Origin of the sequence: Methanothrix harundinacea 6Ac, from assembly GCF_000235565.1 — an archaeon.
GTDB lineage: Archaea > Halobacteriota > Methanosarcinia > Methanotrichales > Methanotrichaceae > Methanocrinis > Methanocrinis harundinaceus.
Window position 1 is genome coordinate 1,074,986 of record NC_017527.1, and the last position, 224,439, is coordinate 1,299,424.

Here is a 224,439-nt window from a genome sequence, read left to right on the forward strand (position 1 = left end):
GGGACGTCCTGATGGGGACGGAGGAGACGAAGTCCGGGGTCCTTTTGACGACCTTCTCATCCCACATAGCGAGGATCCGGGCGATCATCGAGGCGGCCCACGAGATGGGGCGAAAGCCGGTGTTGCTGGGCAGATCGATGGAGAAGTACTGGGGGACGGCGAAGAGGGTGGGGTACGCCCCCAAGTCCAACGACCTCCCCGTCTACGGTAGGAGAAAGAGCGTCGACAAGTTCTTCAAGAGGATGATGCAGGAGGGGAAGGATAAGTACCTCCCGATCATGACCGGCCACCAGGGGGAGCCGGGGGCGGTCCTCAGCAGGGTCGCCAGCGGCGAGACCGATTACATGATCGAGTCCGGGGACAAGGTGATATTCAGCGCCGGGATCATACCCCAGCCCCTGAACAAGTCCAACCGGCACATCGTGGAGACGAAGCTGAAGATGAGGGGGGCGAGGGTCTACGACAACGTCCACGTCTCGGGCCACGCCTGCGTCGAGGACCACTGGGAGCTCTTGAGGATGATAAATCCCGAGCACGTCATCCCCAGCCACGGGACCTTCGAGACCCACGGCAAGTACCTCTCCATGGCGGAGGACACCGGCTACGAGCTGGGATACACCTTCCACATCATGAGGAATGGCCAGGAGCTGCTCCTCCCCTGAAGGGGATGAGGAGGAAGGGACGGTGACGGCGGAACTGGGAAGCTGGAACGGAAGGGGGGAGATTTTGGATCGGAGGGGCTGGAAGGGCATCGGGGGACCGGAGAGCGAGGAGGTGCAGAAGGCGTGCTGATCCTTGAGGAGGAGCTTTTGAGGCGGGCCGGGATGATCTCCGGGGCGATCGAAGAGCTTCTGCCGGTCGTCCCCCCGAGGGAGCTCTACGCCGCCGGCAGGCACCTGGTCGACGCGGGGGGAAAGAGGCTCCGGCCGAGCATGCTCCTTATGGCCGCGGAGGCTGTAGGCGGCGATCTCCGGGCCGTCGTCCCCGCCGCCGTCTCCATCGAGCTCGTCCACAACTTCACCCTCATCCACGACGACATCATGGACAACGCCGAGACCCGGCGGGGTAGGCCCGCGGTCCACGTCAAGTGGGACGAGGCGGGGGCGATCCTGGCCGGCGATACCCTCTACTCCAAGGCCTTCGAGATTCTGACGGTCGCCGAGGCGAGGCCCGAGGAGATGGTGGCTTCGGTGAAGATGCTCGCCAAGACCTGCGCCGCCATCTGCGAGGGGCAGTGGCTGGACATGGAGTTTGAGAGGCGAGACGAGGTGACCGAGGCCGAGTATCTGGAGATGATCGAGAAGAAGACCGGGGTCCTCTACGGCGCTGCCGCTTGGATGGGGGCCCGCCTCTCCGGGGCGGCTGAGAAGGAGGCCGATGGTCTGGAGAGGTTCGGCCGTCTGGTGGGGATGGCCTTCCAGATCCAAGACGACGTCCTGGATCTGACGGCCCCTGCCAAGGTCCTAGGAAAGCCCCGGGGCGGGGACCTCGCCGAGGGGAAGAAGACCCTGATCATGATCCACGCCATGGCCAGGGGCGCGAGGATCGAGATCTTCGGGAAGAAGAACGCCTCCCAGGAAGAGATCGAGGCGGCTCTCGACGCCCTCCGGGGCAGCGGCTCGATAGATTATGCGAGGAGGAAGGCGGTGGGGCTGGTGGAGGAGGGCAAAGCGGCCCTGGCACCCCTCCCGGAGTCGGAGGCGAAGGCGCTGCTGCTGGAGCTCGCCGACTACATGATAAGCAGAAGTTATTAATCCATATAACGACCAAAAGGATTCGTAGCCGGGCGCTGTCGGGGTCGGGTCAGGCCAGCGGCTGGAGCGCCGTCGCGGCTTTATTAGAGAGGAGGCGTTCAAATTGCACGAGCATAAGCACGGGTCGGATACGCACGGGTCGCATGAGCACGAGCTGAATGCGCACGAGATCGAGCACCTTCTGGATCACTGGATCGAGCACAACAAGAGCCACAGCGAGAGCTTCCGGGCGAGGGCGAGGGAGATGGAGGCGGCAAGCCCGAAGGCGGCGGCGAGGGTGAGGGAGGCGGCGGAGCTGATGGACGCGTGCACCGCGAAGCTTGAGGAGGCGGCGGGAGAGCTTTGAGCGCCAGAGGGAGGAGGAGAGGGCCTCTGGTGATCGATGCTCGGGGCATCCCTAATAGATCAGGCCAGATGCTCCAAAACCCCCCTCTGAAGGGCCGAGACGACCGGCAGCTTCACCACCACCGCCAGCCTCTCGTCTCCTATCCTGGTGATCACGATCGACTCCTTCCCGTCGGCGATCATCATGCAATCGAGGCTGTAGTTTACGCCGTCCACCCTAATATCTTTGTATATCTCCGCAGCTCCCCCCCATATCTCCCGGAGATCTAACCCCAGATCCTCGAATTTATCCTTTCTATCGACTATCATCACGAGCTTGCACCCCTCTTTCAGCTCGGATGAGAGATCGGATCTGTGCTCCCTCAAGAAATCCGGGCTTCTGCAGAATATCAAGAGCTCTCCATCCGCCCTTTTCATCAGGTCTCGGACCCTGTTTTTGATCCCCCACTCGTTCCGAACGCACCAGACGGGGGTGGCTCCGGGAGAGTCCAGGGTGAGGTTCTTCAGCTCATAGGCCGATCGGTCTGCTGCCTCCAGGAGCTCGACCTTCAGCCTCTCAATCACCCTCTCCGGCTCGATGGCCCTGTAGTACGTCGGCGATCCCTGAACGAACTCGGCAAAGCCCTTCTCCGTCAGGTCTTTTAGTATATCATATACCCTGGTCCTCGGGACCCCGCTCATCTCGTGGACCTCCCTCGCCGTCGCCTCACCGAGCCCCACCAGGGCGGTGTAGCTCCTCGCCTCGTACTCCGTCAGGCCGAGCTTTCTCAGGCCATCCACTATTTCAAAGTTCATTGTAACTCAGTTAGTTACAACAAACTTAAATATGCCGCTGGTCCCTCTACGACCCAACGGTATTGAGAGGATTACAAAATGAGCTCCGATAGATCGCTTTGCCTCAAATATGTCTCACCTTTGCGCCCCGTTCTGCTTCTCCTGTCCCTGCTCCTCATTCATCCTACGGCATCGGCGGCGGCTTTTATGGGGTCTCCGAACGCCCTCGAGATCTTTCCTGGAGACTTCTACAAGGTGGAGGGGTCTCCCGAGGTCGCCGTCTCATTAGACCGGGAGATGGTCTATCAAGGCGAGGAGACGAGCCTCTACCTGACTCTCACGAACCGGGGGCGGGTCACATCGATCAGAGTGAACGATCCCCCCTCGACCTCCCCCGAAGAGAGGTATGCCGCCAGGGTCGAGCTGGAGCTGGAGAACGCCAGGACCGCGGCCCAAGACGTCTCGGTCAGCCTCTTGGTACCCCAAACCGGGGAGGAGGTTCCCCTGGAGGTGAAGAGGCAGGTCGCCTATGCCGGAACTCTGCGCGAGGGTCAGGTCTCTTCTAGGCTGGAATTTCCGATAGAGGTCTATGAGAGGACGCCCCCCGGAGATTACGACCTTCTGGCCGTCGTCAACTACACCTACCAGTGGGACGTGGCGGCGAAGCCGAAATCGAGCCGGCCAGAGAACCCCGATATATTCTACCTATACGAGAGCAAGAGCGAGACCGTCCCCCTGACCCTCCGGGTGGTGCGGGAGAGCGGCGCGGAGTTCAGGGTTAAGGAGGTCGCCCCATCGGACCTGATCGTCGGATCGAGGGATAACGTAGTCAAGATGACGATCGAGAACGTAGGCGACGACTATGCTCGCGACCTCGTGGCGAGGCTGCGGCCCGAGAGCGGGATCTACGTCAGCGTCGACGAGTCTCCCATCCCCCTCCTCCGGCCCGGCGAGACCGCCGAGCTGGTCTACAAGCTCGACGTCTCCAAGGACGCCGTGCCGGAGAAGACCTACTCGCTCAAGGTCCTCTTCGAGTTCTCCGACTCTCGCAAAGACGACATCTCAGAGACGGAGAACGCCTACCTGCGGATCGAGGAGGACGGACCCTGGGGCCTCATCTCCGGAGCCGTTCTGGCGGCCCTGGCGGCGGCAGGCCTTCTGATCCACCGCCGGCGAAGGGGCTCGGTCTGATCATGCCGGAGGATGGGCTAATGGTGGGCGAAGAATCTCCGGCCGCCGATCCGTCCCAGGATTACAGCATCGTCGCCCGGGGCCTTTTGAAGAGCTTCGGCAGGCTTAGGGTATTGAACGACCTTTCGGTGAGGATACCCCGGGGGACTACCTACTGCCTTTTGGGACCGAACGGGTCGGGGAAGACGACCTTCATCCGGGCCGTCGCAGGCCTTCTCCGGCTCGACGGGGGGTACCTCTCGGTTCTGGGGGAGCCGGTCCATACCGTCGATAGGGTCTATCCCAGGATCGGGTACATGACCCAGCACAAGGCGCTATACCCGGACCTCACCTTGAGAGAGAATATGGAGTTTTATGCCGGCCTCTACGGGATCGAGGGGGGGGAGAGGGACGAGAGGATATCGGAGCTCCTGGAGATGGTCGACCTCGCGGATCATATCGATAGGATCACGGGAGATCTCAGCGGCGGGATGTATCAGAGGCTATCTCTCGCCTGCACCCTGATCCACGACCCCGATCTCCTCCTCCTCGACGAGCCGACGGTGGGGGTCGACCCGATCCTCCGGGAGGCCTTCTGGCGGTTCTTCGACGGCCTCGCCGAGGGGGGCGCGACGATCCTCATCACCACCCATCTTATGGACGAGGCCGAGAGGTGCAAGACCGTCGGCTACATGAGGGGCGGGCGGATGCTGGCGGAGGGGAGCCCCGAGGAGCTGAAGAGGCTGGCGGGGCTCCGGCCTATCTTGAGGCTCTGGGTGAAGGACCCCCGGGCCTCTGCTTCCAGCCTGGCAGCCGAGGGCCTTCCGGTCGAAGTCGTCGGTGGCGTCCTTCAGGTGAGGATCGAGGATACCCGGAGGCTGAAAGAGATCCTGGAGCGGGTCGAGCCCTCGGACCTCAGGCTCGTCGAGCCCTCCCTCGCCGCCGCCTTTCTGAGGCTTTCTGAGGGGGGGTCGAGATGATAGGTCCAAAGATCAATTCGAAGCGGGTGCTGGTGGTGGCGCGGCGGGTCGTCCGCCAGCTGAAGCGGGATCGGAGGACGATCGGCCTCATCACCTTCGCCCCCGTATTCCTGATGATCCTCTTCGGCTACGCCCTCTCGGGGGAGATGGCCGGCATAAACCTGGGGGTGGTGGACCTCGGAGGCCAGGACGCCCTGAGGGAGCACCTCGCCTCCGTCGACGACTTCGACCTCCTCCACCTCGGGTCAGAGTCGGACGCCGAGAGGCTGATCGTCGAGGGGAGGCTCCACGGGGCGGTGGTGATCGGGGAGGAGGTCCGGGTCCTGCTGGACGGGTCGAGCCCCCAGATCACAGCTTCGATCATGACCGAGGTGAAGAACGGCCTTCTCCCCCGGGAGGGGCTCCAGAACGGCGGAAGGATGGGGGTTGGAGGAGAGCTGGGAGCTTTAAACGGGGGGTGGCCTGGGGGCGACGGCATCCTCGGAGGGGTCGGAGGCCCAGAGGTCGTCCAGCGCTACATTCGCGGCTACGATCTGGAGATGATGGACTCCGTCGGCCCCGCGGTCCTCGGCCTCGTCGTCTTCTTCTTCACCTTCATCACCGCCGCGATCTCGTTTCTCCGGGAGAGGACTCAGGGGTCCCTGGAGAAGTTCATGGTATCGCCCCTCAGCAGGCCCGAGATGGTGGCCGGCTACCTTTTGGGGTTCAGCCTCTTCGCCCTCCTCCAGTCGGCGACGACCCTCCTCGTCGTCGTCCTCGCCTTCGGCGTTCCCATGAACGGAAACCCCCTGACGGCCTTCGGCGTCATCCTCCTCCTGGGGGCGGGAGGGCTCGTCCTAGGCGGCTTCTTATCGAACTTCGCCAAGACGGAGTTTCAGGTCGTCCAGTTCATACCGATAGTCATCCTCCCCCAGGTCGTCCTTTCAGGGGTCTGGTGGCCCCTCGAATCGATCCCCGACTTCATAAGGCCGATCTCCTACATCCTCCCCCTCACCTACTCCAGCGACGCCCTCCGGGCGGTGATGCTGAAGGGGGCGGGGGTATCAGAGATCCTGGTGCCGGACCTGCTGTTCCTGGTCGGGTTCTTCGTCATCGCCTTCGGGGCGGCGACGCTGATGCTGAAGCGGGAGGTGGGTTAGTCAAAACTGTCTCGACTCGGATGGGGTCCGGAGCCGAGATCGGAGAGATCAAGTTCGGATCCCCCCCTCCAGCCTCTCCCTCGCCGCCTTCTTCACGCTCTGATCCCCATCCCCCACCAGAGCTCTCACGACCTCTTCGGGGGTGGACGGATTTTGGGCCACCTTCTCCCTCACCTTCCAGGCCCAGTCCCCGGAGAGGGCCACCAGGGTAGCGGGATCGGCGATCGGATTCGACGCCACCGCCGCCCGGATCTCGACATCCCGGTCAGCGGCGAGGCTCGCGAGGGTGGAGGCCGACGTCTTTTTGTTCATCGCGACGGCGGCCCGGACGTCCTGGATCCGGTCGGCGGCGAGGTAGGCCAGGAGCTCGACGGTCGCCTGCGGGCTCCTCGCCGCCGCCGTCCTGACGGACCAGGAGGGGTCGATCCTCCTATCGAAGAGGACGTCCTCGGGGACCGTCGGGTTTGAGACGACGGCGGCCCGGACCCCCTCGTCTCCGTCGTCGGCGAGGGCCCTGATAACCTCTTCAGGGGTCTTCGGGTTCTTGGCCGCAGCCTCCATGACGATGTAGCGGTTCTTCGAGAGGGAATAGTCAAAGTCCATCGTCTCGTCCTCGGCGAGGTCCGAGAGGACCTCGGGGGATGTCCTGGGATTGAGGGCGACGGCGGCCCGGACGAAGCCGTCTCCGTCCTCGGCGAGGAGATCGAGGATCTCGCCGTCTGCCTGAGGGCTTGCGGCCACCGCCTCCCGGACCCACTGGACCCTATCTCTCGCCAGCTCCCCCAGGATCTCCATGGGCGCGGCGGGGTTGTTGGCCACGGCCCGGCGGACGTGCCAGTCCCAGTCCCTCGCGAGCCTCTCCAGCTCCTCCCCATCTATCTCTGGGTCTGATGCCTCCCTCTCCTTCTTCCAGTCCCTCATGGCCAGATCCTCCCTCCTTCGTAACCGGTCGGCTCTTCATCCTCCTTTATAGGTATCCACCTTCTCCTCCCCCCCCGCGAGCCGCTCCATCTCCCCCGTCTTCGATCCGACGGGAGGGCGTCGGCTCATCCCCGGAGGCAAGAGAAGGCGTAGACCTCCTCCAGGACCTCGGCCGGGTCCTTCCGGTCGATCCGGCCGAACTTCGCCTCCAGGATCGGCATCTCGATGGCAGGGCGGATCATCCGCACGAGGGCGCTCTCGCCGCCGACGACGGCGTAGACGGGGATCGACCTCCGCCCCTCCAGGAGGCTCTCCAGCCTCTCCGCGACGAGGGCTGCATGCTGGCGGATATCTTCCTCCCTCAGCCGCTCGAACCTCCTCTGGGACCAGCCGCCCTTGGTGTGCTTCTCCTTGACGGTGCTCTTCACCACCGCCTCCTCGATGAAGCCCTCCCTCCCCAGGGCCAGCCCCAGGAGGGTCTCTCCGGCGTGGGCCGCCACCACCAGGACCGGTGTATCCAGCATCTCCCGGAGGGGCCCCGTCCTGAAGGTGGAGGCGAAGGCCGTCACCTCCTTTTTTATGGGGAAGGGGGGTACAAGGCCGATGGTGAAGAGGAGGGGGTCGGAGAAGACGGCCACCCCCCGGTCTGAACCCGCCCGCCGGATCATCTCCTCCGCTCCGGGATGAAGGTCGGAGCCCATCGATCCGGCGGGGACTAAGGCGGAAAGGAGGTCGTCATCTTTGGAGCGGATCTCGTCCAGCCGGTCCAGGAGCCTCGCCACCTCCCTCGGCTTCAGGGTCCAGCTCTTCTCTTCCGGCTTCGGTCTCCCTTTCTCTTCGCCTCCATCCTCAGACCCCCCCTCCTGGAGAGCGGCGATCCTCTGCTCGGCGGCCTTGAGGGCGAGGCTCGCCTCCTGCTGGGCTGCCGTCATCTTTCGGATCTTCTCATCTCGCCTCTCGATCTGGAGGGCTAGGGAGTCCCTCTCCTCCTCCAGGAGAGCCACCTTCGAGCGGAGCTCCCCTATCTCCTCCTCTCGCCTCTTTCTTCCCAGAAGGTCGACCAAACCCTCACCTGCGCCCCTCTTATGGGCCCATGGGCAAAAAGGGTTTTCTACCTGCTTCGAATCGGGGGTCTCCGCCGAAATATCGGTATAAAAGGAGGACGGACCCGCTGGGATTCGAACCCAGGTCAGCGGGTTTCTTCGAGGAGCCTCTCCGAAGCCCGCTAGGATATCCTCTACCCTACGAGTCCTCGCGCGAGCCTTAACCCTCAAACGCTATTAACCTTTTCCAGGGCTTCGCGGCTCCATCGCCCCGGGACCCCTCCGATTCTGGGGGCGGATCCTCGAAGCTCCCTATTTAAATTTAACAGAAAGCCATCTAGAAAGGGTCTAATTGCAGTTCAAGGTCGCAGGATATCTCCGGATTCGAATAGAGGGTTAAGGTGGCGGGGAAAGTATTTCAACCCACAGGCGGATCTCGTAGCTATCGGATAAAGTCCCTGCTAGCTCCGGGGTGAGTTGATGAGCCTTCCGAAGGCTCGGAAGGGTCCCGGGAGCTCTTAGGCGGGTGAATCCTCATGGAAGAGACGATATGCGAAAGGTCCGTCGGCTCCATCGCCAACGAGATCGTCCGGAAGGAGACGGTCGCCCCAGGCTTCACCCTGATGGAGATCAGGGCGCCTGATATAGCCGAGAAGATCCAGGCGGGGCAGTTCATGATCCTCCGGGTCGACGAGGCGGGGGAGAGGATACCTATGAGCGTAGCCGACTGGGACCGGGAGAGGGGGACGGTCACCCTCGTCTTCCAGGAGCTGGGGCTCTCTACAAAGAAGCTCGGCCTGATGGAGCCGGGGCAGAGGCTCGCAAACCTGGCCGGCCCCCTGGGGAAGGCCGCAGAGGTGGGGCACTTCGGGACGGTCGCAATCGTCAGCGGCTGCTTTGGGACGGGGCCGGGGTATGCCCTCGCAAAGGCCTTGAAGGGGGCGGGGAACCGGGTGATCTACATCGCCGAGGCCTTCAGGGGAGAATTTCACTTCTGGCTCGATAGGCTCGCGGAGGTAGCCGATCGGCTGATCGTCGCCTCTGGAGATATGACGGTGGGCTCTGCCCGATGGGCGAAGGACCCCCTGAGGGACCTCCTCGAATCCGAGGAGATCGGGAGGGTTTACCTCATCGGCTGCACCTTCATGATGGCGACCTGCTCGAGGGCGTCGGAGCCCTTCGGCGTCGAGACGAGGGCGAGCTTGATGCCGATCATGATCGATGGTACGGGGATGTGCGGCGCCTGCCGCGTCAACGTCGCCGGGGAGACGAAGCTCGCCTGCGTCGAGGGGCCGGAGTTCGCCGGCCGCGACGTCGACTGGTCCGAGCTGATGGAGAGGGCGCGGGGGTACCTCAAGGAGGAGGAGCGGGCCCTCGACCTCTGGGAGATCGACAACTGGCACCTGGTCAGGTTCAGAGACCGCGGTCCCGAGGAGAGACGAAAGAGGGGCGGGCCCCGGCGGTGCTGATGAGGGCGGCCAGGCTTCCTCCAGGATGCCGATCCCGAACTCTAAGAGATCATCAGCGTCCGCGGATTTGGGGCGGAGGACTCGACCTGAGGCGCCGTGAGGTGCGGGCGGCGCTCGGGGGCGGGGGCCTGGTCGGGATGGTTAGGGCGCCAATTCTGCCGGCTGAAGGGTCCTGCGGCGAGGGTCCGGGAGGCGGCGGGGGAGCAGTAAGCTGAAGGATTTCATCCCTTAATTCCAACCTCAAGGTCGAAAAGGCACCAGAGTAGGAAGTAGAGGATTGCAGTCGCCACCGGAATCTCCCCTCTCCTACAATCACTTGATCTACTTGCGGGGTTCGCAACTCCTCCAGGTGACGTTGACGTTATCGACGTTATCGTTTTGCCGCCTTCTTCTTTAAGCTCTCCTGAATTGTTCCGTCTTCTGCCTTCCAAGATGCGTATACCATGTTATCCAATAATCTAGTCTTCGTGTCCGCGCTATTTTCTATGGAGAACGCTACATTAATATAAAGGGTTTCATCATGTTCAAGCCTCGTAATAGTCCAAGTCAAGCTGCTAGAGGTTTTGTTTGTTGGCTCGAATATCTCACCATCCATCTTCGTCGAATTACCTCTGGTGTAGCCGAATCCCTTCGGAAGAAGGTCCGTGACGTTAACGTTGGTCAGGTTTCCCTTCCTATCTGCCGGTGCATAAGTGACCCCGATTTGGTACACTGCCCTTTCAGAGGTGCTATTACGATCTATATAGAACTTTTCGACTGTGACGTTGTAATTTACGGACATTTCCGGGGGCTGAGTCTCCTCTCTATAAGGCTGGCCACCTCCAGCTCCGTCAGATTTTGTAGCGTTGTTTGTATCTTCGCCTAAATTTCCAAACTGGTATATACACTCGAAGCTGGGGCAGTAGGAATAATTGCACTGCAATTTTTCATACTTTGGAGGTGCTGTACATCTGAGGGCGCCTGTTATTGGATCAATGATGCACTCCTGATTGCGTATCAAGTTGGCGGTTACCTGATTCGGCTTCAACGTATTGTAAACACCAGTATCGGGCCATTTATTATCATCGCGACCGATGTAGCATTTATCATCATCGTCACAATAAAAGCCTGCCAGTGGTACAAGACTCTTTTCATAGTCTTGCTTGTAAGCTTCTCCACCGCCGATGCAGCAGGAGAGCCAGCCTTCGTCGATGCCTGCACCAGGATACGACATATTTTCTGCAATCAGATCGTTCGTTATATGGATGTTGTCTCCTCTGATCAGAGCGTCCTGTTCCCAGTCTATATTACGGGAGACGGTTCTGTTCGTCCAGGCGGTGGCATCCTTGATCTCTATGATTCCATCGGTGACATTGGCGGTGTATCTAAATTCGTAATCATTATCCGTTTTCGCAGGGGGTTTTGCACCCATATCCGCTTCTGCTGTTACGTTAATACGGCTTGATCTTCGGCTCTCCCCAAGATCGTATGTCCCGGCATAGCTGGGGGATCTGCCATTGCCCTGAATGCGGGACGCTCCGCTCAGATGCATAACTCCAGAATATTTTACATAATTTAGATCATCGTATCGTATCTTCTTCCACGCAGATACCGCCCGATTGTTGGGATAAAAACCCTTTGCGTAGAACTCTGATATCCCTTTCTCGCCTGTGAAGTTTACATACTGATGATGATATACGCTAGAGTTATGATCTGCGTAAGGTGGATGGGCTGCGTCTATCTGGCCATCGTAATATCCAAATTCATCAGTGAAATCGATTTCACCATTTACCAGGTAGTTCGTCGAGCCCGTCTTGTAGCCCTTGGAATAACTGCTCTCTTCGAGTCTAGGCTCTTTAAAATAGCTGTAGTGCGTCATTGTGCCGTTGTCGCTGGTACAACTAAAAGTGCTGGTAACTACTCCAGCTGATGCAGCGGTAATCAGCACCCCCATCAGCACAGATACAAGGACTACATTTCTAATGAGCCATCCCTCCACCTAAGACGAATATTTCAGATTGATCATCCCTGGATATGATAAAAAAATCTAAATAAAGACCGTATTCAAACTGATCGGGCCGGATATAAACTTGCCGGAATATTCGCCCGATTTGTCGTCGTGTTCAAAGGCGGGATTCCAATATTTATGAATGATGTGCCCCGACCCGTCTGCGCCCCATATAATGTTCTCGTAGACATCATTCCCATCTCTTGTTCCGATAGCCACGCCGATAGGACATCCTGGATAAGCTCGTCGAACATGGACAAAAGTCCAAAGGGCCTCATCATATCTTTTCCACCTATTCAGAAAATTGGGATGCTTTTTGTCTTCTGTAGAGATATGGGGATCTTTGCATTCTCCAGGGTTCTCGTAGATTTTGTTCTCTAGATACTCCGATACCCCACCGTTCCCATCAAGTGGATAGATGAGCCTTTTTTCATCGAACGCTATGAGGGTATTGTCAAGGGGATCGATATTATTTGGTATGGGATGGTACCTTCCCGCACCTAATGGAAACCCTATGACGGCCTTTTTTTGATTAATGCCCTTGACGAATCTATCAAGTATGGGATCCCAGTATGAACAAACAAAATTATTTACTGACGTGTCATACCACCATAATACGTTCAATGCGTGCCTTTCTCCTGTCAAGCCCGGTCCGCCCTCTGCCGCAACGCCACTGATCATGCCTATGGGGAAGCCAGGGAATCTGTGGCGCACATGTGCCATCGTCCAAAAGGCTCTATCTTCACAGTCATAATACACGTTTACGTGGTTTTTATGGTTGAGACCATACATGTAGGAAAATACACTATCTTGGCCCTTGTCTCTTTCGTACGGATTTGTAATACCTTTTTTTATTGCTGCTTGAATCTTAATATCATCTACGTCCATACCTATGAATCCCGAGTCTCTTTTAAATCTTAAGCCCAGTCTCTCTGGGACATCCCCAGGGAAAATCTTGATCGGCTCGATGCGCGGCTTCAATCCAGAATTTTCCAGCAATTTATAAGCATCCTTAGTTTCCTGATCCATGGGTCTTTATCTTCTTTTCTTCATATTTTAACTTTTCTCTTTTGTAATCTTAAATAACTATGTCCATCACATATATAAAAATAACATTTAACCTATTCGTCAAAGACACGATATTAAAAATTCATATAATATTATTTAAATTTTAAAATATATAAATAAATAATTATGATAAATCTTATGATCTTCTACTTAAATTTAAATAATGTATATATGTTGAATTTCCATAGAATAAATAATTGGTATAAATTATAAAAATAAAAAACGATTACAATTGGCATTATAATCTTCCAATATGTGCGATCAGAGTTAATTCTATTAAACCATAAAAGCTAATTTTCATCAAAAAAATAATTTTAATTATTATGGCCGAAAATGCATAAGACGTGATGCTCTGATCTTTGGCCTTTTATTGTTCCAACGGATCAGCTAGCAGATCAGGCTGGTTAATTCTACGGTTCATCTCTAATCTTTATCCGATAAGTACAAACCAATAGATTTAAATTAGTTTAACGAGAATGAGTTTAATAATTAGTCGCCTCTTCAGACTGAGAGAGACGCGAAGAGGTTTCATTTATCAGGGTGGTGAGCGAGATGAAGCTAAGATATCTGGCGGTGTTGGCAGCGATCATCTTACTGGTGACGATATCTGCAAGTTGCTCAAATTACGAGATGATAGGTAAGGGAGGGCCAGACAGGATACCCATAACTATGAAAACCAACGAAACTAATCAGAGCCTTTATCAGATCCGCCTTGGTCATCCAGACCCCGACGATTTCAGCCTTGAACAGCTCGCCCTTAAGGATCAAAATACGTCCCGGAGCTATCTGATCAATGAGACGTTGAAGGGTCATATATTCGAGTTCCAGGGTCAGATCAAGGTCGGAGATTGTGATTATTGCACCCTCTGGCTCGATAAGCCGGCGAAGCTCTTCGTGGAGTGCCCAGATGATGTGACATGCGAACAGAAATACAGGGAACCGCTTACATGTATTGTCTCCCGGGGATACATCGTTGATCATGACGGCAACTTGCACCGCGTTGAGGGCGTGGCATTGAAGCCGGATGCAAATAAATCCGGTTGGCGTTATTTTGGGTTTGGATACCTGGTTAGAGTACAGAGGATGACTGAACGATTAAACACGTCGTACATTCCTGATCAGGGCCAATATGACATAAAGTGGTCTTTCGTACAACAATCTTTCGTACAACAGTGTCCTGTAACCGATAAGGCGCCTGCTGTAACGGTGGGGACGTCACCCTTCGCCAATATCTCGTCTATGAAGGTCGTTCAATTTTATCAGAGACCAGTTACTGCAGATGGTGCAACTATAGTGGTATACAAAATTACCGCCAGTAACACTGGTGAAACTAGGCTGAAGAACGTAACCCTGGATGATACTTTGCCCCTGGGCATGGATTTCGACAACGTTTATTACTCCGAAGGAGGCAGCCCTGACTTTCTGCTCGGAGAGGAGGCGGGCAAGCCTTGTGATGTCACTATGAGCCTCGGATATCTGGATACGGGAGAGAGCAGGTCGATTATCCTGAAAGCCAAACATGATGGTGACGAAAGAGCCGGAGATAGCTACGGCAAAAACAGCGTCATAGTCTACGGGGAGGCCCCAGATAAATTTAAAGTATCGGCAAATAACGACACGTCTATGCCCTCTTACGACATCGAGTAAGAAGGTGCCGTCGAAGAGGGCAACGACGGATCGTCGGGTAGTGACCCAACGGCCGGCGATCCCAAACCCTAATATGAGGTGCCTTAAACGACAGCTATGCATGACCGAATCCATCGCCTTCAATAGCTCAAATTTGGGTCCTAGAATCGGGGAATTCTCAGATGCCCCTCTTCCTATTAGAGGGTGCAGAAAATTTTTTTTACCTATTACCACACCAATCCCCCCCTTCCAAAAGACAAATAAGCCTTCCCACCACTCCCGGAGACCTGATGACGCGATTCATCGTGGTCCTGGGGACCTGCTCCCACTCCGGAAAGAGCACCATCGTCGCCGCCCTCTGTAGAATCCTCCGAAATCGGGGCCTCAAAGTAGCCCCCTTCAAGTCCCAGAACATGTCCCTCAACTCCTGGGTCACCTCTGAGGGAAAGGAGATGGGGATAGCCCAGGCGGTCCAGGCCTGGGCGGCGGGGGTGGAGCCCTCCGAGCTGATGAACCCCATCCTCCTCAAGCCCAAGGGGGACAGAACGAGCCAGGTGATCGTCTTCGGGGTGCCGGTCGCCGATAGGTCGGCGGAGGAGTACTACCGGGAGATCGATGGGCTGAAAGGGGTCGTGGACCGGGCCATCGATGAGCTGTCGCAGGAGTACGACTACATCGTCGTGGAGGGGGCGGGAGGGGCGGCGGAGATCAACCTCTTCGACCGGGACATCGCCAACATCTACGTCGCAAGAAAGCTCGGCGCCCCCATCATCCTGGTGGGGGACATCGAGAGGGGCGGGGTCTTCGCCAGCCTCTACGGGACGGCGGCGCTTCTGCCCCCCGAGATCCGGCCCCTGGTCAAAGGGCTCGTCATCAACAAGTTCCGGGGCGACCCCGCCATCCTGGAGCCGGGGCTTGGGATGCTGGAGGAACTGACGGGCGTGCCCGTCCTGGGGGTGATGCCCTACCTCGACCTGGACCTCCCCTCCGAGGACTCCGTCTCCCTGGGGGACAAGAGGAGGGGCGGCGGGGGCGAAAAGGTGGAGATCGCCGTCGTCAGGCTCCCGAGGATCTCGAACTTCACCGACTTTGAGCCCCTGGAGCGGGAGGCTAGGGTCCGGTACGTCGCCCCCGGCGAGCCCCTGGGAAGCCCCGACGCCGTCATCATCCCCGGTACGAAGAACACCGTCGCAGACCTGGAGGAGATGAGGGTGAGGGGTACCGACCGGGAGATCCTGGCCCTCCGCAGGGCCGGGGTCCCGATCCTCGGGATCTGTGGCGGCTACCAGATCCTGGGGAAGAGGATCGTCGACCTCGGGATCGAGAACGCCACCGTCGAGATGCCCGGCCTCGGCCTCCTGGACCTCGTGACCCGGTTCGACCGGTACGAGAAGAGGACCGTCCAGGTGGAGAAGCCGGTCACCGGAGGCGGCCCGATCCTGGGGCGGATTATGGGGGAGAGGGTGTGGGGCTACGAGATCCACATGGGAGTGACCGCCTCCAGGGACCCCCCGGCCTTCGGGGACGACGGCGCCGTGGCCGACGACGGCCTTGTCATAGGAACCTACCTCCACGGGATCTTCAACAACCAGAACTTCAGGGACGCCTTCTTGGACTACCTCTATTCGAGGAAGAACCTGGTCCGGGGATCCGCCCTCCGGGGCGACGGCTACGACGAGCTCGCCTCCGCCGCGGAGAAGTTCCTGGATCTGGAGCGGATATGGGGTATGATCGGCCTCGAGCCGGAGGCGGGGAGCATCCCCAGGGAATAATGGGGATCCTTGCAGCCTCGACTTTGGAGCTCCCGGACTAAGGAGGGCTGGAGATGGATAGAGGCCCCTTCCGCCCATGGCCTTCAGCCGTCGGCGAAGAAGACCTATCCCGCCCCTCGGGGGAGCTACCGGCCGGGAGGCGCGGCGGCTCTGGATCCCTTCAACCGGGCCGCCAAATCATATCGGAAGAGATGAAGCAGGAAGAGGAGGGGGCAGGGAGCGGCGTCTCCCTGCCTCAGGCCCCGGCCTCGAGGGAGTGCTGAATCAAGGCCCAGAGGAGGTCGGAGTCCTTAAGCATCCCCGCCAGCTTCTGATGGGCCGTCACCACCGGCAGCTGGTCGATCCCCTTTCTCATCATCACCCTTGCGCACTCCGAGACCTCGCTCGTCTTGATGGCGGTGACGGCGGGGACCATCGCCTGCTTGACGGGGATCTTCCGGAGGGATATCCTCGATACCCCGTAGTAGAAGTTGAGGGTGTCCCGGGTGCTCTCCCAGGTCCACTCGTCCTCGTCGTTCGCCGAGGACATATCCGACATCTCGACGGAGTCCTCGATGACGGAGGCGTTTATCAGATCCCGGTCGGAGACGATCCCCACCAGCTTCAGCTCCGAGTCGATCACCGGCGAGGCCTGGACGTTCGCGTACTCCATCACGGCTCCGGCCACGGGGAGGGGCATCTCGTCCCAGAGGGCGACGGTCATCTTCTCAAAGTACCGCTCTATAGGCCTCTTTATCTCCAGGTCTGCCACCACCCGGATGACGTCGGCGACGCTGACGATCCCCACCAGGGCTCCATCCTCCACCACGGGAAGCCGTCTTATGTCGTTCTCCGCCAGATGCCTCGCCGCCTCGACGACGTCGTCGTCGGGGTGGACGACCAGGGGATCCCGGGTCATCAGGAGGGCGGTCTGGTCCTCTTCGGGGTTTCGGAGAAGGTCGGTCCTGGTCACCATCCCCACCAGCTCCCCGCCCTTCACCACCGGCACCCCCGAGACGTGCCTCTCCTGGAGGGCCTTCAATACCATGTCCCTGGAGCCGGGGACCGTCACGTAGGCTACGTCTCTGACCATCACCTCTTTTACCAGAACATCAATCACAAACCTTCTCCCCCGGAACCGTGATGACGGGAACTGTGGAGGTGCGGACCACCTTCTCGGCTACGCTTCCGAGGAGGAACTTCTCGAGGCCGGATCGCCCGCAGCTCCCGATGACTATGGCGTTCACCCCGACCTCCTCCGCCACCCGGACCAGCTCCTCGCCGGGGTTCCCCTCCACCACCATCTTGGTGGAGGCGACCCCAGACCTCTCGGCCATCTCACCGATGAAGGCGGTGGCGTTCTCCCCCTCCTTTATCAAGAGATCCCTTATGCTCGCAAGAGCCATGTCCTCGGGGAGGTGGCTCAGCCTTCCCGTATCGGCGACGTAGACTATGGTGACGGAGCCCCCAGAGAGCCTGGCTAGCTCTATCCCCACCGCTGCCGCCCGTTCGCTATGCTTTGACCCGTCGGTTGCTATCATTATCCTCTCAAACATGGAAAAACCCCTAGATGACGGCCAGAACGTCGGAGGGTTCCGCCCTCCTCACCAGGCTTGCCAGAGGGTCCCTCGACCCCGCCATATTCTCCGACCGTCTGTCGATGACCATTATCCTGCACTCCTTTCCGACTCGGATGGCGCCGGCCTCATCATCTGCGCCCAGGATCCGTGCACCGTTTAGCGTGCACATCATAAATACCTGTCTATCGTTATGCAGCAGGGCCTTGGATGCCAGCTCCATCTCGGAGAAGAGGTTTGGCGAGTTGAGCATGACGTTGTCGGTCCCCAGGCCGACGGTGATCCCCATCTCCAGCATCCGGGCGACGTCTGGAAGGCCGACGCCGGTGACGAGGTTCGACCGGGGGCAGACGACGACCGGCACCCCCGCCTCCGCCACCATCCTCAGGTCCCGGGGCTCGGCCCTGGTGAGGTGGACGAGGAGGTCGGGCTCGAGGCTCAGCGCATCTTCGATGTCGTCTCGGTCCGCCTCCCCGGCGTGGAGGGCGACCTTCTTTCCCTCCCGCCTCGCCGCCTCGGCCACCTCCTCGACCCAGGACCGGGGATGATCTTTGGTGCTGCTGATCCCGACCCCCCAGCACTTCTCGTGAATCCTCACCGATCCGGGATCGGGCCGCCCGAAGATCCTCCCGGCCAGCCCCGTCCCCTCCATCGCCTCCAGAAGCATCTCGACCCCGTCGGACCCTCCCTCCCGAAAGTCGGCGAAGGCCGCGGTTCCAGACCGGGCCATGTAGAGGAGGGAACGCCTCATCCCCTCCACCACCTCCCGGCGGGGGGCGGAGGCGAGGGCCCGATGCTTCAGGCCCCCCGGGCCCACCAGGTCCCTGAGGGGGAGGTAGGGGGGGTCTTTAAAGAAGGAGTCGCCGAGGTGGACGTGGCCGTTGACGAGGGCCGGGGCGATGATCCCCAGCAGGTCCGACTCCACCTCCTCGGGCCCGATCTCAGCGACGACCCCTCCCCGGAGGCAGAGGTGCCCCTCGAAGGGCTCGAGCTCCTCGCCGAGGAGGATCGTCCCCGAAAGGACTACCTCGTCATCCTGCCTCATCATGAAAGAGAGATCGGGGAGGGAAAATATTTAGCTTTCCTCTCCGTCGTCAAGACCCTCATGGAGAGGCCCTTCGTATTCATCAACAGCGCCATGAGCGCCGACGGGAAGATCAGCTCCTTCCTTCGCCAGCAGGTGAGGATATCGGGGCCGGAGGATATGGGGCGGGTCGGCCTCCTCCGGGCCGAGAGCGACGCGGTGATGGTGGGGGTGGGGACGGTCCTCGCCGACGATCCGGGGCTGAGGGTGAAGTCTCCGGACCATAGAGGCATGAGGTCGAAGCTGGGGAAACCCGAGGACCCCCTTCGGGTCGTCGTCGACAGCCAGGGCAAAACCCCGCCTTCGGCGAAGGTGCTGGGGGACGGGTGCATCCTAGCCGTATCGAGGGCCGCCCCCGAGGAGCGGCTCCGCCTTCTGGGGGATAGGTGCGAGGTCGTAGCCTTCGGGGAGGAGAGGGTCGATCTTCCGGAGCTCCTCTCTTTCCTCTATAAAAGAGGGGTAAGAAGGCTGATGGTGGAGGGGGGGGCCACCCTCAACTGGTCCCTCGTCGAGGGGGGGCTCGTCGACGAGATCTCGACTTACATCGGCCCCATCATCATCGGAGGGGCGAGGGCCCCCACCCTCGTCGACGGCCCCGGCTTCTCCGGCGGCTATCCGGAGCTCGAGCTATCGGCCGCCGAGGCTCTGGACGGAGGCGTCCTCCTCCGGTGGCGCCTTCTCCGGTGAGCCTTCAGGACCTCATCCAGTCGTCCCAGACCTTCCCCCGGGCGGCCAGGATGGGGACGACCTTCTCGGCCATATCGAAGGGGATCCCCACCACCACGAAGTCGTCCTCCAATCCGGCGTTCTTGGCGGCGCCGTCGCAGCCGAGGGAGACGTTCACGTCCCCCTTCAGGATCGGCGAGGAGGTGGCGTCGACGCAGAAGGACTGGATCCCGGAGGTGTCGAAGTCCACCCTGCCCCCCTCAGCGAAGAGGGCTGCCTGGACGACCCTCCTCGCCTGGAAGGGCTTTCCGACGAAGATGACGACGTCCGGCTTCAACTTCATCTTCTCCAGGGGCGCCACCAGGGTCGCGACGGTGCTCCCCGCCTTCTGGGCCGGGAAGGAGGAGACGATCTTCGAGCCCGCCTCCTTCGTTTCGACCTTGTTCAGCTTCGAGAAGTAGAGGTTTCCTGAGGAGATGTTCTCGGGAAACTCCATCAGGCCGAGCCCCGCCGCCCCGCCCTTGCAGGAGTGGAGATCGGAGTTGGCGAGGGTCGTCTCGCCCCGGAGCCTCGCCGCCTGGACCATCTCGCAGTAGCGGAGGGGCCCTGGGATCATCTTCATCTCCGGGGGGATCTCCTCCTCGCCTCTGATCAATTTCACGCCCACAGGGTTTGTTTCCAGGTGGAGTGTCGCAACCAGCGTCTTTGCCATCTCATCAAGTTCCATAGAGAATACCTCTCAGTTTATGCCTGGAGACGGGTTTTGCGCCGGGGCTACATCTCTCTTGCGCTTCGATGGCATGATCGATTTGGGTATTTCAGATCCGCACCCTCTCGGAGGGTACAGTCCCAAAAAAGAATACGTTTTGCCGGGCCAGCCCCGACGGGGCGGGAGCTTTCATATTCTATATCACACGATAGCTCAGTATACGGCTGAGACGACGACGATGACCGATCGGCTGGTCAGCATGGAAACGGACGATGAGCCCCTCAGCGAGGAGACCTTCAAGAGGATAGAAGAGGCGCTGGAGGACTTGAAACGGGGCCGATACTACACCGAGGAAGAGATCGAAGCTGAGCTGGAGCTTGGTTAATGTACTCTGTCATCTAGCCAGAGCCCTTATTCGCATGTCTAGAGCACTTCCAGGTAGCACCCCCTCGCCTCCTCGCTGAAGCAGACTAGCACCACCCTCTCGATCGAGCTTCCGCCCTCCAGAAACCTACTGATCTCGGCTACGGCGATCTTTGATGCCCGCTCCATGGGAAACCCGTAGGCTCCAGCGCTTATGGCCGGAAAGGCGATCGTCTTGATCCCGTTCTCCCCGGCGAGCTCCAAAGAACTGCGATAGGCCTTAGCCAGAAGATCCTCCTCGCCCCGGCCTCCCCCATGCCAGATCGGCCCCACGGTGTGGATCACGAACTTCGCGGGAAGGTCGTACCCCTTTGTTATCCTCGCCTCGCCGGTCGGGCAGCCGCCGAGGGTTCGGCACTCTTCGAGAAGGCGGGGGCCCGCCGCCCGGTGGATCGCGCCGTCGACCCCCCCGCCGCCGAGGAGGGTGGGGTTTGCGGCGTTGACGATCGCCTCCGCCTCCACCCGCGTTATGTCCCCGAGGATGACCTCGATCCGACCTTTCATCTCCGACCACCTCTCTCAGATCGGATGGAAGGTCATCTTATATCCGGATTTTGCGGGGAAGAAAGAAGCTTTCTTCTCCCGGTCAAGCTCCCGATCCCGCCCCTCCGGAGAGGTACTCCTCCCTCGTGACGTCGAAGAGGAGGTCGTCGAGGCAGCGGTCCCCCAGGAGGGAGGAGGCCCGTCGGGTCCCGATCCTCCGAAAGCCCGCCGCCTCCAGGGCCCTGATCGAGGAGATGTTCTCGACGGTGGCGGAGGCGTATATCGAATTCAAGCCCAGCCTGGAGAAGCCGTGCTCTACGATAGCCTCGACGATGGCGTTGCCGAGGCCGACGCCCCTATGATCGGGGTCGCCGATCAGGTACGAGATCTCGCCGGTGCAGGGGGTCCTCTCGTAGAGGGAGGCGAAGCCTATAGGCAGATCGCCTTCAAAAATGACGAAGTCCTCGTCCTTTGAGCACAGGATGCTCGCCACGAGCTGGTCTATGGTGAGGGACATAGACGGCTCCATGTACTTCGTCAGCTCCTGGTCCTCAAACCAGCGGAAGAGGAGGGGGGCGTCCTCCGCCCTCACCCGCCGGAAGTCGAGCCCGCCCGCCGAGAAGACGACTTCTCCCTCCAGTGCCGCCATTCCGCCATTGGACCTAGCATCGGTCCAGAGGCGGCCCCGCCCGAACCGGTCCAGGGCAATCCTCGCTATCCTCAAAATCAGCTCCGGGTACTCCATTCCGGCGGCGGCCGCCGCCCGGGCGAAGCCGCTCCCCGTCGGGTTTATGCAGGGGTTGGGGTTCACCTCGATGACGAAGGGCTCGCCATCCTCCTCCCTGATCCGGAAGTCGACCCGAGCGTACCCCTCGACCCCCAGGGCGGAGCAGGCCCTCTTTGCGAGATCTTCGATCCTTTCCCTCAGCTCCGGCTCCAGGGGGGCGGGGCAGAGGGGAATGGTGTTCTGGTAGAGGGGGCTCTCCTCGATCCACTTCGCCTCAAAGCCGAGGATCTTCGGCGTTCCATCGGGGAGGTCGAAGACGATCTCCGAGATGGGGAGGACCTCGAAGCCTCCGGGGCCGATGAAGAGGGCGGCGTTCACCTCTCGCCCCCCGATGTACTCCTCCGCCAGGGCGGCCTGGCAGTAAGTCTCTATGACTTGCGAGACCTTGGCCCTCAGCTCCACCTCGTCTTTTGCGATGGAGTCGAAGGTTATGCCGATGGACGCATCCTCCAGGGCGGGCTTGATTATCACCGGAAAGTCGAGGCTGAACGGCTCCTCGCCGTTCCGAAATATCGAGAACCGCGGGGTGGGTATCCCCTCCCTCTCCAGGACCAGCTTGGAGAGGCCCTTGTCCCTCGCCACCTCCAGGGCTGTGGAGGGGGAGCCGGTGAAGGGGATGCCGAGGAGCTCGATGAACCCGGCGACGTTCGCCTCGGCCCGGAGGTCGTCGCCGAAACCCTCGGCCAGGTTGAATACGAGATCGAAGTTCTTCAGGGAGAAGAGAGCCTCCAGGCTGCACCGGAGGGGGACGGCCTCGTGGCCCGCGGCTTCCAGGCTCCGTTTCGCCACCTCCACCGTCTCCAGCACCTCGAGCTCCGCCGCCATCTCGGTCTCGCTCCGGCAGGAGCCGTCTCCTGGGACGTTATAGAGGATCGCGACCTTCATATCGAGATCCCCTGGCGGCTCAGGGCGGAGGAGAAGATCTTCCCTATCAGCCCCTCGTAAGAGTAGCCGGCAGCATAGGCGGCCTTGGGGAAGCGGGAGTTCTCGGCGGGGTCGGGGATGAGGCCGGGGAGGGCGTTGACGTCGAAGACGGAAGGCTCGCCGTCGGCGTCGAGGCGGAGGTCGAGCCTGCAGAGGTCCCTCACCTCCAGGGCCTCGAAGCTCTCCGTCGCCGCCCTCTCGATCCTGGATCGGAGGTCCTCGTCCAAGTCGGCGGGGCAGACGGTGGTGTCGAACCCGGCCTCCAGGGAGTCGTAGATCCACTTCACCTCGTAGCAGTCGAACCTCGGCGCTCCCGCGGGGAGGCCCTCAAAGCCGACCTCGACGACGGGAAGGACCTCGGGCGGGTTTCCGAGGAGCCCCACCGTGAACTCCCTTCCGGTCAGGTACTCCTCGACGAGGACGGGCTGGCGGTACTTCGCCATCATCTCGCCAGCCACCGCCTCCAGCTCCTCCACCTCCCTCACCAGGGACCTGGCGGTGATCCCCCGGCTCGACCCCTCACCGTTCGGCTTCAAGAAGAGGGGAAAATCGAGGTCTGGCCTCAGCTCATCGGCTCTCCTCAAAAGCTGGAACCGCGGGGTCCGGATCCCGTTGGCCAGGAGGACCTCCTTCGTCCTCCTCTTGTCCAGGGTGATGGCGAGGGTGGTGACCCCGGAGCCGGAGTAGGGGATCCCCAGCATCTCCAGCATCGCCGGGATCTGGGCCTCCCTCGCCTCCCCCCGGATCCCCTCGGCGATGTTGAAGGCGAAGTCGAAATCGCCGCGGCGGAGCCTCTCGTACGCCTCCTCGTCCGCCTCGACGACCTCGACGGAGTCGCAGTAGTTCAGCAGGGCCGACCTGATCGCCTCCACCGTCGAGGGGGCGTCGAACTCGGCGAAGGTGTCGTCCCCCGACTCCCGGCTGTAGTCAGATGGGAGGATGTTGCAGGTGAGGGCGACCTTCATCTCAGATCCTCGGGTTGGGGTACTCGTAGACCTCGCCCTTGTAGTTGGATATGACCGCCTTCTCCTCATCGGTGGCCAGGAGGTAGTCCGGCGGCAGTATCGGGATCTTGCCGCCGCCCGGCGAGTCGATGATCAGGTGGGGGACGCAGAGGCCGGAGGTGTGGCCCTGGAGGTGACAGATGACGTCGAAGCCCGCCTGGAGGGTGGTCCTGAAGTGCTCGACCCCCTTCACCAGATCGCAGAGGTAGATGTAGTAGGGCCTCACCCGGTTCTTGACGAGCTTCTGCATCAGCTCCTTCATCACCTCGGGGTCGTCGTTGATCCCCCGGAGGAGGACGGTCTGGGACCCCAGGGGGATTCCGGCGTCCGCCAGGAGCTTTAGGGCCCGCTCGCTATCGGGGTTGATCTCCCTGGGGTGCTCGAAGTGGAGGTTCATGTAGAGGGGGTGGTACTTCTTGAGGACCTTGACGAGCCTCGGAGTCACCCGCTCCGGCATCACCGAGGGGACCCGGCTCCCAATTCTGATGATCTCGACGTGGGGTATCGACCTCAGCTCCCGGAGGATGATATCCAGCTCCCGGTTGGACCGGAGGAGAGGATCGCCGCCGCTGAGGAGGACGTCCCTAACTTCGGGGTGGCCCCGGATGTAATCGATCCCCTGGAAGATCTGCTGCATCGGGGTCTGTTCGACCCTTCCGACGGACCGCTTTCGCGTACAGAACCTGCAGTACATGGCGCACTTGGAGCTGACCATCAGGAGGACCCGGTCGGGGTACCGGTGGATGAGGCCGGGGACCTTGGTGTCCCTCCCCTCGGAGAGGGGGTCTGCCACGTTCCGGAAGTCGGAGAGCTCCTCCGCGGACGGGACCGCCTGCTTCCAGATGGGGTCGCCCTTCTCCTGGATGAGGGCGAGGAAGTGGCTGCTGATCTTCATCGGGTAGACCTTTTTCACCCGGTCGATCTCCTCCATGTCGCCTCCGAGGCGGGCCAGGAGCTCGTGGACGGTCTCGGCCCGTTGTGGAGGCTTATCGTCGGAGGATTCGGCTATAAAATCGGTTTTGCCGCTGGAAATGGAGGCTGAATCAAACATTTGCCTCACCTCTCCTGAAGAGAGGTGTGATCATGGATATGACCGGCTTCATCGGATCTAATGCTCCGAATTCGTCTATTTTCTGGCTCAAGCTGGATAATACCTGCTTTGATGGTCTGAATCCAGATAATACCCTTGAAACATAACTATCAAGGTGGTTTGCGAAGTCATTCGCGGTCATGTGTTTACCAACCCGCTGATATCTATATCAGGTAGATAAACCTGTTGATCCGAGGGTTTGAGCCTCGAAAAAAGCCATATTATCCCTGGTTATCTTATCAAAATCCGAATTACTCTTTTTATTTGGCTTTTAGGCAGAAAATCCCGGAAATGCTCTTTCCCCGTCCTATGACGCTGTAATCGGGCGTTTAATGGACTGAAGCCATGATCCAGGGGAATAAAATCTCAGATCGTCCTTAAATAGAAAGATCTGCCCTCCCCTTCCCCGGTCCGGGAGGGGGATTACATTCGCGAAATAAGAGCTATGATTCCCTCCCCTGGCGGGCTCCGCCGGCCCCCTCCATCTCCTCCCCTTCGATCGCCCCCCTGCCCCTGGATAATGTCAGAACTCGCCTTCTTCGCCGGCCTCGGAGATCTGCTGGTGGTAGAGGCGATGGCCGCACCGCCTGCAGTAGGAGGCGTCGACCTCGTGCTCCTCAAGGCCGCAGAGGGGGCAGAGGGTGCTCGTCTTCCTGGTGATCAGGACCCACTCCTTGACGATCTTGCTCGCCTCCCAGGGGATGAGGATGATCCCGGAGAGGATCATCAGGATCGTCACCAGTCTTCCTGCATCGGTGGAGGGAGTGACGTCCCCGAAGCCGACGGTCGTCAGGGCCACCACTGTGAAGTAGAAGGCGTCCCCGAAGTTTGTGACCCCGGGGTTCGCGGGGCTTTCGACGTGGAAGAAGATCCCCGAGCCGATGAAGAAGAGGATCAAAATCGTCGTCACCAGCCGGACCAGCTTCACCAGCTCCAGGGAGATGCTCCCGAAGAAGAGGTGGGGGGCGGCGATGAAACGGAGGAACCTGAAGATCCTCAAGACCTTGAAGACCCGGATCGTCTTGACGAATGCGATGTTGAGGGTGAGGCCGAAGAGGGGGAGGACCGCCTGGAAGAGGGTCGGTAGGATCGCCACTAGGTCTATGACGCTGTATATCCCCGAAATCTGCCTTCGCCGATCGGGGGCGGCGTAGAGGCGGGCGAGGTACTCGAGGACGAAGAGGCCGACGACTGCGACCTCCAGCCTCCAGAGGAAGGACCTCGTCGCTTCGGATATCTCGTAGGTGTCGAGGACGAAGATGGCGCAGACGAGGAGGTTCAGGAAGATGATGGAGACGTCGATCCCCTTGCCCAGGGGGGTCTGGTAGTCGATGAGGTAGAACTCCACCAGCTCTCGGAAGGTGTCTGGGCGTCTTTGGCCATCAATTTTGGTCATCGTGTACTTTAATTCACTCCATCCGGAGATAAACAACTTCTGGTGGGCTTCTTTCCTCAGAAGGCGGGTCTGTGATGATCTTCAATCTTTCAACCGCCACCAAACCGCAGACGAGGCCTAAGACGCCAAATGTGCAGGCGGAGGCTGGAACTGCTAATGTGACATCGAAGCTCAGGTCTATCTTCTCGATTGTGGCGAAGGAGGAAGAAGAAAATCCAGACGACTATTTCCTCCAGAAATTAGGCATGAATAGCACCATCACCGGAAGTATCTCCATCCTTCCTACGAACATGCAGATCACGCCGATCATCTTGCCGGCGGCGGTTACGCCGCTGAAGTCATAAGCGACAGCACCAAGACCAGGACCCACCGCCCCCATGCAGGTTGCGATCGCTGAAACCGTCGAGATCAGGTCGAATACCGGATTTCCCGCCTCCGTCAGGGCCATCGCCAGGGAAGCGACGAAAAATACCAGCAGATAGAGAAGGGCAAAGAAGAGTATCGATCGAAGGACCTCTTCCTGGACCGTGGCTCCGGTAATCTTTATCGGCTTTACGGCTCGGGGGTGGATCAGCTCGATCAGCTCACGTCTGCCGTACTTTAATATCAGCAGTATGCGCGCGACCTTTATCCCCCCACCCGTTGAGCCGACGCAACCGCCGATCAGCATCAGAGCCACAATAATCATGCTGGAGGCGACCGGCCAGGTATTATATTCGAAGTTATTCGTAAATCCGGTGGTCGTCATGGTGGTGACTACCTGAAAGCCGACGATTCTGAGCCTGTGGAGAAGGTTTCCCTCCCCTCCACCGGCCAAGAGGATCATAACGATCGCTGACGCCATTATCAACAGGTAGAACCTGAACTCTGAGTCTCTCACATAAACCGAGATCGAGCCTTTGTAGAGGAGGATGTAGTGGAGGTTGTAGCTCGTCGCTCCAAGGATCATGAAGAAGACCACGATCGCCTCAATCGGAAGGCTAGAGTAGGCGACGATGCCGGAGGCTTGGGGAGAATAGCCCGCCGTCGAGAGGGTTGCAAAGGCGGTCAAGATCGAATCGTATATCGGCATTCCCGCCAAATACAGCATGAAGGTCTCCAACCCCACCATGAGGAGGTATATGCCCCAGAATATCTTTGCCGTATCCTTCACCCGAGGGGTCAGGGTCTCTTTTTTAAGCCTGGCGGAGTCGACGTAATATAGCTGCCTTCCAGCAACACCGAGATGGGGAAAGATCGCTATGAAGAGCAAGATTATGCCGAGGCCGCCGAGGAGCTGGGTGAAAGACCTCCAGAAAAGGAGGCCGTAATAAGTTGGATCAGCGATATCGCCTCCGATGAGGGCGGCGTTTGTCGTCGGCCCTCCAGCAAGCTGATGGCTCAAGCCTGTGACTATACCCGATGCGAGGCAACCGCTTGAGGCGGTGGAGTTTATGATCCAGTAACCGTTAGCGTCGTATTCGGTGAGGATCGTCGCCCCCGTGGTTGTAAACCCGGACATCGACTCGAAGAGGGAGTCAATGAAGCCCACGCCCATAAGAACGAAGGGAAGGGCCCCAAAGACTGCCGCCAGGAGCCAGCCGAAGGTGACGATCAGGAAGGCGTCTTTATGTCCCACATCTCCTCCGGATCCGAGGCGTCTCATGGAATAACCGACGGCCAGGGTCGCCAAAGAGGATAAAACGAATGCCACGACCCCCGAGGGCTCTGAATAAATTATCGAGACTGCTAATGGCACAAGCATCAAAGCCCCGAGAACGATCATTAGAAAACCCAGGGTATGAAGAGCTATCCTCGCGCTCATAGGCCTCGGGGCGGCATATGACGTTCAAGGATATAAATATAATGTAACTGAATCCCTTCAGTCTATGCGATATCTGACGTAACACATTTATCGGATACGTTCAATACGACGAGGAATACGATGAGCGGAAGAACGGAGCTTAAACGGGAGCTGGGGCTCTTCGAGGTGACCCTCTCCGGGGTCGGGATCATCCTCGGGGCCGGGATATACGCCTTGATCGGGAAGGCGGCGGAGCTTGCCGGAAACTCCGTATGGATCGCCTTCGCCCTGGCGGCGCTGATCGCCATCTTCACAGGCCTCAGCTACGCCGAGCTCTCCTCGATCTTTCCGAGGGCCAGCGCCGAGTACGAGTACACAGACCGCGCCTTCGGCAAAAGGCTCGCCTTCGTCGTCGGATGGCTGATCATCTTCAGCGGGGTCATCGGAGCCTCCACCGTCGCCCTCGGCTTCGGAGGCTACTTCGAGGCCCTGACGGGAGCGCCGATCCTACCATCGGCGGTCCTGCTGATCCTCCTCCTCTCCGTCGTCCTCCTCTGGGGGGTGAAGCTCTCGGCCTGGTTTGCCATCGTATTCACCCTCATCGAGACGGCGGGGCTTTTGATCGTCATCTACGTCGGGATCCCGCATCTCGGGAGCGTCGACTACCTCCAGATGCCCGGCGGCCTCACCGGGGTCTTCGAGGCGGCGGCCCTCATCTTCTTCGCCTACATGGGATTTGAGGAGATGGTGAAGCTCTCGGAGGAGACGAGGGACCCCGAGAGGAATATGCCCCTAGCCCTGATCGCTGCCCTCGCCATCACCATCATCCTCTACATCCTGGTGGCCCTCAGCGTCGTCTCCGTCGTCCCCTGGGAGGTTTTGGCCGCCTCATCCGCCCCCTTCGCCGAGGTGGCGGCCGAGGCCCTCGGGCCGGAGGCCTTCGTCGTCATCTCGGCCATCGCCTTATTCGCCACCGCCAACACCGTCCTCCTGATGCTCCTCGCCGCATCCAGGATAGCCTACGGGATGGCCGAGGCCGCGTCGTTACCGACCGTCCTCGGCCGGGTCCATCCGGGGAGGAGGACGCCGATGGCGGCGATCGTCGCCGTGACGCTCCTCTCGATCGCCTTCGCCTTCTCCGGGGAGATCGCCTTCGTCGCCAGCGCCAACGACTTCATCCTCTTTCTGACCTTCATCGTCATCAACGGAAGCCTGATAGCCCTGAGGCGGAGAGATCCCGACCGGCCCCGCCCCTTCCGGGTCCCTCTGGCCGTCGGCTGGGTCCCCGTCCTCCCGGTCCTGGGGATCCTGACCTGCCTCTTCCTCATCCTCCACCTGGACGGGGCGGCGATCCTCCTGGGGTCTGGCCTTGCCGCCGCCGGTGGGGTCATAGCCCTGGCCCGCCGCCGAAGAGCCGGCTGACCCTTCGTCCAGGCGGCCCGACCTCGGGGGAGCCCCAGGCCCCCGCCCGCGGAAGATCTCGCCGAGGCCTAGCCTCTCGGCGGTCGGCTCGATGGCGCAGCGGATCCACTTGGGGCCGACGGGCTTTCCGCACCTCCCCTCGAAGATGTAGTTTTTTCCCGGATTCTTCTCGCCATATTCGGACGCTGCCGCCAGAAGCTCTGGGGATAGGGGGACCTCCTCGAACTCCGAATCGATAACCTCCCCCACCGATCCCGCCATCCCTCCTCCGGCCCCCTCGCCAGACCTCCCCCGAAGATCCCTGCTCCCGCGCCTGCCGAGCCGGAGGGCCCCTCGGCGGGGGTCGAGGTCGGAGAACCTCGCCCCCAGGAGATCTTCGAGGGGGCGGCCCGTCTCCAGGAGGATCCGGAGCATGATCCTGTCCCCCTCGGAGCTGAGGGAGGAGAGGAGCCGATCCCGCTCCTCGGGGGTCAGACGACGGCGGTCAGTGGTTTCGGCGGAGGTCACGATCTCTCCGTAGGGGCTGCCAGGCGGTTAAAGATATGGGGGATCATCAGGGGGCCGGCGTCTTGACGGCCCCCGGATCGATGGCGAGCCCCTCTCCCGGGTGGAGGCAGGAGTACTGGAGGCTCGTCTCGTAGCCGACCCCATGGAACCACTCTGCCCCTGACACGATCTCCCCCAGCCCCCGATCCCCGGCGGCCCCCGGGTCCACCGCCACGTGCCCCGACCCCGGATGGCGGACGATCACCCACATCCGGGGGTGGAGGGGATGGCCCTCACAACCCCTCATCAGGAGGGCGTCGTGCCCCTCCCTTTCGAGGAGCGCCCAGCAGACCTGGGCCTTCGCGAAGGAACCTGGGTCTGCCCCATCGGAGGAGTAGCTGTACCGGTCGAGGAGCCCCTCCAGCCCCAGGATCCAGGTGAGGTTCACCTCGGCCCTGGGATCGAGGCGGAGGAGCCGGGGCGGGTCGCAGTCCTGGACGACGAGGGCCTCGCTTCTTTCGACGGCCTCCGGCAGGGCGACCACCAGCCCCCTGTACCATCCGAGATCCTCGGGGCCGACGAGGCTTCCCACCCCGCGACCCCCCGCCCCGGAGGAGGAGATCGCCTGCCATCCCCCGTCGGGCCCCAGGACCACCACCCAGAAGGAGCCGCCCCCCCGGAGGACGGCGGCCTGGTACCCCCGATCGAGGAGGAGGCTTTCGAGGGCCGCCTCCCTTGCCGGGAGGGCTGCCCGGGTCGATGAGACGATCTCCTCGGAGGCGAGGTGGTCGACCCTGTCGGCCACCCGATGGGCGGTCAACGTCACCTTCACCTCCACCTCCGGGGTGGGGGCGGCCTCCACCCCCTCGAAGTGATGGGATCGGAGGGTCTCCGAGAGGACCGACCCCCAGCCGTCGAAGGTGGCGTTTCTAGGCTCCAGCTCAACATACCCCTCGGACCCCTCGTCCCGGAAGCTCTCGAGGAACGCCTCGAACGCCCCCAGGTTCTCCTCCCACCCCTCGGTGCAGGACCAGAAGGAGGCGAAGAAGAACCGCCCCGACCTTGGCGAAGGCCAGGCTACGATCCGCTTCTGGGAATCCCGGCCGCCGTACATGTAGAAGACGTTCAGGGCCGAGGCCCTCTGGCCGTCGACGACGATCGGCCTTCCCGGCTCCACCTCGAGGACGGAGAACCGAAGGGCGTCGCTCCTATAGGCCCTCCCCACCTGCCGGAGAAGGACCTCGGGGTCGATCCCCGGATCCTCGAACCAGCCGACCGTCGCGAAGGAGCAGCCCCCCTCCAGGGTGAGGTTTCCGCCATCCTGGTCCCCCCGGGGGGTCGCCGTCCATCCGGGGGGGAGGACGAAGGAGAAGCCTGGAGCTTCGGTCCGGCCGTCGGCTCCGCCCTCCGGGCGCCCTGAGGCGGTAAAGAGGGCTTCGATGGCCGCAGAAAGCTCTGAGGTGGGCACCCTCCCCCCGTCGGCTCCGTCGGAGAGGTTTGCGGCCGGGGCGGGCTCCGGCCCAACCGCGACCCCGCTCGTCTGGATGGGGGGGATCTCCAGGAGCCCCCCAAAGTCACGATCCCAGACGAACCCCTCCCCCCCCGATGGGACCGAGAGGAGGAGGAGGGCGCCAAATACGGCCGATAGGCTTCCAGAAGCGGAGATACCCCCCATGATAGCATCGCGGGGATCCAAAAGATAAACAACTTTCGATTCAGAGCTCTATCGCCATCATGTCGTAGCCGAGGGGCCACCTCTTGGCGGCGATCTCGTGGGGGGGGAAGAGGTGGCTGATGTGGGTCAGAACCACCTCTTTCGCCGCGAGCTCCCGGCCCAGGCCCACCGCCTCCTCCGAGTTCATGTGCTTGGTGAGGGCGTATCCCGGGGGGGTTATGGCGTCGGCGACCAGGAGGTCGGCGTTCCTCATCAGGTCGAGGCTCGCCTCGGGGATCTGGAGGGTCGTATCTCCCGTCACCACCAGCTTCTTATTCCCCTCCCGGACGACGACCCCCGCCGCCTCGCAGATGGGGGGGTGGTTCACCTCGAAGAGGGTGAACTCCATCCCGGCGACCTCGAAGGGGACCCCCATCTCGACGACGTTCCGCCTCGGCCTCATGAAGTACAGGTAGTTCAGAATGTAGTCCATCGTCTCCTTCAGGCCGTAGGCGGGAACCCTGTTCTGGACCCGGTGGAAGTCGCCGAATCCGGCGTAGTGGTCGTAGTGGGCGTGGGTCCAGATCACCCCGTCCACCCGGCTGATCCCGGTCCGGATCAGCTGCCACCGGAGGTCGGGGCTCGTGTCGATCAGGACCTTGCCGCTGCCGTTCTCCACCAGGATCGAGAACCTGAGCCTTCTGCTTTTACCGCCGCAGAGGGCGTCGGTGCAGGCCGGGCACCGGCACCCTATCTTCGGGGTGCCTATGGCGTCTCCGGTCCCCAGGAGGGTTACTCTCATGGGGCGGCGCTCCCCCGGTGTTCGGTGATCCGACGATCGAACTCGGTGATCGCCCGGAGCATATCCTCCTGGTCGATGGACCTCCTGTCCGCGAGGAGGGCGTTGAGGACCGCCTCCCTCACCACCAGCCGGATGTCGGAGCCGGAGTACCCCTCCGTCCTCTCGGCCAGGACCTCGGGGTCGACCCGGGCGTCCATCCTCCCCAGGACCTTCCCGAAGATCCTCCGCCTCATCTCCTCGTCGGGGAGGGGGAAGCTCACCACCTTGTCAAACCTCCTCCATGCGGCGTAGTCGAGGAGCTGGGGGTGGTTTGTGGCGGCGATGAGGAGGACCCCGTCCTCCACCAGGCTGACGTCGTCGATCGCCTTGAGGAGGGTGTTGACAGCCCTCTTGATGGCGCCGTGCTCATCGGAGGTCCTGGTCTTGGCTACGAAGTCGAACTCGTCGATGAAGAGGATACAGGGGCTGAGGGTCTTCGCGAGGTCGAAGACCTTGTCGATGTTCTTGCTGGTCTCCCCGAGGTACTGGCTCGTCACCATCGAGAGGCGGACCTCCACCAGGGGGAGGCCGAACTTCCCTGAGAGGGCCATGGCGGTGGAGGTCTTCCCCGTCCCCGGAGGCCCGACGAAGAGGAGCTTTCCGATGTCGTAGAGCCCCACCTCTCTCAGGTAATCGCGGTGCTCCAGGGCCTTGGCCGCCTTCTCGATCTCCGTCACCTGGTCCTTCGTTAATACCAGGTCCTCGATCCGGTCCCGGACGTCTTCGGGGGCCTTGATCCTGACGAGCTTCAGGATCTCGTCCGCCTCTTCGACCTTCGCCTCCATCTCCCGGATCTTCGACTGGATCCACTCCCGATCAGTCAGTAGAGGCTGGTTTCTCTTCCTCGCCTCGGCGTAGCTGACGTCGAGGGAGTCGTAGTTCTCGTAGAAGTAGGCGAGGGTGGGGTTGGACCTGATCCTCTCCAGGGAGTCGCGCTTGACGAACCACCTCGCCCCCAGGTCGAAGACGGTGAGCCTCAGCTGGTCGCGGATCCCCTCCCGGTCGACGAAGGGCAGGCTCCTCGCCGCTTCCCGGACGCTGCCGAGGCCGAAGATCTCCTGGACGTCCCCCTCGGTGACGTAGATCGGCCGCTTCACCTTTCTCGTCACGGGATCGAAGTAGTGTTTCCTGATCTTCGGCGGGAGGTCGTCCTCGGTCAGGTTCTCGGATCGGTTGTATATCTCCGCCGTGAGGAGGAGCTCCGCGACCTCCAGCTCCCCCGACGTCTCCGCACCCCTCAGCTCCGCCTCTGATCCTGTCTTTGCGCTTGACCCCATTTTTGCACCCGACCCCGACCTTTGAACCCCTATCTATCGAGCTGTCCTATGGCTGAAGGCGATTAATGGCCCCCCGGGAGTGATAAATCTTTCCTTCCATCGGCGTCCGGTTACAGGAAGATCCCGGCCGACGTCGGCGGTCTTCCGTCGTCAGCTTTATCAACTATAAAAAACCCCTTGGTGGGAGATCGACCATATTTTTGTGGTCTCAGTTTGGTGATGGAATATGAATGCGTGGGATCGCTTTATTTGGTAGAGTTCGTCTCCTGGACACGACGCTTCGGGACGGTGAACAGACCCCCGGGGTCTCCCTGACCCTGGAGGAGAAGGTGAGCATCGCCCGGCAACTGGACGCCCTCGGCCTCGACGTCATCGAGGCGGGCTCCGCCGTCACCTCCGAAGGCGAGAGGAGGGCCATGAAGGCGGTGGCCGAGGAGGGGCTCCGGGCCGAGGTCTGCAGCTACGTCCGGGCGCGGACCGGCGACGTGGACCTCGCCCTCAATTGTGATGTCGACTCCATCCACCTGGTGGTGCCGGTCTCGGACCTTCACATCCGGTGCAAGCTCCGGTCCGACCGGGAGGGGGTTATGAGGGCGGCGGTGGAGGTGACCGAGTACGCCAAGGGCCACGGCCTAATCGTCGAACTATCCGGCGAGGACGCAAGCCGCGCCGACGAGGGGTATCTAACTGCCCTCTATCGGGCGGGGATCGACGCCGGAGCCGATCGGCTCTGCTACTGCGACACCGTGGGGGTTTTAGTCGCGGAGAAGGCCTTCGAGGTCTTCTCGCGGCTATCAAAGCTTCCAGTGCCGGTGAGCGTCCACTGTCACGACGACTTCGGCCTCGCTACGGCGAATACCGTCGCCGCCTTGCGGGGCGGGGCCTCCATGGCCCACGTCACCGTCAACGGCATCGGAGAGCGGGGCGGGAACACCAGCCTCGAAGAGGTGGTGATGACCCTGGAGTCCCTCTACGGCATAAAGACGGAGATCCAGTGTCAGGAGCTCTACTCCCTCTCCCGCCTCGTCAGCAGGCTGACGGGGATTCCGGTCGCCCCCAACAAGGCCATCGTCGGGGAGAACGCCTTCACCCACGAGGCGGGGATCCACGTCCACGGCCTCCTCGCCGACACCTCGACCTACGAGCCGATCCACCCCGAGGCGGTGGGGAGGAAGAGGAGGATCGTCCTCGGAAAGCACGCCGGCCGAAGCTCCGTCGAGCTCGCCCTGAGGGAGCTGGGGATCGAGTCCACCGAGGGCGAGCTCGCCGAGATCCTCTCCCGGGTCAAGGAGCTGGGGGACAAGGGGAAACGGGTCACAGACGCCGACCTTCAGACGATCGCGGAGATCGTCCTATCGATCCAGAAGGAGCCGAAGGTGAAGCTGAACGAGTTCACCATCGTCAGCGGAAACCATGCCATTCCGACCGCCAGCGTCAGGATCATAGTCAACGGGTCGGAGATCCTGGAGGCGGGGACGGGGGTCGGGCCGGTGGACGCGGCGATCAACGCCATCCGCCGGGCCATCTCCGGGGTGAGGGACGTGAGGCTCGAGGAGTACCACGTCGACGCCGTCACCGGCGGTACGAACGCCCTCGTCGAGGTCTGGGTTACGATGGCGATGGGCGACCGGACCATAACGGCCCGGGGGGCGGGAGCGGACATCATCATGGCCTCCGTGGAGGCCGTCTTGGAAGGGATCAACAGGCTGATGCAACTTGAGGAGGACGGATAGATGGGTAAGATGAGCGGGGCCGAAGCCATCCTGGAGTGCCTGAAGCTCGAGGGGGTCGAGATCATCTTCGGGCTTCCGGGCGGGGTGCTTCTGCCCCTCTATGACGCCATTTACGATTCGGATATCAGGCACATTCTCGTCAGGCATGAGCAGGCGGCGGCCCACGCCGCCGACGGATACGCGAGGGCGACGGGCCGCGTCGGGGTATGCCTTGCGACCTCGGGGCCCGGCGCCACGAACCTGGTGACGGGGATAGCCACCGCCTACATGGACTCGGTGCCGATGGTGGCGATGACCGGCCAGGTCCCGACGAACCTCATCGGGAAGGACGCCTTCCAGGAGGCGGACATCACCGGGATCACTATGCCGGTGACCAAGCACAGCTACCTCGTCAAGGATGCGAAGGAGATCCCCCGGGTCTTCAGGGAGGCGTTCTACATCGCCCGGACCGGGAGGCCCGGCCCCGTCCTCATCGACCTTCCCCGGGACGTCACCGCCGACGAGGTGGAGTTCAAGTATCCGGAGATCAACCTTCCGGGCTACAGCCCGAACCTGAAGGTCCACCACCTCCAGATCAGGAAGGCGGCGAAAGCCCTGATGGAGGCGGAGAGGCCCGTCATCTACGTCGGAGGCGGCGTCAAGTACTCCGACGGCCACCGGGAGCTCCTCCGGCTCGCAGAGAGGATCAAGGCCCCGGTGACGACGACCCTGATGGGGATCGGCTGCTTCCCCGAGGACCATCCCCTCTCCCTGGGGATGCTGGGGATGCACGGGACGAAGTACGCCAACTACGCCGTCCAGGAGGCGGACCTGATCCTGGCCGTGGGGGCGCGCTTCGACGACCGGGTCACAGGAAAGGTGGCGAGCTTCGCCCCCCAGGCGAGGGTGATCCACGTCGACGTCGACCCCGCCGAGATCGGCAAGAACGTCCGGGTGGACATACCGGTCGTCGGGGACGCCAAGTCCGCCCTAACGGAGCTGGCCAAGGCCGTCGAGGATAAGCCCTGGAGCCCCTGGAACGACAAGATCTCCGGCTGGAAGGGCGAACATCCCCTCGGCTATGCCAAGGACTCCGAGACGATCAAGCCCCAGGCGGTCCTGGAGACCCTCTACGAGCTCTGCCCCGAGGCGGTCATCGTGACGGAGGTCGGCCAGAACCAGATGTGGGCAGCTCAGTTCTTCACCCACAAGGATCCCCGGAGGTTCATATCCTCCGGGGGGCTGGGGACGATGGGGTACGGATTTCCGGCGGCGATCGGGGCGAAGCTCGGCTGCCCCGATGCAGATGTATTCGACATAGCCGGGGACGGGAGCTTCCAGATGAACATCCAGGAGCTGGCGACGGCCGTCGTCAACGAGGTCGCCGTCAAGGTGATCATCCTCAACAACGGCGTCCTGGGGATGGTCCGGCAGTGGCAGGACCTCTTCTACGAGAAGAGGTTCTCCAGCACCACCCTCCACCGGGTCCCCGACTTCGTCAAGGTCGCCGAGGCGTACGGGGCCTTGGGCCTGCGGGCGACGAAGCCCTCGGAGCTGGAGGGTGTGCTGAAGGAGGCGATCGATTCAGAGGTGGTTACCGTCGTCGACGTCATCATATCCCCCGACGAGAAGGTCTCGCCGATGGTCCCGGCGGGGGCCTCCCTATCCGAGATCCTGGAGCTGGAGAGGGCGGACGAGCCTGGCACGACCAGGAAGGCGTATGCAGGATCGGCTGCCGCGGAGATTCTGGAGCTGGAGGGGTGAAGGTGCTCCATACCATAGCCCTCATCGTCGAGAACAGGCCCGGCGTCCTGGTGAGGATAGCGGGGCTCTTCAGCAGGCGCGGCTTCAACATCGACAGCCTCACCGTCGGGGCGACGGACAACCCCGACTACTCCAGGATGACGATCACCGTCGACGGAGACGAGGTCGTCCTCGAGCAGGTGACAAAGCAGCTGAACAAGCTGATAAACGTCATCCGGGTCAGCGAGCTCGACCCTGCGGAGTCGGTGGAGCGAGAGCTGGCGATGATAAAGGTCGCGGCGAAGAAGGAGGACAGAAGCGAGATCATGCAGATCGTCAGCGTCTTCCGGGCGAAGATCATCGACGTATCTCCCCGATCGATGATAATCGAGGTGACGGGGAGCCAGGACAAGGTCGAGGCGATGGTCCGGCTCCTCCGCCAGTTCGGGATCAAGGAGATGGCCCGGACCGGGAAGGTCTCGATGATCAGGGGTGCGAAGGTGGTGAACCCCTGATCGGTTCGGCCCGGCCCTCATCGGACCCGGGCCGAACGAAGGGTCTCCCCCAGGGGACCGGACGGATCATCGAACATCAATCACGAACCAGATCAAGTTTATATTTAATGCGTAATGGATTCTCAGAAGAGGACTTCTCAAGATAGGGAGGACTACAGAAAATGGCAAAGATATACCACGACGGGGACGCCGACCTGGGCGTCCTGAAGGGGAAGACGATCGCCATCATCGGGTACGGAAGCCAAGGGCACGCCCAGGCCCAGAACCTCCGGGACTCGGGGCTCGAGGTCGTCGCGGCGGACGTCCCCGGCTCGAAGGCCTGGAAGAGGGCGGAGGCGGACGGGATCAGGGTGACGACGACCCCCGAGGCGGCGAAGGAGGCGGACCTGATCCACATCCTCCTCCCCGACGAGCTCCACCCGAAGATCTACAAGAAGGACATCGAGCCTCACCTCGAAGAGGGGAACGCCCTCGGCTTCTCCCACGGCTTCAACATCCACTTCTCTCAGATCATACCCCCCGAGAACGTCGACGTCTACATGGTGGCGCCGAAGGGGCCCGGCGACCTGGTCCGGAGGACCTACGTCGAGGGGATAGGAACGCCGTGCCTCGTCGCCATCCAGCAGGACTTCACCGGCACCGCCTTCGATAAGGCGATGGCCTACGCCAAGGGGATCGGCGGGACCCGGGCCGGGGTCCTGGAGACGACCTTCCAGGAGGAGACGGAGACCGACCTCTTCGGGGAGCAGGTCGACCTCTGCGGCGGCGTTACAGAGCTTATAAAGGCCTCCTTTGAGACCCTCATCCGGGCCGGCTACCAGCCCGAGATCGCCTACTTCGAGACCTGCCACGAGCTGAAGCTGATCGTCGACCTGATCTACGAGGGCGGCCTGATGCGGATGTGGGATAACGTCTCCAACACCGCCGAGTACGGCGGCCTCACCCGGGGCGACCGGATCATCAACGAGCAGTCGAGGGAGGCGATGTGGGAGATCCTGACGGAGATCCAGACCGGCGAGTTCGCCCGGGAGTGGATCCTGGAGTCCCAGGCCGGCCTTCCCGTCAAGAGGGCCCTGGAGAGGATGGAGTCCGAGCACCTCATCGAAGAGGTGGGCGCGGAGCTCCGGGCCATGATGCCGTGGCTGAAGAAAGAGTGAAGATCATCTCTTAAAGGAGGGATGCTAAGCCATCGGGAGGGCGGGCGCCAAGGCGCGTCCGCCCGTCCGGAGGGCTCATATTTATCCCTTGATTTTCCTTGGGCTTAGAAATCGCCTTCTGGAAGTATCTCACTGACATTGACTGCGTGCTGGACAAGCAGCCAATACCCCAGCTCCAAAAGCACAAAACTTCGGCGATTCCATAATTTAGCCATGGAGCTATATGGCATGCAAACTGTACCATCGGCGATTGAAGCGATCTTTGATCAAGGTGGGTGCCCAATTCTCTGCCCTAAGGCGCATCCGTGACCAGCTAAGAAGTTAGGGTTCGCTGTGCAGGTGACTCCCACCCAAATCTGGTCGACGGTTTCTGGCCGGGCCGCGCACGCATTCCATGCCATCGTATAGAGATCATCTGCGACCTCCTGCTGCCTGCCAGAAGCCACTATATCATCATCTAGATATTGGATGACAAGCTCGACTCCAGGCTCGGGTACCCAAGGTCGATCGTATATCTTAACTTCCTGAGGGTAATATCCCGCCAAGGCCGCGTTGGTAAGAATCTCATCAACGATATCTTCTCTCACGCCAAGTGTCAGGGGGATGGAGCTATCGTCGCTGGCCGCCACTATCGTTGCCATCATCAATCCTATGGTAACCCAACCGAGTAGTTTAGTTTTCATTTCTACCAAAATCCCTCCCTCTGAGCTCTCTCGGGAATAATATCAAGCCTTTTGCTGATCATCCTTCATCCTTTTGACATTTCTTTCAATTCCCTTTTCATCGAGGCGCTCGTTGCAGATACTTATTATAAAACCATAATATAAATAAGTTTCCCACTTAAATTATCATTTTTTATCAGGATGACCCTTGTCTCCGCAAGGAAGTTTTCCTTCCCAACCTCCACAAGTAATTCCCCGCCGCCCCTTCGAGAGACCGGCTTCTTGATGGCCGCCCTCCTTCGGTCCGATCCTCCGGGGCGAGGTGACCTGCGAGGGCGAAGGAGAGACGCCGGCGGAGCTTTCGGGTCGGATGAGCCCGACGGACCTTCCGGGCAGGCGAATCAAATGCGAGGCAGTGAGGGCCGCCATCATCGTCACCGGGATCAGGCCTTGCCTTTCGTCCCGAACCGCTTGGCGACGTTGAGGAAGGTCATCCCCACCACCTCGCCCTTCTCGCGCCTGATGATGACGTCGTCGTCGGTCAGCTCGGAGTCGTCGGCACGGCTAGGCCTCTTGAAGTTCACATAGAGGACGTCCGCCTCCTCGTCGTAATCGACCCAGATCTTCTTATGGGGGATGGTGAGCAGGTGGGGGACCAGCGCCGATACCTTCTCTACCTCTGCCGCGCCCATATCTTCGACCTCCTTTCGAGCAGCTTCAACCTTCTCGTGAGAAACGCCGTGATTGCGAAGCCGTCCTCTATGCTCAATTATATAAGCCTCAATCCTCACATCTCGCCCAACTCACCGCGCCAGGCAGCGGCCTCCTCATCCGGCGCCGCCCCGGGCGCCTGCACTCCTGCGACGTCTTCCGGGCGGCGGTCGATCTCTGCTCAGAGCCCTGGTAATATTGGCGATCTTCCCTTGGATATCGCCTCCTAGACGCTGATCGGCGTCTCGGAGATCTGCCATATCCCGTCGATGGTGGCCAGGTCCTGATCGGCCCCCCGGAAGGATCGCTCGAAGTGGACCGCTATTGTGACCACATCCTCGGCTTCTCCCATATCCCTGGTGTAGGTGTAGGTCTTCTCCTCGGCGGCAGCTCCCAGCACTCCGGCATTGATAATTTCTGCATCAACAACCCTGCCATCCTTCAGAAGCTCGACGTAAACTTTGTTGCCGTCCAGGTCGATCGATTCGATTGCCAGTTCGTACCCCTCCTCCAGCTCCAGCGACGTGCCGCTGGTGAAGGTCCTCTCCTGGCCGTCGTCGTAGATGATCCGAGATAGCAGGTTGTGATTCACAAGGTCCGGCTCCTTGGAGACGTCGTACAGGCAGCCGTCGTCGGCGTAGGCGGCAAAGTAATCCTCTCCGTCCGATTCGAGGGTATAGAAGTGCCCCCAATCATCCCGCTCGAAATTTCTCCACTGAGGAACCCGGACCTCTCCCTCCCCAATCTCGATAGGGGTATCAGAGATCTGCCAGATCCCGTCGACGGTGGCCAGGTCCCTGTCGGCTCCTCGGAAGGAGTTCTTGAAGTGGACGGCTATGATGACGACGTCCTCCTCAGCTCCGCCCAGATCCACCGAGTAGGTGTAGGTCCTGTCGTCTAAGTCTGCTCCTTCCCGAGAGGGCTCCACCACGGCAGAATCGACGACTGCACCGCCCCTCATCAGCTGGACGAAGACCTTGTTGCCGTCGAGGTCGATGGACTGGATCGCAAGCTCGTACCCCTCCTCCAGCTCCAGGGGCATGCCCGAAGTGAAGACGCGATCTTCGACTTCGTCGATCAGCACCCGCGATAGTCGGCCGGATTTCGTCAGGTCGGTATCTATCGAGCTTTCCCAGAGATGGCCTACTTCAGCATAGGCGGCAAAGAGCCTCTCCCCTTGGAGGTCGACGGTCCAGAAGGAGCCCCACTCCTCCAGCTGAAAGGGCTCCATTGAGGCGATTTGTGTAACGTTGCTGGTCGATGAGTCCGCGCCGAAAGCTGTGCAGACAAACAGCACCCCAATGGCAAGAAAGGCCGGAATTACTTCTTTGGTGGCGATATCAATTCCTCCTTTATCAACTGTTATATCTCTCGATTTAAAAGGCTTTTCATCTCCTGATTAAAAGATTGACTGTTTATGATCGATTATGCGATATGGTTCGGCATCCAGTTCGAAGAGAACCTTTGAGATGGCCTTCAGGCTGCTACCATATTATTTTAAGCCGTCCTGATAGCTGGACTGCGAACCGATTTTTGCTCCAACTCAAAAACGAATCATCCAGCAGCATCCCTTCCATCCGGCGCCGCCCGGGTGCCCGGCACCCGCGCCCCCAGGCCGCGACAGCGCCCTCCGCCGAGATCGCGCCATCGGTACCGCGGATGGGGAGAGGTCCCCGCCACCCCTTCGAGAGACCGGCTTCTTGATGGCCGCCCTCCTTCGGTCCGATCAACCGGGGCGTGGTGACCTGCGAGGGCGACGGAGAGATCCTGGCGAATTTTGCGGGGCGAATGAGCCCGACGGACCTTCTGGTCTGGCGAAACGCGGGCTTTCGGGGGGCGATCGAGCGGGAGAGCGGCCGCCCCTCATCCCGCGCCCCCCCCGCGCCCTTCGCCTCCAGGCTGCGACAGTGCCTCCGCCAAGACTGCCTCCATCCCCAAAAGGAGCGCGGCGGAAAAGGTGATATCATATCACCGCCCTCTTCTCAAAATTAGCCGGAGACCGGAGACAAATTTGAGGCGGAAGATATGACCGACCAGATCGAAGAGCTGCGCGAGAAGGTCCTCGCCGTCCTGCGGAGAAACGACGTTAAGAGGGCCGCCTTCTTCGGGTCGATCGTCCGAGGCGAGATGACCGAAGAAAGCGACGTGGACATCCTGGTGGAGTTTGAGGGGCGAAAGAGCCTGATGGACCTCTCGGGCCTCAAGATCGAGCTGGAGGAGGCGATCGACCGGGAGGTGGATGTCCTCACCTACGCTTCTCTTCACCCTCTCCTCAAAGAGAGAATCCTGAACGAGCAGGTCCCGATACTATGAGGAAAGATCCCGAAGTATTTCTCGCCCACATTCTGGAGTCGATAGACCTGATCGAGGGTTATTCAGCGGGCAAAACTCGAGAGGAGTTCGTAGAATCGCGCCAGCTCCAGGACGCCATAATTCGCAGAATCGAGATCATCGGCGAGGCCGTCAAAAACCTCCCCGAAGATTTCAAAAGAAATCATCCTGAGATCGCATGGCAGAAGGTCGCCGGCATGAGGGACGTGCTGATTCATCAGTACTTCGGAGTCGATCTCGCCCTCACCTGGGACGTCATCCAGAGCGACATACCAGATCTGAAGAGGTACATCTCCAGGATAAGAGAGGGGAGGAAATAGAAGATCTCTATTTTCATCGGAAGAACCTTTCAGCTCCGCCCCTGGCCAGTGATAGAGGGTTTTTCGAAGAGCTTCATCCTCGGTGCTATTGATATTTTTATTATTAGGCCAGACTTCATGCTCGATTCTTCGTCCCGAACCGCTTGGCAACGTTGAGGAAGGTCATCCCCACCACCTCGCCCTTCTCGCGCCGGATGATGATGTCGTCGTCGGTCAGCTCGGAGTCGTCGGCACGGCTAGGCCTCTTGAAGTTCACATAGAGGACGTCCGCCTCCTCGTCGTATTCGACCCAGATCTTCTTATGGGGGATGGTGAGCAGGTGGGGGACCAGCGCCGATACCTTCTCTACCTCTGCCGCGCCCATATCTTTGACCTCCTTTCAAGCTGCTTTGACCTTCTCGTGAGAAACGCCGTGATTACGAAGCCACCCTCTCGGCTTACCTCTTTATAAACCACGACCAGATATTTATCGCTTTGCACCTCTTTTGTCGCCAGAAGCTCCCCGGACTCGGCTTCATAGATCGCATCAGGGTCCTCTACGGTCTCCAGGACGTCGGAATAGAGGCCCGCCATCTCGGTGTGAGATTCTATTATGTGCAGCCATCTTTCATCCGGCAGCCGGATCTGCACGTCGTTCTTCGATCTGACCGTCTCCATTCAAGCGCCCCCGGTAACCACAGTTCTGTTGAGGATACTTACGGCGTATAGGCACTACATCAGATGATGGTGGTCCAATCCTTATAAAAGAATCTGCATACGATCACAGATTCGGCGAACGCAAAAGCTCTTCGAATCGATCCCTCCCCGCATCTTGCAACTTTAGCACCAACCCAACGCTTCTGGCCGCCCCCTCCATCCGGCGCCGCCCGGGTGCCCGGCGCCCGCGCCCAGGCTGCGACAGCGCCCTCCGCCGAGATCGCGCCATCGGTACCGCGGATGGGGGAGAGGTCCCCGCCGCCCTCCTTCGGTCCGATCCACCGGGGCGAATTGACCCGCGAGGGCGACGTCGAAATCGTGGCGGAGTCATCGGGTCGGATGAGCCCGACGGACCTTCCGGAGCAGGAGGATCGCGGGCTTTCGGGTGCCGATCGGCAGAGGAGGCGGCCGCCCCTCGCCCGGCGCCGCCCGCCGTCCCCTGGTGAAAGAGAGGATTGTCGGCGAGCAGGTACTGATATAATGAGGGGTGACCCAGGCTAACTGCTTTCGGCTCCAAAGATCCTGAAAAATTTTCTTTTGACGCAACCCGTGAGCGTTCACCCTCTAATCATTCTCCTCCTCATCCATTATCTGATCGAGCTTGTCGAGGAGGGGGCGGACCTCATTTTGAAGGATATCCCAAATTATCTCCTCGTCCAGGCTGAAGTAACGATGAACAGAGATATCCCTCAGACCTGCGATCTTACGCCACTGAACCTCAGGATAGCGCTTCCTTATATGAGGCGGGACCTGCTTGGCCGCCTCACCCAGGACTACGAGGTTGTAAACGACGGCATCATGGAAGACTTCATCTGAAGCGAACAGGTCAAAGTCCAGGTTCTCTGCATACCGCAAAAGCTTCCTGCAGGAGATCTGTATATCCTCAAGATAGAGCCTGTAGTCCCTGGACATATCGGGCCTCGCTCTCGATCCGCGCCTTCAACCCCGGCCGGATAGACCTCCTGGTGACGAGATCGACAGGACGGCCCAGAAGATCCTCCAGGAAGAACTTCAAGTCCATGTAGCCGTTGAAGGTGGCAGGGCCAGAAAACTCCACCAGGACGTCCACGTCGCTCTCCGGCCCTGCCTCGTCCCTGGCGGTGGACCCGAAGATGGCGAGGCTCTTCACCCCCATCTTGAGCAGATCATCCCTGCGGGCTTCCAGGATCTGGAGGATCTCGGACCTTCTCATGGTTACTCAGAGATTATTAAGCAGTTCTCAATATAAAGGGCTTTTGAGGCCTCTATCCTTGATCTTCATGAACAGGATCAAGAACAAGGATTTCCAAAATGCGTCTTGAATCACCGCTCTCGCTGCGAGAGATCCGAGAACGGAGACCTATCAAGCGGGAAGTCGATCTTCTGCCCGCCCATCGGCGGGATCGGAAGGCCTCTCTGGAGCCTTGCCACGATCCACTCCTCGATGACCTCGATCAGCTCCTTTCTGCACTCCTCGACCGTCCTGCCCGATGCCCAGACGCCGGGCAGCTCGGGGACCGAGGCGAAGTACGGATCATCGTCCTCGATAACCTTGTATTCGGCTCTGGCTAGCGCCGTCTCCACATACTCCGAGAACATGCTATCAGTAGTTTTGACTCTAAAGGGATTTAACGCTTGGGGAGGAGAGTTCCTCCTCCGGCCTCAAGATGCTCCTCCCTACTGCTGCCTCCGGCAGCATCCCCCACTCCAGCGCCGCCCGGTCGCCCGCGCCTCTCGCCTCCTGACCGCAAATCTTCCACCCTCCGAAATTGCGCCATCCTCGAAAGGAGCGCGGCGGAAAAGGTGATATCATATCACCGCCCTCTATTCAAAAATAGCCGAAAGAGGGATTTGAGGCGGTATATATGACCGACCAGATCGAAGAGCTGCGCGAAAAGGTCCTCGCCGTCCTGCGGAGAAACGACGTTAAGAGGGCCGCCTTCTTCCGGTCGATCGTCCGGGGCGAGGTGATCCGCGAGGGAGAGGGAGAGATCCTGGTGGAGCTTTCGGGCCGTCCCTCCGGGGTCGCCAGGACCGGAGCGATGGACGAAATCTCTTTTGACATGTCATGCTAGATTCGGGTCTGGTGAGAGGCGAATGGAAAGATCACGGTGGGCAGCCTACGGCGATCTCGCCTGGACGGATACGGTGGTCTCATCTCCCGAGGATGCGAGGCAAGAGACCGAGTATTTCTGTGAGCTGATCCGGTCAAACTCCCGGATCGAGGTCAAAACGCTCCTTCATCTCGGCTGTGGGGCCGGGATGAATGATTTCACATTCAAGAGAGAGTTCTATGTTACTGGGGTCGACATCAGCGAGGGGATGCTGGAGATAGCCCGGAAGCTCAACCCCGAGGTTCGATATATCCGCGGCGAGATGCGAGATCTCTCCCTTGAGGAGACCTTCGACGCCGTCGTCATCCCCGACAGCATCGGATATATGACGACGGAACGAGACCTCGAAAGGGCGATCTCGACGGCGAACGGACACCTCAAGCCGGGCGGGGTCCTCCTGATCGTCGCCCTCGTCAGCGAAGATTTCATGGAGAACAATTTCGCATATGCTGGATCAGCAGGAGACCTCGAAGTCACCATATTCGAGAACAATCAAAGGTGCTGGTCTAATCCGGCGATGTATGAAGCCGTCCTCGTCTATCTGATCCGCCGCCAGGGCGAGCTGGAAGTGATCACTGACCGCCATGAGCAAGGCCTCTTTCCATCGACCGCCTGGTTCTCTCTATTGGCAGATCTCGGACTTGAAGTCCGGGAGTCGGTGATGAAAGACTCCTACGACGACTTCATCCTCGGCGATGGAAGATACCATCTCAGGGTGTTTATATGCAGAAAACCGCTCTGATATCCAGGACGCCCACTTCGCTCACCGCCCGGTCCTCTTCCCTGGCGGCGGACCCGAAGATGGCGAGGCTCTTCACCCCATCTTGAGCAGATCATCCCTGCGGGCCTGGAGCCTCTGGAAGATCTCGGATCGTCTCATGGTATCTCGGAGATTATTACGCTGGGGCGAATGGAAAGATCCCGGTGGGCAGCCTGCGGCGATCTCGCCTGGACGGATACGGTGTTCTCATCTCCCGAGGAGGCGAGGCAAGAGACCGGGTATTTCTGTGAGCTGATCCATCGCCCATCGGGGGCCGGTCGGATTTTATGGCAGTAAATATAATAAATTAGGATTAAAAAGACGGGGGAGGCCCCCCGGCGGATCGTACCCTAGCCGGTCAGCAGGTCCGCGAGCCCCTCCACCTCCGCAACTGCAAAGTCGAACTCGTCACCTGCGAGCCCCGCCCTGAAGATCTCCTTCTTCTCGGGGATCGCCGCCGCCACCCTCTCTTTCTCCAGAAACTCGAGCATGGCGGCTTTCCGCTCCTCATCGACTCGGTTGAGGACGAAGTAGAGGGGCTTATTTATCTTCTTGGAGATCTCGGCGATCTTCTTCGATAAGAGGAGGGATTCGTAGGAGGGGTCCAGGACCGCCAGAATGGCGTCGCACCCCGCCTCGATCCCGCGGCCGAAGTGCTCTATCCCCGCCTCGGTGTCGACGATCACCATCTCCTTATTCCCCACTGCGAGGTTGTCGAGGAACTTTCTGGAGAGGGCCCCCATGGGACAGGCGCACCCCTCCCCGAAGTCGTGGATCTTCCCGATGGCGAGAAGCCTGATCCCGTCCTTCTCCGTCGTCGCCTCGGCGGGGATGGAGGCGAAGGTCCACTTTTCGTCGAAGAGGGAGGCCTCCTCGCCCCCGGCGAAGGACCTTCTCATCTTCCCCATCATCTCCTTCTTTCCCCCGAAGTGGTCCATGAGGGTGGACGGAAGCTCCATCCCCAGCTGCCGGTGGAGGCCGTAGTTCGACTCGTCGCTGTCCACCACCAGAACGTTGAATCCTCTCTTTGCCATGCTCTTCGCCAGGAGCGCCGCAACGGTGCTCTTGCCGCTCCCGCCTTTTCCGCATACCAGAACTTTCATCCTTTTTCACATCCCTTATGATATAACGATCATCAGTCCCCTTCCTCCCCCGGATCTAAAGGGGGAGGATGATCCTGCGGCCGTCGATCTCGAGGATCTCCACCTTCATCCCGTAGGCATCCTCTATATTCTCTGGGGTCATCACCTCTTCGGGGCGGCCGTAAGCCACCACGTTCCCCCCGGAGGGGGCGTCTCTCCTCAAAGCCGGATGATGTACTGCCCCATCTCCTCCCTTCGGGAGGCGTCGCATCAGGACCACCCGGTCGGAGTAGGCGAGGGCGTGGTTTGGGTCATGGAGGGTCATTATCACCGTCACCCCCTCGGTTGCGGCTATAGAGGTGACGGTCTTGAGGACCCTCACCTGATTTTTGAAGTCCAGGTAAGACGTCGGCTCGTCCAGGAGGAGGAACCTCGGCTCCTGGGCGAGGGACCTGGCGATCATCACCATCTGCCTCTCTCCGCCGCTGATCTGGGTGTAGGGCCGGTCCGAGAGATGGCCCGCCCCCACCAGCTCCAGGGCTCGGCGGGCCACCTCGAAGTCCCTGGCCCCGGGGGACGAGAAGTTGGAGATGTGGGGGAGCCTCCCGGTGAGGACTATCTCGAAGGAGGTGAAGGGAAAGGAAGATCGGTGCCCCTGGGGGACGTATCCGATAACCTGCGCCAGCTCCCTCGCCCCCATCTGGGAGGCGATCTTTCCGTCGATGACCACCGACCCCGAGGCTGGCTTCAGGAGGCGGTTTATCGTCTTGAGAAGGGTGGTCTTGCCGCAGCCGTTCGGCCCCAGGAGGGTCACCTTCGACCCCCGATCTATGGAGAGGTCTATCCCGGCGAGGATCGGCATCCCGTTGTAGCCGAAGCTCAGATCCCGCACCTCTATGCCGCTCATTCCCATCCCCCCGCCCTGGTCCGTCTCAGGAGATATGCGAAGAAGGGAGCCCCGATGAGGGTGGTGATGATCCCTACGGGGACCTCAAATCCGAGGGCAGCCCGGGCCAGGTCGTCGACCAGGACCATGAAGGTCGCCCCGAAGGTTATGGAGAGGGGTATGAGGGTCCTGTGATCCGGCCCGAAGATCATCCGGAGGATATGGGGGACTATAAGACCCAATAGGCCGATGATCCCTGCCACCGCCACGGCCGAGGAGGAGGCGAGGGCGGCAGAGATTACAAAAATGCCCTTGTACCTTTCAGGGTCCATCCCCACCGACCGGGCCTCCTCATCCCCCAGGGCGAGGACGTTCAGCCTCCAACGGAGGGAGAGGATGCCTAGACACCCCAGGAGGGCGAGGGGAAAAGAGCTTTCAAGCTTCGACCAGCTCGCGGTGTTCATGCTCCCCATCATCCAGTAGACTATGCTCTGGAGAGCCCTCTCGTCGACGGCTATCTGGACGATGGCCAGGAGGGACGAGAAGACCGCCGAGACGATCACTCCTGATAAGACCAGAGAGACGACCGGAGTCCTCCCTTCGGTCCTAGCCATGGAGCAGGCGACGGCCACGGCGAGGAGGCTGAAGATGAAAGCGGAAAGCTGCACCGGAATCCAGGAGACCACCCCCAGGGAGAGGGCAGCCCCGAAGGCAGCCCCGGAGGAGAGGCCGAGGATGTATGGGTCGACGAGGGGATTTCGGAAGATCCCCTGAAAGGCAGCCCCGGAGGCCGATAAGGCGGAGCCGACCATCATCGACAGGAGGACCCTGGGGAGCCTCACCTGGAATATCACCGTCTCGTATACGGAGGGGTGTCCCATATCCATCCCGATCCGTGAGACGATCACCCCCGCAATCTCCCCCGTTGTTATAGGAAAGGTCCCGATGGTCATCGATATCAGGAAGGCCGGGATCGGCATCAGGAGGAAGAGGAGGACGAGGACCCTCTTTCCGATAAAAGAATAATTATGGACTGCGTCCAATTTGCGCCGTCCATAATCGATATTCATCAGCGCCACCTATAGAGCGGCGTATCCGGGATAGTGGACCGAGTACATCTCCCCAAAGAAGCCGTCGAGCCTCTCGTCTATGCTCATATCGGCGAAGAGCTCGGGCTGGATGTTCCTGGCGAGGTGCATCAGGGCCATGGGCATCCGGGGAGAGAAGGCGTCGAAGAGGAAGGGGTTCTCGATCTCGTAGACCCTCCCGTTCTTGACGGCGTTTATATCCTTCCAGCCCGCGAACTCCGTCCCGCTGATGACGTCCTCGGGGTCCAGCTTCTCGTTGTACCACATGTATATGACGTCGGGGTTGAGGCTGATCAGGGTCTCCAGGGGGACGGTGGGGTGCTCCATCCGGCTCGCATCGTTCTCCCAGAAGTTCATCACGTTGATCCCGCCAGCCTGGTATATCAGGTCGTCAAAGCCGCTCTCCCTCCCGGCGGTCCCCAGGACGTCGCTCCACATCCAGTAGACCTTCGGCCTATCCTCGTCGGATATCCCCTCCGTTGCCGAGGTGACCTCTTCCACGTAGCTCTTCATGATGGCCTCCACCTCGGCGGCCCTGTCAGCCCTCCCGGAGATGGTCCCCATCTCCCTCACCTGTTTGTACATGTCCTCGATGGAGGTTATGAAGACGGCGTAGACGGGTATCCCCAGGGTCTCCGTGATCGCCTTCAGGTTCTCGTCCTCCGGGGACGTCGCCCAGAGGACGACGAGGTCCGGCCCCTCGGCCGCCAGGGTCTCGAGGCTGACGAGGCCGGAATCGAAGCCGATCCTCACCTTATCGTCGAACTTCGGGTCCACCGCCCGGAAGAAATCCTCTTTCAGCTCCCTCTTCCAGATGTTGTCGCCTATGGCGAGGACCGTCTCGGGATCAGCTATCGAATAGTAGGTGTTGAGGGCGTTCTCCACCAGAAAGACGACCTTCTGGCAGGGCTGGTCTATGATGACAGTCCGCCCCAGGTCGTCTTCCAGCTCCACCGGCGCCCCCAGGGCGGGGATCGCCAGAAGAAGGCAGAGGGCGATCCTGGCCATATATCGAGATATCTTCAAAGGAACTCCTCCTCCTCTATGAGCCGCTCCCCTTGGGGGAAGGCCCAGAGGCCATTCTCACTGGATCTTCCGGATTGGCGAATTAGGATATATAAGTTTTGGATTTGGTATAACAATACGAGACTTAAATCAATTTGTTATAAGATAATTGACCATATATCTGACGAATCCGTGAGCTTTCAACTCGTCCACGGATTTATCAAATATAAAAGATATATATCCGCTGTATTTGCAGGAGGATCATGCCGTGACTTATTTCATTCATCTGAATGAATTATATTCAATAATCTCTTTATAGCAAAAAAGATAACTTAATATGAAACTAGTGTCACTAATTGCGAATAATGTCTCCAATAAGATCGAACCCCTGGAGACGCGGAGGATCGGTTATGAAAGGGAAGATGCTGGCATCAATCTTGGCGCTATGCCTGATGGTGGGGATATCGGCAGCCGATTTCACCCTCCACATCTACGGCAACGCCAACATGGACGACGTCATCGACGAGAGAGATATCGAATACGCCCGCGGCATCATCGACGGGACGGAAAGGATGACGGATCTCGCCGACGTCAACGGCGATGGCAATGTCGACGAAGAGGACATAAGGCTGACAGAGGAGATCATCGACGGCACGGCAGCGGAGATCAAGGTGATCGACTCCGACGGTAACAGCGTCTCAGTAAAGGTGCCGGTGGAGAGGATCGTCATCTACAACCACCAGTGCGCAGAGATCCTCCAGATCCTGAACGCCGACGATAGGGTGGCCGGGGTTAGAGACACCTTCGAGACGCAGGAGAACAGGTTCCCGCAGATCAGCAAGAAGAAGAACATCGGAAGCGGTGTCGACTTGGACATCGAGGCGATCATCTCCGTGGATCCTGATCTGATAATAGCCTACACCTTCTACCCGACCAAGGAGGACCTGGAAGCGGAGCTCCCCTCGAAGATCCCCATCCTCCGGATCGACTGCGCCGGAGGGGGTCCCTGCGGGATCGACTCCATCAGGGACGGCGTATCGATCCTCGGATACCTCCTGGACGCGAGGGACGAGGCCGCAAGATACCAGGAGTGGCACGACAGGTACGTCGGTCCCGTGGAGGCCAGGACCTCCGCAATCCCTGAAGGGGAGAGGGTGAGGGTCTACCTGGAGTCCACCCCGGAGGGGTCCGAGACGATCTCCTCCAGGACCGCCATCGGAAAGAACCACCCGGCAGGAAACCTCATTGAGCTGGCGGGCGGGGTGAACATCGCCGCTGGCCACCTACCCCTCTACATGGATACCGACAATGAGTACGGCGAGATCGAGACGGAGTGGGTCCTGGAAGAGAACCCGGAGGTGATCGTCGGCAGGGCCATGGGAGCTGGGGTTAGGCCCTACGAGAACGAGGACGACTCCCTCCTGAGGGCCTACTCCGATCAGATCAAAGGCCTTCCTGGGTTCGACGGCGTCGACGCCGTTAAGAACGACCGGGTCTACATCATCACCAACGATCACGCCGTCACTCCCAACTATCCTTCGGCGCTCCTCCTCCTGGCGAAGTGGTTCTACCCGGAGATCTTCCAGGACCTCAACCCGAGAGAGGCCCACCTGGAGTACCTGGAGATGATGGGGATCTCAAAGGAGGTCGCGAGTAAGAACACCTACTACTATCCGGCGGTGGCCTGAATGACCCTGAAGCTTCCGATCGATGGGTTTGGTATCGTCTTTGTCGCCCTGGCGCTGGCAGCGATGCCGGCGTCCGCGGCCCTGGGGATCTTCGGCAACACCAACATGGATGATACCATAGACCAGCTTGACATAGAGCACGTCCGGGGGATCATAGACGGCAGATACGAGAAGACCGATCTCGCCGACGCCAATCGAGACGGCGCCATCGACGAGGAGGACATAGCCCAGATCGAGGCGATCATCGCCGGAGAGGAGACGGTCCTCAACATCTTGGACGGAAACGGCGAGCCCGTCGCCGTCCACAAGCCCGTGGAGAGGATCGTCGTCGAGTACCTGGACAACGCGGAGCTCGTCTCCATCCTCAACTCAAAGGATAAGGTGGTGGGGGTCGACTACGCCGTCGCCAAGAGCGAGGCACAGTTCCCGGACCTCGCCAGGAGGAAGAACGTCGGCCAGATGAACGAGCCGGACTACGAGGCGGTCCTCAGCACAGACCCGGACCTCCTCCTCACCTTCTCGCCCATGAACATCAAGACCAAGGCCGATAACCTTCCCGGGGTGGACGTCGTCTTCCTCGGCCTCTACTTCCCGGATATAAGCGACCCCGCAGGCTCGAAGTACGTCGACGGGGTGAGGAAGCTCGGCTACATCCTCGACGAGGAGGAGAGGGCGGAGGAGTTCATCCGCTGGAACCTCGGATGGGTGGAGGAGATAAGATCCAGGGCAGCCGGAGTCCCCGAAGAAGAACGGCCGAAGGTCCTCATCTCTGCCTACCCTTACGCCCACCTGGACACCGGGACCTTCCGGACCTACTCCATGATCGACACCCTCACCCAGATGGCGGTCCTCACCGGCGTCAGGGTGATGGCGGAGGACCTCCCCGAGTTCTTCGGATCTTCCTACAACATCCAGGTCGATCCGGAGTGGGTGATAGAGTCGGACCCCGACTTCATATACCTCCATCTGGTAGCCCACACCTACAGCGGCCTCTCCCTGGAACCGGCGAACGGCTACGATGCCACCGACCCTGCGGGGATCAGAGCAGCAAGGGACGCCTTCACCAGCCGGCCGGAGCTCGCCGAGATGAGGGCGGTGAAGGATGGAAGGGTCTACCTCGGGAGCGGCTCCTTCAGAAATGACGCCACCGGCGGCCTCATCGGCGCCGCCTACATGGCAAAGGCCTTCCTCCCCGAGGTCTTCGCCGACCTCGACCCCGAGGCGATCCACCAGGAGTACATCGAAAGGTTCCTGGGTGAAGACTTCGACCTCGATCAGGGCGGAGTCTTCCTCTATCCGGCGGTAGAGAAGGGCGACGGCCGGCTGGCGGGTATTCCCGAAGAGGATAGCGAGAGCTTCTATACCGCCTCCTGAAGGTAGCGGGCCCTTCTGCCATCGGAGGGGGTGAGGTCACCTCCCGGCCTTCCCCTCCTCTCCGCCCTCGATGCGGAGAAGTCGCCCTCCCCGGAGGAGCGCCACCTCCTGGGCCAAGAAGCCCACCACCTCGGGATGGTGGGAGATGAGGAGGTAGCCGATCCCCCTCTCCCTCTGGAGATCCCGGAGGAGGTGGAGGATCTGGGCCTGGACGGAGACGTCGAGGGCCGACGTCGGCTCGTCGAGGACGAGGACCTCCGGCTCCAATATGAGGGCCCTTGCCAGGGCTATCCTCTGGTTCTGCCCCCCGGAGAGCTGCGAGGGGAGGCGGTCCAGGACCTCCGCCTCCATGCCCACCACCTCCAGGACCTCCCGAACCTCTTGCCTCCCGCCCCCCTGGACACCCCTCAGGTCCAGCACCTCCTCTAGGCTTCTCCTGATGGTCTTTCTCGGGTTGAGGGAGCCCTCAGGATCCTGAAATATCATCTGGACCCTCCGGCGGAAAGCCTTCCGCTCCCCGCCCCTCAGATCCCGGAGGTCCCGGCCTCTATAGAGGACCCGGCCGGCGGTGGGGGTCTCGAGCCCGGCTACGATCCGGGCGAGGGTGGTCTTCCCGGAGCCCGACGGCCCCACCAGCCCCAGGGTCCTCCCCTCCCCGATCTCCAGGGTCACATCCTCCAGGACGACCCTCGTCCTCCTCCGGACGATCCCCCTGGAGAAGGCCTTGCCTATCCCCACCCCCCTCAACAGCGTTCCCAGCACCTCCACCATCTCCTGCCGTCGGACCTCAGGGGCGGCGGCCCCGATCTGCAGCCCGGCTCAGCCCAGGAGCACCGGGGATGGAAGAGACAGCCCGGGGGTCGGCGGACCGCCGAGGGGGAGGAGCCGGGGATGGGATGAAACCCCTGCCCAGGGAGGGACTTGAGGAGGGCCAGAGAGTAAGGGTGGCGGGGCCGCTCCAGGACGTCGGCCACCGGCCCCGTCTCCACCACCTCCCCGGCGTACATCACCGCCAATCGATCGGCTGTCCTGCGGGCCACCTCCAGGTCGTGAGTTATCAGGAGCATCGACGAGCGGTTCAGATCCTTTATGATATCGATCTCCCGGCAGACCTCCCAGACCAGCTCCTGATCCAGCCCCTTCGTCGGCTCATCGGCGATGATCAGCCTGGGCCCCGCCACCCCGGCGGCGGCTATCATCGCCCGCTGGTTCATCCCCCCGGAGAGCTGGAAGGGGTACATCCCCCCCCGGCCTGCGAGCCCCAGCCTCGATAGGATCGAATCCGCCATAGACCGCGCCCCGGCCGGTGAGGCCCGGCCGCCTATGAGGGCCGATTCTGCTACCTGATGGCCTATGGTGTAGACGGGGTTAAGGGAGAGGGACGGATTCTGGAATATCATCGAGATCTCCCTCCCCCGGACTCTCGCCATCTCCCTCTCCCCCAGCCCCAGGAGGTCGCGCCCCCCAAAGAAGATCTCCCCCTTTACCTCCGCATAGCTGGGGAGGAGCTGAAGTACCGAGGCTGCAACCACCGATTTTCCGCATCCTGTCTCCCCCACCAGGGCCAGGGTCTCCTCCCTTCTGATATCCAGGCTCACATCCACAGCGGCATGGACCGTCCCAGCCTCCGTGGGAAACTTCACAGAGAGCCCGCGGATGGAGAGGAGCGCCTCCCCTTGGAGCTTCTCACCGGGACGCGACACCCCTCTCCTCTCACCATCACCGTTTACAGCCGAACTGCTCGATGCCATCTCTTCCACCCTAGATCTGTTAATGCCTCCAGCCAAGATCAGCTCGTACCCGTGAATCCGTCAAAGATGCCGGCCACCCCTCCAAACAGCATCCTCCAAACAGCATCTCACCCCTTCATTCCGGCATGCACCTCTTCCTTTTCCAGGTCCATGCTCATCAGGACCAGAGAGAGGACGAAGAGGGTTATGCAGATCCCCGGCGGGAGGTACCACCACCAGTAGCCGTTGATGAATCCACCTCTGGCGAAGGCGAAGCTGATGGTCGTCCCCCAGCTCCGGGCTGTGGGGTCCACAAGCCCCAGAAAGCTTATGGACGCCTCCGCGATCATCGCCGAGGCGACGGTGAGCATGAACTTGGGGAGGATGACGTGGACGGTGTTGGGGAGGACGTCCGTCAGGATTATGTGGCGGTGGGGAAAGCCGAGGCACCGGGCCGCCTCCACAAAGCTCATCTCCCTCACCTGGATCGCCCGGGACCTGACCACCCGGGCCATGGAGGGCCACCATAAAAGCCCCATCAAGAGGGCGATCATCCAGAAGCTGGGGCGGAGGAAGGCGGCCAGGGTTATTATCAGGGGGATCTGGGGTATCATCAGGACGACATCCGTCAGCCCCATCAGCACCTCGTCGGCCCAACCCCGATAGTACCCGGCGACGAGCCCCACCATCGTCCCCAGGAGGGTGGCCAGAAGGGCTGCGCCAAACCCGACGGATATGGAGATCCTGGACCCGTGGAGGAGCTCCGAGAGGAGGTCGTTGCCCATATCGTTGGTTCCCAGAGGGCGGCTCCAGGAGGGGGGCTGGTAAGGGTCGAACCGCGCCCTGGGGTCGGCCGGAGAGATCACCGGAGCGAGGATCGCCGCCGCCAGAAATCCCGTAAGCAACAACACGCCGATCCATCTCATGGGGCTGGCGACCGCCCCGGCCCTGCCGAAGGGTCCGGGAATTACCATCCTCCGCCTCCCCCGGATCTGACCCTGGGGTCTACGACTCCGTATATCAGGTCCGCCAGGATGTTAGCGATGATCACCATCACCGTTATGATCAGCATGGCTCCCTGGAGGACGGGGTAGTCCCGGCAGAGGACCGCATCGTAGATCAATAGCCCCATCCCGTTCATGGAGAAGACTATCTCTATGAAGAGGGCGCCGCTGAATATGAAGCCGAAGTCGAGGGCTATGAGGGTTATGATCGGGAGGATGGCGTTCTTGAAGACGGAGGCGAAGAGGATCTCGTCCCGATAGAGACCCTTGGCCCTGGCGTAAGAGACGTAGAGGGACCTCTTCTCCTGGATGACGCTCCCCCTCATGATCATGAAGTTTCTGGAGGCGGCAAAGAGGGTCATGATGAAGACGGGAAGAAATAGGTGATGGAGGACGTTCAGGGGGTCTCCGGTGAGGTAGACCCCCTTCAGGGGAAACCAACCCAGCTTAAAGCCCAGGATATAAACCGCCACCAGGGATATGAAGTAGGGAGGGGAGCTGTAGATGGCGATGGCGGCCAGGGTCTGAAGCCTCCGGGACCCCCTCCCCTCGTCCCAGCCGGCGAGGGCCCCGAGGTACGTCCCCAAAAGGGCCCCCATGACGATGGAGGGCAAGACCAACAACAGGGTCCACCGCATCCTGCTCCAAAGAAGGTCTGTCACCGGAGAGCGGAAGTGATAGGAATAGCCGAGGTCCAGCCGTCCGAGGGCCTTCATGTAGCCTATGTACTGGGTGGAGAGGGGCTGGTCGAGGCCCATCTTCTCCCGCATGGCTTCGGCGGCGGCCCCCGAGAAGTATACGACGTCCTCTCCCAGGAGGTTCGTCATGGTGTCCCCAGGCATCATCCGCGGGATGGCGAAGTTGAGGGAGAGGATCAGGAAGAGGGCGAGAAAGTACCTGGCCAGCTTGACCTTATAGACCATGCCCGTAATCCCTCCCTCAGCATTTCAGGATCCATTTCGCAGAATCTATTTAACCGTTAGAGGTCCCGGATTGTTCCGGACCTGATGACCCTCCCCCCCCCTGAATCCTCCATAGGGGATGAGATGGCCTTCCGCCTGTGAGAAGTCTTGGGTTCGCAGAAACGTCAGAGTCACCCCAGCCTGTAGAGGAGGGCGTCATCGCTCTTGACCCTGACCCAGGGCTCTTCTCCTTCGGCGATCCCGTCCATCGATGACCCCTTCTGAGGGGCGGCGATCCTCCCCCCATCCTCAAGATAGCGCATGATCTCTTCCGGGCTCCTGGCAGATGAACAGAGCCCGTGAAGGATGCAATGGAGGGGCAATACGTAATCCCGGGAGAAGATCTCCACCTGGAAATCGTAACCCATCTCCTCCAGGATCTGAATCAGACAGGAGTAATCCACCTGTAGCCTCGGACCATAAACGAACTCCTGGAGGGGGTCCATCCTTCCTGCCCTGAAGACCAGGAGCACCCCTCTGGAGGATACATCTATCATCTTTTTTAGAAAAGAGTAAACGTCCTCCTCGAAGATGCTGTAGGCGGCAAGGGAAAAATCCAGATCAACCAGCTGACGGGGATCGACCTCCCCCCAGCGGGAGCTGATGATCTCGATGTTATATATCCCTCTGGAGCGGGCCTTCTCTTCCAGAACCCTCAGCTGATGGGTGGAAGGGTCCAGGGCCAGAACCCTTCGCATCCTCGGTGCCAAGGGTATGGCGAAGGCCCCGGTCCCCGCCCCGACATCCAGGAGAGAGCTTCCGGGGGGGATGAGGGAAGAGACCCTCTCCAGGATCTCCCCCGGATATCCGGACCGCGCCAGAACCTCCTCATAGACGGGGGCGTACTCCCTCCAGAACTGGTCGTTTGTGATCCCCCGCTCCTGCAGTATCCGCTGGTAGCTGGTGGATTTTACATATTCCCTCCAGAGGTCCCTCCACCGGCTCATCTCCTCAAGCCCTCTCCACGTTCAGGAAGTTGTCCAGGTTGTATATCCCATAGAGGGGGTCTGAAACCCATTCCTGCCAGCGGGAGTTGTAAGGCGTCTCCACCTTGTTCCAGTAGAGGGCGATCCCGGGAAGGTTCTCTGCGTAGTAGTCCTGAACCTGGTGGGCGTACATCTCCAGCTCCTCCCCGCTGGTGGCGGCCAGGATGTCATCACAGATCTGGTGGAAAGACGGATCGTCCAGGACGTGGAGGACCCCCTCACCGGTCCGCCGGGAGTCGAAGTATCCCGTCCCCCAGTTGGCGTGCATCATCATCCCCCAGGGGGTGGTGCGGGTGACGGTCAGATCGTACTGGTAATCGTCCTTCATCGTTATCCAGGTACTCTGGTCTGCCGTCTTTATCCCCGTCTTGATCCCAATATCGGCGAGGTACTCCTGGAGCAGCTCCGTTATCCGCTGGTAGTCTGCCCGGGTCAGGAAGGTGAGGTCGATCATCTCTCCGTCTGGGGTCTCCAGGAACCCGTCCCCATTGACGTCCGTGTAGCCGGCCTCCTCCAGCAATCTTCGAGCCTCCTCGGCGTCGTAGATGAGCTTTTCCGTCTCCTTGAAGTATCCCATGCTGGGGGGCACAAATCCCCGGTTGGGGACGGAGCCGTAGTCGAGAGCGTCCAGCTTAAGAATCTCCTGGTAGTCTATAGCGCTGGCGAGAGCCTCCCGGAAGGCGGGGTCGGACATGGGGGCCTCTCTCAGGTTGAGGCCGAGGAAGATGAGGCCGGTGTTGTCCGTCTCCACCACGTCGAAGCCTCCGGCGCTATCGAGGGCGGCGAGGTTGGCGTAGGGATAGGTGCCCGCATACTTGTAGTATGCATCCACATCCCCCTTCATCAGGGCCATGGAGAGGACGTCCATATTTGCATACATGTGGATCTCCACCCCCCCAATCTTTGCGGCCTCGCCTTCCCAGTAGGGATTTTTCTCGAAGTATAGGACGCCTGCAGCAAGGTCGGTCCTGGAGATGACGAAGGGACCGAAGCCCACCACGGGACCCTCATCCACATGGACCATGGGATCTTCGACATCCTTCCAGACGTGCTCCGGGAGGATGTTGTAGGTGGCAAACTCCAGGTTGAGGCGGGAGTAGGGCTTGTTTAAGGCAAAGACGACCGCATCCCCCTCCACGGCGATCTCCTCCACGGTGTCCTTGATCCATCCTGCGGGAGGATATTTCTCCCCTAGGTACTCGAAGGTGAACCTCACGTCCTCAGGGGTCAACTTCTCCCCATCGCTCCAATAGAGGTCATCTCGGATCTGGAAACGCCAGGTTTTCCCATCCTCCGAGACCTCATAGCTCTCCGCCGTCTGACCCACCACCAGACCGCTGGGGTCCATCTTCATCAAGGGCGGGTTGGATAGATGGGCAAATAGGCTCATGAAAGTGTCACCGACAACGCTTGGGGACTTGATGACGTTGGGCGTTCCGATCTTCAATACCGTTTCCCCTGATCCTGCCGAGACGCCTGTAAAGGCGACCAGGAGGAGGGCCAGGAGAAGGATAGATGAAATCCTTCTGATGTCGTCTCTCATATATATCCTCTTAGTGTTACTAAATAGATATTTAAGCTTAAATATGTATTGCTATCAAGGCGGCGGTGAAGCCTGGGCTTCTGATATGTCCATCAGGGGAGGCAAATAATAGAAAAGGCCGCCCGGGGTTTGAGGCGGCATAGATCATGAAGCCTTTTTTCGCTTTCGATCTTCAGAGGACCAGGTTCTTATTGTAGTCGAGGACCTCTGCTATCGTATTGACCCCTGATACCGATCGAGGGAAGTTGGTGAATATGACCCTCTCCGCGTTTATTCCCCTGTCCCGGAGCGCCTCTTCGATCCCCTTTGCCAGCTCCCCGGACTGCATATTCTCGATGACATAGGCGACGTCCTGATACTTCTCAGGGGTGGCGATGATCTCGTCGACGATCTTGTCGGCGGTCTTGGTCCCGTTCATGGCGAACTCAGGGGCGAAGAAGTTGACGACCTCCATCCCCAGCCAGTTCTCGACCGGCTCCCTCTGCCAGAGCATGACGATGACTTTCGTCTCCTGCAGGCGAGACCTCTCTGTCTCCGTGGGCTCCACGGCGTCGAAGGTCATCAGATATTCATCGTAACGCCCTTGATAATATGCCTCCCCCGCCGGATCTTCCTCGATCAGCCAACCCAATACCTCCGCCGCCAGGAGCTTGGCGGTCGTCGGGGTGTTCCAGCCCCGGGAGGGATCGGAGACCTTCTTCCATTTGACGGCTCCGAAGTTGTTCGCCGCCATGAAGTTCTCGACGGCGGGGATGTTGAAGTTCTTGTCGTTGTTGTCGTTGTAGGCCATGAAGACGTCGGCGTCCCTGATGAAGGCCATATTCAGCTGTATCCGGTTGGGGATGATATCCGCCTGGAGGTGGGGGCAGAGGGTCGGGTCGGCGATGGATATCGCCTCGACCCTCTCGCCGCCGATGAAGGTGGCCGGGTCCATGAGAACGCTGGTGGTAGCTACGATCTTCATCTTCTCCGGGGCCTGATCTGCGATGGATGGAGCGATCAGAAAGATCGCCAGGATCAGCATGATCAGGCACCAGGATCTCTTTGAATACATGATGGCTTTTTAGTATTACGATATATTTAACAATTTTGTATCTTTCACAACGATTGAATATATTTTTATATGATGTTCCCTCCCTCCCACGGTGTCAGTAACATTTTTTAATCTTTTTTGTAGTTGATCCGCCTCTTGAAGGAGACGAGGACAGATACTCCGAAGGCGGAGGTGAGGAGGAGGGCCACCAGGGGGGCGATGGGGAGGGTGTACTCAAACCCGGCCCAGACGCCGAAGGCGCTGATCGATAGGGCGACGAGGGGTGCTGCAACGAACATGCTCCTGACGTTGAAGCAGAACTGACCCGCCGTGGAGGCGGGGGTAACCAACAGAACGAATATCAGAAGCCCCCCGACGATGTTGAGGGTCAATGATACGGATATGGCGACGATGAAGAGGAGGATGTAATATACCAGCTTCACCCGGACGCCGGCCGCCTCGGCGATCTTCATATTGAACATTATGGCGGTTATCTCTTTGTAGAACGCCAGAACGAATATGATGGTGAGGGCCGATACGGCGGCAAGGGCGTATATATCTTCCCGGTAAAGGGAGATGACGTTTCCGAAGAGGAGGTTCCCCGCCGAGAGGCCCCTCCCCGAATACTGCATGAAGGAGACGAGGAATATGGCCACCGCCATCGACATGGCGAAGAGGACCCCCAGGGTGGCGTCGGCAGCCATCTTCGCCTTGTCGGAGACAGGGCCAATCAGGGCGGCGACTCCGACGCTGAAGATTATCGCCGCCATCTGGGGGTTGATCTCCAGGAACATCCCGATGGCGGCCCCGGCGAAGGCGGCGTGGGACATGGTGAACCCTATGGAGGAGAGGTTCATCCTGGAGATGATGACTCCGAGGATGCTGCAGGCTACGGAGGCGAAGACCATCGCCTCGACTGCCCTGCAGACGACGTTGTTCTCGATCAGAAACTCGAGCATCTGAGCCCCCCGCCGCTCTCCTTCCTGATGATCGACTCCACCTCTCCCGCCTCGCATATGCCGTCGTAGGTGATCCGGCCTTTATTCATCACCACCAGGTGGACCCGGATGTCGGGGAGGCCATCGAAGGCGTGGGATACCAGGAGGATGGGGGTCCCTTTTTTGGCAACGGATTTGAAGACCCCCTGGAGGTACTCCCTCGCGCTGAAGTCGAGGTTGCTGAAGGGCTCGTCGAGCATCAGAACCTCGGGCTCCTTGGCGATGTTGTGGGCGATCATCGTCTTCTGCTGCTGGCCCCCGCTTAGGGTACCTATCGTCTTGGAGGCGAGATCCTCTATCCCCAGGAGGCGGATCGCCTCGGAGGCCGCCTCCCGGTCTGACCTCGAAGGCCTCTTCAAAAGGCCCATCTTCCCATACCTGCCCATCATCACCACCTCCTCAACGGTGAAGGGGGTGAAGGGGTCGAAGTAAAAGTTCTGGATGACGTAGCCAACCTTCCTTCTGACTTCGTTTCCGTAGCGTCGGAGATCGAGGCCGCAGACGGTCGCGCTCCCGTGGGTGATCCTGACAAGGGCGTTGATAGACTCCAGCAGAGTCGTCTTGCCGGCGCTGTTGGGCCCTCCGATCACCAAGTACTCCCCCGACTTAACCGATAGGGATAACCCCCTTATCACCGGCTTATCCCCGCCCTCGTACGCTGTATAGATCCCTTCAAGGTCAATTATGCTCAATCGCTCCCTCCATCGGGAATCGGATGGAAGATATGGAGGCAATATCCAGGGAATGCCCTCCGATCTAGGGAGGCGGAAGAGGGTGGCAAGACCCGGTAAACCGCCCCCATGATATCAGCATCACATCCGGCGTCCCATTTCAGAGGCTGAAGAGAATATCGCAGATCGTAATAAGGATTTCGATAGATTATGACTATAACCAATTTAGCTATGATTATTTTCACAGCTATTCATATTTCCATCTATTGATATAAGTTATAAAGCCGCCTCTTCGCTATTCGTTCCTCCCATATCAAGGGCAATATCTACTGATTCAAGATGCAAGAGATCCCATCCCCTGAGGGAAGGGATAGTTTGATGGCAACCGGAACAACAGTTAAATATCTAGCCATATAAAAGCGATATTTGTAAGAGAATCTGTAATAATGGTGATCATTTTGGAGATGAAGACCATCGATCCGGAGAACGTCCCCCTGAAGGAGCTGATAGAGCGCGGGACCGAGTTCCACGGACATCTGGGCCCCTTCCTGGTCTTGGGGATCAGGATGGGGCTTTTGGCCCTGAAAGACCTCGGATCATCCGGCCATAAAGAGATCGGGGCCACGGTCAGGACCGGGACGACCCCCCCCCATCTCCTGCCTCGTCGACGGGATCCAGATATCCACCGGCTGCACCATGGGGAAGGGGAACATCGAAACCGTCGACCTGGGGAGGGCGGAGGCGACCTTCTCCGCCGGAGGAGAGAGGGTGACCCTGAAGGTGAAGGACGGGGTGATGGCGGAGATAAAGGCAGGAGGATACGCCTCGTTGGAGGAGTTCGCCTGGGAGGTATCGAAGAGGCGGGATGAGGAGCTCTTCGACCGGCTCTGAAGGTTCATGACCCGGGCCATCTCCACGGTGGTCTTTAGACGGGATACCAGGGTGGGGGCTGGAGGCCTGCCCGCCGATCCGGCCAGGGCCCGGGAGGGCTGTGCTGAGGGAGATATCCGCCTTGAGCCATCCTCCAGATTTACTTTCACCGGCAGCTCGATTCATTTAAGAAATTTTTTATAATGCTTCAAACGGCGCGGGATTCGGAATTACTATAAATAGTATCTAAAATTTCTCATACAACCTGTGGGTCGAAATCCTTATCCATTAATAAGTTTACATAGGACCTACAGGAGGAATCTTCATGAAGGACTTTTCTCCTTTTAATGAAGAGGAATCTTGGACCGAGGGGCCTTCGATCAACCGATCCGATGGAAAGGAGATCCACATCGAAAGGATCGTTTCTCTTCTGCCAGTCCGCCATTACTGGGGGTGGACGATATTCGCGGTAGCATATCTGTTAGTTTCTAATGTATTTATAGCATATTTCGAAAAATCTTCAACATATTTCATATCTTCTTTAATCCTCTCCATTCTACTGGCCCAACAGACGATAATTATTATTTGGGCAAAAAATAAGCTGAATACAATAGAAAAAGTTTTATTAGAAATTGTCGACCTGCCGCAGGAGGAGATCCGGATCCTTTGGAGGGGGCTGAAGGCCAGAATATTTGATGATAAAAAAATGATATTAATGGGCCTCCTTATGAACGTCTTGGCTCATGTTTTCCATCTGGACGACCTTGGATACTCGTACGAATCCGCCTACTCGAGGATTTCGAAAAACCTAACCATAGCAATATTTAAATAGTATTACTAATAATTAAGTATCATGAATACATTTGCAGCCTGGGCTTTCCGAGAAGTTTACAGTAACCAGAAATCTGGGAACCGGCTCTTGCAGATAGTTGATATCATAGACTGGAAGCCCATTCGCGAGCTACTTGAGGAGATGTACAAAAACAAAAGCGAGAAAGGTGGCCGGCCTAATTGCGACGTCCTGATGATGTTTAGAATTCTGATACTTGAGGAGTGGTACGGTCTAAACGATCTTGAAGTTGTGAGACAGATCAAGGATCGAGTATCGTTTATGGGATTTCTTGGTTTTCCGGAGCAGGTTCCTGATTCTAGCACGATATGGCTTTTCAAGGAGCGGATGATAGAGACAGGAACGCACGATCGAGTCTGGGATGAGTTCAGACGTCAATTGTATTCTAAGGGACTAACTGTGAAACGTGGAACGATCCAGGATGCCACGTTCATCGAAGCTGATCCTGGTTCATCGAAAAAACCACGGGAGGATCAGGCTAAAACTCGCCGAAGCAGAGATGGCACATGGACCAAGAAGGGTGATGAGTTTCATTTTGGATATAAACTTCATTCTAAAGTAGATATAGACTATGCACTGATCCGTGAGATAGATACGACAACGGCAAAAGTTCACGATAGCAGGGTCGATCTTTCTGTCCCGGGAGAGGTGGTGCTGAGAGATAAGGGATATTTTGGCGTGCCTGCGAGGGGTGAAGATTTCACCATGAAGAGAAGGACGACAGAAAGGCCGTTGGATGATCTCGAAAATGAACGGAATCGGCTGATAAGCAAGCTGAGATCACCTGGAGAAAGGCCCTTCGCGGTTATAAAACGGGTCTTTGGAGCTGGCAGGGTTCTTGTTACTACTCTGAAACGAGTTTATGGTAAAATGATAGTTGCAGCCATCTCATACAATCTGTATCAGTTATATACACTAAAAAAGGAGAATGTAATTTGAGAATAGCGGATGCTATCTAAAATCGTTGAGAAAAGAACGCAAACTGAGAAAATTTGGAGCCTGGCAGGGAAAAATGATCCTGATAATTGGATTTAGGGATAAAAAGTGCTCTGGAAATGAGTTAATCGAAATCCTCACTCATATATTTTTATACAATACGTATATTACGGCGTCCATTATTTCATGGGAGCCGGACTGTATCTATTGGCAGCAACTCTTTCAGCTATATATTCATTAAGTAAAATTCCGCTTAATATAAATTCGTTGATATCAAGGCACGTCCATTTCAAGGGTCTGCTCTACTCCGAGCTGACGATCTGTGCCATCAGCGTCTATCTGTCCTGGGGGATTTTCTATATGACTACCCCCAGTAGATTGACGGATAAGCTGAGCATAATCTGGTTCTCCAGTTTCGCCGTCATCTTACTTTTATACTTCATCCTATCTCAATATATAATTCATAGAATGATGACTAAGGCCAAAAGGGACAATTTGGGCACCTTCTCGGCGATATTGAGATCAACAGCCCAGGAAGCCCTTAAGAACCCAACGAGGCAGAACATCATCTGTCTGAGAGCCATAATCGATATTCAGAGGCAAATAGATGATATGTGTCAATGGCCCTTTGGCATCTACGAGATCCTGCATATCGTATTGATCGTCATAATACCCCTGGTGGTGGTACTCTTAGAGATAATATTCGAAGTAGTGAGGTGATCTCTATCCTGTGGCAGAAACGACGGAATCAGAGGGGCCCTTTCCCTCGGTCTGGGGGCTATGTCCATCAATATCCCAGTCAACAAAAATAACAGGAGAAAAAAAGAACGATGAGGCCCTGGAAGAGGTCACTTCTGGGGTTTCAGCTCCTCTATCCTGGCCTTTATGCTCTTCAGCTGGGCCTCGAGGCTCTCCGCCATCACTTCCAGATCTGCCATCTCCACCTCAGGGGATGGGGCCCCCGGCGGATAAGGCCCTAGGGAAGCAAGGGGCGTCGGCATCCTGTACCAGAAGCATAGGCCCCGGCCGCGGCCGCGGATGCCACCTCTGCCGGACCCAAAGGGCCTTCCATAGCCTCCTCTCGCGTATCCTGGGGCTTCGAACCCCGAGCAGTATCCCATGCCCCTCCCGGTCCGCGGTCCGAATCCGGCAGGGCCCGTTCCATCTCCACCTGGCATTTATTATTCACCTCCTTCCTCTGGGAGGGCGGCCGAGACGCCGTCCAGCCAGAGGCTGCAAATAATTCTCTTATGAGATCTAATATTTAATCATTTCCCTAAAGGGGAGAAATTTTCATATATATCATCCCATATACGACCTTCCATGAGCCCGAGGAGAGGGAGGCGTCGCGGCCCGCGATGGATCACGGAGATCCCCGAAACGAGGCGCTTTGAGCCGGTGGGGGGGGCGGAGGGGGTGGAGGTGAAGGTCACCCTGGAGGAGCTGGAGGCGATCCGCCTCGTCGACTTTCTGGATCTTCAGCAGCAAGAGGCTTCCCTCTACGTCGGGGTCTCCCGGAAGGCCCTCTGGAACGACCTTCGGAGCGGGAGAAAGAAGGTGGCTTCGGCCCTCATCTGCGGCCTGGGGATCGTCATCGAGGGCGGAAGCTACCTCCTCCGAGAGGAAGGGTCGGAGAGCCCCCCCTCCCCCGAGGAGAGGCCCCCGGTGGAGGATCAGATCCGGCTCCTGGAGCTGGAGATGATCGCCCTGGAGGAGAGGCTCCGCCTGATGAGGGCGAGGATGGAGGCGCTGGAGGGAAAGGTTGGCTGAGGACTGGATCGCTGGGCTGCTGGGCCCAAAAATCTTCGGGCTGGGGAGGATTATGGGGGTGGGCCCCTGGGATCCCCCTCTCGGCTCAGATCCGCCTCCGTCCTCAGCTCCGGCGGGTCTATTCTATCGGCTCAAAATCCGGCTGAGCCCCTCCCGGATAAATCGAGAGGTTCTGCCCTCATCCAGGGGCGGGGTTCATGAACTCCTCTAAGGCCGGAGAGTACTGGCTGAGGTTCGTTCTCAAAGGGCTCTCGCTCTCATTAAGAAACCTTCTTAGCCCCTCCGGATAAGCCGAGAGGCTCTGTCTCCATCCGGCGGTGATATTCATGAACTCCTCGAAGGCCGGAGAATAGTGGCTGAGGTTCGCCCTGGCGAGCCCCGAATCCCTCTCCAGAAAGTCCGCGAGGTATTCAGGATAAGCCGACAGGTTCCGCTCTCCTGGACCTTTGGCGACAAACTCCTGGAGGCCACGGCCGTATTCGGAGTAGTTGGCGCCAGATATCGTCCCAGATGGCCCGATCACCCCCAGGTAGTCGTCAACGCCTCCGGCGGGGGGGGAGATGAGGAGGGCTGGGACGAGAAGAATATACCACGACCTCATAATATCGCATACATTTAAAGTTTAAGATATATAAGTTCTCCCCGGATAAGACGGGCTGCTCCGGCCGGAGGGGTTTGGGAACGGCTCGGGGATCTGGACGCCGAGATTCGAAAAGGTAGATAAGGGATTACGGAAATCGAGTCCTTTCATCCGGGGAGAGAGACAAGAGATGATCGATTACCTGAAGATGCTGCGCATAGGAGACTGGATCAAGTTCTACCCGTTATTTCCCCTGGCAGGGGCTCTCCTGGCTGGAGGGGGGGCGGACAGGGTTCTATTAGTTCTGATCGCGTACCTCTTTCTCATAAGCTACGCCTTCGTCGTCAACAACTTTTTTGATGCAGATATCGATAGGCAGCACCGCCTGAAGGTGGCTTCGGGAAAGAACCCCCTGGCGGCTGGAAGGGTGGAGGAGAGGCGGGTCATCCTGATGATGCTCCTCCTCATCTCCATCCCCCTCCTCCTCTCCCTCCGCCTGAGCACCGCCGGCGCCGTCTTCGTCCTCATCAACCTGGTGGTCATGACCGCCTACTCCACCAGCCGGATCCGGCTGAAGGAGAGGTACCTCTGGGATGCCGCAAGCCACGGCCTGATGTTCGGCGCCCTCCCCTTCCTCGCGGGTTTCCTCCTCTGTGGAGGCGAGGTATCCCGGGGGATAATCTTGATATCCATCCTTCTCTTTATAGTCGGATGCGAGGCCCTTATAGCTCATCAGATAGTGGATTACGCAGAAGATCTGGGGTCGACCACCACCACGGTGACCAGGGTGGGACAGAAGAACGGCCTATTGATGCTCGGGGGACTCGCCGCCCTCTCCGTGGTATTCGCCCTCGCAGCATCACGGCTGTATCAGCCATCTCTGGCGGTGGCGGCGGCTTCGGCCCTTTATCTCGTGGCCTATCCGACCTATTCGGTCCGAGGTATGTTCAATGATATCAGTCATCGTTCCCGCGTTGAACGAGGCGGAGGAGATAGAGGCGACCCTGAGGTCCCTTGCAAGTCAATCTCTGGGAAGAGAGAACTTCGAGATAGTGGTAGTCGATGGGGGTTCCGATGACGCGACCGTCGAGATCGCTGAAAAGTACGCAGACCGGGTGATCTCCCAGACCCACCCCGGGATCGGGGGAGCGAGGAGGGACGGCGCCCAGGCCGCCACCGGCGGCGCCCTCGCCTTCACCGATGCCGACACCGCCTTTCCCAAGGTCTGGCTTGAGGTGGTCAGCCGGAACCTGGAGGTCCGCGAGGCGAGCACAGGTCCCGTGATATTCCAGGATAGAGACCTCAGGACCGAGATCCTGAGGGCCTGGAGGAGCTCCTACAAGCTCCTCAAAGCCTTCAACTTCTGCTACATGATCGGCTCCAACATGGCCATGAGGAGGGAGACGTACCAGCGGGCGGGGGGCCACCGGGACATCTCCTTACTCGACGACTACGACCTCTCGGTGAGGCTCTTCAGGATCGGGGCGGACGCGGTCTACGACCCCCGGCAGGCGGTCTACACCTCGTCCCGGCGGGCCCACAAGCTCCTCACCTACGGCGTAACGGTCGCCTACGGCCATTACAACTACGCCGTCACCAAGGACTACGAGAAGCTCCTCAACTACCCGAAGGTTGAGGAGATGACGGTCAAGGACCTCCTGAACGGCATCCGCTGGGGGAGGCCCGTAGTATCGGCGATGGAGACGTTCCAGTCCACCCTGAGGAGGTAGCTTTTTGCGGCCGGCCTCGCGGCCCCGCTTACCGACATCTTTATTTGATAGGTCTGCGTATGCCCCGCCCAGCGGGCCGGTAGATCAGGGGTAGATCGCTACCTTGGCATGGTAGAGGCCTCGGGTTCAAATCCCGACCGGTCCATAGGGGCTTATCGTTTATCCACCTGGGATATCAATCTCCCTTCCTCGACTTTTCGCTCTCTGGTCCGGCTCAACCCTTTCCCTTCGGCAGGCTTACTCCTCCTAGGCCGGGCCTGTCGGCCGCCTCCAGGTCGAAAGGTTCAGATACCTTGGAAGGGGTGGTTTAGGGGTATGGAAGGGGCTCTTCAGACCTTGATCCTGGCCTTCACCATAGGGCTGACCGGAGCCCTCGCTCCGGGGCCGACCCTCGTCGCCACCATAAACACCTCCCTCCAGCGAGGGTGGACGATGGGTCCGAAGGTGGCGACGGGCCACGCCCTCGCCGAGGTGGTGGTCTTCCTCCTGATAGTGGTGGGGCTGGCATCGGTGGCGGAGAGGCATACCGCCGTCGTCGCCGCCGTCGGGGGGACGGCCCTCATCCTCTTCGGCCTTATGACCTTGAGGGGGAGCAGAACCGCCACCATGGAGTTCTCTCCCGAGGGCGCCTCGTCGAACCCTTACCTGGCAGGAGCTCTCACCAGCGTCGCAAACCCCTACTTCTGGGTCTGGTGGCTATCCGTCGGGTCTGCCCTGGTCCTGGCGGAGCTTCGGGAGGGTATCCTCCTGGCGATGATCTTCATGATCGGTCACTGGGGGGCGGATTATGGGTGGTACACCTTCGTATCGACGAGCCTCCACCGGGGGAGGAACTTCCTATCCGAGGTGAACTACCGGCGGACCCTCGCCCTCTGCGGAGCCTTCCTCGTCCTCTTCGGGGCAAGCTATCTGGCGGGGGCGTGGGCCGGCTAGGCGGATCCAGGACCATCCCCCATCGATAAAATCGCCAGAATCTTATACGATGTCGGAGGGTGATGGAGGTGGAGGTCTCGATTGAACTGGAAAGAAGATGCCTCATACCTCAGGTCCATCCGACCCTACATCCTCCTCTCGGTCTCTCTCTTCTTCGGGGCGGCCGTCCTGGGATTCGCCGTCTCGGCCAGGGATCCGACCCTAGGGGCCGCCTACGTAGGAGAGGTGGCAGATAAGCTGGAGTGGATCCTGGATCTGAGCCCGGCGAAGATGATGCTGGCGATATTCCTGAACAACCTCTTCGCTTCGGCGCTCGCCCTCCTCCTGGGGGTGGGGTTTGGGATCGTCCCCGCCGTCGTCGTCGTCCTGAACGGGGCCGTAGTAGGCCTCGTCGTCCATCAGGCTGTAATGGCCGGAGGAGCCACCTTCGTCCTCGTCGCCATAATCCCCCACGGAATCATCGAGCTTCCCACCGTCCTCGTCGCCATAGGGGTGGGGTTTCGGCTCGGCCATCTCATGATCCTCACCCTCCTGGGGAGGAGGGTCGACCTGGAAGGAGAGCTTCTGGCTGGGATCCGCCTCCTCCGATGGGTCGCCCTCCTCCTCTTCATCGCCGCGGCGATCGAGGCCTTCATAACTCCAGCCATCGTCCAGCCCTTCATCCAACCCATTGTAGATTCGCAATCGTTATCGGTGATCGAATGACCGAGGCCAAACTACCGGGAAAAGAGAACTTCAGCGAATGGTATCACGAGCTGTTGAAGGCGGGGGAGATCATCGACGTCCGTTATCCCGTCAAGGGGATGTGCGTCTGGTATCCCTTCGGCTTCGCCCTCCGGAGGAACGTCTACGACCTGATGAGAGAGCTCCTGGACCCCGACCATCAGGAGACCCAGTTTCCCCTCCTGATCCCGGAGACGGAGTTCATGAAGGAGGCTGAGCACATCAAGGGCTTCGAGGACGAGGTCTACTGGGTCACCCACGGTGGGACCTCCCCCCTCGAGATCAAGCTCGCCCTCAGGCCGACGAGCGAGACGGCGATATACCCCATCTTCAAGCTCTGGGTGAGGAGCCACGCCGACCTCCCCCTCAAGATATACCAGATCGTCAACACCTTCCGGTACGAGACGAAGCACACCCGGCCCCTCATCAGGCTCCGGGAGATCACCTCCTTCAAGGAGGCCCACACTGTCCACGCGACCTGGGATGAGGCGGCGGAGCAGGTGGAGGCGGCCCTCAACATCTACGCCGAGTTTTACCGGCGCCTGGCCATCCCCTTCCTCTTCGCGAGGAGGCCCTCCTGGGACAAGTTCCCCGGCTCCGACTACTCCATCGCCCTGGACACGGTGATGCCGGACGGGAGGACGCTCCAGATCGGGACCGCCCACCTGCTGGGGACGAACTTCGCCACCACCTACGGGATCACCTTCGAGAACGAGGGCGGCGAGCAGGAGTTTGCAAACCAGACCTGCTACGGCGTCTCCGAGAGGTGCATCGCCGCCCTCATCTCCGTCCACGGCGACGACAAAGGCCTCGTCCTCCCCTGGTCGGTCGCCCCCGTCCAGGTGGTCATCGTCCCGATCCTCTTCAAGGATAAGGAGAGGACCCTGGAGGTCTCTCGGGAGATCAAAGCGAGGCTAGCCGCCGCCGGGATCCGGGCGGCCATCGACGAGAGCGACGAGCGGCCCGGCGCCAAGTTCTACAAGTGGGAGATGAAGGGGGTCCCCATCCGGATCGAGATCGGGCCCCGGGACATCGAAAACGGGGTCGCGGTCCTGGCAAGAAGGGACGGCAAAAAATTGACCGTCCCCCTGGACGGTCTCCTCGCCTCCATCGAGGAAGAGGCCGCCGACCTCCAAGAGGCGATGCTCGCCCGGGCCCAGGCCTTCCTCGCGAGCAAGGTGAAGGACTGCGAGACGGCAGAGGAGGCGAGGGTCCAGACCGCGGCCGGGGTCGCCCGGGTTGCTTGGTGCGGCTCGGAGGAGTGCGGCCACAGAATCGAGGAGGAGGTCGGGGCGGCCGTCCTCGGCGAGCCATGGCGGTCCTCTGAGAAGGGTGAGAGAAGCTGCATCGTCTGCGGCGCCAGGACCGAGAAGTGCGCCCTCCTCGCGAGGCAGTACTGAATAACCGACTAGAAATTCCGGCAGAAGAGAAGATCATGAAGGTTCTGATCGCCGAGTACGCCGTAGCCACGGATCTGCCGGGGACCTACGCCGTCGAGGGGAGGGCGATGCTCTCGATCCTCGCCCGGAGCTTCGAGCGGCTCGGCCACGAGGTCATCTACCCGACGGCGGGGCCTGAAGTTGGTGCTGGTAGGCCAATCGTCCTCGAAGGCAAAAGCGATGAGCACTTCGAGGATTTTCTCGCCGGTTCCGGCGCGGATGCGGGGCTGGTGATAGCTCCCGACGAGCTTCTCCCCGGATTTCTTGAGATCCTGGAAAAAGGGACCGCAAACCTCGGCTGCTCCCCCGCCGCCGCGAGGCTCTCCGCCGACAAGCTCGCCTGCACCCGCCGCCTCCAGGAAGAGGCCGTTCCCGTCGTCGAGATCGCCGATCCCGACGACCCCGGAACCGGCCCCTTCGTCCTGAAGCCCCGGTTCGGCTGCGGCTCTGAGAGGATGGAGCTCGTCGACGAGCTCCCGGAAGATCTGGGCGATCGGATCGCGACCAGGTTCTGCCAGGGCGAGGCCCTCAGCGTCAGCCTCATCGCCTCCGGCGACCGGGTCCTACCCCTGACGGTCAATAAGCAGCTCGTCTCCGTCGAGGCGGGCTTCGAGTACCGGGGCGGGATCGTCCCCTACCGCTCGGACCGGGAGGAGGAGATCCTGAAGGCGGCGAAGATGGCGGCCCGCGCCCTCGACCTATCGGGCTACGCCGGGATCGACCTCGTCGTCGGAGACCTTCCCCGGGTCGTGGACGTCAACCCCCGGCCCACCACCTCCATCGTGGGGATCGCGAAGGTGATGCGCGAGGAGCTGGCGGACCTGATCCTGAGGGCGAGGTTTGCGACGCTGCCGGGGAGGGTGACGGTGGAGGGGAGCTGTGAGTTTCGGAAGGGAGAGCTGGAACTGTAGGGGAATGGGCTATCGTCGGGCCGAGGATGATGCGGGCTGGCCCGGCCAGTTCTCGAAGTCTCTATGGTAATCGCGGAGTTTCTGGCTCGATTTTGTCGCCCTGTTAGAACGGCTAAAGACAGATCTTTCATCTCCTGCCGCCGTCGCCCCGCACGAGCTTCCAGAAGTCCTCTTCAGAGATGCCCAGCTGCTTGAGGATCTCATAAAATGGCCATCCGCCAATCTCGCTGTTGGCGTGGATGGGGATGGTCGTCGCCCGTCCATCCGGATGCTTCCAACGGGCGTGGCCGCCTTTCTGTCGGATCTTTTGAAATCCAAGCTTTGCGGCTGCCTTTTCTCGGTCCTTAGCTCTGGCAGACATGGACCGACTCCAGGTCGACGTCCTGGGGCAATTGCCTTCCTTCTTCTCTGTATTCCTCTTTGATCATCTCGAAGACGTTGACGATCTCGGCCTGCGCCTCTTCGGGAGTTTCCCCCCAGGCGTGGCACCCTGGGATGGCGGGGACGTAGGCTACAAAGGTGCCGTTATCGTCCGGACGAAGGACGATGGTATAGTCGTGAAGGCGCTTCATCGAGGTTATTTTTGCTTTTCAGAATATAAATCTTCTCTGCAAAAGGATGGGTGGTGCCAGTTGCCGGGGGCGGCGAGGGTGGCGCCGCCCCCGGTGGTGGTCCGTTGGGCTCGCCTCGGCCGAACGCCACGGCGCCATCTCGCGGTACGCTCCGGGCGAATTGCGCCCCCTGGGCCTTTTGGGCCCCCGCCGGGATCGACCTCGTCGTCGGCGACCTCCTCAGGGTGGTGGACGCAAACCCCCGGCCCACCACCTCCATTGTCGGGATATCGAAGGTGATGCGCGAGGAGCTGGCGGACCTGATCTTGCGGGCGAGGTTCGCGACTCTGCCGGAGGGGGTGACGGTGGAGGGGGAATGCGAGTTTTGGAAGGGGGAGCTGGAACTTTACAGCGGTATTCCGCCAACCGTGACTGGTTAAAAGAGGCATAATTAGCTGCCAGGTCTGTACAGGTGACACCCTTCACAAGTCAAGAGGGAACGGCGCTCTCAAGTCTGATGATGGCCTCCATCTCGTTGAGCACGTACCCAATGAGAACTTCCTGGCACTCCGAGACGTTCTTATTGCTCTCGACATGAAGATGATGCGGGAATGTCTTCATATCCGGCCAGTGGGGAGCGTTGTCCCACCTTCGGACCATCTTCGCCTCTTTTTGTACGTGGTAGGAATAACGCCTGAAGTCCCTGCCCAGTGCTTCGTTGATGAAGAGGACGTATCCACCCTTGAGCTTTGCAGCGGCCCGAAGCGCCTGTCTCCCTGGCTCTTGGACCAATACCATTACTTCCATCTCCTCGACGATCTCGCTGGAAGAGAGGGCGTCGAGGATATCCTGGACCTTCATTTCCCGACGCCTTTGAGATTTGCCTGGACGCCCGCCCAGTATTTGCGGGCCGACTCGTAGCTCTCCCAGATGATGAAGTCGTCCCACTCGTCGAAGGACTCGTCTCCCTTCCTCGATCTGATCCGCTCTTCGAACTCCTCAAAGCTCATATCGTACTTGGCGCGCATCTCTTCGATCAGGGAGTCGAAGTGACGGATCTTCGATCCGGCCTGATCCAGAACGAGGCTTCTCAGGGCGTCTTTCTCGTCCTTGAAGAGGCCATCTCGAACGAGCATGGAGATAGGCTCGAAGACCTCCCTGGATACCTCAACCGTCTCGCTCATCATCTTCACCGACCTGGAAAATAAGGCCTTCAAGAGATATAAATGCGGCGAAGATCCGCCGGGATCGACCTCTTCGTCGGCGACCTCCTCAGGGTGGTGGACGCGAATCCCCCCGCCCATCACCTCCATCGTTGGGATCGCCAAGGTGATGCGCAAGGAGCTGGCGGACCTCATCCTGGGGCGTGGGTTACGACGCTGCCGGAGAGGGTGACGGTGGAGGGGAGTTGCAGGTTCATGAAGGCGAGGCTTAGAGAATGTAGGTCATAGCGAAAAAATATAGCAGGGAAAACATCACCATCTAACCCACATCACCAATTAAAAGTCGATTCTAGACGAGTATATAGTCCTCAGAAGTCCCATTGATTGAGTATCGTGGATGAGAACTGCCACAGCATATTGTAACAAAATCACTAGTAAAGACTTTTATTTATCATATTATGGCCAAACATAATCACGAATACATAGCAAAAACGATAAATTCATATACTATTAGAGATACTAGAATATTATAACATGCAGATGAAAACTTGAAAACCGAAGCGGAGATGATTGAAATGAGCCAGACGGATGGATGGGTTGAAAATGAAGGCGTTTGGACCAAACAGATTGATATTTCCGATAATTTATCGGCAAAGATGATAGTGAATCCAAGTACCGGCGTTGCTGACGGATTCATAGTCGAGAAGAAATTGACGCCTGCAGGCGAAGAATCCACTGAAATTCGGAACTTTGCAAGATACGATTTCAGATCATATGGAAAAAGTTCGCTGCAGTTCCATATGAAGCAGATAGAAGATGTAACCCTTAGTTGCATTTAGCTATGGCGTCACGACGGATAAAACACACAAAGTCACCGCCGCCCATCCTCTTCCGCCTTGCGGTTCGGGCGCATCATCTCCACCCTCCCGAAACCCACGCCGCCGATCTCCCAGGCGATCGATCCTCGGCCGCCCTCGACCGCGGGCGGCGGGAGTAAGTCCGAAAGGTCCGCGATCGCCGCCGCCCACCATTATCGCGGTTTTCGAAATCCTATTAAGGTATTAGACCAGAATCTGATGAGCACGAATGGTGAAGGCATGAAGAATTATCGCTTCTCCGTGGTGATCGAGAAGGACAGGGACGGGTACTTCGCCTTCTGTCCCGAGCTTCAGGGCTGCTACACTCAGGGAGATACTTATGAGGAGGCCCTCGAGAACGTGGAGGACGCGATATCACTCCACGTGAAGGATATCCTGGAGGCGGGTGAAGAGCTTCCAGAGGTCGAATTCATCAGCCTGACCTCGCTTGAAGTGGCCGTATGACGGATAAGCTTCCACGAGTCACCGCCGATGACGCCATCAGAGCCTTAGAAAGGGCTGGCTTCTACCTGGCGAGACAGAGTGGAAGCCATAAGATCTTCAAGAATGAAGCGGGGACGAGGATAACCATCCCGTACCGCTCAGGAAAGATCCTCCATCCAAAAATCCTGAAAAGCATCCTCAAAGACGCGGACTTGACTGCGGACGAATTTATCGACCTTATGAGATAAAGGTCAGGTTCATCTTTTTCAACGACACCGCCGCCCCGAACCCAGCCGCGCGCCTCCCTGCCGATCGAGCCCGGGCCGCCCCTCTACCCCGCGGGCGCGGTCCCCGGCCACGAAATGACCTGAAAACGGACGAAAGTGCAGAAGAGGACTCTGAGAGGATGCCAAAAAATGGGGCACTTTTCTCAAGTCAAGAGGAATCTGGTCCCTCAACTCTGATAATGGCCTCCATCTCGTTGAGCACGTCCTCAACGAAGACTTCCCGACACTCCGAGACTTTCTTCTCGCTCTCGATATGAAGATGATGCGGGAAGGTCTTCACATCTGGCCAGTGGGGAGCGTTGTCCCACCTTCGCACCATCTTCGCCTCTTTTTGTGCGTGGTAGGAATAACGCCTGAAGTCCCTGCCCAGTGCTTCGTTGATGGAGTGGACGTATCACCCTTGAGCTTTGCAACGGCCCGAAGCGCCTGTCTTCCGGGCTCCTGGACCAACACCATTACTTCAATCTCCTCGACGATCTGGCTGGAATAGAGGGCGTCGAGGATATCCTGGACCTTTTTCATTTCCCGACGCCTTCGAGATTGGCCTGGACGCCCGCCCAGTATTCGCGGGCCGCCTCGCGGCTCTCCCAGATTATGACGTCATCCCCCTCGTCGAAGGACTCAGCGCCCTTACGCGATCTGATCCGCTCTTGAAAGTCCTCAAAGCCCATATCTAACTTGGCGCCCATCTCTTCGATCAGGGGGTCGAAGTCCCCAAGAAGGGGGACATTCCCTATCCATCACCGAAAGTTTGTATGTCTCATCTCAGGAGATCATCGACCTCTAGGCCCGACTGGCTCAAGATCGCCTTCAATGTGACTTTCTTAAGTTCATCATGGAGAGGGACTGAAGAAACGATCTCTCCTTTTTGAAGGACAACGTGGCTTCCCGCCCGCCTTTTTACAGAAAAGCCCTTTCTGGCGAGGATCCTTATCAGCCGTTCTCCCGAGATCACCGGGGGCTCAGCGGAGATCTGCCAGCTCCACCTTCAGGACCTCGGCGTTCTCAACCAGAAGCTCTTGCCTGAGAACCTCAAAAACGAGCCCGATCGCCTCCTTGATCTTCATCAGGGCCTCCTCTTTCGTCTCGCCCTGACTTATGGCTCCCGGCAGTTCGAGGCACCGAACAGTATAACCTCCCTCTTCCTGAGGCTCGAGGACGACTGTGTACTTCATCGTGATTATGGTTGATGACGGGTATATTTATAACAGGATTACAGCGGAACTTTTCATCATACAGAGCAGCATAAAGCGGTTCCGTACATATCGTCGCAGTGGGCGCAGGCATAAACTGCTGATAAGTCAGCGATCAAGAATCCCCATGAATCTTTTGATCCAGGAGGTCGAGGGCGGCGCCAACGGGTGCCATGGCATTATGAAGGAGCAGAATGATCTTTATACTTCAGATACTACATTTAATTGGTTGGACCGATCATGGAGAAGCTGCATCTGCCCATAATTGTGGAGATCGACGAGGACGGATACTACATCGTGAGCTGCCCGCTCCTCAAGGCCTGTCACACCTTCGGGGAGACGATCGAAGAGGCGATGGAGAAGATAAAGGAGGTCATCGAGATGTGCCTGGAAGATACGCCCATCGAAGACCTCAAAACCTTCGTCGGATATAGAGAGCTGGAAGTCGTTTGCGATGCAGAAGCTTCCTACGATTGACGGCCAAGAACTCCTTAAATTTCTCTCTAGCCTGGGATTCGTGGTGGTCAGAACCAGGGGATCTCATCTCCAGCTGAGGGCGGAGGACGGCAGGAGCACCACTATTCCCCTCCACGCCAAAAGAGAGGTTCCCAAAGGCCTCCTTCGAAAGATAATCCGCGATGATCTGGAGATGAGCCTGGAAGAGTTCCTGGATCTATTTTCAGAATACAGAGGGCGATGAAGATCCATCCTTCAACGTTCCGGCGGCCCAGAGCGCCTCTCTCCTCGAAGCTGGGATAAGTTTTTAGGGTTATCCTCCAAAAGGTAAGCCATCACAGTCGATCTCCCGAGGCGCATGGAATGACGAAGGACGCGATCATCACCCTCTCCATCGACGAGGCGGGAACACCTCCCGAGGCCACCTTCCTCTTTAGCGTCATGGTGGATGGCACGGTCGTCGCCAGCAACCAGAGCCTATCGCCCGAGGATTCCAAAGCGGTCCGTGAGATCTCCCGCCGCTACAACGGACTCTTCGAAGCCGGATGCATGCCAAAATTGGCCGCGGAGAAGCTAGCCGCCCTCAGCGCGGAGCTCTTCGCCCTCTGGCTCGCTGGGTCCTGGGAGAAGATCAAAGATATGGTGAAGCCCGGCTCTCAACGCCTCCTGGTGATCGCCTCGGATCTGCCGGACGTTTTGAACCTGCCCTGGGAGCTTCTCCGCCCGCCAGGGGGGCATTTTCTGGGCGTGGATTCCAAGTTCAGCATACGCCGATTTCTCCGAGCTGGAGGGCAGATCCCGGCCTTCGATGGAGAGCTTCGCCCCCGACCCCGACCCTGACAAAGTTTAAGGACGATCCCTCCCTATCCCCCAGCGACTATGAAGAAGATCCAATACTACAGCACCAACGGCCACCCCGAGCGCCTCGACTTCAAGGAGGCGCTCCTCCGGGGCCAGGCCCCCGACAAGGGGCTCTACGTCCCCGACTCGATCCCCCGGATCCCAAAAGAGGAGCTCGCCCGCTTCTCGGGGATGGAGTACCCCGAGATCGCCCTCTCCGTGATGCGCCGCTACATCGGCGACCTCATCCCCGAGGATGACCTCGTCGCAATCCTGAAAGATGCCTACGACTTTCCCGTCCCCATCGAGAAGGTCTACGACGAAAAGTACGTGATGCGCCTCGACCGCGGCCCCACCTTCTCCTTCAAGGACTTCGCCGCCCGGCTGATGGGCCGGCTGATGCAGCACTTCCTAAAAGAGGAGGGCCGCTCGATGGTGATCCTGACGGCGACCTCCGGGGACACGGGAAGCGCCGTCGCCCACGCCTTCTACGGCCTGGATAACATCCGGGTCGTGGTCTTGTTTCCGGAGGGAGAGGTGACCGGAAGGCAGAGAAAGCAGATGACCACCCTCGGCAAAAACGTCCACGTGATGGCCGTCGACGGCAAGTTCGATGACTGCCAGGCGATGGTGAAAGAGGCCTTCGTCGACCCCGACTTCGCTGACCTCAATTTGTCGTCCGCCAACTCCATCAACATCGGCCGGTTGATTCCGCAATCGATCTACTACTTCTACGCCTGGTCCCGGACAGCGGCCCCCGACCGGGAGGTCGTCTTCTCCGTTCCTTGCGGCAACTTCGGAAATGTCATGGCGGGGCTCCTCGCCATGAGGATGGATCTACCCGTCCATCGTTTCGTCATCGCCACCAACGAGAACGACGAGTTCCCCCGTTTCCTCTCCACCGGGGACTACCGGCCGATCCGGCCCTCGGTCAAGTGCATCTCCAACGCCATGAACGTCGGCCACCCCTCCAACCTCGCCCGGATCTTCTGGCTCTATGGCGGAGAGATGGACGAGACCGGCCGGGTCGTCCGGGCGCCCCAGATCGAGGCGATGAGGCGGGATATATTCGCCGTCTCCGTCACCGACGCCGAGACGCGGGAGACGATCTCCGAGGCGTACAACAGGTACGACGTCCTCCTGGAGCCCCACGGCGCCGTCGGCTGGGCGGGCCTCGCCCGCTACCTGAAGGAGGTCGAGGACTGGAGGCCTTCCGTCTCCCTGGAGACCGCCGACCCCGCCAAGTTCCCCGAGGAGGTGGTCCGGGCCGTCGGCCTCGAGCCGCCGGTGCCAGAGAGCATGGCCCGCCTCGACGGCATGGAGGAGAGGTTCGACCTCATCGCCGGGGAGTACGGCTCCTTCAAGGAGAGGCTCTCTGAGCTCTTCCGGGGATAGGGGGGTGAGAGGATGGATTACGGGCCAGAGATCATCTTTGACGACATAGGAAGCTACCCCCTCCCGGCGGGGATGAGCCGGGAGAGCCTCCCTCAGGGGGGATCTTACCTCGCCGTCGTCGAGGAGGCCATGGTCCAGAAGGTCGAGGCCGGGGTCCAGCGCCCCACCTACCCCCAGTTCCGGGACATGATCCGGATGTTCATGGACCCGATCGAGGACCCCAAAAGGTCGGAGAGCCCCTACCTCGTCCGGGCGGAGGAGGCCCGGATCCTGGAGCTATCGGCCCTGGAGGCCCTGGGGAGGAGGATGGAAGGGGCTGGAGGGAGGCTTGAAGCCCGGGTCTGCGTCACCGGCCCCGTGGAGCTCTACATATCCCGGTTCGGTGCCACCGACTACCGGGACATCCTCGATAACCTCGCCAGAAGCGTCGGAAGGTTCGTCGAGATGGCGAAACTGAGCCGCCACTTCCAGGTCGCCGTCATCTCCATAGACGAGCCGAGCCTCGGGATCAGTCCCAACGTCATCTTCGACGATGACGAGATAAAAAAAGCCCTGGAGATCGCAGCCCGTCCCTGCGGGGGGATCGACTGCGAGGTCCACCTCCACTCCCCCCTGATGGCGGAGGCGTGCTCCAGCGTCCCCGGGATCAACGTCATCGGGGTCGAGTCGGCAGCAAATCCCGACTACCTCAGCCTCGTCGACCGGCGGGTCCTGGAGGATCACGGAGCCTTCCTCCGGGTCGGGATCGCGAGGACCGACATCGACGGAATGGTGGCAAGGCTGAACGACCGGCTCGAGACGAACCTCTGGCTCGACCCCCAGAGGCTGGCAAGGGAGGTCTCCGCCTCCGAGGCCGCGGAGCTGATGGAGAAGAGGCTCGCCGATGCGTGCCGCCTCTTCGGAGACCGGGTGAGGTACGCGGGGCCCGACTGCGGCCTCGGCTCCTGGCCGAGCCAGAGGATGGCGAAAGATTGCCTCGCCCGCTGCGCGAGGGCCATCGCCTCCTTCGCCTCCAGGGGGTAGCTGGAGGGGATCGGCAGAAGATGGCCGGCCGAGGGGTCTTGGCCGGCCGGGCTGTCGAGGCCGGATCCCCCTCCTCGGGGGAGGACTGCCGGGATAATTTCTCCCGATACCCGGTATACGGGGTTATTATCTAAAATCCGTCCTTCCTCCCGAAGAGGAGGGGATTTTCGGGGAAATCATAACCACTATGTATAAATATTTTAAGATCATTCTATGCACCATGAGATTGAGGGTTGTTAGTTCTAAAGAGGAGATCCCGGAGCTTAACCCCAACGAGCAGATGATCCATCTCGCATTCAGGCCGTCGAATATGGACGTGATGACCCTGATCCAGAGGTGCCCCCGGATCCGAACCGTCCAGACCCCCCCATCCTACTACAGGACGATGTCCAAGGCGGCGAGGCAGTTTCTGGAGATCCAGGGGGTGGAGCTGCTGCGGGGCGACGTCTGGGGCCACAGAAAGGACATCGACGAGTACTACGAGATCGACGAGGGGGTCATCGAGAGGATATCCAAACTGATCTCGGAGGGTCGGAAGATCGATGAGGTCGTAACTCTGGTAAAAAGAGAGACGAAGCTCTCGGAAGATATGATCAAGTACATCCTCAAGACGAGCGTCATCATCTGAGGGGCCCTCGGGGGAGCCTCCATCGGCGGGCGCCCCCCCCCGCGTCCGTCGGGCCCCTCAGGCCCCGGAGTCCACACCATCACGATTTTATCTCATAAGAGTTGACTCAAAGGCCGAGGATTGAAATGAAGCCTTAGATCGGCGATCTGATTTCGGTAGGGCTTGCCTGGGGGACGTCAGGATCGGAAGATCGTCTCCCGGATGGTGGATGAGGATCATTCCCGGCCGTCGAAGAATCTAGCGCCGATCGATGGCGATCAAGCGGCCCGATCCTCGAAGCTGGCCGTTGGGCATCGACGATTGCGGCCTTCGGTGATGATCATGACAAAGGTTGTGCTTAACTTCAAGACCTACTCGGAGGCTACGGGGGCTGAGGCCCTGAAGCTCTCCCGGATTTGTGAGGAGGCAAAAGATCAGTACGACGTCGAGATCGCCGTGGCGGTTCAGGCCCCGGATATCCGGCTGATATCGGAGAACGTATCGATACCCGTCTACGCCCAGCACGTCGACGGGGTCGGGTTCGGCGGCTTCACCGGCTCCATCACCGCCGCCGCCGTCAAGGCTGCGGGAGCCACCGGGACCCTCATAAACCATTCGGAGAGGAGGCTCCGGCTCGCCGAGATCGAGGCCTCTATTTCGGCCTGCCGGGCCGCCGGGATCTCCGCCATAGTCTGCACCAACAACGTCCCCACCACCCGGGCCGCCGCCTCCCTCAAGCCCGATTACGTGGCGGTGGAGCCCCCCGAGCTGATCGGTAGCGGCATCCCCGTCTCCAAGGCCGACCCCGGCATTGTAACGGGGTCGGTAGAGGCGGTGAAGAGGATCGAGCCCTCCGTCGGGGTTCTCTGTGGAGCCGGGATCAGCCGGGGCGAGGACCTCCGGGCGGCCCTCGATCTCGGGTCGGAGGGGGTCCTCCTCGCCTCGGGGATCGTCAAGGCGAAGGATCAGAAGGCGGCCCTGGAGGACCTCCTCTCCGGGATCCGGAGGTGACCCCATGATCTGCGTCAGGGTCCGGGTCTCCGGGAGGGTCCAGGGCGTAAGCTACAGGAATTTCACCCGGAGCCACGCCGCGGAGCTGGGGGTGAAGGGCTGGGTCCAGAACCTTCCTGGGGGCGGCGTGGAGGCCCTCCTCCAGGGGGAGAGGAAGAAGGTGGGGGAGCTGTTGAGCCTGATGAAGGAGGGGCCCGCCGGGGCCCTCGTCTCCGGGATGGAGGTATCCGAGGTGCCTTGCCGGGAGATCGAGGAGTTCAAGGTGGTCCGCTGAGGAGGGATGGTCCAATGCTTTCGGTCAACAGATACAAATGCGGCTACTGCGGGGCCTGCGTCGGGGTATGTCCCGTCGCCGCCCTGGAGCTGGTGGAGACCTGGATCGAGGTCGGCGACGACTGTACGGAATGCGGCCGGTGCACCAAGATCTGTCCCCTGGGCGCCCTGGAGCTTAAAAAAGAGGCGAAGGCATGAGGTGCGACCTGGTGGTGGTGGGGGCGGGGCCCGCCGGCTCGATGACCGCCAAGGCCGCGGCCGAGGCGGGGCTGGACGTTGTATTGCTGGAGAAGAGGCAGGAGATCGGCGACCCCGTCCGGTGCGCCGAGGGCGTCAGCAAGGCCGCCCTCAAGAAGCTCGTCGACCCGGACCCCACCTGGATCTCCGCCGAGGTGAAGGGGGCGAGGATCCGGGGGCCCGACGGGACGGAGATCGTCATATCCGAGGATCGGGCAGGGGCGGAGGTGGGCTACGTCCTGGAGAGGAAGGTCTTCGACCGGGCCCTGGCGCAAGAAGCGGCGGAGGCCGGAGCGAAGGTGATGGTCAAGACGAGGGCGCTGGATCTCCTCTGGGAGGGAGGCGTCCCCGCTGGGGTCACGGCGCAGTTCATCGGCGAGAGCCTCAGGATCGAGGCTCCCCTCGTCGTCGGAGCCGACGGGGTCGAGTCGAAGGTGGGCCGCTGGGCGGGGATCGATACCGCCCTCAAACCCAAGGACATCGAGACCTGCGCCCAGTTCCTCGTCCAGGACGATAAAATCGACGACGACTACTGCGTGTTTTACCTCGGAAACGAGATCGCCCCCGGCGGGTACGTCTGGTCCTTCCCCAAGGGCCCCTCTCTCGCCAACGTCGGGATCGGCGTCCTCGGCTCAAAGGCCGACTCCGGGACCCCCATCAGGCTTCTGAGGGAGTTTATGAAGAAGAACTTCCCCGACGGGAAGGTTCTGGAGATGATGGCGGGCGGGGTTCCGGTCTCCGGCCCCATCGAGGCGACGGTCGCCGACGGGGTGATCCTCGTCGGGGACGCGGCCCGGCAGTCCGACCCCATCACCGGCGGCGGGATCATCAACGGGATGAGGGCCGGGGTGATGGCGGGGGAGATCGCCGCAGACCTGGTCCCCAAGGGGGAGGTGGACAAGAGATCCCTCCAGGTCTACGAGAAGGGGTGGAGGGAGACGATCGGAAAGTCGATCACCAGGAACTTCGCCGTCAAGGAGTTCTTCGTCGACCTCACCGACGACGACCTCAACCGGCTGATCCACTCCCTCGACGGGATCGACGTCGCAGAATTGGACCTGAGGGGGCTATTGAAGGTCCTGGTCCGGCAGAACCCGAAGCACCTCCTGAAGCTCCGCCACCTCATCGTCTAGCCGCCGTCTTCCCCGCTCCTCCGACGGCTCCGCCCTCCGGCGGCTCAGCCGCCGGATAGGCCGGGGAGGCGGTCGAGGTCGAACTCGATCCGAACGCAATCGCGGTCGGCGCCGATGGAGACGACGGTGGTGTGAAAGACGTATCGGAGGGTCCGCCGCCCCCCCGGCACCCTCACCCCGTGGTCGCGAGCGAGCCTCGATAGGGTGCAGGCCTGGAGGACGGGGCCGGACTGGAGGAAGAGGAGGCCCGGAAGGTTGAGGCTCTGGTGGGATAAGGTCGGAAACTTCTCCTCCAGGATCGCCGCCAGCTCGGTCCGGGTGATCTCGACCGCCCTTCCCTCGCTCTCGACCCGGAGGTGATCCTCGTCGGCCTCGACGGCGTCGACGTGGGCCTTGAGGGTCGAGGAGATGTAGTTGGCCCCCCTCCCCCTCTTCTCGGGCGGGAGGAGCTCTTCGAGCCTGGGGAGGAAGGGGCGGAGGAGGGGTCCGCTCCCGCCGAATAGGGCGCCCGGCAGGTTTTTCACCTCCGCCGAGAGGTCTCTTACGTCCTGCTTTGTCACTTCGACATGGACCATGCTTCTTTTTCGGGGGGTCAAAGGGCATGTAGTTGTCGGGCTGTTAGCTTACTTCGTGCTCCTAACCGATGCTTTTATCATTTCTTCTATAAATCTCACAGTTAGAGGGAAAAAGCGAATTGGGAGCATCGCAGTAGTTCACAGAGCTAGTTAGAAAATTCGATAACAAAGTCAAATCCGATAAGTTCGGCCATTACAACGATACCTGGCTCCTACAAGAGTCTATCAACACCCTCTTTAGAACCCCGAAATGTTAACTGGACAACGAAAAGAGATATTTTAAGGTTTAGTACGGGAGCATTCATATAGGCACTTCAGGCCCATGGATAGAGTAAAATGGAGCTAGTATGCCACAACTGGAACATATCGAAGCCATCGAAAAACGCCTCTGGAACGCGGCAGACACGCTCCGCGCCAACTCTAATTATGCTAGCAATGAGTATTTCTTGCCCGTTATGGGTCTCGTATTTCTGCGGCACGCCTACAGCCGCTATCTGGCAGTGCCCAAGACCGAGTATCAGGAGCTGGACAACGTCCTCCTCGGACAGCTACTGTGCACGCTCAACCCTGACGAGCTGAAGAAGGTCTCTGGCGACATCTTCGGTCGCATCTACGAGTTCTTCCTCACCCAGTTCGCCGATCAGAAGGCTCACGACGGCGGCGAGTTCTTCACCCCCATCTCATTAGTATCCCTGATAGCCCATGTGCTCGACCCGGCCACAGGCTCTGGCGGCATGTTTGTGCAGAGCGCCCGCATCGTCGAGGAACAAGGCCAGAATCCAACAGACCGGCTAACCTTCCGAGGTCTCGAAAAGAACGCCACCACCATCCGCCTTGCCAAGATGAACCTGGCCGTCCACGGCCTCGAAGGCGACATCCAGAGGGCGATCACCTACTACGAAGACCCTCACGAGCAGGTGGGCAAGGCCGACAAGGTCAAGACCGATCCTCGCCTTCCTTTCGGACTTCCCGGAGTCAACAAGAAGGATAAGGTCTCCAACGGAAATTACATCTGGATCAGCTACTTCTACAGCTACCTGAACGAGGGGGGGAGGGCCGGCTTTGTCATGTCGTCCCGGGCCTCCAGCGCCGGGGGCGGCGAGGCGAAGGTGCGATACTTCTGGAAGCAGGCCCGCTGGCCCGCCGAGCGGTTTCCCGAGGCGAAGCTCTGCGACGTGGAGGGGCTGGGAAAGCTGGTGGACCGGGCCGAGATCGCCGCCAACGACTGGAGCCTGACCCCCGGCCGCTACGTCGGCGTTGCGCCCGAAGAGGAGGATGAGGACTTCGATTTCGAGGAAGCCCTGCGCGAAATTCACGTGGAGCTGGAGGACCTCAACGCCGAGGCGGTGAAGCTGGCGGCGACGATCAAGAATAACTTCGAGGAGCTGGGGATATGAAAGGACTCTCGGAGCGATTGCCTGATGATTACGCCGCGCTTCTGGCTGAAGTGAAGGAACGCGTCTATTCAGCCCAGTACGAAGCCCTCAAGGCGGTCAACAGGGAGCTTGTCGCGCTTTACTGGGACATTGGCAAGCTGATTGCCGGACGGCAAGAGAGGGAGGGTTGGGGCAGATCCGTCGTCGAGCGGTTGGCCGATGACCTGCAAAACGAGTTTCCAGGAGTGAGGGGGTTCTCGGTCCAGAATCTGTGGTATATGCGGCAGTTTTACCTGGAATATCGTGGCGACGAGAAACTCCAACCGCTGGTTGGAGAAATTAGCTGGAGCAAGAATCTGATCATCATGGCTCGCAGCAAAGACCCTCTTGAGCGCGAGTTCTACATCCGGATGACCCGGAAGTTCGGTTGGTCGAAGAATGTATTGATTCACCAGATCGAGAATCAGAGCTACGAAAAGACCCTCCTCGGCCAGACCAACTTCGACAAGACGCTGACGCCCGACCAGCGCACACAGGCTAAACTTGCTGTGAGAGATGAATATACCTTCGACTTTATTGAGATGGGCGAAGAGCACTCGGAACGCGAGCTGGAACGCGCCCTCATCGCCCGCATCGAGGACTTTCTTCGCGCCATGGGTGGGTTATTTGCCTTTGTCGGCAGCCAGTTCCGGCTTGAGGTGGACGATAAGGAGTACTTCATCGATCTGCTCCTCTACCATCGCCGCCTCAAATGCCTCGTCGCCATCGAACTCAAGATTGGCGAGTTTCAGCCGGAGTTCGTGGGCAAGATGCAGTTTTATCTGACGGCCCTGGACCGACAGGTGCGCGAGGAGGGTGAAAATCCGTCCATCGGCATCATCCTCTGCAAGGAGAAGAGCCGCACCGTTGTCGAATACGCCCTGCACGATGCTCGAAAGCCCATCGGCGTTTCGACCTATCGCATGGTCAAGCGCCTGCCCAAGGAGCTCAAAGGGCAGCTGCCCTCACCTGCTGAGATCTCTCAGCTCCTGGAGGACGCTGAATGAACGGTCTTCAATCACGATTGCATCTCCACGCCGAGCCGGAACGCCTCAATGCCGGGGCGGCATCGCTGGCGTTGGCCATTCGGGAGGACGTCGGGGAGGTGGGGGCATGAGTTGGCCGCGCCAGAAGCTTGAATTGCTTGCTTCCGATGAGCCGTACTCATTTATTGGTGGACCATTCGGCTCGAAGCTTACTTCTCGTGACTATGTCGAAGATGGTGTCCCAGTCATTCGAGGATCAAATCTCAACAATGGCCGTTTCCTTGACATTGATGATTTCGTCTTCGTCTCCGAGTCAAAGGTCCGCAAGGACCTGTCTAGCAATCTTGCGAAACCATGCGACCTAGTTTTCACACAACTTGGCATGCTTGGCCAAGTAGCACTCATTCCTGAGGTGGGAATCTCAGATCGGTATGTAGTCTCCCAGAGTCAAATGAAACTTACTGTTGACGATTCAAAAGCAGATAGGCTCTTTCTCTACTATTACTTTTCCAGTCGTGAAGCCGTTGAGCGGATTATGAATTTTACATAAGTTGCTGTCGATTTGCTGAAGACGCTGAAGGATGAGAAACTCAGGGTCGATCAATGGCGCGAAAAAGAGACAACCAGGGATGCTGTGCGCGTGACCATTCGGGACTTTCTCTGGAGTGATGAGACCGGCCTTCCGGTGGACCTCTATACGGAAGATGATGTCGCCCAAAAGGCGGAAGACGTGTTCCGCCACGTTTTCAGGGCATACCCCAAAGTTCCGTCGCCCTACTAAGAAGCTGCTTCGACATAATAGTTATGAAAATTTCAACGCCTTAAGACTGAGAGCCCGGGGGCGGAGATGTGGGCTTTACGGACGGTCGGCGAGGGCGGTAATTTTGCAGAAGTGTAAAGCCGCTCCGATTTTCCATCTCAATGGGTTTGGTGGCGCGAATCCCATCTCCCCAAATCACGCCCCCGGCCCGCGCCGCCCCATCGCCCTCTTCGCCAGCTTTATAAAATGAGAGGACGGCCCCTTTCATCGTCATAATCGGAGGCGAGAGAGAGTTGCAGAAAGATCGATGGGGGGTGAAATGACGTGACTATCCCCTCCTCCGCCCGGAGACAGAAGTATCTCGGAGATAAGGGGCTCGTCGCCCTCATCACCTTCCTCAGCGCCTTCGTCCCCCTCTCGACCGACCTCTACCTTCCCGCCCTCCCCGGGATGGCCCTCTACTTCGGCGTCTCCGCAGACCTCGCAAACCTCACCCTAATTTTGTTCTTCGTATTCTTCGGTGCGGGGACGCTCTTCTGGGGCCCCCTCAGCGACAGGTACGGCCGAAGGCCCGTCCTTCTCGCGGCCCTCTCGATATATACGGCGGCGAGCCTCGGCTGCGCCCTCTCCGGCGACATTCATCAGCTGATAGCCTTCCGGATCTTCCAGGCGGTCGGGGCGAGCGGCGCCTTCGCCGTCGCCACCGCCATGGTCAAGGACGTCTACGAGAGCAAGAGGAGGGAGCCGATCCTGGCGATGGTCCAGTCGATGGTTCTTATATCGCCGGTGGCGGCCCCCGTCCTCGGGGCGATCCTCCTCAGGTTCGTCTCCTGGAGGGGGGCGTTCTGGGCCCTCGCCCTCATCGGCCTCCTCGCCCTTCTGGGAGGCCTGGCCCTGGTGGAGACGATCGGCGAGCGGAGCGGGGGCTCCCTCCTCGGGGCCCTCGGCCGGATCTTCCGCGTGGCGAAGAACCCCGGCTTCTCCACCCTCCTCCTCCTCTTCTCCCTCCCGGGGATATCCTCGATGGCCTTCATAGCGGCGTCCTCCTACATCTACATAAACGGCTTCGGCGTCAGCCCCCAGGTCTACAGCTACTACTTCGCCGCAAACGCCGTCGGGATGATCTCCGGCCCCATGATCTACATGCGGGTCTCCAGGAGACTCCGGCGGAGGTCGATCATCGCCGCCTCCTTCGGAGCGATCGCCGGAAGCGGCCTCTTGATCTCGATCTTTGGAGAGAGAGCCCCCTGGCTATTGGCGGCGGCCCTCCTCCCGGCGACGATCTCCGCAAGCCTGGTCCGAACCCCGGCAACGAACCTGATGCTGGAGCAGCAGAGGGGGGATACGGGGTCGGCGGCCGCCCTCATGAGCTTCTTTGGGATCTTCGCCGGCAGCCTAGGGATGACGGTGATCTCCCTGGATTGGACCGATCCGATCCCCGTCCTGGGGATGATGAACCTCCTCGTCGGCCTCGCCTCCGGCGGTCTCTGGCTCCTGATCGGAAATAAATCGTACGTCGTCGCCGTCCCGGAGAGGTATCTCCCCCGGGGAAGCGCGCGGCGCTGATCCGCCGGCTTCCTAGGATCTGAGGGGAGGGTTAAAGCGGCATAGACCTCCGAGAAGCGGCTGATTTTTAAACCTGGAGGAGAATAAGTTAAGGGGGTTAAAGAATATGAGATCAAAATGGTTTATCGTTCCGTTCCTCGCCGCTCTCCTCCTCTCGCCGGGGGCGGCCCTGGGGCTCCAGGACGGGTCGGAGGGCCCCTCCTCCGGCCCCCTCGCCGGTCCGGCCACCCCGGCGACCTCAGCGGAGGCCCAACCGGCCGCCGTCGCCGGTATCTGGAGCCTCGTGCTGATGGACGGAGCCACCGGGAGGTCCCAGCCTGCAGAGGTAGAGATCATCCAGATCGGCGAGGTGGTCTTCGGCCGGGGCACCTCCGGGGGCGCCGGAGCCCCTCCAGCCTTCCTCCCCGTGGAGGCGGGGCCGAGGCCGACGAGGGATGAGGGGATAAAGTCGATGGTCTGGTGGCTCCACCAGGACCCGCCACCGGCGGCGGGGGCGGCCGCCTCGACCCGATATCTGACGATCGGTGCGAGCGGCATCGTCAACGGCCCGCGGGTGAGCCTCGATCTTATCTTCCTCGATCAGAACGTCCTCTGCCGGCTGGACCTCCAGGTCTTCGGAAGCTTCCTCTCCGGGAGGTACATCGCCTACGACTCCCGGGGGGCTGTCGGGACGGGGAGCTGCAGCGGATCGATCCGGCCGGGGTACGCCCTCCCCCTCGATTCATCCCCCCAGATCCTCCACCTCGGGAGGTCAAGGTGAGGGAGATCCGGTTTGAGAGCCGGTCCGGCTGAAAAGCAAAGCGGTGGAGAAGTCCTCCGGCCGGGGGATCGGAGGGCCTACTTCCCCGTCACGGGGACGTACTCGACGCCGGGCCTCCGCCGCGCCACCTCCATCCGGTAGAGCTTCATCAGGTCGTAGACCTCGGGGGGGACGTCGGTATTGACGCACTCCCCCAGAAGCCGCCTCGCGTCCTCGGCGATGAAGGGGTGGTCGTGGGTGTACTTCCCCGAGACGAACTCTTCGATGATCAGGTCCACCTTCTCGCCATCGCACCTGCCGTCCAGGATCGTCCTCACCAGGCCGTCCATCTGCCGGAGGGCCTTCTCGGCCTGGTCGGCGAGGACGATCGTCTTGTCGTCCACCTCATCGATCTTCTTCTTCTCCAGGAGCTTTACGAGGGAGGTGGCGGGGTAGGAGCCGGTATGGTCTCCGAGCTGGGGATCGACGGGGCCGAGGGCGGCGTGGGGGTCCATGATGATCTCGTCGACGGCGAGGGCGATGAGGGTTCCGCCGCTCATGGCGTAGTGGGGGATGATCACCGTCTTTCGGGCCGGGTGGGCCTTCAGGGCTAGGGCGATCTGGGTCGCGGCGAGGGCGAGCCCCCCGGGGGTGTGGAGGATGAGGTCGATGGGAACGTCCTTGGGGGTGGTCCTTATCGCCCTGAGGACCTGCTCGCTGTCGTCGATGTCGATGTACCTCGCCAGGGGTATCCCGAGGAAGGTCAGGACCTCCTGCCGGTGGATGAGGGTCACCACTACAGACCTCCTCCTCTTGCCCATCTTGACGAGGAGCCTCCTCCTGCTCTGCTCCAGGAACCTCCTCTGGAGCATGGGGACGAGGAAGAGGAAGAGAAAGAGGAGGACCCAGACGTTGCTGAAGAGGGATTCGGATCCGATCTGGAGGAGGAGGGGGTCGTACATCCGATAAGATGGATAGTCGGAATTCTATTTAACATTTGTCAGGGCTCTTCGATGATGGCCCCCCAGGGAGGGAGAATGGTCCCGCCGGGGGCCTCTCAGCCCTCTTACGCTTCCGAGGAGCCTCCTTCTGTCGACTACCTCCGACCAGGTGGACCCCAGATGATAAGGGTTTATAGAGTCGGGGTGCAGGGGTAGAGAAAACCCCGGTCTTTAGGCCGGGGATGAATCGTACCCCGCCTTATGTCATGAATCTTAAATACTTTAACAGCATAAGTGAGTGTAATGCTTAAAGCCTTCAAATATAGGATCTATCCGACAAAAGCACAGCGGTCTAAGATGGAACAGACCTTGGAGCTGTGTAGATGGACCTATAACGAGACTTTAGCATATCGAAAAAACTCTTTCGAACAAGAAGGCAAATCCGTATCTAAGTATGAGACTCACAACTTGCTGCCAGAGTGGAAGAAAAACAAACCAGAACTAAAGGAGGTATTCTCTCAGACCCTCCAGAACGTCCAAGAACGGGTAGATCTGGCCTTTAAAGCGTTCTTCCGAAGGGTCAAAGCAGGAGAGACCCCAGGGTATCCCAGGTTCAAAGGGAAAGGATGGTACGATTCGTTCACCTATCCACAGCTGGGATTCAAACTGTCTTTCGGGAAGCTGCGTCTCTCCAAGATCGGAGATATCAAGATCAAGCTCCACCGACCCATCGAAGGTAAAATCAAGAGGTTAACCGTTCGGAGATCATCGACCGGAAAATGGTTTGCCTGCTTCTCAGTGGAGATCGACGATCCTCAGAAGCCTCCCTGGAAAGATGGGTTGATGGCGGGCATCGATGTGGGGCTGGAGAGTTTCGCTACACTGTCCAACGGAGAGAAGATCGATAACCCACGGTTCTTTCGATCTGAGGAGAAGGCGTTGGCCAAAGCTCAAAGACGACTATCCAAATATGAGAAAGGAACTCCTGAGAGGTGGAAAGCTCTCAAAGTCGTCCAGCGGACCCATGAGCGGATTGCCAACCGCAGATACGATTTTGCTCATCAAGTCAGTCACAACCTGGTCGAAAGGTTCGGACTGATTGCTTTCGAGGATCTGAGCATCACGAACATGCTTGAGAACCACTGCCTGGCTAAAAGCATATCAGACGCTGCCTGGAGGATGCTAGTAATAACCACATCGTACAAGGCTGAGAGCGCCGGTTCGATGGTGGTTCTAGTAGATCCTAGGAACACAAGTCAGCTATGTTCCAGGTGCGGTCTTAAAGTCAACAAGTCGCTATCGGATCGGGTCCATGAATGTCCTCAATGCGGGCTAGTCATGGACCGTGATGAGAATGCGGCGATAAACATTTTGAGACTGGGGCTACAGTCTCTGCCAAAAGCTAGAAGCTCCGCCCTTCAGGGCGGGGAGTAGTCACTCGTCGGGATGGCGTAGATGAGAGGGGATGTCAGAAGATCTGGTGGTATAGATATGGCCGATGAAAAAAAGACGATCGAAGGAGGAGATGCTGCGCCGGGGTTCTGCCTTCCGGACCAGGATGAGCAGGAGGTATGCCTGGCGGAGCTCTCGGGAAGATGGGTCGTCCTCTACTTCTATCCCAAGGACAACACCTCAGGATGCACCCGGGAGGCCCTCGACTTCACCGAGAGGCTGAAGGATTTTAGGGATCTGGGGGCGGAGGTCTTCGGGGTGAGCCCCGACTCGCCGAAGAGCCACAGGAGCTTCCGGGAGAAGCACCGGCTCGAGGTGACCCTCCTCAGCGACCCCGACCACGGGGTCCTGGAGGCGTACGGCGCCTGGGGGAAGAAGAAGATGTACGGGAAGGAGTACGATGGAGTCCTCCGGAGCACGGCGATCGTAGATCCTGATGGCAAGGTCGCCCGAATCTGGCGGAGGGTCCGGGTGAAGGGCCACGTCGAGGAGGTCCTGGAGGCCCAAAGATCCCTCTCCTCGGAGAGGTGAAGGAGCCGGGATGGGAGGGGGCTATCGAGGCGTCGGAGAAGGCGGGCTCTTTGGTCGGGGATAGAAGGGAGCTATCGGCCTGAGGCCCGGGGAAGCGGCAGAAAATAGAAGAAAATTTTGGGATGGGGGTCCTCGGACCCCCTCCCTTCAGGTCTCATCCTCCCGGACCCAGAACCGGACGGCATCGCTTTCAGAGCAGGCGGGGTCCTCGACGTCCGTTGCTGTGACGAAGAAGACGTATAGGCCGCTGTAGAAGGTCTCCAGCACCTTGAAGTCGCCGGAGAAGCCGTAGGAGTCCCCGGGGTATATCTCCGGGACGAAGGTCCCTATGACGTGGGTTTTGGGCGTCGGGTCGACGTAGCCGTAGGAGATGGCGATCCTCCTCTTCTCGTCCATATCGTTTCTCACCGAGACGTTGTAGAAGATGGAGTCGCCGTAGCTGTAGATCTCCTGGCTCAGGGACGAGGTGACGTTGAGGCAGGGCTTGGGGCACTGGTCCCCGCCGCAGGTCGCCTCGAAGATCTCGACGGCGCTCCAGCCGCAGACCCGGCCATATACCGTCACCTCGATCTCCCCACCATATCCGGAGCAGACGGGGTCGATGACGGCGTGGTAGGCGTCGAGGTCGGGGTCGTAGACCAGGTCGTACCTCTCGCTCAGCTCTTCAGAGCAGGTGACGTAGATCCAGGCGTCGGTGTAGCCGGGCCGGTAGGGTATCGTGGTGCCGTCTCTCCCCTTCAGCTCGACGGCGACCTCCAGGGCCCCTTCATCGCAGAGGACGATCCCATCGATGCCGAAGGTGCAGCTGATGATCCCCGCAATATCCTCCAGGATCGGCTCCAGGGTGAGGCCCGACCTGATGAGGTAGAACTTTCCTCCCGTCTCGAAGGCCATCTTCTGGATCGACTCCTCCTCGGGGCCGATGGCGTAGACCTTCACGCCGTTGGCGGCCAGGTAGGAGATGGCGCCCCCGAGGGTCTCTCCCTCCTGGTTGCAGCAGTCGCCGTCGGGGTGGGCGGGGGCGTCGGTGATCAGGACGATGACCTTAGCCGCGTCCCCTCCCCGCCACTGCTGGTCGTCGACGGTGTGGATCATCGCCGCCAGGACCGCCTCGGGCTCGTCCCCTCCCCAGCCGAGGCCGAGGCCGTCGATCCAGGCCTTGAAGGTGGCGGAGTTCCCCGTCAGGACCCCCTCGTTGTAGACCTTATACGGGAAGTCCTCAGACCCTCCGCAGGCGCTGTCGCCGCCGCAGTCGAGGTCATAGTCCCGATACTCCGTCAGCCCCAGCCTGTAATCTATCCCCGAGGAGGTGAGGCGGTCGGCGAACTCCTTCGCGATCGACTTCATCTCGTCGATCTCCCCTCCCATGCTCCCGGTGGTGTCGAAGACGAAGACGATGTCCGCCTTCTTCCCGGAGACGCAGTCGAGGTACCCCGCCAGCTCCTGGCATTCCCCGGTGGGAGCCGCCGTCAGGGACTCGGGGGTCGTCACCAGCAGAAAGCCCGCCTCCTCCGGAGAAACTTCCGGAGTCGGCTGCGATGCGGCCAGGGAGGCCGATAGAATGAAGATCATCGTCGCCGCGATGAAAATCGTTAATTTTTTTATCATTCCCTTCGCTCCAGTATATTGATATGCGGCGGAAAGCCGCAAAATTATATTGGACATTCATCTCTTAAAAATCTATCCTGAGGGCGGATTTGGGGATCGGACCGATAAGGATCGGACCGGCCGCAGCCACAACATTTAAGCTCCGTCCCCGGGCTCTTTAGGTCACGGTACGGAGGATTTGGCAATGCTTGAAAGGCTGAAGAGATCCCTCTTGGAGGCGCCCATCTACAAGCGCGGAGATTACAACTACTTCATCCACCCGATCACCGACGGCGTCCCCGAGGTGAGGCCCGATCTGATCAGGGAGGTGGTGACCCACATCATCAGGACCGCAAACCTGGACGTCGACAAGATCGTCACCATCGAGGCGATGGGGATCCACATCGGGACCGCCCTCTCCCTCTCTACGGACATCCCCCTGGTGATAATCCGGAAGAGGAGGTACGGCCTGCCGGGGGAGATCGAGGTGAGCCAGGTCACGGGCTACTCCAAGGGGCAGCTCTACCTCAACGGCATCTCCCCCGGGGACAGGGTGATCGTCGTCGACGACGTCATCAGCACCGGGGGTACAGCCCTCGCCACCCTGGAGGCGCTGAAGGCCGCCGGCGCCCAGGTGGTGGACGTCGTCGCGGTGATAGAGCGGGGGTCGGGGGCGGAGAGGCTGAAGGGGCAGGGCTACCAGATCAAGACGATGCTGAGGGTCGATGCTGACGAGGGCGGGGTCAGGATCCTCGATTAGGCCCCCGGATGCGGACCCGGGGGCAGCCTCTCCATCGGGCGATTTCGACCAAACTCGGATCTATCGATCCGGTTCCGGCCGGCTGGGGAGGTGGCCATGAGCCTGGAGGAGGATCTCAGGGCCGAGACTGAGAAGTGGCTGAAGAGGGCCGAGGAGGCGAGGGAGAGGGTCTCCCCCCGGGGGGAGGAGGGGGAGGGGTTTTCTGCCAACATCGAGGCCTACCTCTCCGACTGCCGCTACTTCCTTGAGAGGGGAGACCTGATCCGGGGCTTTGAGGCGGTGATCTGGGCCTGGGCCTGGATCGAGATCGGAGCCCGGGTGGGGGTCCTCCAGGAGGGCGAAGCCCCCCTCTGAAGGGGTGGTCGGGACCGGGGTCAGAAGTTCACCTCTATCGTCATCCCCTCCAAGACCTCCGCCTCCCTCACCTCCACCTCCCTCGAGTCGCCCCCGGGGACGTCCTTCAGGGGACCGACCAGGTAGGGTCCGATCGAATGGACCCCTTCCCTCCCTTCCGTCGAATAGGGGACGACGATCTCGTAGCGGCCGTCGACAGGAGTCGCCGAGGCGAAGTACTGGAACCTTCTCCCCTGGTTTGAGGTCAGCTCCAGGATCACCCCCACCGGCTCATCGTAAGGGGTAGTCCCGGCGATCTTCGCCCCGGCGACCCGCTCGAAGACCTTCACCTCGCTGACGGGGATCTTCAAACCCCGGAGGGTCTCCGACTCGTAGACCAGCCGGAAGTGGCCGAGGTCGGAAGAGTCCCGGAGGTGGAGCCTCGCGAGAAGGGTTCTAAGAAACTTGGGGGTGTGGGCATAGACGACCGCCTCCGGATCCGCGGTGATCTGGACGTACCCCGCAGGATCTTCGCCGATCCATCGGGCGATGGCAGGGAGCTTTCCGTAGAGCATCTTCTGGTCGGTTATGATGTATTTTACGTCCCTCGCCTCGGCGATGGCCAGGGCCTCCTCTTCGGACTCTGCGAGGAAGAAACGCGCCGCATCTTCCGCCCCGGCCTGGAAGTTGTTCGCCACCACCGGCCTCTTTGATTTGTACAAAATCCAGTTGCCGTAATCCCACCAGCTGAGGATGCCGTATTCTGCAGCCTCGACGGGCCTATCGAACCCCGCCGTCGGGGGGGTCTTCTCGCCGACCCATTCCAGGGAGTCGCTCCAGTCTCCGGAGATCTCCGGCTGGTACCTGGCGACGGCCGGAAGGTTGACGGCGGCGGGGAGGAGGAGGAGGAGGAGGAAGGCGGCGGTGCCGGCCCTGGCCAGCCCGGGATCGGCCCTCAGGGGGAGCTGCGACGGGCCGATCCTCTCCGTCCCCCAGAAGAAGAGGAGGGAGACGAGGACCGATCCAATGACGGAGAAGAGGAAGAGGAACCTCGCCTGGGAGATCATGAGGGCGGTGGAGAGGAGAGCCCAGAGGAGGAAGAGGAGATGATCCCTCCTCCAGCCCTCCTCCCTCATCCTCAGGATCAGGATCCAGAGCCCCGCCAGGGCGAATACAAGCCCCAGGACCGGGAGGGATGCGATCTCGTATACTCTGAATATCGGCATCGTCTCCTCCACCCCCACCCTCGCGAGATCGCTTCCGAAGAAGTAGCGGATCCCCTCCGCGAGGAGCGAGCCGACCTTTCGGCCCTCCTCGGTGGAGCTGCTCAGGATCGCTCCGAAGTAGCTCAAAAAGGCCACCGTGGGGACGAAGGCCTGCCACGGGAGCCGCCTTGCCGCAAAGAGGAGGAAGAGACCATAAAATACACCGAGAGCCACCAGGGACCCCAGGGCTCCGATGAAGGATGGGATGAGCCACGCCTCGTTCCGGAAGGGGAGGATGAGGAGGAGGGCGGCCCCGAAGGCTGCCGCCAGGGGGGCGATCGTCTCGCAGACGTCGGCCCCCTCCCGGAGGTCCAGGGTGATCTGGATCGTGGCGTAGATCAGGACGCCGATCATGTAGATCGGAGCCCCCAGCCAGGAGTAGGCGACGGCGGCCATCATGACTCCTGCGGCGGCCCCATACCAAGCCCACCGGTCTCGGTCGGTGAGGGCGTGAGCGAGGAGGAGGATCACCCCCAGCATGAGGAGGAGCTCCAGGGGGTCGTGATCCGGCAGGCCGAAGAGGGTCCTGGCGATGTGCTTTGAGTCGATGGCGAGGAGGAAGGCGGAGAGGAGGGCCACCCTCATCCCGAAGAGCTTCTTTGTGAGGAGATAGAGGATGAGGATCATCGAGGTTCCCAGGAGGGGGGGGAAGGCCGCCGCCGCCGCCTCCACCGCTCCGGGGGACCCGCCGAGGAGGAGGGCCGCCCCCGCCACCATCTGGTCGAAGAGGGGGGGCCAGGTGATGGGATGGCCTAGGGGGTGGTGGAGGTAGGAGTCGAACCAGAGGGTATGAGGGAAGTTCTCGGCGGTGTATAGGATCCTTCTCGCGTGATAGAACGAGTCGTAACCGTAGAATTGGACCCCTCCTCCTGCCAGGGCGTTTCTTGCGGGAGCCAGCCTCAACGAGAGCCCCAGGATCAGGGCGGCCAGGACTCCCAGAAGCTCGTAAGATCTCACCCTCTCCATGCTGGGGAATGGGTCGCCATCGCCGTTCATATAAGTTTCCTTCTGCCGTCTTCCTGGGGGAGGTATCGAGGTCGATTCCTCGCGGGATTGCGAAGGGCGGAGCGGGAAGGCCCCACCCTTCAGGGTGGGGATGAAAGCGGAGCCCTTTGCCCACGGATCCGTCTATGGATAACTATTTAAGCTATGTAGACAACCTATGTTTAAATGCTTAAAGCTTACAAGTTCAGGCTCTTTCCAACAAAAACACAGAGAAGCAAGATGGAGCGAACGCTGGACTTGTGCAGATGGGTCTACAATCAAACCCTAGCATATCGGAAAGATGCGTGGGAGAAGGAAGGCAGATCAACCTCAAAATATGAAACCAACAACCTTCTACCCAATTGGAAGGTTGAGAAGCCAGATCTTAATGAGGTATTTTCCCAGGTTCTTCAGAACACTCAGGAGAGAGTAGATCTTGCCCTGAAAGCCTTCTTCCGCAGAGTTAAGGCCGGAGAGAAACCCGGCTATCCCAGGTTCCGAGGAAGTGGGTGGTATGATTCGTTCACCTATCCTCAATTTGGTTTCAAGCTGCTCTGCGGCAAGCTTCGACTCTCTAAGATCGGAGATATCAAGATCAAGCTCCACAGACCCATCGAAGGTAAGATCAAGAGGTTAACCGTTCGGAGATCTTCGACCGGAAAATGGTTTGCCTGCTTCACCGTGGAGATCGACGATCCGCCTAAGCCTCCGTGGAAAGACGGATTATCGGTAGGCATTGACGTAGGGCTCGAAAGTTTCGCTACGATTTCCAACGGAGAGAAGATCGGTAACCCCCGGTTCTTCAGATCTGATGAGACGGCATTGGCCAAAGCTCAGAGAAGGCTATCAAAATGCGCCAAAGGAACTTCACAGAGAAGGGCAGCCGTTAAGGTAGTACAGCGTGTTCACGAAAGGATCGCTAACAGAAGATACAATTTCGCTCATCAGATGAGCAATCAGTTAGTCTCGAAATATGGGCTGATTGTTTTCGAAGATCTAAATATCAAGAACATGCTCAAAAACCACTGCGTAGCTAAAAGCATATCTGACGCTGCTTGGAGAATGCTAGTAACAACCACATCATACAAGGCTGAGAGTGCCGGTTCGAAGGTGGTACTGGTAGATCCCAGGAATACGAGTCAGTTATGCTCTAGGTGTGGAGTGAAGGTTCCGAAGTCACTATCGGATCGTGTCCATGAATGTACTCAGTGTGGGCTTGTCATGGACCGTGACGAGAATGCAGCGATCAACATCCTGAGATTGGGGATGCAATCTCTTCGCAAAAGCGATAGAAGCCCCTCCCTTTAGGGAGGGGAGCATTCACGGAACCGGAAAAGCTTAAGAGAGGGAACCCTGGTGTTGATTTGTGCCTCTAGTGAGCCTGGTCATCCCCGCGATGGACGAGGAGGAGACGATAGGAGAGTGCATCCGCCGGGCGAGGGCGGTCTTCGAGGAGATGGGGATCGAGGGGGAGGTGATCGTGGCGGACAGCTCCAGGGACGAGACCCCCGAGATCGCCCGGTCCCTCGGAGCGGAGGTGGTCAGGCCGGAGAAGCTCGGATACGGGAACGCCTACCTCGCGGGGTTTTCGAGGGCCCGGGGGAGGTACATCGTCATCATGGACGGCGATCTCACCTACGATCCCCTCGAGATCCCCGAGTTCATAAGGGTCCTCGAGAGCGGCAGGGCCGACCTCGTCATCGGAACGAGGCTTAAAGGCCGGATCGAGGAAGGGGCGATGCCCGCCCTCCACCGGTACTTAGGAAACCCCCTCCTGACGGGGATCCTAAACCTCCTCTTCGGGGCTGGGATCTCCGACGCCCACTCCGGGATGAGGGCGATAACCCGGGAGGCCCTCGACCGGCTCCACCTCCGGGCGGGGGGGATGGAGTTCGCCTCGGAGATGCTGATCGAGGCCTCGCGGAAGGGGCTCTCGATGGAGGAGATCCCCATCACCTACCATCGCCGGCGGGGGACCTCGAAGCTCCGCTCCTTCACCGACGGATGGAGGCACCTCCGGTTCATGATCCTCTACAGGCCCGGCCCCTTCCTCCTCGGCCCCGGGGCCGTCGCCCTCCTCCTCGGCCTCGCCCTCACCCTCTTCGTCCTGATGCAGGAGCCCTCCAGGGACCTCAGGGCCCACTCCCTCATCCTGGGGAGCATGCTCCTCATCATGGGGTATCAGACCCTTCTGTCGGGGTTCTACATCGCAGCCTTCGGCAAAGCCTACGGGGTGGAGGATCCGGGCCGGCTTGCGAGGATCCTGACGAGCTACCACTCCCTGGAGAAGGAGCTTCTGGCGGGGTTGGCCTTCCTCGGAGGGGGGGTGGTCCTGGGGCTGGACGTCGTCCTCCGCTGGATGGAGGCGGGTTACGGTTCGATCCAGGAGATGCAGGAGTCGGTGATGGCGATGATCCTCGTCGTCATCGGAGTCCAGACGATCTTCTCGGCGGTCTTCATCAGCCTCCTCCTCCTCAACTCCGGGGAGGAGGATTAGAGGTGGAGCCCGAAAGGTCGAGGGGGGGCAGGAGGATGAGGATGGAGCTCCCGATGCCTCTGCCCGGACCCGCCAAGACGGGGGGGCGGTCGCCATGAAGATCGCCTACGTCCACGACGTCATATACCCCTACGTCAAAGGAGGCGCCGAGAGGAGGGTCTGGGAGGTCTCCCGGAGGCTGGCGAAAGGGGGGCACGAGGTCCACATCTTCGGGATGAAGCATTGGGAGGGGGACGATCTGATCGAGAGGGAGGGGGTCGTCCTCCACGGGGTCTCTCCTGCGGGGAGCCTTTACTCCGGGGGGAGGAGGTCGATTTCGGCCGCCGTCCGGTTTTCGGCCCGGCTCCTTCCAAAGCTCCGGGGGGATTTCGACGTCATCGACGCCCAGCAGTTCCCCTACCTCCCCTGCTTCTCCGCCAAGCTCCATGCCCTCCGCCGGGGGGCGCCCCTGGTCATAACCTGGCACGAGGTCTGGGGAGAGTACTGGCGGGAGTACCTGGGGAGGATGGCGCCCTTCGGGATTCTGGCGGAGCGGGGGGCCCTGAGGCTCCCCGAGAGGATCATCCCCGTCTCCGAGAGGGTGAGGGCCGACCTTTTGGGGATGGGGGTGGGAGCCGATCGGATGGAGGTGGTCAATAACGGCGTAGACCTGGATCGGTTCGGGGCGGTCGGGGCGGGGGAGGCCCTCTACGACCTCATCTACGTCGGGAGGCTCTCGGCCCACAAGAGGGTCGACCTCCTCATCGAGGCGGTGGGGCTCCTCCGGGAGGAGGTCCCCGGGATCCGGTGCGGGATCGTGGGGAACGGCCCGGAGATGGCGGCGCTCAGCAGGCTCGTCCAGGATAGGGGTCTGGAGGGGAGGGTCGAATTTCTTGGCTTTCTGGACGGGGAGGATGAAGTGGTTGCGAAGTTTAAGGCCGCGAGGATCTTCGTCCTCCCCTCGACGAGGGAGGGGTTCGGGATGAGCGTTCTCGAGGCTAACGCCTGTGGCCTTCCAGCCGTCGTCGTCGATGCAAAGAGGAGCGCCGCCGCCGACCTGATCACCGAGGGGAAGAACGGGGTCTTGTGCCGACCTTCGGCATCGTCCATCGCCTCGAAGGTGGCGGGGCTTCTCGCGGGTGGCAGCTATGAGAGGATGGCGGGACCGGCGAAGGAGTTTGCGAAGGGGTACGACTGGTCCCTCATCGCTGGAAAGCTCGAAAGGGTCTATGAGGGGCTTTGATGTTGGTGGTGGGATGAAGATCCTCCATACCCCGCCCCGCTACCCCCCCGCCGTCGGCGGGGTGGAAAATTACGTCCGATCCCTGAGTGGAGAGCTGGTGAAGCTGGGGCACGAGGTGACCGTCCTCTGTGCCAACGAGCCAAAGTCGGCAGCCGAGGAGATCCTCCAGGGGGTCAAGGTCCGGAGGGTCCCCTATGTCGGCAAGGTCGCGAATACCAACATCACCCCGGGGCTTCCCATAGCGATCCTCCGGGAGGAGTTCGACCTCCTCCACACCCACCTCCCGACCCCCTGGTCCGCCGACGTCAGCGGGTTTGCGGCGGCGGCGAAGAGAAAGCCCCTGGTCTTGACATACTATAACGAGATCGTCGGCGAGGGGTCAGCGGGACGGATAGCCCGCCTCTACAACGGTACGGGTTTGAGGCTCCTCCTCCGCCTGGCCGCGAGGATCACCATCATCCAGCCGGAGTACCTCAAATCTCCCCACCTCCGGGGGTTTGAGGAGAAGGTCGAGGTGATACCCGTCGGGGTCGACCTTGCGCGGTTCAGGCCCCAGAGGGCGGCTGCCGACGGGAGGACCCTCTTCTTTTTGAGCCTCCTGGACAGGCATCACCGGTACAAGGGGCTGGAGGTCCTCCTCTCGGCCCTGGCGGTGGTGAAGGAGGAGGTCAGCGACGTCCAGCTCCTCGTCGGGGGCGGCGGGGAGCTCCTAGATCATTATCGGAGGGCTTCGGCCCGCCTGGGGCTGGAGGAGAACGTCCAGTTCCTAGGCTTCGTCCCCGAAGAGATGGTGGCGAAGCATTATAACAGATGCGACATCTTCATCCTCCCGTCCACCTCCCGGTCCCAGGAGGGGTTCGGGATGGTCGCCCTGGAGGCGTTGGCCTGCGGAAGACCGGTGATCTGCACCAGGATCGTCGGGGTCGCGGAGGACGTCGAGCGGGTCGGGGCAGGCCTCGTCGTCGAGCCGAATGACCCTGAAGGGCTGGCCAGGGCGATAGCCCGCCTCCTCCAGAGCGGGCCGGAGGCCCGGAGGATGGGGGCGGCGGGAAGGAGGCTTGCCGAGGAGAGGTACGGCTGGAGGAAGGTGGCGGAGAGGTTCGAGGGGCTGTACCAGGATCTGGTTGGATAGGTGGCACCGGATCGATAGATATAAAAAAAAGTCATCGATGAGAATCCAGGAGGCGTCAAATGGACCTGAAAGATAAGAGAGTCCTCGTCACCGGTATCAGCGGCTTTGTCGGCTCGAAGCTCGGAAAGCGGCTGGTGGACGAGGGGGCGGAGGTCTTCGGACTTTTGAGGAGGAGGGCCGACGGGATCCTCCCCCACAACCTGAAGAGGGAGGGGGTGGGACCCCAGGTGAGGCTTCTGGAGGGGGACCTGGCCGAGATCTCCAGCCTGGGGGCGGCGCTGACGGCCAGCGATCCGGACCTGGTCTTCCACCTCGCGGCCCAGTCCTTCGTCCCCCGCTCCTTTGCCAGCCCCCTGGAGACGGCGGAGGCGAACTGCCTGGGGACCGCAAACCTCCTGGAGGCGATCAGGATCAAGGAGGTCGATCCCGTATTCGTCTTCGCCGGGTCGAGCGAGGAGTACGGCCTCGTCATCTCCTCCGAGGAGCAGCTCCAGAGGGCGCGGGATAAGTATGGGACGGTCTTCCCCGAGCCCGCAGAGGTCCCGGAGCTCCCCATTAAGGAGACGAACCCGCTGCGGCCCATGTCCCCCTACGCCGCGAGCAAGGTCTACGGGGACTTTTTGACGAGGAACTACTGCCACTCCTACGGCCTCAAAACCGTAGTATCGAGGGCCTTCAACCACGAGGGGGCAGGTCGAGGCGGGATCTTCGTCACCTCCGTCGTCACGAGCCAGGTGATGAGCCTCGTGATGGGGGAGGCGGATAAGATCCGAATAGGAAACGTCAACGCCTTCCGGGACTGGTCCCACGTCGACGACGTCATCGACGGCTACCTCCTCCTCGCCGATAAGGGGCGGTTCGGGGACGTCTACAACCAGGGGTCGATGAGGACGAACTCCGTCCTCAGCTACCTCCTCCTCAGCCTGGAGAGGGCGGGCTACCCCATCGACGGGATCGAGACCTTCCGGGGTGAGAAGGCGGTGGCCAGCCCCACGGAGCAGGACCCCTCGGAGATCTTCGGATCGAAGTTTGAGAAGACGAAGGTCGACGGGATGCTCCTCCGGGGGGAGGTGGAGTTCGGGGCCGAGGACGGCGGGGTCGTCGCCCTCTCAGGGGCGGATAGGGTCCCGATCGAGTTTGATCCCGAGAGGTTCAGGCCCGCCGAGGTCCCGATCCTCTTCTCGGAGACCGCCAAGATATCCGGCCTCGGGTTCGTCGCGAGGAGGAGCCTCGGGGATATCATCGAGGACCAGCTGAACCACTACCTCTCCGAGGCCGAGAGGAAGGGGTGGGGTTGAAGGTGAGGGGAACCTTCTGCCGGATCGGGGCCGCTCCTGGGGGCGAGGCGGTCGCCTTCGCCTCACACCGGCGGCAGCGGCTCTCTCTTGAGAAGAGGTCTTACAGGTGGTCCCATGCCGTTTGAGTTCGAAGAGCTGGGCCTTCCGGGCGTTCTTCTGATAAAGCCGAGGATCTTTCGGGACGACCGGGGGTACTTCCTTGAGACGTACAAGAAGGAGGATCTTGCGAGGGCCGGGATCGAGGGCGAGTTCGTCCAGGACAACTGCTCCAGGTCCGCGTACGGGGTCCTGAGGGGGATGCACTTCCAGCGAGAGCCCTGCGCCCAGGCGAAGATCGTCCAGTGCGTCAGGGGCGTCGTCTACGACGTCGCCGTCGACCTTCGGCGGGGGTCCCCGACCTTTGGGGCTTATGCCGCCTGCATCCTCTCCGAGGGCAACCGACGGCAGCTCTACGTCCCCCGGGGGCTCGCCCACGGTTTTCTGGTGCTGAGCGACGTCGGAGAGGTTATGTACAAGGTCGACAGCCCATACTCCCCGGAATGCGAGGGGGGGCTGATCTGGGACGATCCCGATGTGGACGTCCCCTGGCCGGTCGACGATCCGATCCTCGCCGAGAGGGATCGGAGGTGGCCTGACCTGAAGAGCCTTAAACGAGATGGGGATCTGTTCTGAAAGAGGAGATGGTGATGCGGAGGGGAATATGAAGGCCCTGATCTTATCCGGAGGGCGGGGGACGAGGCTACGGCCGATAACCCACTCTCAACAGAAGCAGCTTATACCGATCGCTAACAAGCCCGTCCTCTTCTACGCCATCGAGGACGTCATCGAGGCGGGGGCCGAGGAGGTGGGGATCATCGTCGGCCCGAATAAGGAGCAGGTCATCGAGACGGTCAGGTCGAAGGCCTGGGGTGCGGAGGTGGAGTTCATATTCCAGGGGGAGCCGAAGGGGCTGGCCCATACGATCCTCGTCGCCGAGGAGTTCCTCGGAGACGACGACTTCATCATGTACCTCGGCGACAACGTCATAAAGGGCGGGATCCTCAAACATTCTGAGAAGTTCCGGGAGTCGGGCCCCGACTCCCTCGTCCTCCTGACGGAGGTGGAGGACCCCCAGAGGTTCGGGGTCGCCGACCTGGATGAGGAGGGGCGGGTGAGGCGGCTGGTGGAGAAGCCGAAGGTGCCGCCGTCCAACTACGCCCTGGTGGGGATATACTTCTTCAGGCCCTCGATCGTCGAGGCGTGCAAGAGGATAAAGCCCTCGTGGCGGAACGAGCTCGAGATCACCGACGCCATCCAGTGGCTCCTGGACAGCGGCCGGCGGGTGGAGGCGTCCATCGTCGACGGCTGGTGGAAGGACACGGGGAAGGCCGAGGACATCCTGGAGGCGAACCGGCTGATCCTCGACGAGATGAGGCCGAAGAACGAGGGGGTTCTGAGATCCTCCAGGATATTCGGGAGGGCGGTCGTCGGCAAAGGGTGCGTCATCGAGAACTCCGAGATCAAGGGGCCCTGCATCCTCGGCGCAAACTGCGCGATCCGGGACTCCTACATCGGCCCTTACACCTCGATAAACGACGGCTGCACCATCGAGGGGACGGAGGTGGAGGACAGCGTCATCATGGAGGGGTGCACCATATCGAGGGCCGGAAGGATCGTGGAGAGCCTGATAGGAAAGAACGTCGTCATCCGGGAGAACGGCCGAAGGCCTGCGGGCCACAGGTTTATAGCCGGGGACAGCTCGGAGATCCTGTTGTGATGCTATGAGGCTTCTCGTAACAGGCGGGATGGGGTTCATCGGGAGCAACTTCATCCGCCACTATCTGGAGAGGCACCAAGAGGCCCGGATCGTCAACGTCGACGCCCTGAAGGCGGGCTCCAACCCCGAGAGCCTGAGGGGGATCGACGAGGAGAGGTACACCTTCGTCGAGGGGGATATCTCCGACCGCCTTCTGATGGCGGATCTTGTAGAGAAAGCCGATGCGGTGGTGAACTTCGCCGCCGAGACCCACGTCGACCGGAGCATCTCCGGCCCCGAGCCGTTCCTCGCAAGCAACGTCGCGGGGACCTTCTCGATCCTCGAGGCCCTGAGGACGAGAAACCCCGGGGCGAGGCTCGTCCACATATCGACGGACGAGGTCTACGGAGACGTCCTCTCGGGCTCCTTTCGGGAGACCGACGCCTTGAGGCCGTCCTCCCCCTACTCCGCGAGCAAGGCCGCCTCCGACGTCTTCGTCTCCGCCTACGCCAGGACCTACGGTTTATCCGCCATGATCACCCGGTGCACCAACAACTACGGCCCCCGCCAGTTCCCCGAGAAGCTGATCCCCAAGGCGATCATCCGGGCCAACACCTCCCTGAAGGTGCCCATCTACGGGACGGGGGAGAACGTCCGGGACTGGATTTTCGTCCTCGACCACTGCCGGGCGGTGGAGATGGTCCTGGAGGCGGGGGAGGCGGGGGAGGTCTATAACGTCTCCTCCGGGGAGGAGAGGACGAACCTCGCGGTGGTGAGGGCCCTCCTCGAGATCCTCGGGAAGGGCGAGGAGGCGATCGAGTTCGTCGAGGACCGCCCCGGCCATGACCTCAGGTACAGCCTCGACTCCTCGAAGATCCGAAGGGAGCTAGGCTGGCGGCCGGACTGGGGCTTCCGCGAAGGCATGGAGGAGACGGTCCGGTGGTACGTCGAGAACGAAAGCTGGTGGCGGCCCCTCATCGACGATCGGGTCCTCCACCCGACGCCGTGGAAGCTGGAGTGGTGAGGATGCGGCTTCTCATAACCGGGGGGAGCGGCCTCTTGGGCTCCAGCCTCGCCGAGGTCGCCGTCGCGGAGGGGCACCAGGTCTTCTCCGGATACTGCCGCCATTCCCCAGAGTTTGGGGTGGCGGTGAAGCTCGACCTGCTGGAGGGGGCGGAGGTCGAGAGGTCGATCTCGGAGGTTGCGCCCCAGGTCATATTCCACACCGCCGCCCTGACCGACGTCGACAGGTGCGAGGATGATCCGGATCTAGCCTGGAGGACGAACGTCCTGGGGACGGAGCGGGTCGCGAGGGCGGCGGCCGAGGTGGGGGCCCACCTCGTCTACGTCTCCACCGATTACGTCTTCGATGGCGAGGGGGGGATGTACCGGGAGGAGGATCGGACCGACCCCGTCAACTGCTACGCCCGGACGAAGCTTTCGGCGGAAGGGTTCTGCGACCTTGTCGCCAGGACCTCTGTCATCTACGGGGCGAGGCCCGCCAGCGGCAAGGTCAACTTCGCCCTCTGGCTGATCGAGAGGCTCGCCGCCGGCGAGGAGGTCCGGATCGTCACCGACCAGTTCATAACCCCCACCCTCAACACCAACCTCGCAAGGATGCTCCTAGAGGCCGGGGAGAGGAGGCTATCGGGGGTCTATCACATGGCGGGGGCGACGAGGGTATCAAGATACGACTTTGCCGTCGAGATCGCGAGGGCCTTCGGCCTCGACGAGGGGCTGATCGCCCCCTCCAGGATCTCGGATATGAGGTGGAGGGCGAAGAGGCCGAGGGACTCCTCCCTGGACACCTCCAAGGCGGCCCGGCTCCTGGCGGAGGGCCCCTCGCCCCTCCGGGAGTCGCTGAGGGCCTTGAGGGAGGAGATCGGCTGGAGGGCAAGGTCGTCTCATCCCGAATTGTGTCATGAAGGGCGGAACGAGAAAGATCGAAGGCCGATATGAAATGATAATCAAGAAGATAAAAGGTGGATTTTAAGCAGGGCGAACGGGATTATTTTGAAGGTGGCGATATTTTACGACTTCATCGGTGCCGTCGGCGGCGGGGAGAGGGTCGCCCTCGCCCTCGCCCGAGGCCTGGGGGGGGACTTGATCACCACGGACGTCGACCCCGACTCGGTGAAGAGGCTCGGATTTGATGACGTCACCATCATCAGCCTCGGTAAGACGATCCCCGTCCCTCCTCTCAAGCAGATCTCGGCTTCGGCCATCTTCAGAAGGTGCGACCTCTCGGACGATTACGACTTTTTCATCTTCACCGGCAACTGGTGCCACTACGCTGCGAAGAGGCACAAGCCGAACCTCTGGTACTGCTATTCCCCGGTGAGGGCCTTTTATGATCTCAGAGCCTCTGTGGTATCCCGCCAACCAAACCCGATCCTGAAGAGCCTGGCGGCCCTCTGGATTAACCTCCACAGACGGTTCGATCAGCGATCGGTGCGATCCGTGGAGAGGATCGTCGCCATCAGCTCCAATGTCCAGAGGAGGATTGAGGAGGCTTACGGCCGGAGATCGGCCGTCGTTTATCCGCCCGTCGACGTTGAGAGGTTCAGGTTCGAGGGGTGCGGGGACTTCTGGCTATCGGTGAACCGGATATACCCCGAGAAGAGGATCGAGCTGCAGTTCCAGGCCTTCAGAGCCCTTCCCGAGGAGAGGCTGGTGGTGGTGGGAGGCTACTCCAAGGGCGACTTCGCCGCCAGGTACTACAAAAAACTGGCGGAGAATATCCCCGATAATGTGACTATGCTGGGAGAGGTCTCCGACGAGGAGCTTTTCGCCCTCTACTCTCGGTGCAAAGGTTTAATATGCACCGCCATGGATGAGGACTTCGGCCTCACTCCCGTCGAGGCTATGGCAAGTGGAAAGCCCGTCATCGCGGTCAAGGAGGGGGGTTTTCTCGAATCGGTGATCGACGGCGTCACTGGCAGATTGGTCGAGCCGGAGGCGGAGTCGATAGCCGAGGCGGTGAGGGAGGCGTCTGAGAGAGGATGCCTTAGCTACAGGGTAGCCTGCAGGGAGAGGGCGTTGGCTTTCAGCGGCGAGAGGTTCATAAGGTTGATGAGGGATGAGATGGCCGCCGTTATCGAAGGAAATTGAGGATGATTGTGGAGGAGATCTGTTGAGGGTTCTTGTCACTGGAGGGGCCGGGTTCATCGGCTCAAACCTCGTGGAGGATCTGCTGGCCTCTGGCATGGATGTGGTGGTTCTGGACAATTTCACCACCGGAAGCCGCGAAAACCTGGAGGGGTTATCCGGGAACCTGAGGATCATAGAGGGGAGTTGCCTCGAACTGCAAAACCTCGATCTCAGCCCCCAAGCGATATACCACCTCGGAATACCGTCATCTTCGCCGATGTACAAGAGGAAACCCCTTCTGGTGGGCGAGGCGATCAGCGGGATGATCGCCGTCCTGGAGCTGGCAAAAAAGACCGGCGCGAGGGTCGTTTACGCCTCCACCTCCTCCCTATACAGCGGCCAGACCCCGCCCCACCGGGAGGAGATGGAGGTCTTCGTCACCGACTACTACACCGAGGCCCGGTTTGCCATGGAGAGGATGGCGGAATTGTACGGGAAGCTCTTCGGCGTCAGGGCCTTAGGGATGAGGTTCTTCTCCGTCTACGGCCCCCATGAGGCGGCCAAAAAGGAGTATGCGAACATCGTCACCCAGTTCCTCTGGGAGATGATGGCGGGGAGGGTCCCCGTGATCTACGGGGACGGCTCTCAAACCCGCGACTTCGTCTACGTCAGGGACGTCGTCTCCGCCCTCCGGCTGGCCATGGCCTCGAACTGCACCGGGGCGCTGAACGTCGGCACCGGGAGAAGCTACAGCTTCAACGCCGTCGTCGAGATCCTGGCAGGGGAGATGGGGCTTGATATCAGGGCTGAACATGTCGATAACCCCATCAAAAACTACGTCCGGGACACCCTGGCCGATACCACAAAGGCAGAAGAGGTTCTGGGATTTCGGGCCAGGCACACCCTGGAAGAGGGGATAAGAGAGATCATCGATTACTATGGCGGAGGAAGCCGTTAGACGAGGAGCATCCCGGTCTTTGCGCCACAGGGCAATAGACTTGGTTCGAGGTCAAAAATTGATCACGCCGACCCACCTTCGAGATATATATGGATACCGAGATCTCATCCTGAGGCTTGCCTGGAGCGACTTCAAGCTCCGATACAAGAACTCGATCCTCGGGTTCTTCTGGTCGCTTCTGGAGCCCCTTCTGATGCTCCTCGTCCTGTATGTAGTATTCAGCCATCTGATGAAGATCCAGGTGGAGCACTACCAGCTCTTCCTCCTCCTGGGGATCATCCTCTGGAACTTCCTCGACCGGGGGACTTCGATGGGGATATTCGGGATCGTCGGAAAGCCGGGCCTCGTCCAGAAGGTCTACTTCCCTCGGGACGTTCTGATCATCTCAGCCTGCGCCACGGCGCTGATGATGACCGCCCTCGAGTTCGTCGTCTTCGTCGCCTTCATGGCCGTCTTCGGGGTGGCGCCGACGGCGGCGGTCCTCTACTTCCCCCCAATATTCGCCCTCCTCTTCGTCCTCGTCTTCGGCCTCTCCCTCGCCCTCTCGGCCCTGAACGTCTACTTCCGGGACGTCCAGTTCATCTGGAGGGTGATCCTCCAGGCGGGGTTCTTCGCGACCCCCATACTTTACCCGATAACTATATTTCCCGCAGATCTTCAGAGGCTGGTGATGGCAAACCCCATGGCCCGGATCATCACCACCTCCCGGGACTCGGTCCTCTACGGGGCCGCTCCCGCCGCCGGCGACCTCGCCTACGTCGCCCTCGCGGCAGTAGTCATCCTCCTGGCAGGCTACCTCGTCTTCGATCATTTCGAGCCGGGATTTGCGGAGGAGATCTAGAGATGGCGTCGGATCGGGCGGTGGAGGTGGAGGGGGTCTCGAAGACCTTCAGGATACCCCACGAGAAGAGGGCTACGGTCTTTGAGACCCTGGCGGGGGCTCTGCGGAAGAACGAGTACGAGGTCTTCAACGTCCTGGAGGACGTCACCTTCTCGGTGACGGAAGGCGAGTGCGTCGGGATCATCGGCGACAACGGCTCCGGCAAGTCCACCCTCCTGAAGGTGATCGCCAACATCCTCCGCCCCACCAAAGGCAGGGTCGCGGTCCGGGGGAGGATGACCCCCTTCCTCGAGCTGGGGGTCGGCTTCCAGCCGGACCTCACCGTCCGGGAGAACGTCGGGATGTACGCCACCATCATGGGCCTCTCCAACGGGATGATCCGCGATCGGATCGAAGACGTCATCAGCTTCGCGGGCCTGGGGAGGTTTGAGGACGCGAAGTTGAAGAACCTCTCCTCGGGGATGCAGGTCCGCCTCGCCTTCTCGACGGCGATCCAGACCGATCCCGACGTCCTCCTCGTCGATGAGGTCCTGGCCGTCGGGGACATGGAGTTTCAGCAGAAGTGCTTTGAGGTCTTCAAGAGGTACAGGAGGGAGGGGGTCACCATCCTCTTCGTCTCCCACGACCTCGGCTCCGTCCGGCGGTTCTGCGACAAGGCCCTCCTCCTCAGCCACGGCAGGCAGGTCGCCTTCGGGGAGACGGGGGATATCATCGACCGGTACGTCTACGGCGGCGAGGGGCGCGGAGGAGCGGGAGAAGATGGGGCAGAGGAGGGTTTGGAGGAAAAAAGCAAAGTCGGGTCTGAGGAGTCAGAAGGTCCTCAAACGAAGCCTCGGAAGGTTCTCTTAGAGTGTTCTCAAGATAGTGGGCCTAGAAGGTGGGGAAACCACAAAATAGCGATAAAAGACGTCGCATTTTTTAATAAGTTTGGCTCAGTATCTTCCAGATTCAATTCGTTCGATCCTATGAAGGTGAGAATATATTATGAAGTGAATGAGGCGGTAAGCGATCCAGTATTCGGGATAGGTCTTTATACTGCAGAGGGTCTCCATCTCTATGGGACAAATACCGCTCTTAAAGATCTCAAGTTTGATCGAATAGAGCGGGATGGATACATTGATCTTGAGATCGATAAGATACCGATGCTGGCGGGAAAATTTCTGCTGAGCCCAGCCATACAGAATCGAGATTATTCTATAACTTATGACTGGATCGACAAGTATTATTCCTTTGAGGTCATATCAACAGGAAGGGATGATGGGCTCTTTGAAGTGCCTTGTAAGTGGTTTGTTTAGAATTCGTTGGCGAAGGGGTTGATAATATTGAGCTATCCTGAAATAAAAAACGAGGATATTGATGTTGCAGAGCTGATGCATAAGATACGAGATAGAGTACGAAAAAGGCGCGGAATAGATTCCTCGGCGGTAGGTATAGCTCAGATAAATTCAAGTTCGTCCGAAGCTCAATCCTTAGAAGACGAAATTCGAAGCGATCTTGATTACATAAATTCTAATCAGAATATACATAATGAAAACTATATTATCAGCTCTCACAGAAGAATTATCGGTAAATTCCTTGTTGAGGGAAGAAGGCTTGTAAACGGAGAGGTACATAGATACGTCGATTCTGTTATTTCGAAACAAATTGAGCTAAATTCCAGCTCAGCAAGAATTTTGAATCGACTCGTTGCGAGAATCGATAAAAATACACTTTCTAATATAGAAATAAAAAATAATTTATCACGCATTAGAGAAGATATTGGTCAAGATATATCGAGGCAGCAACATGAGATCAGAGCCGAGCTCGACGGCCAACTGGGACAGGTCAGGTCCGAATTTCGCGATGAGATCTCGAGGCAGCAACATGAGATCAGAGCCGAGCTCGACGGCCAGCTGGGACAGGTCAGGTTCGAATTTCGCGATGAGATCTCGAGGCAGCAACATGAGATCAGAGCCGAGCTCGACGGCCAGCTGGGACAGGTCAGGTCCGAATTTCGCGACGAGATCTCGAGGCAGCAACAGGAGATCAGAGCCGAGCTTGACGGCCAGCTGGGACAGGTCAGGTCCGAATTTCGCGAAGAATTAAACCGAATATTGAATATGCTAGATTCTAAAGACAGTTCCTTATCAGCATGGTCAAAATTTTATAATAATGAAATAACTGAAGATCTCTTAACATTGAATATAGATTATCATGAGAGGTTCATCTCCCTTATAAAGGAAATCGCTCAAAAGGCCGCAAACGGGATGGTTCCCAAGTTGCTTGAAGTAGGAGTCGGGACGGCCACAATGTCCATATATTTTTCGCGATATTCATTTGAGGTGGTTGGATTAGATAATGACCCAAATGTAGTTCGTAACGCTATAAAGGTCAATAAGGATTTGGGAGGGTATGCTAAGTTTATCCTGATGGACGCCTTTGATCTGAACATGTTTAAAGGGGATTATTTCGATGTCGCCTTTTCTCAAGGGACTATGGAACATTTTAATGATGCAGAAATTATAGAAATGATCTCAAAGCAGCTTGAGGCTGCAAAATTTGTAATTTTTTCTGTCCCTTCAATATATTATCCGCACAAGGAGTTCGGAAATGAGCGGAAGATGAGCAAAGAGGATTGGGAGATGATCCTGAAGAAGGGTGATTTCAATATCATAGGCCTCGATTATTATAAAGATAGTCAGCATATTGTGTGCGTTATTGGATCATAATGGGGGGTGAAAGATTGAAAATAGGTGTAGACATGTTACCGCTCAAGACGGGTTCTTACACAAGAGGAATTGGTAAGTATACATTCAATTTATTTAGTGAAATAATTAGTATTGATACATATAATGACTATCATTTCTACAACGTTCCTGAAAAATTATGTGCTTATTTTAGAAGAGAGAATACAACAATTTTAGAGCGGGGTCCCACTGTGGATGATACTAAAATGCTAGACGTATTTATTATTACAAGTTTAATGGAATTGGGAATAAAGAACGTCTTAAGACCATCTAATTTATTTTGTAAAACAGCAATTATGTTTTATGATTTGATACCAGTTATATTTTTTGAAGAATATCTCGACTCGGTATTAGAAGAGTTTCGTATCGAATATATTAGGAGATTATCTTTTATAAAAGAATTCGACATGATCTATGCGATCTCAGAAACTACAAAAAGAGATTTAATGGATTTACTGGAGATTCCTGAGGAAAAAATACGAGTAATATATGCAGGTTTAGATAAGAATTATTTAATTAGTCAATCTAGTACTGAAAAAGTACTAGATATCAAACACAAATATCGGATCAAAGATAGATTCGTTATGTCAACCGTGGGCTTAGATTTTAGGAAAAATATTTCCGGCATCTTCAAAGCCTTTACAAAAATTCATTATGATTTAAGCTTAGTAGTTGTTTGTAAGCTAATGCCAGAAGAAGAAAGATCTTTAAGAGATATATGGTCCAATTTAGAATTGCCACCAAATAAACTCATTTTGACTAATTATGTCCCAGTAGACGATTTGATTACACTATATGATGCAGCAGAAGTATTTTTATTTCCTTCGTTATATGAAGGGTTTGGACTTCCCGTTCTCGAGGCTATGTCAAGAGGATGTCCTGTTATCACCTCGAATATATCATCAATTCCTGAGGTTTGTGAGAATGCAGCTATCTATGTCGATCCTTATAAACCAGATGAGATCGCCAAAGCAATCGAATTAATATTAAATAAAAATAAACTTAAAACTAAATTAATAGTATTGGGTTCAAAACAATCAACGAAATTTGCCTGGAGTCGCGTGGCTTTAGAAGTACTTGAAGGGTTCGAAGCACTCAGTTGTAAGCCGCTACATTGTAGAAAACATCCAAGATATAAATTGGCATATTTTACACCTCTAAACCCTCTTCGATCAGGAATATCTGATTATTCAGAAGATCTGCTTCCACGTTTGGGTAATTTTGTAGATATAGATATATTTGTAGATACAGATTATCTGCCAGATAATAAAAATATTAAACAATTATTTAATATATATCCTTTCAATAAATTCGATGAAATGAATAACGTCAGTCCATACGACTTATGTGTGTATCAAATTGGTAATTCAATATATCATAATTATATGTTGGATTATCTTAATAAATATCCCGGCATTTCCGTCCTTCACGATGTGACACTTTGTGGACTTATTTTGCCTGCATGTAGCAATAAAGGCGTTTTTGATAAAAATAAGTTTTTAGAATATGTATTTACTAGTTACGGATACAATAGATATTCTAAAATTAAAAACGATTTCGTAACAAACAATTCGTTAGATCCATACGAGAGGTATCCGCATGATCTCTCACTCAATTTTTCAAAGATTATATTAGATCGGAGTATTTTAACACTTGTCCATAATAGCTTCGCTAAAGATTTCCTAAGTTCTCAATCAAGTTTTTCTAAAGTCTGGAAGATCAATATGGGATTCCATCTCGACGATTATGATGACGAATTTCGAAAAAGCATCAAACTAAAATTTAATCTAATTGATAAAGTAATAATATCTGCATTCGGTAGAATTATTTTTACAAAAAGGATTCATGTATTATTATATGCAATATCAAGATTGATCAAAGATAAAAAAATATATGGCATCCATCTATATCTCGTGGGAGAACTATATGATAACGTTAAGAGTCAAATAGAAACTATAATTAATGATGAAAATCTTGGAGATTTTGTGACGATTACAGGATATGTAGATGAAGAAGAATTTAATAAATATTTAAAAATTACCGATATTTGTGTGAATCTGAGGTATCCATCGTCTGGTGAGACTTCGGCCACCTTGATAAAAACGCTTCGTTACGGTATCCCCGTAATAACCACGAATTACGCTCAATATAAGGAGTACCCCGATAACTGCTGTTGGAAGGTAGACTTGGGCGATTATGAAGTTGAACTGCTATCTGAGTATCTCCTAGAGCTGGTTACCAATGAGGAAGCTAGAAAAATAATGAGCAAAAATGCGTATGAGTATGCCCGGGAAAATAATTCGATGGACCGGGTTGTTGGCCAATATCTGAAGGCAATTGACTATGCAATAAAATATAAAAATATAATAGAGCGTTAGAAATTTATTATCTCCTAGCAATGTTGAATGGTGTATGCCCCGAAGAGTCATATCCAAAAGCTTCAAATTCCAAGATATGGATGAAATAATTGGCTTAAAATTGAGTCGAATGGTTTAAGAATTTGGTGAAACAATGTTGGAGAAGAGAGTCATGTTTGCCATTACGTTGTTGGCGATTTGTATATTTATGGGGGCCAGTGGCCAGATCTGCTGGAAGTACGGCATGTCGAATATGGATCGGATTAATGATGTCAATAGTCTTTTGCAGCCCGAGACCATCCAAAATATTCTCACTAACAAATATATATTACTGGGCTTGGTATTATATGCTTGCACTTTCTTCTTGTGGCTCAGTGCCATGTCAACTCTAGATGTCAGCTTTATGTATCCAATGTTGAGCTTGGCTTATATTTTAACTGCTTTGCTAGCCTTTTATTTCCTAGGCGAACAAATTAGTACACTGCGATGGTCTGGTATCATTCTGGTTGTTTTGGGATGCATATTGATCATGAAGAGTTGAGTTTCGATTTCAGTGCACGTAGGTGGCTGGGTAGGAGAAATTAAATGAATTTGGATTTATATGAAAGAATGTTTTCTTATGAGGAAGGTAATTGGTGGTACAAAGGCAGAAGAGAGCTTATAACCGACATGATCCGCAGAGTTCATCCAGCTTCTTCGAAGGCAGCTTTAAGAATATTGGACGTGGGATGTGGTACAGGATTGAACTCCAAATCTTTTGAGCGATTTGGCCATGTAAGCGGCCTTGACATGTCGGAGGAGGCCCTTAAATTCTGCAAATTAAGGGGCAGGACCGACCTCATTAGAGGATCTGCTGACAGCCTTCCCGTTAAGGATGGTACTATTGATATCGTATGCGCCCTTGACGTTCTTGAGCATATCGAAGATGATTTTTCTGCCATGCAGGAACTTAATCGGGTTTTGAAGCCGGGTGGATTCTTGGTTCTGACAGTTCCTGCTTTTATGTTCCTTTGGAGCAGCCATGACGAGGTTTTGCATCATAAGAGGAGATATACTAGGAAAAATCTGTTACAAAACCTGAAAATTTCTGGATTCACCATAAATAAAAGCACATATTGGAACTTCTTTCTCTTCCCGGCGGTGGCTTCTATAAGATTAATCAGGAAAAAAAAGTCCGCATCGGTGGTAAGAGACGATATTGCGGATCTCCATAATATTATAAATATATTTTTAATCATTATTTTAGCATTAGAGAATAAGCTCATTAGACTAGGTATTTCGTTCCCTGTTGGAGTGAGCATTTTTTGTATATGCAAAAAAGCGTGAACTAATTTAGGGAACTCTGTTTATCTGGGCATTTTGGCTTGATAGGGAAATCTATTTAAATGTTATGTGAAGGGCCTTTATATCGTGCATGCAGGTTATGTCCTTAATAGATAGGATGTGCGGAGGCCAGAAGGCCACGTGGAGTTCAGCTTGGACGCCGCTGTTATGTGTAATCTTGTCCTGCTTTATTGTATATGGATTAGTCTGTAAGTTTTTGATATCATTACGTATACAATTTAATAGCGATACTGTATCTCCTGGTATTATGAGTTTAGAGATATGGAGACATAATAATTATTTGCTGAGAGACTTTTACCTTCCTATCAACACTCCATATCTATTTTCAGATTTATTGCCATTTCATCTATTCCCGCAGATCATATTTGATTTCAACCCCCGGTGTCTTAATATTATGTGTTATGTCATATTCATACTAATAATAATTATATTTACATATATTATTTATAAGATAACATCTTCTTATGTCAATGCACTGTTTTTTGCTGCATTAATGTCTAACATGGCACCTTTATCTTTTGGGTACTACGTTCATCCAGTATCTCATAATGGTACAATTTTATTTATAGGATTGTTTATATTATTGTTTCTTAGAATCGATGAATCCTATGTTGAATTAAAAACTACTCCGGTTCTAATACCAGCCTTCATTCTGTTGAATGCTATCATATTTTCTGATTCCATCATTATTGCGTGGTTTGTAGTACCAATAACGATTTATTATATTCTAATGTATAAAAACAAAAATTCTACATTAAACATCATAATAATTTTAATGAATGTTTCAATTATTTTGTCGTATTATCTAAAGAAATATTTTATGTTACATTACATTTCGATGCCTGTTCAGATTAGAGATCTAAATACAATTCTATATGTAAATATACCTTTATACGTGGAAGGAATGGCACAACTATTAGGTTTGAGCACTGATTTCAATATATTAAATATAATAAATATTTTAGTCATTTTATATATAATTCTCCATTCCAGCAAATTTTTATTAATGAACTCGCAAAAACCACCTGTGTTTTTCATGAGTATATATCTCATTGTATCTTCCGCAATTGTTTTTTTCGCATATGTTAGTTCCACGCTCTGTGTTGATATATTCACTACAAGATACTTAATATTTACTCCAATATCTATTTTTCTGCTTATATCTTTAGCATATGATAAACTAGAATATCTGCATACAGTAGGATTATTAATACTAATAATGTTTTCAGCTTTAGCCAATTATGCTGCTCTGGAGACTAACTCAGATCCAAATATTCATAATTATGATCTAATAAATTATTTTAAAGAAAACAATTTGACTTACGGGTTAGGTGGATATTGGGATGCAAATATTATTTCTTATCTGTCCAGCGAATCAGTAATTATAAGGCCTGTAACAGCTCTCAACGGTGACATCGTCCCTTTTAGATGGGTCGCATCCGAACGCTGGTTTAAGAAGGAACCAGAAAATATAGATAGATATTTTATAATAGTAAAAGAAAACAAAACACTTTTATTAAATAATAATGACGTAGAGAAGTCATTTAGAAAATATAAGCCTCCATCTGAAACACATATGTTCGGAGGATATATAATATATGTTTTTAATAATCAAATTCCATATAAGGGATTTTTAGATAATAATTTAAATTATATTAATTATAAAGACTCGTTGCTAATTCAAGATGGTGTCGGTTCTTCAGTGGACATAAAACAGCTTAACTCAACGATATTTTATAGTAATAAAACTCTAAATAATCCCGGTTATTTGGTTTATGGTCCATATATCAGCTTGCCCCCCGGTAATTATACGATAGAATACATAGTCAAGGCAGAAAACATTTCTGATTCAGAAAAAAAGATAGCTACAATAGATATATTTAGTACATATATTAATGAAGATTCAAGAGTGGCAGTTGATGCAGAAAGGGATATTTATTTATATGACTTAAATAATAGTGATTTTCAATCTATTAACCTCGGATTTAGTATAGAGGACTACAATGAATTTCGCCTCATCGAATTTAGAGTATTTCAACATGGCATCGCAGATCTATATGTTCATAGTATTAATATAAATAAAACTTAAGGTAAAACAAAATCCATTTACAAAAAGCGTTTATAGCATAATATGAGTACAACCAAAATATGCGATGAAACCTCAGTCGGAATCCATATGAATTCGATAATCATACCCGCCTATAACGAGGAATCCCGAATTACGGCAGTCCTTCTTCACTTGTCTGAAGAATTTCCCGGACAAGAGATTATAGTAGTTTGCGATGGGGTAGATGGTACAAAGGATATTGTTGAGAACCTATCAATAAAGAATCCAAATATTCAAATCCTAAATTTTAAAGAAAAGCTTGGGAAAGGCGGAGCAATAATCGAGGGGTTTAGAGCTGCGAACGGCGAAAAAATCGGATTTATCGATGCGGACGAATCTGTAAATGCAGACGAATTTAAGCTTATGTTTGACTTTGATGCGGAAATCGACGGAGTAATTGCGTCGAGGAGGCTAAAAACTTCAAAAATATTAGTTAAACAACCGATTAAGAGGAGAATAGCAAGTAAATGCTTCAATATTTTTGTTAGAATTCTCTTTGGGCTGCCTTTCAAAGATACTCAGTGTGGAGCCAAGGTTTTCAAACGTGAGGCCATCTTAGATATAATAAACGATTTGGAAACCGGGGGGTTCGAGATAGATGTTGAGATTCTATGGAGGCTGAAAAATAATGGATATATAATAATAGAATATCCGATAACATGGAAGCACTCGGAAGGGTCAAAATTCAATTTAAATCAATCAACGAGCATGTTAACTTCTCTATTAAAAATGAGATTTAAATAAATGTATGTAAAATCTTATGAGCATAGGGTAGCTCATAAGATTTCGCACCATTAAGAATATTTTTTGTACCAATCGCCCGAAACCGGCAAATCACCACCAAGCCCATAGATAATTATCTTATCAGGAACAGCATCGTTGTTATAGTCCAAATACCACCCCTGATTAGAAGGCCTGAACACCCCGATAGTGTCTTTACCATTTCCGTTCCAATCGCCCACCACAGGCAAATCGCCGGAGATTCCATAGGTGATTATCTGGTCAGGAATGGCATCGTTGTTGTGATCCAGATACCACTGCTGATTGGACGGCCTGAAAACACCAATAGTGTCCTTACCATCTCCATTCCAATCGCCCGCAACTGCCTGATCACCATTAAGGCCGTAGGTAATTGTGGCGTCTGGAATCGCGTCATTGTTATAGTCCAGATACCACCACTGATTGGACGGCCTGAATACACCAATTGTGTCCTTACCATCTCCATTCCAATCGCCCGCAACTGCCTGATCACCAGTAAGTCCGTAGGTGATTACCTTGTCAGGAATAGCATCGTTGTTGTAGTCCAGATACCATCCACGATTGGACGGCCTGAAAACACCAATTGTGTCCTTACCATCTCCATTCCAATCGCCTGCAAGTGGCTTATCCCCATTGAGACCGTAGCTGATAATCGCGTCAGGAACAGCATCGTTGTTGTAATCCAGATACCATCCCTGATTAGAGGGTCTGAAGACCCCAATGGTGTCCTCCCCCTTCCTCCCAAAGTCAACGGCAGCGATGCCGATGGGCCCGGTGAAGGATAGGCCTGCGCCACCTGGAGACCCTTCTCCAGCCGCAGCTCCAAGTTCGAGGTCCTCAGGTGGCATTGGGTCGTCCGAATGATCATCCATGGTTCCTGGGTTCAGCTCCTCAGGGGTCACGTTGCTTTCTCCTCCGATATAGGCGTCGTTGTCGCTGCCAGACCAGTCCCAGGACGGCATAGATACGGATGCGTAACCTGACGAGGTTGCCCTGGCCAAAATAGATGCATCCTTAGAGATATCGAGGCTGCAGGAGGCAAGGACTTCGACGTCGTCGTTCGGCCCCAGAATTGGCCAGTAGGTTTCGGTATCGTAGCGCTTCGGATCGTAGATTATATCGTAGTTGAACTTCAGGCCGAAAAGGTTCGCCACCTGGTTTGCTACAGTGTTCGAAAGCTGACGTTCTCCTAAGACGAAAAGTCCGCCCCCTTCTCCTGAGGCGAGCCAGTCGATGTACCCGATCGCCATCCTCTCATTATCTTGCAGATAAATCGCATCATCTGAGGGCCAGCTACCGTCCCCAGAACCAATAACACGCCCGCGACCGACGAACTCTTTTATAGCGGCAAGCTCGGAGGTGCTGAAGGAGTTCGTGGGGTTAGAGATTATAACCACATCGTAGCAGTTCAGCATATTCGAGGTTACCGGGGTTTCCGTGGTGCTCTGGACGAAGTACCCATTGCCTGCGAGGATGTTTCCCCACTCGTCATAGCCACTGGAGAGCTGGAAGTCATACATCGGAACGTGTCCCTCGTAGAAGAGGACACTCGCCGCCCTACTGGGCTGGTGAGCGATCGTCTCGTCTTCAATGCGCACTTCATTCCATTTTATCCTGAACCAGCCGCTCTCTCCCCAACCAGTTCCCCAGGAGTTCTTGCATATCAAATACCAGCCATTTGTGGCATCATAGCCCCAGCCAACTATGACTACAAAATGTCCACCTTCGAAGGTGGCGCCTGTGGTCTTTTTGTATATTCCACCGCTATATCCCCAGAAGTCGCTGTATACTTCCATGTAAGTTGCGACCGGACCGCAGCACGTTATCTCCTCTTTCAACGCGTCGAGGGGGGCGTCATTGATAGTGCCTCCAGGGCCGTCACCGACCCAGCACCAGTCCGTGATGTAGTACCTCCTTGACTCTCGATCTGGGCAGCTGCCGCGGCACGGCGCGGTGTCGCTGGCCAGATAGGGGTAGCAACTCTCGTCGACCGTCCCCTCACATAACATCCAGTCGGAGGTGCTGCTCAAATACCAGCCGCTGCAATCGCCCGGAGAGCAGGAGAGGATCTCTTGTTCTGAGAGGTCGGGCTGGAGGTTGGGGTTGCCCGCAGCGATCTTCATTCGGGACTCCAAAGCGCCGCAGACGGCAAAGGCCCAGCAAGACCCGCATGGGTTCTGGTTTCTGATCGGGGTCGTCCAGTCAAAGCCTCCTGCATTTCTCCAATCGAAGGAATTCGGGAAGGTCCCTCCCGGCGATTCTAGGTCTACCTCCGATCTTGGTGTGGTCTCATTTTGTGCGGTCTCATTTCCGTCGGTCTCAGAAAGGCCTCCCAAGAGCCTCCGTCTATCTTCAGGCGGCAGCAAAAATATGGGGTTCAAACCGGCGGTCCAATTGGCACCACTCTCTTCAATCGATCTTTGAATATCCTCCACCTCTGCAATTCGCTCGGGATAGCTCTCGATCACCTTCTCCCTCTCCTCTGGGGAGAGGCTCAAGAGAAACTCCTCGATGGCAGCCCAGTCACCCCCGGCCGCCTCCACTGCCTCTCGCATTCCCGACATCTCCGAACCATCGGCAGCCGATCCGGCCGGCAAGAGAAACGCCGATAGCAGAAGCATGATCAATGCCGTCATTCCATTTCGATTCATCCTCATAACTACTCCTCTACAGATATTCTATATTTGCTGTCTTATCAGGTTATAAATTTTGCTACAAAAAACTATCTGTAAAAATCCTAAACATATATTCAAGATATAGATTATTATAACTGCATATATACATATACTTGAAAATTGGTTATGAGTACCAAAAAAATTTGAAAAAATATTGAATCCGAACTCTAATCGAACTCAATTTTTTTGACTATCTCTTGTACCAATCGCCCACAATAGCTTGATCACCTGTTAGCCCATAGAATATGATCAGGTCCGGAATCGCATCGTTGTTGTAGTCCAGATACCATCCCCGGTTGGAGGGCCTAAAAACACCTATCGTGTCCTTGCCATCTCCATTCCAGTCGCCTACAACTGGCACGTCTCCAGTCAGTCCGTAGACGATTATCTGGTCAGGAACAGCATCGTTGTTGTAGTCCAGATACCATCCCCGATTGGAAGGCCTGAACACACCTATTGTGTCCTTACCATCACCGTTCCAATCGCCGGCAACTGCCAAATCACCGTTCAGTCCATATACGATCATTTGATCGGGAACAGCATCGTTGTTGTAATCCAGATACCAACCCTGATTAGAGGGCCTGAAAACGCCTATTGTGTCCTTACCATCACCGTTCCAATCGCCTGCAACTGCTTGGTCACCGTTCAAGCCGTACGGAATGAAAAAGTCAGGAATCGCATCGTTGTTGTAATCCAGATACCAACCCTGATTAGAAGGCCTGAACACACCTATTGTGTCCTTACCGTCTCCATCCCAGTCCCCAGCAATTGCTTGGTCACCATTCAAGCCGTACGGAATGATAAAGTCAGGAACAGCATCGTTGTCGTAGTCCAGATACCACCACTGATTAGAGGGTCTGAATACTCCTATCGTGTCCTCCCCCTTCCTCCCGAAGTCGATCGCCGCAATCACGATCGGCCCGGTGAAGGAGAGCCCCGCCATGGGGACAGGCTCGCTGGAGGCATCCAGCTCTTCATCCTCGTCAGGGGTGACGGCCGGATCGGCCAGCTCCCCTCCGGGCGGGACCTCGCCGTCGGCGGGCATGGGGACTACATCGGGCGGCAGGACCTCGTCGGCCATCACCGAGAGGGGCGTCTCTTCGGGGTTGAGGGCGGCCTCGACATCGGCCTCCTGGGGCCGAACCTCTGGATCAGCGCCGCCGGCCGCGGTGACGTACCCCGATGGGGTCGTCCTCGCCAGGGCGAAGGCGTCCTTGGAGATTCTGAGGCTGGAGGCCTCTATCACCAGGATGTCCTCCTTCGGCCCCAGGATGGCGTTGGTCACCGCCCCGTCGTAGCGGAGGGGGTCAGATACCGTGTCCGCATTGAAGTGGAGGCCGAAGAGGTCTCCGACCTGGTTGATGACGTCGTTCTCGGCCAGGGGCGCGGGGCCATCGGCCGGGCCCATCGGCGCGATCGGCGGGAGCCAGTCGACGCCGTCGCCGCCCAGGAGGAGGAGGCCGCCTCCGTTGCCGCTGGCGAGCCAGTCGACGTACTGGACCGCCGCCTTGACGTTATCCTGCTGGTATATGACCGCGTTCTCGAAGAGGTCGCCGTCCCCGGCGGCTATCACGCGGCCGCGGCCGACGAACTCCTTGATCGCCGCCAGCTCATCGGCGGTGAAGGCGGCCCCGGGGTTAGCTATCACCACGACGTCGTAGCACTCGAGGAGCTCCGCCGTCAGGTTCGCCTCGTCGCTGCTGTGGACGAGGTAGCCGTTCCCGGCGAGCCTGTTGCCCCACTCCGAGTAGTTTCCCAGGAGGGCGTATACGGGTCCGTGCCCCTCGTAGAAGAGGACCTTCCCGTCGATCCTCGGCTGGTAGGCGACCGCCTCGTAGCCGATGAGCGAGTCGCCCATCTTTATCCTGAACCAGCCGGAGTCGCCCCAGGCGGCGCCCCAGGAGTTCTTGCAGATCCAGTAGTCGGTGCTGTTATTCGTCCCCCAGCCGAGGATGTCCACCCACTGGCTCCCGACCAGGGCTCCCGCAGCGTGCTCGTAGATATCGTCGTCGTAGAGGTAGAAGTCCTCGTAGACCGCCATCTTAGACGAGACGGGGCCGCCGAAGAGGACCTCCTGCTGGATCCTGGGGACGTCGATCACATCCGGCTCCCCGGAGACCCAACACCACCCCTCGATCTTGTACTTCCGGGCGTCCCGGTCAAAGCAGCTCTCGGTGCAGGGGACGGTGTCAAGCCCCCGGTACCGGAAGCAGGCGTCGTCGACGGTCCCCTGGCAGAGGAGCCAGTCGGCGGTTAGGTTGCTCGACCCGCTGCTGCAGTTCCCCGGTCCGCAGGAGAGGAGGTACTGCTCCGAGAGGTCGGGGCGGAGGTTGGGGTTGTTGGCCGCAAGCTTCATCCGCGCCTCCACCGCCCCCAGGGCGGCAAAGGCCCACCCCGACCCGCAGTTCCCCTGATCCTTTATCGGGGTCATCCAGCTGTCCCCGCTGACGTTCCTCCAGTCCCATTCTCCAGGGACGGCGTCCGTCGATGGCCCGCCTCCGGGGAGGATCGTCAGAACCTCCACCGGGAAGTCGGCCGCGCCCAGACCGGGCCGCAGCTCCGGCGGCAGGATCGATACCGGGTTCAGCCCCGCCTCCCAGCTCGCGCCTGCCTCCTCGATCGCCTGCCTCACCCTCACCAGCTCGGCGATCCGCTCCGGATACGTCGCGATGACCAGGGCTCTATCCTCCGGCGAGAGGGTCGCCAGCATCTCCTCGATGGCGGCCCAGTCCCCGCCGGCCGCCAGTACCGCACCTTTCATCTCTTCGAGTTCCGGCTCCTCGGCCGCCGCGGCGGCTGGAGAAAAGGCCAGAAACGAGATGAAGATGGCAACAGCCAATACAGCTATCTCTCTCATCTCACCACTACTCCCTACTTTGAGATCTGATAGGTGATCTTACATTTACTGATTATAAATTATGCGCTCCCCCCGGAGCCCCCCCTGCACCAAGTCCCCTTCTCGATATTAAATCGGATATATTTGGGATGGGGCTTCAAAAATCCGGGGATCTCCAGACCCCCGATCCCCTCCTCGTCCCCGGAGAGACGGTCACCTCCAGGGGTTCCGACCACCCCGAGGCTGCCTCGAGATCCTCGGCCTTCACCCTGACGGCGCGGGTCCCCGCCGCCTCCCAGCGGTGAGCGAGGCTGACGGTCGCCCCCGAATCGAAGAACTCCGTCTCCGAGAAGGTGCCGTCCCCCCAGTCGTAGGTGTACTTCACCCGGTCGCCGTCGGGGTCCGACGAGGAGGTCGAGTAGCTGTAGGCCGTCCCCGTCCGGCCGCTGGCGGGGCCCGCAGGCCTTCCGGGCGTCTCCGGGGGGGCGTTCGGCGACGGGGGCCCGACCCCGAGGGCGGGGTCCCCCAGGAGGAGGAACATCTTGACGTTGTCCGCCGCATAGGAGGTGGCGCCGTACTTCGCCATCACCTTGACCTTGGCGTCGTTGACCACCCAGCCGAGGTCGGATATACCCCCGTTCCCCATGGCGTTGAAGAGGTATCGGTCGAAGTCGTGGTTCGGCTCCGTCCAGGAGGGCCTCGATGCCCCCAGAAAGGCGGCGGCAGACCCGTCGTCCTTGACGAAGGCCTCGGCGAGGCAATCCCCCGCCTGGTCGAGGGCGGCGTTGTAGCAGGCGATGCTGAGGACCGCAGGAAAGGCGACCCCAGCCATGGCGTGGGCCTCGCTGGTCCCGAACTCCTCCCCGGCATAGTTCCACCCCGGCCCCCAGCTGGTGTAGCTCCCGTGCCCCCGGTAGTTGACGATCCCGACCCCGGAGGCGGCGGCGAGAACGTCGGCGTTGGTGGCTCCGTCCCCGCCTTGGGAGGGCGGCGATCCGTAGGCGGTCGCAAAGGAGAAGGGGCTCGCGTAAGGGGCAGTCCTGATCGACTCCTTGCACCCCTGATACTTCCCCGGCGCCTCCTGGGCGTGGGCGATGAGGAGGACCTTCGAGGCCCAGTCTCCTGTCCTGGCGCCGGTCTCATAGGCGAGGATCTTCGCCACCTGCTGGCCGACCTCGGCGTCGTTCTTCGCCGTTATCCTGCCGACGGCCACCTCGGGGTAGAGGTCGACCCCCGCGACGCAAGCATACCAGTAGTCGCTGGGGATCGTCATCCCCGGAAAGTAGGAGCTGAAGGAGGAGGAGGGGTCCCAGTTCGGCCTCCAGGGGAGCCTTCCGATATCGCCGACCAGGAGGAGGTACTCCAGCTCGGGATGGGCGGCGTAGACGCTCGCCACCACCTCCTTCACCGCCTCCGCCGACGGCGTGCTGGAGGACGGAAAGTAGCAGGAGAGGACGGGAACCCCCGCCGCCTCCCGCCGCTCCAGGAGGGGGCGTATGCTCTCATAGCTGCTCTGGCCCTCATGCCTGATCGAGAGGTACTTCACCATCTCGGGACTCTCCGCCCCGTCGATCCCCACCCCCGGGGGGAGGTCCGCCTCCCCCCCAGCGGGCTCGGGGCCCCTCGCCTCGAGGTCCAGAAGGTGGTAGTTGGATATCACCTCCCGGTAGATCCTCGCAAACTTCGGCTCCGCCGTCTCTTTTGCCAGGACCCCCCCCTCGTAGTCGAGCCGGACGAGAATCCTGTCGTAGACCCTCAGCTCTCCCGTCGCCGGGTTGAAGGCCACGGGGTTTGCCTGGAGCTCCACCACCACCAGGTCCCGCCAGATCCCGGGGGGCCCCACCTCCACCAGCTCCTCGGGGTAGAACCCGTCCCGGGAGTAGAACTCCTCGTCGATCAGGAGCCCTCGATATCCTGAGAGGCCGTCCACCTCCGGCGGCTGGAAGGGACGGACCCTGAACCCCGGGTATGTCGAGGAGGAGGCCTCGAGGACGGTGGCGCGGACCGCCGCCCCCGCCGGGACCGCCACCATCGCCCTTACGACGGGAAGCTCGGGCCGTCCCACTTCGGTCGTCGTTCCCCTCTCCGGGATCGAGAGGACCGAGAAGGCCTCGCTCCCGGCAGCCCTCTCCTCTGCCCTCACCCCCCGGAGGAGGAACTCGACGACCGTCCCGGAGGCGTCCGAGCTGGAGACGAGGACCTCGGCCCCCACCTCTGGGCCGTTGAGGATCCGGCCGCCCCCACCTTCCTCCTCTCCGGCCCCGCCTCCAGCTTCTGAAAGGCCGGGCGCCGACGCCATGAGGTCCGGGGGAAGCTCCGCATCCCCTCGAAGAAGATGGGGCCCCTCCGGGGAGGCCAATGCTGCGGCCCAGAGCGGCATAGACGCCACAGCGATAATAACTGGGATCAACTCCTTCACCTGCTACCCCTCCATCGAAGGTATAATCAGCCATCTGGTAAGATAAATAACCCACCCACCCGGGCCGGCTCTGGGGCCTCTTCTCCCTGTAGCCCGGCTTTTACATCCTCATAGTACAGATAGATTTATTATAATTTCACATTAAGGTCAAAATATTGGACAAAACAGAAAAAGCTATATCCCCGGCTCTCCCGAGATGATCTCATGGGCGAATATCTGCTCAGGTGCCCCCGCTGCGGAAGACCGCAGCCCCCTAGCGCCCTCGACTGCGCAAATGACGACTCCCTCCTCCGAACCGAGTACGTCGCAAAGAGGCTCACCCTCCGGGAGGACCTGCCGGGGCTCTGGAAGTTCATCGACTGGCTCCCCGTAAAGGGGCCCCTCCGGGGGTCGGGAGAGAAGCCCGTCACCTTCAGGAGCCAGGTCCTCGCCCGGGAGCTGGGCCTCTCGCGCCTCTACATCAGCTTCAGCGGCTACTGGCCCGAGCGCGAAGCGAGGATGGCCACCTGCAGCTTCAAGGACCTGGAAGCTCCGCCGACGGTGGAGAGGCTGATGGAGCGAAAAGAAGGTCAGGCCCTCGTCGTCGCCTCGGCGGGGAACACCGCCCGGGCCTTCGCCCAGGCCGCCTCGGCCGCCGGCCTCCCCCTCGTCCTCGTCGTCCCCACCTCGGGGGAGAGCCGCCTCTGGACGACGGTCCCTCCTTCGGAGTCGATATGCGTCGTATCGGTGAAGGGGGACTACACCGAGGCGATCGACCTCGCCGCAAGGCTGGCCGGAGAGGCCGGGTTCGTCGGCGAGGGGGGGGCTAGGAACGTCGCCCGGAGGGACGGGATGGGGGTCGTCGTCCTCGACGCCGCCCTCGCCATGGGCGCCCTTCCGGACCACTACTTCCAGGCGGTCGGGAGCGGGACTGGGGGGATCGCCGCCTGGGAGGCCTCCTTGCGGCTGATCGGGGACGGCCGCTTCGGCTCCTCCCTCCCTCGGCTCCACCTCGCCCAGAACTCCCCCTGCGCCCCCCTCTACGCCGCCTGGACCGGCTCGGCAGCGCCCCAGGGCTCCTGCCCCGGCGGGATGTACGACGACGTCCTCTACAACCGAAAGCCCCCCTACGCCGTCCCCGGGGGGGTCAGAGACGCCCTGGAGGGGACGGCTGGCACCGTCTGCGCCATCTCCAACGGGGAGGCTTCCCTCGCCCGGCAGCTCTTCGAGGAGGGGGAGGGGATCGACATCCTGCCGGCGGCGGCCGTCGCCGTCGCCGCCCTCCAGCGGGCCGCAGCCTCCGGTTCAGTGAAAAAGGATGACCTCATCCTCCTCAACATCACCGGGGGTGGAGTCTCCCGGGTCCGGGAGGAGCTGGAGATCTTCACGCTCAAATCCGATATCGAGGCCGATCCCTCGGCCCTCTCATCCGCATCCGATAAAAGCCTCGTCGCCGAGATCGAGGAGATCCTGGGAAGGAGGGCACCTCGATGACCTTCGACCGGGCCTGCAGCCTCACCATCCTCGGCGGCCTCGACAAGGAGAGAAGGCCCGACCGAGTGGAGAGGCTCGAGATGCGCCGGGGCGAGATCATCGGGATCGTCGGGCCGACGGGCTCGGGAAAGAGCTCCCTCATCGCCGACATCGAGCAGTTCGCCAAAGGAGACACCCCCTCGGGGAGGAGGATCCTCATCGATGGGTGCGAGCCGAAGGCCGAGATGAGGTCCGACCCCCGAAGGAAGCTGATAGCCCAGCTCTCCCAGAACATGCACTTCCTCGCCGACATGACCGTGGGGGATTTTCTGAGGATGCACGCCAAGAGCCGGGGGAGGCCCCCGCAGGTGGCAGGTCGGGTGATAGAGCTCGCCAACACCCTCACCGGGGAGCCGGTCCATCCGGACCAGCATCTGACGATCTTGAGCGGGGGGCAGTCGAGGGCGCTGATGGCCGCCGACATCGCCGTCATCAGCGATTCGCCGATCGTCCTCATCGACGAGATCGAGAACGCCGGGATCAAGAAGAGGGAGGCGCTGGAGCTCCTCTCCGGGGAGGGGAAGATCGTCGTCGTCGTCACCCACGACCCGATGCTCGCCCTCATGACCTCCCGGCGGGTCGTGATGAAGAACGGCGGGATGGTGAGGGTGATCGAGACGACGGCCGGAGAGCAGAAGGTCTGCGAGGACCTGGCGAAGGTCGACGACTGGCTGATGGACCTGCGGGAATCGATCCGGCGGGGCGAGGTGGTGGGGGCCGCCCTTTGAAGATGGTGGTGGTGGCCGGAACCCCCGGCTCGGGGAAGACCTCCGTCCTCATCCACGCCGCGAGGTCCCTCCAGCAGATGGGGGTGAGGCCGGCGGTAGTCAAGATCGACTGCCTCTGGACCGAGGACGACGCGAGGTTTCGCCGCCTCGGCGTCCCCGTCGCCGTCGGCCTCGCCAAGGACATGTGCCCCGACCACTACTCGATCTACAACGTCGACGAGATGCTGGACTGGGCGAAGGAAGAGGGGGCCGACGTCCTCCTCAACGAGACGGCGGGCCTCTGCCTCCGGTGCGCCCCCTACCCCGACTCCGCCCTGGCGGTCTGCGTCCTCGACGTCACCTCTGGCCCCAACGCCCCCCTGAAGGTGGGGCCTCTCCTGACGACGGCGGACGTCGTAGTGGCGACGAAGGGGGACATGGTATCCCAGGCCGAGAGGGAGGTCTTCCGGGAGAGGGTCCTGGAGGCGAACCCCGCTTGCAGGATCGTCGAGGCGAACGGCCTCTCCGGCAAGGGGGCGGCGGAGCTGGCGGAGCTGATCAGGGAAGGCCCCGAGGTCGGCGAGAAGATGCTACTGCGGCACAACCCGCCCCTGGCCATCTGTACCCTCTGCACCGGGGAGCTCCGGGTATCGAAGGAGCATCACCGGGGTGTCCTCCGCCACCTGGACGGGTTCATGGAGTACTCAGGGGAGTAGAGGTCTGGTGAGTAGAGGGCTGAAATTCCCGGCTGACGATCATCGACGAGTCAAGCGGATGGAGCAAGCGAGATGAAGGAGATCGAACGGCTTCTGCCCGGCTACAACTGCGGAGAGTGCGGGTTCAAGAGCTGCCGGGAGTTCGCAAGAGCCCTGCTGAAGGGCACCGATCGGGGACGGGAGATCGAGATCGAACTCTGCCCTCACCTCGGCCTGGAGAAGCACCGGGAAAAGAGGGCCGAAATAGAGGAGACCCTTCCCCGGCTCCGAAGGCTGCTGGCCGAGGGGCGAGGAGGCGAAGAGGGAGAGGCCGAGATCCGGGGGGTGATCGACGGCCTCGCCGCGGACTTCTCCCTGGCGCCGCTCCCCGGCGAGCCCTCCTGTCGCGAGGACGTCCACCCCTTCGACCGGGATCTGGAGTTCGAGGTCGGCGACGTCCTCCGCTACCGCCCCCTCGGCTGCCCCGTCACCCATTTCGGAAAGGTCGTTAAGATCGATCACGGCCTCGTCACCGTCCACGTGGTGGGGCCCCGCCACCTCCTCGGAGACCGAGACTTCGCCCCCCTGGACGTCGGGGTCTCTCTCGTCGCCGCCTTTGAGGGGGTCGTCCTCCGGGGCCGGGTCCCCGGGGTCGGAGAGACGGTCAGGTTCCTCCCCGACCACTGCATGATGCAGAAGGTCCACTCGGGGGTGATCGTCCACTCCGAGGGGAGGATGGTCAGGATCGAGGGGATCGATCTGAAGGTCTGGTGAGGTGGCCTGGGTCCATCGCCGGGAGCGCCGGCGGGGGAGGACGCCGGCCCTGGGGCGATCCCGTCCCAGGGCCGTCAGATATAATACCATGATCTGCAGAGACAAAAATATATACAGAAATTCCGGGTGCCTTTGGATGCCACCGATGGCGCTCCTTCCTTCCCTCAAGCCGGAGTGGTCCTGCGGAACCTCCGAAGAGACCGTCCTCCTGACCTTTGGGGGGAGGAGGGAGGCGGAGTCGGCGGAGCCTGGATCGAGGTCGAAGCCAGTACGGCTGAGATGAAGATGGTTATGAGGTGAATTGGATGGAGCTCTCCGTTATCCCCAGCATGTCGGCCCGCAGCGGGCTGAAGATCTTAATTGGATGCCTTCTGTTGTCGTCTCTTGCCTGGACTCCGGCGGGAGCCCAGGCGATAAGCCTGACCCCCTTCGTCGCGCCTTTGAACGATTTCGCGGAGCTGGGATTCATCGTCCCAACGGATGTGGCGGTGGAGGCTGAATCTTTGAACGACAAGAACTACACCGAGGGGCGTTACCTGGTGGCCTCCCTCCTCCTCAACGAGAGCAGGGTATTTTTATACCTCCTATACCCCTGCCAGCCCCCCGAGGTCCAGCTGGATGCCGAGGGGCTGAAAGATCTGATCGAGGTCTTCGACCCCACCCTCAATGAGACCATATACAGCCCCGCGCCCCTGAACATCACCGACCGGTCCGCCATCTGGGGACAGATCGGAAACTACGTCCTCGTCGCCCATCAGCCGTCGAATCAGACCGTATCGATCGTATTCATCGACGAGAACGTCACCGAGACGGTGGTGGAGTACCTCCTCGGTTCCCTGGAGATCACCGTAAATGAGAACGCTACCCTCCTCTCTCCCGGGTACTGCGAATCCGCTTTAGGGGCCGGATCGGCCGTCCCTGAGGCGGCAGCCGAGACCCCCGCCCCTGAAGTGGCCACCAACGAGACCGCCGCACCGAGCGAGACGGTGGCGACTACGGAGCCGGAGGTGGCTCCAAGCGATGCCGTCGGTGCGACGGCGCCGGTGGAGCCCGTCCAGAACGCCTCCGGGACGAGCGTGGAGAAGACCCAGGCGGACCTCGCCGCCATCAAGGATCAGTTCCAGCAGAAGTTTGGCCTAAAGGTCTGAGGGCCCCTCGAGGCCTGAAGGCCGCCCTTTTTTCCCCGGGGGGAGCCGGCCGCCGCGAGGACCTGATCCCCCCCGGACGGATCAACCTTTAAATCCCATCGAAGCCCCGTATATCCTCCGATGAGATACCTCCAACCCTCGGAGGCGGTCTACCGGGGGATGAAGGGGGCCGGGATCGACTTCGTCGCCAGCGTCCCTTGCGTCCATCTCCAGGGGCTCCTCGCCCTCGTGGACACCGACCCCGAGATCAGGCACGTCCCCGTCACCCGGGAGGAGGAGGGGGTCGGGATCGCTGCCGGTGCATACATGGGCGGTAAAACGCCAGCCCTCCTGATGCAGAACTCGGGGCTTGGAAACAGCATCAACGCCCTCGCCTCCCTCAACGGCCTTTACGGGATCCCGCTCCTCCTGATCGTCAGCCACAGGGGCGGAGTGGGGGAGACGATATCCGGTCAGGTCCCCATGGGACGGCTGACGCCGAAGCTCCTCGACGCCATGGCTATCCCGAGGTTCATCCCCACCCTCACCGAGGCCGAGGAGAAAGTTGCCCTCGCCTGGGAGATCGCTCTTGCGAGGAGGACCCCGTCGGCGGTGCTGCTGGAGATCGGGTTCTGGAAGCCGATCCCCTGAACCCCGGAGACGACGGATGCCTCCGACGAAGGACTATATATTTCAGGAGGGAATATTTCTACTGATGATCAGATTGACGGCGCGGGTCTCCGGCAGGGTCCAGATGGTGCTCGGTCCTCGGGCCTCGTCGGCTTCGTCCAGAACCTCCCCGACGGCCGGGTCGAGGTGGTCGCCGAAGGTGAGAGGTCCGACCTCGGGAGGTTTGCATCGGCGTTGAAGATGGGGAACTCTCTCATCCGGGTCGACGATGTGGAGACGGCTTACTCCGAGGCGACGGGTTCTTTTCCCGGATTTCGAAAGGTGATCGACCCCGAAGAGCTGGGAGATCGCCTCGATGAGGGGGTCGGGATCCTGAAGGAGATCCTGGTCACCGTGAAAGAGGGCTTCGGCGATCTGGGGGAGAAGATGGACACGATGCTGGAGAAGCAGGATTCGACCCTCGGCGAGATTCAGGGGCACAGGTTCGACATGAAGGGTTACATCAACCAGAGGTTTGAACGGATAGAGACCGACCTAGCGGAGCTGAAAGCCGCGATGAGAGAGCGAGGCATCATCTGAAACGATCGCCTTCGATGAAGGCCAGCATTCAGAAGTCCTTTTAAGCCATCGGGAGCCGATCAATCTGAGAAGGATCGAAGCGATCTCCATCATCGCCCGGGAGGCCGAATCCCAGGGCGCCCTTCTGGTGGGAAATATAGGTTATCCGTCCAGGGAGCTATACGCCGTCGGCGACCGCCCCTCCAACTTCTACATGCTGGGGTCGATGGGCCTCGCCTCCTCCATCGGCCTCGGCCTCGCCCTAGCCCTCCCGGACCGGAGGGTAGTCGCCATCGACGGCGACGGCTCCGTCCTGATGAACCTGGGGAGCCTCGTCACCATCGCCGACCAGGAGCCTGAGAACTACCTCCTCGTCATCCTCGACAACGGCTGCTACGGGTCGACGGGGTCCCAGCCGACCTGCACCGCCCGAAAGGCAGACCTGGCCCGGATCGCCGAGGGGGCCGGGGTCACCGAGGTCCGCCTCGCCGCCAGCCCCGAAGAGCTCCGGGCTGGCCTCACCGGGAGGGGCGTCCTGGTCGTCAAGGTCGAGGCGGGAAACGCCGAGGTTGCCGTGATCCCTCTATCCCCGGAGGAGATCATCGAGAGGTTCATGGGGATCTCCGCTCCGCTATAGACTCAATTCTGATGGGCTCAGTCACGACAGAAGACGCGTCCGAAAGCGGCTGAAGGTGACATATCCGAAAAACCTTTTATAGGTTCAGCACAAGTAATGAAAAATGACAATGCCCTCGAATATTGGTTATATTTATATATGTTTATCTGTTGGATTTGTCTTGGGTATCCTTCTGGGATCAGCTCAAGGAGCCACGACAACCGTTGATGCTGGGCAAAGCCTCCAGGAAGCCATCGAAGATGCCAGCCCCGGGGACGTCTTGGAAGTCAAGAGCGGCGTCTACAGGGAGAACCTGAACATAACAAAGCAGCTCATATTGCTGGGAGTGGATACCGGAGGTGGGATGCCGGTGGTGGATGCTGGCGGTGCCGGAGATTCGATAATCCTATATGCCGACGGCATAATCCTTCAGGGCTTCGTGGCGACCAACTCCGGCCACAATTTGGAGGCGGGGATTAAGATAATCTCGGACAACAACGTGGTTATGAACAATGAAGTCCGTTTAAACAATGGAACCGGAATTTTTGTATCAATCTCCAGCAAAAATAATTCCATCATAAATAACAATGTCAGCTATAATAACAAAAGCGGGATCTTTCTCTGGAGTTCTAACGAGAGCGTAATATCCGAAAACATCGTCAGCGGCAATAGATGGATTGGAATCCGACTTATGGATTCGAGCAGCGGCAACATCATAGACAATAACGTAGTCCATCATAACGAGATGCACGGAATATCCATTGAAAGTTCTGTCAACAACAGCATCATTGAAAACGACGCGGGCTACAACGAACTTGATGGGATCCTGATAGATGGCTCCCCTTCCAACTCCCTCGAGGGCAACGACGCCTCCTATAACGCAGAAAACGGCTTTCGCATCCAGAATTCTTCCCATAGCCTCACCCTCCAAGATAACTACGCCAAAGAGAACCGATATGGTATCTCGGTTCAGGGGTCAAACGACATCTACCTCAAGGATAACAAAGCCATAGGAAATGGCTACGGGATCTACCTATCCGGTTCCGTCAGAAGCATTATGGATAGTAACCTCATGGTGGAGAACCGCTACAACTTCCGTGCCGATGGTGAGAATTACATCGACACCACCAACCTGGTGGACGGCAGGCCTATATACTACAGGGTAGGGGTCTCTGACGAGGTGATAGACGATTCGTCAGGTGCTGGGGCCGTTTACTGCATCAACTGCGATAATGTCACAATAAAAGGTCTGAACCTCACCAACGGCTTCTTTGGGGTTTACCTCTCCAACACCATCAATTCGGCGGTGGAAGACAATCGTATAAGTCTCAGCTGGAACGGGATTTATGTTGAGAATTCTTCCTCGAACAGGCTTACAGCCAACAGCGTCATCGAGAACGAAAACGGGATATTTCTGAACTCTTCCAGCGAAAACGCCGTCGACGGCAACATCGTCGTAAGCAACTCTTACGGCATAGTCCTCGAATCTTCTTATGAGAACAGAGTCGATTCGAACAACGCCAGCTTAAACTTCGTCGGGATCGATCTTTACAAATCTAGCGATTACAACATCGTCCAGGAGAACGTCGCAACCAAAAACGGAGTCGGGATACATCTAAACTCTTCGGGAAAAAACAGCATCCTTGGCAACGACGTCAGCAATAGCGAGTACATCTGCATATACCTCGTCGATAATTCGATCAGTAACAACATAAAAAAGAATAACGCCAGCAACGCATGGTTCGGCATATATCTCACAGAGAACTCTATCGAGAACATCATATTGTACAACGATGCCAACGACGACCTCATAGGTATATTCATCAGAGATTCGCCTCGCAACCTCCTCGAAGGAAACAGGGCAAAGACCAACGAATTTGAGGGGATACGGATTCAGAACTCTGCAGGATGCAGCCTATCTGGCAACAACGCCAGCCAGGGCCAGTGGGGGATCTACATAAATTCCTCTGGTATGTGCGTCCTGAGAGACAACCTGATGGAGAATAACCTGTACAACTTCCATGCTGAGGGCGAAATCGACGTCGATCGATCGAATAGTGTCGATGGTAAGCCCATCATCTACCTGATGCGGGCTGAAGATCTGGTGATAGACTCCTCCGACGGTGCAGGAGTCGTCTACTGTATCGACTGCACCAACATAACCGTTAAAGATCTCATCCTCGCCAACAACACTTATGGCATATACTTGCTGAACACCACCGGCTCTCGGGTGGAGATGAACCGCATCTTCGACAACGAGTTCGGCATCCTCCTGAATCATTGCGGCGAGAACGAGATCATCGGCAACGAAGTCGATCGGAGTGGAGCAAGTGGTATCCGCCTCCACCGCTCAGAGAGAAATTTGGTCAGCGAAAATGAGGCCTGCCAAAACGGCCGCGGCATCGACCTCTTCGAGTCCGTCAACAACACCATATCGAGGAACCTTGTATACGATAACGGCAAGGGTATCTATCTCGATGGCTCTTCCCAAAACTTGATCCTTTCAAACGATGCCGTCCAAAACGACTTCGGTCTCTTTCTCGAAGGCTCGGATCATAACAAGCTCACTTCCAACGATCTCAGGGAGAATGAGGGGGGTTTGAGCCTAAACCGATCCGGAAAGAACGTCCTCGGAAACAACCTGATCATCGATAACGGATACAACTTCCTCGTTGATGGATTGAACCGTTCTCATTTCGACAATCAAGTCGACGTAACAAACCTGATAAACGGCAGGCCGATCCGTTACCTGGTGGACTCCAGCAACACCATCGTGGATTCGTCCTCCGGAGCGAGTTCTGTCGTCTGCATCAACTGCACCAACGTCACTGTGAAAGATCTGGACCTGCGGGGGAACCGCGAAGGTATCAAGTTCTTCGAGACGAGGGATTCGACGATAAAAAATAACATCCTCAGCGATAACCTCTACGGCATAAGCCTCGAGAGATCCACCAAAAATAGCGTCGAAGCAAACTACCTCCGAAACAATACTTACGGCATATTTCTTAACGACTCCTTCGATAACCTTCTCGAAGGAAACCGCGCCGGAGAAATGAACACCTACGGCATCTATCTCGCGTTCTGCCGGCATAACATATTGAGAGATAACCTCATGGCAGGAAATCGCTATAACTTCTATGCAAGGGGTGATAACGATATCGATTTGTCAAATCGGGTCGACGGAAAGCCGATCTTTTATCTGGTGAACGTTTCAAGTGCCGTTATAAGCGCCTCATCCGATGCCGGAGTCGTATACTGCCTAGACTGCGAAGATGTTATGGCGGAAGGTCTCATCCTCCAAGGTAACGTTTATGGGATCTGTTTTGAGAATACTACCAGATCTAGGGCAGACAATAACAGCATCATCAAGAACATAGACGGAATTTTCCTCGATAACTCTGACGGAAACGTCATCATCGGGAACCATATATCAGAAAACAACGGCAGTGGCCTTCTCATCCTTAGGTCGTCGGCCAACACCATAACGAAGAACACGGCGAAGGACAACTTCGGAGACGGGATCCGTCTCTCTGCCTCCAGCAACAACATCATCTCGGAGAATGTAGCCTCCGCCAACGATAAGACAGGGATAATCCTGGAGCGATCCCCCCTAAACGTGGTGGCTGCCAACTCAGCCCAAGAGAACGAATGCGGGATATCTCTGAACTTCTCTGGCGGGAACCTTTTAAAGGAAAACCAGTTCGCTGAGAACGTCCGCGACTTCTCCGCTGAGGGTTCCCAAGTAAAGGATCTGGATAACGACGTAGATTTATCCAACATCGTCGGAGGAGAGAGGATCATCTACATGGTGGGGGCCTCGGATCGGATCGTGAACTCGACCTCGGACGCAGGGACCGTTTACTGCATCGACTGCTTCAACATAACCCTCGAGGGGCTGAAGATCGAAAACAACAGCAACGGGATATATCTCTTCCACACCGCAGAATCGGCGATAAGGAACTGCACCATCTCGAAAAACCTGGTCGGGATAAAGCTTGTGACCTCCTCACGAAACGAGATCGTCGCCAACTCCGTCAAAGAAAATGGCCTGGGAGTTCTGGTATCTAACTCCGAATATAACAAGATATCCCGAAACGAGTTTCTCAAAAATCGGGCCGACGGGATCATGCTCATCGATTCCGACCGCAACCGGATCTTTGATAATGACGCAAGCCTCAACGGGGAGAGCGGGATCCTCCTCGACCCATCCAACAAGAACGACGTCATCGGCAACCGGCTGGCGGAGAACGGAGCTTATAGAATAAAGTTCGACGCCGGAAGCAACGACAATCACCTGAGGGGGAACGGCCCGGATATCTCGCCCATCGGCGCCGCCGAAGAGGCCGACATCCCTGTAGCGCCATCGTCTCCCTCATCGGGATCGTCTTCTGGAGGCGGAGGGCACGTCTTCTTCCCGCCGAGAGTGGAGGTGGCCGAGCCGTCCCTCCCCGACTACGCCGCCCTGGTGGAGGAGGCGAAGAGGAGCCTGACGAGGGGGATGATCGCCTTCGACCCCGTCCGGGAGATGCTGGTGGGCGAGACCTACCGGGTCGAGGCGAGGATATCGATCTCCGAGACCGTCGAGAACCTGACGGCGGGGTTCGAAGAGGGGGAGGTCCCCCTGGTGGAGGGGATCCCCGTCAGCACCTTCATGAAGGTGCGGCTCTCGGGGACGGCCTTTGAGATCACCCCCATGACCGACGAGCGGCAGCTCGTAACCCGGGATGGCCACAGGACCTGGCTCTGGGACGTCATCCCCAGGAGGAGCGGTGTCCACGAGCTGACCCTTTCCGCCTTCGCCGAGGTTGTCCTCCCCGGCCAGGAGCCGATGCCGGTGGACGCCCAGGTCTTCTCCAGCCCCATCACGGTGACGGCGAGAAAGGTCCCCCTGAAGGAGAAGGCGAGAAACTTCCTGGCTGCGGACTGGAAGTTCATCGTCGGAACCCTAATCCTCGGCTCGGGCCTCTCCAAGTGGCTCATCGGTCGGATCAGGGCCCGGTCCCAGAAGAGAGAGGCGAAGCCACCCGGAGGCGGAGAGGAAGGGGTGGCGAAGGGGGCCGATTTCGGGGAGATCGACTTTGCGGCCCTCGAAGAGGCGGTGATCGGTCGGCGGGATCAAGAGGGATCGGGGGAAGGCCGAAAGGATGCCGGCAGAGAGGAGGAGATCGACTTTGCCGCCCTCGAAGAGGCGGTGATCGGCCGGACGGATCCATACGCCGGGGGGATGAAAGGGGACCGGCTCGGAGATGATCGTATCGGGGAAGGTCGCCTCGAAGAAGCCGGATCCAGGATGGAGAGCCCCAGGAAGGCCGCGGGTCCGAAAGTGGCTGAGAGGGAGGGGGTGCCGGTTTCTGAAAGAGAGGCCGGGGGACCTCGCCCCGAGAGAAGACGGAAGATGAGCTGGACGGTCATAAAGGCGGATAAGACGGGGAAGGGGGAGCCGGGGGGGGCGAAGGGAGGAGATGGAGTGATAGGAGGGGAGATGCCCGGCAAACCTCCCGAAGATCGGCTGCCGACCGAGGGGGATCGGACCGGACGGGGAGGATTTTAGAACGAGGAGGGGAGGGGAGGGGCGAGGAGGGGGAGAGGCAGGCGCCTTTCGGGGTTAAGACGGATAAGAAGGCCCGAAGAAGGGGAGAAGGAAGAGGACGGGCGAACTTAAAGAGGAGAGGAGGGGGAGGAGGAGGCCGGAGAGGTAGGCGGATCCTCCCGATCCTGGAGGGGGCTGGTTCCTGAGGGGCAAGACGGAAAAGAAGAGGCGCCCTCCTGAGGAGGGGAGGGCGAAAGGACGAAGGAGATGGTTCAGTCTTCCATGGACCTCACCAGCTCTCGAATCTCTTCGGTCGCCCTCCGGATTTCAAGAGCCCCGTCGATCCCGCATCCGTGCGCTTCTTCCAGATCATCCAACCTCTCCTTCAGATCCGCGATGAACACTTCCGTTGAGATCTCCGCCGTCCTCAACAGCAACCTGAGGGCGACTTTTAAATCGGATTTCTCATCCTCCGACGGCCCTCTCTTCATGGCGTCCAGCGCGAACGGGTAAAGGATTTCCTGGGCGCACTGACCGACTTTATTCAAAAGTATCTCCACCGACGTATCGGAATCCCCGACGGTCGCAGGACCATCCCAATTTTCGTTAGTATTGGAGCATGCGTGAACATACATGTGATAATCACCCGGTCCGACATCCGCCTTCAAGTAATCTAAGTTTAGACTTCTCCCTTCGGGAGGGGATAACCTTAGACCCCAATACCATTTTTTTCTAGGATAACAATATTCCAGCTCATAGTCAGGATTATCCTCGTGGAATCTGGACACGTGGGTTGGATCTAACTCTGCCAATGGAACACGGTTATCACCAATTTTCTTTCTGATCTCCAGAAGGGCTTTCCACCAGTTGGTGATGGATGTAGGCGGAGTAGAATTGTGCTTAATCGATATGGTTAGTCTCTGGAGCAATATCGCATATAAGTTTCCAGAACGTTTCCGAATCATATCATCGGCGTTTATCTCTCTGTAGCCACCATTGGCGCCGGATATCTTACATGTACCATCAAGATTCCAGGTCGATTCGTCGTTGGGGTACGGGACACCATTATTAAGAGGCCAGCTATCTTTGCAGATCCAATTACCAGCGTCTGTATAGCCAACTATCGCAAGGCAGTGGCTCCCGATTACAGCATCGTTATACACTGCAATTATGGGGCCGTTGGTCATGATATACTTCTTCGCCGCTTCAATAATGCCTTGGATGTCGTCCTTTTTTAAAGAAGCATTTATATCAACGTATCCTCCGATTTTATAAGCGGCGGTTCTGCCGGGTATGATGATACCGTTACCTTTCAGTATCGTGCAAGCATTACCTACGCTGACATTGGTCCCCATTTCTTGTAGCAGGTTGTTATAAGTGTTATCGATCTTTGCGTCAAATAAATTGAAATCCGCTTTTCCTGCATCGTTGTAGTAGTGTATCTTCAGCATCGACTCCAGGGCCGCGAGGGTGCCGTAAGCCACACATTCATTCTGTCTTTGGATCCTTACCTCCGTCATCCAGTTGCGGGGTGGGGTCGAAGCCGTCAGGCATCCGTCATACGCACTCCAATCATGTCCCATCTTACATCCCTCTTCCTAAAATCCTTTGTTAATACATACAGAACTGGCGTCACAACTCCGCCAGATCACATTCATTCCAGCATCCTATGCAAGCCGTGTCGTTGAGCCCCCTCTCCGGGGGCCTCCAGCCCGGCGCCTCTCTCCCGTCGAACTCTCCAACGGTGACGAAGGCCCCGATGGCGAGGGGCCCGGCGGCGGAGGTACCGTCGAGAGAGAGGACCTCGCCCCTGTTCCCGAAGGTCTCCGTTCTATCGGCCTTCGACCTCGCGAGAGGGCGGGGAGAATTAAAGAAGATGCACCCTCCCGAGGAGGGGAGGGCGAAAGGACGAAGGAGATGGTTCAGTCTTCCATGGACCTCACCAGCTTTCGAATCTCTTCTGTCGCCCGCCGGATTTCAAGAGCCCCGTCGATCCCGCATCCATGCGCTTTATCAAGATCAACCAACCTCCGCTCCAGATCCGCGATGAACTCCTCCTTCGAGATCTCCGCCGTCCTCAATAGCAACCTGAGGGCCACATTTATATCGGTTTTCGCATCGTCCGATGGATTTTTCTCCATGGCATCCAGAGCGAACGGGTACAGGATCTCCCTGGCGCACTGTTGGATCGTATTCAAAAGAATCTCAACTTCCAGAGAAGAATCTCCCACAGTACCACCAGCGTGAGCATAATAGTTGCTCCCATTTACGCATATATGTACATCTATATCATATTCACCCGGAGCCGCATCTACCACCAAATTGTCCAAGTTTGTAGGTGGTGATATAAAAAAACTCATATTATCAGGATTAGGATCTGGTATTGATACATTGCACCCTGGATTTTTCGCTACGAACCTGGCTCTGGAAGTTGGATCTCTGAGTTCCAAATTAGTATACGTATCGCCAAATTTTTTACGAATCCTCAAAAGACCTCCCGTCCAGTTGTTGATAGATGTATGGCCACTATCGTTATTCTTAATCGGGAACCTCAGTTCCTGGATCAAGATGGCATATAACTCTCCAGAAAGATTCCCAATCATATAATCGGCGTTTATCTCTCTGTAGCCACCATTGGCGTCGTGTATCTTACATGTACCATCAGTATTCCAGGTGCTGCTACTGTTGTGATACGGGACACCATTATTAAGAGGCCAGCTATCTTTGCAGATCCAATTACCAGCGTCCGTATAGCCAACTATCGCAAGGCAGTGGCTCCCGATTACATCATCGTTATACTTTGCAATTATGGGGCCGTTGGTTTCAAGATAAACCTTCGCCTTCGCAATAATCGTTTCGACGGAATTCATTCCTTCGGAATTTATATAACTACTACCTGCAATTTTGTAAGCTGCGCTTCTGTCGGGTATGGTGATACCATTATTCTTCAGTATATTGCAGGCGTTTTCCACGCTGCGAATGTCACCCATAGCGGCCAGCAAGTCGTCTTCGGATAGATCGAACTCTTTAGCCGCATCGTTGTAGTAGTGTATCTTCAACATCGACTCCAGGGCGGCGAGGGTTCCGTAAGCTACACATTCATCCGCGCGTTGCGTCCTGAGCCCCGTCATCCAGTTGCGGTGTGGGGTCGAAGGCGTCAGGCATCCGTCATAAGATCTCCAATCATGTCCCATCTTGCATCCCTCTTCCTAAAATTCCTTTCCTTATACATACAGAACTGACGTCACAGCGGCGTCAGATCACATTCATCCCAGCATCCCATTTCAGACGCGATGCGGTTTAGCCCCCAGGCCGGGGGCCGCCAGCCCGGAGCCTCTCTCTCCCCGTCGAACTCTTCGACGGCGACAAAAGCCTCGACGCTGAGAGGCTGATCGAGAGAGGTCCCGTTGAAAGACAGAACCTCGATCTCGGCCCTGCTGGCGAAGGTCCCGTTCATGGAGGCCTCGACCTCGAAGAGGATCGTCTTTGACCCGAAGGGGAGGAGGTCGATCAGGTTCCAGGTTACCACGCCTGAATCGTACGACGAGAAGGGAACGCTTGAGTCGAGGAGCCTCATCCCCTCGGGGAGCTGGCAGGTCGCGGCGACGACCCTCGGGTCGTCCGCCTCGTTTCTGATCGTCAGGTTGTAGACGACACGCCTGGGGTTCTCGCCTTCGGGCTTTGCGGTCATCGCTGCCGAGACCTCTCCCGCGGGGCAGCACCAGAGCCTGCCCCTCTCGATGGCGGAGAAGTTGGTGGCGTTCGCCCATCCGCCGTCGTAGCCCCCCGAGGCCTCGACCCGGTTGACGATGTCCTGGTCGCAGAGATCGGTGACCTCCAGCCTCAGGAGGATCTCGGCGCGGCCTCCAACGGCCAGATGAGTCAGGACCCATTCGGCGCTCCCGGCCGTCAGACGATAGGGCCTCAGCGACGAGCTCCTGTAGGCCGCCCCCGGCGGGAAGAGGTCCTTCACGCGGACCGGGGCGAGGGACCTGTTCCCGTCGTTCTCGAGGGTGATGGTGTACTCCGCGACGGTGATCCTCCTCTCGGCACCATCCTCGACGACCGTCTCCTCGCGAACCACCCCCGTCTTGGTCAGGTTGATATGCGGCCGATCGTACTTCGAGACCCCCTCCAGGAGGACCTTTCGCCGGATCGAGTAGTCGCCGGCGTATAGCTCGTCCAGGTCGACCCTGTCTATGAAGACGGTCCTGTACCTCCCCTGGCCGGAGAAGCTCGCCTCCGTCTCCATCTCGTTCAAGCACCGGGCCACCGTCTCCTTATCGAGCCTGGTGATGGAGGTGTACTCCTCGCCGATTAGGCTCTCGTTTCTGACCCGGGACCACATCCCCTCCTTCCACCTCATGGACCGGTTTATAGAGAGATCGTCGATTAGGGTCTGGTTTTCTGGGCTGTAGACGAGGCTCAGGTCCTTGGCCACGTAGTTGGTGTAGGTTCTGATCGTCTCCTCCGACTCGTAAAAGCCAGTACCAGACTCGTAGGACCTCTGGCTCTCTCCGATCCGCTTGTCCACCACCACAAACCCGGTCCCTGAAGCCGACCGGTCGGAGGAGACTCCGGAGCCGTACTCGTCGATCCTCTGGAGGACCCGGAAGCTTCCGGCGTAATCCTCCCTCATCTCGAAGATCGGGGTCGACCGGGGGCCCGAGCCGCCAGAAGGCATCTTGAGGAACCCCATGTGACCCATACCGTCAAACTGGGATTCTACCTCCATCACCGACTCGTTCCGGTCGAGGAAGAACCTCGATTCCCGGTCTATGGAGGTGGCGTACCGGTAGGCCTCGGCCATCGATGCCCCGGTAGCCCGGTTCTTCGCCTCCGCCTCCTCGGTCCACCGGGAAGAGTAGGCGAGGGTCCTGTTCCGATAGAGGGTCAGCGTCGAAGGACCGTGATCCGCCGAGACTGCCTTATTCATCTCTATGGACCTGTTATCCGAACGAAGGGTGATCGTCTCATCGCTCTTGTAGAGGCCGCTGCCGTGCTCCTGGGTGGAGAGCTCGGCGCCGGGGTCGTCGATGAGGACGGCGGCGCAGCCTCTCTCTCTTCCCAGGATGAAGCCGTTCAGATAGAAGACGGCCGTGGCGCAGTTTTTGAGGATGTAAGAAGGCGGAGCCGTTGAGTAATCGCTCGCCACCCTGACAAACCCTGTGCCAGCGACCTCCGATCCCATCTGGAACTCGAACTCCTGCCTCTTCGGCGCCTTCACCACCAGGACGATCTCCCGGCACTCGCCGAGGCCGATCTCATAGAAACGCCAGAGGCCGTCCCCGTCGGGGGCTGGGGAGACGGATACGAGCTCCACCGGCCCATCGAAGATGTCCTCGACGACGGCGTCTACGGGGACGGTGCTGTTTCTGTTGCATACGGTGATGGTGTAGGTGATCTCCTCGCCGGGCCTGGCGGTCTTGCGGTCAGCGACCTTGGAGAGGGCTTTATTGTCACAGCTCAGATCGTAGAATTCTATGGGAGACATCAGGGGATAGAAATCCCGGTCAGATCCTCCAGGAATGTCGTAAGGTGTGTCGCCGATGCCGTCGCCGTCGGCATCGACCCCCGAATAGTCGGACCAGTAATTGCCGAGACGGCTGGTGAAGGTGGTGCCGTTGTACCGGTAGGTCATAGCCGCCGGCGAGTTCCAGGTATTATTCGAGTCCGACCAGCCGACCGGGCTAGATCCATTGATGAAATTGTTGAGATAAATTATGTTGCCGTTGGAGGATTCCAGGCGGATGGCACCCTGACGATTCTCTTCTGCCGTGTTACCTGTGATGACGTTGCCGCTGGAACTTCTGAGGAGGTACCCTACTCCTCTATTATTTTTGGCAATATTGTCCTTGATGACGTTGTTGTTTGAAAGGACTTTAATCCCAGCCTCGGATAGATCCGAATTTATCGCCACCAGGCCCTCTATGAAGCACCTCTCTCCGCTGACGGTGATGGCGGTTGTGACAAATCTTCCTGTAAAGGTGGGCGGTCCGTAAGAGGCGTCCATGACCACGCCCCGCAAGTATAGAGACTTGTTTACGTCAATCTCAGTCTGTTTCGGGTCCTGTCCGTACGGAGAACTAGGGTCAAAGCCCCGCACCTCCAGCGAATCTCCGTTCTGGGCCCTGGCGATAACATTACGGATGGCGTACATATCCTCAATAGATCTATCAGGCCCCCCAGCAGAGAGGGGTATGGTGATGAAGGTCTTCCCCCCTACTTCACCCGAGAGCGCCGAAGGTGGCGGGACGACATAGATCACCTCCCGGGAGAACTCCGCCCCCCTCGCTAGGATCACCCTCTCGATCAGCGCCTCCAGGATCTCGTGATCCTCGTCGGTGAGGCTGTACTCCGTCGAGAGGATTCCGGCGGCCTCGGCGTGGTTTGTGATGTTGCCGAGGGTGGTGCCGCTTATCCTGGCCAAAAGCTCCACCCTCATAGACTCGCCGACGGGGAGGCGGCCCAGCTCCCAGGTTACTTTCCTTCCAGCAACGGTCCCGTTCCGGTCGTCTCCCAGGTACTCCAGGCCGTCGGGGAGGATGTCCGCCACCACGACTCGGTCGAACTCCATCTCCCCGAGGTTCGCCACATCGATGGTGAACTTGACGACGGATCCCGGCTCCCCCGAGGTGACATTTCCGGCCTTGTCGAGATCGATCTCGGGCTGCAGTCCCGCCATGATCAGGGGGGCCTCATCCCTCTCGGCCCCGAAGACGTGGGGGAGGTCGCCGATCCCGTCGCCGTCGGTGTCGGGGCCGGAGTACTCCGACCAGTGGTTTCCAAGGATAGCGGTGAAGGTCTCGTCCCTGTACCTGTAGCTGATGGGGTCGGAGGAGTTCCAGCGGCTGGTGGAGTTCGAAGATGAGGCGTCTATTCCGTTATCCTTGAAGACGTTGAGGAAGAGGACGTTCTCGGAGGAGTTCAAAAGGCCTGCTCCGCAGGGGTTATCGCTAAATTCGTTGTGGGTGACGATGTTGCGGCTTGAGCTCTCGAAGAGGATGCCGCATCCTGCGTTCTCCTTCGCGACGTTGTTTCGGATGACGTTCCTCTCCGACGTCACCCGGACCCCGGCGTCAACGTCCGTCTTGCTCCCGGAGTTTGTGACGACAAACCCCTCCAGGACGGCCCCCGAGCCGCTGAGGGTGATGGCGCTTCCCCTCCCCCCGGCGTCCACCACTGGCCTTCCCCCGCCTGTATCGACTCCGAAGAGGATCAGCGGCCTGTCCACGTTGACGTTCTCGCGATAAGTCCCGCTGGAGACCTCGACGATATCGCCGGGGTCGGCTCCTTCGATGGCGGCCTGGATGCTCTCGGAAGGTCCCAGGACTATCGTCCTTCCTTGGACGGTGCATCCTGAGCTGATGATCATGATCGCCATCCAAAGCCAGAAATACTTCATCCAAAGGCTGTTATTGAGCACCCTCTACCACCAGGACATCTTAGGCTGTTATCTACAATCGTGATATTAGATAAACTTTTTTATAACTTTCCCGTTCTTTCAATTAATATGAAAATATTCAATAACATATCTTTGTGATGCAGCCTCCTGCTTGAAGGATGAAGTGTGAATCAATCTGTTTATATCCGAGCAAAATTCACCGGCTAAAAGAACAGATCGCTCCCCAATTACCAATTATATCCAACTTAATAATGAAAAAAATTTTTAACTATATATAATATTTCGGGATACATTAATGAACAATATATTAGAAGTATTGCTAGACATATAATAATATATCACGGTATATACTAATGTTAAATAATGTTGGAGTTCTCTCTATCATCCCTTTTAGGCTTCTGTCTGGGTCACGCCCTGCCAACGATCATCGGCTTTAATATCATGGCGATATCCGCTCCGCCATCTCCGTCATCCTGAAGCTGCCGTCGAGGATCCGCCCCTTCAGCTCCTCGGCGAGCCTCTCGGCCCGCAGCCGGTCGGACTGCCGCACGACGATTGGAACCTCCCGCCCGGCGAAGCGGAGGGATCCGAGGCGGGCTCTGAAGACGTCTCCGGAGCAGGAGGTGGCGCAGAGGCCGCAGTTGAAGCACCTCCTCCGGTCGAGGGTGGGAAGAAAGTTTCGAAAGGCTATAGCCCCCGTCGGGCAGATCGCCTCGGGGCGGCAGGCGGTGCACCTCTTGCAGGCCCCGGGGTCGAAGCTGACCTCCAGGTCTACCCCCTCCCAGACGTCGGCGTAGGTTGCCCGGCCGAGCTCCTGGCGGCTCGCGACGTCCACCACCGGTAGCGGTATAGACCCTTCAGGGCTGGCCATCCTCTCCAGGATCCCCTCCCTCAAGACCGGGATCGGGACCGCCCACGACGATATGCACTCGGGGCCTGCGGATGTTCCGAAGCCTCCCATGTACTCGGGGTCCATCCCGTGCATATCCGCATACCCCGAGAGGTTAGGCCTCTCGGGGGAGGACCTCGTCCCCCTGCCCAGGACGAACCCCTCGGCACCGTTGATCAGGACCCTCGTCCCGACCCCGATCGTCTCCAGGAGGGGGTCGTTCTCCAGGGGGTTCATGCGGCCGCACCCCGAGACGGAGGCGCCGTTCCAGCAGGGGTCGAAGGTGGTGGCGTGGAAGATGGTGGCGACCCTCTCCTCCCCGGGGTTGACGAAGGCCGAGTAGTTCTTGAAAGAGTGGCGGGTCCCAAAGAGCCTCGCCGTCGGCATATCGGCGAGCTTCAGGTCCACCTCGAAGCCGGAGCCCGTGTCCGTCTCCACCTCGACCCGGACCACCTCCCCCTCCACCAGGTCCCGGAGGAGGTGGCCTCCGCCGTACCTCGGCTCCTCCCGGCTCGCCGCCGTCCCGAAGACGATCAGGTCGACGATCCCCAGCCGCTCGTTGGGGCAGGGCCCGACGATTCCCGGGACGCCGTTGAGCGTGACCCCGATCGCCCGCCGGAAGGAGCCGGGGGCGCCGCCGGAAAGGAGAGGACGGCGTAGGTGCCGCTCATCACCGCCCGGGTGGCGCAGGTGACGACGTCCACCTCCTCTAAAGAGACCCTCCCCCCGTCGGCGAGGACCTCCCCCACCTCCCGGGCGGTGAGGACGACGGCCTCCCCCCGGTCCACCTTGGCTCTGATCTCGGAGAATGAACGCTCCATGATGCCTCCTCAGCCCTCTTCCTTAATGAACTCCGCCTCCACCTCCGACCGGAGATGGTCCCGCCCCATGATCCGGGTGACCCTTCTATCGGTCAAGATATAGACAGGCCGGAGCATATCGAAGAGCTCCAGGCCTTCGGCTTCGGTGAAGTAGTGGGTGATGACCCCCCCGCCCCGGCGGAAGGTCATCTCCTCCACCTCCACCCCCTCTCCCGCCCTCATATCCTCGACCCCGAACTCGATAAAGAAGAGGCGACCTTTGGCCTTGAGGACCCGGGCCGCCTCCCGCGCCGCCTTGATCCGGTCGCCCTCCCGGAGGTGGCCTAGGACGTGGAAGGCGAAGACCGCATCGAAGGACGAGTCCCTGAAGGGGAGGTGGACCGCGTCCGCGGAGACGAGTTCGAGCCGATTGGCCAGAGGGACCCGGTCCGCCGGAGGTGCTGGCGGGGGCCGGACGCCGGAGGAGGTCGAAGGCTCCGGCCGGAGGAGGCCTCTTCGCCGGCCCGTCTCCTCCGCCAGCCCCCTCCCCAGCCTCAGGGCCTGAGGAGATACGTCCACCGCCGCCACCCTCCAGGGTCGGCCCAGCATCCCCTGGAGGGTCTTGCCGTTGCCGCAGCCGAGCTCCAGGACCCGGGCTCCTTCGGGGAGGGGGGGGAGCCTCCGCGGAGCCCCCCGCCAGATCCTCCCCTTATCTCGATACTCCCGGCCCCAGGCTAGGAGCTCCTCCCTCCGGCCCCCCTCATCACCGGATCTGGCCCTCGGTCCCTGTGGCATGAGGTCGGAACGGCGCTCCACCACCAAAATCTTTACTATCCACCCGGTCGTCCCCCTCCCAGGTGTTTCGAATGAGACTTTGGAGTGGGGCAATTCTGATCATTGCCATATTCGCCCCCCTGGGATCGGCCCAGGCCATGGGCGAGAACTACGAAGATTATTTTGGGGTTTCATCCCCTGGCGAAGACTATCTGAACTATGCAGGGCAGCTGTACGGAGCCTCCGGCTCCTCGGAGAGCTACAGCTTCAGCTCAAGCTCGAGCTTCACCTACTCGCGGTACCTCCAGTACTTCTTCACCGAGGAGGATATCTTCTCCCGGGACCGGGTTCCCGTCAGCTTCATGATAGCAGGAAACGAGCCCTCCATCCTCGACCTGGGGTGGCAGACGGTCCCCTATTCGGAGTACGCCTCCTCGGAGATGTACGCCGGGTCCAATGAGCTCTGGATCGAGGGGGAGACGGCCTGGTCGAGGTACGCCGCCTGTCCCATCGGTACATGGCTGCAGCTCGTCACCACCACCCCCGGGGGAGGGGCCGCCGACTTCTATGAGATATCGCCTTCAGGGATCGTGGGGATAACCCCCTACAGCCTGGGAACCTACGACAGGACGAGCTTCCAGGCCGCTGAGATGGGGAGGTACGCCCTCTTCTTCGTCGCCAACGGCCAGCCGAGCAACGTCGTCATCATCGACGTCGGAGAGGATCTGACCCCGGACATGATCGCCGGCTCCGCCGCCGCTGCCGCTTCCACTGCGACCCCCGGCCCTGCCCCCGCCATCCCGGCGCCAGCGCCGAGGCCCGTCACCACCACCGGTGACGTCGTCGTCACCCTGGAGTCCGATAGGATGAGGGGGTACGACGTCTACGTCGACGACCAGTACGTCGGGACCGACGGGCAGGGGGGCGACCCCCTCGACGGGAGATACAGGGTCAACGTCGCCGGAGGGATGTGGCACACCATCAAGGTCTGGGACGGGGAGTGGTTCTACGGCAAGCCCCGGTTCTACCAGAGGAGCACCCCCGTCGTCCTGAAGTTCGAGCCCGCCTCCACCGTCTACCTCTACGGCGGCATCTGGTAGCGGGATAGGGCTCCAGATCCTTTATTTTTTTCTCTCGCCCTCACCGCCACCATCTTAAGGGATTGGTGACGGAATACCTAACATGAAGGGATGGGGGCTCGTCTTGTTGTTGGGAGTGAGCATCCTCGCCGGATCCGGCCCTGCCGGGGGTTGGGTGAGCGGAACGGGAGAGATCGACATCAGTAGATCCGTCGTCCACCGGATGGCAGATTACGAGCGCCACAGCTCCATGGCAGGAGACGGGAGCCTCCGGATTGGGGGCAGCTCCGCCGGGGCCTCAAGCCTCTCCTACTCCGGGGACGTCCCCCTGGTGGGGTTCAAGCGGATCGAGACCGGCTCGCCCTTCCGTGGAACGAAGACCTCCTTTCAGGAGGCCTTCAGCGCCACGGATATAAAGCGGGAGGTGACGACCTCGGCGAGCTCTCACCTCGTGGCCACCGATATGAATCTGGCCTTCAACGGGACCTACGTCACCAGCTCCAATATGCATCAGGCCTTCGTCCGGGATGTCAGCTCCCATCAGAGGTACACCGGAAACTTCGAGATACAGAATACGATCCAGTTCGGGAGCCTCGCCGACCGGAGGCCGGCCCTCTCCGTCACCGTCCTCCCCCAGGACTGCTCCGCCCGGGTCGGAGGGCCGATTAGAAGAGTGTACGCCGTCTCCAACGTCGGGACCGTCCCCGTCCGGGACCTCTACCTCGTCGATTCGAGGGTCGGACCCGTCCCCCTCAGCAGGACGGAGCTGAGCCCCGGGGAGGTCGCCTCCGGCTCCTCGAGCTTCGCCCTCGGCGAAGAGGACGCCCCCGGCCTCCATAAGGACTCGATCGTGGCGACCGCCGTCGACTATGCTGGAAATGGGGCGGAGGCCTCCGCCTCCGCCACGGTGGACCTGATCGGGTGGCAGGGGCTGAACCTGACGGTGGAGTCCAGCGGTGGATGCATCCATCCCGGCGGCGGCCTCGCCTCCGTTTATACCATCGAGAACACCGGCGACCTTCCGATCAATAACCTCACCGTCACCGACTCCATCGCCCCCGGCCCCGTCGCCGCAAACCTCACCCTCATGCCCGGAGAGGCCGTCAACCTGACCGCCGACCTCGCGGTGCTGGGGCCTTCTCCCCCGACCCGCCTCATCTCCGCCTCGGGGAACCGATCCGATGGGGAGATGGTGGCAAGGTCGATAGAGGTCGTCCTTCAGCCCTGCTGAAGGCCTTCCGGCACCGTCTCCCTCTCCCCCCCTCTTCAGTCCAGCGATTCGATCCGTTCGATGTAAGATCCGACGTCGAACTTCGACCTCGCCCCCCGGAGGCTCATGTACCTCACCTTCCCGAAGATCTCCCTCTCTTTCCAGGCCCGGTCGTGGACCCCGCCGATGGACCAGGCTATGCCGACGTAGCCGCTCGGGTCCCTCCCGTCCAGCTCGTAGCGGTCGTTCAGATATATGGCGATCTTCAGGGCCTCCTCCGGAGAGTCCGTCCACTCCAGGATCTTCTTCGCCCAGTACATCCTCAGGTAGCCGTGCATCTTCCCCCGGACGACCATCTCCCTCTGGGCGGCGTTCCAGAGGGGGTCGTGGGTCTTCGCCCCTTCGAGCTCCTCCTGATCGTAGAGGTACTCTCGCGGGTCGTTCCGATGTTCGTCCAGGGTCTTCCTCGCCCAGGCGGGGAAGGCATCGAAGGTGTCGTAACCGCGGTTGTAGAAGCAGAAGTTGTCGGAGAGCTCCCTCCTCACCACCAGCTCCTCCAGGAAGGCGGCCTTGGATCTGGGATCCGCCTCCCATTTGGCCGCCTCCAGGGCGACCCTCTGAGCCGAGATCTGGCCGAAGTGAAGGTAGGGCGAGAGGTTCGACTGGCCGTCGAGGGTCGGATCGTTTCTATCTCCATCGTACCGAGAGAGCTTCTCGCCGAGAAACCGACGTAGCGCCCTTCGAGCGGCAGCGGCTCCGGGCTTTATCCACTCCACCTCGGGGACGGAGCGATCGACCCGGAGGTCCCTCCGGAGCCGGTCCCAGCTCACCCCGGCATCGAGGTCCCAGGGGTGGGGGTGGACCTGGACAGCCGGAGGATCCTCACAGAAGATCGGCAAAAGTCGCCTCACCTTCGGCCGGAAGGTCCGGGCCGCATACTCCTGCTTCGGCGACGCCACCCAGCAGGGGACGACGTTGTGGGCGTCCACCTCGCGGAGGGGGAGGTCAAGCCCCTCTTCCGCCTTCTCCATCCAGGCCCTCTTAGTCGCCAGGGGGGAGAAGTCGGTGACCAGGGCGCTCGCAGAATGCTCTCTTACGAAGTCGGGGACGGTCTCTCCCGGGTCTCCCTGAAGGAGGACGAAGGGTATCTCCTTATCTCTGAGGGTCCTCTCCACCTCTTCGAGCCCCCGGAGCATGAACCCGTACTGCCGCATGGCAGCGCCGAGGAACTCCTCTTTCAGGGCGAAGACGACGGCCAGGGGCGCCCTCCTCTCCAATGCCAGCTCCTGGGCGAAGGCTAGGGCCCAGTTCTCCTCCGCCCTCTGGTCTCTGGTCATCCAGTAGATGACCGGGCCCTTCCCCTCCCGCCCCTCCTTCCATATCCGCGCCCTCTCCGGGATCATGCCTCATCCACCTGGCGAAGTTGATTCGATGGTATCTCGCAGAGAATATTGGTCAACTACCCCTCCCTGAAGGGAGGGGCTTGTAGTTCCGGTTAAACTGGACTACATTGGGCTGGTTGACAAGGCAGCCTACTCAGACAAGATATACCCGCCTGAGCAATGTTTCGAGACGCGTTAAGGTCCGCATGGAGTTCAAAACCACATTTCCGACACCGGAACGAGGAACCGTTACGGTTCCCCTTGTAGATGTGACCGCATTCAGAGCACTTCTGCGAGGTGTACCTGGCGTCTACGAGAAGCGTATGCTTCTCAATAGCTTCCGCTTTGTACCTGATAAACTGTTCCAATTGGTAAAACGACCAATTGTTGAGCTTGTGGTTGAACTGCTTACCTCTTCGCTTCTGGACTCGGATCTTGCTCAAGTCTTCAAGAGCAAATACCGTATAATCCGAGTTCACGATCTGTTTCGATATACAGTGGTTCACGTCAGTCACAAACCGTCTTTCCTTACCGGCGAGACGCTTGAGCTTGCGTTTTGCCGACTTGGTGCCTTTAGACTGCAACTCTTTCTGAAGGTGAGCATACTTAGCTCTGGTATTTTTAACCTTCTTCGAGTTGTAAAACGTGTTATCGGAACAGACTGCAATATTCACGATACCTCGATCGATCCCAAGCACCTTGAACTCAGTTATGGGTTGGGGGTCGTCGTGTTCAAGAGACACGTGCAGATAGAATGTATCGGATCGTCGATCATAGGATATCGTGGACGATTTGATCTTCCAAGTGAGATAATCTCGGTAGTTCTGGGGTATAAAGAACGTTGCCTTGATTCGCCCCTTGATGGACGCAATCGTAGCTATGCCGTGAACGAGGTTCACTGTAACAACTCGTTGGTTGTACCTCATCGCAGCGAGCGGTCTTCGCTCTGGAAGAGATCTGCACTTGCACGCTTTCAGAGCTTCACACGCGCAATCTCTTGCACCCTGTACCAAAGACGAAGGAAGATCAGGAATGCTTAAACGGACAAGCTTATAGGTGGCATGATGGTTATCGACTTTGTTCCAAGACTTGTTCTCAAATCCCCATTTAGCGGATTCGGAAAAAGCCTTGGTATAAGCTCTCATCGTTTCAGCGAGAGTAACTCGGTCTCGGTCGCCCATCCTAAGCTTGAAGGTAACCGTTCTAAGCACATTCATATGTCAGGTTGTTAGATAATATATGCTTTTCGGAGGTGTAGGCACGCGCTCCTCCCCGGCCTAAAGACCGGGGTCTCCGCGCTGCTACGAAGATGAATCTGATGCTCCAAGCCACCTCTTTTAAATAAGAGCCATTGGAAATAGTATGGATGGAGGTGAAAGCCCCATGTGTACCGTTGGAGGCGGACCAGAGATAGGCGACGTCGAGTCGATAGCGTCGAAGGGCTACGTATGCCAGGACTGCGGAAACAAGTTCAAGGGGATGGGCAGGAGGGTCAGATGCCCCTCGTGCCAGTCGAGGAACGTGAAGCCTGCTGAGTGATGGAATGAAGATCCCCCTGGAAGACGACGAGATCGCCTACCTCACCGGGCGGACCGGGACCCTGGCCGTGGCCAGGACCCTCGGCGGCTTTTTTTATCTCGAGACCGATGATGAGGAGATCGTCATCTTCACCGAGGATGACGACCTCCTCGTCGCCTCGACCTCCGGGGTCGGGGACCGGGCGAAGAGGGGCCTCCTCTGCACCCTATTTCTGATCCGGGAGATGAACTCTCCCCTGATAGTCCTCCCCAGAGGCCATCCCGCCTCCCCGAGGCTGAAGACCGTCGTCTCAGTGGGGGAGAGGACGAGGATAAGGTGCGATATCGAGGCGGGCACCCACCCCGAGCAGGACGTCCTCTGCGGGACCGACGAGCTTCACGGGGTCGAGGTCCTCTCCGTCCCCGGGGGGGCAGAGGTTAAGAACTTCGCGGGCGAGGTGGTGAAGGAGAAGCTTCTGTGAGGTGATGCAGGATCATGGCAGAGGAGATCAGCGAGGGGAGCATCGTCAGGTACGCGGGGACCGGGACGGTGGGGATCGTGAAGGTCCTGAAGACCGAAGAGGACGGCGAAAGGTGGGCGCTCCTCGATTCTACGGGGCTCTACTACCACCTGAGCACCCTCCAGCCGATCGATAAGATGCCCGAGAGGAGGGGTATCGGCGGCCGGACGATGGCGGAGATGGAGGAGAGGATGAAGGCGGAAGAGGAGAGGATGAGGTCGGTGAAGATGGAGGATGAGAGCGTCGAGAGCGGCGGATGAGATTGGGGTCGTCGTCCACGGCCCCGAGGTCGTCGACTCCGGCCGGGCCAGGGAGGCCCTGGACCGGCTCGAGAGGATAGGATCGGTCACCGCCGTCCTCGGGGGGACGATGGGGAGGGTCGCCGTCATCGACGCCGCCCTGGAGGATAGGATCGACATATCGAGGCGGGAGACCCCGAGCCGGTCGGTCCAGCGGCTTATGCCCTCCGTCGACGTCGTAGTCCTCTTGAACTATGCCAAGACCGCGGAGACGGGCCTCGCCTTCGGGGCGATGGTGGCTGAGAGGGCGAAGCCCCATAAGCCCCTAATCCTGGCGGAGTATAGCGGCCCCTTCGCCTCCGTCCTGGCCGGCGGGGCGGGGGGGATCGCCGAGAGGATCGCTGGGGCCCTGGGGTTCCCGATGGTGGCGGCCCCTCAACCTCCGGGGATGACGGCATCCTCGGGCCGGACCGTCACCAGGACGATCTTCGGGGCCGTCCCCGGCGAGAACGTCTCCGTCAACGGGATCGTCATCGGCAGGGCCGAAGAGGAGAGGGTGACGATATCCGCGACCGACGGCAGGATCGTTCAGGTCCTGGGGGCTGAGGTGAAGGAGCACGGCCTCGAGAAGATCCCATCCGTCGACCTGGAGGCCGCCATCCTCAGGACTGGGGATGTGAGGCGGACGGAGGCTTCTGCGAGGAGGGTCCGCGAACCCGGCCGCGACGCCGTCCTCATCGATCACGCCGCCGAAGGCACCTTCGAGGCGGCCCGGGGGGCGGGGGTGGCGGTGACCGTCGGCGACGACACCACCGCCATCGCCGGGGAGGTCCTCGCCCGCCTCGGAATACCCCTGGTGGGGATCGTCGACGGCGACCTCGACATGCTCTGCCCCAGGACGGTGGCGCCGAAAGGGAGCTATATCCTCAGGGTCCGTCCCGGCTCCGACGACCTGGTGGGCCGACGGGTGCGGGAGGAGGTCTTCGGCGGAGGAGATCGGATCTCGATGGAGGGGCTGGACAACGAGGATCTGGTCGACCTCGTGAAGAGGGCGGCCGGCGAGGATCTCCGGTCCCTCCGCCGGTTATAAAAAAGGGGAGTGGAGAGGGGCGTTAAACCCCGGTCTTTAGGCCGGGGATGTAGAGCCCCTCGCCATTTATTCGAACCTATAAATAATATTAAGCAGTATAAACTGATATGCGCAAGTCGTTCAAGTACCCGATCTATCCTACCAAATCTCAGCAATCGAGGATGGAGCGGACGCTAGACTTGTGTAGATGGGTCTACAATCAAACCCTAGCATACCGGAAAGACGCTTGGGAGAAGGAAGGTAGATCAACCTCGAAATACGAGACCCATAACCTCCTCCCGGAATGGAAGGTGGAAAAGCCCGAACTGATCGAAGTCCACTCACAAGTTCTCCAGAATGTCCAGGAAAGGGTTGAACTGGCTTTTAAAGCGTTCTTCCGAAGGGTCAAATCGGGCGAGAAACCCGGCTATCCCCGGTTCCGAGGGCTCGGGTGGTATGATTCGTTCACCTATCCTCAGTCGGGATTCAAACTGTCTTTCGGGAAGCTTCGCCTCTCTAAAGTCGGAGATGTCAAGATCAAGCTCCACCGACCCATAGAAGGTAAGATCAAGAGGCTGACTATCCGCCGAACCTCGACCGGAAAGTGGTTTGCCTGCTTCTCAGTGGAGATCGACGATCCTCCTAAGCCTCCATGGAAAGATGGGTCGATGGTGGGCATTGACGTGGGGCTGGAGAGTTTCGCTACACTGTCCAACGGAGAGAAGATCGATAATCCCCGGTTCTTCCGATCTGAGGAGAAGGCATTAGCCAAAGCTCAGAGACGACTATCTAAATGCGAGAAGGGGACACCCGATAGGATGAAAGCCCTCAAGGTCGTCCAACGGATTCATGAGCGGATAGCTAACAAGAGATACTATTTTGCTCATCAGGTCAGTCACAACCTGGTCGAAAGGTTCGGGCTGATTGCTTTCGAGGATCTGAGCATCACGAAAATGCTTAATAATCACTGCCTGGCTAAAAGCATATCAGACGCTGCCTGGAGGATGCTAGTCACTATCATATCGTACAAGGCTGAAAGCGCCGGTTCGATAGTGGTTCTAGTAGATCCCAGGAACACAAGTCAGCTATGTTCCAGGTGCGGTCTTAAAGTCACGAAGTCGCTATCGGATCGGGTCCATGAATGTCCTCAATGCGGACTAATCATGGACCGTGACGAGAATGCGGCGATAAACATTTTGAGACTGGGGCTACAGTCTCTGCCAAAAGCTAGAAGCCCCGCCCTTCAGGGCGGGGAGTAGTCACGAACCGATCGATCCAGGAGTCCGGGGCGGCTCATCCGGACCTCTTAACTATCACGGCGACGGCATCGGGCCTCCCTCTGACGCCACCCATGTGATCCTCGATCCTCCTCTCCAGGTCCTTTGCTATCTGCTGAGCCGGCTTCTCCCGGTTCTCCTTCACCAGGGTTATCAGGCTCTCGGTCCCGAACCTCTCCCCGTCCCCGTCCTCCACCTCGATGAGGCCGTCGTTGTAGATGACGAGGACGTCCCCGGGGTCTATCATCCAACCCTCCATCTCCAGGTCGATGTGGTCGAGGGCTCCCATGGCTATCGCGCCGCCGACGAGGGTGTCGACGAAGCCGTCGGAGCTGACGATGAAGGGGGGGACGTGGCCGGCGTTGGCGTAGCTCAGGGCGTGGCTGGATAGGTCGAGGATCCCGCAGAAGCAGGATACCACCATCCCGTTTCTGACGTTCCCGACCAGGTTCTGGTTCGTCTCTCTGAGGGCCTTCGCCGGATCTCCAAGCCTCCGGGCAGCCGCCCTGATGTGGCTTCTGGTGACGGCCGCCGCCATGGCAGCGGAGAGCCCCTTCCCCGAGACCTCGGCCAGAACTACCATCGCCTTCCCTCCCTCCATCTCGAAGCCGTCGTAGAAGTGGCAGCACTCCCTACCTTCGGCCAGGGCCAGGATCGCCACCTCGAACCCCTCGATCTGGGGAACCCTCTCCGGGATGAGCAACCTCTGGACCTCGGCGATCACCTCCCCCGCCTTCTCAGACCTTCCCGCCGCGAGGGACCTCTCCTCCGACTCCGCTATCCGATCTTTGAGGCCGAGGGCCATCTCATCGAAGGCCTCCGCAAGCCTCCTAGCCCCCCTTGATCCGTCCCCCGCGATCCTCGCCTCCAGGTCCCCCCTCCCGACCTCCTCAAGCCCCCTCGCCACGGCCTCCAAGACCGGATCCGAGGCCCTCCGCCCCGCCCACCATCCTATGATCGCCCCCAGCAGGAGGGAGATGGCGGCTGCTCCTAGGGCCATCGGCCTGGATGGGCCGGGACCCCCTTCCCGCAGGGAGATCCCCATCCCGAAGCTCTCCCCTCGGAGGGCCTCGCCGGTCTCCAGGGCCAGGATCTCCGTATGCCCCGATATGCAGCGGAAGAGCTGATCGTAAGCGGAGGCCTTGGCTGCCGCTAGCTCCTGGTCTCCGGAGGCGACCCCCAGGCTCCAGCCGACGGAGGGGAGGGGGGCGTAGACGATCCTAGCGCTCCCCTTATCCAGCCGGACGAAGGCTGTCCCCTCCTCTCCCCGGACCATCGCCTCCGCCAGCTCTGCCAGCTCCGGGTTCTTCGAGTCGAGGAGGCTTCCTGGCTCCAGGATCTCGTCCCAGAGGAACCCCTCCGGGGTAGGCGGCTTCATCACCACCGCCCCCTGGCCGTCCAGAAGGAAGGGGTAACCAGAGGAGAAGTTCGCGAGGTCGAGGTCCATCTCCGCCAGGGATACGTCCATCCCCACCACCCCGCTCAGGTTCCCCTCCGCCGATATGGGGGTGGCGCAGGTGATGGAGATATCCCCCGTGGTCTGGCTCTGGTAGGGCTTCGTCCAGATCGTATCCCCGGCCCTCGCCGCCTCCAGGTACCAGGGACGTTCCCGGAAATCGAAGGGGGCGATCAGCTGGAGGGTCTCGGTGACGTCGGGCCAGAGGACCAGGACCCCATCGGAGGTTCCGATGTACCCTTGTTCGATCAGATCCTCCTCCTCCTGGACCATGATCCTCAGAACCCGGGAGGGGCCAGCGAGGGACTGGAGGGTCTCCTTCATATCCTCGGTGACCTTCTCCCAGTCGCCATCGGGAGCGATCCATATCCCGGCTGCCACAGCCTCTCCCGGGGCCTTCACCGCCGAGCTGCCGTTGACGTCGGTGCCTCCGACCCGAGCCCCGTCCCCGGCGATGGTGGAGGCGGCGCCCATCGCCGCAGGCACTACCAGCTGGGCTAGGAGGATCAGGGTCAGGAGCTGCCAGCTCAGCCTCGCCATCCCAGAAATCCCTCTCATCTCTCTCAGATATCCAGCGGGAGTCGCTTCCGGCTGGATCCGCGCCCTGAGTCGATCGTCAATTTATCCCCCACCTTTCTGGAGCTCTTCCTCCGGCCATCAGGCCGAAGGTTCACGGATAGGTCTTGTTCTTCAAAGGCTATAAACCTAATTCGACCGGCGTCAATCACCGGCCTCCAGGGACTGCAAGATCTACGAGATCACCACCCGGGACTTCCGGCTCTGGAGGGTCCTGGAGGGTCCGCTCCTAAGGACTAGCTGGGTCTACACCTTCTCCCCTCCCCGAAAGGGAGCATATCGTTATGCATACCTCCGGCTCCTAAGGCGATCCCCCTGAGGAAACTACTTATTACTAAGGGCTCTGAAGGGATCTCCGTGGACGGATCGTACGAGTTTCTGGAGGATCTGAGACGGCTATCTGCGGCCTACAGGCGGCTTGAGGGGGGGCTCTACCTCCTCAACTCCGGAATGATCGCCACCCTGATCTACATCGTCGCCCTGTACCTGGGGATACCCACCTTCTTCGGGTTCTACTGGCAGGGCTCCATCCTCGCCGCCGCCCCCGCCTTCGTCTCCCTAATCCTGGGGCTTCTGGGGGGAAAGGTCATCGACCGGAGGTCGAGGTACGACCTCTTCTCCCACCTCGACGAGGCGATCTCGGAGAAGACGAAGGCGGCCTACGACAACCGGGGCTCCGACTCGGTGGTGATGCAAAGCCTGGCCGAGGATGTCAAGAGGTGCCTCTCCACCGTCGGGGCCGCGGACCTGATGAACAGCCGCCGCCTCTACCTCGGGACGAGGAGCGTCCCCGCCTTCCAGGCGAAGGCCGGGGCCCTCCTCCTCCTCCTCGCTTCAGCGGCCGTCTTCGCTCATAGCCCGGGAGACGGTGCGCCGCCCCAGCCCTTCTCCTCCCTCTCCGACCTCCGGGATAGGGCGATGGCCCTCTTCGCCGATGAGGTGCTGCCGGAGGAGGCCGGGTCCAGCGCGGGGATCTCGGGGGAGATCTACGGTAAACCGTCCCTCGCCGTCCTGGAGGAGGTGAACCTGGAGCTGGTCTTGTATCCCGGCTCGACCGCGGGCTTCCGGTCTAGGGAGACCGACCCCGTAGACCGGTTCTTCACCATCTCGGAGCCCGGGGAGGGGGTGGCGGTGCCGACGGACCAGTACATCGAGAGCCTCCCGCCCCAGCACCGGGAGATCATCAAGAGGTACTTCGAGAACCTGGCGACGATCTCGTGAGGTGCATAGGGGGAAACGAGAAATAATAAATGAAAATATACAAAAAAGGATCTTTATACCTCACCGAGGGCGGAGAGATGAGAGACGATCTGATCAACATCTATAAGGACGCGCCAGCCATCTTCGAGACGATCAGAGAAGAGATCGGCAAAGTGGTGGTGGGCCAGAAGGCGGTGGTGGAGCAGATTCTGGTGGGTATCCTGGCCGGGGGGCACATCCTCCTGGAGAGCAACCCCGGCCTAGGAAAGACCCTCCTCGTCAAGACGATAGCCAGCACCACCGGCCTCCACTTCAGCAGGATCCAGTGCACCCCGGACCTGATGCCCGCAGACATCACCGGCACCACCCTGATCGAGGAGGTGGAGGGGAGCAAGCACTTCAGGTTCGAGGAGGGGCCGATCTTCGCCAACATCGTCCTCGCCGACGAGATCAACCGGGCCTCCCCCAGGACCCAGAGCGCCATGCTGGAGGCGATGCAGGAGAAGCAGGTGACCGTGGGAAAGAACACATACCGGCTTGAGGAGCCCTTCTTCGTCCTCGCTACCCAAAACCCCATCGAGATGGAGGGGACGTTCCCGCTCCCCGAGGCCCAGCTCGACCGGTTCCTCCTGAAGGTATTCATCGACTACCCGAGCCCGGAGGAGGAGTACCAGATCATGGAGAGGTACACCGGCCACGCCGAGCCGAAGGTGGAGAGGGTGATCACCCGCAGGGAGCTTCTATCCCTCCAGCAGCTTGTAAGGGACGTCCCCATCTCCGACGACCTGAAGAGGGCGGCGATAAAGGCCGTCGTCTCCTCCCGGAGCTGGGAGGGGGTCGAGTACGGCGCAAGCCCTCGGGCCTCCATCGGCCTCATCCTCGCCTCCAAGGCCCGGGCCCTCCTCTCCGGGAGGGACTACGTCGATCGGGCCGACCTGGAGGTGATGGCCCGCCCCATCTTCCGGCACAGGATCATCCTCACCTTCGACTCCGAGAGGAGGGGAGTCACGACCGACCAGGTGATCTCGGAGATCATGAAGGCGATCTGAGGGCCGCCGATGGATACGGAGTTTCTCGCTGAGCTGGACCGGTTCACCCTCCTCGTCCGAAAGAGGGTGTCGACCGCCTACACCGGGGCCCGGAGGTCGGTGAAGGTCGGCCGGGGGATCAGCCCCGTCGGCTACCGGGAGTATCGGAAGGGGGACGACTTCAAGTTCGTCGACTGGAAGGTCTACGCCAGGACTGAGAAGCTCTACGTCCGGGAGCACGAGGAGGAGAGGAGCCTCGCCGTCCACATCCTCCTGGACGCGAGCAGCAGCATGGCCTTCGGCGAGAAGTTCGCCTTCGCATCGAAGCTGGCGGTGGGGTTCGCCTACCTGGCTATAAAAGAGAACGAGAAGTTCTCCATCTCCAAGTTCGGGGAGATGCTGGAGCCTGGCGAGACGAAAGGTGGGCGGAGGAACCTCTTTTCTGCCATGGAGGACCTGGACAGGACCGCGCCCTCAGGGGGGACGGACTTTCGGAGGATGGCGGAGCAGTTCGACCTCACCATCAGGTCGACGAGCCTGGTGGTGGTGGTCTCCGACCTCCTCGAAGAGATCGAGAGCCTCGTCGCCGGGATCTACAAGCTCTCGGCCCACGACCTGATCCTGATCCAGGTTCTCGACCCGGCGGAGGCGGCCCTCGACTTCGAGGGGGACCTCCGGTTCGTCGATATGGAGTCGAAGGAGGCGGTGATGACCAGGGTGACGCCCAAGGTGAGAGAGGAGTACGCGGCGAGGATGGCGGCCCACGAAGCCCGGATCCGGGAGGCCTGCCATGCCGTCGGGGCCGACTTCTTCACCTATACCACCGCGAGGCCCATATTCGAGGCCTTCTCCGACGTTCATACCCGGGCCAAGGTCTGGAGGGCCTGAATGGACCTCGGGTACGGCTCCGGCCGGATCCGCCTCCCGGTGGACGGTGCCGAGGGTTTTGAGGTCGTCCTCCCGGAGGAGCGGCCCGGAGCCCCCGATGAGACGGGAGAGATCGAGAGGGCCCTCAACGTGCCGATCGGACCCGGCCTGGAGGATCTGGCCGGCTCCAGGAGGGCCGCCATCATGGCGAGCGACATAACGAGGCCCGCTCCGACCTCAAAGATCCTGCCTCCCCTGGTGCGGAGGCTTGAGGCCCTCGGCATATCCGAGATCGTCGTCGTCTTCGGCCTGGGGACCCATCGGAGGATGACCGTCGAGGAGATGGACAGGCTCCTGGGCAGCTCCGCCAGCCTCCCCTCCATCCAGCACGACAAGGACCGATGCATCCACCTTGGCGAGACGAGCCGGGGTACCCCGGTCGAGATCCTGGAGGAGGTGGCGGCATCCGACATCAAGATCGGGACGGGAAATATCGAGTACCACTACTATGCCGGCTACAGCGGCGGAGCGAAGGCCCTCCTCCCCGGCGTCAGCTCCGAGAGGTCGATCAACAAGAACCACGCCATGATGGCCGACCCCCGGGCGAAGTCCGGCCGCCTCGACAACCCCGTCCGCCTCGACATGGAGGAGGCGGCAAAAATTGGAGGCCTCGACCTGATCCTCAACGTCGTCCTCAACAGCAAGAAGGAGATCGTCCGGGCCGTCGGCGGCGACTTCGTAAAAGCCCACCGCGCGGGGGCCAAAGTCGTCGACGAGATGTACCAGAGGGCCGTCCGCCCCGCCGAGATCGTCGTCGCCTGCGCCGGCGGCCGTCCCAAGGACATAAACCTCTTCCAGGCCCAGAAGGCGATGGAGAACGCGAGGGAGGCGGTCCTCCCCGGAGGCTCCCTCATCCTCGTCGCCGAGTGCGCTGAAGGCCTCGGCCACCCCGTCTTCGAGCGGTGGGCGATGGAGGCAAAGTGCGCCGAGGACTGCGTCGAAAGGTTCGGCCGGGAGTACGAGTTCGGCGGCCACAAGGCCGCCCTCATCGCGAGGGACTCCCTGGAGATGGACCTGATCCTCGTCTCCTCCCTGAGGCCAAAGCTCGCGGAGATGGTCTTCTTCCGGCACGCGAACAGCCTCGAAGAGGCTCTGGCGATGGCCCGGGAGAGGCAGGGGCGGGATGCGAGGACGATCGTCATGCCCCACGGGGATCTGACGCTGGCTAAGCGAAAGTAGTAAAAATCAATCGAGGATTTTGATCAACCCCTGGCGGGTTGCCTCTCTTTAAATGCTCTTTAAATTGAGGTGACGGATTAGAGGGGCTTTTTAAAGTACTCAATCATATCAGGATTTATAAAATTTGTTTATGTCTTTTTAGTCTCTTCTAATATGGCTGATTTTCGACGCCAGGATTTCCACCATCCTTATGTTGAATTAAGCCATTTTGAATCCCTTAGTTTAGTTAATTCTTTCAGTAATTCGTCTCGTCTTTCAAGAACTTGTTTTACTTGAAGATACGAGAAATGATGGCCGCCATCTAGATCTTTATTTAACGTCTCCCAAAGGTGACCAGCATATTTCATCGATATATTATTATAATTTTTGATTTTATAATAATTTATGCTCGAGTATTCCTATTTACCATTGCCCATTCTTTAATTATCTCGGATCCGTCTCTTATTTTAGCTCGTTCTCCGCTCTTAATCGATTCTCGATCCTTTTCCTCGTTTTTCGTCGATAGCTACCGCTATTTTGAGACGATTTCAGCATTTTTAAGTGTACATAGCTGGTATAAGTCGAAAGCAAAGGCAGTGAATACCATTTTAACGTGAACTCTCGGGATCGTCGTTACCATTACATGCGCGCTTCGGAACACTCTTTTAATAACAGCAAACTGACGTTCGCCCGGAAATCTCAGTTTGCTAATCAAGCGGTTTCGCAGCTTATCGAGATCGCTTAGAGGATGACCCGCTGCTGCACGTTTCATTGTGAAGTCGTTTCCCTTAGCCTTCACACCGAAATATCCTTTGTCCCTGAGGACCACCTCTCCTTCAACCGATAGATCAACCCGACTATCGTGCACCGAAGCAGTTGTCGATTCGATGCTCCTTATCAGGCCGTAATCGATATCGACTTTAGAATGAAGTTTATAACCAAAATGGAGTTCCTCACCCTTCTTAGCCCAAGTTCCATCCCTGCTCCGACGAGTCCTAGCGGTCTCTCTTCTTGGTTTCTTTGAACCTCCTGGGTCGGCCTCTATAAACGTTGCATCCTGAATGGTTCCTCTTTTTACCTGAAGCCCTTTAAAATCGAGCTGTCTCTGGAGCTCTTCCCAAACGGACTCATCCTTTCCCGTCTGGGCCATCCGCTCGCGAAAAAGCCATATCGTCCTGGAATCGGGTATAGAATCAGGAAATCCTAAGAATTTCATAAAAGATATTCGATCCGAAATCTGCTTTTCAGTCTCGAGGTCGCTCAACCCGTACCACTGCTGGAGCAAAAGCACCTTGAGCATCAGGATAACATCAAAGTTCGGCCTTCCGCCTCGTTCGGTTTTATTATGATACATCTCTTCAAGAATTGGTCGAAATGGTTCCCACTCGATCAAGTTCGTTATCTTTGAAAGCCTATCGCCCAGCTTCTCTACGTTCTTGTAAGCTTCTCGAAGGCCCCAGGCAGTAAAAGAACTCATACACTATTCATGTATATATTAGTATATAATGTTTTCCATAGACATGCTAGGTTTTTAGGAATCCTCGTGTACATTAGCATATACTACAAATGTCTATTAATATCCAGTCCACATCTCGGCAATTGTAAAGGTGAAATCGCATGAAGATCAGAGTAGTGAGTCAAAGAAGTGAGATAGCCGATTTGAGCCCCAACGAGAGGATGGTCCACATAGCCTTCAGACCTTCCAACGTCGATCTTTTGGACCTCATCAAGGCGTGTCCCAGGCTGAGGGCGATCCAGGTACCTCCATCCTACAACAAGACCCTCTCCAAGGCCATCAGGCTATTCCTCCAGATGCAGGGGATCGACCTGCTCGAAGGAGATGTCTGGGGACACAGAAAGGACATCGACGAGTACTACATGGTCGACGAGGGCGCTATCGAGCGGATCGGCGACCTGATATCCAGCGGCGAGAGCATCGACGATGCCGTAGCTCAGGTCACGATGACCACCAGACTCTCTCCCGACATGATCAAGTACATAGCCAAGTCCAAGATGACCGCCTGAACTCTGATTCAGGCGTCCAAAACCCTTTCTGCGCCATCTTCTTCGTTTAAATTTGAGAACAGTTTAATATATTATCCGAACCGTTGAAGATTCCCTGCTGGGCTGAAGGCCGTTGAGGCGGTACACCGACCGCCCTTCTGCGGCTTATGCGATGAAATATCTGCCCAAAAAATGGAAGTGGAACCTTTAAGGCTCCTTTGAAACTTGCTAGATCAGTCCTGAGCAGCCCCAAATAACGTCCAGGGCTGGCCGGGCCTATCTTTCAGATAGCCGTTCAGATGGCTCCACTGAATGTGCTCGGTCAGGAACTCGGTGGCGTTGAACGGCATCCCGGCGGAGTTTCCCCATCTGGCCCAGAAGGAAAGATCCTTGGCCATGCTGCTGTCCATCACCTTTCCATCCACGGTTCCCCGGGGCTGGAAGGGCAAAGGTCGCCCCGGCTGGGAGATGTACTCCCTGGCGTCCAGCTCGTAGTGACCGTCTACTGTGCGAGAGCAGGGATTGTCCCTGTTGAGGTAAACGTCGTAATGGTCGGCCAATATGGCCTTCGCCACCTCAACGTCTATCTTGCCGTAATGCTCGTCCATCAGCTGAGCCAGCCTCACCTGACGTGCTCCCTGGTGCCTTCTGATGTCGGCGTAGCCGGTGTTGGAGCATTCGAGGTTTCGAATCCTGGGGTCCAGGGGAGCGTTGAAGCCGATGAAGCTTCCGTCCCTGGTCCTGGTGACGTTGTAGAACTCGAGGCCCAGCTCGTAACGCATGATCTCTCCGGTGTTGATGTCCCCCAATAGCCAGGTGTTGGCGTAGCCACCGTTATTGTTCTTCTTCATTATATCCACGAACTGGTCCAGACCTTCAGAGTACTGCATGGCTCTGCGGATCCGGAAGAACTCGGAAACTTCATCGGGGTCGTAGAGGCTGAAGCCTCCGATGGTGGTCTCAGTTCCCATCAGCCCGGCGTCCGTTACGAAGAAGTCGGCAAAGCTGTCGATGTAGCCGGGAGCTGACTGCATAAACATCCTATGTCCTTCCGACGGCTCAATGTCCAAGATCAAGTTGGAGAACTGGCCGAACTCGAATTCGTTCCAAGAGTTGTGAGCCATCACGATCCTGCCGTCTATGGTGGCGTTTCCGGTTGCGATGAATGCGCTGCAGTGATCTTTATCGTCCTTCTCCCCATCGGCGTATTTGCCCGATTTCTCGTTAGGCCACCAATAGTCGACGAGCTCTTCGTAGCCGTTCCAGGCGAGAATCTCCTGCCAGGATATGTTCACGTCGGCAGCCTGTGCCCCGTCTGCGATCCCTTTCATCTCATCCAAAAACTCCTGATACGTATCATTCTCTTCCATATCCTGATCGAGGACGAAGAGCCGCTCAGCGGCCTCCACGAAGAATTGCCATTCCTTTCCGGTATTCCAGTAGGTCAGATATTCCAGGCTCCTCTTGATCTCCCCTATCTCCTGGGCCATCAGGTATCCATGCTGAAATCCCCTGTCGTAAGGCTCGCCCTCAATGTGCAAGTATATCCAGCCGTTCTCTTCATATCGAGAGCCGTTGTTGTAGGTCACCACTTCGCCGGGCTCTGACTGGTCTGAGTTGTGATCATCGTCTGCTGTGACGAAGAACAGGCTCATAAAACCGACCGCTACCAGGACGATCACGTACAACTTTTTAAACTGCATCCTCGTTCCTCCAAAATTTTTTTCACCGCCAGCATATAATTATTAATGGAGAAGTAACTTTCGCTCTGATCAGCTCAAGACCGAGGACTGGTCTAAAAAGTATTCCAATCCGGGATACAGAAGAAGGCCGAGATGGTCGATATCAGGGTCGATAATCTTATATATCGAATGAGATCGACCCATTGAAGGGTGGCCCAGATAGCTCGTCTCTTTGGAAAGCTGTCCATTGAGAGAGCAGAGGGAACCATGTCTGCATGAGATGACCCGGCCTTACTGATACATAGGAGCCATAATCCGGCAAGGCCTTTGCGAGAGCGACCGGTCCTCTGGGGGGAGGTTCCGGTTCATATTGCCTCGTGAACTTGGCCTTGTATTTCAAAAGCAGGACACCTTCAAGGAGTGTATGATGAATGCGAAGTAAACTCGCGAAGAGTGGAGCGTTGCTGATAATAATTATCGCTTTTACAAGCGGGACAGTCGCCAAATGCCCCAGCGACACCTTCAATCCCGGTGCCTGGAGCGGCCAATCATGGCTCGATACTTCAACAAGTCAGAAATCGAGCAACTCATCTGCAGCTGACACGAATAACGAGACGGCGGCCGAAGAGCCTAAAACGGCCTCGGATGAGGATGAATATATCGACTCCACATTCATAACTGCAGAGGAGCTGGTGGAGATGCTCGAAAGCGAGACGAAAACCCTCGTCGCCTACGTCAGCATCAGCCCCCCTCAGGGATCCTCGTACATCGAGGATTCGATAAATCTCTCCTCAGACAGGTTCTTCCAGAAAGACGATTCTGGAAACGAGATCCTGAAATCCGTCTCTAGAATGGCCGGGGCTCTGGGAGACGCCGGGATCACCGAGGAGGATGGGGTGGTGATATACGGGGACTGCTTCTCCTGCGGCGATTCGACCTTCGTCTTATGGATGATGAAGTACCTGGGCCATCAGAACGTCCGAATCCTCCAGGGACCGGCGACTGGCCTATCCACGGCATCGACTATGACGACGAAGCCTGTCGCGATCTACTTGGCCGATCCTGCCCCTGAACTTCTCGCAGATTACGATTCCATCGCCGCAGGGGAGTTTGTGGTCGTCGACGCTAGAACTTCAGATCAGTTCGAAATAGACCACATCGATGGAGCGGTGAACATCGACTTCAACACCTTGATCGAAGGCGACTGGATCAAGGATGATTCAGCCCTCGCCGAGATATTCGTCGATCTCGAAGGGGATAGCCCCATAGTCGTCTATTCCGATAACTTCCGGGAGGCCTCCATCGCCTGGTACGCCCTTCAGCATTTGGGGTATGACGCAAGGATTTACAGAGACTATTGAACTGAGAGATCTGCCCGCGGTTTAATGGAAAAAGGAGGCGGTTTCAGGCGGTCGAATATTCGGAAAAACCGCCATAGCACCTTCTTTTTCCCTCAGGACTTCTCCATTTTGCAATCGCTTTGACCCAAGCTTCATTTCAGCCTGGCCCCCCTCCCCGATAGAACGCAAGCCTCCTCGCATACGGTCGGAAGAGGGCGAGCAGCTTCTCCTCCTCTTCTCCGGACAAAGGCTCCAGCTCCCGCCCCATCCGGGCGAGGAGCCGGACCTCCTCGGGGGTCGAGCAGCCGACGATGATGAGGGATACCTCCTGAGTTAAAGCGTACCGGAGGAGGAGGTCGGGGCCGATCCCGGCCCGGGGGTTTATGTAGTGGGAGCCCCCCAGGACCTTCATCCCGATGACGGCGATCCCCCGCTCCTTCGCCGCCCCGATCGTCCCGTCGAGGAACCCGCCTAGAACCCCCTCCAGGGGGTTCACCGGGATGAGGACGGCGTCGACGGGCCAGTTTTCGACGGCGTATGTCACGACGGAGGGGTCGTGGTGGCCGGTGACGCCTATTAGCTCCGTCCTTCCGACCTCCTTCGCCTCGGCGAAGGCCTCGAGGGCTCCGCCCGGCCCCTCGATCTCCCGGAGGTCCTGGCGGGTCCTGACGTCGTGGATCTGCCAGAGGTCGATGGCATCGAGGCCGAGGGTCTTCAGGGTCCTGTCCAGGTCGGCCCTGGCGCCCATGGCGGTTCGGGACGCCGACTTGCTCGTCTGAAAGATTTCGCCCCGGAGATTGGGATGGGACCGCCAGAAGGTGCCGTAGTAGCCCTCGCTCCCCGAGTAGGCGGGGGCGGTGTCGAAGTAAGCGATCCCCTGGATTGCAGCCTCTTCGATCACCGCCGCCGCCCCCGCCTCCTCTCCATAGGTCCGGAGGATCCCCTCGCCGCCGAGGCCGACTGGGGTGACATTGCGGCCGCTCCCGCCGAAGGGCCGGGTCCTGATCTTCTCCATATCCACCGCCTCCACAAAGCCTCGCGCCTCTCTCTCGCCCGCCGGGTCAGCCCCTGGCGGCTGTTCCTCCTCCCTCGGCCGTTCTTGGGCGGGCCATTTCAGCCCTCCCTCTCGCCCCTCACCATCACCCTTCCGGCGGTGATGTCCGCGGGGAGGGGGAAGTAGTTGGAGAGGTTCTCCTTCACCCACTCCGAGGCGATCTCGTTCGACCGCTCGGCTCCGCCCTGGTGCTCGAAGAAGTTTATGAAGGCTACGAGGCCGTCCCCGCAGTCTACGCCGTAGTACTTGATGAAGCCGGGGATCTCCCGGACCCTCGGCAGGAACCTGTCTTCCACAAGCCTCATCACCTCGCCGACCTTCTCCTCGTCGGTCTTGTAGCGCCTTATGCTCAGGTACATTTCTCCTCCACCCCTGTTTATGAACCGCCTCTGATAATAACCTTATCCGAAGATGCCGATCTTACCGGCCTTCCGGAGGTTGGGCCGAAAGCTAGATCGACGGAGCTCGGCGGGGGAGGTTTTTTGGCCGGGGAGGTGGAGAGAGATGACATGGACGACGGAGGCCTTCGGCGGGATCTGGAGGGGCGGGCTATGAATGGAGGAAGGGGGGTTCAGGTGAAGCTCCTCGAAATTGACCATCAGATGGCTGCGGCCATGGAAAGGGGGGCCGGGGAGTTTGAGGCCCGTTTCAGGGTGAGCTTGGGCGAGAGCTCCGAGGTGGCAGGGGTGGTGATCTCCCAGACTCGTGGGATGGTCGAGGCAGACCCGAGGGATCGGCCGTGGGGAGGCTACCTAGCCATCGATCCCCTCACGGCGAAGGTCGTCGGCACATGCGCCTTCAAGGCGAGGCCGGCGGAAGAAGGCTCCGTCGAGATCGCCTACTTCACCTTCCCCCCCTTTGAGGGGAAGGGGTACGGGACGGCGATGGCCCTCCGGCTGATCGAGATGGCAGAGTCGTCCAGGAAGGTCGGGAGGATCCTGGCCCACACCCTCCCTGAGAGGAGCGGATCGACGAGGATCCTGGAAAAGGCCGGGATGAGCCTCATCGGCGAGGTGATCGATCCGGAAGATGGCCTCGTATGGCGGTGGGCTCGGGATCTCGAGGGCGCGGGGTCGGGGAAGCCCCGACCTCCATGAGGAAGGTTGGGCTATATGTCCAGAGACGATAGGATCGAGACCCCGGCCATGCTGAAGCTCCACCCCACCGCCAGCCTGGTGACCCTCTGGTCCCTCCCCCTCTACGCCGGGGCGGGGGCGCAGGTTCGGGATTTTTTGAAGATGCTGGATCTCTCCTCCGGCGAGGGGCTCCTCCGAAGATGTAATGACATCTGCGACTGGTACGGCGAGGTGATCCTCAACAGAAAGCATTTCATAAAGAGGACCGCGAAAGGGCTCATCGCCGGGCGGGAGGGGCCGGTCCAGATCGTCATCCTCGCCTCCGGAAAGTCGCCGCTGGCCCTCGAGCTCCTCGTCGAGGAAGGATCCAGGATCTCCGGGGTCTTCGAGGTGGACCTCGCGGGGATGGAGGAGAAGGCCCGCCTCTACAGCCGCCTCCTCCCGCCGGGGGCGGGGATGCTGAGGTGCCTGGAGGCGGACGTCGCCGGATCCGATCTCGCCGAGAGGCTCGCCGAGGGGGGTTTCAACCCGGACGCTCCGGCGATCTTCGTCATGGAGGGGATCAGCTACTACCTTTCGGAGGAGGATCTGGCGGGGATCGTCTCAGGGCTTCGGTCCGGGGGGAGGAACCGGCTCATCCTCGAGTACCTCGTCCCCTGCCCCGAGGTGAGGTGGGAGAGGAGGGAGATCCCCCGGCGGATCTTCTCACTGATCCGAGAGGAGGCGGGGGCGGGAAGGATCACCTGCTACACCCGGGGAGAGCTCTCGGCCCTCTTCAAAGAGCTCGGAGGAAGGGTCGTCTCCACCTCCAGCATGGCGGAGATGGAGCAGCTCCGCCTCGGCATTAACGGGCGTTTCCTCAAGGCGGAAGATGGATGGATCGAGGGGCTCGTCGCCGCCTTATGATATACCCCCTCGCCCTCCCCGCCCCGAGGCTCCGGCTCCCCCTGGGAGGGATGCCTCTTCCAACGAGAGGCTGTATCGCCCCTTCCAGATCCAATCCGGGCAGGTCACCTCCCGGCGAGGACCATCTCCGCCGTCCTCCTGGGGGTGTGCTTCGCCGGTGGGGCGTACCCCATCCTGATGAGGATCTGGGGGTAATCGACGCCGAGGATCCCGGCCATCCTCTCCCGGAGCTCGGCGATCGCCACCGGCTGGCTGAAGAGGTCGAACCTGACCCCCAATTTCGTCGCCGTCAGGAAGAGCCGCTCAAACCTCATCCCCGCCTCGACCCAGGTCCCCCTCTCCTCGGCGTCGGTGGAAAGGATCCCGACGGCCGGGGAGGCCCTCATGAGGGCCATCTCCTTTCGGGCCCTGGACGTCGAGGTGTCGAAGGTCCCGAAGATGAACTTGCCGAAGTAGGACTCGAAGTCCGAGTAGCCGAAGGCGTAGCCAGGAAGGCCGTCCCAGGCGTCCTCGTCGTTTCTCCTGATCCACCGGGCCAGGTCCTTTCGGAAGGCCTTGTTCCCGAGCTGGATCCTGTGGGACTCCCCCAGGACCTCGGCCATCGCCGCCCTCTCCGCGGGGTCGGTGAGGACGTCGAGGCGGAAGCCCCCATCTCCGACGGCCTCTTTCATCGCCTCGATCTTATCGGCCTCTATAGGCCGGTCGTCGTAGGCGCCGCGGTTGGTGTGCCTTTCTGTGATCTCGGGGAAGAGGTCAGGCGGATACTGCGGCGATGCTCCTCCATCCTCCTCGAACTTCACGACGGCGATCGTCTCGGCGTCGATCCCGTCGGGGAAGCGCTCGACCTGGTAGCCTAGATCGAAGTGCTCAGCGGCCAAAAGCAGGTTTGTGAGGAGGCACCCCAGGCTCATGTAGGTGGTCCTGTTCGTCGGCTCCACGTCGGGAAGGGTCCGGCCGAGGTCGGCCATCACCGTCACCTCGTTTCCGTCTACGGCGAGCCTCCAGGGCTGGTTGTTCGGCCCCGAGGGGGCCAAGACCGCGTACCGGAGGAGGAACTCCAGCTTCTCGTCGATCTTTCCCGACGCGGGGTAGTCCCCGGCGTCGACGCTCCAGGCGATAAGGTTCTTCTCTGCCATAGTAATCTACCTCTCCACCATCCATTTTGGCTTACGAGCTTTTTAGGCTTGTGGGGTGGGAGGCGCCGCAGCTGGCAGGATGGGAACCTCCGCCAAGATCCCGGCGATTACTTCCCCTCCACTCTCAAAATCGGTATATACATCGACTTTCAACTCCTTTCCGAGATGATCGAGAAGGAGAAGCTCGCCGGGGCCGCCCGGGCATTGGGGGAGTACCTCGCCCCCGTCGACCCCGACGAGTTCGAGGCGGAGACGGGGATCCGCGGCGACGACTTTCGCGAGATCGTCCCCCAGGAGTTCGACGGCCGGATCTTCGCCATCGACGGGTCCAACGTCGTCGTCTTCGACCTTGGAGCCGTCAGCCTGAACAGGATCAGGGCCGGCTACGTCGTCTACCGCGGCACCGAGTGGGAGAAGACCGCCATCACCTGTGACGACCTCTTCGTCGCCGATCGGGAGAACTACAGCCAGCACTTCAACCGGTATAGAAAGGGCATCTTCGACATTGAGGAACCCTTCGAGCTACAGTCCAAGGAAGAGCTCGACCGGATGGCGACCTTCTATCGGGACCTCCAGGAGCACGTCGCCCTCTTCGAGGCGGTCCTGGAGGCGGAGGCCGGCGACGTCGTCCTCTACGACGGGGGCTTCTCCCTCTGGAGGGAGCCCTACCACCGGGAGGTCTTCGACAGGATATTCGAACGGGCCGGGGAGAGGGGGGTGGACCTCCTGGCCATCAGCAAGTCCAGCCAGCTCTCCTGGGGGCGGGGGATCGCCAGGCCCCTCCTCAGGAGCGTCGATCGCGTCGGTTGCGCCGCCGTCCCCGGCAGCCCCTGGCTCGTCCGGCTCAGCGGCAGGAGGGCGATGAGGGAGGAGCCCTGGGGCGGAGAGACCTTCGCCGCCCGCCTCCACCCCGGATCGACCCACGCCTTCCGGGTCGACGCCCCCGGCCGGACGGCGGGGTCGATAGATGAGATCCTCGGGCGGATCGCCTTCTACTCCCGCTCCTCCGAGAGCCCCGGCTACCCCCACGCCCTCTTCAGGGCCCATCAGGAGATGAAGATCCCGATCCAGGAGCGAAACTTCACCCGGCTATCCCTCTTCGAGGAGCTCCGGGGGCTGGGATTTTCTGATGGAGAGGTCCGGGGCGCCCTGGACTATCACGAGATCCTCGATTCGATCAAGAGGAGATAGAATGGCAGAAATGGCAGATTTATATGATGAAAGGTGGAAGGAAACCCCGGGGCAGGAGAGCGCCCCCCCGGAGGGTCTCGCCAGAATCGGTCAGAAGCCCCAGACCATAGCCAGGGACGAAAGCTCTAACCCCTACTTCAGGATCATATCAAAAGACGTTCGGGAGTACCACTTCATCGTCCCGAGCGAGGAGGTGGTGGAGCTGGGGGAGATCTTCTCGATCCGGGACGGGAGGAGGGAGGCGGAGATCACCTTCCTCGCCAGGATCACCGACATCCTCCACGACTCCAACTACGACGGAAACTGGGACACCGTCATCCGGGGCGACGGCTTCTACGACTCCGACCAGATCTTCTGCCGGGTGGTGGCAGAGCCCCTCGGCTGCGTCGTAAGGGATGAGGGCGGGGAGCGGTTCCGGAAGGCGAGGACGATCCCCGCCAAGTTCTCCCCGGCGGCGAAGGCCGGGAGGGAGGAGCTGAAGTTCCTCGCCGACGAGGAGGCGGACGTCGAGGTGGGGCTCCTCCGAAACGGGAGCGAGATCGTCGAGGGGATCCCCGTCGCCCTCGCAAGCTTCGCCATGGACCACCACATGGGGGTCTTTGCGACGACGGGCATGGGCAAATCGAACTTCATGAAGGTCTTCGCCGCATCGTGCATGAAGAAGGCCTCCTCGAAGGAGTCGAAGTTCGGCCTCCTCATCGTCGACCCCCACGGCGAGTATATCCTGGGCAACGAGGGGACCAAGGGGCTCCTCCACCTCGCCCGGTACCGGGATGGGATCGTCTGCTACTCCACCGATCCTCGGCACAAAAAGGATCCGGCCGTCTCGGAGCTGACGGTGAAGAAGAGCGAGATCCTCCCCCAGGATATAGAGGTCCTCTACGCCTGGACCTCCGCCCAGAGGGAGGCGCTGGAGGCGATATCCCGGGTCTTCTTCGAGGAGGGGTGGATCGAGGAGTTCCTCACCCCCGAAGGGGCGGCGAAGATGATCGCCGAGGGGTTCCACGAGAAGACCGTCGGAAGGATCGGGAGGACGATCAAGACGATCCTGGACAAGAACCGCTACATATCGGACTTCACCTCCAGCATCCCCGGGATCATCAATAGCCTCCTCGCGGGAAAGGTCGTCCTGGTGGACATTCCGAACCTGGGGGAGAGGAGCGAGCTCTTCCTCCTCTCGATCCTCTCCCGGGCGATCTTAGAACGGTACAGGATCGAGAGCGCCGAGGGGGCGAGGGGGAAGAGCTGCCTCATAACGATCGAGGAGGCGCAGCGGGTCCTCGGCGGCGGCGAGGGGAGCCTCGCCAGGTTCGAGTCGATCGCCCGGGAAGGGCGGAAGTTCGGGGTCGGCCTCTGCGCCATAACCCAGCAGCCGAAGCTGATCGATAAGCAGCTCCTCTCCCAGTTCAACACCTTCGTCATCCTCGGCCTCGCCGACCGAAACGACAGGACGCGCCTCGAGGAGTCGGCGAAGCAGGATCTATCGTCCCTGGACGTCGAGATCCAGACCCTGGAGAAGGGGGAGGCGATCATCAGCACCCTGAAGATCCCCTTCCCCGTCCCCGCCAGCATCCATCTGTACGAAAAGTACCTGGAACGGCTCAACCGGGAGGGACCTTCTGAGGGGAGGGGGAGGATGGGGGGATTCAATCCTCCCCCCGATTAGCTTTGGGGGAAGTTCATGAAGATCGTCCACATGGCAGACTCCCACCTCGGCTTCTCCGCCTACGGCCGGGTCGACCGGTGGGGGAGAAACCAGAGAGAAGAGATGGTTTACCAGGGGTTTTCTAAGACCGTCGACAAGATAATCGACCTATCCCCCGACGCCGTCGTCCACGCCGGCGACGTCTTCCACCACGTCCGGCCCCGGATCAGGCCCCTCTACGTCTTCCAGCAGAACCTGGAGCGGCTGGTGGAGGCCGGAATCCAGGTCGTCATCATCAGCGGAAACCACGACGCCCCCAAGAGCTACGCCTCCCTCTCTCCCTTCAGCCTCTTTGAGGGGATGGAGGGGGTCCAGATAGCTCACCGCTACCGGCACGAATGCTTCGAGGTAGGAGACCACCACTTCCACTGCATCCCCTTCTGCCTCAGCCCCGAGGACTACATGGAGGAGTTTAGAAAGATGCAGGAGCTCAGGGCGGAGATGTCGGGAGGAAGGGACGTCCTGGTGATGCACGGCCTGGTGGAGGCGCTCTGGGATAGGAGGCTGCGGACCGTCGGGGAGCACGAGATCGCCGAGAGCTTCCTGAAGGGGGACCTCACCTACATCGCCCTCGGCCACTACCACGGCCAGGCCCGGGTGGCTAAGAACGCCTGGTACAGCGGCTCCGTCGAGTACTTCAGGTTCAGCGAAGCGAAGGACGAGAAGGGGATCCTCCTCGTAGACCTCGAATCCGGGAGGGTGGAGCAGATCCCCGTCCAGGAGAGGTACATGCTCGACCTCGACCCGATCGACTGCGGCGGCCTCTCCTCCCGGGAGGTGGAGGAGGGGATCTCCGCCGTCTGCCAACGTCGGGGGATAAAGGAGAAGATCGTCCGGCTCCGCCTCACAGACCTCTCGAGGGAGGCGTACAGGTCCCTCAGCCGGCGGATCGTCGGCGAGCTGAGGACCGAGGCCCTCCACCTCGAGATCATCCCGGAGTTCAGCGACGAGCCCTCCCTCCGGGTGACGGAGCCGGTGAGGGCGGAGGATCTGCCCCAGGAGTTCGAAACGTTCGTCGAGGGGGAGGCGGCCGGAGGCTCCATCCCCCCGGCGATCAGAGAGGAGGTCCTCGGCTACGGCACTGAACTTCTCGCCCGGATCTCGGCGAAGAGGAGGACGGAGAGGTTGGATGCGCCTCAATAGCCTGTCGATGAAGAACTTCAAGAAGTATCGGGGGGCGGTGAGGGTCGAGTTCCAGGATGGCCTCACCGGCATCCTCGGCGGCAACGGCTCGGGGAAGAGCACCATCGTCGAGGCGATAGCCTGGGCCCTCTACGGGAGCAGGGCCTCGACGGTGAGGCGCGACTTCATCAAGAACTCCCGGGCCTCCGAGCGGGACGATCTGGAGGTGACCCTCTCCCTCCAGCACGACGGCAAGGAGATGACGGTCCTGCGGGCGATGAGGGGGAAGGGGATGGCGCCGGAGGCGAGGCTCAGAATCGATGGCGAGCTCGTCGCCTCCGGGACCCGGGAGGTGGACGCCCGCCTCTCCGAGATCCTCCAGATAAGCTTTGCGGACTTCATGAAGACCTTCTACGCCCGGCAGAAGGACCTGGACAACCTGATAAGAGACCGGGGGTCGGAGAAGCGGGAGTACCTCCTCACCCTCCTGGGGCTCGACGAGGTCCGGGACGGGGCCCTCGAGGAGATCCGAGCCGACCTGAGGGAGGCGGAGGGAGAGGTCGGCCGGGTCGAGGGCGCCCTCGGGGAGATCGGGGACGTCGACCTTCTCCTCGAGGAGGGGGAGAGGGCCGTCGCCTCGGCGAGGGAGGAGCTTCTGGAGGCGAAGGGGCGGGAGGAGGAGATCGCCACCGCCCTCGAGGGGCGCCGCCAGAAGCTGGAGGGGGAGGCGGAGCGGAGGCGGGCCCGCGACGCCCTCGTCGGGGAGGTGGCGCGGCTCCGGGCCGACCTGGCCTCAAAGGAGGAGGCGATCGCCTCGGACGATAGGCGGCTCTCCGAGATCGAGGAGGGGAGGTGGAGGCTCTTCGAGCTGGAGCCGAAGCTCACGCGCCTCCGGGAGCTCCGGCTCCGCCTGGAGGGGATGGAGGCGAAGAGGCCGCGCCACCAGGCCCTCCTCGGAAGGAGGGCTCAGGTCGGGGCGGACCTGGAGGGGCGGGGCCGTCTCCTCTCGGATTCCGAGGCGAGGCTCGCGAGGCTCCGGGATGAGAGCCGGGAGCATGAGGCGATCCGGCCCCAGGAGGAGGAGTACCGCCGCCTCCTCTCGGAGCTGGAGGGGATGGAGGCGAAGAGGGACCGCTTCCAGGAGCTGGCATCCCTCGCCGGGCGGGAGAGGGCCCGGAAGGAGGCGGCGGAGGAGAACCTCGCCAGGGTCGAGGAGGAGATCCGGGGCTTATCGGCGGCGAAGCTCCGGATCGCCGAGATCACCCCGTCCCTGGAGATCTTCAGGACCCTCCAGGAGATGGTCCGCCGGCAGGAGAGGGAGGGGGAGAAGGACCGGCTCCTCTCCGGCCTCCGGATGAGGGACCAAGCCGTCCGGTCTCGGATAGAACGGCTGAGGGCGGAGGTGGAAAGGATCGAGGGGGAGGTCACACGCCTCGGGGACCTGGAGGAGAGGGAGGCGGACCTCGTCAAGAAGGGGGAGGTGATCGGCCGCCTTCTGGCCGGGGCAGAGGAGGAGCTCGTCGGCCTCAAGTTCGGCCTGGAGGTGGCGAGGCGGGAGCTCCGGGAGGCGGAGGCTCAGAGGTCCAGGATCGAGGCCCTGGGGGAGGAGAGCCTCTGCCCCACCTGCGAGAGGCCCCTCGCGGAGCAGAGGCCCTTCCTCCAGGAGAAGTACAGGGCCGCCGCCTCCGGGGCAAAAGAGAGGATCTCCACCCTCGAAGGTCTGAAGGGCGACCTCCTCGCCAGGGTCGAGGAGGGGAGGCGGTCGATGGAGAGGACCCGAAGGGAGCTCTCCCGGATCGCAGAATTGAAGGCGGAACGGGGAGGGCTTCTCGCCGAGAGGCGGTCCCTCCTCGCCCAGGGGCAGGAGCTCTCCCGGGAGGCGGAGGAGATCGAGGCGGAGATCGGCTCCATCGGCCCCGTCGACTACGATCCAGATCGGCTCTCGCTCCTGGAGGCCGAGGTCTCCTCCCTCCTCCCCCTCGTCCAGGAGGAGCAGCAGCTCTCGGTCCGGATCGAGGCCCTCCCGAAGAAGAGGAGCGAGGAGGAGGTGGCGAGGGAGGCCCTCGCCACGTCCATCGCCAGGGTCGCCTCCCTGGCCGAGGAGATGGAAGTCCTCGGCTACTCCGAGGAGGAGAGGCTCCGGGCCCGGGAGAGGATCGGGTCCCTGAGGGAGGTCCACCGGAGGTTCTCGGCCCTGGCGGAGCGGATCCGGGAGATCCCGGCGGTCGAGGCGGCGGCGGACGGCCTGAGGTCCGAGGTGCGGCGGCTCCGAGACGAGCTGAAGGGGGTCGACGGGGAGATGGAGGCCCTCGGCTTCGATCCCGCCGAGTACGAGGGGCTCATTGGGGAGGCGAGGTCCCTCGCGGGGGCCGAGACGGCGGCAAACGAGATCAGGCTCGCCCTGGCGGCGGAGGGGGAGGTGAGCCGCCACCGGGGAGAGGCGGCGGCGGCGGCTTCGAGGCTCAGGGGAGAGGTCGCCCGGGCGGAGGAGGGGATCGTCGCCCTCGCCTTCTCCGAGGAGGCGTACCGGGAGGCGAGGTCATCCCTGGAGGAGGCCTCCCGCTGGCTGGAGGCGGCCCGGAAGGAGGCGTCGGCCGGGATGGTCCGCCTCGGCCTCGCCGAGGGGAACCTCGAAAGGCTCAGGGGCGAGGCTGCCAGGAGGAGGGAGCTGGAGGCGAGGGCGGCCGCCTTGAGGAGGCGGGTCCAGGTCGTCGAGACGACGAGGGTTCTTGTCAACCGGTTTTTGGACGCGATCCTGGTGAGGATGAGGAGGGAGATCGCCGAGAGCGCCGGCAGGATCCTCCAGGAGGTGACGGGAAAGTACGGCAGGATCAGCATCGACGAGGAGTTCAACATCCTCGTCGAGGACGAGGGGGAGTTCTACCCCATATCCCGCTACTCCGGCGGCGAGATCGACATGATCGCCGTCTCCGTCCGGATAGCCATCAGCGAGCGGCTGATGAGGTTCTCATCAAACGGCCCCGGCTACTCCTTCCTCATCCTCGACGAGGTCTTCGGAAGCCAGGACGTGGAGCACCGGGAGAGCATGATCAACATGCTCAGGAGCCTCGACGACCGCTTCCCCCAGATCTTCGCCATCAGCCACATCGGCGAGGTCCAGGGCCAGTTCGACAACTCGATCCTCGTCGTCGAGGATGAGGACGGGTCGAGCAGGATCGAGGTGGAGATGAGGTGATCGGCGATCCCGGCAGAGGGCAGTCCGGGAGGATGGTGGGCAGTCGGAGGGCTTCCCTGGGAGATGGAGCGATGGAAAGCTCGATGGGTCTATAGCCCCCCCTCCAGCCAGAGCCCCAGGGCCTTTCGGGCGATCCGAAGGCCCGATAGCCCCATCCGCGGCGCCACCTTTTTTATCGCCCGGCTCGGCCGGTCGAGGTCCCCCTCCTCCTCGATCACCTTTATCAGATCCCCTCGATCCGCCAAAAGGCGGAGGAGATCGTCCAGCTCCTCATCGGTCATCTCTGCCCTCATTTTGTGGACGATCATCCCGAGGCGGAGTTCTCTCCCCAACGCCGCCCGCCACCGCCTCTCGTACTCGCAGAGCCTCGCGGCGGAAGAGTCCCCCTCGCGGGCCGCGGCGGCGGCCACCTCCCCGGCGATCTTGGCAGAGACGAGCCCCGGATAGATCCCGCCGCCGCTGGTGGGCTTCACCTGCCCCGCGGCGTCGCCGACGGCGATGAAGCCATCGGCCACCGTGGAGGCGGGGGGCCCCAGGGGGAGCCCCCCCACGACGAGGTGGAGGGGGCCTCCTCGGATTCTGGAACGGATGGGGGGACTTTTCAGGAGGCGTTTCAGATATGGGCAGGCGTTATTTCGGCAGGAGAGCCCCACTCTCGCTAACCCCTCCGGGGCGGGGATCGCCCAGGCGAAGAAGCCCGGTGCGACGTCCCGTCCGAGGAAGACCTCCACCATCTCCGGGTCCTCGACCTGGAATGGGACCTCCACCTGGGCGGAGGAGAGGACCTCCCGGGGCGGCCCGATCCCCGCCCGCCTCGCGATCCGGGCCCCCACCCCCTCGGCGGATACGACGACCCTCGCCTCGACCTTCCTCTGGTCAGAGCTGCGGCCGACTTTGAGGACGCTTCGTCCGCCGCCCCTAAGAAGGCCCGTCACAGGGGAGGCGATCATCACATCGGCCCCGGATCTCGCCGCCTCCGCCAGGAGCGCCCGGTCGAAGATTCTGCGGTCGACGACCCAGGCCTTCGTCTCGGGGGCCCGGAAGGTGAGCTGAACGCCCCCGGGGGATACGACCTTCGACCCCCGGACGGGCCTGATGGCGCGGTGGCCGACGGCCAGCTCCGCCTCTTCCATCGCCCGCACCCCGAGGAGCCCCGCGCACTGGACCGGCCAGCCCGCCCGGGAGTGCTCCTCAAAGATGACGACTCTGGCGCCAGCCTCGGCCGCCTTCTTTGCCGCCATCGATCCGGCGGGGCCGGCTCCGATGACGGCGACGTCGTACCGCTCCATCTCCGGGAGGTTCGATCGATCAGGGGGATAGCCTTTTCCATCTCTGGACGATAGGATAGCAGAGAGGGGCGGAAGGGTCAGGAGGATAAAGGCTTGGAGATCTTGTGGCTATCTGAGGAAGATGTGAAGTCGTCGCTGACGATGGCGGAGGCGATTTCCGCGGTGGAGGAGGCATTCCGAGAGCACGGCCTGGGATCGGCCCAGATGCCGCCCAAGTCCTACCTCCACTACACCAAGTACCAGGGCGACCTCAGGACGATGCCCGCGTACCTGGAGGGGATGGACGCCACCGGCGTCAAGGTGGTGAACGTCCATCCGGAGAACCCCGCCAGAGGCATACCCACGGTGATGGCGTTGGTCGTCCTCCACTCCCCGAAGACCGGAGCTCCCATCGCCGTCATGGGAGGAACCCACCTCACCGAGATGAGGACGGGGGCGGCGGGGGCCGTCGCCGCGAGATACCTCGCAAGGGAGGGGTCCCGGAGGGTGGGGCTCCTCGGCGCCGGAGCCCAGGCGAGGACCCAGCTCTTGGGGCTCGCGGAGACCTTCGAGATAGAGACGGTCCTCGTCGCCGACATATCTATCGAGAGGTCCAGGTCCCTGGCAGGCTGGGCGGAGAGGTTCCTGGCGGCCGAGTACGTCATCTCCTCGGATATCAGGGACGTCTGCGACGCCGATATCCTCGTCACCACCACCCCATCGCGGAGGCCCCTGGTGAGGGAGGAGTGGATCTCCCGCGGGACCCACATCAACGCCATCGGCGCCGACGCCGCCGGAAAAGAGGAGCTGGACCCCGCGATCCTCAAGAGGTCGAAGGTGGTCGTCGACGACATCGTCCAAGCCTCCCACTCCGGGGAGGTGAACGTCCCCCTGGCGGAGGGGCTCCTCGCCCCCGGGGAGATATACGCCACCATCGGCGAGGTGGTGGCGGGGAAGGTCCCGGGCCGGGTTAGGGAGGAGGAGGTGACGGTCTTCGACTCTACGGGGCTTGCCATCCAGGACGTGGCGACGGCCATGGGGGTCTATAGCAGGGCCCTGGCGAGGGGCCTTGGGACGAAGCTCCCGTTCCTGTAGCCCTCCCTTCGGATAAGCGATATATAACATCCCGACGACCTTAAGGTTGTCCATGTACGCAATCATCGCCTGCGGCGTCTTCAAGGATGAGATCGAGGAGATAGCCGACGACCTCGGCTTCCCCGCGAGGATCCGGTACCTGGAGGCGGGGCTCCACGTCGACTTCGACGGCCTCGCCGAGGCCCTGAAGAGGGAGCTGGAGGATTGCCGAGGCTTCGATGGGATCGTCGTCGCCTTCGGCGAGTGCCACCCTAGGATCGCCGAGATCCTGGCCCCCTACAACGCCGTCCTCCTGCGGTGCCAGAACTGCATCGACGCCCTGATCACCAGAAAGAAGGTCGAGGAGATCGCAAAAAGGGGGCTTTACTTTTACCTATCGCCGGGGTGGGTCAAGGGCTGGAGGGATATGTTCGAGCGGATGAGCTGGAGCCGGGAGGAGGCTCGCTTCCAGCTCGCCCCCTTCAAGGGGGCGATATTCCTCGATACCCTCGGCAACGCTCAGGATTACGAGGAAGGGCTGATAGAATTTCTCGATTTCACCCTCTGCCCCTACGAGAAGATGCCCGTGGACCTCGCGCACTTCAGGGCTCTGATCCTGGAGGCAAAAGAGAGGTGTGACCTTGGACGAGGAGCTTGAAAGGATACGGAGAAAGAAGCTCGAGGAGATGAAGAAGATGGCAAACGAACCAAAGGTGGACTATCCCAACAGCCCCCTGAAGGTGACGGACGGGACCGTCGACGAAGTGATCGGCAGATATCCTCTCGTCATCGTGGACTGCTGGGCGGAGTGGTGCGGACCCTGCAGGATGGTCGGCCCGGTGATCGACGACCTAGCGAAGGAGATGGCCGGAAAGGTCGTCTTCGGGAAGCTGAACGTCGATGAGAACATGAAGACCTCCACCAAGTACGGGATCATGGCGATACCGACGTTGCTCGTATTCAAGGACGGAAAGCTCATCGACCAGATGGTGGGGGCCTACCCCAAGAACACCCTCTCAAACAAAATTCAGAAATATCTCTGAGGCTGGCAGATCGCCGCCTCAGAATACGGTTTTTGGTCTTCTCCCTCAGGCCCTGACCTTCGAGGGGATGAGAACGCCCGCCTTCTCCTGGGAGCCGATCTCCCGAAGGTCCTTGAGCCGGAAGTAGGCGTCCACCTGGTAGAGCGGCTTTGGATCTCTGCCGAGCTCTCTCGGGGCCTGGCCGACCTCCGACGGGACGGCGAAGGCCCCCTTCCTCCGGGCGGCGATCTCCTGGACCTCCTTTATCCTGAAGTAGGATGCGACGTCGTATAGGGGCTTCGCCTCTCTGGTGAGGACGTTAGGCTCCAGGCCCGTCTCCGACGGGACGATGAAGGTCCCCTTATCGCGGGCGGCGATCTCCCGAAGGTCCTTAATCCGGAAGTAGGCGTCGACCTGGTAGAGGGGCTTCGCCTCTCTGCTGAGATCGATCGGGTCGAGGGCGCGGTAGGCGACGGCGCCGAAGGTTGAAGCCTGGGGGGATCTTCCTGCCTCAGCAGCAGCGGGCAGGGCCAGGGCGAAGATCAGCAGCATGGCTGCCATCAGGGCGATATGGGAAATTCTCAGACTCATGATAATCCTCCTGGTTGTAATAGGTCGGATATGCATATAAATTTTTAGGAGCATCATTTTTTTAAAGATCGGGCCCAGGCCCGGCCTTCGCCGGGCCTGAACCTTTCAGTTCACCCTGATGATCTGGAGGAGGGATGAGACGGGGACCCCCACGATCTCGTCGACCCCCTTCTTGTCGAGGAGGACTCCGATGGCGTTGGTGGAGGCGCCGTGGTCGTTCAGCTCCTCCACCGCCTCCTCCAGGGTCCTCCCGGAGGTGATGACGTCATCGACGATGACGCACTCGGCGTCGACGACGTCGGCGAAGTTGGAGCTGAAGGTCCCCGATAGCTCCGTCTCCCCCGTCTCCTGAGACCATCTCTGCTTGGTGGGGGTGTAGACGGCGAGCTCCACCCCCAGCTCCTCGGCGACCATGCTGGCGAGGGGGACGCCGCTGAGGGCGATCCCGACGACGACGTCGACGTCGGAGTCGGAGCATTCCAGGCTGTCGAGGATCATGTCGGTCAGGGCCTGGGAGACGTGCCGGAGCCTTACGGAGCTCCTGCCGATGGCGCTCCAGTCGACGGAGACGTCCTTTGGTCCCTGGACCCCCGACCTCTTCTCGCCGTGGGTGAGGAGCCAGGTGACCGTCTCCCGGGATACGTTCAGCTCCTCGGCGATCTGTCCCTCCACCAATCCCTCCGCCTTCAGCTCGGCGGTCTTCTCTATCAGACTGTCTATATTTTTCATAATTTACCCCCTCGTCTCTTCTTCGCCGGGGTGCCGCAGACGGGGCACTCTTCGCCCTCTAACGGCCTGCCGCACCCCGGGCACCTACAGGTCCGCTTCGCGATCCTCCGGATCCGGGGCATGGCGATCGGCTCGACCTGGAGGCCCAGGTGGAGGGCGGCGTTCTGAAGGGCGTAGTCGTCGGTCGCCAGCCGGGCGGAGAGCTCCAGGGCTTTCGCCAGAATCTCCAGGTCGACCTCGGAGAGGACAGCGGAGTCCCCGGTCATATCGGCGGCCGCCCTCGCCTTCTCCAGCGCCTCAGCGGTGGGGGGCTCGATCCTAGCCCCCGATATCTTCAGCCGCATCCGGGACCGGAGGTCCTTCAGCTCCCCCTCGACCCCTGGGACGGTGATCACCTCTCCATCGAGGTCCTTCCCGTATATGAAGACCGACGAGTCTGCGACGATGAAAGGTGACATCCCGGAACTTTTTGACCCCATACTACTTGGACTTTGCCTCGGTGGGGGGTTGGAGGCGGTATCGACAGGAAGGGACCGTCCTTCAGACCAAAACGCTATTATGATATGATGCTGCCCAGGGGAGGGAGGATGCCATGGCGAAGAAGAGGAAGAAGTCCAAGAGCGGTCAGAGAGGAGCTTCAGACGAGGCAGAAGGTGCTGATAAGACGACCAACCTTCCCGAGAAGGGGAAGCCGGATCGGAGGAAGTCCCGGTCCGACGGGATAGTCATGACCCTCTACCCGGCGGTCCTGGGGGTCATCTTCGGGTTCGCGAGCCTCGAGCTCTTTGGGACCGGCGTCCCCGAGGAGGGGGCGGTGGGGATGACCTACCCCTGGTACTTCGTCATGACCCTGGTCATCGCCATAAGCTACTACATCCAGAGGTTCACATACCCCTTCATGAAGATAAACGTCGATGAGTTCAAGGCCAAGGACTGGTTCTACGTCGAGTTCATAGCCGTAGACCTATGGCTCGTCTCCTGGACCCTCCTTCTGAACTAGGCCGGTGGGACGGATGAGGATCGCTGTAATCAATCGGGACCGGTGTCAGCCGAGGAAGTGCATCCGGGAGTGCGAGTACTTCTGCCCGCCGGTGAGGACCGGCGACGAGACGGTCACCTTCCCCGACGGAAAGCCGGTGATCACCGAGAACCTCTGCGTCGGCTGCGGGATCTGCGTCCGGAAGTGCCCCTTCGGGGCGATCTCGATCATAAACCTCCCCGACGAGCTGGAGAACCCCACCCACCGTTACGGCAAGAACGGCTTCGCCCTATACGGCCTCCCCGTCCCCGCCGTCGGGAAGGTGACGGGTCTCCTCGGGCCGAACGGGATCGGCAAGAGCACCGCCGTCGCCATCCTCTCGGGGCTCCTCGCCCCGAACCTGGGGAGGGGCGCTTCCTGGGAGGAGGTCCTCCACCTCACCTCCGGCTCGGCCCTCGGCGACTACCTCCGAAGGGTCGTGGAGAAGGGGGTGAAGACCGCCTACAAGCCCCAGTACGTCGACAGGATACCCAAGAGCTTCACCGGGACGGTCCGGGCCCTCCTGGAGAGGACCGACGAGCGGGGCGCCCTATCGGATCTGGCGGAGAGGATGAACCTGTTGTCGCTGATGGACCGGGAGATCTCGGGGCTATCCGGCGGGGAGCTTCAGCGGGTCGCCATCGTCGCATGCGCCGCCCGGGACGCTGACGTCTACTTCTTCGACGAGATCAGCCCGTACCTGGACATATACCAGAGGATCAACGCCGCCCGGGCCATCGGGGATCTGGCGGAGACGAAGGCGGTGATGGTGGTGGAGCACGACCTGGGCCTGTTGGACCTTCTGGCCGAGAACGTTCACATCGTCTACGGGACGCCGGGGGCCTACGGCGTCATAACCCGGCCGAAGGGGGTGAGGGTCGGGATCAACCAGTACATAAAGGGGTACCTCCCCGAGGAGAACATCCGGATCCGGTCGGAGCCGATCGTCTTCGAGGTCCACGCCCCCCGGGCCGAGAAGGACGTCCCCCTCCTCGCAGGTTACGGCTCCTTCACCAAAAAGTACTCTTCGTTCGTCCTGGAGGCGGAGCGGGGCGAGATCAGGAGGGGGGAGGTCGTCGGGATCCTGGGGCCGAACGGTATCGGAAAGACCACCTACATCAAGATCCTGGCGGGGGCGGAGGTCCCGACGACCGGCGCCCTCGACCTCAAGCTGAAGGTCTCCTACAAGCCCCAGTACCTGAAGGCGGAGGCGGACCTGGCCGTCGAGGGGTTCCTTCGAAGGATATCGAAGGAGTTCGACTCGAGCCGGTACCAGTCGGAGTTCGTCAAGCCTTTGGGGATCGAGAAGCTCCTGGAGCAGCCGATGGACGAGCTCTCCGGCGGGGAGCTTCAGCGGGTCGCCATCGTCGGATGCCTCAGCCGGGAGGCGGATCTGTACCTGCTGGATGAGCCGTCGGCCCACCTCGACGTTGAGCAGAGGATGATGGCGGCGAAGGTGATGAGGCGGTTTGCCGAGAGCGCCGAGCGGTCTGTCCTGGTCGTCGACCACGACATATACCTCATCGACCTCCTCTCCGAGAAGCTGATGGTCTTCGAGGGGGAGGCAGGGAAGACGGGCGTCGCCCACCCCCCCGTCGAGATGAGGGCGGGGATGAACCGGTTTTTGAAGGGCATAGGGATCACCTTCAGGAGGGACGAGGACACCCGCCGCCCCCGGGTGAACAAGCCCGGCTCGAGGCTAGACCGGTCCCAGAGGGAGTCGGGGGAGTACTACTACTACGCCGCCGACGCCGCCTGAGGCGGCCCGCCCTAAACCATTCCTACCTCAAAATCATTCCACCTCATTCCACCCATTTTATCCCATTTCGCCCTTCCCATCTCGGCCTCAAATCGTTCCATCCCATTCCACATTCCATCCCGTTCCATTACATTCCAGATTCATCCCTTTCCATCCCGTTCCACATTCCATCCCATTCCACATTCCATTCCCGTTCCACATTCCATTCCCGTTCCACATTCCATTCCCGTTCCACATTCCATTCCCGTTCCACATTCCATTCCCGTTCCACATTCCATTCCCGTTCCACATTCCATTCCCGTTCCACCCCATTCCATCCCGTTCCATCGGAGGCGGCCCGCTCCCCTCCCCCCCGGCGCCGCCATCGCCCGGGGGCTATCCCCGATTTCTAGGATAAACCGCCATCTACATATCTATAGGATCTGAAACCATCCTCCAGGAGACTTCGAGATGGAGAGGGCAAAGGCCGGGGACGCCGTCCGCGTCCATTACGCCGGGAGGCTCGAGGACGGGACGGTCTTCGACTCCTCCGCCGGAAAGGAGCCCCTGGAGTTCACCATCGGCGACGGGATGGTGATCCCGGGGTTTGAGGCGGCAGTGGTGGGGATGAGCCCCGGCGAGAGGAAGAGGGTGAAGATCCCCCCCGAGGAGGCGTACGGCCCCCGCCGCCAGGAGATGGTGATGGAGGTGGAGAGGAGGTGCATCCCGCAGGAGTTTGAGCCGGAGGTGGGGCAGATCCTCCAGATCGGCGGGTCCCGGGAGAGGATGCTCCAGGTGGCGGTCTCTGAGGTGACGGAGTCCTCCGTCTTCCTGGACGCAAACCACCCCCTGGCGGGCAAGCCCCTCCTCTTCGAGGTCGAGATGGTGGAGATCCTGGGGAGCAGAAGAGACGGCAAGGATGAGGGGACGGAGGAGACGCAGGAGAAACAGGAGAAACAGGAGAAGCAGGAGACGCAGGAGAAGCAGGAGATGGAGGAGATGGAGGAGATGAGAGGATGAGGCAGGCAAAGGAGGGGGACTCGGTGAGCCTCCACTACAAGGGGAGCTTCGAGGACGGGACGGTCTTCGACAGCTCTGAGACCCACGGCGCGCTGAAGTTCACCGTCGGGCGGGGTACGGTGATCCCGGGCTTCGAGGAGGCGGTGGTGGGGATGAAGCTCGGGGAGGCGAAGACCGTCACCATCGCCCCGGAGAAGGGGTACGGCCCTCGAAAGGAAGAGCTTCTGGTCAGAATCGCCCGGCAGGAGCTTCCGCCGGACCTCGACCCGGCGGTCGGCCAGAGGATCGAGTTCTCCAAGGGCGACCAGAGGTTTGAGCTCACCGTCTCCGAGGTCACCGAAGAGGCGGTCACCTTCGACGCCAACCACCCCCTGGCGGGAAAGACCCTCGTCTTCGACCTCCTCCTCCTGGAGATCGAGTGAGCCTGGAGGCGCGGGCCGGGACGGAGCCGAAGCGGAGCGGGACCGAAGCCGAGGCGATAGGGAGCAGAAGGAGCATGGACGGCAAGAACCGAAAGGACATAAAGCCGGGGATGAAGGTCGAGATCATCCTCAAGCGCGACCAGAAGACCGGGAAGCTGACCGAAGGGGTGGTGAAGGAGATCCTCACCAACTCCTCCTTCCACCCCCACGGGATCAAGGTCCGGCTCGCCGACGGCCAGGTGGGGCGGGTGGCGAGGATCGTGGGGTAGGGGGTCTCTCGGCCAACCAAGATTTGTCCCTGAAACCGTTGGGGAAGCGAAAGATTTTTTCGTTGGCAGGCGAAGGGCAATTTACCATGCCAACCCAACATTATTCCGTTACACAGCCTCCCATAGAGACACTTCTTACACGGGTCAAATCTGGCGAGATGGCCATACCAGAAATCCAGCGACCTTTTGTCTGGAGTGCAGTCAAAGTACGCAACTTACTCGATTCTTTATACCAGGGTTATCCAGTCGGGTATCTGATCACATGGCGTAATCCAAATGTTAAACTGAAAGATGGATCCACATCTTCCGGTAAGCATATCCTTATCGACGGCCAACAGCGCGTTATAGCTCTTATGGCAGCTGTCCTTGGACTGGACGTTGTTGACAAAAATTACAAACGAATCAAAATACGAATAGCATTTCATCCGATGAAAGAGCAGTTCGAAGTGTTAAACGCGTCTATCGAGAAGGATTTCTCTTGGATTCCTGATATTTCTGTGGTTTTCGACCCAAAAACGAGTATATTCGATTTGGTGACGGCTTACTGCGATAAAAATCCCGGGGCAACCAGAGACGAAATTTTTCGGAGCATCGAGCGCATGAAGGGCGTTACCAGCAACCAGATCGGCCTGATCGAACTTGACTCGGATTTTGATATTGAAACTGTTACTGAGATATTCATTCGTGTCAACTCTGAGGGCGTGCCTCTGAGCCAGGCTGACTTTGCAATGTCAAAGATCGCCGTCAATGAATCCTACCGAGGCAATACCTTAAGGAAGGCTATCGACTACTTCTGTCACCTCGCAGTAGCTCCTGAATTCTTTAATGATATGCAAAACGATAAGAAGTTCACAGAGAGCGAATTCTTCCAGCATATGGGGTGGCTTCGAAATGAAAAAGAGGACATATACGATCCATCGTATACCGATATGCTCAGGGTTGCTTTCACATCGGAGTTCCAGCGAGGTCGTCTGGAGGACCTAGTCGCTCTCCTGTCGGGCCGAAACTTCGAGACAAGACAGTACGAAGAGGTTATCGTTGAGGATTCTTTTAACCGGCTTAAAAAAGGCATTCTTCGATTCATGAATGAGACCAACTTTAAGAACCTCATCATTATCATTCGCTCTGCGGGCTTTGTGGACTCTTCCATGATCCGCTCTCAAAACTCGCTTAACTTCGCTTATATCCTATACTTGACGCTCCGGGATCAAGGCATACCACCTGCCGATATTGAGCGTTATGTTAGGCGATGGTTCGTAATGTCTGTTCTTACAGGGCGATACTCGTATTCACCAGAATCAACCTTCGACTACGACATCCGACAGATTCATGATCAAGGTATTAAGGCATATGCTAACGGTCAAATAAGTGGAGCGCTATCGGATGCCTTTTGGGAATCAGCACTGCCTCAGAATCTCAATACATCGGTCGCATCTAGTCCCTTCTTCCGCCTATACCAGGCAGCACAGATAAAGGCAAATGATCTAGGATTTCTGTCTAAAGACATCACCGTCCGGGAGCTGATAGAAGTTAAGTCCGATGTTCACCATCTCTTTCCTAGAGACTATCTTAAAAAGAGTGGTCTAGCTCCAGGACATTACAACCAGATTGCCAACTATGTAGTGGCTCAAAGCGAGATCAACATTGCCATCGGAAATAAAGAGCCCAGAATTTATTTTAATCAGCTTTTAGAACAGTGTTGCGAAGGCCCGAAGCTTTATGGCAACATTACCGATATGGACGAACTCAAAGAAAACTTTTGCATGAACTGTATTCCTGAAGGCGTGGAGAATATGACGGTCGAGGATTATCCGGAGTTTCTAACCGAAAGACGCAGGCTCATGGCCCAGAAGATAAGGAGATATTTCGAAGGGCTCTAACCTCCCCGGCTTCCTCTTCGACATGAACCGGTTCTTCCAGGCGCTTCTTTCCCGGTTTCTCCGGGAGAACCTGCCGGGCTACACCGTCGTGGACGAATGCCGCCTCAGCGGCATGATATCCTACGTCCCCGGGAAGAACCCGAGAAATCGGCGGGCTCCAGACCCCCGCCCGGACTACGCGATCCTGAGGGGGCCGGAGGTCGTCTCCATCCTCGACGCCAAGTACCGGGATTTATGGGAAAACCCCCTCCCCCGGGAGATGCTATACCAGCTCGCCATCTATGCCCTCATCGGAGGGCGGGGCGCGGGGGGAAGGGCTGCGATCCTCTATCCGACGACCGCCCCCGGGGCGGAGGAGGCGGAGGTCGAGGTGAGGGATCCGGTCGGCGGCGGGGGGAGGGGCCGGGTGGTCCTCCGCCCGGTGGATTTATATAAACTGGAGAATTTAATCTCGGATGGTCGGGCCTACCGGGAGCGGGCGGAGTATGCCCGGCGGCTCGCGTTCGGGGATTCTAGGAGATGAAATCCCGTTTACGCCGTCCTTCTTCGTTTTTGACAGCGCTCATCATGGGGATCGAGGACGAGATGCAAGGTTGAGGTCGGGGCTTAGACGCGAAAGCCTTCGCGTTTCAAGAATAGATAAAACAGATCCGCCAGGAGGGCTGGCTCATTTCGCCTCGCTTCATCAGAGGCCTATCTTCGCCTTTATCTCGGCGATATCCCTTTCCATCCTCTCCATCCGCCCGGCGTGGATGGTGCCCAGGTCCTCTCTAAGTCCGCGCACCTGGTCGACGGTTTCATCCTGTTTTTCGAGCATTCTATCCATCTTCTCGTCCATCCTCCCCATCCTTTCGTTCATGCTGATGAGGATGGGGATCGCTTTATCCATCTGCTCCACTGTGCTCAAGGCCGTAGCCTCCTGAAGGGTCATCACCAACCCCTTGAAATCCTCGATCCTGACCTCCGAGACCTGAGCATGCTCTGGACGATGGGTTAAGAGAAACTCTTTGAGGTTTGATATCTTATCCTCTTCGGCCTCGGCCAGGACGACCACAGCGTTATCTGATACGTTCAGGGCAGAAAACCGCTCTATCCCCTCGATGATGGCCTGGTGCATCAGGAATATCCGGTAGCCCACCCCCTGCACCATCGGACCTGTGATCAATGCCTTTATCTTCATTTCAGATCAACCATTTATTGGCCACCAATGTTATTTGATTTTTTGGTCCCTGATGCCCCACGTCAGAATCAACCTGCTAGAACATAAGGGGGCTCGGCGGGAGATCAGCGATCCTCTATCCGACGATCTCTGGCGAGGCTGCGGGGGCCTACGCCCGGCGGCTCGCCTTCGGGGATTCGAGGAGACTAAATCTCCGTTCGATGGGGAGAGCCTCGATGGGTCGAGGATCTCAGAATGGGCCGCCCCCGGAGAAGCTCCGCCATCCAATCCCCAGCTCGACGGCTACATCATCTCCTCGATGGACCTCGCGAGCCTTCCCATCCCCTCCACGATCCTCTCCTCGTCGGAGTTGGAGAAGTTCAGCCTCAGGGTGTTGTAGCCGCCGCCGTTGGCGTAGAAGGCCTGCCCCGGAACGAAGGCGACGTCGTTTTTGATGGCGCTGTCGAAGAGCTCCAATGACGACATATTCTCCGGGAGGGTCACCCAGAGGAACATCCCCCCCTCGGGCCTGGTGCACTCGACCCCGGCGGGGAAGCTCTCCTCGATCATCTTCACCATCAGGTCCCTCTGCCTCCTGTACCCGGACCGGACCGTTTCCATCTGCTGGCTTACGTCATTGTCCACCAGGTACTGGTAGGCGATCCTCTGAGAGAGGATGCTGGTGTGCAGGTCCGATGCCTGCTTTGCGATGACCATCCTCTCCATGATGTCGCTCCGGGCGCAGGCCCAGCCGAGGCGGAGCCCCGGCGAGATCACCTTGGAGAAGGAGCCGAGGAGGACGGCCCTCCCCCCGAGATACCGCCTCATCGACGGCGCCTCCTCGCCGATGAACCTCAGCTCGCCGTAAGGGTCGTCCTCGACGAAGACGGTGGCATGCCCCCTCATCGCCCCGGCCACCTCCCTCCTCCTCTCCTCGGAGTAGCTCACCCCGGTGGGATTCTGGAAGTTGGGGACGGCGTAGAAGAGCTTCGCCGGCCCCTCCGAGAGGGCGACCGCGAGGGCGCGCGGGTCGATACCATCCTCCTTCAGGGGGACGGAGCGGAACTTTGGCTCGAAGATCCCGAAGGCCTGGATGGCGGCGAGGTACGTCGGCTCCTCGACGATGACCCGGTCTCCCTTGTCTAGGAACGCCTTTCCCAAGAGGTCCAGCCCCTGCTGTGAGCCGGTCGTGATGAGGATCTCCTCGGCGTCGACCTTCAGCCCCTTCCTGGCATACCTCTCGACGATCAGCTCTCTCAGGGGAAGATAGCCCTCGGTGGTGCTGTACTGGAGGGCTGCCTCGCCGCTCTCCCTCAATACCTTCTGGGCGGCCTCTGCCACCTCCCTCACCGGAAAGAACCGGGGATTTGGAAGCCCCCCCGCAAAGGAGATCGTCTTTGGGTCCTCTGTCACCTTCAGGATCTCTCTTATGAAGGACCGGGGAACCCGGGACATCCTCTCCGCAAAGGGGCTGATGGCCTCGTCTGCCCCTTCAGGACCTCTGGTATAATCCATGTCGTAACCACCATCCGGGACCCAGTCCCCTGGCTGCTCCAGGGCGATCCCTCCAATATATATAAGTATGATGGTGAGATCTCCTTCGCAGTTCCGTCGGGGCAGGCTCGGGCCCCCATCCTAAATCCCGTCTCGGATGGATCGTCTTGAACGGATCGGAGAGATTTATATGAACCTGAAAGAGTTCACAAAATTCGCTAACGACAACCCCGTCGGCTACGTCGCGACGGCGGAGGGGAACCAGCCCCACGTCAGGGCCTTTCTGATGTGGTTCGCCGACGAGACCGGATTTTACTTCCACACCGGCGAGCAGAAGAAGGTCTGCCAGCAGCTCCGGAAGAACCCTCTCGTCGAGGTCTGCTTCTCTTCACAAAACCACGATAAGATTATGAGGGTCGCGGGGGAGATGGAGTTTCTCGACGACGCCGGGCTGAGGGCCCGGCTGATCGAGGAGAGGCCCTTCCTGAAGGCGATCGTCCAGGGCCCCGAGGACCCGAACCTGGCCATATTCCGGATGCACCACGGAGAGGCCCGATTCTGGACGATGGAGTTCAACATGAGGGAGGGGGAGGCCCCCAGGGCGTCGTTCTGATTTAGCGCCTACCAGGGGACGAAGAGCATCTTGCCTTCAGCCCTCTTCCCCTTGACGAGCTGGCAGTGGCGCAGGATCGCAAACTCGTTCTGCACCTCCGCGGGGCTGAGGCCGAACTCGCGGCCGATCTCCTCGGGGGATGCCCCGTCCCTCGACCTGATGAGCTCGTAGATCTTCGCCTGGACCTCCGTCAGCCCCTCCGTCCCCTCCAGCCCCGCCATCTCCCGGAAGACTCGCTTGGACCTCTCGCCCCAGGGGTCGCAGACCTTGATCCGGTGGCACCGGTCGAAGTAGCACTCCTCGCAGAGCCTCTCCCCCTCGTGGAGGATCAGCTCCTCCTCCCCCAGATCCTGACCGCAGCCCTGACAGCGGCCGTCTCCATCCATCTCAATCGCCTCCTCTGGGGAGAGGGTCCTCGTCCTCTCCATCGTCGAGGAGGTAGGAGGCGTAGGTGAACCCCGACCCGAGCCGGACGAGGGCGCCGACGGCCGCCGCCTCCAGAATCTCCTCGGGGCTGGCTCCGGCCATCGATGCGTGTCGCTTCTGCGCCCCGACGCAGTACCGGCAGTTGACGGCGACGGCAGAGGCGAGGGCGATCAGAGCCTTCTCCTTCCCCTTTATGGCGCCGTCCTTAAGAACCTCGGCAGATAGCGCCTCAAAGGCCCCTAGAGCCTCAGGCCCCAGGGCCTCGACGAACCGATAAGGCCTCCGCTTATCTTCCTTCATATCGATCTTCTCCTACAAGGGTCAGCCCCGCCGTCCAGATCGCCCCTGCCGCACCTGCAAGCCATCGACCTCCAGAGGCGGGTGCATATCTCCCGGTCGAACCGCTCCCTCAGGATCTGATAGGCGGCCATCACCTCTTTGGGATCGGCCCCCTCCTCCGCTGCCTTCTTCTCCAGCCTAATGACCAGCTCGTCGTAGTTGCTGTGGTCGTGCCTGATGGCAGTGGAGATGGCTATCGGCCCGAAGGGCGGCTCCAGCCTCCCCCGGTAGAACGCCTCCGCCGCCCCCGGGAGGTCGTCGGGGACCCGGACCTCCAGGGGGACCCGGACCGCCCACCTCTCAAGGCTGAGGGGGATCCCCTCCAGGTCGATCTTCACCTTCGACCGGCACTGGGGGCAGCAGGCGTAGACCTCCGCCCGCCCCCTGTACTCCCAGCGAGCGCCGCACCTGCCGCAGCGAAGCTGCATGGTATGTACATAGTAGAACATTGTAGAAATAACTTCCCGCAGGGCCAGCCACCGCTCAGTGGGCCACCTAGGCTCTGGGCCTCTGCGGCAGGGAGGGGGGCGGGCTGCCTACTCCCCATCGTTGAAGCTGAAGGGGAGATAGAGCGCCTTGAAGCCCAGATAGGCTGTCAGGAGGACGAGGAAGGCCCTCGATGCCGCCACGTATTCGGGGGGCCAGTAACCGGGCTGGTCCAGCACCCCGAGAGAGGACATGAAGGTCCAGGGAATGGACCAAAGGTATGCCATAATCCACCTCCGGAATCGTCGGCACTGATCAAGTATTCGATCATTATATTAAAAATTTTTGGAGAAACCTCCGGTCGAGGCGGCCGGGGTACCTGGCTCTTCGATCGTCGAGGTCTAAAGATCTCCGCCCCCGACGCGTCGGTGTAGGAGCGGTTCCGGAAGAGGAAAATCTGCCGGAGGAATCCGCCCGCCCCTCCCGGCCGCCGGGCGGGATGGTGGAAGGGCCCTCGACCCCGCCCAGACCCAAAACCTCCAGGGATGGGAGGTGGAGGAGCCCCCGGATCACCGGGGCCTCCGGTACGGATACCTCATCTCCTCTCCGCACTCAAGGCAGGTGACGGTGACCATCCCATCCCTCAGCCTCACCCGGGTCCTCCCGGGGGAGAGGTAGCACCGACACCCCTTGCAGATCCGCCTCTTCAGCCGGCGGGGGATCCGGACCCTCATCCTCATCCCCATCCTCCTGGCGATCTCGACGTACCTGTCGCTCCTCTCCGGATGCCGCTCGTGCTCCTCCTCGGCGAGGACGAAGAGCCGCTCGATCCTCTGCCTCGCCAGGTCCCTCCCCCGGTAGTATCCTTTCTTCCTCCTCGCCATGAGGAGAGGTTCAGCCCCGGGGCTTATAAAGGGCATCCCACCTCAGGGAGGGCGAGATCCGCCTCGCCCTGGGGCGAGGGCCCACCATCGGGCGGATATACTATTTCTAGGGGGAGGACGAAGAATCCGGCGATGCCAGGAAAACTCCCCCGAAATGGCCCTCTCCCCGACCCCACCATATCCCCGGAGATCCGGGAGTACATCAAAAAGAGCTTCTCAGAGCTTCGGATAGCCACCACCTGCGAGGGGCCGATCCTCCTACCGGTGAGGCTCAGCCCCCCAAAGCCGATGGACAGAAGGCTCGAGGTGGAAGGGAGGACCCTCTACATCTCCGCCGTCCAGGCCCCGAGGATAAAGGAGATCGACAGCAGGATGCTCCCCAAGTGCGTCCTTCAGAAGAAGAAGAGATGCTGACCCGGCGGCTCATCGGGCCCCAAGCCACTCCTTCAGGGCGCGGATAGATCCGCCCCGGTGAGAGATCCGGTTCTTCTCCGCGAGGTCCATCTCGGCGATCGTCTTCTCCCCCACCCGGAAGATCGGGTCGTACCCGAATCCTCCAGAGCCCCGGGGTTCGAGGGCGATCTCCCCTTCCAGCTCCCCCGAGAAGAGGATCGGCTCCATCCCCGGCTCCGCGTACGCCACCACCGACCGGAAGACCGCCCTCCTATGGGGTCTTCCCTCCATCAGCCGGAGGATCCCCTCGTTTCCGATGGTATCGAAGACGTAGGCGGAGTAGACCCCGGGAAAACCCATCAGGGAGTCGATGAAGAGCCCCGCGTCCTCGATCATCACGGGCCCCGGCAGCCTATCCACCACATCCCGGATGCCATAGACCGCCACCTCCTCAAGGGTGTCGGCCTGGATCTCGGGGTACCCGATCTTCCTCTGCTCTACGTCCCCCAGAAGCTCTTGGGCCTCCTCATACTTTCCCCGGTTCCCGGTGACGAAATATATCAAAGTGAAAAGCCTCCCCAGAAACCTTCATCGCACGCATATTAATCGGCTTTCCTCGAGTAGACCGAGGCCCGGGGCGGCCGACTCAACCGATCCGATCGACCCGGCAGCTCGAGACCTCTGAGTTGCATGCCGGATCGACGGAGTCCATCCACCTGACGGTGATCGTCACCCCTGGATTCGATCTTGCTGTGGTGGGTGAGAGGTCCCCGTAGACTCTGACCCGCTTCGTCTCCCCCGGCGCGAGGTCGCCCAGATCCAGAAAACCGATCCAATCCCCTTCATCCCCCGTCGCCTCATTCCTGTACCTGGCGCCGTTGAGCCACATCACCACGGGGATGAGATCCATGAACCATACATTTCGGGCGTAGCTAGGGCCGTGGTTGGCGACATTGACGACGTAAAGGGGCATATCTTCTCCACCCTCCTCCGGGGAAGGACACGTCACCACCACCCTCACCTCCGCCTCGGCCATTACCGTGGTTTGGGTGGAGGCCTCGATCTCCTCCGGACGGGGGTCGGCCCGATCTTCCGTCACCCTGGCGGCGGCGGAGATCACCGTCCCTGGCGGGACCGAAGGGGCGACCACCAGATCCACTGTCAGCCTCTCGACCCCCCCGGCGGAGAGGTCCCCGACGGTCCAGACCCCACCCCTCCGGTCGTACTCTCCCCGGCTGACGGTGAAGGACTCCAGGGTGACCCCCTCGGGGATCGAGAGGTTGGTGGTGATGATCACGGAGGCGGCGGGGCCGGAGTTCCTCACCTCGAAGGTGTAGCTGAAGCTCTCTCCCGCGACGACGGCTTCGCCCTTTGCCGAGGATGTCACGGAGAGGTCCAGGGCGGCCAGGGCCCCCCCGGGGACTATCCCCACCGCGGAGACGAGGACGATCAGGCCGAGGAAAATTATAGATGCCTGCCGAGAGGCGCGGGCGGGGATCCGCCCGGGGAGCCAGAGCCCGGACCGCCGAGGAGAACGGGGATGATCGCCACCTTTGTTGCCAAGAAGGACCGGATATGAGCCTTCGGTCCGCCCTTCAGAACCCGACCACCACCATGAGACCATCTTCAGCCCCCCTCCAGAATTTTGGGCAACATTGTTTTCTTATAGCAACTTTGCCATACCGCACCGAGGGTTGTATCACCAGGATATAAATCTGTCGCGCCTTGGCGGAAGAGATGGCGCCTCCCCGTCGATGGCCGCCCCCCGGAGGGGAACGTTTTTCATCCCTCGAAATCACCCTCTGTCGAAAAGGAGGCAGGAGCTGATGCGGTGATGCTGGAACTGGGGGATAGAATAGCGGTCACAAAGGACGGCGTCCGCCGGGAGGGGGTCCTGATGCCCTCCGTCAGCGGCAGAGTGGTCATCAAGATGGAGAGCGGCTACAACGCCGGCTTCGATCCGGAACGGTCCGTGGTGGAGCTTCTGGCTCGGGGGAAGGCCCTGAAGGTCCCCCCGCCTCCGCCCCTGCCGCGCTCGGAGGGGCTCCCGAAGGTCTCGATCCTCTCCACGGGGGGGACGATCGCCAGCAAAGTCGACTACAGGACGGGGGCTGTCACCAGCCAGTTCTCCGCCGAGGAGATCATATCATCGATCCCGGAGCTCTTGGAGATCGCGAACTACGAGGGGAAGGTGATCTACAACATCCTCAGCGAGAACATGAAGGCCGAGTACTGGCAGGTCCTGGCGAGGGCCGTCGGGTCGGAGATAGAGAAGGGCGCAGCAGGCGTCATCATCACCCACGGGACCGACACCATGACCTACACCGCCGCCGCCCTCTCCTTCATGGTGAAGACCCCGGTTCCGATCGTCCTCGTCGGCTCCCAGAGGTCCTCCGACCGGCCCAGCAGCGATGCCGCCATGAACGCCATCTCGGCGGCCAGGGTGGCGACGACGGATATCGCCGAGGTGACGGTGGTGATGCACGGGTCCACCAGCGACGACTTCTGCCTCGTCCACCGGGGTACTCGGGTCCGGAAGATGCACACCTCCCGGAGGGACGCCTTCCGGAGCATAAACCAGCACCCCATCGCCAGGGTCCTTTATCCGTCCCGGGATCTCGAGATCCTGGGGGACTTCCGGAGGAGGGGCGAGGTGGAGCTGGAGGTGAACGATCGGCTCGAGCCGAGGTGTGCCCTCGTCAAGTACTTCCCCGGAGGGAGCCCCGACCTCTTCGAGGAATGCATCGCCGCCGGGTACCGGGGGATCGTCCTGGAGGGGACGGGGCTCGGCCACGTCGCCTCCGACTGGGTGGGGTCGATAAAGGCCGCCACCGACGCGGGGGTCCCCGTGGTGATCACCTCCCAGTGCCTCCGGGGGAGGGTCTGTGACCGGGTTTACGACACGGGCCGAGACATCCTCGCCGCCGGAGGTATCGAAGGCGGGGACATCCTCCCCGAGGTGGCCCTGGTGAAGCTGATGTGGGCCCTCGCCAACACCGGCTCCGTCGACGAGGCGGAGGCGGTGATGAAGATCTCCCTCGCGGGAGAGATCTCCGCGTCGACCCCGACGACGGTCTGAGGCCGGGGGCGGCCGCTAAACCCCCCCGCCCTCCGCCCCCAACGCTTATAAACCATATCGATCTACTAGGCAGGCTCAAGATCACTTTGGAGGAGTTCAGTTTTGACACGTAAACCAGCAAGCATGTACAGAAGGCTGGAGCGCCCCTATACCCGGAGAGAGTACATGGGGGGCGTTCCGGGGAGCAAGGTCGTCCACTACGACATGGGCAACCTCAACACCGAATTTCCCGTCACCCTGACCCTGGTGGCCAAGGAGCCCTGCCAGATCAGGCACACCGCCCTGGAGGCGGCGAGGGTCACAGCCAACCGTTATCTCATGACCTACGTCGGAAGGCTCAACTTCCACATGAAGCTTAGGGTCTACCCCCACCAGGTCCTCCGGGAGAACAAGCAGGCGACGGGGGCCGGGGCAGACCGAGTCTCCAGCGGGATGCGCCACGCCTTTGGGAAGGCCGTCGGGACCGCTGCGAGGGTGGATGCGGAACAGAAGATCTTCTCCGTCAGCACCGCCCCCACGAGCGTCCCCCAGGCGAAGATGGCCCTGAGGAGGGCGGGACATAAGCTGCCCACTCCGATCTACATCGTCGTCGAGAAGGGCGCCGAGCTGATAAAATAATCGAGGTTGTCGGTGTTCTGATGGAAGACTACATGAAAGGGCTCGAGCGGGCCATGAGCAGGCTTCCCGCCTCCAGGGGTACGGAGGACAGGTTCGTCATACCCCCCCCGAAGATCTTCTACGAGGGGAAGACGACGGTCCTGGAGAACTTCGCCGGCATCGCTGACGCCCTCAACCGGGACCCGGATCACCTGATGAAGTTCATCCTCCAGGAGATGGGGACCGCCGGCAAGATCGAGGGCCAGCACGCCGTATTCCAGGGGAGGTTCACGGAGCAGAACCTCGAGCGGCACATCGACTCCTACGTCCAGGAGTACGTCATCTGTTCCGAGTGCCACAGGCCCGACACCCAGCTGATCAGGAGCGATCGCGTCCTGATGCTCAAGTGCGAGGCCTGCGGGGCTCATCGGCCCGTCAGAAAGAGGAAGACGAAGACGGTCGTCCCCAAGGACGTCATAGAGGAGGGGGAGACCTACGAGCTGCGGATCGACTCGGTGGGGAGGAAGGGCGACGGCATCGCCAGGGTCGACAAGTTCATGATCTTCGTCCCGGGGACGGCCAAGGGCGACATCGTCCGGGCGAAGATAAAGAAGATCAGCGGAACCCTCGCCTTCTCAGAGGTCGTGGAGAGGAAGGGCTCGGCCTGAGGGGGCTTATCTGCCATGGAGCCGGAGATAAACCTCACCTTCACCGACCGCCACCTCTACCTCCTGGAGTTCCTCCCCCCAGGGTACTGGAAGGAGTTCGCCGATAGCTACAACTCTCTACCTTGGGAGGAGCGGGGCGACGAGAGGCTCGCCATCGTCGCCGAGAACTACTCCTACCTCCTCGACCTTCTCGTCCACGCGAGGCTCTACCACCTGAGCAGAATGCCTTACGAGGAGCGGTTCAGGTAGCTTCTAGCCGCTCCGGAGCCGATCTCTATGGACCCGGTCTGCTGCCATCTGGTGAGGGGCCTTCCCGCGATAAAGGAGGGGGACGACCTCGCAGCGATGATCAGGGAGCGGTTTGCCGTCCAGGACGGCGACGTCGTCTGCATCGCCTCCACCGTCGTCTCCAAGGCGGAAGGGCGGGCGAGGAGGCTCGAGGACTACTCCCCCTCCCCCAGGGCCGAGGAGATCGCCGGAAGGCTGGAGAAGGATCCGAGGTTCGTCCAGGCGGTCCTGGAGGAGGCGGAGGAGGTTCTTTTAGATCACCCCTTCCTCCTGGTGGCGACGAGGTTCGGCCACATCGGGGTCAACGCCGGCATAGATAGATCGAACGTCGGCGAGGGGAGGATCCTACTCCTCCCGGTGGACCCCGGAGCCAGCGCCGAGGAGATCCGCCGCCGCCTCGGTAGGGACTGCGCCGTCATCGTCACCGACACCTGCGGAAGGCCCTTCCGCTGCGGCGTCGCGGGCGTCGCCATCGGCTGGGCCGGGATCGCGGCCCTGCGGGACTGGCGGGGGGAGCGGGACCTGGAGGGGAGGGAGCTGGAGATAACCCTGGAGGCGATCGCCGACGAGGTCGCCGGGATGGCGAACCTCCTGATGGGGGAGGCGGGGGACGGAACCCCCGCCGCCGTCCTCCGGGGGCTCGCCCTCCCGAAGGCTGGGTGGAGGCTCTTCCGGCCGCGGGAGCTGGACGTGATCCGGGCCCGGCTCCGGGATCGGGATTCCGGGATCTAGATCGAAGCGTCTGACCAGCCATGCGGCCCATAAGAGTCGTCATACCCTTCAAGCTCGACTGCGCCAAGAGCAGGCTCTCAACGGTCTTATCTACCGTGGAGAGGGAGAGGCTCGCCCTCGCGATGCTCGAGGACGTCGTCGACGCCGTCTCGGGTTTGGGTACCGTCACGATCCTGCTGAAGAGTCCCCTTCCCGGGGGTGGGGTTCTCGAGGATAAGATAAGCGGAGCAGGAAAAAGGTCCGGGATCGAGGTCCTCGATTCTCCGAAGGAGCTGGACGAGGCCCTCAACCTCGTCATCGAGGCGGAGGAGAGGAAGGGCTGGCCTGGCGACCTCCTGATCGCCATGGCGGACCTCCCCCTGATGAGCCCCTCGGATATCGCCGATCTCGTCCGCACCCCCGGCGACGTGGTGATCGCTCCAGGGAGGGGGGGCGGAACAAATATAATCCTCATCAGAGACCCTCGGTTTAGGGTCTGCTACTACGGCCTCAGTTTCTTGAAGCACCTTCGAAGGGCGGAAGAGCTGGGGCTTTCGGTCGGGGTCTTCGAGTCGTTCCGGTGTTCAATCGACATCGACGAGCCCTCGGACCTGGTGGAGGCGCTGATCCACGGTCGGGGGAGGACCCCGGAGCTGTTGAGGGATATGGGCTTTGAGCTGTCGGGAAAGAGGAGTAAGTCGAGGGTGGGGTGCCTTCGATTAGAAGGGGCCAGCCGGAAGGGGCCGGCCAGAAGGAGCTAGCCGGAACCGTCGTCGAGGTTTAACCCGAGATGTACTGGCAGATGCCGAAAGTTATGGGCCCCGTCTTCGTCGTATCGCAGGGGAACTCCGGACAAAAAAAGCAATGCCTCACATTTTTATTGAAGGCACAGGTCGCGATTTTGCAGAACTGGTTCTCCCTGGGAACGCAAGCCTGACTCTCGTTGGGACAGACGCCTTTGACCCTTCGAGGACATATCTCACAGCTTACCCCACAGACGCCGATCTTCATTCATCATCACCAAAAGGCCGCCAGTTCTAGTAGACCGTGACTCTCCTAACGCCGTTTATGTCCATGAGGAGCCGGACCAGCTCCCCGGGGATCTTGGCCTCGGTGATGATGGTGAGCTTCGGCTGCTCGACGAAGTAGGGGTCGTCGGAGACCGCCTGCCTTATGGAGAGGCCGTATCTCGCGACGGCGCTCGCCACCTCGCCGAGGAGGCCGGTCTGGGCGGCGTCGACGGGGGTGATCACGATGACGCCGAGGCCCATCACCGGGGCCACCTCGGCGAGGGAGGTCATCGACCGGACGTTCTTGAAGATCTTCCAGAGCTCGCCGTCCTCGACGATCGCCGCGGCGGTGGTATCCACCACCCTCCGATCGACGTCCAGCTCCTTCGCGATCTGGGCGTGGGGTATCTCGATCCCCCCCGAGACGACCCTCCCCCGGTCGCTCACCTGAAATCCCCGCTCCAGGATCAGCCTCACCACCTTCTCCTGCGCCGGATAGCGCTTGAACTTCGCCAGAATCACCCGCCACATAACATCGCCATTCTGACCTTTATTGGCCTAAACTGTACAAAAGCCCTTTCCTCCACCGCCCGGGCGAGGGGCGGCCGATGGCACCCCCAGGGTAGATGGACCGGGACTGAAGAGGAGATGAATGGGAGGGGGAAGGAGACCTCGAAAGGCGAAGAGGCGGGCGAGAGGTAGGGGGGCTATGCCCCTCAGGAGAACATCTCCGCCGGAGGCTCCTTAGTCTCCTTCTTCGCCTTCGCCGCCGCAGCCTCCAGGTGGCGCTGCTCGATGGTGACCTCGTCGATGATGGCGCCGTGGAGGGCCACCTTCAGGACCTTCTCGACGAGGTCCCTGCCGGAGAAGCCCTCGGTGAGCCTGGAGATGGCGGCGAGGTCCAGGGCGCCCACCTCCACCGGGAGGGTCTCGACGTTCCTCGCGAGGATCGAGAGCCTCTCCTCGGCGTTCGGTAGCCGGAACTTTATCTCCTCCTCAAACCTGGACCGGATCGACTCGTCCAGGAACTCGATCTTGTTGGTGGCGGCGATGGTGCAGACCCCCTTCCTCGAGTGGATCCCGTCCATCTCCGTCAGGAGGGCGTTCACCACCTCCGAGACGTCGCCCCGGAGGTCCTGGTACCTCCTGTCCAGGGCGATGGCGTCCAGCTCGTCGATGAAGATGATGCAGGGGGCCATCTGCTCCGCCCTCTGGTATAGGCCGTGGATCTGGCGGGACCCCTCGCCGACGAACTCGCCGATGAGGGTCGTCGCCTTGATCGGGATCATGGGGACCTTCGTCTCCCGGGAGAGGGCCTTGGCCATCATCGTCTTCCCGGTGCCGGAGGGGCCGTAGAAGAGGATGTTTCTGGGGGCCCACTTGCCGAAGATCTCGGGGTCGGCGAGGAACCTCTCGACGATCTTCATCTTCCGCCTCGCCTCCTCCTGGCCGACGACGTCGTCGAAGGTGACCTCGCTCTTGATCTTCGCCGCCTCGGCCTTCTTCCTCTCCACCACGATCCTCGTCTCCGATCCGACGACCGAGACCCTGGGGTTCGCCTTTACCACCTTGAAGGCAAAGTCGGGGTAGAGCCTCCGGTCGAAGAGGTAGCAGCCCGGCCTCACCAGCTCCCCGTACCACTGCTCCCGGGCGTAGCGCTCGAAGAGGCGGGGGTCATCGACCTCGGGGTTGTCCTGAAAGACGCTCTTGAGAGGATAGCCTGCCGGCCTCAGGAGGACGTACCTCGCCCCCGACGTCCTGCTCCGCTCCAGCTTGCCGCCAGCCTCTTTTGTTCCGGTCTTCTGGATCGATCGCACGTCCTCCAACTCCAGCCCGAATATAGTTAAAGGTATTGGCCTTCCGTCGGCGGGCCGGCAAGCCGCCTCCCCCCCAGGCCCTCCCCGAAATCCTCCCCCATTCCTTCCGGGATCCTCGATGATGGGATGAGAGGGCCATCGAGGACCCTACGAATGAGCCGCACGCAAGAATACAGTTAAATAGGTGTACTGCGACTTGGTCGTTGCCTCTTTATCGCGGGGGTCGCCAAGCCAGGTCAACGGCGCTAGGTTCAGGGCCTAGTCTCGCAGGAGTTCGTGGGTTCGAATCCCATCCCCCGCACCAATTTAACTTTACTGATATCGATTTTGGTGTTTTCTACCAAACCCTTGATGTAATAACCTGTGCCTTTATCGTAAAAATAGTTAATCGCGAAATAGGTACAACCTTGTGCCTACATGATTCTGTATTTATAAATCAAGCTGAATGTAACAACAAAGCCCCCTAATTAGAACTTTTAGAATAATAATTCAGAAATAATTTTAAAGGGCAGAGACAAAGGAGACATAATGCTTAATCTCTTTTATGTTAACACCTCCATCAGAAGGTAAGAGAAAAGAAGGAATCTCTCACCTTCTATCGGTGGGTGAAGAAGAGAAGCCCCACCGTTTGGAGGTCCGACAAAGGGTAAAGGATAGAACCCCCTTGTCGAAAACTGACGATCTAGCCCCTATTAGCCTCTGAAGATGTGGGGAACACCTTCGTCATCGATAGATTTTATATTTTTGCTCAAATCAGATGTTTTAATCTACCTCATAAGATAGGCTCTCATATCGGATCAAGATGCTTTCGGCTATAAGATTCAGAGCTTTATATATATTATCGTCAACGAATTGATTTAGAGTTAGAGATTTTAGAAAATTCTGGAATTCCTCACAATTCTCTAAAATTTGGGGCTTTGAATACATCCCAAAAGTCCCGCCTTCTGTTTTTTTGACTTTCATTTATAATTTCTCCTTAGTTTAATCTCTTCAATTGGCATAAATGCCGCGAACCCTAAATCAAGGTCTTCCCCCATCAACTTTTTTAAATTTATTAGATATTTTAATTTTGCATTTTCGTCGCTTAAACTTGCAGCAAAACCGAACTCTTCGGTTGAATCCTCTACATTTAGCAATTCATTTAGTTGGCGTCTATGTTCTTCTTTATCCAACTTGATCAACCCCGCAAACTTTATCAATATAAGCTAAAATCTCGGCTTCATTAGCCCGCCAGCCCCCTATTTGTTTTTCGAACTCATCAATAGTTTTTTGAAGATTCTGAATTTTTCTGGACTCATCCATGATGCCGACACGAAGATAACTGCTGGGGGGCAATGTTCCATCACCCAGGATTTCACGTCCCCTCTTAACGTATCCGGCTACCTGCTGACTATGCTTTTTTGTAATACGAATTTCCAGAGAATCCAATTCCGCATTAAGTAAAAGCTGGTTACTGACCAACTGAGATTTTAACCATTCATACTCTGAAACACAGCATATTTCCGTATATTTTTGGCAAAACTTCTCTATTTGCAGAATCTTAGCAAGGTTCTTCTCTCTCTCAGCCTCAACTCTTTTAAATTTTTCAAAACTTTTAGAAGATTGGGGAGCTGCAATCTCGGGGTTTTTTCCAGAGAAGTCTACAGAATATTCTTGTTTCAATCCGTTCTTCAGGTTCCGATATTCCAGGGTTAATAACTTATCTCTCTCAGCTAAAGAAATACATTTATCACCCTCAATATTTCTGTGTCCATTATTATAATATTCTATAATTTGCATAGTCTTAAATATGTTTTGGGATATATAGATATATTTAAGTTTTTAAATTGGTTTTTTGTTGGTATATTCCAAATTAGTTTTATGGATAAACTTATTATATACTTTATATATAAAAAAGAGCTATGGTAAAAATAATCGTAAACGTCCCGGACAACCTTTTAGATAAGTTGGAATCGTATAAGACTAACAATTATTACACAAGTAGAAATGCTTTATTAGTTGAAGCTATCAGAGATTTTCTGAAAAATGAGGGGTGATTTTATGAGTAACAAAGACGAGATGATTAAACAAGCCATAAAAGAATTTTTAAAAGATACAAAAACTATGGCGGTAGAGTTCAACGCCTTCCCCGGTCAAAACATTGAAGAAGTACCTATTGAAGAACTGGTTCGGTTCAGTCTCTCAATGCAGACCTTTTGGCTATCCAAACTCTTGAAAGACGGAGAGAGCATTAACAAAAATTTAATAACTTCTCTCCGTCTTATAAATGAGATGTCTAAATCGGTGATTGGAGTAAGGCAACAGATAACGAAGGACACAAAGCTCCAAGTCAACGACCCTATGAAAGCCCTTCAAGACTCTTTAAAAAAGAGCATGAAAAAGGAGGTTAAATAAAAATGAGACCACCATATACGTTTAACAACGTTTTGCGGGACTTAAAATTAATATTGCATGAAAATGATAATTATTGCGATATTTTATTTAACAACCTGGAGAACGGGTTTATCAAAATTGAATCCATGCAAGAGCTGAGGAACGACCCAAAAACATTAACCTTGGCTATCTACCAGTTGATTATGGGTGATTTGTTAAACATATTCCTTTTAATGGACTCCATGATCTCAGAAGATGAAGAGGAAGAGATAGAGGTAGAAGAGGAGGAGGATTCTCCCCAATATTCCGGTGGTTTTTTTGATTATTAAACGAATAATATATAAGCCTACCTATTTTTTAGTATCTACTTATGAGGTTGGGCCGGTCCATCGGACTTTGTTAGGAAAAGGTTCTTATTTTAAAATCTCAAGAGGGTTTGACTATGAATAATAAAAATAAACATCCTAAAGATAAGGGTAAAGAGAAAAGGCCAAAACGCCAGAGAAAGAGATCAGATAGAGATTTTAAAATAATAGTTTAGTTCGATAGAAAAGCTTATATACTAGAAGGTATATGTATGCTTACTTAGGAGGTAAATGATATGTTAATTCATGATAAAGTTTGCTCTTTTAGAGTCAGTCCCGGACTAGGGACAAAGATAGAGAACAGAATAAAGGAAATGGAAATGACTCCATCGGAATACTACCGTTATCTAATAAGAAGGGATTTAGGAGAGATTTAAAATGATTTTTACTTTGGACCATATACTGAAAATTTTAGATGGAACTAAAACTATGACGCGACGGTCTGTTAAAGGGCGACATTATAAAGTTGATCAAGATTATGCGGTTCAACCGCATAGGAATAAGCCGTCTATGTTTAGGATAGCCATAACAGGTAAAAAGCTTGAACGACTTGGAGATATCACCCCAGAGGATGTAAAACTAGAAGGCTATGGTTCAAAAGAGGAGTTTATAGAGGCGTGGAGATCTGTTAATGGGGGGTATAATCCCCAGGCTGAGGTTATTGCTTATACTTTTAAACTAGACCCCGTTTATAAAGCAATAGGAATAGGAGAGATGAGAAAACTTAAAAAAATTGAAAGGGTTTGTGGGAACAAACCAGTTTAGGAGAACAAAGCTTATGGTGGAGGAATACCAAACGCTTAAGTAGAGATTCTTCTTTTACTATTTAAGCTTTTCGGTTATTCCTTCTTAAATCTATTAGGAGGAATAATAATATGGATTTAACAAGTTTAACCCAAAATGAATTGGTAGAGAGAAAAATATATGGCTTTCATAAGCCATCTAAAAAGCAACTAGAGGAAGAAAAACTTCAAGCTGAAATGGAATATTTAGATGAACTAATGCGTGAAGAAATTAGAGCGGAACTTGTAAAAGAATTTGAACAAAAGGCTAAAATAGAAAAGCTATTAGCTAAACAAGATAAAAGGTCTGCTACAGAGATAACATTAGATTTAATTTTAAATAGCAATGTTGAATTATGGCAAAGTGAGGGAGAAGGTTACATAACATTTGAACTAGACGGCCATCTTGAAAACCATCCCATTAGATCTAAAAAAGGAAGGTTGTACCCTGCTAAAGTTTATTATGAGTCTGAAGGTAAAGCCCTTAACAAAAACGCTCTTGAGTTGGTTCTAACAGAACTTGAAAATCGGGCTTTGTTTAATGGGAAAGAGTATCCTGTCTTCTTACGTGTCGGTAAAGATAATGACGGCTACATTTATCATGATCTTTGTAATGAAAATTGGGAAGTTGTTAGAATTGGGGCTAATGGTGTTTGGCTTGATCAGAATCCGCCCATCAAGTTTATCCGTAGCGATAATATGAAAGCCCTACCTTATCCTAAATGGTGCACCATTGATGATGATGATCCTAAACTTAGAGATTATATCGACGATCTACTTAATGACCTCTGGATGATCACAAACCTAGAGAATGACTACAAAGGCCAGGTCTTCTTTTGGAGTGCGTTATTAGGGGCTCTAAAGCCAGATAAACCATATCCTGTATTGTTTGTTACCGGAGAAAAAGGGTCTGCTAAATCTAGTTTTTCCCGTATATTCGGTTTAACCATAGACCCCAAGCACGTCCAATTAGTGAAAGCTCCTACAAAAGAACAAGACCTATATGTAGCGGCAAAAAACAATTGGATTCTAAGCTTTGATAACTCTTCTGGAATACCCGCTCCTATAGCTGACGCTATGGCATCTATAGCCACTGGTGGAGGTTTTACGTCTAGAGAGTTGTACTCTGATAATACTGAAAAGACCTATAGAGCCGACCGGCTACAGTTGATTAATGGTATCGGGAACCTAACCCATAGACCGGACCTATTAGATAGAGCCCTACATATTCATCTTAAGCATATTCCGCAACATAAAAGGCTGACAGAACGTGAAATTAACAAAATTTTTGAAGAGTTGCATCCCAAGCTGTTATCTCTGCTATATGCTACCATATCAAACGGCTTATACTTCCGGGACCAAGTTTGTTTAGAATGTCTTCCCAGGATGGCAGACTTTGCGTTATGGATATGTGAATGCCTAGAGGATAACAGGTATCTATGGCAGTTTTGCATGGGGGAGGAATTTTTAGACGTTCTCGAAGGTTCTATCTCTGATGCATGGGTTGAAATCATGGAGACAGACGCTTTTACTAAGAGTTTAGCTGAATACATCACGAAAAATCCAGATGCAACGGTAATTCAAACACAAGTATTTTATGAAGAAATTTTAGATGCTGCTGGCTTAGATAAGTATCATGTGCCTGATGGATTCCCGAAAGCTCCAAAGTCTTTATGGTCTTTTATTGAACGTTCTGCACCAGTAATTAGAGAGGCTTTAAAGGTTGATATCCAACGGTCTGTTAAAGAAAATGTTGTGTATATAATTATCAATAGACTAGAAGATCAACCGCCGAAAGAACAAAGGCAAACCGAAATAACGGTAAATCCTGAGTCAAATGAGCCAAAATAATTTAGCTCAGGAAAATTTTTTGTTAAAATCGCTATCTGTTGGCTTATCCTGAGTCAAATGAGTCATATGAGCCAAATTTTAAACTTGGAATTTTTGAGATATAATTATATGATATAATATAGAAGAGAAAAGACAAAGTAGAAGATTTGACTCATTTGACTCATTTGGCTCCTCCAATCATGTAGCCAAGAGCGGCCTAATGTTGGACGATTGAAAAATTGACTAAACCTTAAGCTTGAAGTCCGGCATTTTGGAATTAGGAAAAATTTTCCTAATTGTTTTAGAAAACAAATACCTCGAAATGAGGTAATTATTTTGTAAAATTAAAAGTATATACTCTATATATACTGTTTTACCTTGTATATATCTTTTAGATATACAATATAATTAAATATTAAAGATTATGTTAAAGTCGTTTGTATATATGCGACGACCATAAGGTTAAAATAAGCCAGAAATAAATAAAAAAAATATAAATTACTTTTATTTAACTAGATGACGATCAAAAAGCTTTAGCTGTCAAAGCTCGCCAGCGACCACCGAAAAGATTTTAATAAACATCATAAAATTTAGAATGATAAAATGGAATCGATATCAGTAGAGGGTGTTAAGCTATAATCCAAGGGTCTATTTGCCGATCAAGTTTTTACTAATAATAAGAAGTAGAAACTTATATATGGTAAAGCCCCACCAGTATAAGATATGATAACTAAGTTGATTGAGGTCGAAGAGTTCCATAGGCTTATCTCAGTACTTCATGGTCGAGACCGCTTAATAGTTGAACTTCTAGCAAGTACCGGATTAAGGGTCTCTGAGTTAGTCCAGTTGAAGAGGGGCGATATAGACCTTGAGGCTCAACTTATCCGCTTAAACGCCACCAAAACTAAAACACAAACCTATAGAGAGGTAATAATTCCAGCTCCATTAGTTCCAGATCTTAAACGGTACATGGATCAACTTGAAGGTGAGTTCCTATTCCCAGGTCAAGGTAAACCCCACGTAACCAGCCAGAGAATAAGGCAGATAGTCCATGATGGAGCTGTAAAGGCTGGAATCCAAGTCGCCTATCGTGATAACACCAAAGGCAAAAGGAATCTATGGAAGGTTACGCCCCATACATTACGGAGCCTCCATGCAATCCATAGTCTGGACTGTGGAATTCCCATCTCTGACCTTCAAAGCCAGTTAGGACATAGTTCTTTAGCTTCAACCTCTAGGTACTTGGAGGCGGGGGTTAACCACAGAAGAAAATCATATAAAAAATTTAAATTTTAGATTTCTTACGATTTTCTAACAAAATTATACTCCCAATAGATCAAGTATTCAATATAGTACTCTCTGGTACCCTTAGGCACCTCATAAACAACCTTTCCAGAAACAACATCGCCATCTTGAATCGTTTTAATCGGCAAAGTGTCAATCGAGGGATCAAATGTTGCATGAGCGCATGTATATAGAACGTCATTAACGTAAGCATCAAAATTGTATGGAGAAACGTCGAATTTTGAATAACCATGGTTTTCAAGCTCGATATCAACAACCATATATACATAACCAGGTTTTGCCTGCCAAGGATTATTTCCAAAACCAATTTTATCGGTTGTGTAAGAACTATAATCCCAGAGAATATACTTGTCATCTCCAACTGCGGAACCACACATAATCAAAAACATCAATAGAGCAATCCCTAAGCTTTTTACCGTTTCTGGTATCATATTTTATGTCACCTACCAAGTTATATGGTCTGCATACGAAACTTTAGCACCGAGGGCAAGTTCTGACTCATCCGGATAATACACTCCTATAATGTAATTATAGATCCCTTCACCAATTTCTTTTCCGGGCGGATCATCGGGGCTGAATGTCTTTACCAGTCTCACGAAGTTATCACCTAATTCTTTTCCGTATTTCTCCGAAGTAGACCAACCAACAATAAGAGCGAGAGAAAGAGTATAATCATCCTGGATAATCGCTGCATCCTGAACTTGGGAATATCCCTCTATAGAGATAATAGCTAATTCTTTTGCTTCTTCACTTACTATAGGTGCATTCTCTCCGGCAACCATACCACAAGTAAGTAGGCAGCCCAAAAGAATGGATGCTATTGCAGTTTTCAACATCATTTTGCTCCTCCTAGGATTACAATTTTGAATTGATCATTTCATTATAAAAGAAGGTTTCGGCAGGGTTATCTCAAAGGTGTCACCTTTAGCCACTGTAGCGATCTTGCACATTGATTTAGATGTTGTTCAAGTTCTATAAAGAATATTAGATTATTTCTAATATACTTCTTTCTCGAATCGTCTCATTTTCTCCAAAAGCAAATGATGCTAATAAATCATATAGCGGTTTTTGTATAACTTTATCATCATCTGCTCCATACCATTCATACGCCATCATATCATAAGTATTATCAGAAGAAAATATAGCCCTTATACCTATAAAACTGTTATTATACTCTGGTTTAATCCAAACAATAACCCAATTTAAATTATATTGATCCATAAAAAACGTTGCATATTCTTCACCATCCGGTTTAATGCTTAATCCAGTTCCTCCGCTAAATGCGGTACCAATATTTATGATATTCTTTTTATAATATTCACAAATCGCATCATTTACATACCACGGTGTCAGGTCTTTAATGACTCTCCAGTTGACTTCCTCAGGTTTTACATGTTGGAGAAAACCCCTTTGATCATGAATAAAATAATAAATAATATTATCTAACTCTTCATTTGATAAGTAAACCTTATCTATTCTTATGGCTGATATGTTATCTGATATTATAGTTTTGTTTGTATTATTTTCTGCTATATACCAACCATCGGGGATAGAAATAGAAAAGTTCCCATCTAGGATATCTTCAGCTGTCCCTAGTCCTATAAAGAGGAATAATACGGCTAAGTATAGTTCCTTCATAGTATGTCCAAAGAAGGCTATACTATGTATATTTTATGGCTATTTTTTAAAATGATGATGCCCTGATAAAATATCACAACACTAAATACTCCTCATACATCTTCCTCTTAGTTTCATTCGCGACGTGCGCATACCTCAAAGTCGTTCTAATATCCTTATGCCTTAATAATTCTTTGATTATTCTAATGTCGCAACCTTTAGCAACCATAATTGTGGCTGGACTATGCCTACTAAAAACGTGAACCGCTCCAGGCTTCTTTATTCCAGCCTTCTTTTTATAACCCATAAACATCCTATGAATATCCCCTCTATCCCAAAGGTTGAAGTTATCAGTGAAGAATAACGGGTATTTACCCTCGACTTCTATTTTTGGTCGAATATTCAAGTAGATCCTGAGAGTTTCTACGCATTCATCATTCAAAAGAGCTATGTCGTCCCTACCCCCTTTTGTTTCCCGAAGCCTTATAGTCCTTTTGTCTAAATCTAAGTCATTATCCTCAAGCTTGGATAATTCCCCTGATCTAAGACACCCATAGAAAAGGGTTTTAAGCATAGCTAAATGCTTAATGTTGCTGCAGACACTAAAAATATTTAATACATCATTTTCATCAAAATAATATGGTAGGCTGTCATTTCTGGTCAGTATTTTTGTAGACCAATCAATGTTTTTCATCTCAAAATATTTTTTTAAGGCGAAAACCGTGTTGTTAACATGGGATTTAGAAGCCCCCTGATCAAGCAAAAGGTCTCTATAATCATCTGCTTTTTTCGTACAAGGTTCATTTGGTCGCGAATACTCAATAAATTTGCCTACCCTTCCACTGTAGAGACTGATGGTTTGATAACGATAACCTTGGTTAGTTAGAAAACGTTTGTAGTTTTCTACAATAGTTTCAAGTTTGTGCTCCTCTGCTGTTTGGACGTTCCAATTGACTTTTGCTTTTCCCATATCTCATCCAACCCTCAAATTAGGTACAACCTTTTATCACAGGATTGGTAGAGCATCCAATATGTTCAGACAAATTGGTATCTGTAGAGACTTAAAACCCTAAGTTACCACCGTTACGGATAGTTACCACCGCTACGGATAGTTGCCACCGTTACGGATAGTCGCCACCATTACGGATAGTCGCTAGGTTCAGGGCCTAGTCTCGCAGGAGTTCGTGGGTTCGAATCCCATCCCCCGCACCAATTAACCTTTACTGATATCGATTTTATTCTCTCAGCGGAAGAAATCTTTTCGATGGCTCAAGCCGCGTTGGGCCTCTTTGCTCAGCTCTTCCTCTGTCAGATCGAAGGCGTCGATGCCGTAATCGGCGAGCTTCAACAGGAAAAGTGTGCGGGGGATGCCAGCGAGCCTGGCGGCGGCTCCCGACGATAGCCTCCCCATCTCGAAGAGCTTGGCCGCCGCTGCCATCCGGATCTTCCGGCCCAGCTCCTCGGGATCGAGCTTCAGGACTCGAAGGCCTCGTCAGGAACGTGAAACGCTATTTCGACCATATTATATAATCTCTTCCAATAGGGGGCAAACGCCTCAGACGGAGATTTCGACGCATCTCGCGGTGGTGGTTGGCTCGGGTATGGGGAGGTTGTCTTCTTTCAGGCCCTCCAGATGAAGCTCTATCGCTTTTCTCATCAGCTCCGCCGTCTCCTCTCCAGTCTTGCCGGCTGCGACCACGCCGGGAAGGTCCGGGCAGTATGCGAGAGTAATTTCGCTCACCCTTCTCGATGATGATTGCATATCTGGCTCGGGTCATCTTCAATCTCCTTTAGGTCCGCCTGCTTTTATGTGCTTTTAAGGGTTGGGTGGGAGGACTTAGATCGCCGCCGTCGGGACGAGGGTCTCGGGGGCGTTCCCGCCGCCTCGACCGCAGAGCCGGGATCGGCGCCGATCACCTCGGAGGCGCGCCTGTATCGGGTGATCGCCATCGCCGTCGTCGGCTGGTCGACCATCGGGGTGGTCGGGCTTCTCTTCGATGAGGGCAGTACCCGAATCTTTTGTCTGTTGAGGAGAAGGAGCGGCTTCTGAGGATAGAAGTTAGTATGAATTTAATAGTATTAATCTCAACTCAGTGGCTCAAAAGTAGCGGTTTATAACAAAACTACAAAATAGAATAATTCACCATATTTTTATAGAACTTTTCAGCATACTCCTTAACCATCCTCTTTGAGCTGAAATGCGACCCTGTATTCATAGTTGCTTCTTTCATCACATTGACCCAACTCCTAGGCACACCTCCGTCATCCACCCTATAGTAGAGAGGTACAACTTCCTTTTCCAGTATATCGTATATAGTGGCTGCATCCTCGTCATCCCTGACACTCTCGTCGATATCCTTAGCTCCCTCGAAGCCCCATCCGTTCTTGCCGTTATATCCCTCAACCCACCAACCACCGAATATGCTGATCTGTGGAACACCGTTGAGTGATGCCATCATCCCACTAGTTCCACATGCTTCCATTGAAGGTATTGGATTGTTTAACCACAAGTCCACACCACGTAGCATATACTGAGCAATGTATTGATCGTAGTCTTCTACGAATGCAATCCTTCCCCCAAAGTCCTTGTTTGAGGCCACATTTAAGATCTGTTGTAAGAGGATCTTTCCATACTGGTCATCGGGATGGGCTTTGCCTGCAAAAATGATCTGGACCGGCCTGTAAGGGTCTGTTAAAATTTTCCTGAGTCTTTCCAAATCTCGGAATATAAGTGTCGCCCTATTGTAAGAAGCGAATTGGTGTACAAAACCTATAGTAAGAACATTCGGGTCGAGCATAACACCAAAAGGCGTAATGGTCTTTGGATTTGGTTCGTTACACGAGTACCAGTTCTTCCTAGCCCTCTCTGTGATTTCGTTAAGTAGCTTCAATTTCATACGTCGATGATGCTTCCACAAGACCGCGTCAGGAATCTCGTCCATCAGCTCCCAAATCCGGGGGTCGTCATGTTCTTCCAACCATCCCCTACCAAGATATTTGTTGAAAATTTTGTTTCCTAAATCACGATCTATCCAAGTGGGAACGTGGATTCCGTTGGTTACGTTATCAATTGGAAGTTCGTCATTAGGATAGTCGGACCAGAAGTTGCGCCACATATCTATAACTATTTCCTGATGTCGTTTACTGACGCAATTGCGATAGGCGGACATACGCAGGGCGAAAGCGGTCATGTCAAAGCCGCTGGCCGGGTCTCTGGGATCGATCCCGAGTTTGAAGAAATCCTCACAACTTATTCCAAGGAGTCGGATATACGTCCTAAAATATTTATCCATCAGCTGGAACGAAAATTTATCCTGATTTGCAGGAACCAGTGTATGGGTAGTGAAAAGCGTTGTCTTCTTAACCACTTCTTCAGCTTCCTCACGTCTGCTGCCCGTTTCAATCCGTTCTCTTAGTCTCTCTAGGATGGCGAAGGCAGGTTGACCCTCGTTAAGGTGGATTATTGAGGGTTCAATCCCCAAAGCTTTCAATACCCTGACTCCACCGATGCCTAGGACGATATCTTGCCTCAGCTTCTGTTCAGAGTCCCTGGTATGAATTCTGTTCGATATTATCTGGTCTTCGGGTTCGTTGGCGTCGACAGCAGTATCCATAAGGTAGAGATCGGCTCTTCCTACTTGGACCTTCCAAACCGCGACATATATCGGTTTTTCTAATGCTGAAATCTCCACAAGGAGGGGGTCTCCGTTTTCGTCCAGTAGCTTCTTAACAGGAGCGTTCTCTCTCTCTAACCTCTCACAGGCACCTGCTTGCCATCCGTCGGATGTGATCCTTTGGAGGAGATACCCCTCTGGGTACATGAAGCCAACTCCAACAATGGGAACCCCGAGATCGCTGCACTCCTTCAGATAGTCTCCCGCCAGAAAACCAAGACCATCCGCATAGACTGGAAGGGCATGATGCAGACCATACTCTGCAGAAAAGTATGCAATCTTACAATCCTTTGGATCTGCAACGTTAGTTTTGAACCATCCGCTTGCAGGGTCCATTCCTCTCTCAAACTTGGCCATAACTGCATCGTAGTACCTCAAAAAACGGGGGTCCATAGACGCGAGCTTGAAGACGCCGTCGTCGAGCTCGTGCATCATCTTGACGGGGTTATGGCCGTTTCGGCTCCAAGCCGCCCGACCGCCAAGCATTATGAAAAGCTCTCTTCCTTCGGGATGCCAGCTCCACCACAGGTTGTAGGCTAGATTGCCCAAATTACGTATCCTATCAGGAATATGCGTAAAAGTCTGCTTCAAGGTATAACGTGGAGACAGTCGGGCATTATTCTCAATAACAATGCTTCTGACTTTAAAATTACTATTGTGAGCAAGTACTACCTCACCGCGCACGTTCAGTGCCCACTTCATCGGTATTTGTTTTCGATCTAATTTCATTTGCTCTTGGATATAAGAGTAAATGCCATCCATTGTGATATCGCCATTATTGTTAGCAGCACCCCAACTTCGAATACCTTCAACTAAGTGCTTTGTAAATATACCATTATTCTCTGATTCACTCTCCCAAGATTGCTGAATACTAGTTGAAGAGGTTAGGATGTAAGTACCGCTCGTTTCTTTAAACAGCGATGTTAGTTGTTCGTCGACGCTACCGCGGCTAAGTTCGTCACCAGCCAAACCACTATAGCAGCAATCTAAAATTATAATCACATTATTAACATATGAATCATCTATAAATCCCTTTATATTTTCTATTGGAATAGATGTTGATTTTAAAAGACTTATATCGGTATTAGCGGTAGCAAGGTGAAGCTTTCCAGCACGGTCTTGTTTACCGTGGCCCGAATAATAAATCAAAACTAAATCGTATTTACTGGCTTTTTTGAAGACTTTTTCCATCTCTTTCATAATTTCGAAATTATCACAATTCTCTAACGGCAAAGTTTCAGAGAAATTTCCATAATCCTTGGAAATGAGCACTTCGTTGAAATCTTTTACATCATTTACAGGACACTTCAAGTTATGCAAGTTAGAGTCCTGGAATTGACTACTAGCAATCAAAACAGCGTAACGATTTTCATTCATATTCAGACGTCCCTAAAAACTCGCTTGCTTTTTTGAACGTCTCTTCTATCTGATCCGAACGCATGTTTTTCGCACTTATAGATAATTCAGCTCCATCACTTCGATGTATGTTCAATTCCAAGGACGATTCTCTTTCAAAATATGATTTTAACACGCCAAATAATGCAGCTAAGGCTCCAAATTTTATAGAATATAAAAGAATTACTCCTAGCGTGATCGGTTCTCCCTTAGCCTTTTCGTTTATTGAACCTTCTGGCAATTTTGCATCTATATCAGTCTCTCTAGAGATCGACTTGAATAAATCTGCCGCTAATACCTGGAGATCTTCATCGACAAGCTCCTCGGATGAAACAACAAGTTTTACAGCCATCTAATCATCCCTCTTTAGCTTATTCATATTAAGACTTACTCAGCTGATTAGGCAGAACTTACTTTCTCCAAGCGAGAAACTTGATATTATGCCTACGGATAAGTCATCCCAATAAGTGATATTAGTAGCACTACAAGTTCACAGCACACAATTTAACCGCGTGACTGTCATGCGATCTTTTCATATAGAATATTAAAAATATATTCATCTCTTATATATCTTATTTGTTTAACATTATCCTTGAGATGATTACGACAATACTGATTTTCTGTCTATATAGCTATGTTCTGATAAAGAAAATTTACCAACAACAGATTTATGATATAAAAATTGAGTTGTGAGCTCTAAAAGCCCTCCTTTTAGATCTAGCTAGCACCCTCACCCCATCTTCTCCCTCACCGGCTCCAAAATCGCGTTCAGATGCTCCACGGCGCTCTTCTTGAGGTCCAGGGGGTGCATCTTCCCGGCGAGGTAGTCCGCCTCCAGCGCCTCGTACTTATCGTACGTCACGTCGCCGCCGAACTTCTCGGGCCGCCTTATGGTGACCGCCCCCAGGCGGGGGAGGATGTGGTACTTGAAGAGCTCGGTGACGGGGTTTCCTTCGATATCTTTGGCGGGGCAGTAGGCGGAGATGATCTTCTTCTCCAGGTCCTCGGCGGAGTCGTCGACGGAGATGTAGTTTCCCTTCGAGGAGGACATCTTCCCGCCGTTGAGGCCGGAGATTATCGGCGTGTGGAGGCAGACCGGCGGCTGCAGGCCGAGCTTGGGCATCTCTTCTCTAGCCAGCATGTGGATCTTCCTCTGGTCGATCCCCCCGACGGCGAGGTCGACTCTGAGGGCCGCGATGTCCACCGCCTGCATCAGGGGGTAGATCATCTGGGAGACGTGGGGGTTGTCCATGTTCCTGCCCACCTCGTCCATCGATCGGCGGGCGCGGTTGAGGGTGGTGTTTCGCGCCATCTTCAGGACGTTCTTGACGTACTCCGGCTCCAGCTGGTAGTCGGTCCCGTAGACGAACTCCGTCTTTTCTGGGTCGAGGCCGAGGGCTATGAAGCAGTCGCGGTTGTAGTCGGCGGTCGCCCTCACCTCTTCCAGGGTCCCCTTCTCGTTGAGGTAGGCGTGGAGGTCGGCGAGGAGGACGACTACCTGAAATCCGGCGGCCTGGAGGTCGATCAGCTTGTTTGCGGTGAGCATGTGGCCCATGTGGACCTTTCCGCTCGGCTCGTACCCGACGTACCCCCTCGGCCTCTCCTTCGCCTCCATCAGCGCCTTCAGCTCGTCGAGGGTCACGACCTCCTCTGCGTTCCTGATCACCAGCTCAAGCCTCTCCAAAAGATATCACCACCCCCCCCAGAGGAGAGGGGATGTATAACGCTTTTGGTTCCTCTGGGCGGAAGGCCAAAATTTGCCGGCTCCGAGCCATCGGCGCCGTTTTCTGCGGAGGCGCCCTCGAAGTCAGGGCGGTCGAGGTGGCGGAGTCGAGGAGGGAGGGTCTGGTTGAGGGGGGAGGATATGGTGAGATGATGAGATGACCATATGAAGAGAAGATGAGATTATGAGAAGATGAGATGAGGTGACCAGATGAAGAGATGAGGATACATCGACCTTGAAGGCGGGTTTATGCGGCGGCCGAAGGCTCCGGGGGACGGCGGGAAAGGGTTATTACCCGCCTCCCCAAAACGGGAGGGCATGAGGCCGAAGGAGCTGGGGAAGGGGAGGAGGAGGGCCAGGGATGCGGATCGCAGCGCGGATCTCGATACGGATCGGCCAGCGGCCCCGACGGAGTTGGGAGAGGAGAGGAGGAAGGAGAAGACGGTGGGCCTCCTCTTCCTCGCCCTCCTCTTCGCCCTGATCTTCTGGGATGCGTTCTGGTTCCTCTCCAAGTTCCTCCTCGCCTTCGTCATCGTCTACATCCTCTATCTCGGATTGAGGTCTCGATCCTGATCCAGGCCCGTCCCAGACGGAAAGGGTTATCAGAAGGCAGGGCCCACCTCCCGGCCATGAGATGCAGAATGGCGGGCAGATCGGGCAGGATCCGGAGCCGCGAGCAGAAGATCATCCTCCTGGTCCTGGCGGTGGTGATCGTCGCCCTCCTCTGGAACTTCCTGGGGGTCATCCTCCGGCTCATCCTCTTCGCCGCCGTCGTCTACCTGGTCTACCGCCTCCTCCAGAGCTGGACCTGACGGCGGAATGGCGAAATAGGAGATTCTGGTCCCTAAGGAGATCGGTCGGAAAATCGTAACGGAAATCGTTATCAACTGAAGGGTGATAACTGGAGCCATGCCTCGTCAGATTTCGGCCGGGGCGGGGGGGAGCCGCTCCCTCGCAAAGAACGCCCTCCTCCTCGTCCTCGCCTTCATAGTCGCCGTCCTCCTCTGGAACGTCATAGGCTTTCTAGCCGGGATAGCGATCTTCGCTCTTGTCGTGTACGTCGTATACCTCGTCCTCCGGCGCCACCTCTGACCTCCTCGATCCGGCGGGCCTCGATGAGGTCCTCGTCGGTGTTGAGGTTGAAGAGGCTCAAGAGCTCGGGGTCGAGGGGGCGGAGGAGATTCAGGGGGACGGTCCGGACCGCTAGCCCCTCCAGGGGGGCCCGGATCCTCCGCTCCCCCGCGGCCAGAGCCTCCCGGCAGGCCCGCGCCATGGGGCCGGCCCTGTAGACGGCGTGGAGCGGCTCCAGGAAGCCGCTTTTTCCCTCCGGGACCGCGGCGTCGTGCCCCTCGGCGAGGTCGAATAAGAGCTCCAGAACCCGGGGGTTCAGAAAGGGGAGGTCGCAGCCGACGGCGAGGGCGTAATCGCCTGCTGCCGCCTCCATCCCGGCGGCGAGCCCCGCCACGGGGCCGAAGCCCTGGACGGGGTCGGAGGCGAGCCTCGCCCCGGGGACGAGCCCCCGGAGCCTCGAGAGCTGATCAAAGTCCCTGGCCACCACCACCAGATCGGCCGCCACCTCCTCGACCACCTCCACCGTCGCCTCGATCATCGTTCGGCCGAAGGGCTCGAGGAACGCCTTCTCCGAGCCGATCCTCCTTCCGGCGCCCCCGGCGAGGATCACGCAAGACCGCAGAGCTCCCATCCTCCCTCCTCGCAGTCCTCCCTCAGGGCCCGGAGGAGGGCCGCCTCAGGGTCTCGATGGATCGAGCTGGAGGTGAGGACGGTATAATCGGGGCTGACGGAGGCGGTGGCCCTCCCCGCCTCCTCGAATAAAGCTCTGATAGACGCCTCGTCCGGCGGCCTCCCAGATCCGAGCCGCTTGAATGCGAAATCTCGGGTGAACCTGTTTCCGAGGATGATCAGCGTCGACGCCCCCCTCTTCGATATCTCGGCTCTTTTGCCGTCGACCTCCACCAGGAGGTACCCTCCGGGGACGAGGTAGATCCTCCTCCGCCTCTCTCTCTCGGCGGAGATCTCCGTCACCTCCCCCGCCAGGACGCCTCCTCTATCCCAGACCTTCTCCCGGCCGTCGGCGATCGCGACCTTTGAGCCGAGCTCTTCGCATCTCCTCTGGAGATCCTCGCGGCTCCTGATCTCGCCGCCGTAAAGCTCCTCCTCCAGCTCCTCGGCTCTTCCGAAGAAGGCGATGCTCCTCTTGTCCCCGGCTACGATCGCCCTCTTCTTCCCCGCAAAGCCCACCACCAGAGACATCCAGCTCGCCCTTCCTTCGAAACCCTTCGATCCGGGTTTTCACCCTTCCTTCATCTTCATCTTCATCTCGGCCGCCTTCGCCGTCTGGCTCATCAAAATCGAGACGGTGAGGGGTCCGACCCCCCCGGGGACGGGGGTGACGGCCGCAGCCACCCCGATCACCTCGTCGAACTGGACGTCCCCGACGGTCCGGCCACCGACCCTGTTTATGCCCACATCGAAGACGTAAGCCCCCGGCCGGACCATATCCCCCCGGATGAGGCCCGGGACCCCCGCCGCCACCACCAGGACCTCGGCTTTCCGGGTGTGGGATGCGAGGTCTTTGGTGAAGACGTGGCAGACGGAGACGGTGGCGTTTCTGTTGAGCATCATCGCCGCCAGGGGCTTTCCGACGACGTTGCTGTGGCCGACGATCACCGCCTCCTTCCCCTCTAAGTCGACCCCAAGCCTCTCCAGGGCCCAGATGATCCCCTTCGGCGTACATGGAACTAGCCCCTCGGCCCCGGCGAGGAGGGAGCCCATGTTCATTGGGTGGAAGCCGTCGACGTCCTTTGCGGGGTCGATGGCCGCCATCGCCCGCGCCGGGTCGAGCTCCCGGGGTAGGGGGAGCTGGAGG

At 58.2% G+C, this 224,439-nt stretch carries 235 protein-coding genes and 3 tRNA genes (2 of these 238 only partly in view); 135 read left to right on the top strand and 103 right to left on the bottom strand.

All coding sequences use genetic code 11. From position 1 onward, the window contains the following. The 3 genes from MHAR_RS05070 to MHAR_RS05080 all read left to right on the top strand — a co-directional run. Positions 1-662: the 3' portion of an RNase J family beta-CASP ribonuclease gene (locus tag MHAR_RS05070; RefSeq protein ID WP_014586541.1), read on the top strand. The gene continues 679 nt to the left of window position 1, outside the view; 662 of the gene's 1,341 nt are visible here — the last part of the coding sequence; the start codon falls outside the window, past its left edge; it ends in the stop codon at positions 660-662. A 126-nt stretch (positions 663-788) separates the two neighbouring features. After that, positions 789-1,754: a polyprenyl synthetase family protein gene (locus MHAR_RS05075; RefSeq protein ID WP_228369632.1), complete on the top strand. Its 966-nt coding sequence runs from the start codon at positions 789-791 to the stop codon at positions 1,752-1,754. Positions 1,755-1,857: 103 nt separating this feature from the next. Then, positions 1,858-2,100, top strand: coding sequence for a hypothetical protein (locus MHAR_RS05080; RefSeq protein ID WP_014586543.1), 243 nt, complete (start codon positions 1,858-1,860; stop codon positions 2,098-2,100). A gap of 59 nt (positions 2,101-2,159) precedes the next feature. Here the strand turns inward: MHAR_RS05080 and MHAR_RS05085 are convergent, their stop codons facing one another. Next, a complete protein-coding gene (locus tag MHAR_RS05085) occupies positions 2,160-2,894 on the bottom strand; it encodes a TrmB family transcriptional regulator (protein ID WP_014586544.1) in 735 nt (244 codons plus the stop codon). Between the two features lie 186 nt (positions 2,895-3,080). Here MHAR_RS05085 and MHAR_RS05090 point away from each other — a divergent pair, with 186 nt between their 5' ends. The 3 genes from MHAR_RS05090 to MHAR_RS05100 are packed head-to-tail and all read left to right on the top strand — an operon-like array spanning position 3,081 to position 6,162. Beyond that, positions 3,081-4,064: a COG1361 S-layer family protein gene (locus tag MHAR_RS05090; protein WP_014586545.1), complete on the top strand. Its 984-nt coding sequence runs from the start codon at positions 3,081-3,083 to the stop codon at positions 4,062-4,064. Positions 4,065-4,084: 20 nt separating this feature from the next. Next, positions 4,085-5,023 (top strand): ABC transporter ATP-binding protein, encoded by a 939-nt coding sequence (locus MHAR_RS05095; RefSeq protein WP_014586546.1) that lies wholly within the window; start codon positions 4,085-4,087, stop codon positions 5,021-5,023. Beyond that, entirely contained in the window at positions 5,020-6,162 is a 1,143-nt protein-coding gene (locus tag MHAR_RS05100; protein WP_014586547.1) for an ABC transporter permease, read from the top strand. The genes MHAR_RS05095 and MHAR_RS05100 overlap by 4 nt, the downstream gene beginning before the upstream one ends. 48 nt (positions 6,163-6,210) lie before the next feature. Here MHAR_RS05100 and MHAR_RS05105 read toward each other — a convergent pair whose 3' ends face one another. The 3 genes from MHAR_RS05105 to MHAR_RS05115 all read right to left on the bottom strand — a co-directional run bounded on the left by MHAR_RS05105 (position 6,211) and on the right by MHAR_RS05115 (position 8,335). Beyond that, complete coding sequence (locus MHAR_RS05105; protein ID WP_014586548.1) at positions 6,211-7,083, bottom strand: hypothetical protein; 873 nt, start codon at positions 7,081-7,083, stop codon at positions 6,211-6,213. Between the two features lie 125 nt (positions 7,084-7,208). Then, the gene (locus tag MHAR_RS12435) at positions 7,209-8,147 is read right to left on the bottom strand and encodes a Vms1/Ankzf1 family peptidyl-tRNA hydrolase (protein WP_014586549.1); all 939 of its coding nucleotides are present in this window, start codon (positions 8,145-8,147) and stop codon (positions 7,209-7,211) included. Positions 8,148-8,246: 99 nt separating this feature from the next. Beyond that, a tRNA-Arg gene (locus tag MHAR_RS05115) sits at positions 8,247-8,335 on the bottom strand. 327 nt (positions 8,336-8,662) lie between these two features. On the opposite strand from MHAR_RS05115, the gene MHAR_RS05120 reads away from it, so the two are divergent. Next, positions 8,663-9,595 carry a sulfide/dihydroorotate dehydrogenase-like FAD/NAD-binding protein gene (locus tag MHAR_RS05120; RefSeq protein WP_014586550.1) on the top strand — a complete coding sequence of 311 codons (933 nt, stop codon included), beginning with the start codon at positions 8,663-8,665 and terminating at the stop codon, positions 9,593-9,595. Positions 9,596-9,965: 370 nt separating this feature from the next. On the opposite strand, the gene MHAR_RS13290 is transcribed toward MHAR_RS05120, so the two are convergent. Next, complete coding sequence (locus MHAR_RS13290) at positions 9,966-11,573, bottom strand: hypothetical protein (protein ID WP_014586551.1); 1,608 nt, start codon at positions 11,571-11,573, stop codon at positions 9,966-9,968. Positions 11,574-11,621: 48 nt separating this feature from the next. Then, complete coding sequence (locus MHAR_RS05130; protein ID WP_048144390.1) at positions 11,622-12,611, bottom strand: hypothetical protein; 990 nt, start codon at positions 12,609-12,611, stop codon at positions 11,622-11,624. A gap of 591 nt (positions 12,612-13,202) precedes the next feature. Here MHAR_RS05130 and MHAR_RS05135 point away from each other — a divergent pair. After that, positions 13,203-14,297, top strand: a complete 1,095-nt coding sequence (locus tag MHAR_RS05135) for a DUF11 domain-containing protein (RefSeq protein WP_014586552.1) — start codon at positions 13,203-13,205, stop codon at positions 14,295-14,297. A 269-nt stretch (positions 14,298-14,566) separates the two neighbouring features. After that, positions 14,567-16,048, top strand: coding sequence for a cobyric acid synthase (locus tag MHAR_RS05140; RefSeq protein WP_048144391.1), 1,482 nt, complete (start codon positions 14,567-14,569; stop codon positions 16,046-16,048). A gap of 235 nt (positions 16,049-16,283) precedes the next feature. Here the strand turns inward: MHAR_RS05140 and MHAR_RS05150 are convergent, their stop codons facing one another. The 3 genes from MHAR_RS05150 to MHAR_RS05160 are packed head-to-tail and all read right to left on the bottom strand — an operon-like array spanning position 16,284 to position 18,652. Then, entirely contained in the window at positions 16,284-17,147 is an 864-nt protein-coding gene (locus MHAR_RS05150; protein ID WP_014586554.1) for a CBS domain-containing protein, read from the bottom strand. Further along, a complete protein-coding gene (locus MHAR_RS05155; protein ID WP_014586555.1) occupies positions 17,140-17,583 on the bottom strand; it encodes a universal stress protein in 444 nt (147 codons plus the stop codon). Before MHAR_RS05155 ends, MHAR_RS05150 begins: the two co-directional genes overlap by 8 nt. Before the next feature lie 10 nt (positions 17,584-17,593). Then, positions 17,594-18,652, bottom strand: coding sequence for an amidohydrolase family protein (locus tag MHAR_RS05160; RefSeq protein ID WP_014586556.1), 1,059 nt, complete (start codon positions 18,650-18,652; stop codon positions 17,594-17,596). A 57-nt stretch (positions 18,653-18,709) separates the two neighbouring features. On the opposite strand from MHAR_RS05160, the gene MHAR_RS05165 reads away from it, so the two are divergent. Further along, positions 18,710-19,375: a 2,5-diamino-6-(ribosylamino)-4(3H)-pyrimidinone 5'-phosphate reductase gene (locus MHAR_RS05165; protein ID WP_014586557.1), complete on the top strand. Its 666-nt coding sequence runs from the start codon at positions 18,710-18,712 to the stop codon at positions 19,373-19,375. Positions 19,376-19,379: 4 nt separating this feature from the next. Here the strand turns inward: MHAR_RS05165 and MHAR_RS05170 are convergent, their stop codons facing one another. Then, positions 19,380-20,081 (bottom strand): DUF169 domain-containing protein, encoded by a 702-nt coding sequence (locus MHAR_RS05170; protein WP_014586558.1) that lies wholly within the window; start codon positions 20,079-20,081, stop codon positions 19,380-19,382. Positions 20,082-20,301: 220 nt separating this feature from the next. Between MHAR_RS05170 and MHAR_RS13665 the strand changes: the two genes are divergently transcribed. Beyond that, positions 20,302-20,448 (top strand): hypothetical protein, encoded by a 147-nt coding sequence (locus MHAR_RS13665; RefSeq protein ID WP_014586559.1) that lies wholly within the window; start codon positions 20,302-20,304, stop codon positions 20,446-20,448. Positions 20,449-20,486: 38 nt separating this feature from the next. Here the strand turns inward: MHAR_RS13665 and MHAR_RS05180 are convergent, their stop codons facing one another. The 7 genes from MHAR_RS05180 to MHAR_RS05205 form a co-directional block, all read right to left on the bottom strand. After that, positions 20,487-20,990, bottom strand: coding sequence for an O-acetyl-ADP-ribose deacetylase (locus MHAR_RS05180; protein ID WP_014586560.1), 504 nt, complete (start codon positions 20,988-20,990; stop codon positions 20,487-20,489). A gap of 82 nt (positions 20,991-21,072) precedes the next feature. Beyond that, the gene (locus tag MHAR_RS12445) at positions 21,073-22,641 is read right to left on the bottom strand and encodes a GNAT family N-acetyltransferase (RefSeq protein ID WP_014586561.1); all 1,569 of its coding nucleotides are present in this window, start codon (positions 22,639-22,641) and stop codon (positions 21,073-21,075) included. After that, positions 22,638-23,645 carry a D-alanine--D-alanine ligase family protein gene (locus tag MHAR_RS05190; protein WP_014586562.1) on the bottom strand — a complete coding sequence of 336 codons (1,008 nt, stop codon included), beginning with the start codon at positions 23,643-23,645 and terminating at the stop codon, positions 22,638-22,640. The genes MHAR_RS12445 and MHAR_RS05190 overlap by 4 nt, the downstream gene beginning before the upstream one ends. Position 23,646: 1 nt before the next feature. Further along, positions 23,647-24,735 (bottom strand): KamA family radical SAM protein, encoded by a 1,089-nt coding sequence (locus MHAR_RS05195; RefSeq protein WP_014586563.1) that lies wholly within the window; start codon positions 24,733-24,735, stop codon positions 23,647-23,649. Next, on the bottom strand, positions 24,728-24,916 hold the full coding sequence (locus MHAR_RS13295) for a hypothetical protein (RefSeq protein WP_143763290.1): 189 nt from the start codon (positions 24,914-24,916) through the stop codon (positions 24,728-24,730). Before MHAR_RS13295 ends, MHAR_RS05195 begins: the two co-directional genes overlap by 8 nt. 381 nt (positions 24,917-25,297) lie before the next feature. After that, positions 25,298-26,170 carry an ion transporter gene (locus tag MHAR_RS05200; RefSeq protein WP_014586564.1) on the bottom strand — a complete coding sequence of 291 codons (873 nt, stop codon included), beginning with the start codon at positions 26,168-26,170 and terminating at the stop codon, positions 25,298-25,300. Positions 26,171-26,393: 223 nt separating this feature from the next. Continuing rightward, entirely contained in the window at positions 26,394-27,974 is a 1,581-nt protein-coding gene (locus tag MHAR_RS05205) for a TrkH family potassium uptake protein (protein WP_014586565.1), read from the bottom strand. A gap of 120 nt (positions 27,975-28,094) precedes the next feature. Here MHAR_RS05205 and MHAR_RS05210 point away from each other — a divergent pair, with 120 nt between their 5' ends. Then, positions 28,095-29,375 (top strand): APC family permease, encoded by a 1,281-nt coding sequence (locus tag MHAR_RS05210; RefSeq protein ID WP_014586566.1) that lies wholly within the window; start codon positions 28,095-28,097, stop codon positions 29,373-29,375. Between the two features lie 553 nt (positions 29,376-29,928). Here the strand turns inward: MHAR_RS05210 and MHAR_RS05215 are convergent. Genes MHAR_RS05215 through MHAR_RS05225 form a run of 3 tightly spaced genes read right to left on the bottom strand, consistent with a single transcriptional unit; the run spans position 29,929 to position 33,633 of the window. Further along, positions 29,929-31,536, bottom strand: a complete 1,608-nt coding sequence (locus MHAR_RS05215; protein ID WP_014586567.1) for a hypothetical protein — start codon at positions 31,534-31,536, stop codon at positions 29,929-29,931. Between the two features lie 40 nt (positions 31,537-31,576). Further along, positions 31,577-32,317, bottom strand: a complete 741-nt coding sequence (locus tag MHAR_RS05220; RefSeq protein WP_014586568.1) for an MBL fold metallo-hydrolase — start codon at positions 32,315-32,317, stop codon at positions 31,577-31,579. Then, a complete protein-coding gene (locus tag MHAR_RS05225; protein WP_014586569.1) occupies positions 32,314-33,633 on the bottom strand; it encodes an ATP-binding protein in 1,320 nt (439 codons plus the stop codon). Before MHAR_RS05225 ends, MHAR_RS05220 begins: the two co-directional genes overlap by 4 nt. A 230-nt stretch (positions 33,634-33,863) precedes the next feature. Here MHAR_RS05225 and MHAR_RS05230 point away from each other — a divergent pair, with 230 nt between their 5' ends. The 4 genes from MHAR_RS05230 (at position 33,864) to ilvC (ending at position 38,760) form a co-directional block, all read left to right on the top strand. Beyond that, complete coding sequence (locus tag MHAR_RS05230; RefSeq protein WP_014586570.1) at positions 33,864-35,366, top strand: (R)-citramalate synthase; 1,503 nt, start codon at positions 33,864-33,866, stop codon at positions 35,364-35,366. Beyond that, complete coding sequence (locus MHAR_RS05235) at positions 35,367-37,109, top strand: acetolactate synthase large subunit (RefSeq protein WP_014586571.1); 1,743 nt, start codon at positions 35,367-35,369, stop codon at positions 37,107-37,109. Positions 37,110-37,111: 2 nt separating this feature from the next. After that, entirely contained in the window at positions 37,112-37,603 is a 492-nt protein-coding gene (gene ilvN, locus MHAR_RS05240; RefSeq protein WP_014586572.1) for an acetolactate synthase small subunit, read from the top strand. Positions 37,604-37,764: 161 nt separating this feature from the next. Next, positions 37,765-38,760: a ketol-acid reductoisomerase gene (ilvC, locus tag MHAR_RS05245; protein ID WP_014586573.1), complete on the top strand. Its 996-nt coding sequence runs from the start codon at positions 37,765-37,767 to the stop codon at positions 38,758-38,760. Between the two features lie 266 nt (positions 38,761-39,026). On the opposite strand, the gene MHAR_RS05250 is transcribed toward ilvC, so the two are convergent. The 3 genes from MHAR_RS05250 to MHAR_RS05260 all read right to left on the bottom strand — a co-directional run bounded on the left by MHAR_RS05250 (position 39,027) and on the right by MHAR_RS05260 (position 41,364). Continuing rightward, positions 39,027-39,452, bottom strand: coding sequence for a hypothetical protein (locus MHAR_RS05250; RefSeq protein WP_143763291.1), 426 nt, complete (start codon positions 39,450-39,452; stop codon positions 39,027-39,029). A gap of 413 nt (positions 39,453-39,865) precedes the next feature. Further along, complete coding sequence (locus MHAR_RS05255) at positions 39,866-40,114, bottom strand: DUF2283 domain-containing protein (protein WP_048144395.1); 249 nt, start codon at positions 40,112-40,114, stop codon at positions 39,866-39,868. A gap of 245 nt (positions 40,115-40,359) precedes the next feature. Further along, positions 40,360-41,364 (bottom strand): S-layer protein domain-containing protein, encoded by a 1,005-nt coding sequence (locus MHAR_RS05260; RefSeq protein WP_014586575.1) that lies wholly within the window; start codon positions 41,362-41,364, stop codon positions 40,360-40,362. A 794-nt stretch (positions 41,365-42,158) separates the two neighbouring features. On the opposite strand from MHAR_RS05260, the gene MHAR_RS05270 reads away from it, so the two are divergent. Further along, entirely contained in the window at positions 42,159-42,446 is a 288-nt protein-coding gene (locus MHAR_RS05270; protein WP_014586576.1) for a nucleotidyltransferase family protein, read from the top strand. Next, entirely contained in the window at positions 42,443-42,784 is a 342-nt protein-coding gene (locus MHAR_RS05275; RefSeq protein WP_014586577.1) for a HepT-like ribonuclease domain-containing protein, read from the top strand. Before MHAR_RS05270 ends, MHAR_RS05275 begins: the two co-directional genes overlap by 4 nt. Before the next feature lie 115 nt (positions 42,785-42,899). Here MHAR_RS05275 and MHAR_RS05280 read toward each other — a convergent pair whose 3' ends face one another. From MHAR_RS05280 to MHAR_RS05300, 5 genes are all read right to left on the bottom strand, one after another. Next, positions 42,900-43,148, bottom strand: a complete 249-nt coding sequence (locus MHAR_RS05280; RefSeq protein WP_014586578.1) for a DUF2283 domain-containing protein — start codon at positions 43,146-43,148, stop codon at positions 42,900-42,902. After that, positions 43,130-43,441, bottom strand: a complete 312-nt coding sequence (locus MHAR_RS05285) for a hypothetical protein (RefSeq protein ID WP_014586579.1) — start codon at positions 43,439-43,441, stop codon at positions 43,130-43,132. Before MHAR_RS05285 ends, MHAR_RS05280 begins: the two co-directional genes overlap by 19 nt. A 603-nt stretch (positions 43,442-44,044) precedes the next feature. Further along, entirely contained in the window at positions 44,045-44,392 is a 348-nt protein-coding gene (locus tag MHAR_RS05290) for a HepT-like ribonuclease domain-containing protein (RefSeq protein ID WP_014586580.1), read from the bottom strand. After that, on the bottom strand, positions 44,364-44,672 hold the full coding sequence (locus MHAR_RS05295; protein WP_048144397.1) for a nucleotidyltransferase family protein: 309 nt from the start codon (positions 44,670-44,672) through the stop codon (positions 44,364-44,366). Before MHAR_RS05295 ends, MHAR_RS05290 begins: the two co-directional genes overlap by 29 nt. 110 nt (positions 44,673-44,782) lie before the next feature. Continuing rightward, positions 44,783-45,058 carry a type II toxin-antitoxin system HicB family antitoxin gene (locus MHAR_RS05300; RefSeq protein WP_014586582.1) on the bottom strand — a complete coding sequence of 92 codons (276 nt, stop codon included), beginning with the start codon at positions 45,056-45,058 and terminating at the stop codon, positions 44,783-44,785. A gap of 266 nt (positions 45,059-45,324) precedes the next feature. Between MHAR_RS05300 and MHAR_RS05305 the strand changes: the two genes are divergently transcribed. Both MHAR_RS05305 and MHAR_RS05310 read left to right on the top strand, forming a co-directional pair. Next, positions 45,325-45,534 (top strand): hypothetical protein, encoded by a 210-nt coding sequence (locus tag MHAR_RS05305; protein ID WP_014586583.1) that lies wholly within the window; start codon positions 45,325-45,327, stop codon positions 45,532-45,534. 22 nt (positions 45,535-45,556) lie between these two features. Further along, positions 45,557-46,315, top strand: coding sequence for a class I SAM-dependent methyltransferase (locus MHAR_RS05310; protein WP_014586584.1), 759 nt, complete (start codon positions 45,557-45,559; stop codon positions 46,313-46,315). A 368-nt stretch (positions 46,316-46,683) separates the two neighbouring features. Here MHAR_RS05310 and MHAR_RS05315 read toward each other — a convergent pair whose 3' ends face one another. From MHAR_RS05315 to MHAR_RS05330, 4 genes are read right to left on the bottom strand one after another with little or no spacing between them, the layout of a single operon-like run. Then, positions 46,684-47,436, bottom strand: a complete 753-nt coding sequence (locus MHAR_RS05315; protein WP_014586585.1) for an ATP-binding protein — start codon at positions 47,434-47,436, stop codon at positions 46,684-46,686. Positions 47,437-47,491: 55 nt separating this feature from the next. Further along, the gene (locus MHAR_RS05320) at positions 47,492-48,322 is read right to left on the bottom strand and encodes an ABC transporter ATP-binding protein (RefSeq protein WP_014586586.1); all 831 of its coding nucleotides are present in this window, start codon (positions 48,320-48,322) and stop codon (positions 47,492-47,494) included. Then, on the bottom strand, positions 48,319-49,371 hold the full coding sequence (locus MHAR_RS05325) for a FecCD family ABC transporter permease (protein ID WP_014586587.1): 1,053 nt from the start codon (positions 49,369-49,371) through the stop codon (positions 48,319-48,321). The genes MHAR_RS05320 and MHAR_RS05325 overlap by 4 nt, the downstream gene beginning before the upstream one ends. Before the next feature lie 9 nt (positions 49,372-49,380). Continuing rightward, positions 49,381-50,415, bottom strand: a complete 1,035-nt coding sequence (locus MHAR_RS05330; RefSeq protein WP_014586588.1) for an ABC transporter substrate-binding protein — start codon at positions 50,413-50,415, stop codon at positions 49,381-49,383. 389 nt (positions 50,416-50,804) lie between these two features. Between MHAR_RS05330 and MHAR_RS05335 the strand changes: the two genes are divergently transcribed. Both MHAR_RS05335 and MHAR_RS05340 read left to right on the top strand, forming a co-directional pair. Further along, entirely contained in the window at positions 50,805-52,082 is a 1,278-nt protein-coding gene (locus tag MHAR_RS05335) for an ABC transporter substrate-binding protein (protein WP_014586589.1), read from the top strand. Further along, on the top strand, positions 52,083-53,456 hold the full coding sequence (locus tag MHAR_RS05340) for an ABC transporter substrate-binding protein (protein ID WP_014586590.1): 1,374 nt from the start codon (positions 52,083-52,085) through the stop codon (positions 53,454-53,456). A 36-nt stretch (positions 53,457-53,492) separates the two neighbouring features. Here the strand turns inward: MHAR_RS05340 and MHAR_RS05345 are convergent, their stop codons facing one another. The 9 genes from MHAR_RS05345 to MHAR_RS05385 form a co-directional block, all read right to left on the bottom strand. Beyond that, the gene (locus tag MHAR_RS05345; protein ID WP_143763294.1) at positions 53,493-54,227 is read right to left on the bottom strand and encodes an ABC transporter ATP-binding protein; all 735 of its coding nucleotides are present in this window, start codon (positions 54,225-54,227) and stop codon (positions 53,493-53,495) included. Continuing rightward, entirely contained in the window at positions 54,200-55,207 is a 1,008-nt protein-coding gene (locus MHAR_RS05350) for an ABC transporter ATP-binding protein (protein ID WP_143763295.1), read from the bottom strand. The genes MHAR_RS05345 and MHAR_RS05350 overlap by 28 nt, the downstream gene beginning before the upstream one ends. Before the next feature lie 107 nt (positions 55,208-55,314). Beyond that, on the bottom strand, positions 55,315-56,160 hold the full coding sequence (locus tag MHAR_RS05355; RefSeq protein ID WP_014586593.1) for an ABC transporter permease: 846 nt from the start codon (positions 56,158-56,160) through the stop codon (positions 55,315-55,317). Then, the gene (locus MHAR_RS05360; protein WP_014586594.1) at positions 56,154-57,113 is read right to left on the bottom strand and encodes an ABC transporter permease; all 960 of its coding nucleotides are present in this window, start codon (positions 57,111-57,113) and stop codon (positions 56,154-56,156) included. The genes MHAR_RS05355 and MHAR_RS05360 overlap by 7 nt, the downstream gene beginning before the upstream one ends. A 170-nt stretch (positions 57,114-57,283) precedes the next feature. Continuing rightward, a complete protein-coding gene (locus tag MHAR_RS05365; RefSeq protein WP_014586595.1) occupies positions 57,284-58,099 on the bottom strand; it encodes a methyltransferase domain-containing protein in 816 nt (271 codons plus the stop codon). Between the two features lie 4 nt (positions 58,100-58,103). Next, the gene (locus tag MHAR_RS05370; protein ID WP_014586596.1) at positions 58,104-59,681 is read right to left on the bottom strand and encodes an ABC transporter substrate-binding protein; all 1,578 of its coding nucleotides are present in this window, start codon (positions 59,679-59,681) and stop codon (positions 58,104-58,106) included. A gap of 172 nt (positions 59,682-59,853) precedes the next feature. Next, a complete protein-coding gene (locus MHAR_RS05375) occupies positions 59,854-60,735 on the bottom strand; it encodes a metal ABC transporter substrate-binding protein (protein ID WP_014586597.1) in 882 nt (293 codons plus the stop codon). 107 nt (positions 60,736-60,842) lie between these two features. Continuing rightward, complete coding sequence (locus tag MHAR_RS05380) at positions 60,843-61,673, bottom strand: metal ABC transporter permease (RefSeq protein WP_014586598.1); 831 nt, start codon at positions 61,671-61,673, stop codon at positions 60,843-60,845. Continuing rightward, the gene (locus MHAR_RS05385) at positions 61,658-62,404 is read right to left on the bottom strand and encodes a metal ABC transporter ATP-binding protein (RefSeq protein WP_014586599.1); all 747 of its coding nucleotides are present in this window, start codon (positions 62,402-62,404) and stop codon (positions 61,658-61,660) included. Before MHAR_RS05385 ends, MHAR_RS05380 begins: the two co-directional genes overlap by 16 nt. A gap of 675 nt (positions 62,405-63,079) precedes the next feature. Here MHAR_RS05385 and MHAR_RS14055 point away from each other — a divergent pair. The 4 genes from MHAR_RS14055 (at position 63,080) to MHAR_RS13305 (ending at position 65,759) form a co-directional block, all read left to right on the top strand. Continuing rightward, positions 63,080-63,274 carry a hypothetical protein gene (locus MHAR_RS14055; RefSeq protein WP_014586600.1) on the top strand — a complete coding sequence of 65 codons (195 nt, stop codon included), beginning with the start codon at positions 63,080-63,082 and terminating at the stop codon, positions 63,272-63,274. Between the two features lie 304 nt (positions 63,275-63,578). Further along, positions 63,579-64,085, top strand: a complete 507-nt coding sequence (locus MHAR_RS05395; RefSeq protein WP_048144399.1) for a hypothetical protein — start codon at positions 63,579-63,581, stop codon at positions 64,083-64,085. 21 nt (positions 64,086-64,106) lie between these two features. Then, positions 64,107-65,042: an IS5 family transposase gene (locus MHAR_RS05400; protein ID WP_014586601.1), complete on the top strand. Its 936-nt coding sequence runs from the start codon at positions 64,107-64,109 to the stop codon at positions 65,040-65,042. Positions 65,043-65,507: 465 nt separating this feature from the next. Further along, positions 65,508-65,759, top strand: a complete 252-nt coding sequence (locus MHAR_RS13305) for a hypothetical protein (RefSeq protein WP_143763296.1) — start codon at positions 65,508-65,510, stop codon at positions 65,757-65,759. A gap of 128 nt (positions 65,760-65,887) precedes the next feature. On the opposite strand, the gene MHAR_RS05410 is transcribed toward MHAR_RS13305, so the two are convergent. Further along, complete coding sequence (locus tag MHAR_RS05410; RefSeq protein ID WP_014586603.1) at positions 65,888-66,217, bottom strand: DUF5320 domain-containing protein; 330 nt, start codon at positions 66,215-66,217, stop codon at positions 65,888-65,890. A gap of 145 nt (positions 66,218-66,362) precedes the next feature. Here MHAR_RS05410 and MHAR_RS05415 point away from each other — a divergent pair, with 145 nt between their 5' ends. Beyond that, positions 66,363-66,809, top strand: a complete 447-nt coding sequence (locus MHAR_RS05415; RefSeq protein WP_081472276.1) for a DUF134 domain-containing protein — start codon at positions 66,363-66,365, stop codon at positions 66,807-66,809. Positions 66,810-66,987: 178 nt separating this feature from the next. On the opposite strand, the gene MHAR_RS05420 is transcribed toward MHAR_RS05415, so the two are convergent. Then, on the bottom strand, positions 66,988-67,410 hold the full coding sequence (locus MHAR_RS05420; RefSeq protein WP_014586605.1) for a hypothetical protein: 423 nt from the start codon (positions 67,408-67,410) through the stop codon (positions 66,988-66,990). Positions 67,411-67,579: 169 nt separating this feature from the next. On the opposite strand from MHAR_RS05420, the gene MHAR_RS12450 reads away from it, so the two are divergent. The 7 genes from MHAR_RS12450 to MHAR_RS05450 all read left to right on the top strand — a co-directional run bounded on the left by MHAR_RS12450 (position 67,580) and on the right by MHAR_RS05450 (position 73,125). Beyond that, entirely contained in the window at positions 67,580-68,467 is an 888-nt protein-coding gene (locus tag MHAR_RS12450; protein ID WP_014586606.1) for a UbiA family prenyltransferase, read from the top strand. Continuing rightward, the gene (locus MHAR_RS05425; RefSeq protein WP_187287855.1) at positions 68,364-69,119 is read left to right on the top strand and encodes a glycosyltransferase; all 756 of its coding nucleotides are present in this window, start codon (positions 68,364-68,366) and stop codon (positions 69,117-69,119) included. The genes MHAR_RS12450 and MHAR_RS05425 overlap by 104 nt, the downstream gene beginning before the upstream one ends. A 73-nt stretch (positions 69,120-69,192) precedes the next feature. Further along, positions 69,193-69,264, top strand: a tRNA-Ala gene (locus MHAR_RS05430). Positions 69,265-69,434: 170 nt separating this feature from the next. Continuing rightward, a complete protein-coding gene (locus MHAR_RS05435) occupies positions 69,435-70,052 on the top strand; it encodes a LysE family transporter (RefSeq protein WP_014586608.1) in 618 nt (205 codons plus the stop codon). An 81-nt stretch (positions 70,053-70,133) separates the two neighbouring features. After that, a complete protein-coding gene (locus tag MHAR_RS05440) occupies positions 70,134-70,757 on the top strand; it encodes a stage II sporulation protein M (RefSeq protein ID WP_014586609.1) in 624 nt (207 codons plus the stop codon). After that, entirely contained in the window at positions 70,754-72,175 is a 1,422-nt protein-coding gene (gene proS, locus MHAR_RS05445) for a proline--tRNA ligase (RefSeq protein WP_014586610.1), read from the top strand. The genes MHAR_RS05440 and proS overlap by 4 nt, the downstream gene beginning before the upstream one ends. A 35-nt stretch (positions 72,176-72,210) precedes the next feature. Then, on the top strand, positions 72,211-73,125 hold the full coding sequence (locus MHAR_RS05450) for an ATP-grasp domain-containing protein (protein ID WP_014586611.1): 915 nt from the start codon (positions 72,211-72,213) through the stop codon (positions 73,123-73,125). A gap of 127 nt (positions 73,126-73,252) precedes the next feature. Here MHAR_RS05450 and MHAR_RS05455 read toward each other — a convergent pair whose 3' ends face one another. Continuing rightward, on the bottom strand, positions 73,253-73,486 hold the full coding sequence (locus MHAR_RS05455) for a type II toxin-antitoxin system HicA family toxin (protein WP_014586612.1): 234 nt from the start codon (positions 73,484-73,486) through the stop codon (positions 73,253-73,255). Next, positions 73,470-73,697, bottom strand: coding sequence for a type II toxin-antitoxin system HicB family antitoxin (locus tag MHAR_RS05460; protein WP_014586613.1), 228 nt, complete (start codon positions 73,695-73,697; stop codon positions 73,470-73,472). The genes MHAR_RS05455 and MHAR_RS05460 overlap by 17 nt, the downstream gene beginning before the upstream one ends. Before the next feature lie 50 nt (positions 73,698-73,747). Here MHAR_RS05460 and MHAR_RS05465 point away from each other — a divergent pair, with 50 nt between their 5' ends. Further along, positions 73,748-74,116 carry a hypothetical protein gene (locus tag MHAR_RS05465; protein WP_143763297.1) on the top strand — a complete coding sequence of 123 codons (369 nt, stop codon included), beginning with the start codon at positions 73,748-73,750 and terminating at the stop codon, positions 74,114-74,116. 49 nt (positions 74,117-74,165) lie between these two features. Here MHAR_RS05465 and MHAR_RS05470 read toward each other — a convergent pair whose 3' ends face one another. Both MHAR_RS05470 and MHAR_RS05475 read right to left on the bottom strand, forming a co-directional pair. Further along, positions 74,166-74,537, bottom strand: coding sequence for a toxin-antitoxin system TumE family protein (locus MHAR_RS05470; RefSeq protein WP_014586615.1), 372 nt, complete (start codon positions 74,535-74,537; stop codon positions 74,166-74,168). After that, the gene (locus MHAR_RS05475) at positions 74,534-75,016 is read right to left on the bottom strand and encodes a hypothetical protein (RefSeq protein WP_228369613.1); all 483 of its coding nucleotides are present in this window, start codon (positions 75,014-75,016) and stop codon (positions 74,534-74,536) included. Before MHAR_RS05475 ends, MHAR_RS05470 begins: the two co-directional genes overlap by 4 nt. Before the next feature lie 389 nt (positions 75,017-75,405). On the opposite strand from MHAR_RS05475, the gene MHAR_RS05480 reads away from it, so the two are divergent. The 3 genes from MHAR_RS05480 to MHAR_RS05490 all read left to right on the top strand — a co-directional run bounded on the left by MHAR_RS05480 (position 75,406) and on the right by MHAR_RS05490 (position 76,388). Further along, positions 75,406-75,678 (top strand): hypothetical protein, encoded by a 273-nt coding sequence (locus MHAR_RS05480; protein ID WP_143763298.1) that lies wholly within the window; start codon positions 75,406-75,408, stop codon positions 75,676-75,678. A 258-nt stretch (positions 75,679-75,936) separates the two neighbouring features. Then, complete coding sequence (locus MHAR_RS05485; RefSeq protein ID WP_014586617.1) at positions 75,937-76,161, top strand: type II toxin-antitoxin system HicB family antitoxin; 225 nt, start codon at positions 75,937-75,939, stop codon at positions 76,159-76,161. Beyond that, positions 76,158-76,388, top strand: a complete 231-nt coding sequence (locus MHAR_RS05490) for a type II toxin-antitoxin system HicA family toxin (protein ID WP_014586618.1) — start codon at positions 76,158-76,160, stop codon at positions 76,386-76,388. Before MHAR_RS05485 ends, MHAR_RS05490 begins: the two co-directional genes overlap by 4 nt. 187 nt (positions 76,389-76,575) lie before the next feature. On the opposite strand, the gene MHAR_RS13915 is transcribed toward MHAR_RS05490, so the two are convergent. The 4 genes from MHAR_RS13915 to MHAR_RS05505 all read right to left on the bottom strand — a co-directional run bounded on the left by MHAR_RS13915 (position 76,576) and on the right by MHAR_RS05505 (position 77,602). Beyond that, positions 76,576-76,746 (bottom strand): toxin-antitoxin system TumE family protein, encoded by a 171-nt coding sequence (locus MHAR_RS13915; RefSeq protein WP_266335547.1) that lies wholly within the window; start codon positions 76,744-76,746, stop codon positions 76,576-76,578. 199 nt (positions 76,747-76,945) lie between these two features. Then, positions 76,946-77,098: a hypothetical protein gene (locus tag MHAR_RS05500; protein WP_014586619.1), complete on the bottom strand. Its 153-nt coding sequence runs from the start codon at positions 77,096-77,098 to the stop codon at positions 76,946-76,948. 89 nt (positions 77,099-77,187) lie between these two features. Beyond that, complete coding sequence (locus MHAR_RS12870) at positions 77,188-77,382, bottom strand: type II toxin-antitoxin system HicA family toxin (protein WP_014586620.1); 195 nt, start codon at positions 77,380-77,382, stop codon at positions 77,188-77,190. Between the two features lie 7 nt (positions 77,383-77,389). After that, positions 77,390-77,602, bottom strand: a complete 213-nt coding sequence (locus tag MHAR_RS05505; protein ID WP_014586621.1) for a type II toxin-antitoxin system HicB family antitoxin — start codon at positions 77,600-77,602, stop codon at positions 77,390-77,392. A gap of 258 nt (positions 77,603-77,860) precedes the next feature. Here MHAR_RS05505 and MHAR_RS05510 point away from each other — a divergent pair, with 258 nt between their 5' ends. The 10 genes from MHAR_RS05510 (at position 77,861) to MHAR_RS05555 (ending at position 84,595) form a co-directional block, all read left to right on the top strand. Further along, entirely contained in the window at positions 77,861-78,097 is a 237-nt protein-coding gene (locus MHAR_RS05510) for a type II toxin-antitoxin system HicB family antitoxin (protein WP_014586622.1), read from the top strand. After that, positions 78,075-78,320 carry a type II toxin-antitoxin system HicA family toxin gene (locus tag MHAR_RS05515; RefSeq protein ID WP_014586623.1) on the top strand — a complete coding sequence of 82 codons (246 nt, stop codon included), beginning with the start codon at positions 78,075-78,077 and terminating at the stop codon, positions 78,318-78,320. The genes MHAR_RS05510 and MHAR_RS05515 overlap by 23 nt, the downstream gene beginning before the upstream one ends. A 119-nt stretch (positions 78,321-78,439) precedes the next feature. Further along, positions 78,440-78,916: a hypothetical protein gene (locus tag MHAR_RS05520; protein ID WP_014586624.1), complete on the top strand. Its 477-nt coding sequence runs from the start codon at positions 78,440-78,442 to the stop codon at positions 78,914-78,916. Between the two features lie 39 nt (positions 78,917-78,955). Continuing rightward, the gene (gene thrC, locus MHAR_RS05525) at positions 78,956-80,311 is read left to right on the top strand and encodes a threonine synthase (RefSeq protein ID WP_014586625.1); all 1,356 of its coding nucleotides are present in this window, start codon (positions 78,956-78,958) and stop codon (positions 80,309-80,311) included. Between the two features lie 12 nt (positions 80,312-80,323). Continuing rightward, a complete protein-coding gene (locus tag MHAR_RS05530; protein WP_014586626.1) occupies positions 80,324-81,334 on the top strand; it encodes a methionine synthase in 1,011 nt (336 codons plus the stop codon). A 220-nt stretch (positions 81,335-81,554) separates the two neighbouring features. After that, entirely contained in the window at positions 81,555-81,962 is a 408-nt protein-coding gene (locus MHAR_RS05535; protein ID WP_048144403.1) for a DUF1699 family protein, read from the top strand. Between the two features lie 315 nt (positions 81,963-82,277). Next, positions 82,278-82,952 carry a triose-phosphate isomerase gene (gene tpiA / locus MHAR_RS05540; RefSeq protein WP_048144404.1) on the top strand — a complete coding sequence of 225 codons (675 nt, stop codon included), beginning with the start codon at positions 82,278-82,280 and terminating at the stop codon, positions 82,950-82,952. A 4-nt stretch (positions 82,953-82,956) separates the two neighbouring features. Then, positions 82,957-83,226, top strand: a complete 270-nt coding sequence (locus MHAR_RS05545) for an acylphosphatase (RefSeq protein ID WP_014586629.1) — start codon at positions 82,957-82,959, stop codon at positions 83,224-83,226. Between the two features lie 14 nt (positions 83,227-83,240). Beyond that, entirely contained in the window at positions 83,241-83,423 is a 183-nt protein-coding gene (locus MHAR_RS05550) for a 4Fe-4S dicluster domain-containing protein (protein WP_014586630.1), read from the top strand. Further along, positions 83,420-84,595, top strand: coding sequence for an NAD(P)/FAD-dependent oxidoreductase (locus tag MHAR_RS05555; RefSeq protein WP_014586631.1), 1,176 nt, complete (start codon positions 83,420-83,422; stop codon positions 84,593-84,595). Before MHAR_RS05550 ends, MHAR_RS05555 begins: the two co-directional genes overlap by 4 nt. A 44-nt stretch (positions 84,596-84,639) precedes the next feature. Here the strand turns inward: MHAR_RS05555 and MHAR_RS05560 are convergent, their stop codons facing one another. Continuing rightward, positions 84,640-85,170 carry a hypothetical protein gene (locus MHAR_RS05560; RefSeq protein ID WP_048144405.1) on the bottom strand — a complete coding sequence of 177 codons (531 nt, stop codon included), beginning with the start codon at positions 85,168-85,170 and terminating at the stop codon, positions 84,640-84,642. A 347-nt stretch (positions 85,171-85,517) separates the two neighbouring features. Between MHAR_RS05560 and MHAR_RS05565 the strand changes: the two genes are divergently transcribed. From MHAR_RS05565 to MHAR_RS05590, 6 genes are all read left to right on the top strand, one after another. Next, positions 85,518-86,567: a class I SAM-dependent DNA methyltransferase gene (locus MHAR_RS05565; RefSeq protein WP_014586633.1), complete on the top strand. Its 1,050-nt coding sequence runs from the start codon at positions 85,518-85,520 to the stop codon at positions 86,565-86,567. Next, positions 86,564-87,592 (top strand): PDDEXK nuclease domain-containing protein, encoded by a 1,029-nt coding sequence (locus tag MHAR_RS05570; protein ID WP_014586634.1) that lies wholly within the window; start codon positions 86,564-86,566, stop codon positions 87,590-87,592. Before MHAR_RS05565 ends, MHAR_RS05570 begins: the two co-directional genes overlap by 4 nt. A 106-nt stretch (positions 87,593-87,698) precedes the next feature. Then, positions 87,699-88,121 carry a hypothetical protein gene (locus MHAR_RS13310; protein ID WP_052300993.1) on the top strand — a complete coding sequence of 141 codons (423 nt, stop codon included), beginning with the start codon at positions 87,699-87,701 and terminating at the stop codon, positions 88,119-88,121. 12 nt (positions 88,122-88,133) lie between these two features. Next, positions 88,134-88,352 (top strand): hypothetical protein, encoded by a 219-nt coding sequence (locus MHAR_RS05580; protein ID WP_048144406.1) that lies wholly within the window; start codon positions 88,134-88,136, stop codon positions 88,350-88,352. Positions 88,353-88,655: 303 nt separating this feature from the next. Beyond that, a complete protein-coding gene (locus MHAR_RS05585; protein ID WP_014586635.1) occupies positions 88,656-89,897 on the top strand; it encodes a Bcr/CflA family efflux MFS transporter in 1,242 nt (413 codons plus the stop codon). A gap of 106 nt (positions 89,898-90,003) precedes the next feature. Further along, positions 90,004-90,657: a hypothetical protein gene (locus MHAR_RS05590; protein WP_048144407.1), complete on the top strand. Its 654-nt coding sequence runs from the start codon at positions 90,004-90,006 to the stop codon at positions 90,655-90,657. 77 nt (positions 90,658-90,734) lie between these two features. Here MHAR_RS05590 and MHAR_RS05595 read toward each other — a convergent pair whose 3' ends face one another. Further along, the gene (locus tag MHAR_RS05595; protein ID WP_014586638.1) at positions 90,735-91,598 is read right to left on the bottom strand and encodes an SDH family Clp fold serine proteinase; all 864 of its coding nucleotides are present in this window, start codon (positions 91,596-91,598) and stop codon (positions 90,735-90,737) included. Between the two features lie 282 nt (positions 91,599-91,880). Between MHAR_RS05595 and MHAR_RS05600 the strand changes: the two genes are divergently transcribed. Beyond that, entirely contained in the window at positions 91,881-93,011 is a 1,131-nt protein-coding gene (locus tag MHAR_RS05600; RefSeq protein WP_014586639.1) for an RNA-guided endonuclease InsQ/TnpB family protein, read from the top strand. A gap of 57 nt (positions 93,012-93,068) precedes the next feature. Beyond that, positions 93,069-93,560: a thioredoxin-dependent thiol peroxidase gene (gene bcp, locus MHAR_RS05605; RefSeq protein ID WP_048144408.1), complete on the top strand. Its 492-nt coding sequence runs from the start codon at positions 93,069-93,071 to the stop codon at positions 93,558-93,560. 147 nt (positions 93,561-93,707) lie between these two features. On the opposite strand, the gene MHAR_RS05610 is transcribed toward bcp, so the two are convergent. Then, positions 93,708-95,132 (bottom strand): vWA domain-containing protein, encoded by a 1,425-nt coding sequence (locus MHAR_RS05610; RefSeq protein ID WP_187287856.1) that lies wholly within the window; start codon positions 95,130-95,132, stop codon positions 93,708-93,710. 220 nt (positions 95,133-95,352) lie between these two features. Here MHAR_RS05610 and hpt point away from each other — a divergent pair, with 220 nt between their 5' ends. Together hpt and MHAR_RS05620 are read left to right on the top strand one after the other, a co-directional pair. Next, a complete protein-coding gene (gene hpt / locus MHAR_RS05615) occupies positions 95,353-95,907 on the top strand; it encodes a hypoxanthine/guanine phosphoribosyltransferase (RefSeq protein ID WP_014586642.1) in 555 nt (184 codons plus the stop codon). Between the two features lie 96 nt (positions 95,908-96,003). Then, positions 96,004-96,261, top strand: coding sequence for a DUF357 domain-containing protein (locus MHAR_RS05620; protein ID WP_014586643.1), 258 nt, complete (start codon positions 96,004-96,006; stop codon positions 96,259-96,261). A gap of 20 nt (positions 96,262-96,281) precedes the next feature. Here the strand turns inward: MHAR_RS05620 and MHAR_RS05625 are convergent, their stop codons facing one another. Then, the gene (locus tag MHAR_RS05625) at positions 96,282-98,471 is read right to left on the bottom strand and encodes an STT3 domain-containing protein (protein WP_143763300.1); all 2,190 of its coding nucleotides are present in this window, start codon (positions 98,469-98,471) and stop codon (positions 96,282-96,284) included. Positions 98,472-98,675: 204 nt separating this feature from the next. Between MHAR_RS05625 and MHAR_RS05630 the strand changes: the two genes are divergently transcribed. From MHAR_RS05630 to MHAR_RS05715, 20 genes are all read left to right on the top strand, one after another. Further along, positions 98,676-99,797, top strand: a complete 1,122-nt coding sequence (locus MHAR_RS05630) for an RNA-guided endonuclease InsQ/TnpB family protein (RefSeq protein WP_014586645.1) — start codon at positions 98,676-98,678, stop codon at positions 99,795-99,797. Between the two features lie 58 nt (positions 99,798-99,855). Then, entirely contained in the window at positions 99,856-100,986 is a 1,131-nt protein-coding gene (locus MHAR_RS05635; RefSeq protein ID WP_081472278.1) for a glycosyltransferase family 2 protein, read from the top strand. 94 nt (positions 100,987-101,080) lie between these two features. Further along, complete coding sequence (locus tag MHAR_RS05640; protein ID WP_014586647.1) at positions 101,081-102,208, top strand: glycosyltransferase family 4 protein; 1,128 nt, start codon at positions 101,081-101,083, stop codon at positions 102,206-102,208. Between the two features lie 13 nt (positions 102,209-102,221). Beyond that, positions 102,222-103,340: a glycosyltransferase family 4 protein gene (locus MHAR_RS05645; protein ID WP_014586648.1), complete on the top strand. Its 1,119-nt coding sequence runs from the start codon at positions 102,222-102,224 to the stop codon at positions 103,338-103,340. A 59-nt stretch (positions 103,341-103,399) separates the two neighbouring features. Then, positions 103,400-104,638 (top strand): GDP-mannose 4,6-dehydratase, encoded by a 1,239-nt coding sequence (locus MHAR_RS05650; protein WP_014586649.1) that lies wholly within the window; start codon positions 103,400-103,402, stop codon positions 104,636-104,638. Beyond that, a complete protein-coding gene (locus MHAR_RS14060) occupies positions 104,635-104,763 on the top strand; it encodes a hypothetical protein (RefSeq protein ID WP_266335549.1) in 129 nt (42 codons plus the stop codon). Before MHAR_RS05650 ends, MHAR_RS14060 begins: the two co-directional genes overlap by 4 nt. After that, positions 104,753-105,310 (top strand): dTDP-4-dehydrorhamnose 3,5-epimerase, encoded by a 558-nt coding sequence (gene rfbC / locus MHAR_RS05655; RefSeq protein ID WP_014586650.1) that lies wholly within the window; start codon positions 104,753-104,755, stop codon positions 105,308-105,310. The genes MHAR_RS14060 and rfbC overlap by 11 nt, the downstream gene beginning before the upstream one ends. A 28-nt stretch (positions 105,311-105,338) precedes the next feature. Next, a complete protein-coding gene (locus MHAR_RS05660; protein ID WP_048144410.1) occupies positions 105,339-106,394 on the top strand; it encodes a glucose-1-phosphate thymidylyltransferase in 1,056 nt (351 codons plus the stop codon). 4 nt (positions 106,395-106,398) lie between these two features. Further along, a complete protein-coding gene (rfbB, locus tag MHAR_RS05665; protein WP_014586652.1) occupies positions 106,399-107,397 on the top strand; it encodes a dTDP-glucose 4,6-dehydratase in 999 nt (332 codons plus the stop codon). Positions 107,398-107,399: 2 nt separating this feature from the next. Further along, positions 107,400-108,332 (top strand): dTDP-4-dehydrorhamnose reductase, encoded by a 933-nt coding sequence (gene rfbD / locus MHAR_RS05670; RefSeq protein WP_052300994.1) that lies wholly within the window; start codon positions 107,400-107,402, stop codon positions 108,330-108,332. A gap of 60 nt (positions 108,333-108,392) precedes the next feature. Next, complete coding sequence (locus MHAR_RS05675) at positions 108,393-109,484, top strand: glycosyltransferase (RefSeq protein WP_228369615.1); 1,092 nt, start codon at positions 108,393-108,395, stop codon at positions 109,482-109,484. 22 nt (positions 109,485-109,506) lie between these two features. Further along, a complete protein-coding gene (locus MHAR_RS05680) occupies positions 109,507-110,421 on the top strand; it encodes an NAD-dependent epimerase/dehydratase family protein (protein WP_014586655.1) in 915 nt (304 codons plus the stop codon). A gap of 58 nt (positions 110,422-110,479) precedes the next feature. After that, positions 110,480-111,262, top strand: coding sequence for an ABC transporter permease (locus MHAR_RS05685; RefSeq protein ID WP_014586656.1), 783 nt, complete (start codon positions 110,480-110,482; stop codon positions 111,260-111,262). A gap of 2 nt (positions 111,263-111,264) precedes the next feature. Beyond that, on the top strand, positions 111,265-112,557 hold the full coding sequence (locus tag MHAR_RS05690; RefSeq protein ID WP_014586657.1) for an ABC transporter ATP-binding protein: 1,293 nt from the start codon (positions 111,265-111,267) through the stop codon (positions 112,555-112,557). A 6-nt stretch (positions 112,558-112,563) separates the two neighbouring features. Continuing rightward, positions 112,564-113,970: a methyltransferase domain-containing protein gene (locus MHAR_RS05695; protein ID WP_014586658.1), complete on the top strand. Its 1,407-nt coding sequence runs from the start codon at positions 112,564-112,566 to the stop codon at positions 113,968-113,970. A gap of 14 nt (positions 113,971-113,984) precedes the next feature. Beyond that, positions 113,985-116,366, top strand: coding sequence for a glycosyltransferase (locus tag MHAR_RS12875; protein WP_187287857.1), 2,382 nt, complete (start codon positions 113,985-113,987; stop codon positions 116,364-116,366). A gap of 151 nt (positions 116,367-116,517) precedes the next feature. Beyond that, positions 116,518-116,886 (top strand): EamA family transporter, encoded by a 369-nt coding sequence (locus MHAR_RS05705; protein WP_048144414.1) that lies wholly within the window; start codon positions 116,518-116,520, stop codon positions 116,884-116,886. Positions 116,887-116,930: 44 nt separating this feature from the next. Beyond that, positions 116,931-117,671, top strand: a complete 741-nt coding sequence (locus MHAR_RS05710) for a class I SAM-dependent methyltransferase (RefSeq protein ID WP_014586661.1) — start codon at positions 116,931-116,933, stop codon at positions 117,669-117,671. 265 nt (positions 117,672-117,936) lie between these two features. Further along, positions 117,937-119,778, top strand: coding sequence for a hypothetical protein (locus MHAR_RS13315; protein WP_143763302.1), 1,842 nt, complete (start codon positions 117,937-117,939; stop codon positions 119,776-119,778). A gap of 42 nt (positions 119,779-119,820) precedes the next feature. Then, complete coding sequence (locus MHAR_RS05715; protein WP_081472281.1) at positions 119,821-120,540, top strand: dolichyl-phosphate beta-glucosyltransferase; 720 nt, start codon at positions 119,821-119,823, stop codon at positions 120,538-120,540. 50 nt (positions 120,541-120,590) lie between these two features. On the opposite strand, the gene MHAR_RS05720 is transcribed toward MHAR_RS05715, so the two are convergent. From MHAR_RS05720 to MHAR_RS05730, 3 genes are all read right to left on the bottom strand, one after another. Beyond that, on the bottom strand, positions 120,591-123,110 hold the full coding sequence (locus MHAR_RS05720) for a C1 family peptidase (protein WP_228369616.1): 2,520 nt from the start codon (positions 123,108-123,110) through the stop codon (positions 120,591-120,593). A 310-nt stretch (positions 123,111-123,420) separates the two neighbouring features. Continuing rightward, positions 123,421-126,087, bottom strand: coding sequence for a C1 family peptidase (locus tag MHAR_RS05725; RefSeq protein ID WP_081472282.1), 2,667 nt, complete (start codon positions 126,085-126,087; stop codon positions 123,421-123,423). 136 nt (positions 126,088-126,223) lie between these two features. Then, positions 126,224-128,485, bottom strand: coding sequence for a C25 family cysteine peptidase (locus MHAR_RS05730; RefSeq protein ID WP_143763303.1), 2,262 nt, complete (start codon positions 128,483-128,485; stop codon positions 126,224-126,226). 204 nt (positions 128,486-128,689) lie between these two features. Here MHAR_RS05730 and MHAR_RS05735 point away from each other — a divergent pair, with 204 nt between their 5' ends. The 10 genes from MHAR_RS05735 (at position 128,690) to MHAR_RS05775 (ending at position 140,655) form a co-directional block, all read left to right on the top strand. Next, positions 128,690-129,958 carry a cysteate synthase gene (locus MHAR_RS05735; RefSeq protein WP_014586667.1) on the top strand — a complete coding sequence of 423 codons (1,269 nt, stop codon included), beginning with the start codon at positions 128,690-128,692 and terminating at the stop codon, positions 129,956-129,958. Beyond that, positions 129,955-130,725 carry an ATP-binding cassette domain-containing protein gene (locus MHAR_RS05740; protein ID WP_014586668.1) on the top strand — a complete coding sequence of 257 codons (771 nt, stop codon included), beginning with the start codon at positions 129,955-129,957 and terminating at the stop codon, positions 130,723-130,725. Before MHAR_RS05735 ends, MHAR_RS05740 begins: the two co-directional genes overlap by 4 nt. Next, positions 130,722-131,420, top strand: coding sequence for a GTP-binding protein (locus tag MHAR_RS05745; RefSeq protein ID WP_014586669.1), 699 nt, complete (start codon positions 130,722-130,724; stop codon positions 131,418-131,420). The genes MHAR_RS05740 and MHAR_RS05745 overlap by 4 nt, the downstream gene beginning before the upstream one ends. Positions 131,421-131,492: 72 nt before the next feature. Further along, positions 131,493-132,173: a (Fe-S)-binding protein gene (locus MHAR_RS05750; protein WP_014586670.1), complete on the top strand. Its 681-nt coding sequence runs from the start codon at positions 131,493-131,495 to the stop codon at positions 132,171-132,173. Between the two features lie 136 nt (positions 132,174-132,309). Continuing rightward, on the top strand, positions 132,310-132,456 hold the full coding sequence (locus MHAR_RS13670) for a hypothetical protein (protein ID WP_187287858.1): 147 nt from the start codon (positions 132,310-132,312) through the stop codon (positions 132,454-132,456). 22 nt (positions 132,457-132,478) lie between these two features. Beyond that, the gene (locus MHAR_RS05755; protein WP_014586671.1) at positions 132,479-133,321 is read left to right on the top strand and encodes a hypothetical protein; all 843 of its coding nucleotides are present in this window, start codon (positions 132,479-132,481) and stop codon (positions 133,319-133,321) included. Between the two features lie 120 nt (positions 133,322-133,441). Next, entirely contained in the window at positions 133,442-133,951 is a 510-nt protein-coding gene (gene comD, locus MHAR_RS05760) for a sulfopyruvate decarboxylase subunit alpha (RefSeq protein ID WP_014586672.1), read from the top strand. A 165-nt stretch (positions 133,952-134,116) separates the two neighbouring features. Then, entirely contained in the window at positions 134,117-134,509 is a 393-nt protein-coding gene (locus tag MHAR_RS05765; RefSeq protein ID WP_394296392.1) for an acylphosphatase, read from the top strand. Between the two features lie 64 nt (positions 134,510-134,573). Then, the gene (gene comE / locus MHAR_RS05770) at positions 134,574-135,125 is read left to right on the top strand and encodes a sulfopyruvate decarboxylase subunit beta (RefSeq protein ID WP_048144419.1); all 552 of its coding nucleotides are present in this window, start codon (positions 134,574-134,576) and stop codon (positions 135,123-135,125) included. A gap of 484 nt (positions 135,126-135,609) precedes the next feature. Beyond that, positions 135,610-140,655, top strand: a complete 5,046-nt coding sequence (locus tag MHAR_RS05775; RefSeq protein ID WP_394296393.1) for a NosD domain-containing protein — start codon at positions 135,610-135,612, stop codon at positions 140,653-140,655. A gap of 251 nt (positions 140,656-140,906) precedes the next feature. Here MHAR_RS05775 and MHAR_RS05780 read toward each other — a convergent pair whose 3' ends face one another. The 6 genes from MHAR_RS05780 to MHAR_RS05800 all read right to left on the bottom strand — a co-directional run bounded on the left by MHAR_RS05780 (position 140,907) and on the right by MHAR_RS05800 (position 150,523). Further along, positions 140,907-142,085, bottom strand: coding sequence for a peptidase (locus MHAR_RS05780; RefSeq protein WP_228369617.1), 1,179 nt, complete (start codon positions 142,083-142,085; stop codon positions 140,907-140,909). 471 nt (positions 142,086-142,556) lie between these two features. Then, positions 142,557-143,696 carry a peptidase gene (locus MHAR_RS05785; protein WP_228369618.1) on the bottom strand — a complete coding sequence of 380 codons (1,140 nt, stop codon included), beginning with the start codon at positions 143,694-143,696 and terminating at the stop codon, positions 142,557-142,559. 182 nt (positions 143,697-143,878) lie between these two features. Further along, complete coding sequence (locus MHAR_RS05790; RefSeq protein ID WP_048144423.1) at positions 143,879-148,018, bottom strand: NosD domain-containing protein; 4,140 nt, start codon at positions 148,016-148,018, stop codon at positions 143,879-143,881. A 460-nt stretch (positions 148,019-148,478) separates the two neighbouring features. Next, the gene (locus MHAR_RS05795; protein ID WP_338039959.1) at positions 148,479-149,537 is read right to left on the bottom strand and encodes a methanogenesis marker 16 metalloprotein; all 1,059 of its coding nucleotides are present in this window, start codon (positions 149,535-149,537) and stop codon (positions 148,479-148,481) included. Continuing rightward, positions 149,462-149,749, bottom strand: coding sequence for a homocysteine biosynthesis protein (locus MHAR_RS14065; RefSeq protein ID WP_014586680.1), 288 nt, complete (start codon positions 149,747-149,749; stop codon positions 149,462-149,464). The genes MHAR_RS05795 and MHAR_RS14065 overlap by 76 nt, the downstream gene beginning before the upstream one ends. A 9-nt stretch (positions 149,750-149,758) precedes the next feature. Then, on the bottom strand, positions 149,759-150,523 hold the full coding sequence (locus MHAR_RS05800; protein WP_014586681.1) for a class I SAM-dependent methyltransferase: 765 nt from the start codon (positions 150,521-150,523) through the stop codon (positions 149,759-149,761). A gap of 71 nt (positions 150,524-150,594) precedes the next feature. Here MHAR_RS05800 and MHAR_RS05805 point away from each other — a divergent pair, with 71 nt between their 5' ends. After that, on the top strand, positions 150,595-151,602 hold the full coding sequence (locus MHAR_RS05805; RefSeq protein WP_143763304.1) for a hypothetical protein: 1,008 nt from the start codon (positions 150,595-150,597) through the stop codon (positions 151,600-151,602). A 103-nt stretch (positions 151,603-151,705) separates the two neighbouring features. Continuing rightward, complete coding sequence (locus MHAR_RS05810; protein WP_143763305.1) at positions 151,706-152,812, top strand: hypothetical protein; 1,107 nt, start codon at positions 151,706-151,708, stop codon at positions 152,810-152,812. 35 nt (positions 152,813-152,847) lie between these two features. On the opposite strand, the gene MHAR_RS05815 is transcribed toward MHAR_RS05810, so the two are convergent. Both MHAR_RS05815 and MHAR_RS14195 read right to left on the bottom strand, forming a co-directional pair. Continuing rightward, entirely contained in the window at positions 152,848-154,194 is a 1,347-nt protein-coding gene (locus MHAR_RS05815) for a deoxyribodipyrimidine photo-lyase (RefSeq protein WP_014586684.1), read from the bottom strand. A 92-nt stretch (positions 154,195-154,286) separates the two neighbouring features. Next, positions 154,287-155,390 (bottom strand): RNA-guided endonuclease InsQ/TnpB family protein, encoded by a 1,104-nt coding sequence (locus MHAR_RS14195; protein ID WP_014586685.1) that lies wholly within the window; start codon positions 155,388-155,390, stop codon positions 154,287-154,289. A gap of 166 nt (positions 155,391-155,556) precedes the next feature. Here MHAR_RS14195 and MHAR_RS13675 point away from each other — a divergent pair, with 166 nt between their 5' ends. The 5 genes from MHAR_RS13675 (at position 155,557) to MHAR_RS05840 (ending at position 158,778) form a co-directional block, all read left to right on the top strand. Next, on the top strand, positions 155,557-155,712 hold the full coding sequence (locus MHAR_RS13675) for a hypothetical protein (protein WP_014586686.1): 156 nt from the start codon (positions 155,557-155,559) through the stop codon (positions 155,710-155,712). Between the two features lie 4 nt (positions 155,713-155,716). Continuing rightward, positions 155,717-156,172, top strand: a complete 456-nt coding sequence (locus tag MHAR_RS05825) for a hypothetical protein (protein ID WP_014586687.1) — start codon at positions 155,717-155,719, stop codon at positions 156,170-156,172. Between the two features lie 14 nt (positions 156,173-156,186). Continuing rightward, complete coding sequence (locus MHAR_RS05830) at positions 156,187-156,471, top strand: DUF2098 domain-containing protein (RefSeq protein ID WP_014586688.1); 285 nt, start codon at positions 156,187-156,189, stop codon at positions 156,469-156,471. Then, positions 156,446-157,540 (top strand): DUF2117 domain-containing protein, encoded by a 1,095-nt coding sequence (locus MHAR_RS05835; protein WP_014586689.1) that lies wholly within the window; start codon positions 156,446-156,448, stop codon positions 157,538-157,540. The genes MHAR_RS05830 and MHAR_RS05835 overlap by 26 nt, the downstream gene beginning before the upstream one ends. Before the next feature lie 107 nt (positions 157,541-157,647). Then, entirely contained in the window at positions 157,648-158,778 is a 1,131-nt protein-coding gene (locus MHAR_RS05840) for an RNA-guided endonuclease InsQ/TnpB family protein (RefSeq protein ID WP_014586690.1), read from the top strand. A 34-nt stretch (positions 158,779-158,812) separates the two neighbouring features. Here MHAR_RS05840 and MHAR_RS05845 read toward each other — a convergent pair whose 3' ends face one another. After that, positions 158,813-160,810 (bottom strand): SpoIIE family protein phosphatase, encoded by a 1,998-nt coding sequence (locus MHAR_RS05845; RefSeq protein ID WP_014586691.1) that lies wholly within the window; start codon positions 160,808-160,810, stop codon positions 158,813-158,815. 375 nt (positions 160,811-161,185) lie between these two features. Between MHAR_RS05845 and MHAR_RS05850 the strand changes: the two genes are divergently transcribed. The 4 genes from MHAR_RS05850 to larA all read left to right on the top strand — a co-directional run bounded on the left by MHAR_RS05850 (position 161,186) and on the right by larA (position 165,162). After that, on the top strand, positions 161,186-162,049 hold the full coding sequence (locus tag MHAR_RS05850) for a hypothetical protein (protein WP_014586692.1): 864 nt from the start codon (positions 161,186-161,188) through the stop codon (positions 162,047-162,049). Positions 162,050-162,126: 77 nt separating this feature from the next. After that, on the top strand, positions 162,127-163,077 hold the full coding sequence (locus MHAR_RS05855) for an AAA family ATPase (protein ID WP_048144863.1): 951 nt from the start codon (positions 162,127-162,129) through the stop codon (positions 163,075-163,077). A gap of 9 nt (positions 163,078-163,086) precedes the next feature. Continuing rightward, on the top strand, positions 163,087-163,944 hold the full coding sequence (locus tag MHAR_RS05860) for a DUF58 domain-containing protein (RefSeq protein ID WP_014586694.1): 858 nt from the start codon (positions 163,087-163,089) through the stop codon (positions 163,942-163,944). Further along, positions 163,945-165,162 (top strand): nickel-dependent lactate racemase, encoded by a 1,218-nt coding sequence (larA, locus tag MHAR_RS05865; RefSeq protein ID WP_014586695.1) that lies wholly within the window; start codon positions 163,945-163,947, stop codon positions 165,160-165,162. A 511-nt stretch (positions 165,163-165,673) separates the two neighbouring features. Here the strand turns inward: larA and MHAR_RS05870 are convergent. Continuing rightward, complete coding sequence (locus MHAR_RS05870; RefSeq protein ID WP_014586696.1) at positions 165,674-166,618, bottom strand: IS5 family transposase; 945 nt, start codon at positions 166,616-166,618, stop codon at positions 165,674-165,676. Positions 166,619-166,758: 140 nt separating this feature from the next. On the opposite strand from MHAR_RS05870, the gene MHAR_RS05875 reads away from it, so the two are divergent. Continuing rightward, positions 166,759-167,166: a DUF1699 family protein gene (locus MHAR_RS05875; RefSeq protein ID WP_014586697.1), complete on the top strand. Its 408-nt coding sequence runs from the start codon at positions 166,759-166,761 to the stop codon at positions 167,164-167,166. 212 nt (positions 167,167-167,378) lie between these two features. Here the strand turns inward: MHAR_RS05875 and MHAR_RS05880 are convergent, their stop codons facing one another. Further along, entirely contained in the window at positions 167,379-168,848 is a 1,470-nt protein-coding gene (locus MHAR_RS05880; protein ID WP_014586698.1) for a C45 family autoproteolytic acyltransferase/hydolase, read from the bottom strand. Between the two features lie 410 nt (positions 168,849-169,258). Between MHAR_RS05880 and MHAR_RS05885 the strand changes: the two genes are divergently transcribed. Beyond that, positions 169,259-170,188, top strand: a complete 930-nt coding sequence (locus MHAR_RS05885) for a sulfurtransferase (RefSeq protein ID WP_081472285.1) — start codon at positions 169,259-169,261, stop codon at positions 170,186-170,188. A gap of 136 nt (positions 170,189-170,324) precedes the next feature. Here the strand turns inward: MHAR_RS05885 and MHAR_RS05890 are convergent, their stop codons facing one another. Together MHAR_RS05890 and MHAR_RS05895 are read right to left on the bottom strand one after the other, a co-directional pair. Beyond that, entirely contained in the window at positions 170,325-171,182 is an 858-nt protein-coding gene (locus MHAR_RS05890; RefSeq protein WP_048144864.1) for an aldo/keto reductase, read from the bottom strand. A gap of 98 nt (positions 171,183-171,280) precedes the next feature. After that, entirely contained in the window at positions 171,281-171,580 is a 300-nt protein-coding gene (locus tag MHAR_RS05895; protein ID WP_014586701.1) for a hypothetical protein, read from the bottom strand. Between the two features lie 123 nt (positions 171,581-171,703). On the opposite strand from MHAR_RS05895, the gene MHAR_RS05900 reads away from it, so the two are divergent. Further along, a complete protein-coding gene (locus tag MHAR_RS05900) occupies positions 171,704-172,318 on the top strand; it encodes a GNAT family N-acetyltransferase (protein ID WP_014586702.1) in 615 nt (204 codons plus the stop codon). Between the two features lie 15 nt (positions 172,319-172,333). Further along, positions 172,334-173,203 (top strand): class I SAM-dependent methyltransferase, encoded by an 870-nt coding sequence (locus MHAR_RS05905; RefSeq protein ID WP_014586703.1) that lies wholly within the window; start codon positions 172,334-172,336, stop codon positions 173,201-173,203. 104 nt (positions 173,204-173,307) lie between these two features. Here MHAR_RS05905 and MHAR_RS05910 read toward each other — a convergent pair whose 3' ends face one another. Further along, the gene (locus MHAR_RS05910) at positions 173,308-174,339 is read right to left on the bottom strand and encodes an Acg family FMN-binding oxidoreductase (protein WP_014586704.1); all 1,032 of its coding nucleotides are present in this window, start codon (positions 174,337-174,339) and stop codon (positions 173,308-173,310) included. 165 nt (positions 174,340-174,504) lie between these two features. Here MHAR_RS05910 and MHAR_RS05915 point away from each other — a divergent pair, with 165 nt between their 5' ends. The 4 genes from MHAR_RS05915 to MHAR_RS05930 are packed head-to-tail and all read left to right on the top strand — an operon-like array spanning position 174,505 to position 181,553. After that, complete coding sequence (locus MHAR_RS05915) at positions 174,505-175,530, top strand: DNA double-strand break repair nuclease NurA (RefSeq protein WP_143763306.1); 1,026 nt, start codon at positions 174,505-174,507, stop codon at positions 175,528-175,530. 1 nt (position 175,531) lies between these two features. Next, a complete protein-coding gene (locus tag MHAR_RS05920) occupies positions 175,532-177,196 on the top strand; it encodes an ATP-binding protein (protein WP_014586706.1) in 1,665 nt (554 codons plus the stop codon). 15 nt (positions 177,197-177,211) lie between these two features. Continuing rightward, positions 177,212-178,378 (top strand): metallophosphoesterase family protein, encoded by a 1,167-nt coding sequence (locus tag MHAR_RS05925; protein ID WP_014586707.1) that lies wholly within the window; start codon positions 177,212-177,214, stop codon positions 178,376-178,378. Beyond that, complete coding sequence (locus MHAR_RS05930) at positions 178,365-181,553, top strand: AAA family ATPase (RefSeq protein WP_014586708.1); 3,189 nt, start codon at positions 178,365-178,367, stop codon at positions 181,551-181,553. Before MHAR_RS05925 ends, MHAR_RS05930 begins: the two co-directional genes overlap by 14 nt. Before the next feature lie 89 nt (positions 181,554-181,642). On the opposite strand, the gene MHAR_RS05935 is transcribed toward MHAR_RS05930, so the two are convergent. Next, complete coding sequence (locus MHAR_RS05935; protein WP_014586709.1) at positions 181,643-182,842, bottom strand: geranylgeranyl reductase family protein; 1,200 nt, start codon at positions 182,840-182,842, stop codon at positions 181,643-181,645. 93 nt (positions 182,843-182,935) lie between these two features. Between MHAR_RS05935 and ala the strand changes: the two genes are divergently transcribed. Genes ala through trxA form a run of 3 tightly spaced genes read left to right on the top strand, consistent with a single transcriptional unit; the run spans position 182,936 to position 184,938 of the window. After that, the gene (gene ala, locus MHAR_RS05940) at positions 182,936-183,916 is read left to right on the top strand and encodes an alanine dehydrogenase (protein WP_014586710.1); all 981 of its coding nucleotides are present in this window, start codon (positions 182,936-182,938) and stop codon (positions 183,914-183,916) included. A gap of 52 nt (positions 183,917-183,968) precedes the next feature. Continuing rightward, complete coding sequence (locus MHAR_RS05945) at positions 183,969-184,553, top strand: DUF1638 domain-containing protein (RefSeq protein WP_014586711.1); 585 nt, start codon at positions 183,969-183,971, stop codon at positions 184,551-184,553. Between the two features lie 37 nt (positions 184,554-184,590). Beyond that, positions 184,591-184,938 carry a thioredoxin gene (gene trxA, locus MHAR_RS05950; protein WP_228369619.1) on the top strand — a complete coding sequence of 116 codons (348 nt, stop codon included), beginning with the start codon at positions 184,591-184,593 and terminating at the stop codon, positions 184,936-184,938. A gap of 45 nt (positions 184,939-184,983) precedes the next feature. On the opposite strand, the gene MHAR_RS05955 is transcribed toward trxA, so the two are convergent. The 3 genes from MHAR_RS05955 to MHAR_RS05965 form a co-directional block, all read right to left on the bottom strand. Then, on the bottom strand, positions 184,984-185,508 hold the full coding sequence (locus tag MHAR_RS05955) for a hypothetical protein (RefSeq protein ID WP_014586713.1): 525 nt from the start codon (positions 185,506-185,508) through the stop codon (positions 184,984-184,986). Between the two features lie 105 nt (positions 185,509-185,613). Then, on the bottom strand, positions 185,614-186,237 hold the full coding sequence (locus MHAR_RS05960; RefSeq protein ID WP_014586714.1) for an orotate phosphoribosyltransferase-like protein: 624 nt from the start codon (positions 186,235-186,237) through the stop codon (positions 185,614-185,616). Next, positions 186,234-186,695 (bottom strand): NOB1 family endonuclease, encoded by a 462-nt coding sequence (locus MHAR_RS05965; RefSeq protein WP_143763307.1) that lies wholly within the window; start codon positions 186,693-186,695, stop codon positions 186,234-186,236. The genes MHAR_RS05960 and MHAR_RS05965 overlap by 4 nt, the downstream gene beginning before the upstream one ends. Positions 186,696-186,829: 134 nt before the next feature. On the opposite strand from MHAR_RS05965, the gene MHAR_RS05970 reads away from it, so the two are divergent. Next, on the top strand, positions 186,830-187,237 hold the full coding sequence (locus MHAR_RS05970; protein ID WP_014586716.1) for an EMC6-like membrane protein: 408 nt from the start codon (positions 186,830-186,832) through the stop codon (positions 187,235-187,237). Positions 187,238-187,250: 13 nt separating this feature from the next. After that, on the top strand, positions 187,251-189,014 hold the full coding sequence (locus tag MHAR_RS05975) for a ribosome biogenesis/translation initiation ATPase RLI (protein WP_014586717.1): 1,764 nt from the start codon (positions 187,251-187,253) through the stop codon (positions 189,012-189,014). Between the two features lie 87 nt (positions 189,015-189,101). Here the strand turns inward: MHAR_RS05975 and MHAR_RS13920 are convergent, their stop codons facing one another. Next, a complete protein-coding gene (locus MHAR_RS13920) occupies positions 189,102-189,341 on the bottom strand; it encodes a hypothetical protein (RefSeq protein ID WP_228369620.1) in 240 nt (79 codons plus the stop codon). 123 nt (positions 189,342-189,464) lie between these two features. Here MHAR_RS13920 and MHAR_RS05980 point away from each other — a divergent pair, with 123 nt between their 5' ends. The 5 genes from MHAR_RS05980 to MHAR_RS06000 all read left to right on the top strand — a co-directional run bounded on the left by MHAR_RS05980 (position 189,465) and on the right by MHAR_RS06000 (position 193,107). Next, entirely contained in the window at positions 189,465-190,013 is a 549-nt protein-coding gene (locus tag MHAR_RS05980) for an FKBP-type peptidyl-prolyl cis-trans isomerase (protein ID WP_014586718.1), read from the top strand. Next, complete coding sequence (locus MHAR_RS05985) at positions 190,010-190,435, top strand: FKBP-type peptidyl-prolyl cis-trans isomerase (RefSeq protein ID WP_014586719.1); 426 nt, start codon at positions 190,010-190,012, stop codon at positions 190,433-190,435. Before MHAR_RS05980 ends, MHAR_RS05985 begins: the two co-directional genes overlap by 4 nt. Positions 190,436-190,509: 74 nt before the next feature. Further along, positions 190,510-190,704, top strand: a complete 195-nt coding sequence (locus tag MHAR_RS05990; protein WP_048144868.1) for a YwbE family protein — start codon at positions 190,510-190,512, stop codon at positions 190,702-190,704. 86 nt (positions 190,705-190,790) lie between these two features. Further along, positions 190,791-192,584: a GmrSD restriction endonuclease domain-containing protein gene (locus MHAR_RS05995; RefSeq protein WP_014586721.1), complete on the top strand. Its 1,794-nt coding sequence runs from the start codon at positions 190,791-190,793 to the stop codon at positions 192,582-192,584. A 22-nt stretch (positions 192,585-192,606) separates the two neighbouring features. Continuing rightward, positions 192,607-193,107, top strand: a complete 501-nt coding sequence (locus MHAR_RS06000; protein WP_014586722.1) for a hypothetical protein — start codon at positions 192,607-192,609, stop codon at positions 193,105-193,107. A gap of 162 nt (positions 193,108-193,269) precedes the next feature. Here the strand turns inward: MHAR_RS06000 and MHAR_RS12455 are convergent, their stop codons facing one another. Together MHAR_RS12455 and MHAR_RS06010 are read right to left on the bottom strand one after the other, a co-directional pair. After that, complete coding sequence (locus tag MHAR_RS12455) at positions 193,270-193,764, bottom strand: acylphosphatase (RefSeq protein WP_014586723.1); 495 nt, start codon at positions 193,762-193,764, stop codon at positions 193,270-193,272. A gap of 282 nt (positions 193,765-194,046) precedes the next feature. Continuing rightward, the gene (locus MHAR_RS06010) at positions 194,047-195,258 is read right to left on the bottom strand and encodes an aminotransferase-like domain-containing protein (RefSeq protein WP_014586724.1); all 1,212 of its coding nucleotides are present in this window, start codon (positions 195,256-195,258) and stop codon (positions 194,047-194,049) included. A gap of 169 nt (positions 195,259-195,427) precedes the next feature. On the opposite strand from MHAR_RS06010, the gene MHAR_RS06015 reads away from it, so the two are divergent. After that, a complete protein-coding gene (locus tag MHAR_RS06015; protein ID WP_048144428.1) occupies positions 195,428-195,850 on the top strand; it encodes a pyridoxamine 5'-phosphate oxidase family protein in 423 nt (140 codons plus the stop codon). Positions 195,851-195,858: 8 nt separating this feature from the next. On the opposite strand, the gene MHAR_RS06020 is transcribed toward MHAR_RS06015, so the two are convergent. From MHAR_RS06020 to MHAR_RS06035, 5 genes are all read right to left on the bottom strand, one after another. After that, complete coding sequence (locus MHAR_RS06020) at positions 195,859-196,236, bottom strand: hypothetical protein (protein ID WP_014586726.1); 378 nt, start codon at positions 196,234-196,236, stop codon at positions 195,859-195,861. Position 196,237: 1 nt separating this feature from the next. Beyond that, on the bottom strand, positions 196,238-196,576 hold the full coding sequence (locus MHAR_RS06025; protein ID WP_014586727.1) for a carboxymuconolactone decarboxylase family protein: 339 nt from the start codon (positions 196,574-196,576) through the stop codon (positions 196,238-196,240). After that, complete coding sequence (locus MHAR_RS06030) at positions 196,573-197,043, bottom strand: hypothetical protein (protein WP_048144429.1); 471 nt, start codon at positions 197,041-197,043, stop codon at positions 196,573-196,575. Before MHAR_RS06030 ends, MHAR_RS06025 begins: the two co-directional genes overlap by 4 nt. Before the next feature lie 108 nt (positions 197,044-197,151). After that, positions 197,152-197,328 carry a hypothetical protein gene (locus tag MHAR_RS13680; protein WP_187287860.1) on the bottom strand — a complete coding sequence of 59 codons (177 nt, stop codon included), beginning with the start codon at positions 197,326-197,328 and terminating at the stop codon, positions 197,152-197,154. Positions 197,329-197,610: 282 nt separating this feature from the next. After that, entirely contained in the window at positions 197,611-197,925 is a 315-nt protein-coding gene (locus tag MHAR_RS06035; protein ID WP_048144872.1) for a ribonuclease P protein component 4, read from the bottom strand. Positions 197,926-198,057: 132 nt separating this feature from the next. Here MHAR_RS06035 and MHAR_RS06040 point away from each other — a divergent pair, with 132 nt between their 5' ends. Then, positions 198,058-198,339 (top strand): hypothetical protein, encoded by a 282-nt coding sequence (locus tag MHAR_RS06040; protein WP_014586730.1) that lies wholly within the window; start codon positions 198,058-198,060, stop codon positions 198,337-198,339. Positions 198,340-198,348: 9 nt separating this feature from the next. Here MHAR_RS06040 and MHAR_RS06045 read toward each other — a convergent pair whose 3' ends face one another. Together MHAR_RS06045 and MHAR_RS06050 are read right to left on the bottom strand one after the other, a co-directional pair. Then, positions 198,349-198,882: an XTP/dITP diphosphatase gene (locus tag MHAR_RS06045; RefSeq protein ID WP_014586731.1), complete on the bottom strand. Its 534-nt coding sequence runs from the start codon at positions 198,880-198,882 to the stop codon at positions 198,349-198,351. Between the two features lie 82 nt (positions 198,883-198,964). After that, positions 198,965-199,750 carry a DUF11 domain-containing protein gene (locus MHAR_RS06050; protein WP_187287861.1) on the bottom strand — a complete coding sequence of 262 codons (786 nt, stop codon included), beginning with the start codon at positions 199,748-199,750 and terminating at the stop codon, positions 198,965-198,967. 402 nt (positions 199,751-200,152) lie between these two features. On the opposite strand from MHAR_RS06050, the gene gatD reads away from it, so the two are divergent. The 6 genes from gatD (at position 200,153) to cofC (ending at position 204,422) form a co-directional block, all read left to right on the top strand. Further along, positions 200,153-201,397, top strand: a complete 1,245-nt coding sequence (gatD, locus tag MHAR_RS06055; RefSeq protein ID WP_014586733.1) for a Glu-tRNA(Gln) amidotransferase subunit GatD — start codon at positions 200,153-200,155, stop codon at positions 201,395-201,397. Positions 201,398-201,499: 102 nt separating this feature from the next. Further along, the gene (locus MHAR_RS06060; RefSeq protein WP_048144430.1) at positions 201,500-202,015 is read left to right on the top strand and encodes a 50S ribosomal protein L16; all 516 of its coding nucleotides are present in this window, start codon (positions 201,500-201,502) and stop codon (positions 202,013-202,015) included. A gap of 20 nt (positions 202,016-202,035) precedes the next feature. After that, positions 202,036-202,662 (top strand): translation initiation factor IF-2 subunit beta, encoded by a 627-nt coding sequence (locus MHAR_RS06065; RefSeq protein ID WP_014586735.1) that lies wholly within the window; start codon positions 202,036-202,038, stop codon positions 202,660-202,662. A 15-nt stretch (positions 202,663-202,677) separates the two neighbouring features. Then, positions 202,678-202,911: a hypothetical protein gene (locus tag MHAR_RS06070; RefSeq protein ID WP_014586736.1), complete on the top strand. Its 234-nt coding sequence runs from the start codon at positions 202,678-202,680 to the stop codon at positions 202,909-202,911. Positions 202,912-202,938: 27 nt separating this feature from the next. Further along, positions 202,939-203,682: a coenzyme F420-0:L-glutamate ligase gene (locus MHAR_RS06075; RefSeq protein WP_014586737.1), complete on the top strand. Its 744-nt coding sequence runs from the start codon at positions 202,939-202,941 to the stop codon at positions 203,680-203,682. A 20-nt stretch (positions 203,683-203,702) separates the two neighbouring features. Next, positions 203,703-204,422 carry a 2-phospho-L-lactate guanylyltransferase gene (gene cofC / locus MHAR_RS06080; protein ID WP_014586738.1) on the top strand — a complete coding sequence of 240 codons (720 nt, stop codon included), beginning with the start codon at positions 203,703-203,705 and terminating at the stop codon, positions 204,420-204,422. A gap of 19 nt (positions 204,423-204,441) precedes the next feature. Here the strand turns inward: cofC and MHAR_RS14200 are convergent, their stop codons facing one another. The 3 genes from MHAR_RS14200 to MHAR_RS06090 form a co-directional block, all read right to left on the bottom strand. Beyond that, on the bottom strand, positions 204,442-204,672 hold the full coding sequence (locus tag MHAR_RS14200; protein ID WP_081472286.1) for a DUF3795 domain-containing protein: 231 nt from the start codon (positions 204,670-204,672) through the stop codon (positions 204,442-204,444). A gap of 26 nt (positions 204,673-204,698) precedes the next feature. Continuing rightward, positions 204,699-205,202, bottom strand: a complete 504-nt coding sequence (locus MHAR_RS06085; protein ID WP_014586739.1) for an amino acid-binding protein — start codon at positions 205,200-205,202, stop codon at positions 204,699-204,701. A gap of 185 nt (positions 205,203-205,387) precedes the next feature. Then, positions 205,388-206,488: an AAA family ATPase gene (locus MHAR_RS06090; protein WP_014586740.1), complete on the bottom strand. Its 1,101-nt coding sequence runs from the start codon at positions 206,486-206,488 to the stop codon at positions 205,388-205,390. Positions 206,489-206,704: 216 nt separating this feature from the next. Between MHAR_RS06090 and MHAR_RS06095 the strand changes: the two genes are divergently transcribed. After that, positions 206,705-206,792: transfer RNA gene (locus MHAR_RS06095), tRNA-Leu, on the top strand. A 655-nt stretch (positions 206,793-207,447) separates the two neighbouring features. Here the strand turns inward: MHAR_RS06095 and MHAR_RS06105 are convergent. Both MHAR_RS06105 and MHAR_RS13320 read right to left on the bottom strand, forming a co-directional pair. After that, the gene (locus MHAR_RS06105) at positions 207,448-207,660 is read right to left on the bottom strand and encodes a hypothetical protein (RefSeq protein WP_213859487.1); all 213 of its coding nucleotides are present in this window, start codon (positions 207,658-207,660) and stop codon (positions 207,448-207,450) included. Further along, on the bottom strand, positions 207,653-208,267 hold the full coding sequence (locus MHAR_RS13320; RefSeq protein WP_014586741.1) for a hypothetical protein: 615 nt from the start codon (positions 208,265-208,267) through the stop codon (positions 207,653-207,655). The genes MHAR_RS06105 and MHAR_RS13320 overlap by 8 nt, the downstream gene beginning before the upstream one ends. Before the next feature lie 261 nt (positions 208,268-208,528). On the opposite strand from MHAR_RS13320, the gene MHAR_RS06115 reads away from it, so the two are divergent. From MHAR_RS06115 to MHAR_RS12885, 5 genes are all read left to right on the top strand, one after another. Continuing rightward, entirely contained in the window at positions 208,529-208,882 is a 354-nt protein-coding gene (locus tag MHAR_RS06115; protein ID WP_143763310.1) for a hypothetical protein, read from the top strand. A 2-nt stretch (positions 208,883-208,884) separates the two neighbouring features. Then, positions 208,885-209,190: a hypothetical protein gene (locus tag MHAR_RS13685; RefSeq protein ID WP_048144435.1), complete on the top strand. Its 306-nt coding sequence runs from the start codon at positions 208,885-208,887 to the stop codon at positions 209,188-209,190. A 426-nt stretch (positions 209,191-209,616) separates the two neighbouring features. Further along, positions 209,617-209,991, top strand: coding sequence for a hypothetical protein (locus MHAR_RS13330; RefSeq protein WP_143763312.1), 375 nt, complete (start codon positions 209,617-209,619; stop codon positions 209,989-209,991). A gap of 110 nt (positions 209,992-210,101) precedes the next feature. After that, complete coding sequence (locus MHAR_RS13335; RefSeq protein ID WP_014586743.1) at positions 210,102-211,859, top strand: hypothetical protein; 1,758 nt, start codon at positions 210,102-210,104, stop codon at positions 211,857-211,859. Positions 211,860-212,561: 702 nt separating this feature from the next. Beyond that, positions 212,562-213,134 (top strand): tyrosine-type recombinase/integrase, encoded by a 573-nt coding sequence (locus tag MHAR_RS12885; protein ID WP_081472287.1) that lies wholly within the window; start codon positions 212,562-212,564, stop codon positions 213,132-213,134. Between the two features lie 5 nt (positions 213,135-213,139). Here MHAR_RS12885 and MHAR_RS06125 read toward each other — a convergent pair whose 3' ends face one another. The 6 genes from MHAR_RS06125 to MHAR_RS06140 form a co-directional block, all read right to left on the bottom strand. Further along, positions 213,140-213,574, bottom strand: a complete 435-nt coding sequence (locus MHAR_RS06125; RefSeq protein WP_014586744.1) for a DUF4352 domain-containing protein — start codon at positions 213,572-213,574, stop codon at positions 213,140-213,142. Positions 213,575-213,586: 12 nt separating this feature from the next. Next, positions 213,587-213,982, bottom strand: coding sequence for a hypothetical protein (locus MHAR_RS13340; protein WP_014586745.1), 396 nt, complete (start codon positions 213,980-213,982; stop codon positions 213,587-213,589). Between the two features lie 145 nt (positions 213,983-214,127). Continuing rightward, positions 214,128-214,781 carry a hypothetical protein gene (locus tag MHAR_RS13345; RefSeq protein WP_014586746.1) on the bottom strand — a complete coding sequence of 218 codons (654 nt, stop codon included), beginning with the start codon at positions 214,779-214,781 and terminating at the stop codon, positions 214,128-214,130. Between the two features lie 73 nt (positions 214,782-214,854). After that, a complete protein-coding gene (locus tag MHAR_RS06130) occupies positions 214,855-215,730 on the bottom strand; it encodes a tyrosine-type recombinase/integrase (protein ID WP_014586747.1) in 876 nt (291 codons plus the stop codon). 273 nt (positions 215,731-216,003) lie between these two features. Continuing rightward, the gene (locus tag MHAR_RS06135; protein ID WP_014586748.1) at positions 216,004-216,198 is read right to left on the bottom strand and encodes a UPF0175 family protein; all 195 of its coding nucleotides are present in this window, start codon (positions 216,196-216,198) and stop codon (positions 216,004-216,006) included. 117 nt (positions 216,199-216,315) lie between these two features. Further along, entirely contained in the window at positions 216,316-216,501 is a 186-nt protein-coding gene (locus MHAR_RS06140; protein WP_228369510.1) for a type II toxin-antitoxin system HicB family antitoxin, read from the bottom strand. Positions 216,502-216,570: 69 nt separating this feature from the next. On the opposite strand from MHAR_RS06140, the gene MHAR_RS06145 reads away from it, so the two are divergent. Then, positions 216,571-216,810 carry a hypothetical protein gene (locus tag MHAR_RS06145; protein WP_048144439.1) on the top strand — a complete coding sequence of 80 codons (240 nt, stop codon included), beginning with the start codon at positions 216,571-216,573 and terminating at the stop codon, positions 216,808-216,810. 73 nt (positions 216,811-216,883) lie between these two features. Here MHAR_RS06145 and glgP read toward each other — a convergent pair whose 3' ends face one another. The 3 genes from glgP to MHAR_RS06155 all read right to left on the bottom strand — a co-directional run bounded on the left by glgP (position 216,884) and on the right by MHAR_RS06155 (position 221,513). Further along, entirely contained in the window at positions 216,884-219,811 is a 2,928-nt protein-coding gene (gene glgP / locus MHAR_RS06150; protein ID WP_014586750.1) for an alpha-glucan family phosphorylase, read from the bottom strand. Then, positions 219,804-220,181 carry a hypothetical protein gene (locus MHAR_RS13350; protein ID WP_143763313.1) on the bottom strand — a complete coding sequence of 126 codons (378 nt, stop codon included), beginning with the start codon at positions 220,179-220,181 and terminating at the stop codon, positions 219,804-219,806. Before MHAR_RS13350 ends, glgP begins: the two co-directional genes overlap by 8 nt. A 378-nt stretch (positions 220,182-220,559) precedes the next feature. Further along, on the bottom strand, positions 220,560-221,513 hold the full coding sequence (locus MHAR_RS06155) for a tyrosine--tRNA ligase (RefSeq protein WP_014586751.1): 954 nt from the start codon (positions 221,511-221,513) through the stop codon (positions 220,560-220,562). Between the two features lie 357 nt (positions 221,514-221,870). On the opposite strand from MHAR_RS06155, the gene MHAR_RS06160 reads away from it, so the two are divergent. The 3 genes from MHAR_RS06160 (at position 221,871) to MHAR_RS13360 (ending at position 222,644) form a co-directional block, all read left to right on the top strand. Then, the gene (locus tag MHAR_RS06160; protein ID WP_014586752.1) at positions 221,871-222,125 is read left to right on the top strand and encodes a hypothetical protein; all 255 of its coding nucleotides are present in this window, start codon (positions 221,871-221,873) and stop codon (positions 222,123-222,125) included. A 56-nt stretch (positions 222,126-222,181) separates the two neighbouring features. After that, entirely contained in the window at positions 222,182-222,364 is a 183-nt protein-coding gene (locus MHAR_RS13355; protein WP_143763314.1) for a hypothetical protein, read from the top strand. Positions 222,365-222,461: 97 nt separating this feature from the next. Beyond that, entirely contained in the window at positions 222,462-222,644 is a 183-nt protein-coding gene (locus tag MHAR_RS13360; RefSeq protein WP_143763315.1) for a hypothetical protein, read from the top strand. On the opposite strand, the gene mobA is transcribed toward MHAR_RS13360, so the two are convergent. The 3 genes in view from mobA to MHAR_RS06175 are tightly spaced (at most 39 nt apart) and all read right to left on the bottom strand, a layout consistent with a single transcriptional unit that may run on beyond the window. After that, positions 222,565-223,254, bottom strand: coding sequence for a molybdenum cofactor guanylyltransferase (mobA, locus tag MHAR_RS06165; protein ID WP_081472288.1), 690 nt, complete (start codon positions 223,252-223,254; stop codon positions 222,565-222,567). The two genes, MHAR_RS13360 and mobA, sit on opposite strands and share 80 nt — an antisense overlap. Next, positions 223,230-223,823 carry a DUF2121 domain-containing protein gene (locus MHAR_RS12460; RefSeq protein WP_014586755.1) on the bottom strand — a complete coding sequence of 198 codons (594 nt, stop codon included), beginning with the start codon at positions 223,821-223,823 and terminating at the stop codon, positions 223,230-223,232. Before MHAR_RS12460 ends, mobA begins: the two co-directional genes overlap by 25 nt. 39 nt (positions 223,824-223,862) lie before the next feature. Then, on the bottom strand, positions 223,863-224,439 hold the 3' portion of the coding sequence (locus MHAR_RS06175) for a bifunctional 5,10-methylenetetrahydrofolate dehydrogenase/5,10-methenyltetrahydrofolate cyclohydrolase (RefSeq protein ID WP_048144440.1). It continues 275 nt past the right edge of the window; 577 of the gene's 852 nt are visible here — the last part of the coding sequence; its start codon lies off the right edge, out of view — the gene reads right to left on this strand; its stop codon occupies positions 223,863-223,865.

Bases quoted from the DNA above. Each gene is read 5' to 3' on its own strand.
- MHAR_RS06075 (WP_014586737.1), top strand. From the start codon at position 202,939: ATGGACCCGGTCTGCTGCCATCTGGTGAGGGGCCTTCCCGCGATAAAG.
- MHAR_RS05995 (WP_014586721.1), top strand. From the start codon at position 190,791: ATGCCAACCCAACATTATTCCGTTACACAGCCTCCCATAGAGACACTT.
- MHAR_RS06065 (WP_014586735.1), top strand. From the start codon at position 202,036: ATGGAAGACTACATGAAAGGGCTCGAGCGGGCCATGAGCAGGCTTCCC.
- MHAR_RS05790 (WP_048144423.1), bottom strand. From the start codon at position 148,018: ATGGCGATCATGATCATCAGCTCAGGATGCACCGTCCAAGGAAGGACG.
- MHAR_RS06000 (WP_014586722.1), top strand. From the start codon at position 192,607: ATGAACCGGTTCTTCCAGGCGCTTCTTTCCCGGTTTCTCCGGGAGAAC.
- MHAR_RS05975 (WP_014586717.1), top strand. From the start codon at position 187,251: ATGAGGATCGCTGTAATCAATCGGGACCGGTGTCAGCCGAGGAAGTGC.
- MHAR_RS05230 (WP_014586570.1), top strand. From the start codon at position 33,864: ATGCGTGGGATCGCTTTATTTGGTAGAGTTCGTCTCCTGGACACGACG.
- MHAR_RS05705 (WP_048144414.1), top strand. From the start codon at position 116,518: ATGTTTGCCATTACGTTGTTGGCGATTTGTATATTTATGGGGGCCAGT.
- MHAR_RS13340 (WP_014586745.1), bottom strand. From the start codon at position 213,982: ATGATGTTGAAAACTGCAATAGCATCCATTCTTTTGGGCTGCCTACTT.
- MHAR_RS13295 (WP_143763290.1), bottom strand. From the start codon at position 24,916: ATGACCGCGAATGACTTCGCAAACCACCTTGATAGTTATGTTTCAAGG.
- MHAR_RS13315 (WP_143763302.1), top strand. From the start codon at position 117,937: ATGAGTTTAGAGATATGGAGACATAATAATTATTTGCTGAGAGACTTT.
- gatD (WP_014586733.1), top strand. From the start codon at position 200,153: ATGCTGGAACTGGGGGATAGAATAGCGGTCACAAAGGACGGCGTCCGC.
- MHAR_RS06010 (WP_014586724.1), bottom strand. From the start codon at position 195,258: ATGGATTATACCAGAGGTCCTGAAGGGGCAGACGAGGCCATCAGCCCC.
- MHAR_RS06020 (WP_014586726.1), bottom strand. From the start codon at position 196,236: ATGGATGGAGACGGCCGCTGTCAGGGCTGCGGTCAGGATCTGGGGGAG.
- MHAR_RS05785 (WP_228369618.1), bottom strand. From the start codon at position 143,696: ATGTTGAAGATACACTACTACAACGATGCGGCTAAAGAGTTCGATCTA.
- MHAR_RS05400 (WP_014586601.1), top strand. From the start codon at position 64,107: ATGAATACATTTGCAGCCTGGGCTTTCCGAGAAGTTTACAGTAACCAG.
- MHAR_RS05710 (WP_014586661.1), top strand. From the start codon at position 116,931: ATGAATTTGGATTTATATGAAAGAATGTTTTCTTATGAGGAAGGTAAT.
- proS (WP_014586610.1), top strand. From the start codon at position 70,754: ATGACCGAGGCCAAACTACCGGGAAAAGAGAACTTCAGCGAATGGTAT.
- MHAR_RS05660 (WP_048144410.1), top strand. From the start codon at position 105,339: ATGAAGGCCCTGATCTTATCCGGAGGGCGGGGGACGAGGCTACGGCCG.
- comD (WP_014586672.1), top strand. From the start codon at position 133,442: ATGAGATACCTCCAACCCTCGGAGGCGGTCTACCGGGGGATGAAGGGG.
- MHAR_RS05860 (WP_014586694.1), top strand. From the start codon at position 163,087: ATGGATACGGAGTTTCTCGCTGAGCTGGACCGGTTCACCCTCCTCGTC.
- MHAR_RS05960 (WP_014586714.1), bottom strand. From the start codon at position 186,237: ATGAAAAATATAGACAGTCTGATAGAGAAGACCGCCGAGCTGAAGGCG.
- MHAR_RS13350 (WP_143763313.1), bottom strand. From the start codon at position 220,181: ATGGCTGTAAAACTTGTTGTTTCATCCGAGGAGCTTGTCGATGAAGAT.
- MHAR_RS06160 (WP_014586752.1), top strand. From the start codon at position 221,871: ATGAGGCCGAAGGAGCTGGGGAAGGGGAGGAGGAGGGCCAGGGATGCG.
- MHAR_RS13305 (WP_143763296.1), top strand. From the start codon at position 65,508: ATGATGACTAAGGCCAAAAGGGACAATTTGGGCACCTTCTCGGCGATA.
- MHAR_RS05520 (WP_014586624.1), top strand. From the start codon at position 78,440: ATGACGAAGGACGCGATCATCACCCTCTCCATCGACGAGGCGGGAACA.
- MHAR_RS13665 (WP_014586559.1), top strand. From the start codon at position 20,302: ATGACCGATCGGCTGGTCAGCATGGAAACGGACGATGAGCCCCTCAGC.
- MHAR_RS12450 (WP_014586606.1), top strand. From the start codon at position 67,580: ATGATCGATTACCTGAAGATGCTGCGCATAGGAGACTGGATCAAGTTC.
- MHAR_RS05755 (WP_014586671.1), top strand. From the start codon at position 132,479: ATGGAGCTCTCCGTTATCCCCAGCATGTCGGCCCGCAGCGGGCTGAAG.
- MHAR_RS05845 (WP_014586691.1), bottom strand. From the start codon at position 160,810: ATGAGAGGGATTTCTGGGATGGCGAGGCTGAGCTGGCAGCTCCTGACC.
- mobA (WP_081472288.1), bottom strand. From the start codon at position 223,254: ATGGGAGCTCTGCGGTCTTGCGTGATCCTCGCCGGGGGCGCCGGAAGG.
- MHAR_RS13355 (WP_143763314.1), top strand. From the start codon at position 222,182: ATGAGATGCAGAATGGCGGGCAGATCGGGCAGGATCCGGAGCCGCGAG.
- MHAR_RS05915 (WP_143763306.1), top strand. From the start codon at position 174,505: ATGATCGAGAAGGAGAAGCTCGCCGGGGCCGCCCGGGCATTGGGGGAG.
- MHAR_RS05320 (WP_014586586.1), bottom strand. From the start codon at position 48,322: ATGAGCGGCATAGAGGTGCGGGATCTGAGCTTCGGCTACAACGGGATG.
- MHAR_RS05545 (WP_014586629.1), top strand. From the start codon at position 82,957: ATGATCTGCGTCAGGGTCCGGGTCTCCGGGAGGGTCCAGGGCGTAAGC.
- MHAR_RS06115 (WP_143763310.1), top strand. From the start codon at position 208,529: ATGAGTAACAAAGACGAGATGATTAAACAAGCCATAAAAGAATTTTTA.
- MHAR_RS06070 (WP_014586736.1), top strand. From the start codon at position 202,678: ATGGAGCCGGAGATAAACCTCACCTTCACCGACCGCCACCTCTACCTC.
- MHAR_RS05100 (WP_014586547.1), top strand. From the start codon at position 5,020: ATGATAGGTCCAAAGATCAATTCGAAGCGGGTGCTGGTGGTGGCGCGG.
- MHAR_RS05360 (WP_014586594.1), bottom strand. From the start codon at position 57,113: ATGGTCTATAAGGTCAAGCTGGCCAGGTACTTTCTCGCCCTCTTCCTG.
- MHAR_RS13320 (WP_014586741.1), bottom strand. From the start codon at position 208,267: ATGCAAATTATAGAATATTATAATAATGGACACAGAAATATTGAGGGT.
- MHAR_RS05840 (WP_014586690.1), top strand. From the start codon at position 157,648: ATGCGCAAGTCGTTCAAGTACCCGATCTATCCTACCAAATCTCAGCAA.
- MHAR_RS05560 (WP_048144405.1), bottom strand. From the start codon at position 85,170: ATGGTCCATGTCGAAGTGACAAAGCAGGACGTAAGAGACCTCTCGGCG.
- MHAR_RS06085 (WP_014586739.1), bottom strand. From the start codon at position 205,202: ATGTGGCGGGTGATTCTGGCGAAGTTCAAGCGCTATCCGGCGCAGGAG.
- MHAR_RS13685 (WP_048144435.1), top strand. From the start codon at position 208,885: ATGAGACCACCATATACGTTTAACAACGTTTTGCGGGACTTAAAATTA.
- MHAR_RS05550 (WP_014586630.1), top strand. From the start codon at position 83,241: ATGCTTTCGGTCAACAGATACAAATGCGGCTACTGCGGGGCCTGCGTC.
- glgP (WP_014586750.1), bottom strand. From the start codon at position 219,811: ATGAATGAAAATCGTTACGCTGTTTTGATTGCTAGTAGTCAATTCCAG.
- MHAR_RS05225 (WP_014586569.1), bottom strand. From the start codon at position 33,633: ATGGGGTCAAGCGCAAAGACAGGATCAGAGGCGGAGCTGAGGGGTGCG.
- MHAR_RS05365 (WP_014586595.1), bottom strand. From the start codon at position 58,099: ATGAGCCGGTGGAGGGACCTCTGGAGGGAATATGTAAAATCCACCAGC.
- MHAR_RS05355 (WP_014586593.1), bottom strand. From the start codon at position 56,160: ATGGTAATTCCCGGACCCTTCGGCAGGGCCGGGGCGGTCGCCAGCCCC.
- MHAR_RS05510 (WP_014586622.1), top strand. From the start codon at position 77,861: ATGGAGAAGCTGCATCTGCCCATAATTGTGGAGATCGACGAGGACGGA.
- MHAR_RS05725 (WP_081472282.1), bottom strand. From the start codon at position 126,087: ATGAGAGAGATAGCTGTATTGGCTGTTGCCATCTTCATCTCGTTTCTG.
- MHAR_RS13680 (WP_187287860.1), bottom strand. From the start codon at position 197,328: ATGGCATACCTTTGGTCCATTCCCTGGACCTTCATGTCCTCTCTCGGG.
- MHAR_RS05920 (WP_014586706.1), top strand. From the start codon at position 175,532: ATGGCAGAAATGGCAGATTTATATGATGAAAGGTGGAAGGAAACCCCG.
- MHAR_RS05105 (WP_014586548.1), bottom strand. From the start codon at position 7,083: ATGAGGGACTGGAAGAAGGAGAGGGAGGCATCAGACCCAGAGATAGAT.
- MHAR_RS05980 (WP_014586718.1), top strand. From the start codon at position 189,465: ATGGAGAGGGCAAAGGCCGGGGACGCCGTCCGCGTCCATTACGCCGGG.
- MHAR_RS05870 (WP_014586696.1), bottom strand. From the start codon at position 166,618: ATGAGTTCTTTTACTGCCTGGGGCCTTCGAGAAGCTTACAAGAACGTA.
- MHAR_RS05590 (WP_048144407.1), top strand. From the start codon at position 90,004: ATGAGATCAAAATGGTTTATCGTTCCGTTCCTCGCCGCTCTCCTCCTC.
- MHAR_RS05530 (WP_014586626.1), top strand. From the start codon at position 80,324: ATGGATTACGGGCCAGAGATCATCTTTGACGACATAGGAAGCTACCCC.
- MHAR_RS05515 (WP_014586623.1), top strand. From the start codon at position 78,075: ATGCAGAAGCTTCCTACGATTGACGGCCAAGAACTCCTTAAATTTCTC.
- MHAR_RS05300 (WP_014586582.1), bottom strand. From the start codon at position 45,058: ATGTTCTCGGAGTATGTGGAGACGGCGCTAGCCAGAGCCGAATACAAG.
- MHAR_RS05455 (WP_014586612.1), bottom strand. From the start codon at position 73,486: ATGTCTGCCAGAGCTAAGGACCGAGAAAAGGCAGCCGCAAAGCTTGGA.
- MHAR_RS05435 (WP_014586608.1), top strand. From the start codon at position 69,435: ATGGAAGGGGCTCTTCAGACCTTGATCCTGGCCTTCACCATAGGGCTG.
- MHAR_RS05420 (WP_014586605.1), bottom strand. From the start codon at position 67,410: ATGAGGTCGTGGTATATTCTTCTCGTCCCAGCCCTCCTCATCTCCCCC.
- MHAR_RS05885 (WP_081472285.1), top strand. From the start codon at position 169,259: ATGCGAAGTAAACTCGCGAAGAGTGGAGCGTTGCTGATAATAATTATC.
- MHAR_RS05275 (WP_014586577.1), top strand. From the start codon at position 42,443: ATGAGGAAAGATCCCGAAGTATTTCTCGCCCACATTCTGGAGTCGATA.
- MHAR_RS05535 (WP_048144403.1), top strand. From the start codon at position 81,555: ATGAGATTGAGGGTTGTTAGTTCTAAAGAGGAGATCCCGGAGCTTAAC.
- tpiA (WP_048144404.1), top strand. From the start codon at position 82,278: ATGATCATGACAAAGGTTGTGCTTAACTTCAAGACCTACTCGGAGGCT.
- MHAR_RS14065 (WP_014586680.1), bottom strand. From the start codon at position 149,749: ATGGAGCGTTCATTCTCCGAGATCAGAGCCAAGGTGGACCGGGGGGAG.
- MHAR_RS05215 (WP_014586567.1), bottom strand. From the start codon at position 31,536: ATGGGGGGTATCTCCGCTTCTGGAAGCCTATCGGCCGTATTTGGCGCC.
- MHAR_RS05180 (WP_014586560.1), bottom strand. From the start codon at position 20,990: ATGAAAGGTCGGATCGAGGTCATCCTCGGGGACATAACGCGGGTGGAG.
- MHAR_RS05295 (WP_048144397.1), bottom strand. From the start codon at position 44,672: ATGAGAAGGTCCGAGATCCTCCAGATCCTGGAAGCCCGCAGGGATGAT.
- MHAR_RS05210 (WP_014586566.1), top strand. From the start codon at position 28,095: ATGAGCGGAAGAACGGAGCTTAAACGGGAGCTGGGGCTCTTCGAGGTG.
- MHAR_RS05350 (WP_143763295.1), bottom strand. From the start codon at position 55,207: ATGGCATCGAGCAGTTCGGCTGTAAACGGTGATGGTGAGAGGAGAGGG.
- MHAR_RS05875 (WP_014586697.1), top strand. From the start codon at position 166,759: ATGAAGATCAGAGTAGTGAGTCAAAGAAGTGAGATAGCCGATTTGAGC.
- MHAR_RS05285 (WP_014586579.1), bottom strand. From the start codon at position 43,441: ATGGAGACGGTCAGATCGAAGAACGACGTGCAGATCCGGCTGCCGGAT.
- MHAR_RS05085 (WP_014586544.1), bottom strand. From the start codon at position 2,894: ATGAACTTTGAAATAGTGGATGGCCTGAGAAAGCTCGGCCTGACGGAG.
- MHAR_RS05925 (WP_014586707.1), top strand. From the start codon at position 177,212: ATGAAGATCGTCCACATGGCAGACTCCCACCTCGGCTTCTCCGCCTAC.
- MHAR_RS05855 (WP_048144863.1), top strand. From the start codon at position 162,127: ATGAGAGACGATCTGATCAACATCTATAAGGACGCGCCAGCCATCTTC.
- MHAR_RS05155 (WP_014586555.1), bottom strand. From the start codon at position 17,583: ATGTTTGAGAGGATAATGATAGCAACCGACGGGTCAAAGCATAGCGAA.
- MHAR_RS14195 (WP_014586685.1), bottom strand. From the start codon at position 155,390: ATGAATGTGCTTAGAACGGTTACCTTCAAGCTTAGGATGGGCGACCGA.
- ilvC (WP_014586573.1), top strand. From the start codon at position 37,765: ATGGCAAAGATATACCACGACGGGGACGCCGACCTGGGCGTCCTGAAG.
- MHAR_RS05955 (WP_014586713.1), bottom strand. From the start codon at position 185,508: ATGAGTCTGAGAATTTCCCATATCGCCCTGATGGCAGCCATGCTGCTG.
- MHAR_RS05450 (WP_014586611.1), top strand. From the start codon at position 72,211: ATGAAGGTTCTGATCGCCGAGTACGCCGTAGCCACGGATCTGCCGGGG.
- MHAR_RS05315 (WP_014586585.1), bottom strand. From the start codon at position 47,436: ATGAAAGTTCTGGTATGCGGAAAAGGCGGGAGCGGCAAGAGCACCGTT.
- MHAR_RS05830 (WP_014586688.1), top strand. From the start codon at position 156,187: ATGGCAGAGGAGATCAGCGAGGGGAGCATCGTCAGGTACGCGGGGACC.
- MHAR_RS05800 (WP_014586681.1), bottom strand. From the start codon at position 150,523: ATGCCACAGGGACCGAGGGCCAGATCCGGTGATGAGGGGGGCCGGAGG.
- MHAR_RS05235 (WP_014586571.1), top strand. From the start codon at position 35,367: ATGGGTAAGATGAGCGGGGCCGAAGCCATCCTGGAGTGCCTGAAGCTC.
- MHAR_RS05375 (WP_014586597.1), bottom strand. From the start codon at position 60,735: ATGTATTCAAAGAGATCCTGGTGCCTGATCATGCTGATCCTGGCGATC.
- larA (WP_014586695.1), top strand. From the start codon at position 163,945: ATGGACCTCGGGTACGGCTCCGGCCGGATCCGCCTCCCGGTGGACGGT.
- MHAR_RS05310 (WP_014586584.1), top strand. From the start codon at position 45,557: ATGGAAAGATCACGGTGGGCAGCCTACGGCGATCTCGCCTGGACGGAT.
- MHAR_RS05780 (WP_228369617.1), bottom strand. From the start codon at position 142,085: ATGCTGAAGATACACTACTACAACGATGCAGGAAAAGCGGATTTCAAT.
- MHAR_RS05255 (WP_048144395.1), bottom strand. From the start codon at position 40,114: ATGGGCGCGGCAGAGGTAGAGAAGGTATCGGCGCTGGTCCCCCACCTG.
- MHAR_RS05565 (WP_014586633.1), top strand. From the start codon at position 85,518: ATGCCACAACTGGAACATATCGAAGCCATCGAAAAACGCCTCTGGAAC.
- MHAR_RS12460 (WP_014586755.1), bottom strand. From the start codon at position 223,823: ATGTCTCTGGTGGTGGGCTTTGCGGGGAAGAAGAGGGCGATCGTAGCC.
- MHAR_RS05220 (WP_014586568.1), bottom strand. From the start codon at position 32,317: ATGAGAGTAACCCTCCTGGGGACCGGAGACGCCATAGGCACCCCGAAG.
- MHAR_RS05340 (WP_014586590.1), top strand. From the start codon at position 52,083: ATGACCCTGAAGCTTCCGATCGATGGGTTTGGTATCGTCTTTGTCGCC.
- MHAR_RS05835 (WP_014586689.1), top strand. From the start codon at position 156,446: ATGAGAGCGTCGAGAGCGGCGGATGAGATTGGGGTCGTCGTCCACGGC.
- MHAR_RS05815 (WP_014586684.1), bottom strand. From the start codon at position 154,194: ATGATCCCGGAGAGGGCGCGGATATGGAAGGAGGGGCGGGAGGGGAAG.
- MHAR_RS05555 (WP_014586631.1), top strand. From the start codon at position 83,420: ATGAGGTGCGACCTGGTGGTGGTGGGGGCGGGGCCCGCCGGCTCGATG.
- MHAR_RS05270 (WP_014586576.1), top strand. From the start codon at position 42,159: ATGACCGACCAGATCGAAGAGCTGCGCGAGAAGGTCCTCGCCGTCCTG.
- MHAR_RS05610 (WP_187287856.1), bottom strand. From the start codon at position 95,132: ATGATCTTCATTCTATCGGCCTCCCTGGCCGCATCGCAGCCGACTCCG.
- MHAR_RS06125 (WP_014586744.1), bottom strand. From the start codon at position 213,574: ATGATACCAGAAACGGTAAAAAGCTTAGGGATTGCTCTATTGATGTTT.
- MHAR_RS14055 (WP_014586600.1), top strand. From the start codon at position 63,080: ATGGGGAAGGGGAACATCGAAACCGTCGACCTGGGGAGGGCGGAGGCG.
- MHAR_RS05195 (WP_014586563.1), bottom strand. From the start codon at position 24,735: ATGTTTGATTCAGCCTCCATTTCCAGCGGCAAAACCGATTTTATAGCC.
- MHAR_RS05905 (WP_014586703.1), top strand. From the start codon at position 172,334: ATGTCCAGAGACGATAGGATCGAGACCCCGGCCATGCTGAAGCTCCAC.
- MHAR_RS05715 (WP_081472281.1), top strand. From the start codon at position 119,821: ATGAGTACAACCAAAATATGCGATGAAACCTCAGTCGGAATCCATATG.
- MHAR_RS13345 (WP_014586746.1), bottom strand. From the start codon at position 214,781: ATGAAGGAACTATACTTAGCCGTATTATTCCTCTTTATAGGACTAGGG.
- MHAR_RS05895 (WP_014586701.1), bottom strand. From the start codon at position 171,580: ATGTACCTGAGCATAAGGCGCTACAAGACCGACGAGGAGAAGGTCGGC.
- MHAR_RS06130 (WP_014586747.1), bottom strand. From the start codon at position 215,730: ATGGGAAAAGCAAAAGTCAATTGGAACGTCCAAACAGCAGAGGAGCAC.
- MHAR_RS05935 (WP_014586709.1), bottom strand. From the start codon at position 182,842: ATGGAGCGGTACGACGTCGCCGTCATCGGAGCCGGCCCCGCCGGATCG.
- MHAR_RS05490 (WP_014586618.1), top strand. From the start codon at position 76,158: ATGACGGATAAGCTTCCACGAGTCACCGCCGATGACGCCATCAGAGCC.
- MHAR_RS05645 (WP_014586648.1), top strand. From the start codon at position 102,222: ATGAAGATCCTCCATACCCCGCCCCGCTACCCCCCCGCCGTCGGCGGG.
- MHAR_RS05595 (WP_014586638.1), bottom strand. From the start codon at position 91,598: ATGTACGACCCCCTCCTCCTCCAGATCGGATCCGAATCCCTCTTCAGC.
- MHAR_RS05170 (WP_014586558.1), bottom strand. From the start codon at position 20,081: ATGGAACTTGATGAGATGGCAAAGACGCTGGTTGCGACACTCCACCTG.
- MHAR_RS05775 (WP_394296393.1), top strand. From the start codon at position 135,610: ATGAACAATGAAGTCCGTTTAAACAATGGAACCGGAATTTTTGTATCA.
- MHAR_RS05690 (WP_014586657.1), top strand. From the start codon at position 111,265: ATGGCGTCGGATCGGGCGGTGGAGGTGGAGGGGGTCTCGAAGACCTTC.
- rfbB (WP_014586652.1), top strand. From the start codon at position 106,399: ATGAGGCTTCTCGTAACAGGCGGGATGGGGTTCATCGGGAGCAACTTC.
- MHAR_RS05130 (WP_048144390.1), bottom strand. From the start codon at position 12,611: ATGGATCAGGAAACTAAGGATGCTTATAAATTGCTGGAAAATTCTGGA.
- hpt (WP_014586642.1), top strand. From the start codon at position 95,353: ATGCTTGAAAGGCTGAAGAGATCCCTCTTGGAGGCGCCCATCTACAAG.
- MHAR_RS05140 (WP_048144391.1), top strand. From the start codon at position 14,567: ATGACGCGATTCATCGTGGTCCTGGGGACCTGCTCCCACTCCGGAAAG.
- MHAR_RS05325 (WP_014586587.1), bottom strand. From the start codon at position 49,371: ATGAATATCGATTATGGACGGCGCAAATTGGACGCAGTCCATAATTAT.
- MHAR_RS05095 (WP_014586546.1), top strand. From the start codon at position 4,085: ATGGTGGGCGAAGAATCTCCGGCCGCCGATCCGTCCCAGGATTACAGC.
- MHAR_RS06135 (WP_014586748.1), bottom strand. From the start codon at position 216,198: ATGGCAGCGGCGGCCAAGCTCTTCGAGATGGGGAGGCTATCGTCGGGA.
- MHAR_RS13360 (WP_143763315.1), top strand. From the start codon at position 222,462: ATGCCTCGTCAGATTTCGGCCGGGGCGGGGGGGAGCCGCTCCCTCGCA.
- MHAR_RS05880 (WP_014586698.1), bottom strand. From the start codon at position 168,848: ATGCAGTTTAAAAAGTTGTACGTGATCGTCCTGGTAGCGGTCGGTTTT.
- MHAR_RS05135 (WP_014586552.1), top strand. From the start codon at position 13,203: ATGAAGCTAAGATATCTGGCGGTGTTGGCAGCGATCATCTTACTGGTG.
- MHAR_RS05205 (WP_014586565.1), bottom strand. From the start codon at position 27,974: ATGAGCGCGAGGATAGCTCTTCATACCCTGGGTTTTCTAATGATCGTT.
- MHAR_RS05480 (WP_143763298.1), top strand. From the start codon at position 75,406: ATGATTGAAATGAGCCAGACGGATGGATGGGTTGAAAATGAAGGCGTT.
- MHAR_RS06015 (WP_048144428.1), top strand. From the start codon at position 195,428: ATGAACCTGAAAGAGTTCACAAAATTCGCTAACGACAACCCCGTCGGC.
- bcp (WP_048144408.1), top strand. From the start codon at position 93,069: ATGGCCGATGAAAAAAAGACGATCGAAGGAGGAGATGCTGCGCCGGGG.
- MHAR_RS05970 (WP_014586716.1), top strand. From the start codon at position 186,830: ATGGCGAAGAAGAGGAAGAAGTCCAAGAGCGGTCAGAGAGGAGCTTCA.
- MHAR_RS05570 (WP_014586634.1), top strand. From the start codon at position 86,564: ATGAAAGGACTCTCGGAGCGATTGCCTGATGATTACGCCGCGCTTCTG.
- MHAR_RS05410 (WP_014586603.1), bottom strand. From the start codon at position 66,217: ATGCCAGGTGGAGATGGAACGGGCCCTGCCGGATTCGGACCGCGGACC.
- MHAR_RS05415 (WP_081472276.1), top strand. From the start codon at position 66,363: ATGAGCCCGAGGAGAGGGAGGCGTCGCGGCCCGCGATGGATCACGGAG.
- MHAR_RS06030 (WP_048144429.1), bottom strand. From the start codon at position 197,043: ATGCAGCTTCGCTGCGGCAGGTGCGGCGCTCGCTGGGAGTACAGGGGG.
- MHAR_RS05735 (WP_014586667.1), top strand. From the start codon at position 128,690: ATGGGCGAATATCTGCTCAGGTGCCCCCGCTGCGGAAGACCGCAGCCC.
- MHAR_RS13335 (WP_014586743.1), top strand. From the start codon at position 210,102: ATGGATTTAACAAGTTTAACCCAAAATGAATTGGTAGAGAGAAAAATA.
- thrC (WP_014586625.1), top strand. From the start codon at position 78,956: ATGAAGAAGATCCAATACTACAGCACCAACGGCCACCCCGAGCGCCTC.
- MHAR_RS05945 (WP_014586711.1), top strand. From the start codon at position 183,969: ATGTACGCAATCATCGCCTGCGGCGTCTTCAAGGATGAGATCGAGGAG.
- MHAR_RS13670 (WP_187287858.1), top strand. From the start codon at position 132,310: ATGCCACCGATGGCGCTCCTTCCTTCCCTCAAGCCGGAGTGGTCCTGC.
- MHAR_RS06025 (WP_014586727.1), bottom strand. From the start codon at position 196,576: ATGAAGGAAGATAAGCGGAGGCCTTATCGGTTCGTCGAGGCCCTGGGG.
- rfbC (WP_014586650.1), top strand. From the start codon at position 104,753: ATGCCGTTTGAGTTCGAAGAGCTGGGCCTTCCGGGCGTTCTTCTGATA.
- MHAR_RS05090 (WP_014586545.1), top strand. From the start codon at position 3,081: ATGGGGTCTCCGAACGCCCTCGAGATCTTTCCTGGAGACTTCTACAAG.
- MHAR_RS05720 (WP_228369616.1), bottom strand. From the start codon at position 123,110: ATGCGAGAGGCAGTGGAGGCGGCCGGGGGTGACTGGGCTGCCATCGAG.
- MHAR_RS05910 (WP_014586704.1), bottom strand. From the start codon at position 174,339: ATGGCAGAGAAGAACCTTATCGCCTGGAGCGTCGACGCCGGGGACTAC.
- MHAR_RS13675 (WP_014586686.1), top strand. From the start codon at position 155,557: ATGTGTACCGTTGGAGGCGGACCAGAGATAGGCGACGTCGAGTCGATA.
- trxA (WP_228369619.1), top strand. From the start codon at position 184,591: ATGGCAAACGAACCAAAGGTGGACTATCCCAACAGCCCCCTGAAGGTG.
- MHAR_RS05505 (WP_014586621.1), bottom strand. From the start codon at position 77,602: ATGAAGTACACAGTCGTCCTCGAGCCTCAGGAAGAGGGAGGTTATACT.
- MHAR_RS05200 (WP_014586564.1), bottom strand. From the start codon at position 26,170: ATGACCAAAATTGATGGCCAAAGACGCCCAGACACCTTCCGAGAGCTG.
- MHAR_RS05345 (WP_143763294.1), bottom strand. From the start codon at position 54,227: ATGGTGGAGGTGCTGGGAACGCTGTTGAGGGGGGTGGGGATAGGCAAG.
- MHAR_RS05380 (WP_014586598.1), bottom strand. From the start codon at position 61,673: ATGCTCGAGTTTCTGATCGAGAACAACGTCGTCTGCAGGGCAGTCGAG.
- MHAR_RS05190 (WP_014586562.1), bottom strand. From the start codon at position 23,645: ATGAAGGTCGCCCTCACCTGCAACATCCTCCCATCTGACTACAGCCGG.
- MHAR_RS14200 (WP_081472286.1), bottom strand. From the start codon at position 204,672: ATGAAGATCGGCGTCTGTGGGGTAAGCTGTGAGATATGTCCTCGAAGG.
- MHAR_RS05630 (WP_014586645.1), top strand. From the start codon at position 98,676: ATGCTTAAAGCTTACAAGTTCAGGCTCTTTCCAACAAAAACACAGAGA.
- MHAR_RS05985 (WP_014586719.1), top strand. From the start codon at position 190,010: ATGAGGCAGGCAAAGGAGGGGGACTCGGTGAGCCTCCACTACAAGGGG.
- MHAR_RS13920 (WP_228369620.1), bottom strand. From the start codon at position 189,341: ATGGAACGGGATGGAATGGGGTGGAACGGGAATGGAATGTGGAACGGG.
- rfbD (WP_052300994.1), top strand. From the start codon at position 107,400: ATGCGGCTTCTCATAACCGGGGGGAGCGGCCTCTTGGGCTCCAGCCTC.
- MHAR_RS05260 (WP_014586575.1), bottom strand. From the start codon at position 41,364: ATGGAGCCCTTTCAGCTGGAGGAGTGGGGCTCCTTCTGGACCGTCGAC.
- MHAR_RS05470 (WP_014586615.1), bottom strand. From the start codon at position 74,537: ATGAAGGTCCAGGATATCCTCGACGCCCTCTCTTCCAGCGAGATCGTC.
- MHAR_RS05335 (WP_014586589.1), top strand. From the start codon at position 50,805: ATGAAAGGGAAGATGCTGGCATCAATCTTGGCGCTATGCCTGATGGTG.
- MHAR_RS06040 (WP_014586730.1), top strand. From the start codon at position 198,058: ATGCCAGGAAAACTCCCCCGAAATGGCCCTCTCCCCGACCCCACCATA.
- MHAR_RS05370 (WP_014586596.1), bottom strand. From the start codon at position 59,681: ATGAGAGACGACATCAGAAGGATTTCATCTATCCTTCTCCTGGCCCTC.
- MHAR_RS05120 (WP_014586550.1), top strand. From the start codon at position 8,663: ATGGAAGAGACGATATGCGAAAGGTCCGTCGGCTCCATCGCCAACGAG.
- MHAR_RS05290 (WP_014586580.1), bottom strand. From the start codon at position 44,392: ATGTCCAGGGACTACAGGCTCTATCTTGAGGATATACAGATCTCCTGC.
- MHAR_RS05500 (WP_014586619.1), bottom strand. From the start codon at position 77,098: ATGGGCTTTGAGGACTTTCAAGAGCGGATCAGATCGCGTAAGGGCGCT.
- MHAR_RS05485 (WP_014586617.1), top strand. From the start codon at position 75,937: ATGAAGAATTATCGCTTCTCCGTGGTGATCGAGAAGGACAGGGACGGG.
- MHAR_RS05930 (WP_014586708.1), top strand. From the start codon at position 178,365: ATGCGCCTCAATAGCCTGTCGATGAAGAACTTCAAGAAGTATCGGGGG.
- MHAR_RS05165 (WP_014586557.1), top strand. From the start codon at position 18,710: ATGGAGAGGCCCTTCGTATTCATCAACAGCGCCATGAGCGCCGACGGG.
- MHAR_RS05600 (WP_014586639.1), top strand. From the start codon at position 91,881: ATGCTTAAAGCCTTCAAATATAGGATCTATCCGACAAAAGCACAGCGG.
- MHAR_RS05395 (WP_048144399.1), top strand. From the start codon at position 63,579: ATGAAGGACTTTTCTCCTTTTAATGAAGAGGAATCTTGGACCGAGGGG.
- MHAR_RS05160 (WP_014586556.1), bottom strand. From the start codon at position 18,652: ATGATGAGGCAGGATGACGAGGTAGTCCTTTCGGGGACGATCCTCCTC.
- MHAR_RS05750 (WP_014586670.1), top strand. From the start codon at position 131,493: ATGAAGGAGATCGAACGGCTTCTGCCCGGCTACAACTGCGGAGAGTGC.
- MHAR_RS05280 (WP_014586578.1), bottom strand. From the start codon at position 43,148: ATGGGCGCGGCAGAGGTAGAGAAGGTATCGGCGCTGGTCCCCCACCTG.
- MHAR_RS05640 (WP_014586647.1), top strand. From the start codon at position 101,081: ATGAAGATCGCCTACGTCCACGACGTCATATACCCCTACGTCAAAGGA.
- MHAR_RS05890 (WP_048144864.1), bottom strand. From the start codon at position 171,182: ATGGAGAAGATCAGGACCCGGCCCTTCGGCGGGAGCGGCCGCAATGTC.
- MHAR_RS13310 (WP_052300993.1), top strand. From the start codon at position 87,699: ATGAGTTGGCCGCGCCAGAAGCTTGAATTGCTTGCTTCCGATGAGCCG.
- MHAR_RS12445 (WP_014586561.1), bottom strand. From the start codon at position 22,641: ATGAAGGTCGCGATCCTCTATAACGTCCCAGGAGACGGCTCCTGCCGG.
- MHAR_RS05650 (WP_014586649.1), top strand. From the start codon at position 103,400: ATGGACCTGAAAGATAAGAGAGTCCTCGTCACCGGTATCAGCGGCTTT.
- MHAR_RS05625 (WP_143763300.1), bottom strand. From the start codon at position 98,471: ATGGAGAGGGTGAGATCTTACGAGCTTCTGGGAGTCCTGGCCGCCCTG.
- MHAR_RS05990 (WP_048144868.1), top strand. From the start codon at position 190,510: ATGGACGGCAAGAACCGAAAGGACATAAAGCCGGGGATGAAGGTCGAG.
- MHAR_RS13915 (WP_266335547.1), bottom strand. From the start codon at position 76,746: ATGGTGCGAAGGTGGGACAACGCTCCCCACTGGCCAGATGTGAAGACC.
- MHAR_RS12885 (WP_081472287.1), top strand. From the start codon at position 212,562: ATGATAACTAAGTTGATTGAGGTCGAAGAGTTCCATAGGCTTATCTCA.
- MHAR_RS05965 (WP_143763307.1), bottom strand. From the start codon at position 186,695: ATGTCACCTTTCATCGTCGCAGACTCGTCGGTCTTCATATACGGGAAG.
- cofC (WP_014586738.1), top strand. From the start codon at position 203,703: ATGCGGCCCATAAGAGTCGTCATACCCTTCAAGCTCGACTGCGCCAAG.
- MHAR_RS05460 (WP_014586613.1), bottom strand. From the start codon at position 73,697: ATGAAGCGCCTTCACGACTATACCATCGTCCTTCGTCCGGACGATAAC.
- MHAR_RS05825 (WP_014586687.1), top strand. From the start codon at position 155,717: ATGAAGATCCCCCTGGAAGACGACGAGATCGCCTACCTCACCGGGCGG.
- MHAR_RS05620 (WP_014586643.1), top strand. From the start codon at position 96,004: ATGAGCCTGGAGGAGGATCTCAGGGCCGAGACTGAGAAGTGGCTGAAG.
- MHAR_RS05740 (WP_014586668.1), top strand. From the start codon at position 129,955: ATGACCTTCGACCGGGCCTGCAGCCTCACCATCCTCGGCGGCCTCGAC.
- MHAR_RS12455 (WP_014586723.1), bottom strand. From the start codon at position 193,764: ATGAAGATAAAGGCATTGATCACAGGTCCGATGGTGCAGGGGGTGGGC.
- MHAR_RS05305 (WP_014586583.1), top strand. From the start codon at position 45,325: ATGACCGACCAGATCGAAGAGCTGCGCGAAAAGGTCCTCGCCGTCCTG.
- MHAR_RS06035 (WP_048144872.1), bottom strand. From the start codon at position 197,925: ATGGCGAGGAGGAAGAAAGGATACTACCGGGGGAGGGACCTGGCGAGG.
- MHAR_RS05805 (WP_143763304.1), top strand. From the start codon at position 150,595: ATGAGACTTTGGAGTGGGGCAATTCTGATCATTGCCATATTCGCCCCC.